This is a genomic window from Stenotrophomonas sp. Steno-Z10-BAI, from assembly GCF_056393115.1.
Genome location: NZ_JBWJOZ010000005.1, coordinates 56,395 through 287,080, shown reverse-complemented (window position 1 = coordinate 287,080; position 230,686 = coordinate 56,395). Strand labels below are relative to the sequence as shown.

Here is a 230,686-nt window from a genome sequence, read left to right as displayed (position 1 = left end):
GGAAGTACTGGCGATAGCGGCCCAGGCCCTCGAGCACCACGCCGCCCATCGGGTCGAGATAGACCTCGTTGGCCTGCGAAGCGAGCAGGTATTGCGACTGGCTCATGTTCTCGCTGAAGGCCACGACCTGCTTGCCGGCAGCGCGCAGTTCCTGCAGCGCGACAGTCACTTCGCGCATCGAGGCGAAGCCGCTCGGCTGCAGCTTGTCCAGCTCCAGCACCACACGCTCGATCTTCTTGTCGGTCTTGGCCGCCTCCAGCGCGCGGATCAGATCACGCAGCTGGATTTCTTCGGCGCCCTTGTCACCGACGGCCTTGCCCAGCGCGCGGCTGACCGGATCAGCGCTGAACTGCTCGACCAGCCGACCTTCCGGTGCGATGACCAGGGTGGTGCGGTCCTGCAGCGACGCCTTCGAGGTCGCGCTCTTGCCCATCGCGACGATGAACAGGATCAGGATCAGGAACAGCAGGCCGAAGAACACCAGGTTGAGGATGAGCCGGCGGGTAAAGTTCATCACATCCCACAGCCCGATGAAGAAGCTGGCGACGGGATTGCGACGCGCGGGTTGGTTCATGGGGGTAACTCCAGAGTGGCTTCTTGCCGTGGTGCCAGAATAGCCGTTGCCGGGCGCGCCGGCATCGGACACAAGTCAGGGTGTCGATGGGAGGCCGGCGCGGGCGCTGCTCACACGCAGGCGCCAGGCCATGAGGATCGCGGCGGCGGTCAGACCCAGGATCAGGCCCAGCCACATGCCCTGCGGGCCCATGCCCAACCCCAGTCCCAGCCCGGCGCCGAGCGGCATGCCCAGGCCCCAGTACGAGAACATGGCGATGAACATCGGCACGCGGGTGTCCTTCAGGCCGCGCAACGCGCCGGCCGAAAGCACCTGGATGCCATCCGGGAACTGGAACGCGGCCGCATACAGCAGCAGGGTCGAGGCCAGTGCAGCCACGCCCAGATCGTTCGTGTAGACCCCGACGATGGCGTCATGGCCAAGCAGCAGCACCAGCGCCGACAGCGTCTGTGTGCCCAGGATGATCAGCAGCCCGGCGATCGCCGCGCGGCGCACACCCAGCCCGTTGCCGCTGCCGACCGCATGGCCGACCCGCACCGTGGTGGCTTCGGCCACGCCCATCGGGATCATGAAGCACAGCTGGGCCACATTGATCGCGATCTGGTGCGAGGCCGCTTCGGTGGCGCCGAGGCGGCCGATCAGCAGCGCGGTAACGATGAACAAGCCGCCTTCCATCAGCACGGTGATGCCGATCGGCAGGCCGGTCCGCAGCAGCTCCCAGATCGCGCTCCAGCGCGGCGCTTCGAAGTGCGAGAACAACTGCAGGTGGGCGAAGCGCTTGGTCTTCCACAGGTAACCGGCAAAGCACAGCGCCTGCAGCCACATCATGATCGCCGAGGCCATGCCCAGGCCTTCGGCGCCCAGCTCGGGGAAGCCGAGCTTGCCGTAGCAGAGCACGTAGCCCAGCGGCGCCAGCACCAGCAGGCCGCCAAAGCCGAGCAGCATGGTCGGCAGCGTCCAGTGCATCCCCTCGCTGAGGTAGCGCATGCAGAAGTACAGGGTCAGTGCCGGGCCACCCCAGCGCACCGCATGCAGGAACGCAGTCGCGCCGGGCACGATATCCGGCGCGATGCCGAACGCCGGCAGCAGCGGCGGCACCACCGTGAGGAAGGTGAACATGATCAGCCCCAGCCCCAGCGCCAGCCACAGCGCTTGGCGGAACAGCGGACCGATCTCGCGCTCGCGGCCAGCGCCGTGCAGCTGCGAAACCGAGGCGGTCAGCGAGATCAGGGTGCCGATCGGGATCAGCATCGGCAGCCACAGCAGTGCCGTGCCGATGGTGACGGCCGCCAGGGTGTCGGTACCGTGGTGACCGGCAATCACGTTGTCGACGAAGGAGATCAGGCCGGTGGAGACATGGCCCAGAACCAACGGCAGCGCGAGCAGACCGGTGGCGCGCACTTCCCGGGAGAGGCGCGGCGTGGAGGAAGCGGTAGACATGGGAGTCACAGACGTCAACTACGGTCGCGCGCGGAGGGCACAGGCACCGGGTTGCGGCCCGCCATCTTACGCGCGCGGCCGGGGAAAAGCCGCGCTTTCAGGTAAACGGGCGGAAGCCGTCAGTGGCCCACGTTCTCGCGCAGCCAGCTGTCCCGTGCGGCCGGCGCCACGCCCAGGAATTCGGCGCGCACGCGGTCGCGGTCCTGCGGTGGGGTGCGCTGGGCAACCAGGGTCAGCTGGGTGAGCTGGGAGGGCGTGAGCTGGCGCAGCACCGCCAGCGCGGTCGGGCGCTGTTCGGCGGGCAGATAGCCGAACAGGCCCTGCAGCTTGGTGAACTCGTGGCCGAGCTGCGGGCCAAGCAGCCAGCCGTCGCGGAAGCGCTGGTCCTGTTCGGCGAAGCGCTGGCGAAGCGCCTGCTGCTGCGCCGGCGGCAGCGCCGCCACGCGCGCCGCCGCGGCACGGACACGGGCACGCTCGCTTTCGCTCATGGCCTGCCAGGCCGCGTAGCGGCTGCGTAGCGCGCGCAGCTGGGCCGGATCCAGCGCTGCGGGGGTGGTCGGGATCGCCGGCGCCGTGGCGCTGGGCGGGGCCGGCACCGCCAGCGGCACCTCCACCCGGTTGGGGGCGGCGTTGGCCGCACTGGAGAGCCCGAGGGCGATCAGCAGGAAGGCAGGCTTACTCATCGGCGGCAGCCGTCTCCAGGCCGGCGGTAGCGGGTTCGGGGCGGCTCGGCTGGGCCTGCGATTCGTCCACCGGTACCGGACCGCCAGCAGCAAACCAGGCGTACAGATCGGCATCGCGGGCGGTCGGCAGATCCGGATCGGCCAGCATCGCCGCGTCCGTGGCCGCGTAGGGCGAGGCGGTCGGCGCCACGGTCGGCAGGTCAGCCGCCGGCAACGCTTCGACCTTGACAGGGCCGGCATCGGCGACGGCACCTTCGGGGGTATCGGCCAGGGGCTCGCCACCCTGACGGGCATGTTTCCACCACGCCGCGCCGCCGAGCAGCACGCCGGCAGTGACGGCCACGATCAGCACGCCCTTCCACGGGAAACGACGGCCGCGCTGGCGCTTGACGGGACGGCGCTGGGCGGGGGCATCGGATTTGACCGGGGTACGCCAGGAGGCGGCATCGGGTTGCTGGCTGGCCGGGGCGGCCACCGGTTGCTGCAGGCGCTGCAGCCGGTTGGCGGGCAGATCGCGGATACGCAGCTGCACCTGCTCGGCCAGCGCGCGCCAGCCTGCGGCATCGGGGTTGCCATGGGCATCGCGCGGGCAGGCATCGGCCAGTGCGTGCTGGTAGTCGGCCATGGGCAGATCCAGGATCTGCGCGGCCGCGGCTTCATCCAGCCCGCCACCGATCCGCAGCACAAACGCCAGCCGCGCCGGCGGGGTCAGCCCGGCCAGGTGCTCCAACGGGGCAGGCCAACGGCCTGCGGCCGGCTCGCGCAACGGCGCGCGGTGGACCAGCAGCGACCAGAACCGCTCCGGCCACTGGGCCATGGGCAGATCGCTGGCGATTCCGGCGAAGGCACGCATGACGGCGACCAGCGCCTGTTCGGCGACGGTTGGATCACCGCACTGCAGCTCGGCCACGACCAGGGCGCGGCGTTCAACGCCACGAAGAAACGCCGACAGCGCGCCGGCTGCGGTAGAAGAAACGGGGGCGGGCGCAGCCGTCATAGCAACTCCATCATTGTGTGGAAATGATAGCGATTGCGTCACTCCAGCGGCGCGCGGATGTTCATTTCCTGTGAGCGGCCACGGTGCGCAAAGCCTTCCGGCGCAAAAGGTTGTGCACAGCACCACGTAAAACCGGGGTGGAACCACACGTGAGCCCCGCGTCAAGTCTGTTTCAACTTTGTTTCACAGCTATCTTGTTGTTTTTATTGCTTATTGTTGCTTGGCTATTTTTTGACCAACCTGAGCAGAACGTCGGAAGTTCCTGACGCAAGGCGGTCACATACGCAGTGGCACACAGACTTATCCACAGAAGATGTGGATAAGCCTGAATCTCCAATCAAGTCGGATATTTAGGTGGGATTTATGATTCGGCGCGTACCCGGCTGAGACGGTGAATGGGCGTGATCCGCTCCGCCCCTGCCCGCTACACTGCCCCGATGACCCCCTCGTCTTCGACCCTGCGCGTCGCCCTGCCGGTGCCGCTGCCGCAACTGTTCGACTACGCCCCGCCGCACGGGCCGGCCCCGGACCCGGCGATGACCGGGCAGCGGGTCCGGGTGCCGTTCGGCTCCCGGGAGCTGGTCGGCGTGGTGGCCGGGATAGGCCAGGTCGAAGACCCCGGCAGCCTGCGCGCCGCGATCGAGTGGATCGACACCACGCCCCTGGTGACCGGTGAGCTGTGGCGCTCGCTGCAGTGGCTGGCGCGCTACACCCATGCCCCGCTGGGTGAAGTGATCAGTACGGCCCTGCCCGGTCCGCTGCGGCGGGGTGAGGCCGTGCCGGACACCCATCAGTGGGGCTGGCAGCTGACGCCGGCCGGCCACGACCCGCAGCCCAAACTGCGCAGCGGTACCCGCCCGCAACGCCTGGCAGCGTGCCTGGCCGAGGGCGTGGTGAACGAAGACCGCCTGGATACCTTGATGGACGACTGGCGCAGCGCTGCCCGGTCGCTGGCCAAGCGCGAGCTGGTCGAACGGATCGCGCTGGCGCATGCACCGGCCGTCGCCTCGCCGGCCAGCGGCCCCGCGCCCAATGCCGAACAGGCCGAGGCGATCGCCGCGATCACCGCCGCCGACGGGTTTGCCGCCTACCTGCTCGATGGCGTGACCGGCAGTGGCAAGACCGAGGTCTACCTGCAGGCGATCGTGGCGTGCCTTGCGCGCGGCAAGCAGGCGCTGGTGCTGGTGCCGGAGATCGGGCTGACCCCGCAGACGCTGTCGCGCTTCCGCAACCGCCTGGGCATTCCGGTGCATGTGCTGCACTCCGGCTTGAACGACAACGAGCGCGCCCGCGTGTGGGCCGCCGCCGCGCGAGGCGAAGCACAGGTCATCGTCGGCACGCGCTCGGCGGTGTTCACGCCGCTGCCGAATGCGGGCCTGATCGTGATCGACGAAGAGCACGACGGCAGTTACAAACAGCAGGACGGCATCCGCTATCACGCACGCGATTTCGCGCTGGTGCGCGGCAAGGCACTGGACGTGGCGGTGGTGCTCGGCAGCGCCACGCCGTCGCTGGAATCGCTGCACAACGCGCATGCCGGCCGTTACACCCACCTGCGCCTGAAGCAGCGCGCGGGCGCCGCGCGTCCGCCGGTGGTGCGCGTGCTTGATGTGCGTAAACGCCCGCTGCGCGATGGGCTCTCGCCGGAAGTACTGGCCGGCATCACCCAGCATCTGCAGGCCGGGCACCAGGTGCTGGTGTTCAAGAACCGCCGCGGCTATGCGCCCGTGCTGCTCTGCCATGACTGCGGCTGGACCGCGCCGTGCCAGCGCTGCGATGCGCCGATGACCGTGCATGCCGGCGGCCGGCGCCTGCAGTGCCACCACTGTGGCGCACGCCAGTCCGCGCCGCTGGCGTGCCCGGACTGCGGCAGCCTGGCGCTGCAGCCGCAGGGCATCGGGACCGAGCGGCTGGAAGAACATCTGGTCGAGGCCTTCCCGGAGTTCCCGGTGATCCGCATCGACCGCGGCACCACCGGCAAGCGTGATGCGCTGGAAACCCAGTTGGCCAAGCTCGGCGATCGCGCGGGGATTCTGGTCGGCACGCAGATCCTCGCCAAAGGTCACGACCTGCCGAAGCTGACCCTGGTGGTGGTGGTCGGCATCGATGAAGGCCTGTTCTCGGCCGACTTCCGCGCCAGTGAAAAACTCGCGCAGCAGCTGATCCAGGTCGCCGGCCGCGCCGGGCGTGCGGTGGATGCCGGCGAGGTCTGGTTGCAGACCCACCACCCGGGGCATCCCCTGCTGGAGACGCTGGTCAACGGCGGCTACCACGCCTTTGCCGATGCCGAACTGCAGCAGCGCGAGGCGGCCGGTTTTCCGCCCTTCGCGCATCTGGCGCTGCTGCGTGCCGAAGCGCAACAGGTGGAGCATGCCAACGCGATGCTCAGTGCCGTGCGCGCGCTGATTCCCGACGACGCGGCAGTGGAACGCTATGGCCCGATGCCAGCACCGATGCCCCGCCGCGCCGGCTACCAGCGCACCCAGCTGCTGCTGTCCTCACCCGCGCGACGCCCGCTGCACGGCGTGCTGGATCAGGTGACGCCGCAGATCGCCGCGCTGCCGCAGGCACGCAAGGTGCGCTGGTCGCTGGATGTGGATCCGATGGATCTGTATTAGGCCGGCAGGTGCCGACCGTGGGTCGGCACGGCCGCTCAAGTCAACGCGGTCATGACCCCACGCTGATACGCCGGCCGCTGTTTCAACCGCTCGTACCACGCGGCCAGATGCGGCAGGTCCGGGCGCTGGATCGGCATCTCGAACCAAGCATAGATGAAGGCACCCAGCGGGATATCGCCCATCGCGAACTGCTCACCGGACAGATACGGCTGCCGCGACAAAGCCTCATCGGCCATCGCCAGCAACTCGCCGGAGCGCACCAGTGCCGCTGCGATGCGGGCCTCATCCCGATCAGCAGGCGCGGTCCGCAGGGTCCCCCAGAACAGATCGCGGAACACGCCGGCGAAGGTCGAGGTGGTCCAGTCCATCCACTTCTCCGACTGCGCGCGCGCCACCACATCTTCCGGGTACAGCGTGCCCAGCGCGTAGCGCGCGCAGAGATAGCGCACGATCGTGTTGGATTCCCACAGCGGCAGGCCCTGGTCCTCGATCACCGGCACCAGCCCGTTCGGATTCATCGCGCGGTACTCCGGCGACTGCGTACCACCGAAGGCACCGCCGACCTCGATCGACTCGTAGGGCGCCCCGATCTCCTCGGCACACCACAGCACTTTGCGCACGTTGCTGGAATTGCGACGGCCCCAGATGTTCAGCATGATCGGATTCCCGTATCGTTCGATGCGCGGCAGCGGGGTCGCGCGGTGCCGCTACGATACGCCCAACGGCGGGCCCACCGTCATGTCATGGATGAAAAACAATGATCCTCTACGCACTCGAAATCGTGTTGCTCATTGCCGGGATCGGCACGCTCGTGGTCGGTTATCGCCGCCACCATCGCAATCTGCTGCTCAGCGCCGCGCTGTTGCTGCTGGCCAGCGGCATGCTGCCTGACGCCGTGCGAGGCTTCTCCGATGGCTTCAACGGCAGCACGGCCCGCCCGTTGGCCGTGCTGCTGCGCTGAGGCCGGCGGTTACTTCGCCGCCTTCGCCGCACTCTTCTTGGGCAGTGCGCGCACATAGGTCGACTTGCCCTCTTTTTTCATCTCGAACAGGCCCGTCGCGGCCAACAGATCGCTGAGTTTGCTGTACCCGTAATTGCGCGAATCGAACGAGGCCTGGTTGCCGATCTGGCTGCCGACCGGGCCGAGATGCGACCAGCCATCCTCGGCTTCGGCCGAGGTCACCGCGCGGCGCAGCATCTGCACCAGCCGGGTATCGTTGCGCAGCTCCGGGCCGCTCTTGCGCGGGCGGGTTTCCTCGTTGTCCTGCTCCACCTCCTGATCGGCCGCATGGGGTTGGCCCAGCGCCTCGATGTAGGTGAACTTCGAGCACGCGTTGACGAACGGCTCGGGCGTTTTCTTCTCGCCGAAGCCGTACACCTTCACCCCGTCGGTCAGCAGGCGCATCACCAGCGGGGTGAAATCCGCATCGCTGGAGACGATCGCAAAGCCATCCAGATTGCGTGCGTACAGCATGTCCATCGCGTCGATCACCATCGCCATGTCCGAGGCATTCTTGCCACGGCTGTAGGCGAACTGCTGGATCGGGCGGATCGCGTACTCGTGCAGCACGGACTCCCACCCTTTCAGCCGCGGGCTCTTCCAGTTGCCGTAGGCACGGCGGACATTGGCCACACCGTAGCGGGCGACTTCAGCCAGCACCGCATCGATCTTGGAAGAGGGTGCGTTGTCGGCATCGATCAGCAGGGCGATGCGCTTTTCCGGTTCGGACATCTCGGTCTCCTGGGCGGGATCGGATCGGCCATCGGGCAAGCGCGATGGCCCCTGAACCCAGTATCGGCCATCGACGTGAACATCGCGCTTCACGTGCGACCATGGGCCGCATCACGAGACGACCTGCGCCGCCCCCCTCCGGCGCCCGCCAAGGAGTGAAGCATGACCCGCGATCCCACGCCCCACCTGCTCATCATCGGTGGCGGTTTTGCCGGCCTCTGGGCCACCCGTGCCCTCGCCTCGGCGCACGTGCGCATCACCCTGGTGGACCGTCGCAACCATCATCTGTTCCAGCCGCTGCTCTACCAGGTGGCCACCGCAGGCCTGTCCGCGCCGGATATCGCCGCGCCGCTGCGCCACATCCTCGGTCACCAGCGCAATGTCGAAGTGCGCCTGGGTGAAGTGACCGGCATCGACAAGGCCGCGCGCACCGCGACGCTGGCCGATGGCACGCAGATTACGTACGACACCCTGATGCTGTGCACCGGCGCCACCCATGCCTACTTCGGCCACGACGAATGGGCCGCCGATGCGCCGGGCCTGAAGACGCTGGACGATGCCATCGCGCTGCGCCGCAAGCTGCTGCTCGCCTTCGAGCGCGCCGAGGCCGAACCCGATCCCGCGCGCAAAGCGGCGTGGCTGAGTTTCGCCGTGGTCGGTGGCGGCCCCACCGGCGTGGAACTGGCCGGCACCCTGGCCGAGATCGCACGGCATACGCTGCGCAATGAGTTCCGCCATATCGATCCCGCCTCGGCCAAGGTCCGCCTGGTCGAAGCCGGCCCGCGCGTGCTGTCCACCTTCCCCGAGGTGCTCTCGCTCAAGGCGCGGCGGCAGCTGGAAAAGCTGGGCGTGGAAGTGCTCACCGGCACGCCCGTCAGCGACATCAATGCCGAAGGCTTCCAGCTTGGCGAGCGCTTCGTCGAGGCCCGCACCGTGGTCTGGGCCGCCGGTGTCGCCGCCTCACCGCTGGCACGTACGTTGGAGGTGCCACTGGACCGCGCCGGCCGCGTGCCGGTGCAGCCTGACCTTACCCTGGAGGGCCACCCGGAGATATTCGTTGCCGGTGACCTGGCGGCACTGACCCAGGCCGACGGCAAGCCGGTGCCCGGCGTCGCGCCGGCGGCCAAGCAGATGGGCAAGCACGTGGCCACCACCGTCCAGGCACGCCTGGCCGGCAAGCCCGCGCCGGGTGCGTTCAAATACCAGGACTTCGGCAACCTGGCGACCATCGGCCGCATGGCGGCGATCGTCCACCTCGGCCGGCTGCAGCTCTCCGGCGTGCTGGCCTGGTGGTTCTGGCTGGCCGCGCACGTGTTCTTCCTGATCGGCTTCCGCAACCGCGTGGTGGTGCTGTTGAACTGGGCGGTGGCGTACTGGAGCTATCAGCGCAGCGCGCGGATCATCTTCGGCGATGCACAGGACGATCGCCGGCCGAAACGACCGCCCACGCCCTGATCATCCCTGCGACAGACATCCCCAGCCATCCACCTGGCCGCTGTAGGAGACCGCCTCGCTGGCCAGCAGACCTTCGAAGCCGGCGATGTTCTGGTGGGTCGGCAGCATCAGCGGATGCACCACCACCTGCCACGGGTAGTCATCGTTGCCGTCGTAGGCGGCGAAGGACACCTTCTGGTCGTTCTTGAGCAGGTGCACGGCGAAGGCGATCGCCACATCCTGGGTCGGGAAGATCAGCGCGAAATCCACCTCGCGCGGAATCGTCAGATCATCGCCGTCCTGCAGCATGTTCCAGAGCACATCGCCATTCTCATCTTCCGGGTACAACGACAGATCGCGGGACATGGCACTCCAGGGCTTGGGCAAGCGGATCAACGAACGAGGGTCGATGGTATGCCGCCAACGAAGGCCCGAACAACCCGCACGCGGGGCTACGTGGGATCGGGCAGCGCCAGCCACGCCAGCTTGCGCTCGCGCGGTTGCCGCTTGAGCTGCCACTCGGCCTTCGACGCCGCCGCGCGGTCCGGGTAGGCGCGCATCGCCAGCACCTTCACCGGCGGGTTGGCCCGGGTGTATTTCGCCCCTTTGCCGGCCAGATGGGCCTGGAAGCGCGCGTCCACGTCGTTGCTGATGCCGGCGTAATAGCTGCCGTTGCGGCATTCAAGCAGGTATAGGTACCAGAGGGCGGGTTCAGCGGGCATACCGGGATTATCCCCCGGCACGGGCCCGGCGGCTGCTAGAATCCGCCCCGGATGCAGGAGAGAGGCGCCGCGCTGGCGCCCGCCGAAGGCGCAGGCTCCCATAATCGCTCAGGCCGGTGGCTGCACAGCCACCAACCATGCATCCGACACGCCGATCTGGAGAGAGGTCTTCAATGACCCGCCGAAGGGGCACGTGGCTTTGGCCACCGAACTCTCAGGCAAAAGGACAGCGGGAGCGGCAACGGAATCCCACCCCACGACAGTGCAGCGGCGCTGGCGTGAGGCGTGTGCGTTTCCGTCCCCCGCCTGACGTGTTTCCCGGAGCCCCCCATGCTGCTCTCCCTGATCTACCTCATCGCCATCTCGGCCGAAGCCATGACCGGCGCGCTGTCGGCCGGTCGCCGCCGCATGGACCTGTTCGGCGTGGTCATCATCGCCTGCGTCACCGCGCTCGGCGGCGGCTCGCTGCGCGACATCGTGCTCGGCCACTACCCGCTGGGCTGGGTGAAGCACCCGGAGTACCTGGGCTTCACCATCTGCGCGGCACTGATCGCGACCTGGGTGGCGCGCTGGATGCATCACTTCCGGCGCACCTTCCTGGTGCTCGATGGCCTGGGCCTGATCGCGTTCACCCTGATCGGCTGCGCGGTCGCGCGCGAGGGCGGGCACACCGTGCCGATCATCCTGATCGCCGGCATGCTGACCGGTGCGTTCGGCGGCGTGCTGCGCGATGTGTTGTGCAACGAGGTGCCGCTGATCTTCCAGAAAGAACTGTATGCGGTGATCACCCTGCTCACCGGCGCGGCCTACCTGGCCCTGCTGGAACTCGGCGTGTCGCTCAACGCGGCCACGCTGTGGTGCCTGGGCGGCGGCTTCCTGTTCCGCCTGCTGGCCATCCACTTCAAGTGGGAAATGCCGAAGTTCGTGTACCGCGACGAGGTGCATTGACGCACCCGCGGGCATGACCAAGGTCACGGGAGCTTGAGCGGCCCGGCCCTGTATCATGGCGCTCCCGTTCCATTCGAACGGCATCCAGCCACGCGGCGGTGTTCCACCCGCTGCCCCGCCAGACACCCTCTCCCCCGTTGACCTGCCGCCGTCGGCCGGTCCCCATGGACGCACTGCTCCGGTGGAGGGTGCGCAGGATGCGTATGTCCGCTTCAACGCCCCCGTCGTCTCGCCGTCGTTTCGCCACACCGCTGTTGATCGCTGCCGGTGTCGGCCTGGCCGCCATCGCTGCATGGAAACTGCTCTCGCCCGCCCCCGCCGCCGGCCCGTCCGGGGGTCCGCAGCCGACCCCGGTGCGTGTGGCCACCGCGACGCAGGAAGACCTGGTGGTGCGCCTGAAAGCGCTGGGCACGGTGACCCCGCTGCATACGGTGAGCATCCGCAGCCGCGTGGATGGCGAGCTGCTGCGGCTGGCATTCTCCGAGGGCCAGCACGTCACCGCCGGCGAGCTGCTGGCCGAGATCGATCCGCGCCCGTTCCAGGTGCAGCTCTCGCGTGCGCTGGGTACCCAGCAGCAGAACCTGGCCGAGTTGGACAATGCCGAAAGCCAGCTCAAGCGCTTCGCCGAACTGCAAAGCAAGCACTTCGTCTCCGCGCAGGACCTCAGTGATCAGCAGAGCAAGGTCCGCCAGCTGCAGGGCCGCCGCCAGACCGACCAGGCGGCGGTGGATGAAGCACGCCTGCAGCTGCAGTACACCCGCATCACCGCACCGGTGGCCGGGCGCATGGGCCTGCGCAACGTCGATGTCGGCAACCTGGTGCGCAGTGGCGATACCGAGCCGCTGGCCACCATCACCCAGACCACCCCGATCAGCGTGCTGTTCACCGTGCCCGAGCCGGACCTGCCGGCGGTGGTGGCTGCCGCACGCGCCAATCCCCGGCTGACCGTGGAAGCCTGGGACCGCGAGGAGCGCACTGCACTGGGCGACGGGGTGCTCTCCAGCCTGGACAACCGCATCGATACCGCCACCGGCACGCTGAAACTGCGCGCGCAGTTCGCCAATACCGATGAATCACTGTTCCCCAACCAGTTCGTCAACGTGCGTCTGCAGGTCAGCAGCAGCGATGCGGTGGTGATTCCCAATGCCGCCGTGCAGTTCGGCAGCAAGGGCAGCTACGTCTATGTGATCGCGGCCGATGACACCTCATCGCTGCGCACCGTGGTGCTCGGCCCGGCCGATGGCGAACGCGTCTCGGTGCGCGAAGGCCTCAAGGCCGGCGAGCGCGTGGTGGTGGAAGGCATCGACGGGCTGCGCGAAGGCGCCAAGGTCGAGGTGGTGGAGCAGGACCCGCCACGGACCGGCGCATGAACCTCTCGCGCCCCTTCATCGAGCGCCCGGTCGCGACCACGCTGCTGATGGTGGCGCTGCTGCTGTCCGGCGTGATGGCCTACCGCCTGCTGCCGGTCGCGGCACTGCCGCAGGTCGATTACCCGATCATCCAGATCACCACGCTGTATCCCGGCGCCAGCCCGGATGTCACCACCAGCGCGGTCACCGCGCCGCTGGAACGCCAGCTCGGGCAGATTCCCGGCCTGAAGCAGATGTCCTCGACCAGCTCCGGCGGCGCGTCGGTGATCACCCTGCAGTTCTCGCTGGAGGTCGCGCTCGGCGTGGCCGAGCAGGAAGTGCAGGCCGCGATCAACGCCGCCGACAGCTTCCTGCCCGACGACCTGCCGGTGCCGCCGGTGTACCGCAAGGTCAACCCGGCCGACACCCCGATCCTGACCCTGGCAGTGACCTCGCAGGGCCTCTCGCTCCCGCAGGTGCACGATCTGGTCGATACCCGCATGGCGCAGCGGCTCTCGCAGCTGCCTGGGGTCGGGCTGGTCAGCCTCGCTGGTGGGCAGCGCCCGGCGGTGCGCATCCAGGTCAATCCGTCCGCGCTGGCCGCCAACGGGCTGAGCATGGCCAGCATCCGCACCGCGATCGGCACGGCCAACGTCAACCTGCCCAAGGGCAGCTTCGACGGGCCGACCCGCGCGATCATGCTCGATGCCAACGATCAGATGCGCTCGGTGGCCGAGTACCGCGCCCTGATCCTGGCCTGGAAGGATGGCGCACCGCTGCGTCTGGGCGACGTGGCCACCATCGAAGACGGCGCCGAGAACCGCCAGCTCGCCGCGTGGTCGGGCACCACCCCGGCCGTGCTGATCAACATCCAGCGCCAGCCCGGCGCGAACGTCATCGCCGTGGTCGACCAGGTGCGTGCGCTGCTGCCGCAGCTGCAATCCTCGCTGCCGGCCGGTGTGGATGTGGCCATCCTCAGCGATCGCACCGAATCGATCCGCGCGTCCATCCGTGGCGTGCAGCACGAGCTGCTGATCGCGATCGCGCTGGTGGTGATGGTCACCTTCCTGTTCCTGCGCAACATCCCGGCCACGATCATTCCCAGCATCGCGGTCCCGCTGTCGCTGGTCGGCACGTTCGGGGTGATGCTGCTGGCCGGCTTCTCGCTCAACAACCTCACGCTGATGGCGCTGACCATCGCCACCGGTTTCGTGGTGGACGATGCGATCGTGATGCTGGAGAACATCGCCCGTCATCTGGAGCGCGGTGCCACGCCGATGCAGGCAGCACTGAAGGGCGCCAGGCAGATCGGCTTCACCCTGATCTCGCTGACCCTGTCGCTGATCGCGGTGCTGATCCCCCTGCTGTTCATGGCCGACGTGGTCGGCAAGCTGTTCCACGAATTCGCGATCACCTTGGCGGTGGCGATCGGCATCTCGCTGCTGGTCTCGCTGACGCTGACGCCGATGATGTGCGCGCGCCTGCTCAAGGCCGGCCACGCCACCCGTCGCGATGCCGATGGGCAGGAATCGGCGCAGCAGGGCGACCCGTTCGACCGCGTGGTGGCGGTCTACGATCGCCAGCTGCACTGGGTGCTGCAGCGCCAGCCGCTGATGCTGGCCGCCACTGTCGCCACACTGGTGCTGACGGCGCTGCTGTACGTGTGGGTGCCCAAGGGCTTCTTCCCGGTGCAGGATGCCGGGCTGATCCAGGGCATCAGCGAGGCACCGCAGTCGATCTCCTTCCAGGCGATGGCGCAGCGCCAGCAGGCGTTGTCGGCGGCGTTGCTGGAGGATGAGGACGTGGCCAGCCTGTCCTCGTTCATCGGCGTGGACGGCAACAACGCCACGCTCAACAGCGGGCGTCTTCTGATCGAATTGAAACCGCACGCACAGCGCGATGCCGATGCGCAGGCGATCATCGCGCGGCTGCAGCAGCGCGTGGCGCATGTCCCGGGCATCAGACTGTATCTGCAACCGGTGCAGGAACTGGGCATCGAAGACCGGATCAGCCGTACCCAATACCAGTTCACCCTGACCAGCCCGGATATCGCGCAGCTGGAGACGTGGACGCCGCGCCTGCTCGCGCATCTGCAGCAGGCACCGGCACTGGCCGACGTCGCCAGTGATCTGCAGAACCAAGGCCTGCAGGCGCATGTGGTGATCGACCGGGTCGCCGCGGCGCGGCTGGGGATCAGCGTGGAGACCATTGCCGATGCGCTGTACGACGCGTTCGGGCAGCGCCAGATCTCGACCATCTTCACCCAGGCCAACCAGTACCGCGTGGTGCTGGAAGCGCGCCCCGACGTGGCTTTCGGCCCGGATGCGATCGCCCGCCTGCACGTCACCGGGCCGGACGGGCGGCAGGTGCCGCTGGGCGGCATCGCCCGGATCGAACAGCGCCCCGCGCAGCTGCTGATCAACCATGTCGGCCAGTTCCCGGCGGTGACGTTCTCCTTCAACCTCGCCCCGCAGGCATCGCTGGGCGAAGCGGTGCAGGCCATCGAAGGCGCACGCGCCGCGATCGGCCTGCCGGCCAGCGTAGAGCTTCGCCTGCAGGGGGCGGCCGATGCGTTCCGCGCGTCGCTGTCGAGCACGTTGTGGCTGGTGCTGGCCGCGGTGGTGGTGATGTACCTGGTGCTGGGCGTGCTCTATGAGAGCTTCATCCATCCGATCACCATTCTCTCCACCCTGCCCTCGGCCACGGTGGGCGCGTTGCTTGCGTTGCTGGTCAGCGGGCGCAGCCTGGACCTGATCGCGGTGATCGGCATCGTGCTGCTGATCGGGCTGGTCAAGAAGAACGCGATCATGATGATCGACTTCGCGCTGGAGGCCGAGCGCGAGCACGGCATGGCGCCACGTCAGGCGATCCACCAGGCCGCCCTGCTGCGCTTCCGGCCGATCCTGATGACCACGCTGGCCGCGCTGTTCGGCGCGATCCCGCTGATGTTCGCCAGTGGCTCGGGCGCGGAGCTGCGCCAGCCGCTGGGCCTGGTGATGGTGGGCGGGCTGATCGTCAGCCAGGTGCTGACCCTGTTCACCACGCCGGTGATCTACCTGTTCTTCGACCGCTTCCGCCAACGTCCCGCACCGGCTGCCGACGCGGCTGACGAGGCGCTGGCGTGAGTCCGCTGTCGCGGGCGATCGGCTGGTTCGTGCAGCATCCCGTCGCCACCGTGCTGCTGGCGGTGGCGGTGGTGCTGGCGGGCCTGCTCGGGCTGCGCCTGCTGCCGGTCGCGCCGTTGCCGCAGGTCGACTACCCGGCGATCAACGTCAGCGCGAGCCTGCCCGGCGCGAGCCCGGAATCGATGGCGGCCAACGTCGCCACGCCGCTGGAACGTGCGCTGGGCACCATACCGGGGCTGACCGGGATCGACTCGGCCAGCACCCAGGGCTCGACCCAGGTCGAACTGAAGTTCGCACTCGGCCGCAACGTGGACGATGCCGCGCGCGATGTGCAGGCCGCGATCAATGCCGCGCGCGCGCAGCTGCCCAGCGGCATGCCGGGCATGCCGCAGTACCGCAAGGTGAATCCCTCGCAGGCGCCGATCATGGCGCTGGCGCTGAGTTCGGACAGCCTCGCGCCGGGCCAGATCTACGACGTGGCCTCCACCGTGATCGCGCAGAAGCTGGCGCAGATTCCCGGTGTCGGCGAGGTGCAGGTGGGGGGCAGTTCGCTGCCGGCGGTGCGCGTCTCGCTGGATCCCAATGCACTCAACCATCACCGCATCGCGCTGGACGACATCGCCGCGGCGATCCGCAACGCCAACGCGCTCAAGCCACTGGGCACCGTCGCCAGCCAGGCCCAGCAGTGGCAGCTGGAAGCCACCCTGCAGCTGCGTACCGCCGCCGAGTACCGCCGCCTGATCGTGGCCATGCGCGATGGCCGGCCGGTGTACCTGGAGGACGTGGCCGGGATCAGCGAAGGCGTCGAAGACCGCTACGCCAGCGGCTTCCACAACGAGCGCCCGGCGGTGCTGCTGATCGTCAGCCGCCAGCCGGATGCCAACATCATCGAGACCGTCGACGCCATCCAGGCGCAGATGGACACACTGCAGGCACTGCTGCCGGCCACCATCGACATGCAGGTGGTGATGGACCGTTCGCCGGTGATCCGCGCCACCCTGCGCGAGGCCGAACTGACCCTGCTGCTGGCCATCGCCCTGGTGGTGCTGGTGGTCCTGGCCTTCCTGGGCCACTGGCGTGCGGCGCTGGTGCCGACCGTGGCGATTCCGGTCTCGCTGCTGGGCGCGCTGGCGATCATCGCCCTGCTCGGGTTCTCGCTCAACACGCTCTCGCTGATGGCGCTGATCGTGGCGGCGGTGCTGGTGGTCGACGATGCGATCGTGGTGCTGGAAAACATCGCCCGCCATCGTGAGGAGGGCGCTTCGCCGATGACCGCCGCGCTGCGCGGCGCCGGTGAAGTCGGTGCCACGCTGCTGTCGATGAACATCGCGCTGGCCGTGGTGTTCATCTCGATCCTGTTCCTGGATGACTTCGTCGAGAAGCTCTTCCGCGAGTTCTCGCTGACCCTGGTGGCGGCGATGGGCGTCTCACTGCTGGTTTCGCTGAGCCTGACCCCGATGCTGTGCGCACGCCTGCTCGGCCAGGCACGGCCGGGCCCCGGCAATGGCCTGCAGCGCGCCGGGACCGCCCTGTTCGAACGCCTGCGCGCGGCCTACGTGGGCAGCCTGCAGACGATGCTGCGCTGGCTCGCGCTGCCGCTGCTGCTGTTCGCCGGCGTGATCGGGCTGAATGTGTGGCTGTTCCAGCAGGTGCCCAAGGGCATCGTGCCCAAACAGGACACCGCGCAGCTGCGTGGCTTCGCGCGCGGCGACGACGGCCTCTCGTTCCAGGTCATGCAGCCCAAGATCGAGGCCTACCGCAAACTGCTGCTGGCGGACCCTGCGATCAGCGACATCATCGGGTACATCGGCGGCCGCAGCGGGGTCAACAACGCCTTCATCATGATCAAGATGAAGCCGCTGGCCGAGCGCAAGGTCTCCAGCCAGCAGGTGATCGACCGCCTGCGCGCCAACATGCCGAAGATTCCGGGCGGCGGCCTATTCCTGTGGGTGGACCAGGACATCAAGCTGGAGGGCAGCGGCGACAGCGGCCAGTACGAGTTCCAGCTGCTCTCCGGCGAACTGGAACCGCTGCGGCACTGGACGCCCAAGGTGGCCGATGCACTGCGCGCCCTGCCCGAGCTGGTCGATGTGGAATCCAAGGGCGATGAAGGCATGCGCCAGGTGGTGCTCGACATCGACCGCGATGCGGCGGCCCGGCTGGGCGTGGACATGCGCATGATCGCCTCGGTGCTCAACAACGCTTTCAGCCAGCGCCAGGTCGCCACGCTGTACGACACCCTCAACCAGTACCGCGTGGTGATGGAGCTGGACCCGCGCTACACCCAGGATCCCTCCACGCTGCAGCAGATCCATGTGATCGGCAAGGACGGTCAGCGCTTGCCGCTGTCCTCGATTGCCAGCTGGTCCTACGGCATGGCACCGGACCGCATTTACCACAGCCAGCAGTTTGCCTCGGTCTGGATCGAGTTCGCGCTGGCGCCCGGCGTGACCCTGGACCAGGCGGTGAAGGCGGTGGACCGCGCGATGGCCGGGATCATGCTGCCCACCCACGTGCAGGCCAGGCTGAGTGGCGAGGCCGGTGGCTTCGAGAAGCTGCGCGAGCGCCAGCTGTGGTTGATCGTGGGCGCGATGCTGGCGGTGTATCTGGTATTGGGCGTGCTGTATGAAAGCTTCGTGCAGCCGCTGGCGATCCTCTCCACCCTGCCCTCGGCCGGCGTTGGCGCCTTGCTGGCGCTGATGGCCTTCGGCAACGAGTTGAACCTGATCTCGCTGCTCGGCCTGTTCCTGCTGGTGGGCGTGGTCATGAAGAACACCATCCTGATCATCGATTTCGCGCTGTCGGCCGAGCGCACGCGCGGTTTGTCGTCGTATGACGCGATCTGCGAGGCGGCGCGGCTGCGGTTCCGCCCGATCCTGATGACCAGCGTGGCCGCGTTGCTGGGCACGTTGCCGCTGATGCTGGCCACCGGCGAAGGCTGGGAGATGCGCCAGCCGCTGGGCATCGCGATCGTCGGTGGTCTGCTGGTCAGCCAGTGGCTGACCCTGTACACCACGCCGGCGATCTATCTGGCGTTGGCGAGGCTGCGGCGCGCCTCATGATCAGCGGGTGCGCGACGCACTGCGGGGGTAGAGCCACGCCATTCGTGGCTGCTTCTGCATATGGTGTTGCGGCGCTGCGGTACTCAGCGCAGCCACCCAAGGGGTGGCTCTACCCCCGGCTCAAAGCAGATTCATGCCGCTTCGCTGATCCGCGCCGCCCGCCGCGCACGCACCGCTTCAGCGAGGCTTTCCAGTACCGCCAGCGAGCTGTCCCAGCCGATGCAGCCATCGGTGATGCTCTGGCCGTAGGTCAGCGGCTGGCCGTCGACCAGGTCCTGCCGGCCGGCCACCAGATGGCTCTCGACCATGACGCCGACGATGCGCTCTTCGCCATTGGCCAGCTGGGCGTTGATGTCGGCGATGACCTTGGGCTGGTTTTCCGGATTCTTGCTGCTGTTGGCGTGGCTGGCATCGATCATGATGCGTGCGGCCAGGTGCGACTTGGCCAGGGTCTGGCTGGTCGCTTCAACGTGGTCGGCATCGTAGTTCGGCGTCTTGCCGCCGCGCAGGATCACGTGGCAGTCCGGGTTGCCGGCGGTGGCCACGATGGCGGTGCCGCCTTCCTTGGTGACCGAGAGGAAGTGATGCGGGTTGGACGCCGCACCGATCGCATCGGCGGCGATCTTGATGTTGCCGTCGGTGCCGTTCTTGAACCCGACCGGGCACGACAACCCCGAGGCCAGTTCGCGATGCACCTGGCTTTCGGTGGTGCGCGCGCCGATGGCGCCCCAGGCGACCAGATCGGCGATGTACTGCGGCGAGATCACGTCGAGGAACTCGACGCCGGCCGGCAGGCCCAGCTTGTTGATGTCGCGCAGCAGACCGCGCGCCACGCGCAGGCCCTTGTTGATGTTGAAGCTGCCATCCAGGTCCGGATCGTTGATCAGGCCTTTCCAGCCCACCGTGGTGCGGGGCTTTTCGAAGTACACGCGCATGACGATTTCCAGCTCGTCGGCGTAGGCATCGCGCAGCGGCTTGAGGCGCTGGGCGTACTCGATGGCGGCCACCGGGTCGTGGATCGAGCACGGGCCGATCACCACCGCCAAGCGGTCATCGCGGCCGTGCAGGATCTCGTGCAGGGCCGCGCGGGAGGCGCTGACCGTATCGGAGGCTTCGTCGTCGCAGGGCAGCATCGCCAGCAGCTGCGCCGGCGGGGTCAACGGTTCAATCTTGCGGATGCGCAGGTCGTCGGTATGGGGGGGCATGGGGTAACTCCTTGGAAGTGGGGATCCCCAGCGCGGCGGCAACAAAAAAGCCGCCAGGTGCGCTGGCGGCTTTCGGGAATGCGTCTGAAATTTTCTTCAGGGTGAGCGCATGCCTTCCTCCGCCGGTGGCTTCGGAAAGTAATACCAAAAGTAGGAATTGGCGGGGCGTGCGTTCATTGGGGAGTATTGATAACACAGGGGTTTGGAGGTGCCAACTGTTTCATTCGCAACTGCGATGACCATTCAGCCGCTGCCGACCCGGCATGCACCATCACTCCCGCGGCAACGCCGCCAGCTCAGCCAGGTGCTGCTGCAGGGTGCCCGCTGCGCCCACCGCGTGCGTGGTGGTGAAGTACTCGTGCCAGCCGGTGGCCCCGATCGCGGCGAGCAAGGCATCGGCGTCGAGCCGTTCGGCGCACTGCCACACCGCATAGAACTGCTCGGCCGTGGTGTGCGGCACGTCCTGCTCGATACGGCCCATTGCTATGGGCGTGACGCGGGCGGGATCCACGTTCTGCATGCCCGCGCCGATGCGGGCGAAGAGCGCCCCGCGCGATACCGGGTCCAGCGCGGTCCAGGCAGGGGTGGCGGTGTACAGCTCGATCAACATGTGCGACATGGCATTCCTTGAGGTCAGAGCGAGCGCAGTGCGCGCTTGCGGATATAGGTGTTGGCCGGATCATCGGCATGCCGCTGCTGCCATTCGCTGCACAGCGCGCGGACCCAATCGGGCTGGCTTTTGCCGGCGTCGTTGAGCCAGTTGCCTACCGAATCCTGCACGTAGCGCGAGGCGTCATGGCACAGCGCCTGCAGCAGCGGCAGGGCGTGGTGTGGCTCCTGCTTGAACAACGCGATGTGCGCGGCCCATACGCCACGCGGGCGCAGTGCTTCGCAGGCGAAGCGGCGTACGTTGGGTGAAGCGTCAGTGGTCCAGCCGTGCAGGTGCGTGAGCACGCGCAGCGGCTCGGCGACGACGTGGGGTCGCACCCCCAGCCATGCCCACTCGCGCACGCCGAAGTGCGCGTCATCGGCCAGCGCGCGCAGCGCATCCAGCTTGTGCTCCAGTGACAACGCCGGGTCGCTGCCGATCAGATAGCAGGCCCAGCCACGCACCGTGTCACTGGCATGGCGTGACCACTGCGCGTGATCGCCGTGACCATGCACGCGCAGCAGAGTGGCCGCGCCCTGCATGCGCAGGGTGATGCCGCGCTTGGCGGCGTTGCGCATCGGGGTGATCGCCGAGGCTGGCAAACCGGGTGCGACATTGGCCATCAGCTTGGCGAAATCGACGGCCAGCACTTCGGCCAAGTGCGTGGCTTCGGTTTCACCGCGATCCAGCTGTCCGCGTCGCTCGCGGGTGACGGCCGGTTTCATGCGGCACGTCCTGCGTCAGTGCGCGACCACACGCGTTGCAGCAGCGTGCCGAGCGTGCGCCGTTCCCTGGGGCTGATATCGGCGAACAGCGAGGCGATCCAGTGGGTCTGCTGGTCGAACAGTTGCGCGACAAGGGCTTGGCCAGCCGGGGTCAGCCGCACGTGGATGCGGCGTTTGTCGTCCGGATCACTGTGGCGGCTCACCAGGTGCTCGCGCTCCAGGCCATCCAGCAGGCCGGTCACGGTGGCACGGGTGACACCGGCGCGCTCGGCCAACTGGTGCGGCGACAGTGCCGTGTCCGCGCCGCGCAGCAGGAACAGCAGCACGAAACGTCCTTCGCTCAGGCCCCGCGGTGCCAGACGACTCGCGCAGTCCTGGTCGATCGCGCTGGCCAGCGACAGCACCTGGAAACACAGCGCCAATTCCCCCGTATCCGGCTGGCCACGACGTTCCAGCTCGGTCAGGAAGGCCCGGTGTTTGGTTTCCAGCATGCAGGCAGATCCGGAATAGTACGGCGGCTAATTATACCGCTACTGCGACTTGTCTGACACCCCGCCGCGCTTTACCTCGCCCCGAGGACAGGCGAAGATCCGGGCCAGGATCACCCACAAGGATGCGTCGATGACCCCTTCCCAAGCTGACGCGATTGCCCAGGCCATCCTGCGGCCGGACAACAAGCGCGTGGCCGTACAGCAACGTCAGCGCGTGCAGGCACAGCATCTGGCGCGGCAACGTGTTGCCGTTGCCGTCAGCCTGGTCGGCATGGCGCTGGGCGCGGCGGCAGCGATATGGCTGCCCATGACGTACGCGCAGGGACTGGTGGTGGGCGGCGTACTGTCGTTCCTGCTTGCGCATCTCGGCCTCGCTTGGCACGAGCGTCTGCGCGCGGTGCGTTCTCCGGCCTGACGACTGCTGCGCCGCCCCTTATGGCGGAGCGGAGGGCATGCCTACCAGCGCGTGCCGGCCGGCAGCGGCCCGTCATGCGAAGGAAACAACGGCAGCACGTACTCGGCCAGTTCCTGCAGTACCTCGGCCGCCGGGCGCTGCGAGAACTGGATGCCCAGCGCAGCATGGTTCACGCCGGCACGCTGCCACTCGCCCAGCAGATCGATCAACCCGTTGCGGCCGGTTCTCAGCGTGTAGCCGCCACTGAGCGGCGTGCGGGGATGGTTCGGGTCCTCGACCAGATCCAGCCATTCGTTGGTGACGTGCGGGCGGAAGCCACCGTCGGGGACCAGACGGCGCCATGCCCGGATCTTGTCGGCCAGGCGCTGCGGTCCACCGGCATGATGGGTCGCCTCGGGATAGGTCAGCCAGCCATCGGCATGCTGCCCGACCCAGTCCAGCGTCTGCCGCGAGGTGCCGGTCACCAGCAGCGGAATCGCACCGGCCACCGGCTTGGGCAGCAGCTCCACGCCCTGCAGCGCGCCCAGTGGCGAGTCGATATGCAGGGGACCGTGCTGCATTAACTGGCGGACGTAGGTCACCGATGCGGCGAAGCGCTCCCCACGCTCGGCGTGCTCCAGGCCATACGCCGGGAACTCCACCGGTCGGTCGCCGGAGGCGATCCCCAGCACCAGTCGCCCACCGGACAGCTGGTCGATGGTGGTGGCCGACTTGGCCAGATCGATCGGGTGGCGCAGCGAGAAGATCGCACTGCCCGTGGCCAGCGCCAGCCGCTTCGTGCGTGCCGCCAGGAACGCCAGATAGGTAAACGGATCGAACACCTGCCCGGCATCGCCGAACAGCGGATCGAACAGCGGCACATCGCGCACCCAGGCCGCAGCGAAGCCGTCACGGTCGAGCTGGCTCACCAGATCCGCCTGCCCGGCCAGCACCTGCATGTCGCCCTGGTAGAAGCGCAACGGCAGGAACACGCCAAGCGTGAGCGCGCCTTCGCGGAACATGCGCTGGTAGCCGGCATGGCGGGCGAACGTCGGTGCGGATGCGCCGGTCAGTGGCGCCTGCACCGCCGTGATATCGGTCGAGAGGGTCATCGTGGTCGTTCCTGGGTCAGGGGCCGGTGGCCGGTTCGGGGAGCTGCACGCCGCGCTGCACCGCGGGCCGCTGTGACATGCGCAGGTGCCATGCACTCAAGTGCGGGTAAGCGCTGAAATCGAAGCCGATGAGCCGTGCGATATGGGTCCAGCCATAGCCGGCGATATCGGCGATTGAATACGCCTCGCCTGCCATCCATGAGCGGCCTGTGAGGTGCTGGTCCAGGGTGGCGAAGAACTCGGCGCTCAGGCGCCGGTAGCGTTCGATGGCGGGTGCGTAGGGCGCGTCGGCGAACATCTCGACATGGACACGCTGCCCCAGGATCGGCCCGACGCTGGCGGAGTGGAACATCAACCAGGTGATGGCCTCCCAGCGCGCGCGTGGCGCGTCGGGCAACAGCCGTCCGCTCTGCTCGGCCAGGTACAGCAGGATGGCCGCGGATTCGAACACGGTGATACCCGTCGCCTCGTCGACCAGCACCGGAATGCGGCCGTGCGGATGCAGTTGCAGGAAATCGGGATGGCGGTGCTCACCTTCGTCGATACGTACGTGATGCAGTACGTAAGGGATGCCGAGTTCTTCCAGCGCGATGGTGATCTTGAAGCCGTTGGGCGAGCTGTCGGTGTACAGGTGCAGCGAAACGGGGGACACAGCGGTCTCCTTGGCAGGCGGAACAGCGGGCGGGGTTCGCGTAGCAGTGTTGGATCAATGCAGCTGGACTAAACGACATCGATTCAACATGATCACGATGCTACGCAGGTCAACGCGCCCTGTAGAACGATTCTTCCTGCACTGCCAAGAGAGACAATCTAAGGTCATGGGTGCCGTCCTTCCCCTGCTCGCGCTGCGCGCCTTCGTCGAAACCGGTCGTCATGGCAGCCTCAAGGCCGCTGCTGCGGTCATGGGGGTCACCCCGGGGGCGATCAGCCAGCAGCTCAAACTGCTGCAGGCGCGCACCGGCGTTGTGCTGTTCACCCGCACCCCTCACGGGGTCGCACTGACCCCGGCCGGCGCACAGGTGCACCCGGCCCTGCTGCGCGCGTTCGATCAGATCCAAGACAGCATGGCCACGCTGGAGGCCATCCATGCCCGGCAGACGCTCACCCTCAGCACCGTGCCCAGCTTCGCCGCGTCCTGGCTGGTGCCGCGGCTGGGCCGGTTCACCGAACGCCACCCGGCGATCGAAGTGCGTGTGGAGGCCTCATCGGCGCTGGCGGATCTGCGTCGCGATCGCATCGACATCGCCATCCGCCACGGCCTCGGCGAGTATCCCGGCCTGGTCTCACGGCCGCTGGCGGCGCCCGTGCTGTTGCCGGTGGCCTGCCCGGCGCTGCTCGCCGAGGGCCGGCCGATCCACTCGGCCGTGGACTGCCTGCAGTACCCGCTGCTGCAGGATTCCGACCGCAGCGACTGGTCGCTGTGGTTCCGCGCGCTCGGTCTGCCACCCGATCCGCGCGTCGAACGTGGCCCGGCGTTCGATGATGACGTGTTGCTGATCCGCGCCGCAGAAGCGGGCCAGGGCATCGCGCTGGTGCGTGACCTGTATGTGGAATCCGAAGTCGCCAGCGGGCGGCTGGCCGTCGTACTGGATCAGCCGTGGCCGACGCGGTTTGCGTACTACGCCGTCACCCTGCCCGGCGCCGAAGAGAACCCGGCCATCGCGGCATTCCTGCGCTGGCTGGAGGATGAGATCCAGGCGCCGACCAGCGCGCTGTGAGCCCGTGATACGCGCACAAAAAAACCCCGCCTTCCGGCGGGGTTCTTCGTACTGCGTTGGCGCATGGCGGGTACCGACCAACAGTTGGTACCTACCGCTCCGATGCGTGCCGACCGAAGGCCGGCATCTACATCAGAAGTCCATGCCGCCCATGCCACCCATACCGCCCATGCCGCCGCCAGCTGCGCCAGCGCCGTCATCCTTCTTCGGGGCTTCGGCAACCATGGCTTCGGTGGTGATCATCAGGCCAGCGATCGAAGCTGCGTTCTGCAGCGCCGAACGGGTCACCTTGGTCGGGTCCAGGATGCCGAATTCCAGCATGTCGCCGAATTCGCCGGTGGCGGCGTTGTAGCCGAAGCTGCCGGTGCCTTCCTTGACCTTGTTGACGATCACGGACGGCTCTTCGCCAGCATTGGCCACGATTTCGCGCAGCGGGGCTTCCATCGCGCGCAGGGCGATCTGGATGCCGTGGTTCTGGTCTTCGTTGGCACCCTTCAGGCCGCTCAGCGCGGTGACCGCACGAACCAGCGCAACGCCGCCGCCCGGGACCACGCCTTCTTCAACGGCTGCACGGGTCGCGTGCAGGGCGTCGTCGACGCGATCCTTCTTTTCCTTCATTTCGATTTCGGTCGAGGCACCGACCTTGATCACGGCAACGCCGCCGGCCAGCTTGGCCACGCGTTCCTGCAGCTTCTCGCGGTCGTAATCCGACGAGGTGTCTTCGATCTGGGTCTTGATCTGGGTGACACGCGCTTCGATGTTGGCCTTCTCGCCGGCGCCATCGATGATCGTGGTGTTTTCCTTGGAGACCTGCACCTTCTTGGCGCGGCCCAGGTCCTTGATCGTCGCCTTTTCCAGCGACAGACCGATTTCCTCGGAGATCACGGTGCCGCCGGTCAGCACGGCCATGTCTTCCAGCATCGCCTTGCGACGATCGCCGAAGCCCGGTGCCTTGACGGCCACGACCTTCACGATGCCACGGATGGTGTTGACCACCAGGGTCGCCAGCGCTTCGCCTTCGATGTCTTCGGCGATGATCAGCAGCGGCTTGCCGGCCTTGGCGACGCCTTCCAGCACGGGCAGCAGGTCGCGCACGTTGGAGATCTTCTTGTCGTGCAGCAGCACGTACGGATCATCCAGGTCAGCGGTCTGCGACTGCTGGTTGTTGATGAAGTACGGGGACAGGTAGCCACGGTCGAACTGCATGCCTTCGACGACGTCCAGCTCGTTGTCCAGGCCCGAGCCTTCTTCAACGGTGATGACGCCTTCCTTGGTCACGCGGCGCATCGCTTCGGCGATGATGTTGCCGATCGACTCGTCCGAGTTGGCCGAGATCGTGCCGACCTGGGCAATCGCCTTGTCGTCAGCGGTCGGCTTGGAGATGTTCTTCAGCTCGGCGACGGCGGCGATCACGGCCTTGTCGATACCGCGCTTGAGGTCCATCGGGTTCATGCCGGCAGCGACGGCCTTGGCGCCTTCGCGGATCAGGGCCTGGGCCAGCACGGTGGCGGTGGTGGTGCCGTCGCCGGCGTCATCGTTGGTGCGCGAAGCAACTTCCTTCACCATCTGCGCGCCCATGTTCTCGAACTTGTCAGCCAGTTCGATTTCCTTGGCGACGGAGACGCCGTCCTTGGTGATGGTCGGCGCGCCGAAGCTCTTTTCGAGCACGACGTTGCGGCCCTTCGGGCCCAGGGTGGCCTTGACGGCATTGGCGAGAACGTTGACGCCGCGAACCATGCGGGCGCGGGCGTCTTCACCGAAACGAATATCTTTGGCAGCCATTGCGATTACCTTTTTATGTAGAGCCGGGCGATGCCCGGCTGCTTGAACGGGAGGAAGTGCGGAAGCGCCGGCACGGGGCCGGCCGCATCACTCAGCCGACGATGGCGAGGATGTCGTCTTCGCGCAGGACCTTGAACTCGACGCCTTCGGACTTGTAGCTGCTGCCGGCGTACTGGCCGTAGATGACCTTGTCACCGACCTTCAGCGACGGCGCGCGCACGCTGCCGTTGTCCAGGGGCTTGCCCGGGCCGACGGCCACGACTTCACCCTTGGTCGACTTTTCCTTGGCGGAATCCGGAATCACGATGCCGCCGGACGAGATTTCGTCGGCTTCGATCGGCTTGACTACGACGCGGTCATGAAGCGGCTTGATGCTCATGTGAGACCCTTTTAAGTTGTTGATTGGTCTAGGAAAGTCTGGCGATGTTAGCACTCGCACAGGGCGACTGCCAGCCACGCTCACGAAAAAACCCGACGGTGCGGGACAGAGCAGAGATGGTGCTGGCCCCACCCCTTTCAAGGGCAGGCGGCCGGTTTTTTTTGCCGATCCGGGCCCGCGCGTGAATGTTTGACGCAGTTCTCAATGCGAAAGGTCGAATCCGACAGACCAATCGATGTGTCATCTGGATTGCGTAGATTCGAGCGGCATTGACCAATCACAAGGAGCCGTAGATGAGGTTGCTGACGCCGCTGTCCCTGGCCTGCCTGCTGGTGCTGGCCACCAGCCCGGCCCGGGCCGATGTATTCATCAATGAACTGCATTACGACGACAGCACCCCCGCCGGAGACGTCGGCGAGGCCATCGAAGTGATCGCCACCGCCGGTGAAGACCTGTCCGGCTACCGGCTCTACCTCTACAACGGCAGCACCCCCTCGGCCGCCGCGGTCTACGCCAACAACCCAGTCCCGGCCGGCACCGCCAGCTGCGGCAGCGCCCGGCTGGCCACGGTGAGCTACCCGACCAACGGAATCCAGAACGGTCCCAACGACGGCATCGCCCTGGTCGATGCCAGCGGCAAGGTGGTCCAGTTCCTCAGCTACGAGGGCACCATCACCGCCGCCGGCGGCCCCGCCGCGGGCCTGACCAGCCAGAACATCCCGGTCAGCGAGACTAACAGCACCGCCCCGGGCACCTCCCTGCAGCTGACCGGCAGCGGCAGCCAGTACGCCCATTTCACCTGGGCCGAATCGGCCACGCAGACCTTTGGCGCGTGCAACCACGGCCAGACCTTCAGCGGCGGCGGCGGCCCGACCGGCCCGAACACCGCGCCCTCGGTCACTGCCACCACCCCCGAGCAGGGCGCCAGCACCTTCCCGGCCGCCGCCGACCTGAGCGTCACCTTCAGTGAGCCGGTCACCCTCTCCAGCGGCGCCTTCGCGCTGAGCTGTGGCCAGTCCGGCACGGTCGCGTTGAGCCACCCGACCACCGGCACCCGCTTCACCCTGGCCACCAACACCGCGCTGGTGGCGGGGGAAGCCTGCCGCTTCGACATCCGCGCCACCCGCGTGAAGGATGCCCAAGGCGCCCGCCCGGCCGCCGATACACGCATCGCCTTCACCGTGGCCACCGCCACCACGCCCGATCCGGGCAACCCCGGCACGCCCGGGGAGTACTACGCCCGGGTCAACACCTCCACCCCCAGCCAGTTGCGCTGCTCGCTGCACGAGACCATCAAGGGTCACACCGCCTATCCCTACAGCGGCTCGGGCACCAGCACCTGGACCATCCTGGAAATCGCCGACGAAGATCCCAACAACAGCGGCAAGATCCTCGATGCCTACCGCAACCGCAGCTACACCAAGGTCAGCGGGCGCGCAGGCACTGGCAGCGGGCTGACCTACAACCGCGAACACACCTGGCCCAACTCGCTGGGCTTTGCCAGCACCACCGGCGACAAGGGCCTGCCCTACGCGCCCTACACCGACACCCACATGCTGTATCTGACCGATGCACAGTGGAATGCGGACCGCGGCAACAAGCCCTTTGCCACATGCGACAGCAACTGCGGTGAACGCGCGACCGAGGCCAACAACGGATTCGGCGGCGGCAGGGGTGGCTACCCGGGCACCTCCAACTGGGTGCGCACGCCGGATGGCAATGGCGGCTCGTTCGAAGTGTGGGGCCACCGCAAGGGCGATATGGCACGTGCGGTGATGTACATGGCGATCCGTTATGAAGGCGGTAAAGATGCCAAAACCGGGCAGTCCGAGCCGGACCTGGAGCTGACCGACGACCGCAGCAGGATCGTCAAGACCTCGGCCTCGCCGGCCTACATGGGCCTGCTCTCGACCCTGATCGACTGGCACCTGTCCGACCCGCCGGACGCGGCGGAACGCGCTCGCAACGAGGTGATCTTCAGTTTCCAGGGCAACCGCAATCCGTTCATCGACCACCCGGAGTGGGCCACCCCGACGCTGTTCACCTCGGCCAAGCCGGCCACCTGCCAGCTGGCCAACTGAGCCCGGCCGACCGGCGCCCCCTCGCGGCGCCGGTCGGACCATTGGCCTCTGGCGGTCCTATACTCGGCGGTCATGTCGATTGCCGATCCCGTCTTCCTGCTGTTCACCACCTGCCCCGACGTGGCCTGCGCCGCGCGGCTGGCACACGCGCTGGTGGACGAACGCCTGGCCGCGTGCGTGACGCGCCTGGACGGGGCGCATTCGACCTACCGCTGGCAGGGCGAGGTCACCGAGGACCATGAGGTCCAGTTGCTGATCAAGACCACCGGCAGCCGCCTGGACGCGGCGATCGCGCGTGTGCAGGCCCTGCATCCGTATGAACTCCCCGAGTGCATCGCGGTCGAAACCCGCGCCGGCCTACCGGCGTACCTGGATTGGATTCGGGCGCAGACCCGTGAGGAAAGTGATTGATGACGCTGTTTCGTCGTGTTGCCGCGCTGTGCGCATTGTTCGTGGTCTCCCTGCCGGCCTGGGCGGTCAGCGAAAAAGATCTGCTCCCGGTCGATGAGGCCTTCGGGCTGACTGCGCAGGCGCGCGACCGTGATCGCGTGGAGATCAGCTGGAAGATCGCCCCGGGCTATTACCTGTATCGCCATCGCACCACGGTCAAGGCCGCTGCCGGCTTCGATGCCGAGGCATTGCAGCTGCCGGCCGGCAAGAAGCACCACGATGATTTCTTCGGCGAGGTGGAGACCTACCGCGAACGCCTGACCGGCGTGCTGCCGGGCAAGGCCGCCGACGGCACCGACACCGTGACGCTGGAAGTGCGTTACCAGGGCTGCGCCGATGCGGGCGTGTGCTACCCACCGCAGAAGCGCACGCTGCAGGTGAAGCTGCCGGCCGGTGGCAGCGGTGCTGGCACCGCCCCCGCCCCCGCCGCCAGCGCTGCCGCTTCCCCGTTCAACACCCCGTTGGCCGGCAACACCGGCAGTGGCCTGCGCCTGCCCGGCACCAGCAACACCCAGGCGCTGCCGCTGCCCTCCGAGCGCGCGTTCGGCTTCGATGCGATCGTCGGCGATGGCAACACCGTGCTGCTGCGTTTCACGCCGGCGCCGGGCTACTACCTGTATCGCGACCGCACCTCGCTGGCGCTGGAAGGCGCGCCGGGCATCCGCGCGGACAAGCCGACATGGCCGGCCGCCAAATCGCATCGCGATGAGCACTTCGGCGATGTGGCGGTGTATTTCGACCAGATCGACGTGCCGTTGCCGCTGCGCCGCAGTACGGCCAGCGCAACCGATGCGACGCTGGTGATCACCTTCCAGGGCTGCCAGACCGATGGCATCTGCTACCCGCCGATGACGCGCCGGGTGAAGCTGGCGCTGCCGGCAGGCACGATCAACGCCAAGGCGAATGACGTCGCGCAGAAGACCGAGGTCATCGCGCCCCTGCCCAATCGCGACAAACGCGCACAGGCCCGCGGTGATGCCGGCACCGGCACCCAGCCGATGCTGATCCGCCCGAACGAACCCGCCCTGGCCGTGCCGGGCGACACCGCCGCCACCCCGGATGCCAGCGCGGACAACGCGCAGCGCACCCCGCCGCCGGTCGCCCCGGCCGCCGCACCGGGCAACCTGCTGGTGCTGCTGCTGTTCGCCGTGGCCGGTGGCCTGATCCTCAATCTGATGCCCTGCGTGCTGCCGATCCTGTCGCTGAAGGTGCTGGGCGTGGCGCAGAGCGGCGAGAGCCGCCAGCGCGCGCGCAGCCATGCGCTCTGGTACACCGCCGGCGTACTGGTCGCCTTCGCCGCCATCGGTGCACTGGTCATCGCGCTGCGTGCGGCGGGCCAGGCCGCGGGCTGGGGCTTCCAGCTGCAGCACCCGTGGTTCATCGCCGCGCTGGTGTACCTGATGTTTGCCGTGGGCCTGAGCCTGTCGGGCGTGTTCACCCTGGGCGGCAGCATGGGCGGGGTCGGCCAGTCGCTGGCCTCGCGCAGCGGCCCGGTCGGCGATTTCTTCACCGGCGTGCTCGCCTGCGTGGTGGCCAGCCCGTGCGTGGCCCCGTTCATGGGCCCGGCGCTGGCCTACGCCTTCGCTGCCCCCGGCCTGCAGGCGATGCTGGTGTTCCTGGCGCTCGGCCTGGGCCTGGCCCTGCCGTTCCTGCTGATCGGATTCGTGCCATCGCTGGCCCGCCGCCTGCCGCGCCCCGGCGCGTGGATGGAAACGCTCAAGCTGGTGCTGGCCTTCCCGATGTACGGCACCGCGATCTGGCTGCTGTGGGTACTGGGCAAGCAGCGCGGCGTGGATGCGATGGCGCTGGTGCTGGGCGGCCTGGTGATCCTGTCGCTGGCGCTGTGGTGGTTCGAGCGCAGCCGCTGGCGCAGTCAGCGTGTGGGCGGCCTGTTGGCCCTGCTGCTGGTCCTTGGCGCGCTGTACCCGATCTGGGGCGTGACCCGCATGGCGCCGCCGGCCAAGGCCGCGCAGCCGGCCAGCGACAACGTGGTCGAGTACTCGCCGCAGATGCTTGATCGCCTGCGCCAGGACAACCGCGTCGTGTTCGTCAACATGACGGCCGACTGGTGCGTGACCTGCAAGGCCAACGAACGCGCCGTGCTGGGCACCAACGCGTTCCAGGACACCCTGCGCCGGACCAACGCGGTCTACATGCGCGGCGACTACACCAATGTCGACCCGCAGATCACCGCGTTCCTGGATGAGCACAAGGCCGTCGGTGTGCCGCTGTATGTGGTCTATGGCCCGGGCGCACCGCCGACCGTGCTGCCGACGGTACTGACCCAGGCGCTGGTGGAAGAAGCGCTGCTGCGGACCGCGCGATGAGCCTGCGGCCACCACGGCGGACGGTCGTGGTGGTCGTGATCGCGGCCGTGCTCGGGATTGGCGCCGGCGTCTGGTTCGCCGGGCATGACGAGCGCCCGGCCAATGCCCCGCCACCGCCACGGCCGGTGGTGGTCGCGGCCCAACCGGGTGATCCGATGCCCGCGATCACCCTGCCGGACCTGCAAGGGCACCCGCAGCACCTGGCCAGCTTCCACGGGCGTCCGCTGCTGATCAACGTCTGGGCCAGCTGGTGCGGGCCGTGCGTGGAGGAAATGCCGGCGCTGACCACGTTTGCCGATGCCCAGGGCGCTACCGGCGTGCAGGTGCTCGGGCTGGCGCTGGATACGCCCGAGGGCGTGCGCGATTTCCTGACCCGCATCCCGGTCGCCTACCCGATCGTGCTCGATACTCCCGGCCCGGCCGACGCCAGCGTGCGTCTGGGCAATGCGCAGGGCCTGCTGCCGTATTCAGTACTGGTCGATGCGCAGGGGCGCATCGTGAAACAGAAGCTGGGGCCGTTTGCGGCCGGTGAGATCGAGGCCTGGGCAACGCACTGAGCCTGCTTGGCCGAGGTGACCGTCTGATCGAGAGGCCGTACTGGCCCGACCTGGGCTATTGACCGCCCCAGCCCTGCACCCAACAATGACGAGATCCATTCTCATCCACTGCCGGGCCCGCTTCGCCTTGCCGCCGGAACCGCCCGCATGTTGAAGACCTTTCTTTTCCAGCTGCATTGGCTGCTGGGCATCACTGCCGGCACCGTGCTGGCGGTGATGGGCCTGAGCGGGGCCACGCTGGCCTTTGAAGACGAGATCATGCGCGCGGCCAATCCTGCGCTTGCGCAGGTCGTGCAACGCCATGCGGCCGGCGAGCAGCCAGTGGCGCTCACCGAGCTGTTGCCGCGGTTGCAGCAGGACATGCCAAAGCCGTTGCAGCGGCTGCGCGTGGATGCGACCGGGCAGCGCCTGTCGGTGGCGCGTTTCGAAGGCGGCCAGGCGAACTGGCGCTACTTCGATCCGTACACCGGCAACGTGCTCACCGAACTGAGCGGACTGGATTTCTTCGCCTTCGTCGAAGACCTGCACCGCCACCTGGTCAGCGGCGAGCGGGGCAGCCTGATCACCGGCAGCTGCGCGATCGCGCTGGTGTTCTTCTGTCTGTCGGGGCTGTACCTGCGTTGGCCGCGACGCTGGTGGCACTGGCGCACCTGGCTGGCGGTGGAGTGGTCGCGCAGCGGGCGAAGTTTCCTGTGGAGTCTGCATTCAGTGGTCGGCACCTGGGTGCTGCTGGTGTACCTGATGATCGCGTTGACCGGGCTGTGGTGGTCGTTCGACTGGTACCGCAAGGGCGCAACTGCATTGCTGGGCGGCCCCGCCGCCGAGCAGAACCAGCCGCGCACCAGCGGCGGCCCTCTGGATCTGGGCAAGGTGCAGGCCACCCTGTACGGGTTGGAGGGCGTGCGACGCGGTTACATCGACCTGCGCTTCCCGGCCAAGCCAGGCCGTGCGCTGACCGGCCGCGTGCAGGGAAGCAGCACGGCGCACGACCGCGCGCAGGACATCCTCCAGCTCGATCCGTCCACAGGCGCCCTGCTCTCCTACGAGCCTTACAGCAGCAAGACCGCCGGCGGCAAGATCATCGTCAGTGTGTTCGCGTTGCACTCGGGCAGCTTCTTCGGCCTGCCCGGGCGGATCATCGTGATGCTGTCCAGCCTGGGCATGCTGGTGTTCTTCATCACCGGCTGGATGTTGTACCTGGACCGCCGCCGCAAGAAGCGCGAGGTGCGTGCCTCACGCCTGCCTCTCGCCGCGGCCATCGGCACCGGACAGCCGTGGCTGGTCGCGTTCGCCAGCCAGAGTGGGTTTGCCGAGCAGCTGGCCTGGCGCGCTGCCGCCCAGTTGCAGGCGGCCGGCCTGCCGGTGCAGGTGCGTCCGCTCGCGCAGGTGGACGCGGCACTGCTGACCACCACAGACAAGGCGTTGTTCGTCATCAGCACCTTCGGCGATGGCGAAGCGCCGGATGCGGCGCGTACGTTCGGGCGACGGGTGTTGGCGCAGTCCACCTCGCTGCAGGGCCTGGCGTACGCCGTGCTTGGGCTCGGCGACCGCGAGTACACACGCTTCTGCGGTTTCTCGCGGCAGGTGGACAGCTGGCTGGCGGCGCAGGGGGCGCAGCGGCTGTTCGCCAGCATCGAGGTGGACCGCACCGACGCCGTGCCGCTGGCGCACTGGCAGCAGCAGCTGGGTGTGCTGACCGGGGTAGAGGATCACACCCCCCTGCCGGCACCCGTTGAGCTGCACCCCTGGGCGCTGGATGCGCGCGCGCAGCTCAATCCGGGCAGTGCCGCCGGGGCGATCTGGCAGGTGTCACTGCGGCCGCTGGCGCACGCCCACTGGCAGGCCGGCGACATCCTGGAGATGGCGCCGCGCCACGCGCGTGCGCATGTGCTGTCGGTGCTGGCCCGCAACGGTCTGGATCCGCAGGCGCCGGTGACGGTCGATGGACGCATCACCGCATTGGTCGAGGCGGCTGCCGCGCGTGTGCTGCCTGAGACAGCGGAAGCGGTGGACGCCGCTGCAGCACCCGATGCTGCCCGCTGGCTGGCGCGACTGCCTGCGCTGCCGCATCGCGAATACTCGATCGCCTCGGTGCCCGGCGATGGTGCCGTGCAGTTGGTGATCCGCCTGACCGATCTGCCCGATGGCCGCCACGGACTGGGCTCGGGCTGGCTGTGCGTGCATGCCACCAAGGCAGACAACATTCATGCCCGCGTGCGTCGCAACAGCGGCTTCCATCGCCATCCCGAGCACGCCCCGATGCTGCTGATCGGCAACGGCACCGGCATCGCCGGCCTGCGCAGCCTGCTGCGTGAAGCCGACGCGCAGGGCGACCGCGGTCACTGGCTGGTGTTCGGCGAACGCACCCGCGCGCACGACTTCCTCTATCGCGAAGAGATCGAGGCGTGGCAGGCGCAGGGTCACCTCAGCCGTGTCGACCTGGCGTTCTCGCGCGATCCGGACGGCGGCGGCTATGTGCAGGACCGCCTGCGCACCGCACCGAAGGCACTGCGTGCGTGGGTGGACCTGGGCGGCAGCCTCTACGTGTGCGGCTCGCTGCATGGCATGGCCGAAGGTGTCGATGCCGTGCTGCGCGAGGTGCTGGGCAACGATGCGGTCGATGCCCTGCTCAACGACGGACGCTACCGCCGCGACGTGTACTGAGCAACGCCGCGCCGCTCAGGGAAACCAGCGGCGCAGATAGCGCGCGGTGGCGCCGTGCCTGGCGCGACTGACCTGGGCCGGCGTGCCTTCGGCCACGATCCTGCCACCCTCCTCACCCGCGCCCGGTCCCACATCGATCACCCAGTCCGCATCGGCCACCACCCGCAGGTCATGCTCGACCACCACCACGGTGTTGCCGGCGTCGACCAGGCCGTGCAGCTGCGTCATCAGCTTGTCCACATCGGCCGGGTGCAGGCCGGTGGTCGGCTCGTCCAGCACATACAGGCTGTTGCCGTGCTGGCTGCGCTGCAGCTCTGTCGCCAGCTTGATCCGCTGCGCCTCACCGCCGGACAGTTCCGTGGCCGGCTGGCCCAGGCGCAGATAGCCCAGGCCGATATCCCGCAGCAGTTGCAGCGGCCGCTGCACCGGCGGCTCGTCGGCAAAGAACGCCAACGCCTCCTCCACCGTCATCGCCAGCACCTGCGCGATGTTGCGACCGTTCCACTGCACTTCCAGGGTCTTGGCGTTGTAGCGCTGCCCATGGCAGGTGGGGCATGGCGCGTAGACGCTGGGCATGAACAACAGTTCGACGTGGACGAAGCCCTCGCCTTCGCAGGTCTCGCAGCGGCCGGCGGCGACATTGAAGGAGAAACGGCCCACGCTGTAGCGGCGTGCCTTGGCCGAGCGCGTGCCGGCAAACAGACGGCGCACATGATCGAACAGGCCGGTGTAGGTGGCCAGGTTGGAACGCGGCGTGCGCCCGATCGGCTTCTGATCCACGTTGACCAGACGTTTGATCGCCTTGGCCCCGTTCAAGCGGCCACGGGTGCGTTCGATACGGCTGGGCTGCGGCAGGTCGCTGTCGGTCTCTTCGATCACCGGCTCCTGCCCCAGATGCTCGCCGACCAGTTCAACCAGCGCCTGGCTGACCAGACTGGACTTGCCCGAGCCGGAGACACCGGTCACCGCCGTGAACGCGCCGAGCGGGAAGCGCGCGTCCACGCCACGCAGATTGTTGCGATGGACGCCCTGCAGGCCCAGCCAGCCGGACGGCGCGCGCGGCGTGCGGCGCGGGCCGTCAGCGTTCTGGAACAGATACGGCGCGGTGACCGAGGCCTCCACCGTACGCAGCCCCTCGGGCGGACCGCTGTAAAGCACCCGGCCACCGTGCTGGCCCGCACCCGGGCCGACATCCACCAGCCAGTCCGCACGGCGCAGCATTTCCAGATCATGCTCCACCACGAACAACGTGTTGCCGCCGGCCTTGAGCTGGGCGAGCGCGTCGTACAGGGCCTCGCCATCGGCCGGATGCAGGCCGGCGGTGGGTTCATCCAGTACGTACACGACGCCGAACAGGCTGGAGCGGATCTGTGTCGCCAGGCGCAGGCGTTGCAGTTCGCCTGGCGACAGCGTCGGGGTCGCGCGGTCCATCGACAGATAGCCCAGGCCCAGCGACTGCAGCGTGCCGATCCGTTCGACCAGATCGTGCGCGATGCGCTGGGCCGCGATGCGTTTCTCCTCGGAAAGATCTGGCGTGCGGCGCACATCGCTGCCGCCCGCATGCGCGTTGCCACCGGCGGCCACCCGCTTGGCCGTGGCCTGGCGGCCGGCGCTGCGGCTGCGTGTGGCGGTGGCGGCCGCTACCTGGAAATGCCCTTCCGCCGCCGGACGCAACGCCTGCGCCATGGCACTGAGCGGCAGCCGCGACAACGTGCCGATATCCATGCCGGCAAACGTCACCGAGAGCGCTTCGCGCTTCAATCGACGGCCATCGCAGACCGGACATTCGGCGCCGATCATGTAGCGCGCCACCCGCTTCTTCATCATCGCGCTCTGCGTGGTCGCAAAGGTGTGCAGCACATAGCGCCGGGCACCGCTGAAGGTGCCCATGTAGCTCGGCTCCTCCTTGCGCCGCAGCGCGGCACGGGTTTCGGCCGGGGTAAAACCGGCGTAGACCGGCACCACCGGCTGCTCCTCGGTGAACAGGATCCAGTCGCGCTGTTTCCTGGGCAGATCGCGCCAGGGGATATCCACGTCGTAGCCAAGCGTGACCAGAATGTCGCGCTGGTTCTGTCCATGCCACGCCGGCGGCCACGCAGCGATGGCGCGTTCGCGGATGCTCAGCGAGGGATCGGGCACCATGGACTGCTCGGTCACTTCATACACGTAGCCCAGGCCATGGCAGTTCGGGCAGGCGCCCTGCGGTGTATTCGGTGAGAAATCCTCGGCATACAGCATCGGCTGTCTGGCCGGATACGTACCTGCGCGCGAGTACAGCATCCGCAGCAGGCTGGACAGCGTGGTCACGCTGCCGACGCTGGAACGCACGCTGGCGGTGCCGCGCTGCTGTTGTAATGCCACGGCCGGCGGGAGACCTTCGATCGCATCCACATCCGGCACGCCGACCTGATCGATCAACCGGCGCGCATACGGCGACAATGACTCCAGGTAGCGCCGCTGCGCCTCGGCATACAGCGTACCGAACGCCAGCGAGGATTTGCCCGAGCCGGAGATGCCGGAGAACACCACCAGCGCATCGCGGGGGATATCGACATCCACGTTCTTGAGGTTGTGTTCGCGTGCGCCCCGAACGCGCACGAAGGCATCCGGAGCAGTGGGGGGCGACGGCCGGCGCGTGGATTTGTTCATAGATGAACAATAGCGAAGCACAGCGCCGGCTCATTGCCGGTGAAGACCGGTGAGCGCGGCGTTGACGCGCCTGTCAGGCCATGGCCCGCACGCGCGGCGCCGACGGCGGCGGAGTGACGACGAAGGCATCCACCGCCTCGCCCAGCAGCGAGGCCTGGCGATCCAGTGCGCGCGCCGAGGCTGACGCTTCCTCCACCAGCGCCGCATTCTGCTGGGTGCTGCCATCCATCTGCAGCAACGTCTGGCTCACCTGCTCGATGCCCGCCGTCTGCTGCTGCGAGGCCGCGGAGATGCTCGCCATGATGGCGGTGACCCGCTGCACACTGCCGACGATCTCGCCCATCGTCGCACCCGCGCTGTCGACCTGCCGGGTGCCCGCATCAACGCGCTCGACCGAGGCTTCGATCAGCTGCTTGATCTGGCGCGCGGCGTCGGCACTGCGTTGTGCCAGCAGGCGCACTTCGCTGGCCACTACCGCGAAGCTGCGGCCCTGCTCGCCTGCGCGCGCGGCTTCGACGGCGGCGTTGAGCGCCAGGATGTTGGTCTGGAACGCGATCCCGTCGATGACGCCGGTGATCTCCCCGATCCGGTGCGACGACAGCGCGATGTCGGCCATGGTGGTCACCACCTGCGCCACCGATTCTCCACCCTGCGCCGCGACCTCGGCCGCGCGGATCGCCAGCTGGTTGGCCTGCTGCGCCGAGTCCGCATTCTGCCGCACCGTGGCCGCCAGTTCCTCCATCGAGGAGGCGGTTTCTTCCAGATGCGCCGCCTGGCGCTCGGTGCGGTCGGAGAGATCGTGGTTGCCGGCGACAATTTCGCCGGCGGCATGGTTGATCGCCAGCGACGCCTGCTGGATGCGCGCGACGATGTCGGTCAGCTGCATCACCGTGGCGTTGGCGTCGTCACGCAGGCGCGCGAACACACCGTGGAAGTCGCCCTGCATGCGTACGCGCAGATCGCCCTGCGACAACGCCGAGAGCAGCCCCTGCACTCCGGACAGGTTGCTCTGGAAGGTATCGAGCAGGTGGTTGATGCTGAGCGCGAGCGTCTTTACGAAGCCCTGTTTGTCCTCGACCGCGATCCGTCCATGCAGTTCGCCCCGCGCGGCCGCATCGACCAGCGCGGCCACCTCGTTCTCCACAGTGGTTTCCAGCGCGCGGCTGCGCCACTCCACCGCCGCGCCCAGCAGCTGGTCGTGCTCCACGATCGGGGTGATCACCAGCTGATAGCGGATGCCGGCGTGCTCGATCTCCCGGCTGGCACGCTGGCCGCGCTGCAGCATCGGCAACAGACTGGCGAAGGCCGGATGCAGGGCGGCCGCGGGTTGGCCGCTCCAGTCCGCGTGCGTGAGCTGCAGTTCGGTGAGCAGCGCGTGGTTGAGGAAGCCGATCCGCCCTTCACCGTCGAGCACCATCACGCCGGTCTGCGCACTGTCCAATGCCTGGCGGGCGCGGGTGTTGTCGCGTGCCACCGCGCGCTCGGCCTCGATCCGCTCGCGCAGCCGTTGCTGCATGTGGCGCAGGCGCGCGGCGAGCTGGCCGATTTCATCGTGCGGGTTATGGAGCGGCAGGACGGTGTCCAGTCGATCTTCGGCAATGTCCTCGGCGAAGCGGAGCGTATCGGTGATCGGCTGGCGGACCGCCCGCAGCACCAGCAGCAGCGTGGCGATCAGCACGGCCGCCACCAGCAGCAGGGTCAGCGCGAACACGATGCCCATGGTGCTGGCCCGCGCGGCCTGTCGCTCGCGCGCCGCCGCCAATGCCTGCGCCTGCGCCTGTTGCAGCGCCTGCAGCCCGGGGCCGACCTGCGCGGCGCTCTCGGCCAGTGACTGCGCTTCCACATCCAGCCCGATGCGGGCGGCCGTGTAGGCCAGCAGCGCCCCTTGATATGCCACCATCTGCGTTCGCAGTGCTTCCTGCGTCTCTGCATCCAGGCGCGCCTCTGCCAGGGACAGATCGAACGGCAACTTCTGTTCGCTGGCACGATCGGTGTGCGCCGCGTCACCGGTGAGCAGCAGCAGGCTTTCCTCGCGCCGCATCTTCTGCAGCTGGGCGATCAACACCGGGCGCGCGCCGGCCTCGACACTGGCCTCCAGCGTGGCAGCCGCCGCCTCCAGCTGCGCACGCAGGCCGGCATCGCCACGCCCCATCTCATCCACCCGGGCATTCAATGCGGTGATGCCCTCGGCGAAATCACCCGCGCGGGCGGCCAGCTCGCGTAGTGCCCCGGCGCTACCGGCGTCGTGGGGATCGCGCTGCAGCTCGGCCAGGGTCGCCTGCAGGCGCTGCTGCGCGGCCTGCAACGCCTCGCGATCGCTGCCATCGAACGTGCTGGCATAGCGGGTCTGCAGGCGCCGCGCATCGGCGATCTCGGTCGCCAGCGTGGCCGCCAGTGCGGCCTCCTGCTGGTGCGCGGCGAAGGTTTGGGCTGCACGCTCGGTATCATGGCCCGTCCAGCCGTAGACCACGGCGACCGCCAACAGGCCCAGGCCGCAGATCAGCAGGCTGGCCCTGAGTTTCTGTGCCACGCTGAGGCGACCGAGCGCGGCCAGCCGGGGCGGCTGAGCGAGACGGAAGCCGAACCGATCGCCCAGACGGGCGACGAACAAGGACAGGCGGCGGGGGACGACCGACATCACGTACTCCAGGCGGAAGGACGCATCGGTATCGGCGGGATCACGCTGAACTTGAGGGCCGATCTCAGCGAGCGGCCAGAGCTTCGCCAATGGATCCCGTTGTACCGGCGCCAGACGACGAAGGGATGACGATCAGGGCCCCCGTGCTCACATGGCGCGTGAACGTGCGACAGTGAAGGACGGGACAGCACCTTCACGGCGACTGCGCTGAACTAGGACTGGGATCGCGGCCGGGGGCCGCTGCAGGACCCGGGGTGCGTTACCGCACATCCGGTCGACCACGATGCATGACGCCATACCGCACGGAGAGAGACCGCCATGAATGCCGCCTTCAAGATCTTTCTGCTCGCCGGTGCACTGCTGTACGGCCTGCCGGGGCTGGTGTGGTGGGTGAACCATCGGCGCGCCAAGCGGGCGCGGCTGGCCCAGGGCGTGGTCAGCGTCGAGGCCCGCGCGCCATGAGCGGCGGAACCGGTACGAGCGCGGCAACGCACCTGACCGACGAACAGCGGCAGATCCTGCGCGACATCAACGCCACGCGTCCGGTCAGCGATGAAGCCGCCAACTGGGCCGTCAAGGCCGGCTACGCGGCCCAGGCGGAAGACGGCGACATCGATTTGACCCAGGCCGGTCGCCACGTGGTGGACTCCAGCACGCTGTAGCGCGCTGAACCATGCACAGTGCGTTGACGTGCGCTGAGCAAGCCACGGGAGGGAAAACTGGCGCAACGCCGGTCTTGTATGACAGCAGCACTATCGCCTTGCCCGCTTGAGCCTGTCGGGCTCCCGCTCCGTCCATTCCATCCGGCGGCCAGCAAGGCATACCACCCCTGCTGCGACCGCGAAGCCACCGGTGAGCCAGAGATTGGCGGTCAGACCGAGCCGATCCAGTGCTTGGCCGCCCACCCACGCCCCGGATGCGATCCCGACATTGAAAGCACCGACATAGAGTGCGGAGGCGATTTCCATCGCCCTGGGCACGGCCTTCATCATCCACGTCATCAAGCCCACCGATACCCCGCCGTAGGCCAGCCCCCACGCCAGCAGCGCCATGGCACCGCCCAGGCGCGACTCCCCGATGGTCAGGAACAGCGAGGGCGCCAGCACCAGACCCGCCGCGATCAGCGACACCGTCAGCCTGGTACGTCGTGCTGCCGCGATGCCGGCAAGGAAGTTGCCGGCCATGCCCGCGGCGCCGTAGCCGAACAACAGCAGCCCCACCCAGCGCGCGTCGAATCCCGAGACCGACATCAGCAGCGGCCGAACGAAGGTAAAGGCGATGAAGTGCCCGGCGACCAGCAGGAAGGTCAGCAGCAACCCAAGCTGCAGCCCGCGGTTGCCCAGTTGCTGAGCGAACTGGCGCACGCTGGTCGTGCCGGACGGCGGCAGCCCGGGCATCACGGCCAAGTGCAGGGCAAGGACGGCGGCCCCCAGCAGCGCCATGCTGCCGAACGCCCAACGCCATCCCAGCAGCTCCCCGATCAGCGCGCCAAGCGGAACGCCCAGCACGGAAGCAGCCGCCACGCCGCCAAAGATGAGCGATGTGGCCAGGCCGACCGATCGCGTTGCCACCAGCCGCACCGCCAGCCCGCCGGCAATGGCCCAGATGCCGCCCATGCACAGCCCGACCAGCACGCGGGCCGCCAGCATCCAGCCCAACGTGGGGGCGAAGGCCGCACCCAGATTCGCGATTACCAGCAGGCCCAGCAGCCCGCACAGCAGCGAGCGTCGATCCACGCTGCCGGCGCTGATCACCACCAGCGGTGCGAACAGCGCTGCCAGCAGTGCGGGCAGCGAGATCATCAGCCCCGCAGCGCCGGTGCTGGTGTCCAGCGCTTCGGCGATCGGGGTCAGCAGGCCGACCGGCAGCATCTCCGTGGTGACGACCGAGAGGGTGGCCAGACTGACCGCGGTGACCGCCCACCACGGGTGGCGCGGTGTGGATTGCGCCTGCATCAGCAGATCCCCGGGTTGCGTGGCTCACGCGAACGCAACACGCCGTGCGCGAACGCCGCCGCCAGCAGCACCGCTCCTCCCGCACACAAGGCAACCAGGTACCCGGCGCGCGGCCCGTGTGCATCCACCCCGTAGCCGGCGATCGCCGCGCCCAGCGCCACGCCCACGTTCAGCGCCGCCAGCAGCCAGGTCATGCCCTCGGTGAGCTGGCCCGGCGGGACCTGTTGCTCGATCAACGACATCGCCACGATCATCGTCGGGGCGAAGAACACACCCGCCGCGAAGACCGTCACGGCGAGTGCGGCGATGCTTCCCACCAGCAGCAGCGGCAAGGTGGTCAATGCGGTCGCGATCCCGCCCAGCAGCAACAGGCGGGGCAGTGGCGTCTGCAGCTTGAGCGCACCGAACAGCACCCCGGACAGGCAGGAGCCGGCGGCATACGCACACAGCACGACGCTGGCGGCGGCGGGCTGCCCCACGTGCGCGGCGAAGGCGACGCTGACGATATCGACGGTGCCCACGATCACGCCCATCGCGACCATCAGCACGGCCAGCCACCGCACGCCCGGCAGACGGATGACGGACGCAGCAGGCGCGGCGTTGGGTACCACTGCCTCGATCGGGGGCTCGGTCCTGCGCTGCGCGATCAACGCAAGCGCGCCGATCGGCAGCAGCACAGTAGCGGCGAGGACACCCGCCTGCGGAAACAGCGAGACCGCCAGGCCGATCGATAACGGCGGCCCGACGATGAAGGTGACCTCATCGAACACGGTTTCCAGCGCGTACGCGGTCTGCAGGCGCGGCTGCCCGCGATAGATCGCGGTCCAGCGCGCGCGCACCATGGCCGACATGCTGGGCATCGCCCCGGCCAGCAGTGCCCCGAGGAACAGCACGGCCGCCGGCGCTTCCCACCATGAGGCCGCCAGCAGCATCAGCAGGCCGATTACGCTGACGCCGGTGGCCATCGGCACGACACGGCGCTGTCCATGCCGGTCCACCAGACGGGATACCTGCGGCGACAGCAACGCATACGTCAGCACGAACGTCGCGGCCACCGCGCCGGCCAGTGCATAGCTGCCGCGCACCTGGGCCAGCAGCGTGATGATGCCGATGCCGGTCATCGGCAACGGCAGCCGCGCCAGCAGCCCCGCCAGGGCAAACCCGGTGGTACCGGGCGCAGCGAACAACTCTCGATAGGGACCGGTCACAGCGCGTTTCACTGGCTTTCCACCTTTACATACACAACGTATGTTTAAAATCCTATATACATACGCTCCGGATGTAAACAGAGATCCGCCCCACCACCAAGGAGATATCGATGGTCCGTCGCACCCGCGCCGAGATGGAGCAGACCCGCGCCACGCTGCTGGCGACGGCCCGCGTGGTCTTCAGCGAGCGTGGCTACGCCGGGACCTCGATGGACGACCTCACCGCGCAGGCCGGGCTCACCCGTGGCGCGCTGTATCACCACTTCGGTGACAAGCAGGGCCTGCTCGCGGCTGTCGTCGATCAGATCGACGCCGAGATGGACGACCGCCTCAAGGCGATCTCCGACGCCGCCGAGGATCCCTGGGCGGGCTTTCGTCTTCGCTGCATGGGGTATCTGGAGATGGCACTGGAGCCGACCATCCAGCGCATCGTCCTGCGCGATGCGCGGGCGGTGCTCGGCGGCGCCTCGCCGGAATCGCAGCGCCACTGCATCGATTCCATGCAGCGCCTGCTCGAACATCTGATCGAGCAGGGCTTGGTCGCCGCGGCCCATCCACAGGCCCTCGCCTCCCTGGTGTACGGCAGCCTCGCCGAGGCGGCGTTCTGGATCGCCGATGGCGACGATGGCGATACCCGCCTCGCACAGAGCGTGGCTGCGCTGGACCTGCTGCTGCGTGGGTTGCGTGCCACCGCGTAGCACTGACCGCTCATCCGGTCAGGTCGCCATTGGATCCGGTCCCTGACCGCAGGTCATATATCGCTCCCTGTGACCGCGAGGCCGACGCGTTCTTCAAAGGCGCGCCGGCACCGGCGCTTCACTCGGTCGCGCAAGGAAGGCGATCAGCGCGAACAGCGACCAACCCAGCACGTGCAGGAGCCAGAACCTGAGGGTCACCGCATCGATCCGCTGGAGGGAAGCCGTACGCTGCCCGATCCGGCTGGCACGTCCCGCTCAGCGCCGACGCGACGTCGCGCGCGGCTGCAGCGCGTCCAGGGCGCCTGCGTTGCGGCGCGCCCAGTCGTAAATCAGTTCGATCGGTTCCACCAGTTGCCGTCCCAGCGGAGTCAGCGTGTAGTCCACCGAGGGCGGCACGGTGGGGTACTCGGTGCGCAGCACGATCCCGGCATGCTCCATGTCACGCAGCGTCTGGATCAGCATCTTCTTGGAGACGGCCGGCAGGCTGCGGTGCAGCGCGTTGCTGCGGGCGGTGCCGTCATGGCGCACGGACAGGGTGTGCAACACCATCGAGGTCCACTTGGTGCTGAACAGCTCCAGCACCCGCCGGGGGGCGCAATCCTCTCGCCAGTGCTCTTCGGGGGTACCCGTTTTCATGTGTGGTTACCGTTTGGTGCCTTCTTTCGAGGCGTACCTCGATATCCTAAGGTGTGCGCCTGTAAAGCCATGAAAGAGGCGACATCGTGAGGCAGAAAGCGTTGGTGGTCGGTGCAACGGGCATCGTGGGCAGTGCACTGATACAACGGCTGCTGCAGGAGGGCTGGGACGTCCACGGCCTGGCCCGCCGGCCCGATTCGCTGCCCGCCGGCGCCCACGGCGTCTGCGCCGACCTGCGCGATGCGCAGGCCACGCGTGCCGCGCTGTCCGCACTGGGCCCGACGCACGTGTTCATCACCACGTGGTCCCGGCAGGCCAACGAGGCCGAGAACATCCGGGTCAACGGCGCGATGGTGCGCCATCTGCTGGATGCACTGCAGCCGGCCGGCAGCGTGCAGCATGTGGCGCTGGTCACGGGCCTGAAACACTACCTCGGGCCGTTCGAGGCGTACGCGCAGGGCAGCCTGCCGCAGACGCCCTTCCGTGAGGAACAACCGCGTCTGCCCGTGGACAACTTCTACTACGCGCAGGAAGACGAGGTGTTCGCCGCCGCCGCCCGCGATGGCTTCCACTGGAGCGTGCATCGCCCGCATACCGTGATCGGCGCGGCGGTGGGCAATGCCATGAACATGGGCACCACCCTGGCCGTGCACGCAACGCTGTGCCGGCAGACCGGGCGCCCGTTCCAGTTCCCCGGCTCCCTCGCGCAGTGGGACGGGCTGACCGACATGACCGATGCCGGGCTGCTCGCGCGGCACCTGCTGTGGACAACGCAGACACCGGCCGCCGCCAACCAGGCCTTCAACGTGGTCAACGGCGATGTGTTCCGCTGGCGCTGGATGTGGGGCCGGATCGCCGCGTGGTTCGATATCGAGCCCGTGCCGTTCAGTGGTCAGGTCCGTCCGCTCGCCGAGCAGATGGCCAATGATGCCGCGCTGTGGTCGTCGCTGGCCGCCACCCACGGCCTGGCCGCGTCTGACATCCACCAGCTGATCTCGCCCTGGCACACCGATGCCGATCTCGGGCGCCCGCTGGAGGTGGTGACGGACATGTCCAAGAGCCGCCGGATGGGGTTCCTGGATTACCAGCCCAGTGACGATGCGTTCTTCGAGCTGTTCGCACGGCTGCGGGCAGCGCGGTTGATTCCCTGAGGCGCTGCCGCACAGCGCTGGGAGGGTTCCACAGCGATACCCCGCAGCGATACGCTAGGGCGGCCGCCCCCCGCTGACCCCGAGTGCCGCTTGAGCTCTTCTCCTTCCACCGGTACCCACGGCGAACGCGATGCCGAGCGCGTCAAGCTGGCCCTGGCCGCTGGCGCGATCATCGGCACCTGGTTCTGGGATGTCGCCCAGGACAGCCTCACCGTCGACGATGCCCTCGCCCAGGCGCATGGACTGGACCCCGCGCTTGCACGCACCGGGCTGCGCCTGGAGCAGGTGGTGTCTGCCGTTCACCCTGAGGACCGCGCGGGTCTGGCGGAGGCGATCGCCGAAGCCGTGCGTCGTGGTGGTCGCTATGCCCACCAGTACCGGACCCGTGGCACCGATGGCGCCTATCGCTGGATCGAGGCCATCGGTCGGGTCGACCTGGACGCCGATGGACATGCAATCGGGTTTCCCGGCGTGCTGATCGACATCGATGAACGCAGGCGGGTGGAGGCGGAGCGTGACCAGGCGCAGACCCTGCTGCGTTCGTTCGTGGAGGCCGCACCGGGTGTGGTGTACGCCAAGGACCGCCAGGGCCGGATCCTGATCGGCAACCGCGGCACCACGGAACTCATCGGCATGCCGCCCGAGGCCTACGTGGGGCGCACCGATGCCGAGCTGCTCAGCGACCCCGCCCAGGCCGCCATGGTCATGGCCACCGACGAACGGGTCATGGCCAGCGGACAAACCGAGCAGCTCGAAGAAGAAGTGAGCTTTCCCGATGGCCGGCGCGCCTACTGGCTGTCCACCAAATCGCCGTTGCGTGATGCCGACGGTACCGTGGTGGGCGTGGTGGGCACCTCGCTGGACATCACCGATCGCAAAGCCGCCGAAGCCCGCCACGTTGAAGTGGAGGAGCGCTATCGGCTGGCGGCCCATGCCACCAATGATGCGATCTGGGACTGGCGCATCTCCGATGGTCATGTGATCTGGAACGAAGCGCTGACGACCCTGTTCGGCCATGCGCTGAGCGAGACCAGTGCGCAGTGGTGGCTGGACCATATCCATCCTGATGACCGCGCGCGCGTCGATACGGACATCCATGCCGTGATCGAAGGCGGTGGCACGACCTGGAACAACGAATACCGGTTCCGCCGCGCCGATGGCAGCTACGCCGCCGTGCTCGACCGCGGCACCGTGCTGCGTGGCGGGATAGGCGAACCGCTGCGGATGATCGGCGCGATGCTGGACCTGACGGTTCGGCAGGAAGCCGAAGCAGCGCTCGCCAAGAGCGAAGAACGCCTGCGTTTGGCCACGGAGGCCGGCGATATGGGTTTCTGGGATGTCGATCTGGTGCGCGATGCACTGATCTGGCCGGCACGGACCAAGGCGATGTTCGGGATCTCGCCCGAGGTCGCGGTGTCGATGCGCGACTTCTACGATGGCATCCACCCCGAGGATCGGCTGGCCACCACCACGGCCTTCGCCGCTGCGGCCGATCCAGCTCAACGCGCCCTCTACGACGTGGAGTACCGCACCGTTGGCAAGGAAGACGGTCTCGTGCGCTGGGTGGCCGCCAAGGGGCGCGGTCATTTCGAAGGGGACCGCTGCGTGCGCGTGGTGGGCGTGGCGATCGAGATCACTGCGCGCAAGCTGGCCGACGCGCATCTGCAGGAATTGAACGAACATCTGGAAAGCCGCGTTCTCGACGAGGTGGCTGAGCGCACCCGCGTGGAGGATGCCCTTCGGCAGAGCCAGAAAATGGAGGCAGTGGGGCAGCTCACTGGCGGCATCGCGCACGACTTCAACAACATGCTCGCCACGGTGATCGGCCCGCTGGATCTGCTGGCGATGCGCATGGGCGACAGCGATCCGCGCGCCAAGCGCTACATCGACATGGCCATCGACGGCGCCACCCGGGCGGCACAGCTCACCCAGCGATTGCTCGCGTTCTCGCGGCAGCAGCCCTTGCAGCCGGTGCCATTGGATGTGAACCACTTGATCGCCGGCATGTCGGATCTGCTCGTGCATTCGCTGGGCAGCAGCATCCGCTTGGAGACGGTGTTGGCCGCGCAGGTGTGGTGGACCTTCGCCGATGCCAACCAGCTGGAGAACGTGATCCTCAATCTGGCCGTCAATGCACGTGACGCGCTCCCCGGCGGGGGACGCCTGATGGTGGAGACCGCCAACTGCACGATCACCGCAGATCACCGGACGGCGGCGGAAGACGTTCCCGACGGCGAGTATGTCCGGATCACCGTGGCCGACAACGGCAGCGGCATGCCGCCGGAGGTGATCGCCAAAGCATTCGATCCGTTCTTCACCACGAAGAAGGTGGGGCATGGCACGGGACTGGGACTGTCGCAGGTGTATGGCTTCGTCAAACAGTCGGCCGGTCACGTGAAGATCCGCTCTGCCGTCGGGCAGGGAACAACGGTGACCCTGTATCTGCCGCGCCTCATTGCGGACATCGCCGCCGCGCCTTCGCCGGCAACCAGTGGTACCGCTCCGCTGAGCGGGGGCCGCGAACGTGTGCTGATCGTGGAAGACGAGCCCGGCGTTCGCCAGTTCTCCATCGATGCGTTGAGCGAGCTGGGCTACCCGGTGCTCGCCGCCGACGGTGCCGCCACCGCCCTTGCCCTGCTCGACAGCCATCCCGACATCGCGCTGCTGTTCACCGATGTGGTGATGCCCGAGATCAACGGGCGGCAGCTGGCCGATGCGGCCCTGAAGCGGCGCCCGGATCTGAAAGTGCTGTTCACCACCGGCTACAGCCGCAATGCACTGGAGCACGACGGCGTACTGGACCCCAGCGTCCACCTGATCGGCAAGCCGTTCACGCTGGAGGAGCTGGCCCTGCGGGTGCGCGCGGTGCTTGCCGAGGTACGCTGATGGATGGGGTAGTGCACGCCCTTGATACGTCAGGGATCAGGCAGCCTGCTGGCGCCTGCTTACCTGTGCTCTCCCCGACCGCTGTCCTGGCACAGGCCAGCGACCATGACGCGGTAAACCAGGTCATGCAGAAACATGGAGCGGCCAACGCACGTTGCCGGCGTCATGAGTCTTCATCTTTCACGCTCACGTACAGCGTAGGCACGGCCTTCATGAAGTCCCCCAGTCGTCCCATCTGGATCTGCAGATCATCGGGGATGACGTCGGCCGCAGCGTCGAGCAGTGCCTGGCAGTGCTGCTCGAACGGTGCGACCACGCGACGTCGTGGCGCGAGCATGAAGGAGTAACAGGCCTGGCTCGACCACGGCGGGGGCGCCAGCGCGTAGTGCGAGCTGCCCAAGGCAAACAACGGCGCGTGGCTCTCGCCTGGCAGCGACAGCGTGATGTCGTTGGCGTTCACCTCGGCCCGGGTGTGGGTGCGCTGGATCGCCCACGCATCGAGTGTGTTGCGGCCCGGCACCGGGCCTACGGTGCCATCCACGGCGCCCGCCAGCAGGGACAGCGCGGCGTCCACGCTCACACCGTAGTGATCCAGCATGTGAGGCTCCAGCGCCATCCACAGCTGTATCGCGCCGGCCACCGGACCATACGCGTGCAGGATGTCTGCAGGTGCCAACGCCGGCAGCAGCGTGGACGGCACCAGGTGCGCGAGTTCCTCCACGCTGCGTGTGGCGCTGGTGACGGTCAGGAACAGATACGGCGCCATCCCCGCCCGCTCGGGCTCCAGCATGGGCACGACCGGCTCCCCCTCGACCGCATTGCCGCGCGCGCACGAGGGCAACAATGCGGTGCCCGCAAGCGCGGCCAACAGCAGGCGCCGCCGCGCCAGAAAATGAGTGTCATCCATGCGCAGAGAATACACGGGGGTAAAAGCGACCCGCTTGACGGGCCGCGTATTTTCTCAATACTGCGCCAATGCTCAGCCAACACTTTCTCTTCTTCTTCGCGATGCTGGGCGCCTTCAATGGCATCGTCGCGGCGTCGGTATTGTGGTGGCGCGCCAAGGGAGAGCCCACGCAGCGCTGGCTGTCGCTGCTGATCCTGATGGTCGGTGTGCGGACCGGAAAATCCGTGGCGTTCCACTTCTGGCCGGATATTCCGCTGGTCGTTCTCCAGCTCGGGCTGACCGCCTGTTTCCTGATCGGCCCCTGCCTCTACTTTCTGGTGCGCTCCAGCCAACGGGAGACTGCCGGGACGGACACGAACGGCCGGTGGCACCTCGCCGCGCTGCTGGTGCTTGCCGTGGCGGTGAATGTCCTGCTGCCCTACACCCGCAACATCGAACTGTGGCGGTACGTCATCACGCCGGGCATCAACTATGCCTGGCTGGGCTATCTGCTGCTCACCACCGTGCAGGTGTATCGCCACCGCGCCCGGCTGCTGGCCTCGCCGTCCGCCCCGCTTCTGCTGGGGGCGCTGGGGGGCATCTGGATCATCTGGATCGCGTACTACACGGCGGGGTACACGTCCTATATCGTCGGCGCGCTGTCCTTCACGTTCGTTCTCGCGGTAAGCGTTCTGGTTGGGCTCCGGCTGCGCTCGGGGCGGGCAACGATCGAGCCCTATCAGGACCGTCGGATTCCCGCGTCCGACGCCGCCGTTCAACTCCAGGCCCTGGCCGAGCTGATGGCGCGCGAGCGGTTGCATCTGGACCCCGCCCTGACCCTGCCGCGCCTCGCCCGCCGGCTTGGCATGCCCCAGACCCGGCTGTCGCAGCTGCTCAACGACAACAACCAGACCTCGTTCAAGCAGTACCTGACCCAACTGCGGGTGATCGAAGCCAAGGCGATCCTGCAACAGCAGCCTCCCAAGCCGCTGGATATCGTGGCGCAGGAAGCGGGCTTCCAGTCGATGTCGACCTTCTACAGCGCGTTCAAGAAGTGCGAAGGCGTTACTCCGGCGGCCTACCGCACGGCCGCCACACACTCCTAGAATCGATTTCCGCACTCCGGAAAGACACTGCACGACATTGATTTGAAAGAGATTGGATAGGGTGCTGGCTCCTTCCTGCGAGTCAGCGCCATGCAGTCGTTACGTACCCTCGCCACCTTCGTATTGCTCCTGCTCAGTGTCTGGCTGGGCGGCACCTGCACCACCGACGCGGCGCCGCGGACCACCGTCCCCGCGGCCATGGGACAGCCCGCCAGCGGCCAGCAGGACCGCATCCTGTTCATCCTCGCCAGCGCCAAGGTGCATGGAACTTCCACGCTCCCGGCCAGCGTCAGTTTTGGCGAGGTGGTGCATGCCTGGGATGTCTTCCATGCCGCCGGCTACGCGGTGGACTTCGTGTCACCCGATGGCGGCGCCGTACCCATTCTGGATGACTACGTCAGCGACGACGTGGCGCACCGCCTGGACGATGCCCGGATCATGCGCGGGCTGCGCGGCACCGTCACCCCGGCACAGATCGATCCCACGCAGTACCGGGCGGTGTACTACGTGGGCGGCAGCAATGCCATGTACGGGGTCGCCGAGAACGTGGCGCTGCAGCGCATTGCCATGCGGGTCTACGAGGGCAACGGCGGGGTGATCTCGGCGGTCTGCCACGGCACGGCCGGCATCGTGAATCTCCAGCTTGCCGGCGGCCAGTACCTGGTCTCGGGCAAGCGCATCAGCGGCTACCCCGAAGAGCACGAGCGCCAGGATGCGCCGTACTTCAACCAGTTCCCGTTCCTGATCCGCCAGACCGTCGTGTCCCGCGGCGGTGCCTTCCGGACGGTGGAAAGCGATGACCCGCATGTCGAAGTCGATGGCCGGCTGGTGACCGGGCAGAACTACGCCTCTGCAACGCCGGTGGCGCAGGCCGTGGTCGAGGCGCTTCGCATCCACACCGTGCAGGCGTCCAACCAGGCAGCCGCTCAACCCTGATCTCCCACACCCCTGAGGAAACACCATGAAAGTATCGATTCGATCCGTCGGCCTTGCCGCCAGCCTGTTCCTGCTGCTCCCCACCTCGGCCATGGCGCAGAGCACCGATCGTGAGGCGGTGGACAAGGTCATGCAGACCTTCATGCGCGCCTACATCACTGCCGACAATACGTTGGCCAAGGACGTCTTCCGGGCAGACGGGGTGATGATCGGCTACTCCGAAGCCCGTGGCAGCGCGCTGCAGATGCGGACCGGGGAACAGTTCGCCGAAGGCTTCAACGGCACGCCGGCGGCCAACGAGGCCCAGCGCAAGCGCCGCTATGAAATCGTGGACATGGCCACCAACCTGGCGGCCGTCCGCGTGATGCTGGATTACCCCGGCTGGGACGGCGTGGACTACGTGGTTCTGCTCAAGACCGATGGCCAGTGGAAGATCATGAGCAAGTCCTGGACCGGCCAGATCAAGCCCTGAGCTGGAATGCGCGAACCTGACGCCCATCGCTTCCGGGTGTGGACCGGAAGCGATGAAGCGTCCGAAGCATCAGCGCTCGCCGCGCACCCCAGCCAGTGGATCGCCACAACGCGAGGTGGCGTCGCGATGACGCTGTTGCGCGCACTCACGCGCCCCCCTGCCATCGGCATCCACCTGCGACACTCCGCCGCCGCCCTGCCCGCCAAACCGCACCTGCACGCCGATGCTGTTGCTGCGCAGGCTGTTGCGACCCTGCTCGTGACCGAGCAGCAGCGAGAACATCCAGCCGCTGTCCAGCTGCAGATCCACGCCAGCCCCGATGGACAAGGCATCGTCGTTGTAGCTGCGCATTGCCAGGACGTAATCGCTCGCGTTCGGGCGCTGCACATAGTTCATCGTGGCGTCGCTGCGGTTCTCCAGCGCCTTGCGATACTCCACGTTCCAATGCGGACGCCAGCTGACGCGCTCGCCCTGGAAGGCATGGTTGCCCTCGATGCCCAGCGCGACACTGCTGTTGTCGATGTCCTGACGACCATAGGTCAGATCGAATGCATCCAGACCATGCTCGCGATAGCCATCCAGTCTCGCGCGGTGCCCATCGTAGCGGCCATAGCTGGTCAGCGTGGTGCCGCGGGCACTGCGATGCTCGTAACCAAAGGTAAGTGAGCCGAACCACTGGTCACCCTTGCGCGAGCCGTGCGCCGACGCGCCGACCACCTCATTCCAGCGATTCACATCGAAATCCAGCCGGCCGCTGGCCAGCATGCCGTCGAAGAACACGTGCTGGCCCGCGCGCCACAGGCCGTAGACGGCCAGCGAGCGCTGGTCCGCATCGGTGCTGGACGGGCTGTTGTTGAAGTCGTTGTCCTGACGCCCCCAGCTGCCGGCAAGTCCCAGCAGCACGTTCTCGCCAATGGCCCGATCCGCACCCACCGTGATGCCGCCGGTGTTGAAGTCGAACCCGCCGCTGCCGCGCCCGGCCTTGCCGAAGGTCGCCGTACCGGCTGCCCACGCACCCCAGCCCTCGGGCAGGCGCGGAAGACCGTTGACCATGCTGTCGGCCGCTCTGTTCAGCGGTACCGAGATACCCGGCACACCAAGGCCGCCTGCGTAGGCCAGGGCGACGTTGAAGCTGGAGGCATTGCTGCCGACCCGCACCTGGCGCAGGCGGTCGCGGATGTTGCCCTGCTGCACCTGGGCAAAGCGGATGCTGGCATCGGCCTGCGCCTGCAAGGTGCCGACAACCTGCGCATCGGCGGTCGGATCAGGGCGCGCCGCCACGACCAGCCGGACCTCGATCGACGCTGCTGCGTAACTGCCGCTTGCCGCCTGTGCTGCGGTCAGCACCGCACTGCCCTCACCCACCACGGTCACCCTGCGGCCATTGACCGTGGCGACGGCCATGTTGGAGCTGCTGAAGGTGAACGCGCCGGGGCTGGTGCTCTGCGGCAGGGCCAGCTCGAAGTCCGATTCGCCATACACCTTGCTCAGATCGTCCTGCCAGGTGATCTCCGGGGTGGCCATGCCGATGTTCACCTCCAGCTGCAGCTGCGTTGCGGCGGCACGCAATGCGTCGCCGGCCTGATTGGCGGTCAACACGCAGCGACCGGCCGATACCATCGTCACGGTGTCGCTCTGCACAGCGCACACCGAAGGGGTTGTGCTGGCAAACACAATGGGATTGCCGGAGTCACCGCCGGTGGCGGCGACACGGAAGCTGCCGCCCACGCTGTAGACGGGATCTGCCGGTGTTGCGGTGAAGCCGGTGATGGTCTGTACGGCCGCCGCCACCACGAACCGGTAACTCCGCTGACCGCTGAAGCCATTGGCGTCGGTCACCTCCACGTCGAAATCGAAGGTACCGGCGGACGTAGCTTCACCGGAGATGTCCCCGGATTCGGCGAGCAGCAGCCCTGGCGGCAGGCTGCCGGACCGCAGCGCAAAGCGGTAGGGCGCTGTCCCGCCACTGGCGGTCAGGCGCTGGCGATAGTCCTGCCCGCCATCGGCGGGCGGCAGCTGCGGCTGGTCAAGCACCAGGGTCGGCGCATCCACCACGAGGGTGTAGCTGCGGCTCGCGGTGAACGGCCCCGTGCCGATGCTGCTGTCCGTCACCAACACCGTGAAGCTGAAGGAGCCTGCTTTGTTGGGGATACCGGACAGTTCGCCGCCGGGCGACAACTGCACGCCGGCCGGCAACGCGCCACCGGAGACCGCATAAACGTAGGGACCGGTACCGCCGCTGGCCGACAGAACGTGACGGTAGGCATTGCTGGCCGTGGTCGACGCCAGCGAAGCAGGATCCAGCGCCAGCGTCGGTGCGGACACCGTGATATCTACCGCAGCTGCTGCGGAGGTGGTGTAGGCATCGCTGGCGCGGTAGGTGAAGCTGTCCGGACCTGCATAGCCCATGGTCGGCACGTACTCGATATCCATGCCGTTGACCGTCGCCGTGCCATGGCTGGGGGCGGTGACCACCGCTACAGCGGTCGGTGTACCTGTGATCGGCAGCGTGATCGTGGTTGCCGCCGCACCGTAGGCGACGGTGGCCGTGGCGGGACCGGCAACCAGGGCAGGTGCCGGCGTGACTGCATTGGAGGCCGCTGAAGCCGAACCCGTACCGGCGCCGTTGGTGGCGGTCACCGTGAAGGTGTAAGTGACACCCGGCGTCAGGCCGTTGAAACTCAGCGGCGAGCCGCTCCCCGCGACGGTGGCACCGCCAGGCATCGCGGTGGCGGTGTATCCACTGACCGGCGCGCCTCCAGCGTTGCCGGGTGCGGTGAATGTCACGCTTACCTGGCCGGCGCCGATGACCGTCGCGGTGCCGATGTCCGGCGCGGAGGGGACAACTGCATTGACCGTAAACGTTCGGGTGACCTGGGCCGCCGGCAGATAGCTGCCGTTGCCGGCCTGGTCGGCATGCAGGGTGCAGGTACCTGCACCCACGAAGGTCAGCGTGCCGCCGGTAGTGATCGTGCACACCCCGGTGGTGGACGAAGTGAACGTCGGGGTCAGTCCGGAATCCGCCGTGGCGGTCAAGGCCGGCGTTGTGCCGAAGTTCTGCGTTCCCGGGTTGTTGAACGTGATGAGCTGCGCGGCCTTGGGGGTTACCGCGCTGGACGCCGTCGAGGACGGGCTCGCGCCGGCGGCATTGTCTGCCGTGACCGTAAAGGTATACGCGACCCCGTTGGTCAACCCGGTAACCACCATTGGCGAGCTCGCTCCATTCACAGGGGCGACGTCGGCCGGACTGACGGTGACCGTGTAGCCGGTGATGCTGGCGCCGCCGGTGAACACAGGCGGCACGAACGCGATGCTGACCTGGGTATCACCGGCAGTGGCCGACGGAGCGGGAGGGGCGCCCGGCGCCACCGGAGCGACAGTGAATGACTGGCTTGCCTGGGGTGCGGCCAGGTAGCTGCCATCGCCGCCCTGGTCGGCGTTGATGGTGCAGGTGCCTGCGGAAAGGAACGTCAGCGCGCCGCCGGTCGTGATCGTACACACTCCGGAGGTGGCGGATCCGAAGCTGACCGTATAGCCGGCACCGGCGCTGGAGGTGGCGGTCAGGGTCGGCGTGGTGCCGAAGTTCTGCGTGCCGGGGTTGTTGAAGGTGATGGTCTGCGGCGCTGCAGGCATCACACTGTTGGACGCCGCCGATACGTCACCTGTTCCCGCTGCGTTGCTCGCGGTGACGGTGAAGGTGTACGCCACGCCGTTGGTCAAGCCGGTCACCGTGACTGGTGAACCGGCGCCGGTCGCAATGACCCCGCCCGGGTTGGCTGTCACCGTGTACACGGTGATGGCGCTGCCACCCGTAAAGGACGGTGACGTGAACGTGACCGTGGCCTGGGTGTTGCCGGCGGTGGCCGTGCCGATGGTCGGCGTACCTGGCACCACCGCATTGACGGTGAAGGTCTGCGTCACCGTGGTAGCCGCATTCCATGCGGGACTACCCGCCTGATCGGCGTCGATCGTGCACACGCCGGCACTGAAGAAGGTCAGTGTGCCGCCCGAGCTGACGGTGCACACCCCACCAGTGGACGAACTGAACACAGGAACGAGTCCCGAGGTTGCCGTCGCCGAGAGCGCTGGCGACGTGCCCATGGTCTGAGTGCCCGGATTGCCGAACGTGATGGACTGGTTGCCCTTCGGGGTCACCGCGCTGGTCGCGCCGGAGGCTGCGCCAGTGCCGGTTGCGTTGATTGCCTTCACGTCGAACGTATAGGCGGTGCCGTTGGTGAGGCCTGTGACCACGATGGGTGACGTGGTGAATCCGTTGCCACCTGCGGTGGCACCGCCAGGGCTGGCGGTCACCAGATAGCCGGTGATCGCCGAGCCGCCATTATCGGCCGGCGCGGTGAATGCCACGGATACCTGGGCATCGCCAGGCGTTGCTGCGCCGATGACCGGCGCGCCGGGAGCGACAGGCATCGCCACGGTGTGGGTCACACCGGACAGGTAAGGCGCAACACCGGTGTTGCCCGCGGCATCGGCAATGTCCGTCGCGCCATTGAGATTGACCTTGAGCGTCCCCGAACCCGCGATGCTGCCAACGTTGACGTTGACCGACGTCCCGGAACTCGCCGACACACTCACGATACTGCCGCTGGCACTGCCCGTGCCGACGAGTGTGAAATCGTCCGTGGACACATTCGACACCGTCTCATCGAAGGTCACCGTGAATGCCATCGCCGCGTCGCTTGCGGCGGGCGATCCCACCGGCGCGATGCTGTTGACCGAAGCAATGCGATTGTCGACCGTCGCGTTGCTGGTATCGGCCGTGGTGGTGGTGTTGCCGGCATTGTCCGTCGCGGTCAAGGTGACGTTGCGGTTGCCGACCCCATTGATGGCGCCACCGACGATCGTATAGGTTGCCGTCCAGACGCCGCTGCTGTTGACGGCGGTGACAGCGGCGCCGCCACCGAACTGGCTGAAGTTCACGCTGACTGCGCTGATCGTATCGCTGTTGTTATCCCCACCCGCCGTGTTGTTCCAGACGGCAGTGACGGTGTCGCCGAGTTTGTAGGCACCACCAGTTCCCGATGCACCGCTGATGTTGATGTTTGCATTGGCCAACGTCGGGGCGATGGTATCCACCGTGGCATTGGTGGTGTCCGCACGGGTGGTGCTGCCACCGCCATTTCTCGCGGTCACGCTGACGTTGCGGTTGGCGGCGTCGATGAAACCGGCCGTGAGGGTGTACGTCGCCGTCCAGATGCCGGCGCTGTTGATGGCCGCGACGGCCGAACCACCCCCGAACTGGCTGAAGTCGACGGTCACCGCGCTCACGCCGGCATTGTTGTCGCCGCTCGCGCTGTTGTTCCACGTCGCGGTGAGGATATCGCCGATCTTGTATGCGCCGCCGGTACCGGTCCCGCCACTGATGCTGATGCGTGCGTCGCTGATGGTCGGGGGTGCCGGCGCCTGGCAGGTCACCGTTGCGGTGAAAGTGCCGCCGCCCGTGCCCGACCACAGGTACACCTGGTAGTCGCTGAAATCGGCTGGCACGGTGTGCGTGGCGTTGAGATTCAACTCATTGTTCTGCGCCGCGTAGTTTTCACCCACGTCGGTAACATTGTTTCCCTGCCATAGGGTGAAGCCACCGCCTCCCGCTCCAGCGGTCGCATTGGTACTGCCCGAGGACGTCACTGTGTAGTGGATTCGCTCGCCTTGGGCGACCTGATAGTCCGCTTGATAATCGTCAATACCGCCGCTGACCGTGATGCCGTTCCCCCAGTAGTTTTGAATCGCCTGGCAGCCACTGGACAGCGCCGCCATCGCAGGCGCGGTTACGGCAAGGCCGCAGAACGCTGCGGCGAACAGGGTGAAGCGACGCAGAGTGCGGCGCTGTTGGGATTTGGGACACACACCAGCGGCCCGGCAGGCAGACACGATCAACGACACACGACACCCCTTGTTGCCTTGTAGTGCCTTTCCGCGGAAAGGCCGAAAACAGCACAACCGCCCCGGGAGTACCCCAAGAGCGATTGCCCGCCTGGATAGTTGTGATCCTTCCCCTACCGCTGCCCGGTTCCTTCCAGGCAGGTCACGCGCTGCAATCTTTGTTCCACCCGTGACCGCCACGAACTACACAGCGGTCGCCGAGCCGGCCATCCCACCGGCCGATCGGGCACGCGCTTTGCGCGCCATGCGGAGATATCGGCCACGTTGCCTGAACCTGTAGCGTCGTGCCGATGCTGTCTGGGGGAATGCGTGGCTAACCAGCCCCACGTGTCTGCGCAGCGGCGCCCGAGGCCGCGCAGGCTGCGGACACCGTGCAACCGCAACGGTCCCGCACAACTTTCAAACATCCGCTTGAAACGCGCGTAACTTCGTCGAACTGGACACGATCCACCAGTTCCGCCAGACTCCGCCCTTTCCTGTTGTTCGGCACCCATGGCGAAACTGCTGGTCCTGCATGGCCCCAACCTCAACCTGCTCGGCACGCGCGAGCCGGGGGTCTATGGGCACACCACGCTGGCGCAGATCGACCAGGCCCTGCTGGCCCAGGCGCAGGCCGCCGGCCATGCCATGGAGAGCCTGCAGTCCAACGCCGAGCACGTGCTGGTGGATCGGGTGCAAGCCGCCCGCGATGACGGCACCGCCTTCATCCTGATCAACCCGGCCGCGTTCACCCATACCTCGGTCGCCCTGCGCGATGCGCTGGCCGCGGTGGACGTGCCGTTCATCGAGATCCACCTGTCCAACCCGCATACGCGCGAGCCCTTCCGCCAGCACAGCTATTTCAGCGACAAGGCGGTAGGGGTGATCTGTGGGTTCGGGGCGGACAGCTATCGCTACGCGATGGATGCGGCGCTGACCCGGTTGGCGGCTGCTTCGGCGTGATGACGCTGCCGCGTGTCCTGGCCAGCGTCGCGCTGTGGGGCTGCCTGTGTGGCGGCGCCATCGCCGCGGATCGCAGCGCGGAAGGCATCGACTGTGCGCGGCCCAGCGGCACCATGGAATCGGATCTGTGCGCCTCGGATGTGGCCAGCGCCGCCGATACCGAATTGAACGCGGTGTACGCCCAGGCGCGGCAGCAGTTGCGCAGCCAGGCGGCCGAAGGCGCCTGCACGCACTGCGCCGATGCGGAAAAGCAGCTGATCCTGGCCCAGCGCGCGTGGATGCAGCTGCGCGACCACGATTGCGACGCGGTCTACGCCTTCAACGCCGATGGCACCTCGCGCAATGGCGCGCAGATGCACTGCCTGACCACCCTCGCGCGCGACCGTACGCGGCAGCTGCGCGATTTCTACGAATTGCTTTGACCCGAGCGCACCGCGCTTCCCACCACACTGACACCACGAGCCAAAGAGGCCCCTATGGATCTCCGCAAAATCAAGAAACTGATCGACCTGCTGGAAGAGTCGAACCTCGCCGAAATCGAAATCAAGGAAGGCGAAGAGTCCGTGCGTCTGTCGCGCGCGCCCGTCTCCGGCTACGGCATGGTGCAGGCCCAGCCGCAGATGATGATGGCCCCGGCACCGGCCCAGGCTGCCGCACCGGCGATGCCGATGCAGTCGCCGACCGAAGCCTCCACCGGTGGCACCGCCAAGGCCGGCAACGCCCTGCCCGATGGCCACGTGCTGCGCGCACCGATGGTCGGCACCTTCTATTCGTCGTCCTCGCCGGACAAGCCGGCCTTCGTGTCGGTCGGCCAGGCGGTCAAGGCCGGTGAAACGCTGGCGATCATCGAAGCGATGAAGATGTTCAACCCGATCGAAGCCGATGTTTCCGGCACCATCGTCGCCATCCTGGGCGAAAACGGCCAGCCGGTCGAATTCGACCAGCCGCTGTTCGTGATCGGCTAAGGATTAGTCCATGCTCGACAAAGTCGTTATTGCCAACCGAGGGGAGATCGCGCTGCGCATCCTGCGCGCGTGCCATACCCTGGGCATCCGCACGGTGGCTGTGCATTCCACGGTCGACCGCAACCTCAAGCACGTGGCCATGGCCGACGAGTCGGTCTGCATCGGTCCGGCACCGTCCTCGGAGAGCTATCTCAACATCCCGGCCCTGATCGCCGCGGCGGAAGTCACCGACGCCCAGGCCATCCACCCGGGCTACGGTTTCCTGTCGGAAAACGCCGACTTCGCCGAGCGCGTGGAAGAATCCGGTTTCATCTTCATCGGCCCCAAGGCCGACACCATCCGCCTGATGGGCGACAAGGTGGAAGCGATCCGTGCGATGAAGGCCGCCGGCGTGCCGTGCGTGCCCGGCTCGGGCGGCCCGCTGACCGACGACATCGTGGCCAATACCAAGATCGCCCGTGAGATCGGCTACCCGGTCATCATCAAGGCCTCCGGTGGCGGTGGCGGCCGTGGCATGCGCGTGGTGCATGCCGAAGCCTCGTTGAAGGCGGCGATCGAGACCACCAAGTCCGAAGCCAAGGCCGCTTTCAGCAACGATCAGGTCTACATGGAGAAGTTCCTGGAGAATCCGCGTCACGTGGAAATCCAGGTACTTGCCGATGGCCAGGGCAACGCCATCCACCTCGGTGAACGCGACTGCTCCATGCAGCGCCGCCACCAGAAAGTGGTGGAAGAAGCGCCGGCACCGGGCATCACCGCCGAGCTGCGCGAAGAGATCGGCAAGGTCTGCGTGGAAGCCTGCATCCGCATCGGCTACCGCGGCGCGGGTACCTTCGAGTTCCTGTTCGAAGACGGCCGCTTCTACTTCATCGAAATGAACACCCGCGTGCAGGTGGAACATCCGGTGACGGAGATGGTGACCGGCATCGACTTGGTCTGCGAGCAGCTGCGCATCGCCGCCGGCCAGAAGCTGACCATCAAGCAGAGCGACGTGGTGCTGACCGGCCACGCGATCGAGTGCCGCATCAACGCCGAAGACGCTGAAACCTTCGTGCCGAGCCCGGGCCAGATCACCGCGTTCCATCCGCCGGGTGGCCCCGGTGTGCGTGTGGATACCCACATCTACAGTGGTTACCGCGTGCCGCCGAACTATGACTCGATGATCGGCAAGCTGATCGTGCACGGCCCGGATCGCGAGACCGCGATCGCGCGCATGCGCGTGGCGCTGAGCGAACTGGTCGTGGACGGCATCAAGACCAACGTCGCGCTGCAGCAGCGCATCATGCGCGACAAGGGCTTCCAGGCCGGTGGGCAGAACATCCACTACCTGGAAAAGCGCCTGGCCGAACGCAAGAACAAGTCGATCGCGTTGACCTGATCGGTTTTTCCACGCGGCATGCAGGACAGCAGAAAGGCGGGGATCTCCCCGCCTTTTTGTTTGCGCGAACCGCGCTGCCAGAGGACACAAACGCGGTAGGGCCAACCCGTGGTCGGCGTACGCGTGACATGCCGCCTGATACCGCCGCCACGCATGGCGTGGCGCTACAGGCGCGCGCTTACGGCTTGGCGGTATCAGCCGCGGTGACCTGCGAATGCTTCACCGGCTCCACGCCCAGCGACGAGGTGGGGTCCACGATCACCATCGTCTCGGTGGACCCATCCGGCCACACCACCTGGAAGGTACTGCCGCTGGGCAGCGAAGCGAACGGCATGCCACTCTGCGCGCGATACACCGCAGCGACCTGACTGGCGCCGGCACGACGCACTTCGGCATCGGCCTTGACCGAGGTCAACTGCACTTTGGACAGGCTTCGGTAACGATCGTCATAGGTATCGATCATCACCAGACCCACCGCCCCGGCCGAGTACGCAACAAACAACGCCACCCAGAACCAGAATTTGGCACCGTGCAGGATTCGACGGTAATTCATCGCCCATTCCTCTGCTTGACCAGCTCTTCGACCAACACGTTCATTTTCCCCGCACCTTGCCGCGATACCGCGGCGTCATACACGAAAGTGGCAAAGTCCTGCCCACCGTCCTGCGAACAGATCCCTCCGTTCGCGCAGAAATTGTTCATCAGCACACTATCCGACCCGCACGCCATGCCCAGTTCGCAGGCCGCCAGCCGCCAGGCCAGTTCGCTGAACTGATCGCCGGCCACCATGCCGCTCATCGCACTGTCGCCACTGGCACGCTGCCCCATGCCCGGCGCCAGTGCCATGAAGGCCTCCGGATCACGCGACTCCATCACCCGCTCGACCAGCCCGCGGCGGTAGTCCGGTGCGGTTTCCAGTGGATGGCCTTCGGCGAACAGCGATGCCTCGGCCGCCAGGTTACCGGCCTTGGCGGCCTGCAGACGCTGACGCATGATCAGGGACCGGCCCAGATTGTCGCTGCTGACGAAGCCGGCGCAACGGCGCGAAACACGCTGGCGCGCGGTCACCATCGTTACAGACGCTTTCATGCCCAGCCCGGTCAACACGTCGTTGTCGAGTTGGTAGCCCCCCGGATCCATGGCGTACGTGGCGCAGTAATCGTACACACGGCTGACCATCCACCCGGCCTCGGCATTGCCGTTGGCGGCCTGCAGCTGCAGGCGCTGCGCATAGGCAAACAGATCGGTATCGCCTTCGATATCGGCGCGCAGGTCCAGCGGCAGGCCAGAGGCCACGGCCGTGCCACGTTCGCTGCCAAGCAGGCGCCGGGCGAGCTGCCGCGCTTCGGCCGGCACCGCGGTGGGCCCGCTGCCGGCCTGCGGCTCATCCAGATGCGACGCGGCCTGATCGGTATGCAGTACCCGATCGCCCGCGCGGTAGCCCACCACCCCGAGCAACGCCAGGGCTGGCACGACCAGCAACCAGGTTTTGAGGGTGGGCACGAGCGCCATGGGCAGGACGTCAGAGGGTGTCAGCGATAGACAGCAGAAATGCAAGTTTAGCAAGCAGCCGCAACGCTGTCTGAACGGGTCGTCGGGCCGATCTTACCGGCCGGCGAGACTGCCTCCCCGCGGTACCGCCGGGACCCGCGGCCCGCACTGGTCTAACATGCACGGTTTTCCGCCGGTCCCTGCCCCCATGCCCTTCCTGGAACTCACCCTGCACTGCACCGAAGCCACCCAGCCGCGCTATGAGAATGCGCTGGACGACGTGGGCGCGCTGGCGGTGACCCTGCTCGATGCCGATGCCGACACCAGCAACGAGCGCGCGATCCTGGAGCCGGGCGTGGGCGAGACCCCGCTGTGGAACGATCTGGTGCTGACCGCGCTGTTCCCGGGCGATACCAATGCGCTGGCCCTGTTGGCCGCGCTGGATGCGTTCGACCCCGGCCTGGACTGGGCCAATGCCAGCTTCCGCGCCGTGGCCGACGAAGACTGGGAACGCGCCTGGATCGACCAGTTCCAGCCGATGGCCTTCGGTGAGCGCACCTGGATCGTGCCGTGGAACCATGAACTGCCAGAGGCCGCGCAGGCCGAGGATGCCGCCGTGGTTCGTCTGGACCCGGGTCTGGCGTTCGGTTCGGGCACCCACCCGACCACGGCCCTGTGCCTGCGCTGGCTGGACGGCCTGGCCGCCGAGGGTGCGCTGGCCGACAGCACCGTGCTCGATTTCGGCTGCGGCTCGGGCATCCTCGCCCTGGCGGCGCTGAGGCTGGGTGCCGCGCGCGCGGTCGGCGTGGACAACGACCCGCAGGCAGTGCTCGCCACCGGTGACAACGCCGAGCGCAACGGCCTGCAGGAGCGCGTGCAGGTCTATCTGCCGGACGACGAGCCGCAGGCAACGTATCCGGTGGTGGTGGCCAACATCCTCGCCTCGGCACTGGATGCACTGGCCGATGTGCTGGCCGCGCGCGTCGCCCCGGGCGGCCGCATCGCGCTGTCGGGCATCCTGCATGGGCAGGAAGGCGAACTGCTGGAACGCTATGCCCCGGCCTTCGAACAGCTGGCGGTGGCGCAGGACGGCGACTGGATGCGCATCACCGGCGTCCGCCGTGCTTGAATAGCCCGACTCCTGCCCGGTCCCGTGCCCATGTCCGAGCCTCCGATGCCGCCGCGACGCCCGATCGCCACGTTCCTGCGTCCGTCGCCGGAGGCGCCGGCCGATCCGGCTGAGCCGCCTTCCGTGACCCACGATGAGGCGTCGGCAATGCCGACGTCGCCCGTGGACGATGGCATCGCGCCGTTGGCGGTGGAACAGGTGATCGATGCACAGCCGGTGCACGCGCCGCAGCGCCCGGCACCGGCGTTCGAACTCGACCTGCCACCTCCATCCGAACGCCCGCCCGTGGGCGACGCCGGGTCAGCGGCTACGTCGCCTGCTGACACGGCAGCGCCATCGATAGCGCCGCCGGAGGATGCCGACGCCCTCACTGAGGACGCGCGCGGCAGCGCCACCGCGGCGCCGCCGCTAGCCGACGCCATCACCACGCCGAGTTTCCTGCGCCTGCCCGGTGCGCGCCTGCGCACGCCGCGCTGGCAGTGGGGCATGGTTGCCGGGCTGGCCGCCGTGCTGCTGGTGCAGATCGCCGTGGCCGACCGCGATCGGCTTGCTGCCGATGCCGGCACCCGCCCGTGGATTGCCGGGCTGTGCGGCGTGCTGCGCTGTTCATTGCCGGCCTGGCGCGAGCCGGCGGCCTTCAGCATGCTCAGCCGCGATGTGCGCCCGGTTCCGGGCCAGGCCGGCGCGTTGCAGGTGCAGGCCAGCATCCGCAACGACGCACGCTGGGCCCAGGCCTGGCCGTCGCTGCGACTGTCGCTGTCCGATGCCGATGGCCGTGTGATCGGCACCAATGTGTTCGCGCCGGCCGACTATCTGGACCGCGCCACGGACCCGGCCGCTACGCTGGAACCGGGGCAAAGTGCGCAGATCGCCTTCCGCGTGCGCGAGCCTGCCGCGTCTACCGTCGCATTCACCTTTGAGTTCCTCTGAGGCGTCGCCGGGGGGCCCGGAGCGTGGCAGGCGACCGACGCACGCGCTAGACTGGCCCCATCACCCTTCCGCCGTGGGCTGTTGTCCGCCCCGGCTCTTGCACCGGGAAACTCCTTGAACGCTGTCCTTTCTCGTCCTGACAACAGTCGTGGCGCGCCCAAGCCACCCCTGCGCGAACACGTGGCCCAGTCGGTCAGGCGCTACCTGCGGGACCTGGATGGCTGCGATGCGGACGATGTCTACGAGATCGTGTTGCGCGAAATGGAAATCCCGCTGTTCGTGGAAGTGCTCAACCACTGCGAAGGCAACCAGAGCCGCGCCGCGGCGATGCTGGGCATCCACCGCGCCACCCTGCGCAAGAAGCTGAAGGAATACGGCATCGCCACCTGATGCCGGTGGGCAGGCGCGTAGTGCCTGGCGGGAGAAGGCCGGATCGAGCAGCGCTCGGTGCCGGCCTTCGTCGTTTCTGGGGCCATGCCAGCGCCACTGGCCTTACAATATGCCCCCGCTCCGCTTCGATCTCCTGCCCCCATGAGTTCCGATCTGCTGCCCGTGCGCCGGGCCCTGCTGTCCGTTTCCGACAAAACCGGTCTGATCGACCTGGCCCGCGCCCTGGCGGCGCGCAACGTGGAGCTGCTCTCCACCGGCGGTACCGCCAAGGCGATCCGCGAGGCCGGCCTGGCAGTGAAGGACGTTGCCGATGTCACCGGCTTCCCGGAAATGATGGATGGCCGGGTCAAGACCCTGCACCCGATGGTGCACGGCGGCCTGCTCGGCCGTGCCGGGCTGGATGACGCGGTGATGGCCGAACACGGCATCGGCGCGATCGATCTGCTGGTGCTGAACCTGTATCCGTTCGAGGCGGTCACCGCCAAGGCGGACTGCGCGCTTGAAGATGCCGTGGAGAACATCGACATCGGTGGCCCGGCGATGTTGCGTTCGGCCGCCAAGAACTTCGCCCGCGTGGCGGTGGCGACCGATCCGTCGCAGTACGCCGAACTGCTGGCCGAACTGGACGCCAACGACGGCAAGCTCTCGGCGGCCAAGCGCTTCGCCTTCTCGGTGGCCGCATTCAACCGCGTGGCCCAGTACGACGCGGCGATCAGCAATTACCTTTCTGCCGTGACCACCACCGACACCGCCGTGCCGGTGCGTGCGGAATTCCCGGCGCAGATGAATTCGAACTTCGTGAAGGTGATGGACCTGCGCTACGGCGAGAACCCGCACCAGAGCGGCGCGTTCTATCGCGACCTGTACCCGGTGCCGGGCACGCTGGCCACGTTCCAGCAGCTGCAGGGCAAGGAACTGAGCTACAACAACCTGGCCGATGCCGATGCGGCGTGGGAATGCGTGCGTCAGTTCGACGTGCCGGCCTGCGTGATCGTCAAGCACGCCAACCCGTGCGGCGTCGCCGTGGGTGCCGGCAACGGCGATGCCTACGAGCTGGCCTACGCGACCGACCCGACCAGCGCCTTCGGCGGCATCATCGCCTTCAACCAGCCGCTGGACCTGGCCACCACGCAGGTGATCCTGGACCGCCAGTTCGTTGAAGTATTGATCGCCCCGGATTACGAGCCGGCGGCGTTGGAATACGCCACGAAGAAGGCCAACGTGCGTGTGCTGCGTATTCCGCACGGCGACGGGCGCAACAACTACGACACCAAGCGGATCGGTTCGGGCCTGCTGATGCAGAGCGCCGACAACCGCGGCATGAGCCGCGACGAACTGACCGTGGTGAGCAAGCTGGCGCCGACCGACAAGCAGTTCGCCGATCTGCTGTTCGCCTGGAAGGTGGCCAAGTTCGTCAAATCCAACGCCATCGTCTACGCCAAGGACAACCGCACCATCGGTGTCGGCGCCGGCCAGATGAGCCGCGTCTACTCGGCGCGCATCGCGGGCATCAAGGCCGCCGATGCGAACCTGGTGGTGGAAGGCTCGGTGATGGCCTCCGATGCGTTCTTCCCGTTCCGCGACGGCATCGACGCCGCCGCTGCGGCCGGCATCAAGGCGGTGATCCAGCCGGGTGGCTCGATGCGCGACAACGAAGTGATCGCCGCGGCCGACGAACATGGCCTGGCGATGGTGTTCACCGGCGTGCGTCACTTCCGCCACTGATGCCCGGATCGACACGGATGTCTCCACGGCAACGCCACCGCCTTGCAGCGGTGGTGATCGCCACTGCTGCAGGGTTGGCTGGCTGTACGCCGGCCAGTGAACCCGCACCGCCGCAGGCAGTGCCCGATGCGGCCGCGGCGAAAGCCGCCCCGCACGCCCACGTCAGCCGCACGGAGCGCCTGCAGGCCTTCCTGACCGAGCGCTACGGCAAGGCCGCCAGGCTCTCAGGGACATGGCGTGGCAGCTGGACCCAGGACGGCGACACCCGCCTCACCGATTGGCATGTGTGTGCCGAGCAACCGGTGGTGACCGGCGACAGCTGGCAGCAGCTGTTGGCTGTCTGCGGCTCACCCCTCGAGAATGCCCACCCGGACCCGGGCGCGATCGACTTCTTCGTGCTGCGCCCCGAGGCGGACCGCTTTGCCGTGGCCGCCGAGCTGACCGGGCAGAACTTCGGCAGCCAGGGTGAACCCGGCACGGTGCAGATTCTCCGCGCCGGCAGCGACTTCTACGGTTTCCGCATCGAGCATGGCTGGTTCGGCCAGGGCTATTCGCTGATCACGCAGACGCTGGTGCTGCCTGGCCCGAGTGGGCTGGTGGAGGCCGGCGGGGTGCGCAGCCATATCGACAACAACGCGGCCTACGACTGCGACGATGCCGATGCGGAACCGGAGTGCCAGGCGCGGCTGTTCAACCTCGATTTCACCTTGTCCTTCGACAGCCGCGATCCGGCGGCGCGACAGTGGCCGCTGGTGATCGAAGAGACCGGCCTGGGGTGTGGCGGGCAGCCGGTGCGGCGCGAACATCGCTTCACCCTGGACCCGAAAGCGTGGACGTATGCGTTCCCCGAGGCGCTCCAGCGCGAAGGGTGCGAGTGATCCGTTCGTGGGCACTGGCAGGTGTGGCGCTCGCGCTGCTGGCCGGCTGCGAGCGCACACCTGCGTCTTCCGAACCCGCCAAACCACAGCGTGTGCTCAACACGACGCCGCAGCCGGAAGACATCGTCCGGGTCAGGGGCGATCACACCCAGCGCCTGCTGGCCTTCCTTCGCACGCGCTATGGCGACAAGGCCGGCCTGGATGCGCCGTGGAAGGATGCGTGGGAAGACACCGAGGTCGAGGCGCTGCGCCCGGTCACCCGCAGCGTGTGCGCGCGTGACACGGTCACGGCCGACGATCATGAGCAGACCCTGCTGGCGGTGTGCCAGACCTTGGACGACGCAGCCACGGTCGAGCCGGGCCGGGTCGATCTGTATGTGCTGCGCGTGGGCAAGGACGACGAAGAGGCCAACCGCGGCGGCATGTTCGCCCCACTGCCGGCCAAGGATCCGCTGCTGGTAATGGCCCAGCGCCTGCAGGGCCCATACGGGCGCCACGGCGCACCGGGTACGGTCCAGATCGCGCAGCTCGGCCCCAACGCCATGCCTTCCTCATCACCCATGAGGAACACCGGCGCGGCCATCGGCGCGCCTGGCGCAGTTACATCGCCGAGCACAACCATCGCCTGCGCGATGTCGCCCAGTACCGCGATCACCTCGACAATCTCGCCCTGCACGGCTGTGACGGCAATCCGGCCGACTGCGGCGAGGGCGTGTTCGCGGTCGATTTCAGCACGACGGTGGGCGACAGCAACGCCGTGGATGGCTACTGGCCGCTGACGGTGCGTGCCAGCGGCCACGACTGCACGGGCCCGGCGACCGAGTTCTACCACCTCATCTTCGATGCCCGGCAGCGCGCGTATCCGGTGCCGGAAGACCTCCAGCGCGACGGCTGCGCCGACAGCTGAGGCCGTGGGTTGCCACGGCAACCGACCGCCTGAATGCACCCGCCGCCCGCACCGCGTAAAATCACGTTCCTGCCCTCTTACGCGAGAACTGCATTGAAGATCCTGGTCATCGGCGCTGGCGGCCGCGAACACGCCCTGGCCTGGAAGCTGGCCCAGTCCGCGAAGGTCCGTGAGGTCATCGTCGCCCCCGGCAATGCAGGCACCGCCACCGAGCCCAAGTGCCGCAACGTGGACGTCAAGGTCACCGATCTGGACGGCCTGCTGGCACTGGTGGGCACCGAAGGCATCGGCCTGACCGTGGTCGGCCCGGAAGTGCCGCTGGTGGCCGGTGTGGTCGATCGCTTCCGCGCCGCCGGGCACCGCATCTTCGGGCCCACCGCCGCCGCCGCGCAGTTGGAAGGCAGCAAGGCGTACGCGAAGGACTTCCTGGCCCGCCACAAGATCCCGACCGCGTTCTATGCCGTGCATACCGACATCGACCCGGCGCTGGCCTACCTGCGTGAGAAAGGCGCACCGATCGTGGTCAAGGCCGATGGTCTGGCCGCCGGCAAGGGCGTGATCGTGGCGATGACCCTGACCGAGGCCGAGGACGCGGTGCGCGACATGCTCTCCGGCAATGCCTTCGGCGATGCTGGCGCACGCGTGGTGATCGAAGAATTCCTGGATGGCGAAGAAGCCAGCTTCATCTCGATGGTGGACGGTAAGACGGCACTGCCGATGGCGACCTCGCAGGACCACAAGCGCGTCGGCGACGGCGACACCGGCCCGAACACCGGCGGCATGGGCGCGTACTCGCCGGCTCCGGTGGTGACCGACGAAGTGCATGCGCGCGTGATGCGCGAGGTGGTCAACCCGACCGTGCAGGGCATGATCGCCGACGGCATTCCGTTCACCGGCTTCCTCTATGCGGGCCTGATGATCGATGCCAGCGGCGCGCCGAAGGTGATCGAGTTCAACGTGCGCTTTGGCGACCCGGAAACCCAGCCGGTGATGCTGCGCCTGCAGTCGGACCTGGTGGATCTGGTCGAAGCGGCGATCGATGAGCGCCTGGACACCGTGGAGGCGCAGTGGGATCCGCGCCCGTCCCTCGGCGTGGTGATGGCCGCCTCGCCGTATCCGGAAACCCCGATCACCGGCGACGTGATCCACGGCCTGGAAGCGGTCGCCGCGACGGCCAAGGTGTTCCATGCCGGCACCACGCTGGACGCGCAGGGCCAGGTGCTCAGCGCCGGCGGCCGCGTGCTGTGCGTGGCGGCATTGGGCGGCACGGTGGGCGAGGCACAGCGCAACGCCTACGCCGGCGTCGGTGCGATCCACTGGGCCCATGAGTTCCACCGCCGCGATATCGGCTGGCGGGCGATTGCGCGCGAGCATGGCTGACCTGGCACGGTCGGGGCCACGACCGATCGAAGCACTGCCCTGAGCGCCAGAAAGCAAAAAGGCCCGGCATCAAGCCGGGCCTTCTCGTGTGATCACGCCAGTCACTGCATCACGCAGTAAACAGCGCCTTCATCTTCTTCAGGGCGTTCGCCTCGACCTGGCGGATGCGCTCGGCGGACACGCCGTACTCATCGGCCAGCTCCTGCAGCGTCACCTTGCTGTCCGCGTCCAACCAGCGACGGCGGATGATGTCGCGCGAACGCGCATCCAGCTCGGCCATGCCTTCGCGCAGCAGCTGCAGCTGATTGTCTTCGCTGTCCATCCGCTCATACGCCATCGAAGGATCTTCTTCGTTGGCCCGCAGGTAGGCCGCCGGCGACGGCGGTGCATGATCGTCATCGTCATCGCTGGAGAGATCGAAACCGATATCGCGACCCGACAGGCGCGACTCCATCTCGAGCACTTCGCGCTCGGACACGTTCAGGTCCTTGGCCACCGCGCTGACTTCGGCCGCGTTCATCCAGCCCAGGCGGGTCTTGGACTTGCGCAGGTTGAAGAACAGCTTGCGCTGCGCCTTGGTCGTGGCGACCTTGACGATGCGCCAGTTCTTGAGGATGAACTCGTGCATTTCCGCGCGGATCCAATGCACCGCGAACGACACCAGGCGAACGCCCATGTCCGGGTCGAAGCGCTTCACCGCCTTCATCAGGCCGATGTTGCCTTCCTGGATCAGGTCGCCCAGCGCCAGGCCGTAGCCGTTGTAGCCGCGGGCGACGTGCACCACGAAGCGCAGGTGGGAATGGACCAGCTCGCGCGCGGCATCCAGATCCAGCTCGTCGCGGAAGCGGCGGGCCAGATCCTGCTCGTCATCGACCGACAGCACCGGGATCTGGTGCACGGCACCGATGTAGGCGTCCAGCGAACCGAGCGCACTGGGAATCGGGAGATTGTTTGCCACAAGGGCAGTAGAGGTGTTCTGGCTCATAGCACTCATCTTAGCAGTCCCGGAATTGGACTGCTAAAGGGGAAAGAAGTTCCAGCGTTCTGTTGATGGGATGCTGGTACAGATTGCCCGTCTAACGTACCGCGAAATGATGACAGTGGCGAGAGCCCGGGAACGAGGCAACAAACCCCATTGAATCAACAGGATACGATGATGAATCGGGGGATACCGCGTGTTTTCTGGCTGAACAGCCCGCAGGAAACGCCCATTCATCCTGGAAAAGTTGCCGGCAGTTCAGCCAGGCATGGCCTGGCCCTACCTCCTGCCCCCTCCGGAGCCGACCGCCAACACCGCGATCCCCGGTAGTGCCACGCCATGCGTGGCAGGCCCGAACCCACCGACGCCTAGTAATACCCCGCCATGTTCAAGAAGAACCCCTTCTGGTCGTACTTCAGCTCGGTCATGTCATCGCTGAATTCGGTGAAGTTGTAGCCCACCCCGACCTTGAAGTTCTCCCCCACCCGGCGGTCCACGCCCACCAGCCAACCTTTGCGCACGCCGCCGTCGCGCACCTTCAACCACCGGTGCTCGGCCAGGCCTTCCCACTGCGCGAACAGGCGATAGCGCAGCTGCAAGGCAGCGAAGTCGGCACGGCTGTCCAACCAGGCCCCCTCACCGCGCCCGGTGCGGTAGTCACCCCAGCGCGAAGCCAGCTTGCCGGCCACTTCCCAGCGCGCGCCCAGCTGACGGATCCCTTCGAGCGAAAGGATCTGCGAACGCTGGTCGTACAGGTTGCCGCCCTCCTGGCCGAGCGAGGCCACGTCGTAGAGATAGGTGAACTTGCCGAAGCCGGCCCAGCGCGTGTTGTCGTGCGGGCGCCAGGCGAAGCCCATGTTGGTCTCCACCAGCTTGGCATCGGCCAGGCGGTCAATGCGGTCTTCGGTATCGGCGTAGTTGGCGCGCAACGCGAAACGCCAGTCTTCGTTGAGCTTGTACAGCAGGCGGTTGGTGGTCACCCACTGCTCGCGCTGTTCGGCGCCACTGTCGCGGCGGTACTCCAGCTTGCTGTTCCACTGCGCCACCGCATCGGTGCGCCCGCCACTGACGCTGTAGGCGCGGCGATCGACACGGCCGACGGTGGAGTCCAGTTCGCCGTCCATGATCGTGAAGCCCAGGTTCCAGCCCTGCGCGGGATAGAAATCCATGCCGAAGGTATGCACGATGCCCGCGCTGTCCTGGCGACGATCCTTCAGATACTGGCTCTCGTTGTAGACGTTGACCTGGTTGCTCAGCCGCCAGCGCTGGCCCAGCGTCCAGCCACTCTGCAGGCCGGTATCGAACAGCGGATCGGTGCCGGTGCGGTCGGTGCTGTAGCTGTAACTGCCGTAGAGGCTGTGATCCGGTGCCATGCGGTACTCGCCATCGACCTTGGCACCATGGCCGCGGCTGCCACCACTCACTTCCGCACCGACACTGCTGCGATCACCGAACAGGTACCGCGCGCCGAGGGTCAGCAGGTCGTTCTTCTCGTAGGCACCGCCGTCATCGTCCAGCGTGACCTGCCCGGTGCCGTACAGCTCCCACGACGCGCCGAAGCGCTGGCGGTAGCCGATCGCAGCGAGCAGTGCATCCACGCTCTGCAGTTCCTGCTCCTCGCGCACGCGGCGCAGTTCACCGGTCAGCTGGCCGTCGTTGCCCAGCCGCCATTCGGCGGTCAGCTGGCTCTGCTCCAGGGCAAGTTCGCCCTGCTCGGTGCGGGTGTGGCGGCCGTACAGGCTGAGGTCGTCGGTGAGGTAGCCGAGGAACTCGGCGCCATACTCCTGGATCGGCAGGCCGGTGTCCTGGCGCGCAACCGAGAAGCCGGCATCGACGTCGCGCCACCACGCCCCCAGGCTCCAGTCCTGCGTGGTCCAGCCCAGCTCGCGCAGGTTGGCCCGCGCTTCCACTGCGCTGGCGGTGCCCGAGCGCCGGCCTTCGTACGGATTGCGGCGGATGAAACTCAGGCCGCCGTTGTCTGAATAGAACACCGGGGCGGCGGTCGCTTCGGTGCGGGTCTGCTCCATCTTCAGATAGGTGCCACGCCCGGCCTGCAGGGTGAGGTCAGCGCCTTTGAGGCTGTAGTTCTCACCGCTGCGGTTCTCGTCGATCCAGGTGCCGCCGATCGCCACGTGATCGCCGATCCACTGCCGGCCGCGCGCACCGTAGGTCACGTCATCGCTGCTGAAACCCAGAGGCACGTATTCGTAGTCCACCAGCAGCAGCTGGTCGTAGCCATCGAGCGGCATGTCGCGGGTGATGCTGCGCACGTTCTCGCGGGTCAGCTGCGCCAGCGGACGGGTCAGGATCAAACGGCCCTGAAGATTGTCGATTTCATAGTCCACGCCTTCCTGCAGCGTGGCGCGCGTTTCGGTGCGGCCGGTGGTGCGGTCGCGCACTTCCAGCACCACCTGCTCCGAACCAGGCAACACGTCGGTATGGCGCAGGTAATACAGGCTGCCGCCGGTGCCGAGGAATTCACTGTGGCCCGGGGCGGACTGCGCCTCGGAGCCGAACACCTTCACCTGCGAGCGCGCCTCGCCCAGCGGCGTGGCCTCCAGCGAACGCCAGTTCAATGCACCACCGTAGAGCGAGCGCACGTACTGGCCATACTCGGTACCGGTGATGCCGGTGGCGTAGTTGCCCCACACGGCCTGGCTCTGGTCCCAATCCACGCGCAGGTACAACCGCCCCTGCGTATCCACGTCGCGATAGGTGGTGGAGTCATCGCCATAGACCGGGTAGTACAGATCCGGATCCAGGCGGCGGAACACGTCCTGTGCGTCGGCCTGGGTGAAATCGCGGAACAGATACTTCAGCTCACGGTCCTGCGTGTCGGCCTGAGCAGTGACCAGGTATTTGCCGCGCAGCTTGCCCTTCAGATAGAACGCCAGCCGGCCTTCGCTGAGGAAACTGTCATCGTCACGATCATCGGCGGCGAGCGGCTGCAGATTGCCGCTGGCGCTGTTCTTGGAGACGGTGACATCGGCAATGGCGACCAGGAACAGGTAGCGGCCGGTGACATCCACATCCAGCTGACGCTGCGCGGAGGGTGCATCGCGTGATTCGACACTGACGTCGTAGCGATGCTCACCCACCGGCTCCAGGAACTCGGCCGCGAACTTCTGCTCCAGATCGACCGGGAAGTCCTGGCCGTTGATGCGCACGCGACTGTTGGGCTCCAGGTTGCGGCCATACAGGCGCACGCGCGACCCGTGGATGGGAATGTTCTGCAGGCGGAGCATGCTCTGCCCATAGATGCTGTTGCTGAGCTGCAGGTCCTGCGCGCTGTCGCCATCCAGCGCCTGGCCAAGTGTCTTCTGCACGCTCTCGCGGGTGATCTGCAGGCCACGGTCGAAATCGGCCGGGGTCACCAGTTGGATGCGCTGGAGGCGGGTTTCATCGAACGCACCACCAGTGCCGTAGGCGCGCGCCACGTAGATCAGCTCATCGCCGGTACGCAGCTTGATCTGCGGCGGCAACTCACCACTCCACTCCGCGTCGCCGACATAGTCCGCCGGCAGCTCGATGCGGGCCAGCGGCGTGACCAGATCCGTGTCGGTGCCGCGATACAGCGTCACCTCCAGTTTTTGGATGAACGAGGCGTAGTTGTTGTAGCTGTGGAAGCGCAGCGGGCGGATCACCCGGCCGTTCTCGAACGGCACCGTGGCGGCCGCCTGCACGCTCAGGCTGGGCGGGACCATGGTCGGGTCTTCGGTGGCCCACACCACGCCGCCGTTGGGCAGCTCGGCCATGAACTGGCCCCCACGCGCAGCGACATCCGGGGTGACTGCCGGCGATGCCGGCACCGCGCCGGCCGCGGGACGCTCCGCGCGGCCGGGTAGCGGCAGCGCCGGCTCGCTGTCATCGAGGATGCGCAGCAGCAGCCCGTCATCGTTGCGGCAGCTGTCGGCCTCGCAGCGGATCGGCGCGGGTGTCGGAACCGGTGTGACCGGCTGGGCGGCGGCCGGCAGTGCCAGCAGCAGCGCGCTGGCCAGGCCGAGGGTGAGGCGGCGGGAGATCGGGCTCGGAATCAGGGTCATATCCATGTCAGCGCCCCTCCCCGGTCGTGCGGCCGGGACTGGCAGGCTCGGGGGGATCGTCGAGATGCAGGCGATGCAGTACGCGCCCGTCGGTGCCCAGCACTTCGATCGTGGTTGCCGTGGCGATCGGGCCCGGCAGCTGTGGGCGTAGTGCCTCACGCAGCACCTGTGCACGCTGCAGGGCGAGCGGCACCTGCCCGGCGGCAGCGCTGAGCTGCAGGCGCCCGCCACCGCGCGATATCAGTGCTTGGGCGGCCGTTGTGATCACCGGCGCGCGGTCGGCGTCCAGCCGTGCCGTGCCTGGGGCGAACAACGCCTCGCCGAGTTCGATCCGCGCGGGGCGCGATGCCGGGGCGGCCGGCGGCGCGGTCGGGTTCGATGCGGTTGTGCTCAGTGCACCTTCGGGCATGCGCACGCCGAAGTCGAAGCGCACCGGCAGCCCGGGCGTGATGCGGCGGACCAACGGATTGGGCGTCGTGAAACGCGCACCGGCGGGCAGCGTGGAGGGATCCACCTTGAGGATGAAGTTGCGCCCGCGCGCCTCGCCACCGGGGATCCCGACCAGGTGGTAGCGGCCGAAGGCGTCGGTTTCCATCAACAGGCCTTCCACCGCTGCGATGCGCACGCCGGGAATGCCGCGCTCAGCGTCATCCTGGATGCCGTTGCCGTTGCGGTCGTCGAACACGCTGCCCACGATCAGGCTTTCATCGAGCAGCGGATCGGTGGTGATCTCCACCTCGGCCGAGGCGACATTGCCGATCGTGCGGTTCTCGCCGTCGATGGCGGTGATGCGGTTGGTATGCACGCCGGTGCCGGTGCCCGCACCGACACGCAGGTAGTACACCACCGTCGCCCGCTCACCCGCCGCCACATCGATGCCATCGATGCGCAGCGGCTGCACGCCACTCGTGCGTGCATCGTTGTCGGCATCGATCACCGCGAAGCCACCGCGCACGAAGGTGAAGCCCGGCGGCAGCGTATCCAGCAGCGTGGCGCCGTTGGCATCCACCTCGCCGACGTTGTCGATGGTGACGGTGTAGCGCACCAGGTCACCGATCTGCGCACTGCGTTTGCCGGCCACCTTGGTCAGGCGCAGCACGGCCTGCTGGCCGGCCACCGTCACCGCGACATTGGCCTCGGCACACAACGGGGCCGGGATGGACACGTCGCACACCCGGTAGCGGAAGCTGTCGGTGCCCGCAAAGTTCGCCGCCGGCGTGTAGGTGCACAGGCCGTTGCCGCATTGCGCGGTACCGTGCGCCGGTGCCACCGCGACCTGCAGGGAGGCCGGATCCAGCGGCGCGGTGCGGGCGCTGTCATTGGCCAGTACATCGATCACCTGCGGCCCGGCGGTTTCGGCGGTCATGGCATCGTCGGCCAAGGTGAGTACGTTCGGGTCCACCATGACCGTGACCGTCGCACCCGCGCACATCGCCGGATCAGCCACGTCGCAGACCTGATAGTCGAAGCTCTGCTCACCGGAGAAGTTGGCCAGTGCAGCGAAGCGGATGCGGGCACGCGGCATCACCGTTGCGGTGCCGTAGGGCGGCGCTGCGGTGATGGTCACGCTGACCGTGTCCGGATCGATCGGCGTGCCGTTGACCCGGTCATTGCCAAGCACGTCGATCTCGATCACCCCGTCCTGCGGAATCTCCACGCGATCATCCGTGGCATCCACGCCGGGTTCGCCCGCGATGACGGTCACGGTCACGTTGCCGGTGTCGCAGACGGTGGGCTGGTTGAGCAGGCAGATCGTGTAGGTCGTGCTGTAGCTGCCGGCGGCCTGCCCGGCGGCAACATCCACCCAGCCATCGGCGCTGAAGCGCAGTGCGTTGGTGGCCACCGGCGCGAAACTCACCTGGGTGGGATCCAGCGATGCGGTGTTGAACGTGTCATTGGTGAACACGTTGAGCAGGCGCACGCTGCCGGTCGGACCGACCGGGCCGCCGCTGTCGTCCACCGCCAGCAGAGCACCGATGGGGCCTTGTATCCGCACGGTGGCGATCGCGGTGGTGCAGTTGGTCGGCACGCCGTTCTCGCACAACTGATAGGCCAGCTGCACCTGGCCGGGCTGCACGCCCGCCGCGACCATGATCTGGCCCTGGTTGTTCATCGTGTAACCGGGCGTGCTGCCGGTCAGGCTGGCCACCACGCTGCCGACCGGCGGCGGGGAGACGTTGTTGATGCTGTCGTTCTCCAGCACCGAGCGGGCGATGGTGCCGCCCACGGCCGGGTCCACCGGGGTGCCGGTGAAGTCATCATTGACCGCCAGCACCACGTTGACCGAACCGGACAGGGTGAGCGTGACGCTGGCCGTGCCGCATTGCGTGCCATACGGCGCCGGCAGGCACACCTGGTAGCTGAAGGCGACCGGCCCGGTGACGCCTGAGGGCGCGGTGTAGGTGAAGCTGCCATCCGCGTTGAACACCAGGCCCGGCAGCGCGGCGCTGGTGAGGGAGTAGAGCGCACCGGCGGCGACATTGTCGTTCGCGCCGACGTTGCCCATGAGCGGAAGCCCGGCAGGCGCGGTGAAGCTGTCGTTCTGCGGGACCGGGGTGACCACAACGGTGACCGTGGCGGTGGTGCAGTTGGCCAGCGCGGCAGCTTCGCAGATCTGGTAGGTCACCGCGGTGGCGCCGGCGGTGACCCCGGAGCCGATGCTGATCGTGCCGTCCGGATTGATGCTGACACCGGCCGCTGCGCCGATCAGGCTGAGCTGCACCGCTGTCGCCGGCGGTGGACTGACGCCATTGAGCTGATCGTTGGCCAGTACGCTGAGCGAGGAGGTGGTGCCCGGTACGAGGCCGGTGAGCACGTCGTCACCGGCCACCAGCGTGCCGGTGTTGATGTTGATCGTGACCGGGGCGGTGCCGCAGGTGGCGGCGTACGGCGCGGGCAGGCAGGTCTGGTAGATGAAGCTGACCGGACTGGGCGTGCCTGCCGGCGGCGTATAGGTGAAGCCACCATTGCTGGCCAGGGTCAGGCCCGGCAGCGGCGTGCCCTGCACGGTGTAGAGCGCACCGGGGGGCATGGCGTCGTTGCTGGCCACGCTGTTGCTGAGGGTCTGCCCGACCTGCACCGAGAACACGTCGTTCTGCGGGGCGGGACTGACGACCACAGTGACGCTGGCGGTATCGCAGTTGCCCGGCGCGGCGGCTTCGCAGATCTGGTAGGTGATCGTCGTGGCCCCGGAGGTCGTGCCACTGGCCACCGTGATCGTGCCGGCGGATGTGATGCTGAAACCGGCCGGTGCGCCGACCAGGCTCAGCAGTACATCCGCCGCGGCCGGCGGCGAGACGCCATTGAGGCTGTCGTTGGCCAGCACGCTGCCACTGGAGGTGGTGCCGGGTGCCACGCCGGTGAGCGTGTCATCGCCAGCCACCAGCAGGCCGTTGTTGATGTTGATGGTAAGGATCGCGCCGCCGCACAGGCTGCCGTTCGGCGCCGGCAGGCACACCTGGTAGGCGACGCTGACCGGGCCGGTGACACCCGCGGCCGGGGTATAGGTAAACGTGCCGTCGGTGTTGAAGACCAGGCCGGCCGGCGCAGTGCCCTGCAGGGTGAACACCGCACCCGGCGGCGTGGTGTCGTTGGCGGCGACCGTGTTGCTCAGCGTCTGTCCGGCCTGCACCGCGAAGGCATCGTTCTGCGGTGCCGGAGTGACGACCACGGTGACGCTGGCGGTATCGCAGTTGGCCGGCGCCGCCGCTTCGCAGATCTGGTAGGTGATCGTGGTCGAACCGGACACCACCCCGGTGCCCACGCTGATCGTGCCGTCCGGCGAGAGGGTGAAGCCACCCGGCGCGCCGACCAGGCTCAGCACCACGTCGGCGGCCGCCGGCGGCGAGACGCCGTTGAGGCTGTCGTTGGCGAGCACGCTGCCGCCCGTGGTCGCACCGGGCAGCACGCCGGTGAGCGTGTCATCGCCGGCGGTGAGCGTGCCGTTGTTGACGTTGAGTGTGACCGTGGCCGTGCCGCACAGGCTGTTGTTCGGTGCTGGCAGGCACGCGCGGTAAACGAATGTCACCGGGCTGGGCGTGCCGATCGGCGGCGTATAGGTGAAGCTGCCATCGGTGTTGAACGCAAGCCCGGCGGGCGGCGTGCCCTGGATCGCCAAGGTGGACCCCGGCGGCAAGCTGTCATTGGTCGCCACACTGTTGCCCAGACTCTGCCCAGCCTGCACCGAGAAGGCATCGTTCTGCGGCGTGGGAGTGATGATCACCGTCACCGTGGCCGTGGCGCAGTTGCCTGGCGCGGCGGCCTCACAGATCTGGTAGGTGAGCGTGGTCGCGCCTGCCATCGTGCCGGTGGCGACGCTGATGGTGCCGCTGGGCGTGATCGCGAAGCCGGCGGGCGCGCCCACCAGGCTCAGCACTACGCTGGCCGCGGCCGGCGGCGAGACGCCGTTGAGGCTGTCATTGGCCAACACGCTGGCCGCCGAGGTGGTGCCGGGGGCGATGCCACTGAAGGTGTCATCGCCGGCCAGCAGCGAACCGGTGGTGATGTTGAGGGTGACCGTGGCTGTGCCGCACAGGGTCGTGTTCGGCGCCGGCAGGCAGGCCTGGTAGGTGAAGGTCACCGGCCCGGTGGTGCCACCCGGTGGGGTATAGGTGAACGAGCCATCGGCATTGAAGGTCAGGCCGGCCGGCGGCGTGCCCTGCAGCGCCCAGGTCGCGCCGGATGGCAGGTTGTCATTGCTGGCCACGCTGTTGCCCAGCGTCTGCCCCAGCTGCACGCTGAAGGCGTCGTTCTGCGGCAGCGGCGTCACCACCACGGTGACGCTGGCGGTATCGCAGTTGCTCGATGCAGCGGCTTCGCAGATCTGATAGGTGAGCGTGGTCGGGCCGGCGGTCACCCCGCCACCGACGCTGATCGTGCCGTCCGGGTTGATCGTGAAGCCGGCCGGTGCACCGACCAGGCTCAGCAGCACATCGGCGGGCGCCGGCGGCGAGACACCGTTGAGGCTGTCGTTGGCCAGCACGCTGCCGGCCGTGGTCGCGCCCGGCAGCACACCGGCAAGCGTGTCATCGGCGGCGACCAGGGTGCCAGTGTTGATGTTGAGCGTGGCCGTGGCGGTCGCGCACAGTGCCGCATTCGGTGCCGGCAGGCAGGTCTGGTAGGTGAACGTGACCGGACCGGTGGTGCCGAGCGGCGGGGTATAGCTGAACGTACCATCGGCATTGAACGCGAGGCCCGCCGGAGGCGTGCCCTGCACGGCCCAGCTCGCGCCAGTCGGCATGCCATCGTTCGCCGCCACGTTGCCGTTGCTGATCGTGCCACCGGCCTGCACCGCGTAGGCATCGTTCTGCGGTGCCGGACGGATCACCAGCGCAACGGTGGCGGTATCGCAATTGGACGGCGCGGCGGTTTCGCAGATCTGATAGGTCAGCGTGGTCGCGCCGGCGACGACGCCGATCGGCACGTTGATCGTGCCATCAGCGGCAATGCTGTAGCCGGCCGGCGCGCCGACCAGGCTCAGCTGCACGCTGGCCGGGGCTGGCGGGCTGACGCCGTTGAGCGCATCGTTGCCGAGCACACTGGGTGTGGCACTGCCGGGCGCGATGTCGACAAAGCTGTCGTCGGCCGCCGCCAGCGTGCCCAGGTTGATGTTGAGCGTGACCGTCGCCGTGCCGCAGACACCGGCATTGGGGGCCGGCAGGCAGGTTTGATACGTAACGGTCACCGCACCGGTGGTGCCCACCGGCGGCGTGTAGCTGAAGGTGCCGTCGCCATTGAACACCAGCCCGTTCGGCGGCGTGCCCTGCACGGCCCAGCTGGAGCCGGCCGGCATGCTGTCGTTGCCGGCAACGCTGCCGTTGACGAGCGTGCCGCCGGCAGGCACGGAGAAGGCATCGTTCTGCGGGGCCGGCGTGATCACGATGCGGATCGCGGCGGTGGCGCAGTTGGTCGGCGAAGCCGTCTCGCATAGCTGATAGGTCAGTGCGGTGGCCCCGGCGGTAACGCCGGCGGGAATCTGCACGGTGCCATCGTTGTTGATGACGAAGCCGGCCGGTGCACCGAGCAGCAGCAGCTGCACCGTCGTCGCAGCCGGCGGACTCACGCCATTGAGAGAATCGTTGCTCAACACGCTCGGCGTGGCCGCCCCCCCGGTGACCGGCGCGGCGAAGATATCGTCGTTGGCGACAACGGCGTTGACGGCGATGGTCAAGGTGGCCGTGGCGGTGCTGCAGATGGCGGCATCCGGTGCAGGCAGGCAGGCCTGGTAGGCGAACGTGACCGGGCCGACGGTACCGGCCGGCGGCGTATAGGTGAAGCTGCCGTTGCTGTTGAACACCAGGCCCTGGGGCGGCGCGGCCACGCTCCACGTCGAGCCGGCCGGCATGTTGTCGTTGCCCGACACGTTGCCGCTGTTGGGCTGACCGGCCTGCACGGCGATCGCATCATCGACGGGTGCCGGACGCACCACCAGGGCGATGCTCGCGGTGGCGCAGTTGTTCGCCGCGGCGATTTCGCAGACCTGGTAGCTCAGCGTGATCGCGCCGGTAGGCGCGTTGCCCGCGACCGAGACCGTGCCGTTGGGGTTGATCGTGAATCCGGCCGGCGCACCGACCAGGCTCAGCGAGACGCTGGAGGCCGGTGCCGGGCTGACGCCGTTGAGCGCATCGTTGTTCAACACACTGGGCGTTGCACCGCCTGGCGCGATCGCACCGAAGCTGTCGTCGCTCGCGACCAGCGCGCCGTTGTTGATGTTGAGCGTGACCGTGGCGGTGCCGCAGATGGCCGTGTCCGGTGCGGGCAGGCAGGCCTGGTAGGTGAAACCGGTGGGGCTGGTGGTGCCGGCCGGCGGCGTGTAGCTGAAGCTGCCGTCGACATTGAAGGTCACACCGGCCGGCAGTGCGCCCGGCACACTGTAGAGCGACCCGATGGGCATGTTGTCGTTGCCCGACACCGTGTCGTTGATCGTCTGGCCCGCCTGCACGGCGAATGCATCGTTGACCGGCGCAGGCGCCACCACCAGCGCGATACTGGCGGTGGCACAGTTGGACGACGCAGCGGCTTCGCAGATCTGGTACGTGAGCGTGGTGGCGCCGGCGGCGGTCCCGGCAGTGACCGTGACCGCGCCATCGGTGGCGATGGCGAAACCGGTCGGCGCACCGATCAGCGACAGCACCACCTCGGCCGGCAGCGGCGTGGCCGAGTTGAGCGTGTCGTTGGCCAGCACCGACGGCGAGGCGGCACCGGGCGCGAGCGGGGTGGCAAACGTGTCGTCCAACGCTACCAGCGTGCCGCTGTTGACGTTGAGGGTGACGCTGGCCGTCGCGCAGACGCCTGCATCCGGTGCCGGCAGACAGACCCGGTAGGCAAACGGGATTGCGCCGCTGAAGCCGACCGGGGGCGTATAGCTGAAGGTGCCGTCGGCCGCGAGCACGAGGCCATCCGGCGGGATGTTGAGCACGGTGAACTGGGCACCCACCGGCGCGTTATCGTTGCTGGCCACCGAGCCGTTCAGCACTTGGCCCGAGGGCGTGGACAACGCATCGTCCACGGCGGACGGCGCGACCACCACGCGTGCGGTGGCGGTCGCGCAGTTGGATGGCGCCGCCGCTTCACAGAGCTGGTAGGTCAGGTTCTTCACCCCTGCAGGCGTGCCCGGCGCCACCGTCACCGCGCCCTCGGCGGTGATGGCCACGCCGGCCGGCGCGCCCTGCAACGACAGCAGCACATCGGCTACCGCCGGCGGCGTGCTGCCATTGAGCGCATCGTTGGCCAGCACCGAGGTAGTGCTGCCGCCGGTGACCGGGTTGATCGGCGTGGTGCTGAAGTCATCCGGATTGGCAGCGAGCGTACCTGCGTTGACCGTGATGGTGGCGCTGGCGTTCGCGCACAACGCAGCGTTCGGTGCTGGCAGGCAGACCTGGTAGGCGAATGTGACCGGGCCCGTAGTGCCGACCGGTGGGGTGTAGGTGAAGCTGCCACTGCCGCTGAACACCAGGCCGGCCGGCGCGGTGCCGGTGACGGTGAACTGCGCGCCCGCCGACACGTTGTCGTTGTCACCCACGTTGCCGTTGAGCGCCTGCCCGGCCGCCGTGGAGAACGTGTCATTGGTGGCCGACGGGGTTACCACCAGGCGGATGGTCGCACTGGCGCAGTTGCCGGGCAGCACCGCCTCGCACACTTGGTAGGTCAGTACCGTGGCGCCGCCCGTGGCGCCCACGGGCACCTGCAGCAGGCCGTTTGCATCGAGCGTGTAACCGGCCGGCGCGCCGATCAGGCTGAGCAGTACGCTGCCCGCCGCCGGCGGCGTAGTGCCATTGAGGCTGTCGTTGAGCAGCACGCTGGTCGCGCTGCCACTGCCGGGTGCCAGCGGGGTGGCGCTGAAGTCGTCGTCCAACGCCACCAGGGTGCCGGCGTTGACGTTGATCGTGGCACTGGCGCTGCTGCACTGCGTGCTGTCCGGTGCCGGCAGGCAGACCGTGTAGGTGAACGCGACCGGCCCGGTGACGCCGGCCGGCGGGGTGTAGAGGAAGCTGCCGTCCGTCCCGAACTGCAGTCCGGCCGGCGCCGCTGCGGTCAGCGTGAACACCGCGCCGGCCGGCGCGTTGTCGTTGCTGCCGACGGCGCCTGCCAGCAACTGTCCCACCGGGGTGGAGAAGATGTCGGCGGCGGCGAGCGGCGACACCACCAGGCTTATCTGCGCCGAGTCGCAGTTGCTCGGCAGCGCCGCTTCACACAGCTGATAGGTGAGCGTCACCGCACCAGCCGGCACGCCGCTGCCGATCGTCAGTGTGCCGTCGGCCAACAGCGTGTAACCCGCCGGCGCACCGACCAGGCTGAGCAGCACATCGGCCGACGCCGGCGGTACCGCACCGTTGAGGCCGTCATTGCCCAGCACCGATCCGGTACTGCCACCGGTGACGGGATTGATCGGCGTTGCGCGGAAATCATCGTCGTTGGCGACCAGGGTGCCGGCATTGACGTTGATCGTCGCAGTCCCACCCGAGCAGACCGCGGTGTCCGGCGCCGGCAGGCACGCCTGGTAGGCGAACGTCACCGCGCCCTGGGTTGCCACCGGCGGGATGTAAGTGAAGCTGCCGTCGGGGTTGAACACCAGCCCTGCCGGCGCCGTGCCGCTGAGGCTGAAGCCCGCGTTCGCCGGGACGTTGTCATTACCGGCCACGCTTGCACTCAGCGCCACGCCGACCTGTGTACTGAAGGTGTCGTTGACCGCCACCGGAGCCAGCAGCAACTGCACCGACGCGGTAGCGCAGTTGGCGGGCAATGCCGCTTCGCACAGCTGGTAGGTGAAGGTCACCGCACCGGCCGCTGCGCCGCCGGGAACCGACACTGTGCCGTTGCTGTTGATCACGTAGCCGGCTGGTGCACCGATCAGGCTCAGGATCACCTGCCCCGGCGCCGGCGGGATCGCGCCGTTGATGGTGTCGTTGCCGAGCACGCTGTTGGTGGTGCCGCCGGTGGCGGGAGTGAGGATCGCGCTGCGGAAATCATCGTCGTTGGCGACCAGGGTGCCGGCATTGACGTTGAGGGTGACCGTGGCGGTATCGCAGACGGCGGCCAACGGCGCGGCCAGGCAGGCCTGGTAGGTGAAGGTGGAGGTGCCGGTGTACTGCGCCGGCGGGGTGTAGGTGAAGCTGCCATCGGCGTTGAACACCAGCCCGGCAGGTGTCGCGCCGGTCACCGCATAGGTGGTGCCGATAGCGACGTTGTCGTTCACTGCCACGTTGCCGCTGACCGGCGTGGCCACCTGCGTGGTGTAGGCATCGGCCACCGCATCCGGAGCGATCACCACCGCGATGCTGGCGGTGGCGCAGTTGCTGGTTCCCGCCTGGCACAGCTGATAGGTGAGGCTGACCGGCCCGGCCGGCGCGCCAGCGGGCACCTGCAGCTGGCCATTGGGCTCGAGCGTGTAGCCCGCCGGCGGTGCGTTGATCAGCGACAGCGTGGTCTGCGCCGGCGGGATGGGCGCGCCGTTGACAGTGTCGTTGTCCAGTACGCTGGCGGTCAGCCCGCCGGCACTGGTCAGGGGCGTGCCGGTGAAGTCATCGTTGCCGGCCGCGATGGCGGCCGCGCCAACGTTGAGGGTCACGTTGGCTGCATCGCACACGCCCGCATTCGGTGCCGGCAGGCACGCTTGATAACGGAAGGTATCCGGCCCGGTAAAGGCAGACTGCGAGGTGTAGCTGAAACTGCCGTCGGCAGTGAGCACTACCGTGCCGTGCGCGGCCACCGCAAGCAGGCTGAACTGGGCGCCAGTCGGCACGTTGTCATTGCCCGCGACACTGCCTGCCAGGGCAATACCTGCGACGGCCACGAAAGCATCGTCCACCGCATCGGGCGCGACCACCAGCTGCACGTTGGCAGTGGCACAGTTGGTCGGCGCGGCCAGTTCGCAGAGCTGGTAACTGAAGCTCACCGCGCCGGCCGCAGCACCCACCGGAACCAACACCTGTCCTGCCGCGTTGACGGCGTAGTTGGCCGGCGCGCCGGTAAGGGCCAGGGTGACCGCGGCGGGCAGGACCGCCGCACCGTTGAGGGTGTCGTTGCCGAGCAGGCTGATCGTGGTGGTGGTGCCCGGCTGCAGCGGCGTGGTGAACACGTCGCTGACCGCGGCGATCTGGTTGGCCTGCACGTTCACGCTGACCGTGGCGGTATCGCAGACGGTCGCGTTCGGCGCCGGCAGGCAGACCTGGTAGGTGAAGGAATCCGGCCCGGTGTTGGCGTTGATGGGCGTGTAGCTGAAGGTGCCATCGGCGTTGACCACTGCGGTGCCACGGGTGGGCGCGGTGCCCAGCGTGTAGGCCGAACCGCTGGCGATGTTGTCGTTGCCGGCCAGACTGCCGGTGGCCGGTTGTCCGCCACCGGGTGTGGTCACCGTGTCGTTGACCGCGTCGGGGCTGATCACCAGGTTGGCGGTGGCCGTTGCACAGTTGGCCGGCAGCGCGTTTTCGCAGAAGCGGTAGGTCAGGGCCAGGGGACCGGCTGCCGCAGTGGCAGGCACCTGGATGGCGCCGTTGCCGGTGATGGCAAACCCGGCCGGCGCACCGACCAGCGTCATCGTCACCTGGGCCTGCGGCACCGCGCCGCCGTTGAAGGTGTCATTGGTCAGCACGCTCGGGGTGAGCCCGCCAGCACCGGACGGCAGGGGCGTGGTGAAGGTGTCGTCAGCGGCCACCAGGGCATTGGCATTGACCACGATCGAGGCGGTCGCGGTGGCGCACACGCCGCCATCCGGTGCCGGCAGGCAGAGCTGGTACTGGAACGAGGTCGCCGCGGCGATGCCACCGGCGGGCGCATAGACGAAGCTGCCCTCCGCGTTGAGGGTGAGCCCGGTCGGCGGCGTGCCGACTGCGCTGAAGGTTGCGCCGGCAGGTGCGTTGTCGTTGCTGGCCACGGAGCCGCTGAGCGACGCTGCGCCACCGGTGGCGTTGAAGCTATCGTTCACCGCGGTCGGACCGATGATCACGCTGGCTGTGGCGGTGGCGCAGTTGGTCGGCGAGGTGTTTTCGCAGATCTGGTAGGTCAGTGTGGTCGCCCCGGCGGCCGCACCCGCGGGCACGGTGATCACGCCTGCGCTGTTGATGGTGAAGCCGGCCGGTGCGTTCTGCAGCGCGATGATCAGATCGGCTCCATTCACCGGCGCGCCGTTGAGCGTGTCGTTGCCGAGCACGGTGGGCGTGCTGCCGCCCGTGGTCGAGGAGATCGGCGCAGTGAAGGCATCGTTGTTGGCGACCAGCGCGTTGGCCTGTACCGGCACGGCCGGCGTGGTGGCGCTGTTGTCGCCCGGCGTCGGATCGGTGGTACCGGTGGGCAGTACCAGCGACACGCTGTTGGCCGGCACCGTGGCCGGTGTGCTGGTGGGTGCGGTGCCATTGACCAGCAGCACCACGCTGTCGCCGACCGCGACATTGACCTGCACGTTGATCGCGTTGCCACTGCCATTGCCCTGTGCGCACGAGGAGGCGGCGGTGGTGGCCTGGCAGGTCCAGCTGACATTGGTGAGCAGCGCGGAGACGGTGTCGACCACGCCCACGCCCGAAGCCGCCGACGGGCCGGCGTTGTTGACCTGGATGCGGTACTGCACCGCCCCCCCGGCGGCGACCGGGGTGGCACTGAGCAGGGTCTTGGTGACACTCAGCTGGGCCTGCAGCGCCAGTGTGTTGCTGTCGGTCGCACTGTTGTTGCCCAATGCGGGATCGGCCACGTCGGTCGGTGCGGTGACGGTGGCGGTATTGTTGAGCGGGTTGGGATAGCTCTGCGCCAGCAGCGGCGGCGGCAGCAACGCGAGCAGGGCCACCGCGCATGCGATGCGGGCCGAGGCCATCCCTGCCCTGCGGTGTTTGCCGGTTGCTGCCATGCGCTCGTCCTCGAAGCCAGTGGTCCCATCCATCCCCTGCGCGGGTCAGCCCGCGCTACCCGCCGTACTGCACCGGGCGCTAGTACGCGCCCGGGTTGCTGCTGAAACTGACCGGTACGCTGATCGTGGCCTGCCCGCCGTTGACCAGGTTCACCCCGACATTCACCGCGTTGGCGCCCACCGCGCCGCCACTGGCCGCTGCGCAGGTGCTGCCACTGGTGGCGCTGCAGGTCCAGGCGCCACGCAGTGTGGTGCCGCCGGGCAGGCTGTCGGTGACCACGGCGTTGGTGACGGCATCCGGGCCGTCGTTGCGCACCAGCAAGGTGTAGGTGGCGGTGCCGCCCGGTGTGTAGCTGCCGCTGCCGTCGGTCTTGGTGATCGACAGATCCGCCTGGCGCGTTCGATTGGTGATCCGGCAGACCAGCGTCACCGCGGTGGCGGTCATCGCTGGCGCCTGCAGCGTGAAACTGCCGCCGCTGCCCGAGGACACCACGGTGTTGTTCTGGTCCGTGCACTGCCAGGTGCTGGCATAGCGGGTCAGCGTGGTGCCGGCTGCGGCGGCTTCGGCCAGGGCGTAGCTACCGCCGGGGACAGTGATCACCGCCGCGGTGGCACCGTTGTTGCCGACATTGCTGGCCGAACCGACGGTGCTGCCGTTGTAGGTGATGGACAGATTGAACCGCCCGCTATCGCTGGTCGGCTGCAGGTCCTTGACCAGCTGCACTGTCGCCGCGCACGCCTGGGTAATGCCTTCCACGGTGAAGACCGCTTGGCCGATGCGGATGCCGAGCAGGCCCAGCAGGTTGTCGACCACCCCGCCGAGCACGGCGGTCAGTACCGGCGTGACCAGCGCATTGACCTGCGTGCGGATCGGGGTGAGCAGCACGTTGACGATGCCGTTGACGAGGTCCGCCACCGGCAGCGGCAACGCGATGCCACCCAGCAGTGTCACCGTGGGATTGCCGCTGGTGACCTGGATGCTGAGTGAATTGACCAGGGTGGAGACCATGGTCGCCGCACTGACCGTGCCGGCATTCAACGTGCGTGTCTGCGGATACGGGCCGGTGAAGCTGGCGCTCTGCAGCCCGGGGGTGGCAGTGGCGAAACTGCGGATGCTGACCGTCAGCGGGACGGTGATGTCAGCGATCGGCGTGAGCAGCCCCAACACGTTGGCCGACACCCGCACCCGCACGCTGAGCGAGGTCAGCGTGGCCGCACTCAGCGCTGTGTCGGTCAGCACTGTGCTGCGGTTGAAGAACGTCGCATCGCTGATCTGTCCGACATACAGGTTCACCAGGCCCGGCCGCGCCTGCAGCGTGACCGCGTTGCCGACCAGGTTGATCGCCGAGATCGACCCTTCCGCGCGCGCGACATCGGCGTAGACCTGTAGATGCAGGACATCGGCAGTGACGCTGGTGTTGGACAGGCTGACGCCCAGCAGATTCAGCCCATTGAGCGCTGCCGAGAGCGTGCCGGTGTTCAACCCCTGTACCAGATCCAGATCCAGCTTGATGCGGATCGCCGCGCTGTGGAAGGCAGCCCCTGCGGCACCGCAGGTGTAGACCGGCGGTTCCACCGCCTGCAGCCACAGGCGCACATTGGCGACGCCATTGAGGCCGAGCGCAGCGGTGTTGACCGTGATCGGGGCAGGCGTGGTGAGGACGTTGCGGAAGTTGTAAAGCTGCACGCCGCCAGTGAGCAGGTCCAGCACGTTGAGCCGCACGGTCGCCAGCGAGCCGGTCGGGAGCGCGATCTGCAGGATGTCCGCCAGGCGGATGCTGCCGCTCGTGCCCGCCACGCCGAGCGGCAACGCGTTGAGCACGTTGGCGGCCGCGGTCTGCCCGTCGGCCTGCAACACCTGCACCATTGCCGCACGCAGTTGCCCCAGGGTGATGTTGGCGTTGAGCACTTGGCTGGGGTCACTGACCACCACGCCGCCGTTGAGCTGGGTCAGCAGCGCGTTGAGATTGATGTTGGCGCCGGCCAGGTTGTTCCAGTCGGCCACGCTGAGATTCAGCGTGGTGCCAGGCAGCAGTGCGCCGAACAGCAGATTGAGGATGGGGCTCTGCGTGGAATCAATCGAGGCCAGGCGGGGCCCGGCGCTCACGCACGCACCGGCCGTGCAGGCCGATTGCGCACTGGCAGAAGAAATACCCGCACTTAATGCGATCAACATCACAAATAACAGCGAAAACGCCCTCAAGCTGAATCGCCGTAACGCTGACTTCACACCAGTAACTCTATCCATCGGCCATCCCCTGCGTCCTGGCCGAAGCGGTCTTTCACGGGCCGGTGGGTACCGACCATGATCGACAGGGCATCGGCCTGCTTCCGATGTTTTGGATGTCCCGGCGCTTCATGGCCGGCTTGAGGGATTAACTACGTGCACGGATGAAAACCGTCAAACCGGCCACATCGTGCACAGGGGGAAGTTTCACTGTCGCCCGTCGGATTATCGGTGGAGCGATTGCAGCGACAACGCCGGCAAGCAGTTCTGTACAGGCGGAGAAAAGAATCACTGCCCGGTAAGTATCGATAACCATCCACTGTTCAAGGAACGAGAGAGGGGAAGGCCATGTTGGCGATGTCGGATCGGATTCGCGCAGCACGCACCAGCGCAGGGATGTCACAAACGCAGTTGGCAGTGGAAACCGGGGTCAAGCGCAGTGCCGTAGCGCAGTGGGAACGCCGTGGAGGTACCCACCCGAGCGTGTCGCATCTGGCACATATCGCCATCTGTACGCGAGTGCGCTTCGAATGGTTGGCCACAGGCCGCGGCGTGTGCAAAGCCAGCGGGGAGGAACTGACGGTGACCGCGCCCGCACAGGATTACGTGCGCGATGATCTGGAGGGCAACGTTCTGTCGCTGCTGCGGCGCCTGCCACCGCGCAAGCGGCAGGTAGCGCAATCCATCATCGAGATGCTGGCCGTCTAGACGACGACCGCCAGTGATTACGCCGCCGGCTCCAGCGCGGCACGCGGCGGCAGCGACCAGTCGATGCGATCGTGGCCGCGGCGCTGCAGGTACTCGTTGGCCATCGAGAAATGGCGGCAGCCGAGGAAGCCGCGATGCGCCGACAGCGGCGAAGGATGCGGCGCCTTGAGCACGCGGTGCCGGCCGGTATCGATGACCTTGCCCTTCTGCTGGGCGTAGCTGCCCCACAGCAGGAACACCAGGCCTTCGCGCTCGCGGTTGAGGGTGTCCACCACGTGATCGGTGAAGCCCTCCCAGCCGCGCCGTTGATGCGAGCCGGCGTTGCCCGCTTCCACGGTCAGCACCGCATTGAGCAGCAGCACCCCGCGGTGCGCCCACGGCAACAGGCAGCCATGGTCCGGGCGCGGGATGCCCAGATCGGCCTCGATCTCTTTGTAGATGTTCAGCAGCGATGGCGGCACCGGTACGCCCGGCATGACCGAGAAACTCAGGCCATGGGCCTGGCCATACCCGTGATACGGATCCTGGCCGAGAATGACCACCTTGACCTGATCGAAGGGCGTGGCGTCGAACGCGGCGAAGATCTGCGGGCCGGGGGGAAACACCTGGGCACCGGCGGCCTTGCGCTGGCGCAGGAACGCGGACAGTTCCCGCATCTCCGGGCGCAGCAGGTAATCACCGATACGCGTCTTCCAGCTCGCTTCGAGCTGGATGCTGGGCACTACATCGTCATTCATCGCACGACAGGCTTTTCGTTGAGGCGGGACAGGCGCAGCTGGAACAGCACCTTGGTGATGAGCAGACGCTCTTCGATCGGCTTCTGCACCAGATCGTTGGCACCGGCCTGGAGCAGGCCGGACTGGTTGTGCGGGTTGCCGTCGCCGGTCATGACCAGCACCGGCAGGCGGCGCTTGCCATAGCCGAAGTCCACGCGCACGCGCTGCACCACATCGCGGCCACTGAGCTCGCCCTTGAGCGTGACATCGGTAAGCACCAGATCGATGCGGTGGCTGCTGCGGCCGAGCGACTCGGCGGTGAGCAGCGCGAACGCATCTTCGGCCGTCAGCACGTGCAGCACGTTCAAGCCCTGCCGTTCGAGCATGCGCTTGGTCGCCTCGGCGACGACGCGGCTGTCTTCGACATACAGGATCGTCGCGCCCGGAATGGTCTCTGGCTGCACATAGCCACGGATGAAGGTGGCCAAGGCTTCGTGACCGAGCGCCTTGTCGAAATAATCGGTGACGTACTCGGTGAAGCGGCGCTGCTCCAGATGCTGCTGAGCATCGCCGGAGACCACGATCACCGGCACGTAGGCCTGGCCGGCCGCGTCGCGCACGATGCGCGCCAGGTCGAGCCCGTCGCCATCGCTCAGGGTGAGCGAGGTGGTGACCAGGCTGACCGGTCCGGCATCCAGCGCCGCACGCGCCTCGGCGATGCTCGCGCAGCCCACCACGTCCACTGCCGGCAGTTCGCGTTGCAGCACATCGGCAATCAGCTTGCGGACCAGCTTGGAGCCGTCGACGACCATCACGCGCGGTGCGTCGTCGGCGAGGTGCTTGAGGGCTTGCGGACGCATGCGGGCCTCAGGTTTCGGTCGGGCGGGTCTGGCGCAGGAAATGCCCCGTCACCAGCCAGGCGCCCAGCCAGCCCAGCACCACGGTGCCGAGCAGCACGAACGAGGAATGCAGCAGGTCCAGCCCGTGCAGCACGAACGGGCTGCCGTAACTCTGCGAGAGCGCGGCCAACGGCGGGCGCAGCGCCAGCCCGGCCGCACCGATCAGCGCCAGCGCGACGGCACCGGCCCCCAGGCCGTACCACGCGCCCAGATACAGGAACGGGCGGCGGATGAAGCCATCGCTGGCGCCCAGCAGCTGCAGCACGCCGATCTCATCGCGGCGGGCCTGGATGTCCAGGCGCACGGTGTTGCCGACCACCAGCGCGGCACCGAGGCCGAGCAGCACCGACAGCACCTGCACCAGGCGCGTACCGAAGCCCAGCCAGCCATCCAGGCGTTTGCGCCACAGCGCATCATGCTGGACCAGATCGGCCTGCGGCAGGCCTTCCAGCGACTGCGCCAGGCGCGCGTCGTCGGCACCCTCGCCCGGGGTGACGATCAACAGGGTCGGCAGTGGATTGTCATGCAGCGCATCGATCGCTTCACCCAGCCCGGCACTTTCGCGCAGCTCGGCCAGGCCCTGCTCCGGCGTCTGCACGGTGACGTTGGCCACGTCGGCGCGGCCGCGCAGGGTCTCGGCGACCTGGCGGGCCGCATCGGTACCGGCATTGGTCTTGAGGAACAGGTTGATGTCGCGCGACTGCTGCACGCTGCCGGCGAAGTGCTTGAGGTTGTCCAGCGCGATCGACAGGCCCAGCGGCAGGGCCAGCGCGAGCGCCATCACCATCACGGTGAGCAGGGTCGCCCACGGCTTGCGCCACGCACGGCCGAGGCTGAAGACCACGCTGTGGCCGTGATGGTGCAGCCACACGCCCAAGCGCGACGGCGCGGCGGTTTCTTTGGTCACCGGAGTAGTCATTCGGCCAGGTCCTGCGGCGAGATGTCATCGACCAGGCGGCCGTGATCAAGGATCAGCACGCGCTTGCGCATGCGCCGCAGCAGGGCCAGATCGTGGCTGACCACCAGCACGCTGGTACCGCGATCGGGCAGTTCGGCAAACAGCGCCATGATTTCCGCCGCCAACGTGGGATCGAGATTGCCGGTGGGCTCATCGGCGACCAGCAGCGTGGGCTCGCCGACGATCGCACGGGCGATGCCGACGCGCTGCTGTTCACCGGCCGACAGCTGCGAGGGCAGGGCTTTTTCGCGGTGGCCCAGGCCCATGCGTTCGAGTACCGAACGCACGCGCTTGCCGATCTCGTTGCGGCGGGTGCCGCGCAGGATCAACGGCAGGGCGACGTTCTCGGCGATGCTGCGGTCCATCAGCAGGCGATGGTCCTGGTACACCGCACCGACCTCGCGCCGATGCCGTGGAATACTCCCGCCGCGCACCTTCAGCAGGTTGCGCTCATTGAAGATCACCGCGCCGCGGCTGGGCCGCTCGTCGAGATGGATCAACTTGAGCAGGGTGCTCTTGCCCGCACCGGAATGGCCGGTGACGAACAGCATTTCCCCTGGGGCGACATCGAAGCTGACGTCCACCAGTGCCTGGTGGCCGCCGGCATATTGTTTGCTGACATTGTCAAAACGCAGGACGCTCATTCCCTGATTATGCAGGACGAGGGTGGCGCGTAGGTAACGGCAACCTGATGGGGCGCTGATCGGTAGTGCCGGCCGCTGGCCGGCTCCCCGTACTGCCTGCACCGTGCAGCGCCGGCCAGCGGCCGGCACTACCCGTGAATCGGCAACAGGATCAGCTGCCGGAGAGCATCCGGCGGATCTTGCGGCCCAGGCGCGTCAGGAACGAGGCGCCCGGATCGGCGGCAGGCGTGCCGCGCATCGGCTTGGCCGTCACCTGCACCGGGGTCACCGGGCCGGTCGCTGCGGCGCCCTCGGCACCTTCGACCGGACGGCCGTGGCGACGACGACGACGCTTGCGCGGCGCGCGCTCACCTTCCACCGCCGGGCTGCCATCGGCAGACGGCGCGGCGGTCGGGGCCAGCTGCGGCTTGACCTCGGCATCGACGGCGGCGACCGGCGGCTCGCCTTCCACGCGCGGCTTGCGCTCGCGACGCGGCTTGCCATCGGCACTGCGCTCGCCCGGTGCACGGCGTTCGCCACGGCCACCGGCCGGCTTGCCGCCACGGCTGCTGCCACCGCCACGACGCTGCTCTTCGGCGGCACGCGCTTCGCGTGCTTCGCGGAAGATCTGGCCGACGCTTTCGTTCTCGTCGCCCTCGGCATCACCCTCGCCTTCCGGCGACGGTGCACGCGGCGCGCGCGGGATCGGGGTCAGGATTTCGCTGGTGACCGGCTCGACCGGGATCTTCTGCTCAATGTAAGCCTCGATGTCCGGCAGGCCCATCGCGTAGCGCTCGCACGCAAAGCTGATCGCATCGCCTTCTTCACCCAGGCGCGCGGTGCGGCCGATGCGGTGCACGTAGTCTTCCGCATCGAACGGCAGATCGTAGTTGTAGACGTACTTGATGCCGTCGATGTGCAGGCCGCGGGCGGCGACATCGGTGGCCACCAGGATTTCCAGCTGACCCTTCTGGAAGCGGTTGAGCAGGCTCTCACGCTTCTTCTGCGGCACATCGCCGGACAGCACGCCGACGCGGTAACCGGCCTTTTCAAGCGAACGCGCCACGCGCTCGACGAACACCTTGGTGTTGACGAACACCATGGTGCGGGCGCCTTCGCTGCGCGAGAGCAGGCCCAGCAGCAGCGGAATCTTCTCTTCGTCGGCCGGGAAATAGATGCGCTGGCGCACGCGGGCGGCGGTAATGGATTCGCTCTCCACCACCAGCTTCTGCGGCTCGTTCATGTGCTCGTAGGCCAGCTCCAGCACGCGATGGCTGAGCGTGGCGCTGAACAGCAGCGTCTGGCGCGTGCTGCGCTCGGGCATGCGGCGCAGCAGGAAGCGGATGTCCTTGATGAAGCCCAGGTCGAACATGCGGTCGGCTTCGTCGAGCACGCAGATTTCGCAGGCGTGCAGCGAGACCACCTTGTGCTGCTTGACGTAGTCGATCAGGCGGCCCGGGGTGGCGATGATCACGTCCACGCCCTGCTGCAGGATCTCGCGCTGCTTGTCGTAGTCCACACCACCGTAGACCAGCGCGAAGCGCAGGCCGAGGTCGGAGCCGAACTTCACGGCATCCTTGTGGATCTGGATGGCCAGCTCGCGGGTCGGGGCCAGGATCAGCGCGCGCGGGTCTTCCGGCTTGCGATCGGCCAGTGCCGGGCGGGTCAGCAGGCGGTTCACCACCGCGACCAGGAAGGCCAGGGTCTTGCCGGTGCCGGTCTGGGCCTGGCCGGCGACGTCGCCGCCGGGCAGCGCGACCGGCAGGGTCAGCGCCTGGATGGGCGTGCAACGGGTGAATCCGGCTCCTTCAAGGCCGGCCTGCAGGGCCGGATGCAGCTCGAAGGAGGAGAAGGTCAAATCGGTCAGCGGTTTGTCGCTCATGAGTCCGTCTTGGTAAGGCCAGCCGGCAGAGGTGCGGGTGGCTTGCATCATCTTGGGGGGCACCGTCGCAAACGGCCCCTGCGCCGGGATTGGCGGGGCCGGACTCGGGTCCAGGGCGCCGCGCAATGCCCCAGTTTAACGCAATGTCGGCGGCAAACCGGGATCACCCGTCTCTCGACCCCGTGAGAATGCCCGCCCGGCGCGCCATTACAGCGCGTTGGAGCGGCTGGCATGCGCTCTGCACCTCGTATTCACCCGCCCTGCCGCCGGTTGAACGGCGCGGCTGGCGGGGCTGGAACCGTCGTCCTGGCCCCCGCATATCAACCGGGATCGTCGCGATAACGCAGGTGGGCGATCACGGGACGCTTCTTTCCAACCAGCGTCTGTCCGGTCACGGCGATAGCGGTACACTGCGCCCCGTGAGCGTCCAGGCATCCGCCGAACGCACCGCTGGCCGCCCGCGGCCACGAGGCACCAGACGAGGGTGACGCCCGCTTGGCGTTGCCCAAATTCAACTTCCTCCGGCCCTGCCGGGTGCATTACCAGACGAGAAACCAAGATGAGCGACAAGGTTGTACATGTCGGCGACGCCGACTTTGATAGCGCAGTGCTGAATTCCAAGGAACCGGTGCTGGTCGATTTCTGGGCCGAATGGTGTGGTCCCTGCAAGATGATCGCCCCGGCGCTGGATGAACTGGCCGACGCCTACAACGGCCGCGCCAAGATCGCCAAGGTCAACGTGGATCAGAACCGCGCCCTGGCTGCCAAGTACCACGTGCGCTCGATCCCGATGCTGCTGGTGTTCAAGGACGGCGAAGTCCAGGCGCAGCAGATCGGTGCCGTCGGCAAGGCCCAGCTGGCCGGCATGCTCGACAAGGCCCTGGCCTGATCGCAGCGGGCAGCCGGCACCGTCCGGCTGCCACGCGGGCCCGTCGCCCGCATGAATGACCCTGCCCCACCCGGCTTGCGCGCCGCCGCGAGCCGGTGTTAGTGTCGGCATATCCGGCCGCATTCGCGCGCCGCATCTTCTGGACGCAGTTTCCTTCCAGATCCTTTCCCAACGTTCGCCGCCCTGCCGGGCGCTCGCACCTTCTAGCGAGGAATCCAGCACTTGTCCGATCTCACTACTTCCGAACCCGGGAGCGCCGACGCGCCCGCCGAGAAGCGCGTGCGCAAGCCGCGCGTCGCCAAGGCCGCCGCCAACACCGCTGCCGAAGCCGGTTCCCCCCCTTCACAACCCGCTCTGCCTCTGGCTGCCGCGTCTGACGCGCCGGCGCCGGCTGCCGCTCCTTCGGCGGCCCCGCAGGCATCGGCGCCGGCAGCTTCTGCCGGTGGCGACGCATCGCCCTCGCAGGGCGGTGGTCAGCAGGACACCGGCGACGGTGGCCAGCGCAACCAGAATGGCCGCAACCAGAACCCGCAGGGCGGGCAGAACCCGTACCAGCAGGGCCAAGGTCAGGGTCAAGGTCAGAATCAAGGCCAAGGCCAAGGCCAGGGTCAGGGCCAAGGCAACCGCCGCGACCGTTTCCGCAATCGCCGCGACCGCAACCGCGGTGGCGATCGCTACAACGACGACGGCATGCCGCAGGACAACGGCGAACAGCAGCCGTTCGTGCGCAGCCAGCAGGCCAACGTGCCCGAAGGCTTCCCGGTCTATTCGCTGAGTGACCTCAAGCGCATGCCGGCACAGAAGCTGCTGGAAATCGCCGAGCAGCTGCAGATCTCCGAAGGCGTGGCCCGCGCCCGCAAGCAGGACGTGATCTTCGCCCTGCTCAAGGTGCTGACCCGTCATGGCGACGGCGTCGCCGCCGATGGCGTGCTGGAAATCCTGCCCGACGGCTTCGGGTTCCTGCGCGCGGCTGAAGCCAGCTACCTGGCCGGCCCGGACGATACCTACATTTCGCCCAGCCAGATCCGCCGCTTCAACCTGCGTACCGGCGATCACCTGTCCGGCCGCATCCGCTTCCCGAAGGACGGCGAGCGCTACTTCGCGCTGTCGATCGTGGACACCATCAACGGTGAGCCGCTGGAAGCGTCCAAGAACAAGGTGCTGTTCGAGAACCTGACCCCGCTGTTCCCGCGCAAGCGCTTCACCCTGGAACGTGGCAACGGTTCGTCCGAAGACATCACCGGCCGCATCCTTGATCTGATGGCACCGCAGGGCAAGGGTCAGCGTTCGCTGATCGTCTCCCAGCCCAAGGCCGGCAAGACGATGATGATGCAGCAGGTGGCCACGGCGATCACCACCAATCATCCGGACGTCCACCTGATCGTGCTGCTGATCGATGAGCGTCCGGAAGAAGTGACGGAAATGCAGCGCACCGTGCGCGGCGAAGTCATCAGCTCCACCTTCGACGAGCCGGCCGCCCGTCACGTGCAGGTTGCCGAAATGGTGATCGAGCGTGCCAAGCGCCTGGTCGAGCACAAGAAGGACGTGGTGATCCTGCTCGACTCGATCACCCGCCTGGCACGTGCGTACAACAACGTGGTGCCCAGCTCGGGCAAGGTGCTGACCGGTGGTGTGGATGCCAACGCCCTGCACCGCCCCAAGCGCTTCTTCGGCGCGGCGCGTAACGTGGAGGAAGGCGGCAGCCTGACCATCATCGCTACCGCGCTGGTCGATACCGGCAGCAAGATGGACGAGGTGATCTACGAAGAGTTCAAGGGCACCGGCAACAGCGAAGTGCACCTGAGCCGTCGTATCTCCGAAAAGCGCGTGTTCCCGGCGATCGACATCAACCGCTCGGGTACCCGCCGTGAAGATCTGCTGATCGAACCGGAACTGCTGCAGAAGATCTGGATCCTGCGCAAGCTGCTGCATCCGATGGATGAAATGGCTGCGATGGAATTCCTGCTCGACAAGATGAAGAACACCAAGTCCAACGACGAGTTCTTCGGTTCGATGAAGCGCTGATCGGCGCATCATCCGGACAGGAAAAGGCCCCGCATTGCGGGGCCTTTTTCATTACGGGACTCAGGGACAGGTCACGGCCCCCTCCACCCCGGCACTGTTGGTCGACACCCGCACCTGGGTGAACGCCGCCGCGAACGGCTTGTCCGCCGTCACCACGAACGGCGCTTCCACCGCCCCCAGATCCACCCCGTGCCTGGCAAAGCACGCCAGCGGTACGGTCACGGTCTGCTTCTGCCCCGGCGCCAGTCTGGCCAGCACCGGGGCGATATCCACGCCGCCCTCGCAGCCCGTGCCGCACTGCATGGTCACCTTCACCGGTGAAGCCGGACGGTGCACCAGCTGTACGTCGAACTGCAGCGCACCCTGGGTGCGGGCCAGCGCGCCCAGGTTGCGACGCGAGCTGCTGCGTGCCAGCAGTTGCGCCGGTGCCAGCCAGGTCACTTCCTTCGCGTCCTGCTGAGTGTTGATCTGCACGGTGCGCACCTGTACCACGGGCGCGGCGGTCGGCCAGCGCAGCGTGGCATTGAGATCGTTGCCCAGCGGCTGGGTCGCGCCGCCGGCCGCCACATGCAGCGCGAACGGCGGCGTGTCAGCCCGGTTGAAGATCGGCAGGGTGGTCACTTCGCCACAGTTGTCCGGGTTGGCTTCGGGCAGGCGGGCAACCTTGCCCGGCGTGCGATAGCTCAGGCCGTGGCCCAGCGCGAACAGGGGGGGCTGCTTCGGATCCGGGCGGTCGATCGGCGCCGGGCAGGGAACGCCCGGCCACGGGAAGCTCAGGCGCCCGCGGAAGTCATGCGCGGGCCTGCCGTCCTTGCCGGCCACCAGCACATCGGTGATGCCCTTGCCCTCGGTGCCCGGCAGCCACGCCGCCACGAAGGCCTGCGATTGGTTGAGCAGGTCGTTGGTGTACATCGGGCGCCCGGAGAAGTACACGGTCACCACCGGCTTGCCGCTGGCCTGGGCCGCGCGCAGCACCGCCAGATCCTGCGGATAGGCGCGGCTGTGGCTGACCGAATCAGAGGCCAGGATGTCGCCGTTGGTCTCGGCATACGGCGTCTCGCCGATCACCGCCACGACCACATCGAACCCGGTCGGATCGAGCGCCGTCGCATCGGCGCTGTAGGCAACCCGCTGTGTGCCCAGCTCGGCACGCAACGCACCGAGCACCGAATCGGCATGGGGGAAATCGGCATTGCGGTTCTCAGTGCCCTGCCAGGTCAGCGACCAGCCGCCGGACTGGTCGGACAGGTTGTCGGCACTCTTGCCGACCACCATGACGCGTGCATCGCGGCGCAGCGGCAGCACCTTGGCATCGTTCTTGAGCAGCACCAGCGACTCGCGCACCGCCTGGCGCGCCAGCTCACGGTGCTGCACGGCAGCGACATCACCGGCGTAGCGGCTGTCCGACGGCTTGTGATCGAACAGGCCTGCACGCAGCTTCACGCGCAGGATCCGGGTGACCGCATCATCGATGCGCGCCATCGGGATCTCCCCGCTCTCCACCTGGGCCACCGTGTTGGCGATGAAGGCCTTCCAGTCGTCGGGCACCATCACCATGTCGATGCCGGCGTTGATCGCCTGCGCGCAGCTGTCGTTGCGGCACCCGGGTACCTGGGCAATGCCGTTCCAGTCCGAGACGACGAAACCGTCGAAGCCCATCTTCTCTTTCAGCGCACCGGTCAACAGGGCTTTGTTGCCGTGCATCTTGCCGTAGTCGACGCCGCCACTGCGGTCGTTCCAACTGTTGAACGAGGCCATCACCGTCTGCACGCCTTCGCCGAGCGCGCCGTAGTAGCCCTGCCCGTGCACGTTGATCATCGTGGCCTTGTCGACCAGCGCCTCGCCCTGGTCGCGGCCGTTGTCGGTCGCGCCATCGCCGATGTAGTGCTTGGCAGTGGCGACTACGTTGCCGTCATCGCCGAAGCGTCCCTGGGCGCCCTTGACGTAAGCCTGGGCGAATTCGCGGATCACGTGCGGATCGGAGGAATAGCTTTCGTAGGTGCGGCCCCAGCGTGGATCATGCGCCACCGCCAGGGTCGGCGCGAACACCCAGTCGATGCCGGTCGCGCGCACCGCGTGTGCGGTGGCCTGGCCGATCCGCTCGATCAGGGCGGCATCCCCCGCCGCGCCCAGACCGATGTTGTGCGGGAACAGCGTGGCACCGTAGACGTTGTTGTGGCCGTGCACCGCATCGGTGCCCCAGATCACCGGGATCGGCGTGCGTGCATCGGTGGCCAGCGAGGCCGCGCGATACGCATCGGCCAGCTGCAGCCACTGTGCCACCGTGGCGTGCTTGTCCATGCCCGGCCAGGAGCCGCCACCATTGAGAACCGAGCCGATGTAGTACTGGCGGACCTCGTCGGGGGTGATCATCTTGATCTCGGGCTGGGTCATCTGGCCCACCTTCTGCGCCAGCGTCATCTGCGCCACGATCTCCCGCACCCGCGCCTCAAGCGCGGCATCCGGACCGATCGCGCTGGTCACGTGGGGCCAGTCCTGCAGGCGTTCACCGGTGGCCGGTGCGGCACCGGCCGTCGAGGCCAGCGCGGCCAACAGGCAGGTGGCGAGAATCGTCTTGTTGAAGCTGGTCACTGGACATCTTCCTCTGATGAAATACGCGCGAACGGGACGGGCGCGACCGCAGCCGGGCACCGCTCGCGCTGCGATGTCGATGGCCGGCAGGGTAGCGATGCTGCGTCGGTCAGCGCCCTTGTCTGACAGCGCTGTCATATAAGCCCATGGCAACGCTGTCAACCGCCTGCCGGCAGGGTTGCAGCCGAAGTCCCGCTGCAGCAGGGATCGCCGGCGTAGCGCGTGTCCGACCCTCCCGTGAACTGCTGCATCGCGGCATGGAAAAACACGAACCCGCCACGCACGCCGCCGGCATGGCAACATCCGCCTGCATCGGCAACATCGATGTGACACACGCGCACTACCATCGGCATCTGCCCGCCCGCCCCTCCAAGAGGAACCCCCGCACCATGCGTAGTCGTATCGAGGATGTCGCCGCCGTTGCGGGTGTATCGATCAAGACGGTGTCCCGCGTGCTCAACAACGAGCCCAACGTGCGCGCGGAAACCCGTGATCGCGTGCTGGCCGCGGTGGCCCGCCTCGGCTACAAGCCCAATCTCTCCGCGCGCAGCTTGGCCGGTCAGCGCTCGTATGCGCTGGCGCTGGTCTACAACAACCCCTCGCGCAATTACCTGATGGAAATCCAGAACGGGATGCTGGAGGCCTGCCACGCCAACCACTACAACCTGATCCTGGGCCCGGTCGGCACGGCGCGCCGTACCCTGCCCGATCTGGCCGCGCTGTTCGAGAATTCGCGCCCCGACGGGGTGGTGCTGATCCCGCCACTGACCGACGACGCCGTGGTGCTGGCCTATCTGGACGAGCACGAGATTCCGTATGCCTCCATTGCGCCGCGGCACCCCGAGGGCTGCATCGGCGTGCGCATGGACGAGACCACAGCGGTGATTGAACTGATCGGCCATCTGGTCGCGCAGGGCCATCGCCGCATCGGCCACATCAAGGGCCCGCGCGCGCACGGCGCCTGCCAGTGGCGCCACGCCGGCTATCGCCAGGCGTTGCGCCAGTATGCAATCGAGTACGATCCGGCGCTGGTCGTCAACGGCCAGTTCTCGTTCGAATCCGGCATCGATGCGGCCAACGCACTGTTGGATCTGCCAGAGCCGCCCACGGCGATCTTCGCCGCCAACGACGACATGGCCGCCGCCGTGTTCCGCGTCGCCGGCCAACGCGGCCTGCGCATCCCCCGGGACCTGTCGGTCTGCGGTTTCGATGACACCCCGATTGCCGGCCACATCTACCCGGCACTGACCACGGTGCGGCAGCCGACCGCCGCCATGGGGCGGCTGGCCACCGAGCAGTTGATCGATCGCATCCGCTCGCCGGAGGCCGGCACCATGGTCACCGTCGATCACGCGGTGCTGGTGCGCGAATCCACGCACCCACCGCGTCGCCGCTGACCGCCTGCCTCAGCCGCTGTGGCGTGAACCGCGCCACGCGTAGAACGCAATGAACAGGTAGCACAGCATCGGCAGCAGGAAAGACACCTGCAGCCCATGATGGTCGGCCAGCCAGCCCATCGCCAGCGGGATCACCGCCCCACCGACGATCGCCATCACCAACAGGCTCGATGCCTGGCCGGTCAGCGTACCGAGGCGGGCAATCGCCAGCGCGAAGATGGTCGGGAACATGATCGAGTTGAACAGGCCGATGCTGACCACGCTCCACTTGGCCAGGTTGCCGGTGCCCAGCATCGTCACCGCCAGCAGGGCCATCACGATCAGCGCGAAGACCCCCAACATGCGGCGCGGATCCAGACGGGTCAGCAATGCCGCACCGAGCAGACGCCCGACCAGCGCACCGCCCCAGTACAACGATACGTAACGGGTGGCTTCCTGCTCGGTCAGCCCCTCACCGATACCCGGCATCGAGAGGAAGTTGACCAGCACGCTGCCGATCGACACTTCCGCACCCACATAGAAGAAGATCGCCAGCACGCCATAGCGCAGGTGGCGGTGGCGCAGCGCATCGCGCAGGCGGCCCCTGCCGGTGGCAGCCTCGCCTTCCACGCCGGGAATGGTCGGCAGGCGGAACATCCAGATCGCCACTGCCAGCACGAACAGCGCCACTGCCAGGCCGAAGTACGGCACCTGCACCGATTGCGCTTCAGCAGCGCGATACGCGAGCGCTTCAGCGTGCGGCAGCAGCGCCAGTTCATCGGCCGTACGCGGCGCGGCCGAGAGGATCAGCAGGCCACCGAACAGCGGCGCGATGGTGGTGCCCAGCGCATTCATCGATTGCGCCAATGTCAGCCGGCTGGAACTGGTCTGTTCCGGCCCGAGCAGCGCAACGTAGGGATTGGCGGCGACCTGCAGCACGGTGATGCCGGTGGCCAGCACGAACAGCGCCCCCAGGAACAGACCGTATACGTGCGCCTGCGCGGCCGGCCAGAACAGCAGCGCACCGACACCGGCAATGGCCAGCCCGGCCACGATGCCGCGCTTGTAGCCCACCGCCGCGACCAGGCGCCCCGCCGGCAGTGACATCAGGAAGTACGCACCGAAGAAGGTGAACTGGACCAGCATCGCCTGCACCCAGGTCAGCGCGAATGCCGCCTTGAGGTGCGGGATCAGGATGTCGTTGAGGCAGGTGAGGAAGCCCCACATGAAAAAGATGGCGGTGACCACGGCCAGTGCAACGCCATTGCTTTGCACATGTTGTCCGCGGACGGCAGCAGGAGTGTCCATTGCATGTCCTTCCAGATTGGGAGTGCCGGCCAGTCGGCGGCCAGACATGGAACCTGCTTGGACCGCGATTGTCCAGCGCTGTCAGCAATCGGATCGGGCGGTCGGCCCATGCAGCGGCGCACGCACCCGAATGCCTTCGCGCAGTTTCGTTCTGCACTGCACAACGGATCAGCATCGCCAATCCGGCTGCGCATGTCCCGGCAGAATCGGGCCACAACACCGGCGTTGCAGTGTTTCCGCCGCACGCGCGGCCGTCCCGACTGCAACGCACGACACCCGTCGCTGCCGGTCGCAAGCGCATCGCCACGTGCGTTTGTTGACAACGCTGTCAACCATGGCTCCAATCCGGGCCGTGCGCACTGGACCCCGCGCCGACACAACGCAGAACCGCCACGATCGAATTCCCTGGGGAGGGATCATCATGAAGACGTACAAGGCCGTACCCCGCAAGGCGATGCTCACCTCCGCACTTCTCGCTGTCCTGGCCGGCCCGGCCTGGGCGCAGGATCCCGCGGCCCGAGAGAACACCACGACGGCCCCCGATGGCGTCGATCCCACCACGCTCGATACGGTGCAGGTCACCGGTATCCGTGGCAGCCTCACCTCGTCGATGAACCTCAAGCGCGACAGCCAGGGTGTGGTCGACGGCATCGTTGCCGAGGACATCGGCAAGTTCCCGGATACCAACCTGGCCGAATCGCTGCAGCGCATCAGCGGCGTCTCGATCGACCGCACCGCCAGTGGCGAAGGCTCCAAAGTCACCGTGCGCGGCATCGGCCCGGACTACAACCTGGTGCTGCTCAACGGGCGGCAGATGCCGGCCTCCAATCTCGGCGCCGGCGGCGCCGGCCTGAACAGCTCGCGTTCGTTCGATTTCGCCAACCTGGCCGCCGAGTCGGTGTCGGCGGTGGAGGTCTACAAGACCGGCCGTGCCGACAATCCGGCCGGTGGCATCGGTGCGACGATCAACATCAAGACGATGCGCCCGTTGGAATCCGAGCCGGTGATCAGCCTCGGGCTGAAGGCGGTCAACGATTCCTCCAACGACAACCTGCCGCGCACGCTGCAGGGCTCGAAAGTGACCGGCGAACTGTCGGGCATCTTCAGCCAGACCTACGCCGATGGCCGCTTCGGCGTGGCGCTGAGCGCCAGCCACCAGGAACGCGACTCGGGCTTCAACCAAGCCACCGTGGCCGAGGGCTGGGCGACCTTCCGCGGTAATGAAGCCAGCGACTGGCGTGCCTTGCCGCTGCCGGGCCAGGGCTATTCGGACCGCATCACCAACCGTCCGGATCCCGACGATATCTACGGCCGCCCGCAGAACACCGCGTACAACGTCAATGGCGTACAGCGCCAGCGCACCAACGGCCAGGCCACGTTCCAGTGGAAGCCGGCCGACAACATCACCACCACGCTGGACTACACCTTCGTCGAGAACAAGGTGCAGCAGCAGCGCAGCGAGCTGTCGGTCTGGTTCAACTACGGTCCGGGCGACAGCACCTGGACCAATGGCCCGATCGCAGCACCGATCATCTACAGCGAAGACATGACCGGCTCGGACGTCTCGATGGGCGGTATGAAGCTGGCCACCAAGAACTCGATGGACTCGCTGGGCTTCAACGTCGATTGGGAAGTCAACGACGCACTGGAGCTGTCCTTCGACGTCCACAACTCGACCGCCGAATCGCAGCCGGACGGCCCCTACGGCTCGGCCGGCGTGCTCGGCGTGGCCGCCTTCGTGCGCGGCACCACCACCGTGGACTACAGCGGCGACCTGCCGATCATCCACATGGACCTGCCGCCGGGCGGCGTGCAGGCCTCCGATGCGCTGGTCACCGGCTCGGTCTTCCAGAACAGCTACAACAAGTCCAAGGTCGAGCAGTACCAAGGCCGCGGTACGTTCAAGTTCGCCGATTACTCGGCCTTGGATTTCGGCGTCGGCTACACCCAGGTGGAGAACCGCTCGGCCTCGGCGATCATGCAGCGCAACAGCTGGGGTGGCCTGGGCAATCCGTCGGACTACGATGACAACATCTGGTACGCCGACGACATGAGCCGCTACTTCAAGGCGTTCTCCGGCCACAACGATCCGCGCATGACCGGCCGCTTCCTGGTGTTCGATTTCGACCGCCTGCGTGCGCAGGCTGCCGGGGTCGCCACCGATGCCGAACCGGCCTGCCCGACCTGCTATGTCGCCCCGACCGAGTACTCCGAGGACATCCGCACCACGGAGAAATCCAAGAGCGCCTACGCGCAGTACCGTACGACGTTCGAGTGGTCGATGCCGCTGCACGTGGCCGCCGGTGTGCGTTACGAGCAGACCGAAGTGGAATCGCAGGCGCTGGTCCGCCTCCCGACCGGGATCAGCTGGGGCTCGGCCAACGAGTTCAACGTCACCTACGACGCCAACGGTACGTTCGTCGGCGGTACCGGCAAGTACAACTACGTGCTGCCCAACCTCGATCTGAAGCTGGACATCAACGATGCGCTGGCGCTGCGTGGCAGCTACAGCCGCAGCATCGGCCGCCCAGGCTGGACGCAGATCCAGAGCGGCTCGCGGGTGGACGACATCGTGCGCACCCAGGGCGGTACCGGCTCGCGCGGCAACCCGGGGCTGGAACCGCTGGTCTCGGACAACTTCGACCTGTCGCTGGAGTGGTATTACGGGGAATCCAGCTACGCCTCGGTCGGCTTCTTCCGCAAGAACATCAAGAACTTCATCAGCAACACCATCGTGCGCGAGAACACCGGCACCCTGCACACACCGGTGGGCGGCGCGTACTGGAACGAGGCGCTGGGGTCGGGCTGCGGCGCCACCGACATGCCCTGCATCCGCGATTACATCTTCACCAACCATGCCGGCGACCCGGGCGTGACCTACACCGGCCGCAATTCGGCCGGGCAGATGACCGGCACCATCGTCGGCCAGCCGGGCGACCCGGTGGCCGGGTTCGACACCACCGTGCCGGCCAACCAGCACTCCGATCACCTGGATGGCTGGGAACTGGCCGTGCAGCACCTGTTCGGCCAGTCAGGCTTCGGCCTGGCGGCCAACTACACCAAGGTGAAGTCCGGCCTGACCTTCGATAACTACAGCCTGGGCGACCAGTACCCGATGATCGGCTTGAGCGACTCGGCGAACCTCGTGGCGTTCTACGAAAAGAATGCCTGGCAGGTACGTGCGGCCTACAACTGGCGCGACAAGTTCCTCAACGGCATCGGCGGCCAGGGCCCCAACCCGAACTACACCGAAGCCTACGGCCAGCTCGATCTCAACATCAGCTATGCGGTCAGCGACCAGCTGACGCTGAGTCTGGAGGCGATCAACCTGACCGACGAGACCATGCGCACCTACGCACGCCATTCCAACATGCTGCGCTACGCCACCCAGACCGGGCCGCGTTACATGTTCGGCGTGCGCTACAAGTTCTGACTCGGTTGTTCCGACCTGCAGCACCGAAAGGCCGCGCTCACCCCGCGGCCTTTCGCTTCCCGCACCTCCACGCTACCGTGGGTACCACCCGCCCCTGCTGACAGGATGCCGATGTCCGCCATGCCCGGCCCGATCGAAGAACTGCATGATCTGGATCCGGCGCAGCTGCACACGCAGTTGCCCGGCTGGACGACACCGAAAGTGATCCGCGGGCTGGTGGCGCAGTGGCCGCTGGTCAGCGCGGCGACGCAGTCCGCACAGGCGGCGGTCGCCCATCTCAAACAGTTCGACCACGGCACGATGCCGGTCACCGCTACCACGGCGCCGCCGGAGGCCAAGGGGCGTGTGTTCTACAACGCAGACATGAGCGGCTTCAATTTCCGCCGCGAGCAGATTCCGTTGAAGGTCGTGCTCGACACCCTGCTCAAGTACGCCACCGCGCCGACGCCGCCATCGATCTACGTCGCCTCGACCACGCTGGACAGTTTCCTGCCCGGCTTCCGCCAGGCCAATACGCTGGCGCTCGGCGTGGACGATCCGCTGGCCAGTATCTGGGTCGGCAACCGCTCGCGTATCGCCGCGCACCAGGACGTGCCGGACAACCTGGCCTGCGTGGCTGCCGGCGGCCGCCGGGTCACCCTGTTTCCGCCGGCGCAGGTGGGCAATCTGTATATCGGGCCACTGGACTTCACGCCGGCCGGGCAGGCCGTCAGCCTGGTCGACTTCGCCGCACCGGACCTGGAACGCTTCCCGCGCTTCAGCCAGGCGCTGGCCCACGCGCAGGTGGCCGACCTCGGCCCCGGCGATGCGGTGTTCATTCCCTCGTTGTGGTGGCACCACATGGAGGGGCTGGAGGCATTCAATGTACTGGTCAATTACTGGTGGCGGCCGGTGCCGGCGTGGCGGGATGCGCCGATGAACGCACTGATGCTCTCGTTGCTGGCCATCCGCGATCTACCACCGGCGCAGCGTGCGCATTGGCAGGCGATGTTCCAGCACTACGTCTTCGAGGCCGATGACCACACCGCCGCGCATATTCCCGAAACGGTGCGCGGCGTGCTCGGGCCGCTCGACCCGGCCGGCGCCGATCATCTGCGCAGCGTGCTGCGCAAGCGCCTGGAGCGCTGAACGGGCCACCACGGCGGCGCCGACTTCACCCACGTGGGGGTGTAATCCGCAATAATCGCCGCCCAACGAGTTGTTGACCGCCCGGGGGCGGGGTCGTGCGCTCCTGACTGTTTCGCTGCTGCCGTTCCATCCGCATGTTCGGGTTGGTGCTGCACCCTGCTGCCCGTGAACCGCATGCGTCCGTTGTCCACCCGCCTGAACCTGGGCAAGTTGATCCTCGCCCTTGCCCTGCTCAGCGCGCTCATCGCGCTGGCCAATACCCTGCATGCCAGCTACCGCGTGCAGCGTGAGCAGCTGATCGGCAATACGCTGGAAGCCAACCGTGTGTATGCCAGCAAGCTGGCCGAGTCGACCCAGAACTTCGTTCTGTCAGCGCAGCAGCAGGTGGCCTACAGCGCCACCCTGCTCGGCCAGCGTGTGCACGATCACAGCGAACTGGAAGCAGAAGCTGCACGTCTGCAACTGCAGACCAACAGCTTCAACTCGGTGCTGATCGTGGATGCCGGCGGTACCGTGCTGGCGACCTCCCCGCAGAGCCTGGCCCTGCAGGGCGTGCTGCTCAAGAGCGCCGGCAACCGCGATGCCCTGGAGCGCCGCGTGCCCTTCATCAGCGACCCCTACCAGGCCGCGACCGGGCGCCTGGTGGTAGCGATTTCGCATCCGATCTTCTCCGCGCAGGGAAGGTACCAGGGCTATGTCAGCGGCACGATCTACCTGCGCCAGCGCAGCATCCTGCAATCGCTGCTGGGCAAGCACTATTACCGCGATGGGTCGTACCTGTACGTCGTCGACCGCAACGGCCGCATCCTGTACCACATCGAACAGGACCGGGTCGGCCAGTTCGCGCTGGAGAACCCGGCCGTGCAGGCGGTCACCCGGGGCCACTCCGGCGCGCAGCAGGTACGCAACAGCCACGGCGTGCAGATGCTGGCCGGGTACGCGCCGGTGCCGAGCGTCGGCTGGGGCGTGGTAGCGCAGCGGCCGACCGCGGCCACGCTGGCATCGCTGTCCAAGCTGATGTCGGCGGTGATCTGGAATGCGATTCCGCTGGGCATCCTGTCGCTGCTGATCACCTGGTGGTTCGCGCGGCGCATCTCGCTGCCGCTATGGCAGCTGGCGCGCAACGTGCAGAACCGCGACACCGGCATCGCGATCCGCCACGTCACCGGTATCCGCGCCTGGTACTACGAAGTCGCCCAGCTCAAAACCGCCCTGCTGTACAGCTTCAACCTGCTGCAGGACCGCATCGGCAAGCTCAACCGCGCCAGCATGACCGATCCCCTCACCGGCCTGCAGAACCGGCGCGGCCTGCAGCAGGGGCTGGAAGACTGGCAGGCACGCGGCCAGCCGTTCGGGATCATCGCGCTGGACATCGACCGCTTCAAGAGCATCAACGACCGCTTCGGTCATGCGGTCGGCGATGCGGTGATTCTGCGCATCGCGCAATTGATGCGCGATGGCTCACGCGACACCGATCTGCTCTGCCGCAACGGCGGTGAGGAGTTCCTGATCCTGCTGCCGGGCATCGCTGTCCTCGATGCCGCGCAGGTGGCCGAGCGCCTGCGCATCCAGGTGGCCGCCGAGGTAGTCGAGCAGGTCGGCACGGTCACCGTGTCGCTGGGCGTGGCCCACTACCCGACCTATCACGATGATCCTCAGCAGGCGCTGCGGTTGGCCGACAAGGCCCTGTACATGGCCAAGGAACAGGGCCGCAACCGCACCGTGGTGTACCCGCAGCCCGACGGCCCGGCTACCGGTTGAGGCAAGGGTCAGATGCCCAGCGGGGTACGCAGGCGCGGCGCGTTGGGGTCGCCGGCCAGCGTAGCCGAACCGTCGGTCAGCAGATCCGGCGAGAAGCCGGCGCTCTCCGGGCGCGTGGACCACGGGATGGCGTTGCGCGGCCCTGGAATGTAAGCGCGCCACTGCGCCAGGTCGTCAGGCATGGCGGTGTCGATCGCGAAACTGACCGGCACGCGGTAGGTGCGGAACGGCGCCTCCAGGCTGGCGTCCTCTGCGCTCAGCGGAAAACGCCACTTGCGCGCGGCATCCAGCGATGCCTTGCCCAGGCGCCTGCGGGTGAGATCCATCTGGGCCGCCGTCCCCGTGCTTCTCAGATTCACCTGTTCGGCGAACTGGTCGACCACACGCCCTTCGCGGTCAACCTTCAGTGCGAGGTACACGGTGCCCTGCCCCCCCACGCGGAAGACTTCGGCGGGGTAGCGCGGGGGCGGCGTATGGGCCTGGGATTTGATCTCACGTCCCGAGGCATCCTTCGGGGCGCCATCGAAATGTGCACTGATCAGTCGCACGTTGAACGTATCGTTCGCACCCGGTTGCGCGACGACACGCACGGTCATCCGCGCGTCCATCGGTACCGGGGCGCCGTCACGCACATTCGGCTCGAATTCCCAGTTCTTCACGGAGTCGCGCACCAGCGTGGCCACTGCCTCCGGAAGCATGTCCTGCTTGTCGATCTCCAGCGCAGTGATGCGGCCGTCGTCGCCAATGGCGAGGGTGCCCTCGACACGCATGCCCATTTCCACCGGCACATCGGCCGACGGCTTGGCCGCGTGCGCTGGCGCTGCTGCCAACACCAGTGCCACGGCGATTCCCTTGATGATGTCCATCCTGCTGTTGCTCCTTATACGATCCATCGTGTTCGATATCGTCAGCATAACGACTGCTGATCCCGTGTCCAATCGCATCGCTGGATCAGCACCAGCGCCCATGCCGCTGTCCGGGCGCGCAGTGGCGATCCTGCAGACAATCAGGCCAGCCGCAGCGCCCCGGCATACGGCGGCGTGTCCGGAAAATCACCGCTGGCAAAACCTGCCTGCAGCTGTTGCCACCACACGGGATCAAACAGATGGCCGAAATGCTCGCGCACGGCCGCCAGCTCGGGCGCCGGCAACCCCATGAACATCCAGAACCGCTCCGCAAACACGTCGCGCGGGCCGATCTCGAACCACGGTTCATCAGCCAGCGCTTCCTCCTCATTGCGCGGCGCCGGCCACGCACGGAAGTTGCACTCGGTGACCAGGCACAGCTCGTCGTAGTCGTAGAAGACCGCGCGCCCGTGGCGTGACACACCAAAGTTCTTCGGCAACATATCGCCAGGAAAGATGTTGTTGCGCGCCATGTCGGTGATCGCCTGCGCGTAATCGAGCGCGGCGACACGGCGTGCCTCGGCGGTCTGCTCGCGCAGGTACAGATTGAGCGGACGGAAACGCCGCTGCACGTAGCACAGCGCGATCACCAGTTCGTCGCCCTCCTCGCGCACACTGCTGGCACACTGGGTCAGCAGCTCCTCGCGCAGCGCCGCGGAGAATCGCGCCCGCGGAAAGCGCAGGTGCCGATACGGCTGCGCATCAAGCAACCGGCCGACGCGGTCCAGGGTGAACACCAGGGCGTACTTTTCTTCGACCTGGTGCCGGGTCATGGTTTTCGGCCACGCGAAACGGTCCCGGATCAGCTTGAACACCAGCGGATAGCTGGGCAGGGTGAACACCGCCATGACCATGCCGGGCGTGCCGTCGGCATGCACCAGCTGCTCACCGGGCTGTTCGTGGAAGTGACGGAAGAACGTGCGATAGCGTTCGGTCTTGCCCTGCTTGGCACGCCCGAGCACGGTGTAGATCTCATCGACCGGCTTGCCCGGCAGCAGGCTGCGCAGGAACACCACCGCATCGCCCACCGTGGCCAGATCGGCCTGGAAATAGCTGCGCGAGACGCCGAACAGATGCGCGACGTCACGGCGCCGGCTCAACACCGCATCCACGCGCAGGCCGCGCTCGTCATGGACCAGCGCGATCACGCAGGGCGAGAAGCGATGCTCACCGAATACGCGCCCCACAAGATAGGCGCGACGCTCGCGATAGAACACGGTGTCGAGCAGTTCAATGCTGCGCACCGGGTAGTCGCCCCAGTGCGCCAGATCGTCCTGCAGGCGCACTGCGATCGCGGCGGCGCAGCGCAGCTGGTGCGCGTACGGCACGTCGAAGCGATAGTCCCCCAGTACGCGCATGAAGGCATCGGCCGGGCGCGTGGGGGACAAGGTATAGCTGTGCCGCGCGACGGGATGGGTAATGGCGTCGGAAGGTTCGACATCCATCGCCATGAACTCGATCGCCCCGTCCACGCCGCGGGTGGCGAACAGCCGGCGTGCCAGCGTGTTGTAGAACGTCTTGTACAGTTCGGCGTCGATCAATCCGGCCAGCAGCGCGGCATACGCCGCGCGAACCTCCAGCCACAGCGCGCGCTCGCCCACATGCTCACCGACTGCGCGGCGCAGGGTATCGACGGTCTCGGCGATGCACTGGTCATACAGCGCGATGCGCTCCACGGCGTCCTGCCGTGCACCGGCCCAGTCGCGCTGTTCGAAGCGCTGCCGCGCACGCCGCGAGATCGCCGCGAAGCGCGCGTGGTAATCCTCGAACCCATCGCGGATCAACCGCGCGAGTCCGTCCGGCGTTGCGCTCATGCGGCGGCCCCGGCGGGGCATGGAGGGCTCTGGCAGGAACAGCGACCGTGCATACATCCACTTCCACAGGACCTGCTGCCACCATACGGCAGGGACCGGGCGCTTGCCCAGCGGGCGCCCGCAAAAAAACCCGCGCCGAAGCGCGGGTTCTTCATCGATCACCGCAGCCGCGGGACCGCTTCGTTACAGCGCAGACAGCGCGCTGTTGAAGGTGGTGCTCGGACGCATCGCGGCGCTGGCCTTGGCCACGTCCGGACGGTAGTAACCGCCGATGTCGACCGGCTTGCCCTGCACCGCCGCCAGTTCACCCACGATGGCCTGCTCGTTGTCGGCCAGTGCCTTGGCCAGTGGAGCGAAGCGGGCCTTCAGCGCAGCATCGTCGTCCTGCGCGGCCAGGGCCTGGGCCCAGTACAGCGCGATGTAGAAGTGGCTGCCGCGGTTGTCGATGCCACCGAGCTTGCGCGACGGCGACTTGTCGTTGTCCAGGAACTGGCCGTTGGCCTGGTCCAGGGTCTTGGCCAGCACGGTCGCGCCGGCGTTGTCGTAGCGGTTGCCCAGGTGCTCCAGCGAGGCCGCCAGCGCGAGGAACTCGCCCAGCGAATCCCAGCGCAGGTAATCCTCTTCCACGAACTGCTGCACGTGCTTGGGCGCCGAACCACCGGCACCGGTCTCGAACAGGCCACCACCGGCCATCAGCGGCACGATGGAGAGCATCTTGGCGCTGGTGCCCAGCTCCATGATCGGGAACAGATCGGTCAGGTAATCGCGCAGGACGTTGCCGGTCACCGAGATGGTGTCCTCACCCTTGCGGATGCGGTCCAGCGAGAAGGCGGTCGCGTCCACCGGGGCCAGGATGCGGATGTCCAGGCCATTGGTGTCGTGATCCTTCAGGTAGGTCTCGACCTTGGCGATCACCTGCGCATCGTGCGCGCGGGCGGCATCCAGCCAGAACACCGCCGGGGTGCCGCTCAGGCGGGCGCGGTTGACGGCCAGCTTCACCCAATCCTGGATCGGGGCGTCCTTGGTCTGGCACATGCGCCAGATGTCGCCGGTCTGCACGGCGTGCTCGAACACCACGGTGCCCGCCTCATCGGTGACGCGCACGGTGCCGTCGGCCGGGATCTGGAAGGTCTTGTCGTGCGAGCCGTATTCCTCGGCCTTCTGTGCCATCAGGCCGACGTTGGGCACCGAGCCCATGGTGGCCGGGTCGAAGGCGCCGTGGGTGCGGCAGTCATCGATCACGGCCTGGTACACACCCGCATAGCAACGGTCGGGGATGACGGCCTTGGTGTCCTGCAGCTTGCCGTCGGCATTCCACATGCCACCGGAGTCGCGGATCATCGCCGGCATCGAGGCATCGACGATCACGTCGCTCGGCACGTGCAGGTTGGTGATGCCCTTGTCCGAATTGACCATGGCCAGGCCCGGGCGCTTGCCGTACTCGGCGGCCAGATCGGCCTTGATCGCTTCCTGGGTCGCTTCGGGCAGCTGCGGCAGGCGCGCGAACAGATCGCCGATACCGTTGTTCGGATCGAACCCGGCCTGCTTGAGCACCTCGGCATGCTTGGCCAGCACGTCCTTGTAGAACTCTTCGACGACCACACCGAACATGATCGGGTCGGAGACCTTCATCATGGTGGCCTTCAGGTGCAGCGAGAACAGCACGCCCTTGGCCTTGGCATCGGCGATCTGCGCCTGCACGAACGAGGCCAGCGCATTGCGGCTCATCACCGCGGCGTCGACGATCTCACCGGCCTTGACCGCGGTCTTCTCCTTGAGCACGACGCTGCTGCCGTCGGCCTTGAACAATTCGATCTTCAGGCTGCCGGCAGTGGCCAGCGTGGCCGACTTTTCGCTGCCGTAGAAGTCACCGCCGTCCATGTGCGCGACATGCGATTTGCAGTCCTTGGACCACTTGCCCATGCGATGCGGGTGCTTGCGGGCATAGTTCTTGACCGACAGCGGCGCGCGGCGGTCCGAGTTGCCTTCGCGCAGCACCGGGTTCACCGCGCTGCCCTTGACCTTGTCGTAGCGCGCCTTGATGTCGCGCGAGACGTCGTCGGTCGGCACGTCCGGGTAGTTCGGCAGTGCGAAGCCCTGGTCCTGCAGTTCCTTGATCGCGGCCTTCAGCTGCGGCACCGAGGCGCTGATGTTGGGCAGCTTGATGATGTTCGCGTCCGGGGTGGTTGCCAGCTGGCCCAGTTCGGCCAGGTGATCGGCCTCTTTCTGGTCGTCTTTCAGGTAATCCGGGAACAGGGCGAGGATGCGGCCGGACAGCGAGATGTCGCGGGTTTCCACGGCGATGCCGGCGGTGGCGGTGTAGGCCTCGACGATCGGCAGCAGCGACTGCGTGGCCAGGAACGGGGCTTCATCGGTGAGCGTGTAGAGAATCTTGGGCGTGTTCGACATGGGGGATCAGGGCTCTCTTGCAGATCTCGTGAATGATGGCCGACGGCAATGCCGGGCCGCGTGCAACCGTGTCGCGTGCAGGGCCTCGCACAGCCTGGCCCGCACTTTCCCCGGGGACCGCGCCAACCAACGGCGCGCACGGCGGGAAACCCCTGCATTGTCGCGTTTTCAGCCCCCCGGAGCAAAGCCGTCCCATACGCAAACGTACTGGAACGCTGTGGTCCGGCAAGCACCCATAAAAAAGACGCAGCCTCGCGGCTGCGTCCATCGTGAGCCTGTTGCCGGGAGAGAGTCGGCGTCTGGGCTTACTTGACCTCAAACTCCTGCGGCGATCCAGCCGCCTTACCATCTACCATGACTTCCGCGCGGTACTTGCCCGCCGGCCAGCCATTGGCATTCTTGAAGGAAATATTGGTGGTCTCGGCACCGGTGGTATTCACCACCTGGTTCTGCTCACCGGCCACCTGGCCGTTCTGGAAGGTCAGCTTGGCCGCCACGTTGGCGTTGTTGGCGCTGCCATCGGTGCGGATCGAGACGATGATGTCGTCTTTCGGCGCGAACAGCGCGACCGAGGTGACGGTCTTGTCGGCTGCGGCGGTCTTGCCAACGGTAACGGCCGAAACGTTCACGCCTGCTGCAGCGGTCATCGGCTGCGGCGCGGCTTCCGTCATCGGCGCCGGCGCGGCCGGCGTCATCGCGGCGGGCTGCGCGTTGTTGTCAGCGGTGTCTTCTTTCTTCTTGCAGCCGGCCAGGGCCACGGTGGCCAGAAGCGCGGCGAGGACGGCAGTACTGATGGACGACTTCTTCATGTGAGGTTGCTCCCTTGTAGGTGATGGGCAGTACAGCGGATCAGGCTTTGGGCGGCAATTTCAGGGTCTGGCCCGGTTGGATCTTGTCCGGGTCGTCCAGTACATCGCGGTTGGCCTCGAAGATGCGCTTCCACGCATTGGCATCGCCCAGTTCCTGCTTGGCGATCTTGGAGAGCGAATCGCCCTTCTGCACCGTGTAGGTGCCCCCGACCTTTTCCGCAGTGGTATCCACCGAGGAGGTCACGCCCGAGAAATCGACCTGATCGACTTTCTGCGCGGTGGTATCAACGCTGGCGCTGACACCGGAAAAGTCGACTTTCTTATCGGTACTCATCCATACACTCCCGTCTTGATTGACGACATGGGAGGCACGGTGTCACAGCCCTTGTTAATGGGGCATGGCGTGAATGTGAAGACGTGCGGAACGCCTACTGGCGCAGGTCGCGGACGGTGCGCACCGGGGCGGCGATGCCCGGGCTGGCACGCCACGGGTTGATGTCCAGCCCGCCGCGGCGGGTGTAGCGCGCTTCCACTTCCAGCCACTGCGGCTGGCAGCGCTGGGTGATCTCGCTGAAGATCCGCTCCACGCACTGCTCGTGGAACTCGGCGTGTTCGCGGTAGCTGATCAGGTATTTCAGCAGGCCGTCGCGGTCGATCTTCGGGCCACGGTAGCGCACGCTGACGCTGGCCCAGTCCGGCTGGCCGGTGACCGGGCAGTTGGATTTGAGCAGGGCCGAACTCAACGTTTCGGTGACCACCTCATCGGCATCGGCGAACAGGAACTCCGGGGCCGGCGGGCCGTAGCGTTCGATGGCGACATCGCGCTCGTCCAAGGACTCGCCCTCAGCCTCTTCCACCAGCGGCGGCACCCCGAGCACCACCGTCACCACCGCCCCGGCACACGCCGACAGATCGCGGGTGATGCACAGGCGCGCCGCCTGGTCATCATCGAAACGCGTGCTGTTGAGCGAGTTGAGATACAGCTTGAACGACTTGGATTCGATCAGGTTCGGCGAGGTGCACGGCACGCTGACCGTGGCCACGGCCACACGCGGCTTGCCGCGCCCGTCCAGCCAGCTCAGCTCATAGGCCTGCCAGCGGTCATGGCCGACGAACGGCAGCGCCGCTTCGTCCAGGCCGATCTCCTCGCGGGCGCCGCGGCGCGGGATGGGGAAGAGCAGGCCGGGATCGTACTGCGACGGGTAAGCAACCTCGCGACCGAGGCTGGAGTCCTGGGGGGTATTCATGCCGCCATTTTACGCCGGTAGGCGCGCGGCGTCCGGCGGCGAAAACGAAGGGCCCCGGCCAACGGCCGGGACCTACCGTCGTTTCACCCCGCCGCAGGCGCAGCCGGGGTCCCGTTGAGATAATCCAGGCTCACCTGCAGCAGCGCGCGCAGGCCCACATCCAGCGCCTTCTCATCGAGCAGGAACTTCGGCGAGTGGTTGGCCGGCGCGGTCGCCGGATCGATCCCCTCGCTGGTGGAGCCCACGAAGAAGAACATCCCCGGCACCTGCTGGGCGTACAGCGAGAAGTCCTCGGCCCCCATCTGCAGCGGCGGCTCGTAAACATTGCCCTCGCCCACCACGGCCTGCAGGCTCGGCAGCATCCGCGCGGTCAGTGCCGGATCGTTGACCGTGGCCGGGTTGCCCTCGGACTCGTAGATCTCGGTTTCCGCCTTGGCCCCGTGTGCGGCGGCGGTGTGCTCGGCCACGTTGCGCAGGTCGGCGAAGATCTGCTGGCGCATGCCCTCGTCGAAGGTGCGGATGGTGCCGACCATCTCCACTTCATCGGGAATGATGTTGTAGCGGATGCCGCCCTTGATCGCGCCGAAGGTCACCACCGCCGGCTGCTTGGAGAGGTTGGCACGGCGGCTGACGATGGTCTGCGCGGTGCCGACCAGGTCGGCGGTGGCCACGATCGGGTCCACCCCGTTCCACGGCGCCGAGCCATGGGTCTGGCGGCCGATCACCTTGATCCCGAAACGATCCGACGCCGCCATCAGCGGGCCGCCACGCACCGCGATCTGGCCGGCCGGCACGCTGGAGAACACATGCAGGCCGAACACGGCTTCGGGCTTGAAGTCCTTGAACAGCCCTTCCTTGAGCATCTGCGCCGCACCGCCCTCTTCCGGCGGCGGCGCGCCCTCTTCGGCGGGCTGGAAGATCAGCATGACCTCACCGGGCAGGTTCGCGCGCATCTTCACCAGCGCATCGGCCACGCCCAGCAGGGTGGCGGTGTGGGCATCGTGGCCGCAGGCGTGCATCACCCCGACCGTCTCGCCACGGTAGGTGCTGGTAGCCTTGGAAGCGAACGGCAGGCCGGTCTGCTCGGTCACCGGCAGCGCGTCCATGTCCGCGCGCAGGGCGATCCGGGGGCCGGGCTTGCCGCCCTTGATGATCGCCACCACGCCGTGGTGGGCGATGCCGGTCTGCGGCTTCAGGCCCATCGCGCGCAGGCGCTCGGTCACCTTGGCCGAGGTGCGTTCTTCGCGATTGGACAGCTCCGGGTGCTGGTGGAAGTCGCGGCGCCAGTCGATCACCTGGGCCTTGAGGCGGGTCGCGGCGGCGGCCACTTCCGGGCGTTCGGCGGGGGCGGCAGCAGCCAGGCCGGGGGCGGCCAGCAGCAGGGCGGACATCAACAGCGACAGACGGGGCATTGAAGGTCTCCACGGGTCAGAACGGCGGTCGAACCTGAATGTAGGGCATCAGCGCCGGACGCGCTGTAACTTTCTGCCCCGGCAAACGTTCATGGAGGGAACCTCACCCGTCACATCCGGTCTGATCGCCCGTCCCATCCGTCATGCATGAAAGGCCACGGGCGACGAGTATGCTTTGCGCCTAGCCAACCGGGCCCCCCGCCCTCCGCCAGCCCCCTCAGGAGTTATTGAATGTCGCGTTTCTGGAAGATCGTGCTGCTGGTGGTCGCAGTGCTGGTGGTTGCCGTGGTCGGAATGCGCCTGATCGGCGGCAAGAAGGGGGATGCAGGCGGCCCGGCACCCGAAGGGCGCCAGGGCGGTGATCCGGCCAATGCCGGCCCGGTCCCGGTCACGGTGATCGATGCCGTCCGCCAGGATGTGCCGGTGTACGCCAGCGCGCTGGGCACGGTCGCGGCGATGAACACCGTCACCGTCAGCCCGCAGGTCGGCGGCCAGCTGATCAGCCTGAACTTCAAGGAAGGCCAGGAAGTGAAGAAGGGCGACCTGCTCGCGCAGATCGATCCGCGCACCCTGCAGGCCAGCTACGACGAAGCCGCGGCCGCCAAGCGCCAGAACCAGGCCCAGCTCGCCACCGCCCGCTCCAACTACCAGCGCTCCAATTCGGCCGAATACCGCCAGTACGTGGCCAAGACCGACCTGGATACCCAGCGCAACCAGGTGGCCCAGTTCGAAAGTGCCGTGGCCGCCAACGAGGCCAGCATGCGCGCCGCCCAGGTGCAGCTGCAGTACACCCGCGTGACCGCCCCGATCTCCGGCATCGCCGGTATCCGTGCCGTCGACGCCGGCAACATCGTCAGCGCCGGCACGGCGTTGGTGACGCTGACCCAGATCCACCCGATCCATGTCGTGTTCAACCTGCCCGAGCGCCAGCTGCCGGCCGTGCGCCAGGCCCAGGCTGCCGGCCCGGTGGACATCGCCGCACTGGACCGCAACGACGCGCACGTCCTTACCGACGGCGGAAAGCTGGATGTGGTGGACAACCAGATCAGCAGCGACAGCGGCACCTTCCGCGCGCGCGCCCTGTTCGACAACGAAGACAACTCGCTGTGGCCGGGCCAGTTCGTCAATGTCCGCATGCAGCTGCGCACCATCGCCGGCGGCGTGGTGATCCCGACCCAGGCCGTGATGCGCGGGCCGGACGGCGAATACGTCTACATCGTCAAGCCGGACAGCACCGTGGCCATGCAGACGGTGAAGAGCGGCGTGGAAGTCGGCGACAGCCAGGTGCAGATCACCGAGGGCCTGAAGGGCGGCGAGCGTGTCGTGAGCGAAGGCCAGTTCCGGCTCAAGCCAGGCGCCAAGGTGACCGCGCTCAAGCCGGGCGAAACCCCGGCCGCACCCACCGAAGCCGAGCTCAAGGCCGCCCAGCAGCAGGGTGGCGGTGGACGCCGCGGTGGCGGTCCGCGCTGATCGCGCCCGCCCCACGTTCCTGACGCCGGCCCACGCGCCGGCGTTCGCCTGATCCAACGCAGCACGACGCACCAGCAAGGACCCGCCCGTGGGCTTTTCGACGATTTTCATCCGCCGCCCGATCGCCACCTCGCTGCTGATGGCGGGCCTGCTGCTGCTCGGCATCCTCGGCTACCGCCAGCTGCCGGTGTCGGCGCTGCCCGAGATCGATGCGCCCAGCCTGGTGGTGACCACCCAGTACCCCGGTGCCAACGCGGTCACCATGGCCTCGCTGGTGACCACGCCGCTGGAGCGCCAGCTCGGGCAGATATCCGGGCTGGAGATCATGACCTCCGATTCGTCGGCGGGGCTGTCCACGATCATCCTGCAGTTCTCGATGGACCGCGACATCGACATCGCCGCGCAGGATGTGCAGGCCGCGATCCGCCAGGCCACCCTCCCCTCCTCGCTGCCCTACCAGCCGGTCTACAACCGGGTGAACCCGGCCGACGCGGCGATCGTTACCCTCAAGCTCACCTCCGACACGCGCCCGTTGCGCGACGTCAACAACTACGCCGACTCCATCCTCGCCCAGCGCCTGTCGCAGGTACAGGGCGTGGGCCTGGTGTCCATCGCCGGCAACGTCCGTCCGGCCGTGCGCATCCAGGTCAACCCGGCGCAGCTGTCCAACATGGGCCTGACCCTGGAAGAACTGCGCAGCGCGCTGACCCAGGCCAACGTCAACGCGCCCAAGGGTTCGCTCAACGGCAAGACCCAGTCCTACTCGATCGGCACCAATGACCAGCTGACCAGCGCCGCCGAGTACCGCGACACCATCATCAGCTACAAGAACGGCCGCCCGGTGCGCCTGTCCGATGTGGCCAACGTGATCGACGGCGTGGAGAACGACCAGCTGGCCGCGTGGGCCGATGGCAAGCCGGCGGTGCTGCTGGAAGTGCGCCGCCAGCCGGGCGCGAATATCGTGCAGACCGTGGAGCGCATCCGGGCGCTGCTGCCGCAGCTGCAGAACGTGCTGCCGGCCGACGTGCACCTGGACATCTTCAACGACCGCACCGAGACCATCCGCGCCTCGGTGCATGAAGTGCAGTTCACCCTGATCCTCACCATCGGCCTGGTGGTCGCGGTGATCTTCGTGTTCCTGCGCCGCTTGTGGGCCACCATCATCCCCTCGGTGGCGGTGCCGCTGTCACTGGCCGGCACCTTCGGTGTGATGGCGTTTGCCGGGATGTCGCTGGACAACCTCTCGCTGATGGCGCTGGTGGTGGCCACCGGCTTCGTGGTCGACGATGCGATCGTGATGATCGAGAACATCGTGCGTTACATCGAACAGGGCAAGAGCGGGCCGGAAGCGGCCGAGATCGGCGCGCAGCAGATCGGCTTCACCGTGCTCTCGCTGACCATCTCGCTGGTGGCGGTGTTCCTGCCGCTGCTGCTGATGCCCGGCGTCACCGGCCGCCTGTTCCACGAATTCGCCTGGGTGCTGAGCATCGCGGTGACGCTGTCGATGCTGATCTCGCTGACGCTCACCCCGATGATGTGCGCCTACCTGCTCAAGCCCGATGCGCTGCCCGAAGGCGAGGATGCGCACGAGCGCGCCGCCGCGGCGGGCAGGACCACCGTGTGGTCGCGCACCGTCGGCCTGTACGAGCGCAGCCTAGACTGGGTGCTGGATCACCAGCCGCTGACCCTGGCCGTCGCCGCCGGCGCACTGGTACTGACCGTGGTGCTGTACATCGTGATCCCCAAGGGGCTGCTGCCCGAGCAGGACACCGGGCTGATCACCGGCGTGGTGCAGGCCGACCAGAACATCGCCTTCCCGCAGATGGAGCAGCGCACCAAGGCCGTGGCCGAAGCGCTGCGCAGCGATCCGGCAGTGACCGGTGTCTCTGCCTTCATCGGTGCCGGCACCATGAACCCCACGCTCAACCAGGGCCAGTTGTCGATCGTGCTCAAGGAGCGCGGCGACCGCGATGGGCTCGACAAGATCCTGCCGCGGCTGCAGAAGGCCGTCGCCGGCATTCCCGGTGTGGCGCTGTACCTCAAGCCGGTGCAGGACGTCACCCTGGATACCCGCGTGGCCGCGACCGAGTACCAGTACTCGCTGTCGGACGTGGACAGCGCGCAGGTCGCGCTGCAGGCCACCCGCCTGACCGAGGCGCTGCGCCAGCGGCCGGAACTGGCCGACGTGGACAACAACCTGTCCAACCAGGGCCGCGCGCTCGAGCTGACCATCGACCGCGACAAGGCCAGCGTGCTCGGCGTGCCGATGCAGACCATCGACGACACCCTGTACGACGCCTTCGGCCAGCGCCAGATCTCCACCATCTTCACCGAGCTCAACCAGTACCGCGTGGTGCTGGAAGTGGCCCCGGAGTTCCGTACCAGCACCGCGCTGATGAACCAGCTGGCGGTGGCCTCCAATGGCGCTGGCGCACTGACCGGCAGCAATGCCACCAACTTCGGCCAGGTCACCTCGTCCAACTCGTCCACCGCCACCGGCATCGGCGCGCAGAACACCGGCATTCCGGTCGGCGCCGGCAACATCATCCCGCTGGCGGCGCTGGCCGAGGGCAAGGTCACCAGTACCCCGCTGGTGGTCAGCCACCAGCAGCAGTTGCCCGCGGTCACGGTGTCGTTCAACATCGCGCCGGGCTACTCCCTGTCCGATGCGGTCAAGGCGATCGAAGAGACCAAGGCCGGCCTGGACATGCCCTCGCAGGTGCATGCGCAGTTCATCGGCAAGGCCGCCGAGTTCACGGGCAGCCAGACCGATGTGGTGTGGCTGCTGCTGGCCTCGCTGGTGCTGATCTACATCGTGCTGGGCGTGCTGTATGAGAGCTACATCCATCCGTTCACCATCATCTCCACCCTGCCCCCGGCCGGCGTCGGCGCCCTGCTGGCGCTGATGGTGTGCGGGCTGCCATTGTCGGTGGACGGCATCGTCGGCATCGTGCTGCTGATCGGCATCGTCAAGAAGAACGGCATCATGATGGTCGACTTCGCGATCGAGGCCCGGCGCACCGGTGCCAACGCGCATGAAGCGATCCGTCGTGCCTGCCTGCTGCGCTTCCGCCCGATCATGATGACCACCGCTGCCGCGATGCTCGGCGCATTGCCGCTGGCGCTGGGCACCGGCATCGGCTCGGAACTGCGCCGCCCGCTGGGCATCGCCATCGTCGGCGGCCTGCTGCTCTCGCAGCTGGTGACGCTGTACACCACGCCGGTGATCTACCTGTACATGGAGCGCTTCTCCGAGCGCCTGCGCCAGCGCCGCGAACAGCGTGCGCTGCGCCATGGCCATGGCCCGGTGCAGGAGCCGCAGGCGTGATGATGAGCACCGCAGGCCGTTGCGGAGGCGTTCGATGAACATCTCCGGCCCGTTCATCCGCCGCCCGATCGGCACCGCCCTGCTGGCCATCGGCCTGTTCGTGGTCGGCGTGATCTGCTACCTGCAGCTGGGCGTGTCGGCACTGCCGAACATCCAGATCCCGGTGATCTTCGTGCACGCCAACCAGGCCGGCGCGGATGCCACGACCATGGCTTCCACGGTGACCGCGCCGCTGGAACGCCACCTCGGCCAGCTGCCGGGCATCGACCGCATGCGCTCGTCCAGCTCGGAAGGCAGCTCGCTGGTCTTCATGATCTTCCAGAGCGACCGCGACATCGATTCGGCCGCGCTGGATGTGCAGACCGCGATCAACTCGGCCCAGGCCGACCTGCCCGCCGGGCTGGGCACGCCGATGTTCCAGAAGGCGAACCCGAACGATGACCCGGTCATCGCGATCGCGCTGACCTCGGAAACGCAGTCGGCTGATGATCTCTACAACGTCGCTGATTCGCTGCTGGCCCAGCGCCTGCGCCAGATCACCGGCGTGTCCTCGGTGGATATCGCCGGTGCTTCCACGCCGGCCGTGCGCGTGGACGTCAACCTGCGCCTGATGAACGCCCTCGGCCTGACCGCCGATGACCTGCGCAACGCGGTGCGCGCGGCCAACGTGACCTCGCCGACCGGCTTCCTCACCGATGGCAACACCACCACCGCGATCATCGCCAACGACTCGGTGGCGCGCGCAGCCGACTTCGCCCAGCTCGTCATCAAGACCGCCGACAACGGCCGCGTGATCCGCCTGCAGGACATCGCCAACGTCTACGACGGGCAGCAGGATGCCTACCAAGCCGCGTGGTTCAACCACAAACCGGCGGTGGTGATGTACGTGTTCACCCGCGCCGGTGCCAACATCGTGGAAACCGTGGACCGGGTGAAGGCGCAGATCCCGACCCTGCGCGACTACCTGGAACCGGGCACCACGCTCACCCCCTATTTCGACCGCACCCCGACCATCCGCTCCTCGCTGCATGAAGTGCAGATCACCCTGCTGATCGCACTGGCGATGGTGGTGCTGACCATGGCGCTGTTCCTGCGCCGGCTGGCACCGACCCTGATCGCGGCAGTGACCGTGCCGCTGTCGCTGGCCGGTGCGGCACTGGTGATGTACGTGCTGGGCTTCACCCTGAACAACCTGAGCCTGCTGGCGCTGGTGATCGCGATCGGCTTCGTGGTCGATGATGCGATCGTGGTGATCGAGAACATCATGCGCCACCTCGACGAGGGCATGACGCGCATGCAGGCCGCCGTCACCGGTGCGCGCGAGATCGGTTTCACCATCGTCTCGATCACCGCCTCGCTGGTGGCGGTGTTCATCCCGCTGCTGTTCGCCAAGGGCATGATGGGCGCGTTCTTCCGCGAGTTCACCGTCACCCTGGTGGCGGCCATCGTGGTCTCGATGGTCATCTCGCTCACCCTGACCCCGGCGCTGTGCAGCCGCTTCCTGAGCGCGCATGCCGACGCCGGCGCACCCAGTCGCTTCGGCCGCCTGCTCGATGCCGGCCACGACCGCATGCTGCGGATCTACGTGAAGCTGCTGGACTTCTCGCTGCGCCACGCGCTGCTGCTGTCGCTGACCCCGCTGCTGCTGATCGGCGCGACCATCTTCCTGTTCGGCGCGGTCAAGAAGGGCGCGTTCCCGCCCCAGGACACCGGCCTGATCTGGGGCCGCGCGAACTCCAGCGCCACGGTCTCCTTCGACGACATGGTCAACCGCCAGCGGCGCATCACCGACATGCTGATGGCCGACCCGGCGGTGAAGACCGTGGGCGTGCGCCTGGGCAGTGGCCGCCAGGGCTCCAGCGCGCAGTTCAACGTTGAACTGAAATCACGCAAGGACGGGCGCCGCGAAACCACCGCTCAGGCCCTGGCGCGCCTGAGCGCCAAGGCGGACCGCTACCCCGATCTGCAGCTGCGCCTGCGTGCCATCCAGGATCTGCCCAGCAATGACGGCGGGGGGGCCAGCCAGGGCGCGCAGTACCGCGTCTCGCTGCAGGGCAACGACCTGGCCCAGCTGCAGGAATGGCTGCCCAAACTGCAGGCCGCGCTGAAGAAGAACCCGAAGCTGGCCGACGTCGGCACCGACGTGGACAGCGCCGGCCTGCGCCAGAACATCGTGATCGACCGCGCCAAGGCCGCTCGCCTGGGTGTGTCGGTCGGTGCCATCGATGGCGCGCTTTACGGCGCCTTCGGCCAGCGCCAGATCTCCACGATCTACTCGGACATCAACCAGTACAGCGTGGTGGTCAACGCCCTGCCCGAGCAGACCGCGACACCGGGCGCGCTGGACCAGATCTACGTGCGGGCCGGCAATGGCGAGATGGTGCCGATCACAGCGGTCGCCGAACAGGTGCCAGGGTTGGCGCCGTCGCAGATCACCCACGAAAACCAGTACACCACGATGGACCTGAGCTACAACCTCGCCCCCGGCACCAGCATGGGCGAGGCCAAGGCGATCATCGACAGCACGGTCAATGGCATGCGCATGCCTGGCGACATCCGCCTGGCCGAGGATGCCGGGTTCGGTTTCGATTCGGACCCGATGGCGATGCTGATCCTGGTGATGGCGGCCATCATCACCGTCTACCTGGTGCTGGGCATGCTGTATGAAAGCCTGATCCACCCGGTCACCATCCTGTCCACGCTGCCGGCGGCGGGCGTGGGCGCGCTGCTGGCGCTGTATGGCACCAACACCGAGCTGTCGGTGATCTCGATGATCGCGCTGGTGCTGCTGATCGGCATCGTCAAGAAGAACGCGATCATGATGATCGACTTCGCGGTGGTGGCGCAGCGCGAGCATGGCAAGACGCCGCTGGAAGCCGCACGCGAAGCCAGCATCGTGCGCTTCCGCCCGATCATGATGACCAGCATGGTGGCGATCCTGGCCGCGGTGCCGCTGGCGATCGGGCTGGGCGAAGGCTCCGAACTGCGCCGCCCGCTGGGCATCGCGATGATCGGCGGCCTGCTGTTCTCGCAGAGCCTGACCCTGCTCAGCACCCCGGCGCTGTACGTGATCTTCTCGTGCCTGCGCGAGCGCTGGGTGGCTCGCCGGGCGCGGCGCCGTGAGAAGCGAGCGTTGAAACGGGCCGCTGCCGCGCGATGAAGGCAGTGCGTCTGCAGTGAGTGGCCCCTGCGCGGCGGGGTACCGACCGTGGGTCGGCATCCCGCCGGATTGACGCCTCCGGCCCAAAGGAGAACAATTCGCATCAGCCACGGTCCTTGCACTGCCCCCCGCGATGCCCCGCTGCCGCTGACGCGGCACGCCTGACGACTCAGCCACCCCTCTATTTCCGCCTTCTTCTGATCGCGGACGGTGTGCTGCTGTCCGCGGAGGACCCCCACAACATGCGCCAGTCTGTGTCTTCGCTCCCGGCCGTGGTGCCGGGCCGCCGTGCCCTGCGCCCGGCCCTGCTCGCTCTTTCCCTGGCCGCGGCCTGCACCGCCCACGCCCAGTCCGCACCGGATGGCGGCGTCCGGACGCGCTCGGCCACCGACCTGGATGCGATCAAGGTCACCGCCGAACGCACCCATACCGACACCGGCGCCCTGGGCGACCGTGCCGTGCGCGATACCCCCTTCGCGATCTCGGTGGTCGGCCGCGAGGACATCGAGAAGCGCCAGGTGGTCTCGCTTGGCGAGGCCTTCCTCACCGATCCGTCCGTGGTCACCCAGGTCAGCGCCTACGCCAGCGGCTGGAGCTCGCCGATCCGCAACCGCGGCATCGATCTGAGTTACGACAGCTACCGCGTCAACGGCCTGCAGGTCTCTTCGTGGGGCACCGAGTGGCCGCTGGAAGTGATGGAGCAGGTGGAACTGCTGAAGGGTCCCGGTGGCTTCATGTATGGCTTCGGCCAGCCCGGCGGCATCGTCAACTACGTGACCAGGAAGCCGACCGAGGTCACCACGCTGTCGGCGCAGCTCGGCTGGCGCGAGGCGGGCATCGTCAGCGGCCAGGTCGATGTGGGCGGGCGCTTCGGCAACGAAGACATGTTCGGCTACCGCTTCAATGCGTACCAGGAGAAAGGCGAGACCTTCAACGGCGGCGAGGTGAACCGCAAGGTCGGCGCGCTGTCGCTGGATGCACGCCTGAGCGACCGCCTCACCTGGACCTTCGACGGCGTGTTCCAGTCGCGCGATCTCAGCAACGAATCCCCGCAGTACTACTTCATCGGCCTGACCGAGCTGCCGCGCCCGCTGGCCGGCGACATCGACAACAGCATCGACGGCAGCTACTACGACACCCGCTCCAGCCTGCTCTCCACCGCGTTGAACTGGCAGATCAACAGCGACTGGAAGGCCAGCCTGAGCTATGGCGTGACCACCTCCTGGAATGACGTCAACAAGATCTTCGCCTACATCGATGACGTCAACGGCGACTACGACATCAACACCTACGAGCTCGGCGGCAAGAGCGAGTGGAAGCTGGCCCAGGCCATCGTGCAGGGCCGCTTCCAGACCGGCCCGCTGTCGCACCAGGTCGTTGCCGGCGTCTCCCACCAGACGGGCCTGGGCTGGGACCGCCCGTACGAATGGAACACGCTCGGCCGCGGCAACATCTATCAGCGTCCGACGCTGCGCCATGATGCGGTCGGCTCACGCGTGCTCAGCCGCGGCAGCGAAACCGTGCAGCAGGCGGTGTTCGTGAGCGACACCGTCAGCTTCGCCGATGGCTGGTCGCTGCTGGCCGGCGCGCGCTACAACGACTTCGAAAACAAGGGCGCGTACCACACCTATCCGGTCACCCCGACCTACGCCCTGATGTACAAGCCGACCGATGCCGTGACGCTGTATGCCAGCTACGTCGAATCGCTGGAAGCCGGCAGCCGCGTGGGCAGCGATTACATCAACGCCGGCGACGTGCTCGACCCCACCATCAGCAAGCAGTACGAGATCGGCGCCAAGATCGAGTACCCGCGCTGGAGCGCCAATGCGGCCGCCTTCCGATTGGAGCGCGGCGCCAACATCGACCTGATCACGTCCGCCGGCAAGCTGCTGGTGCAGGACGGCATCACCCTGTACGAAGGCGTGGAAGTCAGTGGCGATGTGCGCCTGACCGATGCCTTCACCCTCGGTGGCGGCGTGACCTGGCTGGACCCGACCTACGACAAACTCTCGCCGGGCAGCGCCAGCCAGGAAGGCAACCGCACCGCCGGCGCGGCCCGCTGGCAGGGCGTGCTGCACGCCGACTACAGCATCCCGCAGATCGAGGGCCTGAGCGTGTACGCACTGGCCCGCTACTACGGCGACGTCTACTACGACGCCGACAACACGCTCAAGCTGCCCGACTACACGCTGGTCAACGCCGGCGTGGGCTACCGCATGCAGGCCGCCGGCCACCCCGTCACCTGGCGCGCCGGCGTGGAGAACCTGGCCAACAAAAAGTACTGGTCCAACGCAGGCGTGGGCCTGCCGCGCACCTTCGCGGTCAGCGTGCGGTTCGATATGTAAGCCGGATGCATGCGGGTAGTGCCGGCCGCTGGCCGGCTCCTCGGCATTGTCGGAAGCCGGCCAGCGGCCGGCACTACCAGCGCCATTCCAACCCACGTAAAGGTGTCCCCTTCACCCCGCTCCGGCAATAATGGCGGCCTGCCTTCCGCCGAGTCGCCATGCCTTCGTTCGAAACCCGCGTCAGCCGCCTGTGGGCGCATGAAAAGGCCAGCTATGGCCTGCGGGTGTTCATCGCGTTGTCCGCGGCGATGGGGCTGTGCTGGTACCTGGACCAGCTGACCGCGCTGCCCGGCGTGTTCCTGGGCATCATCGCCAGCGCGATCGCCGAGACCGACGACAACTGGTGGGGCCGGATCAAATCGGTGGCGCTGTCGCTGCTGTGCTTCGTCGCCGCTGCCGCAGCGGTGGTGCTGCTGTTCCCGCATCCGTGGTGGTTCATCACCGCATTGGCGGTAGCGACCTTCGGGCTGACCCTGCTCGGCGCGCTCGGCGAGCGCTATGCCTCGATCGCGCAGGCCACGGTGACGTTGGCCATCTACACCATGATCGGGCTGGAGCAGCACGGCGCGGCCGATCTGTCCCAGGCGATCAATGCGGTCAGTCACCTGCTGGCCGGTGCGGTCTGGTACGCGTTGCTCTCGATCCTGTGGACCGCCCTGTTCGCCAATCGCCCCGTGCGCGAGCGGGTGGCGCGCCTGTATCTGGAACTGGGCCGTTACCTGCAGCTCAAGGCCGATCTGTTCGAACCGGTCCGCGATGCGGACGTGCAGAAGCGCCAGCTCGCCCTGGCCGAGCAGAACCGGCGCGTGGTGGAGGCCCTGAACATCGCCAAGACCGCGATCCTGGCGCGCTTTGGCCGCTCCGGCCGGCCCGGCGTGCAGTCTGGCCTGTACCTGCGCCTGTATTACATGGCCCAGGACTTCCATGAGCGTGCCAGTTCCTCGCACTATCCCTACGGCGCGCTCACCGAAGCGTTCTTCCACAGTGACGTGCTGTACCGCTGCCAGCGCCTGCTCGCGCTGCAGGGGGAGGCCTGTGCCAACCTCGGCCAGGCGATCCGCCTGCGCCAGCCGTTCCAGTACGGCGAGCGCACCAAGCAGGCCACCGCGGACCTGACCGATTCGCTCACCTGGCTGCGCGCCCAGCACAACCCGCAGTGGCAGCGTCTGCTGGCCTCGCTGGAACTGCTCGGCCACAACCTGCAGAGCATCGAACGTCGCCTGTCCGAGGCCGAGAAGTCCGAGTCCACCCTGGACAACGTCGATACCCGCCTGCGCGATACCAACCCGCACACCCTGCGCGAGATGGGCGTGCGCATCCGCCAGCAGCTCACGCCCGGCTCGGTGCTGTTCCGGCATGGCCTGCGCATGGCGCTGGCGCTGATCGTCGGTTTCGCCGCGATCCGGCTGTTCAACGCCCAGAACGGCTCGTGGGTACTGCTCACCATCGTGTTCGTGTGCCGCCCACACTTCGGTGCGACCCGCCAGCGGTTGGCGCAACGGATCGCCGGCACGCTGATCGGTCTGGTGCTGACCTGGGCGTTGATGCAGCTGTTCCAGGACCTGCGCATCGAACTGCTGATCGCGCTGCTCTCGGCACTGCTGTTCTTCTTCACCCGCAGCGATCGCTACCTGGTGGCCTCGGCGGCGATCACGGTGATGGCGCTGACCTGCTTCAACCTGATCGGCGATGGCTTCCTGCTGATCTGGCCGCGGCTGGTGGATACGCTGCTGGGCTGCGCGATCGCCGCGGCGGCCGCCTTCCTGATCCTGCCCGACTGGCAGGGCCGGCGACTGAACCTGGTGATGGCGCGTGTGCTCGACAACTGCGCCAAGTACCTGCACGCCGTGCTCGGCCAGTACGGCAGCGGCATGCAGGACGACCTGGCGTACCGTATCGCGCGCCGTGACATGCACAACGCCGATGCGGCGCTGTCCACTGCGTTGTCGAACATGCTGCGCGAGCCTGGTCACGTGCGCCGCAATCTGGATGCCGGCTTCCGCTTCCTGGCGCTGTCCAACACCCTGCTCGGCCATCTCTCCGCACTGGGCGCCCACCGCACCCAGCTGGACAGCTACGGCCAGGATCCGCTCGCGCTGTCTGGCGGCGAACGGGTGCAGCAGGCGATGCAGCAGATCGCGCGCGCGCTGGAGCAGCGCGAACCGGTGGCCGAAGACGCCAACGAGGGCGACCGGGCCCTGGCCGAGCAGCTGGAGCAGATCCCGGACGACATGCCGCCCAAGCTGCAGCTGATCCGCACCCAGATGGGGCTGATGCTGCGCCTGCTGCCCAAGCTGCGCGGTGCCGCCAACGAGGCCGCGCGCACGCTGGGGTAGGTATCGACCGTTGGTCGCTACGGATGTTGAACGTCTTACGACCCACGGTCGTGAGCGACCGCCCCGGGGCGGTGCGCCCCGCTGCCATGCTGCGCCAACAGGGAGAATGCTAGGCTGCGCCGGTTCGCAAGGAGTCTCCATGTCCGGCCATAGTCAGTTCGCTCTGCTCAGGCAACGTCGTTTCCTGCCGTTTTTCATCGTCCAGTCGCTGGGCGCGTTCAACGACAACGTCTACCGCCAGGCAATCATCGCGCTGCTGTTCTTCCTCGGCACGCCGATCGAAGAGCGCTCGCTGTATACCAACCTGGCGCCGGCGATCTTCATCCTGCCGTACTTCCTGTTCTCGGCGCTGGCCGGGCAGATCGCGGAGAAGCTGGAGAAATCGCGGCTGATCGTGATCACCACGACCATGGAAATCGCGATCATGTCGCTGGCCGCACTCGGTTTCCTGACCGAGAGCATGCCGGTACTGCTGGTCGCGCTGTTCTGCACCGGCATGCAGTCCACCCTGTTCGGGCCGGTGAAGTACTCGGTGCTGCCCTCGATCCTCAAGCCCGAGGAGCTGACCGGCGGCAATGGCCTGGTCGAGATGGGCACCTCGCTGTCGATCCTCACCGGGATGATCGCCGGGGGCCTGATCTTCGCGCTGTCCGGCAGCCATGGCCCGATCGTCGCCGCGACCGCCGTGATCGTACTGGCCGTGGCGGGCAACCTCACCGCGCGGATGATCCCGAAGGTCGATGCCGGCGCGCCGGATCTGAAGATCAACTGGAATCCGCTGCCCGAGTCGCTGGCGGTGCTGCGCATGGCCAAGAAGCAGAAGGCCGTGCGCAACGCGATTCTCGGCGTGTCCTGGTTCTGGTTCGTGGGCACCATGCTGACCTCACAGCTGCCGACCTATGCCGAGGTCAACCTCGGTGGCGGCTCCCTGCTCTACATCTTCGCGCTGGCGCTGTTCTCGCTGGGTACCGGCACCGGTTCGCTGCTGTGCGAAAAGCTGTCCGGGCGCACCGTGGAAATCGGCCTGGTGCCGCTGGGCGCGTTCGGCATGACCGCCTTCATGCTCGACCTGTACTTCGCCCGCGTCGGCGAAGCCGCCGCGGCCGGGCTGTCGATCTGGCAGTTCGTGCAGGCCCCGGGCAGCGCGCGCATCATCATCGATCTGATCGGCATCGGCCTGTTCACCGGCTTCTTCGTGGTGCCGTTGTTCGCCCTGATCCAGAGCCGCACGGCCAAATCGGAAATGTCGCGCGTGTTCGCCGCGCTCAACATCCAGAACTCCGGCTTCATCGTGCTGGCGGCGGGGCTGGGCCTGCTCACCCAGCGCGTGCTGGACTGGACCATCCCGCAGCTGTTCCTGGCCCTGGCGATCGCCAATGCCGTGGTGTCGATCTACATCTTCACGATCGTGCCCGAGTTCCTGATGCGCTTCCTCAGCTGGGTGATGGTGCGCGCGCTGTACCGGCTGCGTGCGCACGGCATCGAAGCCAACGTGCCGGACGAGGGAGCGGCACTGATCGTATGCAACCACGTCAGCTACATGGACGCGCTGATCCTGTCGGCGACCCTTCCGCGCCCCGTGCGCTTCGTCATGTACTACAAGATCTTCAACATCCCGGTGATGCGCTGGATCTTCCGCACCGCCAAGGCGATCCCGATTGCCGGCGCACGTGAGGATCCGGCGTTGATGCAGGCCGCGTTCGATGAGGTGGACAAGGCGCTGGCCGAGGGCGAGCTGGTCTGCATTTTCCCCGAGGGCGCGTTGACCCGCGATGGGCAGATGGGCGCGTTCAAATCGGGCGTGGAGAACATCCTGGCGCGTCGCCCGGTACCGGTGGTGCCGATGGCGCTGCGCGGAATGTGGTCGAGCATGTGGAGCCGCCGCGACACGCGCCTGGGCCGCATGCGTGTGCCACGCCGTTTCCGCGCGCATGTCGAGGTCGTCGCATCTGCGCCGATCGCCGGCGAGGTCGCCACCGCGCCGATGCTGGAAACCCAGGTCAGGCAACTTCGCGGCGATCAGGCATGAGCCCCGCCCTGCCTGCATGTAACCGTATACATAGAGGCAGGCACATCGGTTAGATTACCGCCCGGGACACCTCGTACGCACCCACCCACCCAAGCAAATGGAGTTTCGCTGATGAATGCCACCGCCCCCCTGCCGCCCGCCCCGGGCAGCATCCCGAACCACCTGATCTGGTCGATCGTCGTCACCATCCTGGCGTTCTTCGTGTGCTGCCTGTCGTGCCTGAGCTTCCCGGGCATCGTCACCGGTGTGGTCGCAATCGTGTTCGCCAGCAAGGTCAACGGCCTGCTCAACCAGGGCGACCTGGAAGGCGCACGTCGTGCCTCCAAGAACGCCAAGATCTGGGCCTGGGTCACCACCGGCTTCCTGATCGCCGGCGTGGTGCTGTTCGTGATCTCGCTGGCCTTCATGGGCGTGGACGGTTACATGGAACAGATGCAGCAGTTCCAGCAGCAGATCGAAAGCGCCAGCTGATGATCGCGCTGCACGGCAGGCGCTGGTTGCTGGCGGCGTTGCCGCCGGCCGCATTGGCGGCCGGTGCGGGGGTCTGGATGCTGCGGCACTACGACCCCAACAGCGCCAGCAGTCCGTTCCCGCCGTGCAGCTTTCTGGCGGTCACCGGGTATTACTGCATCGGCTGCGGGCTGACGCGTGCATTGCACGCGCTGGCCCACGGCGATGTGGTCACCGCGTTCTCGATGAATCCGCTGGCCATGCTGATGCTGGCCATCGCCCCGCTGGTACTTGGTTGGGCACTGGGCTGGCGGCCACGCGCGCTGCAGCCGTTGATCACGCTGCTGATGAAGCCCGCCTTCTGGCTGATCCTGCTGCCCGCGTACTGGATCGCACGCAACCTGCCATGGGTGCCGTTTACCTGGTTGGCGCCGGGCTGAGCCGGACCGCTAGGTGACCCAACCGGCGATCACCAGCAGCGCCAGCACCGCCATCCACAGCAGCAGCATGCGCCACACCAGGCTCATCGCATCGCGCAGCTCCGGCAGACGACGCCACACCGGCACCATCCCCGCATCACTGTAATCGTGCGCATCCTCGCGCAGCTCGGCGCTCACGCTTGCCCGCGCGACCGCACCGAGGAAGTGTGTCGAGGCCGACCACTGATTGCCGTGCGCCTCGCGCCAGGCCTTGAACGCGGTATCGAAATTGCCGACCAGCGCCATCGACAGCGACATCAGCTGCGCGACCGGCCACTCCAGCCAGGCCAGCACGCCGCGCGCACCGGCGACCGCTTCCACGCTGGCCAGCGAGCGCATCGGGCCAACCGCCAGCAAGGCCAGCAGGCGATACAGCAGCGCGCCGACCGGGCCCAGCAGCAGGAACCAGAACAGCACGGCGAACCAGCGCCTCAGCGCGTTGAGCACGGTTGCTTCGACCAGCGAGGGGACGTCTTCCTGCAGGCTGCCACCGGCGGACTGCAACTGCGCGATCGCCAGGTGGCGTGCGTGGGGGTCATCGGCGTCGATCACCGCCTCGACATCGCGGTCCAGGTCGCGCGGGCCCCAGCACATCACCAGCACCAGCACGCCCAACAACAGCGACGGCAGGCCGTAGACGCGGTCATCGAACAGCCACTGCAGCAGGCCCAGCGCTGCCACGAACGGCAGCACCGCCAGCCAGGCGCCCTTGCGGCCGCGCCAGACCCCGTCTTCGGCGGCGTGCCGGCCCAGCCACTGCAGCCAGCGCCGGTACAGGCCGAAACGCCGCAGCGCGACGGCCGCGCCCGGCGCGACATGGCCCAGGGCCAAGGCAACCAGCACGGCGACCAGGGTGGTGAACATGTAAGCCTCCGGCTCGGGACGTGGGACGCGCCGCTACTATGCCTTGCGGCCCGGCAATTCCCCGGGCCGTTGGTAATGTACCGCGCCGCGTGTTCAGCCTGCGGCAACGGCAGGCGACGGTCAGGCGATCTGCTGGCGGTACCAGTGCTCGATCAGGCTGCGCGAGATCGAGATCGGCGGGGACAGGCGGATGCCTTCGCCGTCATCCTCGACATCCCGGGCCAGGGCGGCGCCCACTTCCTCGGCGGTGAACCAGCGCGCATCTTCCAGCTCGCCGTTCACGGTCGGTACGTCGTCTTCGGCCGTGGCGGCGAAGCCCAGCATCAGCGCGCCCGGGAACGGCCATGGCTGGGTGCCCAGGTAGCGGCACTCGCGCACGCGCACCCGGCTCTCCTCGAAGACCTCACGGACCACGGTCTGCTCCAGGGATTCACCCGGCTCGACGAAGCCGGCCAACACCGAATAACGGCGCGGGGCCCAGTTCGCCTGGCGGCCGAGCAGCAGCCGGCCCTGGTTCTCCACGGCCACGATCACCGCCGGATCGACCCGGGGGTAGTGTTCGGTGGCGCACTGGCCACACCGGCCGACGAAGCCGCCGCGGCTGAAGGTCACCGCGCCGCCGCACACCCCGCAGAAGCGGGTGCGCGACTGCCAGTAGGACATGCCCCGGGCGTAACAGAAGGCGGTGGAATCGGCGATGGACCAGGTCGCGGCGGACTGGCGCAGGTCGACCCGCTGCGGCGCCGTCACCGACAGCCCGGCGGCCTCCATCGAGAACCACGCCTGCTCGCCGCGCAGGCCGAGGAAGATCGCGGTGCCCGGGCCACCGCCCAGATCCGCGCCGGTCAGCGGCAGCGGCTGACCATCGTGGGCGGCCAGCGCGGTGCCGTCCTGGTCGAGCACCAATACACGCGCGTCCGGCCACAGGCGCAACAACGCATCGGCGTCATCGCGCAGGGTATCGGCGCGCTCCAGCGGCTCGCTGACGAAAGCGAAACCGGAAAGCTGCGAAGAGAATTTGGACATCGCAAGAGCCTGCCCACATTCGGCGGGACTGGCAAGCGGCAACCGACCATCAGGCCGGTTGCGCGCACATCACATGCTGAAACTGCTGCCGCAGCCGCAGGTGGTCTTGGCGTTCGGATTGCGGATCACGAACTGCGCGCCGGTCAGGCTTTCGGTGTAATCCACCTCGGCGCCCATCAGGTACTGCAGGCTCAACGGATCGACCAGCAGCGTGACGCCGGCGGTATCCACCGCCAGATCGTCCTCGGCGCGGTTCTCATCGAACTCGAACCCGTACTGGAAGCCGGAACAACCGCCGCCTTCGATGTAGACGCGCAGGGCGAGGGCAGCGTTGCCCTCATCCTGGATCAGCTCCTTGACCTTGGCCGCAGCGGCTTCGGTGAAGTTCAGCGGACGGTCCAGGGACTGGTAGTTCGGCGCGGCGGCGGGAGCGCCGGGCAGGGAAACAAGCGTGCTCATGCCCCCAGCATGGGGGTGCATGAGCACGGTTTCAAGTTGTCGCGCGGGCGCGATTCAGGCCATCGCCTCGGCCAGCTTCTTGCGGGCCGCAGTGTCCTTGCCCTTGCCCTGGTCCGCATCCCCGGACGGCGGCGGCAGGGCCATCTGCGCCGAGGTATGGATCAGGCGGCCGGTCAGCTGGGCGCCGGCGTGCATTTCCACCACCTGGTAATGGATGTTGCCGGTCACGCGGGCGCTCGGGGTCAGTTCGACCCGCTCGGTGGCGTGCACATCGCCATCCAGGCGGCCGCTGATGACCACCACCTGGGCGCGGATCTCGCCCTCGATGGCACCGTGCTCGGCCACCGTCAGGGTGGCATTGCTGGCGCCGTCCTGGGCGATCACCTTGCCCTGGATGGTGCCTTCCACATACAGGCCACCGCTGAATTCCACGTCCCCGCGGATCACCACCTGCGCGCCGATCAGCGCGTCCACGACCAGATGTCCGTCGCGGTTGGATTTGTTGCTGCCAAACATGGGCTTACTCCCCTTCTTTTGCCGATGCCGCCGGTGCTCCGGCCTGCTTCCAATCGAATACCTGGGTGGCGCCCCCCGCGCCCGATCCCAGCGTGACCCGCACACGTTGCGGGGTGAAGCCTGGTGGCAGCATCACGCTGCCGGTGAGCTGCTGGAAATACCGGAAGGAATAGTCCTGGCCCGGTACCTTGGTGCGCTGGTGCAGCTCGTCCCAGCTGACCGAGGTCAGCTTGCCGTCCTTGACGCCTTCCACCGTGAAGCGCATCTGCCCCTGGCTGATCGCCCCGCGGTTCAGGTTCTGGGTCAGCACCACGGCGTACTGCCAGGTGCCGCCGGTCTCCGGCGAGAACTCCACCGAATGGGTGTTCAGCCCCTTGCGCTGGCTGGTCGCTCCGACCAGGCGCTCATAGAAGGCCACGTCGGCGCGCAGGCCGGCGATTTCTTCATCGCGCTCGCCCAGCGAGGTCTGGACTTCGTTGTTGGCGGCGCGGCTGATGCGGTCGGAGGCCTGCAGGGTCGCCTGGCGCTGCTGCAGTTCGATGAGCTGCTGCTGGAGGCGCTCGTTGCGGGTCTCGGCCGCCTTGAGCTGGGTGCCGACGTCACCGCCGGGCGAGCCCAGCCAGGCGCCAAGCAGCACGGCAAGGATCAGCGACAGCAGCCAGGCCCCGCCCAGCACCAGCAGGCGCTTGCGGTCCTGCACGGGCGGCGCGCCCGGCCGGCGGATCTGGATGCGGGAAGGTGTGGGTTTATTCATGGCAGTCCTGGGCGACCGCGCCTGCCGGCGCTGTCGCAACGGCCCCTGTCTGGAACGACGGGCTAGTGTAAGTCAGGGGAAAGACCTTGTCCGCGCAGGGCCGGGATCGAGGCAGTGGCGTTCATGGACGTCATCCCCGATAGTGTGCGCCTGTGCACATTCTGTAGCCGGAGCGCGTGCCATGACCGAAGCCCACCTGTTCGTGATCGGCATCCTGCTGGCCTGGCTGGCCGGCATCCGCGTGTACCTGACCGTGTTCGGCGTCGGCCTGGCCGGCCTGCTCGGCTGGGTCGACCTGCCGCCCGCGCTGCAGGCCACGGAGTCCTGGTGGGTGCTGGGCACCTCGGCCGTGCTGGCCATCGCCGAATTCTTCGCCGACAAGATCCCCGGGGTCGACTCGGTCTGGGATCTGGTCCAGACCCTGGCCCGGGTCCCGGCTGGTGCGTTCCTGGCCGCCGCCACGCTCTCGCCCAGCGGCGAGCTCAGCGGCACCGCGCTGGTGGCCGGCGCCGGCGTCGCGCTGGCCAGCCACGGGCTCAAATCCGGTACCCGCGCCCTGCTCAACACCTCGCCCGAACCGGCCAGCAACTGGATCGCCTCCGCCGCCGAAGACACCGTGGTGGTCGGCGGGCTCGCGCTCGCGCTGGCGCACCCATGGCTGGCGCTGATCCTGGTGGTGGCGTGCAGCCTGATCGGCGCGTTGATCGTCTGGATGATCTGGCGGACGCTGTGGAAGGGCATGCGCTGGTTGATGCGGCAGACCGACAGTGGTCAGACGCAGGTCAAACCGGGAACCCTGCCACGGTGAGGCGTGCCCTGCCTTCGGGTGTTCATCGCATAATTGCGGCGCAGACTGGGAGTACTGATGGCCGTTCACGACAACGTTGTTGCATCCGCCCGCGCCGTGCGCGCTGAAACGCCGCCGGCCGACCACTGGCAGCGCTGGCAACGCCAGGGCTCACCCGCACCCGTGATGCACAGCAATGTCGTCGCACTGACGCCGGCGCCGGCCAGCCCGCCGCCCCTGCTCCCCCCGATGCACGCCGAGACCGGCAGCCTGCCGCCGGCCGCCATCGACGCTGCGTACCGCGTGCTGATCGTCGAAGACGACCGCTCGCAGGCCCTCTTCGCGCAAAGCGTGCTGCACGGCGCCGGCATGCAGGCGCTGGTGCACAGCGATGCCGAGGGGGTGCAGCAGGCCATCGCCGAGCATCGCCCCGATCTGATCCTGATGGACCTGCACCTGCCCGGGCTGGATGGGATGCGGCTGACCGCACTGATCCGCCAGCAACCCGGCCAGCAGCTGCTGCCCATCGTGTTCCTCAGTGGCGACCCGGATCCGGAGCGCCAGTTCGAGGTGCTCGACAGCGGCGCCGATGATTTCCTCAGCAAGCCGATCCGCCCGCGCCACCTGATCGCCGCCGTCTCCAACCGGATCCGCCGCGCACGTGCGCAGGCCGCCTCGCAGGCGGGCAACGGCAGCGCACCGGCGATGAACAACCCCGAGACCGGCCTGCCGACCCGCCATCATGTGATGCAACAGCTCGGCGCCTCGCTGGCGCACCGCGATCAGGGCGGTCTGTTCTTCATCGAGATCGCCAGCGCGCTGGGCCTGCGCGAGCGCTACGGCTATGCCGCGTTCGAACGGCTGATGACCCAGGCCGGCCAGCGGCTGGCCGATGCCGCCCAGCCCCACCTGCTGGCACGCTTGAACGACAACAGCTTCCTGGTGCTGGCCCGCGGGGCCGACGAGGCCACGCTGGATGCGATGGCGCATGCCCTGCGCGAGCAGTTGTCCACGCGCGCGTTCGTGATCCGCGATGACGAATCCGTGCACCTGCGCGGCGTGGTCGGTCATGCCCAGCTCTCGCCGGGCTTCTCCGATGCGGGCAGCGCACTGGAAGCGGTCGAACGCACCACCCTGCAGGCCCGCCTGCTGACCGCGGGCGTGGCCGCCTACGTGCGCCGCGAAGATGTGGCCGCGCAGGAACACCTGGCGTTGCTTGAAGGGCAGCTGGAACTGGCCTACCAGCCGATCGTCGCCGTGGCCGGTGGCAACACCGCGCAGTACCAGGTGCTGCTGCGGCTGCGCCAGGCCGATGGCAGCGTGCTGGCCGCCGGGCAGGTGATCCCGGCCGCCGAAGCGGCCGGGCGCATCGCCGATCTGGACCAGCAGGTGCTCGACCATGCGCTGGGGCTGCTGGATCTGTATCGCCACGCCGCGCAGCCGTTGCACCTGTTCGTCTCGCAGTCGCTGCGCACACTGGCCCGTGATGCCTTCGGTGACTGGCTGCTGGAATCGCTGGCGAGCCGGCAGATCGACGGCAGCGCGCTGGTCATCGACGTGCGTCTGCCCGATGCCCTGATCCACACCGTCACCCTGCAGCAGTTCTGCACGCGCATGCATGCGGCCGGCGTGCGCTTCTGCCTGAGCCAGTTCGAGCCGGGCGATGAGGCCAATGCATTGATGGCGCAGCTGCCGCTGGCCTATGTGCGCATGGCCGCGCGCTTCTCCAACAGCCACACCAACCAGCACACGCGCGACGAACTGCGCGCGGCGATCGACCTGGCGCACCGCGCCGGGCTGCGCATCATCGGCCAGCAGATCGAAGACCCGCAGGCCGCGGCCGCGATGTGGATCGGCGGGGTCGATTTCATCCAGGGCAACATGGTCCAGTCCGCCGGCAGCGAACTGAACTTCGACTTCCAGAACTCGGTGCTCTGAGCATGGGACGCCACGGACGGCCAGCCCCCTCCTCCACCCCGGCCTCGCTGTGGATCAGCGCTGCGGCGGCCGCCCTGTGTGCCACTGCCGCGGTGATGGCGCGCATCGGTGCCAATGGGCCATGGATCGACATTGCCGCCGGCACCGGCGTGCTGGCACTGATCGCCGGCATCCAGGCGGTACGCCGCTGGCGTGACGCGCAGGACCAGCTGGAGAGGCTGCAGCGGGGCAATGAGGCGCTGGTGCTCGAGCGCGATCAGCTGCAGCAGCGCCGTCAGCAGCAGAACCAGCTGGAACAGGAACTGCTCAGCGCCAAGCAGGCCGCCGAAGCCGCGGCGATGGCCAAGGGTGAGTTCCTGGCCACCATGAGCCACGAGATCCGCACGCCGCTCAACGGCATCCTGCCGATGCTCGATCTGATCGCGCGCGGCCAGCTCGGCAGTGACCAGCGCCAGATGCTGCAGACCGCCGCGACCAGCTCACAGCAGCTGCTGAGGATCGTCGATGACATCCTCGATTACTCCCGGCTCGAGGCCAAGGGCCTGAACCTGGAGATCACCACGTTCAACCTGCGCGAGCTGCTCGAAGGGCTGGTGCAGTTGATGCAGCGCGCCGCCGATCCGAAAGGCCTGCAGCTCTTGCTCGAACTCGACCCGGCGGTACGCCTGTCCGTCCGTGGCGACCCGGTGCGCCTGCGCCAGGTGCTGAGCAACCTGCTGGTCAACGCGATCAAGTTCACCGAGCGTGGCCAGATCCGGCTGCGCGTGCAGCGCCAGGGCGAGACCAACGCGCAGCACCAGCTGCGGTTCGAGATCGCCGACAGCGGGATCGGCATCGACGACGCCCTGCAGGCGCGCCTGTTCCAATCCTTCAGCCAGGCCGATGCCTCGACCACGCGCCTGTATGGCGGCACCGGGCTGGGCCTGGCCATCTGCAAGCGCATCATCGACCTGATGCATGGCCGCATCGGCGTGCAGTCCACCGTGGGGCGCGGCGCTACGTTCTGGTTCGAGATTCCGCTGCTCAAGGTGATCGGTGATCTGCCTGCCGTCGGCAACACGCGGCGCGCCCTGCTGATCACCCGCGATGCGGTGCTCGCCCAGCGCATCGAGCGGGTGACCCAGCTCCATGATCTGCGCCTGCACACCGTGGAGACCAGCGCCGAAGCGATCGACGCCCTTCGCGCCCCACAGCGCCCCGGTATCGACCCGGCCCTGGCCTGGGTGATCGCCGACACTGACGGCCTGCGCCATGGCACCCAGGCATTGCAGAAGGCGGTGGCCGGGAACGAACAGCATCCCGCTGCGCAGCTGCTGTGGCTGTATGGCGATGAGGCGCCCGCGCCCGAGGCGCTTGGCCCGGGACCCGCCCTGTCGCGGCAGGGCGCTGACAGTGAACTGCACGCGCTGCTGCGCCCGGTGGTGCCCAGCGCGCGCCCGGCCGCGCTGCTGGCCGAGGTGGAGTACGCAGGCTCGCCCACGGCACTGCCGCAGTTCCCGCTGCGCGTGCTCCTGGTGGAAGACAACAGCGTCAACCTGCTGGTCGCGCAGCGGCTGCTGCAGGTGCTGGGCTGCGAGGTGGAGACCGCCACCGAGGGCGAGCAGGCACTGGAGGCACTGCACGCCCGGCCGTTCGATGTGGTGCTGATGGATTGCCAGATGCCGGTGCTGGATGGCTACGACGCCACCCGCCGCTGGCGCGCGCACGAGGCCACACGGGGCGCGGCACGGCTGCCGATCGTGGCGATGACCGCCAATGCGATGGCGGGCGACCGCGAGCGCTGCCTGCAGGCCGGCATGGACGATTACCTGTCCAAACCGATCCACCGCGAAACACTCCAGGCCGTGCTGGCTCGCTGGGGAAGCGTGATGGCCGACGACCCGGCCGTGCAGCCACCGTCCCTGCCCGAGCAGCTGCCTTCACCGCCCGCGGCGCCGCCAGCACGCGACGAGGCGCCGGCCCCGGTGCTTGATCAGGATGTGCTGGATGAACTGCTGGAGGTCATTGGTCCCGATACCGCGCGCATCATCGGCGTGTTCCTGGATGACACGCCACCGTTGATACGCCAGCTGCAGGACGCCTCGGTCGCAGCGGACCTGGACCAGCTGCGCGCGTTGGCGCACAGCCTCAAGTCGGCCAGCGCCAATGTGGGTGCGATGGCCCTGTCGGCAGCGGCCTGGCGGATCGAGCACGATGCCCGCGCCGGCACGCTGGAGCGCCCCGCCGTGGCGGTGGCGCTGTTGATCGCCGAGTTCGCGCGTGCACGGATCGCGCTGGCCGGCTATCACGCCCGCCTGCGCGCCCCGCTGCAGGGCTGACTCAGTCTTCGATCTTGGTCAGCAGGTAGTTCGGTTCGCCGATGCGCTCGATCAGATCCAGCTGGGTTTCCAGCCAGTCGATGTGCTCTTCCTCGGACGCGAGGATTTTCACGAACAGCTGGCGGCTGACGTAATCGCCGATCGAATCGGCATACGCAACAGCCTCGCGCAGCGTGACCACGCCGTCGCGTTCCAGGCTGAGGTCGCACTGCAGGATCTCGGCCGGGTTCTCGCCGATGCGCAGCTTGCCCAGTGCCTGGAAGTTCGGCAGGCCTTCGAGGAAGAGGATGCGGTCGGACAGGATGTCCGCATGCTTCATCTCTTCGATCGATTCCTTGTATTCGTGATCGGCGAGTTCCTTCAGGCCCCAGTTCTTCAGCATCTTGGCGTGCAGGAAGTACTGGTTGATCGCGGTCAGCTCGTTGTAGAGGACCTTGTTGAGGAATTCGATGACTTTGGCGTCGCCCTTCATGAGCGTGCTCCTGCTGCGTGGAATCGCGGGCACTGTAGCGCGTCGCGCGCAGGCATGAAGGAACGCGAATCGTGCTCAGTTGCGGCCCGCTACCGGGCGGCCCGAGCTCAGGCGGCTTGCAGGCCGAGAACCGGCAGTGGCAGGTCGTGGGTGGCGCTGAACTTGACCAGCAGGTCGGCCGCCATGTCCAGGCAGGAACCGCAGGTGGCGCCGCAGCCGGTGCGCATCGTCAACTCGGACACGCTCACGACACCGCTCTGGGCGGCTTCGCGGATCTGATGGTCGGTAACCCCGTTGCAGATGCAGACGTACACGTGCGGACTCGGCAGGCAGGCCCGGATCGGCCTGCTGCTATTCCAATCGAAATGCGAATGGTTGTCAATTTCGAACCTGAATCATTCTCGATACGGTTCAGAGCCGCCAGCAGCGCTCAGACGGCGCCCGGCTCGCCCTTGGCCTTGCTGCGCGGCCAGTAGCCGCCCCCCCGCTTGGGCGTGGTGCGCTTGCGCGGCCGATCATGACCGGCGGCGTTGCCCGGCATCCAGGCTTCCTGGGCGGACTTGGGCATCGTTTCCACCCCCGTCCCGGCCACCCCCCGTGCCAGCGGCGCCAGATGGCGCAGGGCACGTGCATAGACGCCCCGCTTGAACATCACCACATGCTCCACCGGGTACCAGAAATCGACCCAACGCCACTGGTCGAACTCGGGGCTGTCCGTATGGTCCAGGGTGACGTGGGATTCGTCCCCGGCCAGCCGGAGCAGGAACCACACCTGCTTCTGGCCGATACAGACCTGCCGTTCATTGCGGCGGATGGCCCGTGCCGGCAGCCGATAGCGAAGCCAACCCGGCGTCGCCCCGAGCACTTCAACGTGCTCCGGCAACAACCCGGTTTCTTCCTGCAACTCGCGATACATGGCTTCGACAGGCGTCTCGTCGGTGTTCATGCCGCCCTGCGGGAACTGCCAGCCATCCCGGCGCACACGTCGTGCCCAGAAAACCTGCCCATCCTGCCGCATCAGCACAATACCGACGTTCGGTCGATAGCCGTCCGGATCGATCACGATGCGGACTCCTAGAAAAATCTACTGATCGGGACTGTGCCACGCCCGCTGCCCACTCACAAGCGCGGTGAAAAAGTGTTGACAGATTCCGAATACATCTCCAGAATTGCCGGCTCCCTGAGGCTATGTAGCTCAGCCGGTTAGAGCACAGCACTCATAATGCTGGGGTCGGTGGTTCGAGTCCACCCATAGCCACCAAGTTCGCTTGGTTTTTCAGGGAGAAAGTGCAATAATTGCACGCACATTTTGCCCCGTCGCCAAGCGGTAAGGCACCTGACTCTGACTCAGGCATTCGGTGGTTCGAATCCATCCGGGGCAGCCAAACAAACAGAAAAGGCCGATCGAAAGATCGGCCTTTTCTGTTTGTTTGGGCGTTTGTCCGGGCGCGAAGCGCCCGGACCCCACACCTTGCGCAGCACGGTGTGGGCGCCAGCCCTCCCCTGCCACATCCCCGCGCCTGACGGCGCGCCCCCTTGTACTCCAAGGGGGCTGTTTCACCAGAGAGAGGACGGCCAGCCGACACCCCGCCCATGCCGGGCCGCGAGAGTAGCCGACCAGCGGTCGGCACTACCGCCCCTATGAAACAGCGGCGAGCGCAGCAGTGCCGCCGGAAGCGTCGCCATCCCTCGCTGCATCCACCTGACAACCAAGCGATCTGCGGGGACGAAACCCACCCCCCGGAAACGACAAAAGCCCGGCCGAAGCCGGGCTTTTGCGTACCTCCCAGCGGGACCCCGAAGGATCCCACGCCAGGCGCGATGGATCAGCGCTTGGAGAACTGGGTGGCGCGACGTGCCTTGTGCAGGCCGACCTTCTTACGCTCGACTTCACGGGCGTCACGGGTCATGAAGCCAGCCTTGCGCAGCTCGGACTTCAGGGTTTCGTCGTATTCGATCAGCGCGCGGGCGATGCCCAGACGGATCGCACCGGCCTGACCCGTGGTACCACCGCCAGCGGCGGTGACCATGATGTCGAAGGTTTCGGTGTTCTTGGTCAGTTCCAGCGGCTGACGCACGATCATGCGCGCCGTCTCACGGCCAAAGAACTCGTCCAGCGGACGGCCATTGACGGTGATGTTGCCGGCGCCCTTGCGCAGGAACACGCGGGCGGTGGAGGACTTGCGGCGGCCGGTGCCGTAGTTTTGCGTGATAGCCATGATTAGATATCCAGAACCTGAGGCTGCTGAGCGGCGTGCGGGTGCTCGGAACCCGAGTACACCTTGAGCTTGCGGTACATGGCGCGGCCCAGCGGGCCCTTCGGCAGCATGCCCTTGACGGCGGTCTCGATGACACGCTCCGGATGGCGCTCAAGCGCCTGGGCCAGAGTTTCGGTCTTCAGGTTGCCGATGTAGCCAGTGAAACGGTGATACAGCTTGTCCTGCAGCTTGTTGCCGGTGACGACAATCTTTTCTGCATTGATGACAACCAGGTAATCACCGGTATCAACGTGAGGGGTGTAAACCGGCTTGTGCTTGCCGCGCAGACGGCGGGCCAGCTCGGTGGACAGACGGCCCAGCGTCTTGCCGGATGCGTCGACGAGATACCAGTCGCGCTGGACGGTCTCGGACTTTGCAGTGAAAGTGCTCATGAAAGAACTCTAGTAGGTCGGGCTCATTACGGCGCAGTACGGCCGGAACTCTGCCACGCGTTGTGAAGAGGCGGGATTGTACTGGCCATGCCCGCCACATGCAAGTTGACCGGATCCCGGCTTGGCACACCGGTCCGCGGGGGCGAGAATCGACAGTCCCCCGCCGCGACACCACCTGCCATGACCGCGCTCCGCCAGATCACCCCGCTCGACCACCTGCTGACCGAAGCCCAGCGGGCCCTGGATACCGTGTTCGGCAACCCGCCGGCCAGCCGCCCCTACCCCGCCGAGGCCACCCCGGACGTGCAGATGGCCGACCCCGAGCGCCGCCACGCGGCCGGGCTGATGCGCATCAACCATGTCGGCGAGGTCTGCGCCCAGGGCCTGTACTTCGGCCAGGCCGCGGTTGCCCGTGAGCCGGAAACCCGCGCCCACCTGCTCGATGCCGCCCAGGAAGAGACCGACCATCTGGCCTGGTGCGCCCAGCGCCTGCGCGAGCTGGACAGCCGCCCCAGCCTGTTCAACCCGATCTGGTATGCCGGCAGCTACACCATCGGCACCCTGGCCGGCCTGCGTGGGGATGGCTGGAACCTGGGCTTCGTGGTCGAGACCGAACGCCAGGTCGAAGCCCATCTGGACGAACACCTGGACACCCTGCCCCCGGCCGACCTGCGCAGCCGTGAGGTGATCAAGGTGATGAAGATCGACGAGGCCCGCCACGCCGACCACGCCGAGCATGCCGGCGCGCGGAAGCTGCCCGCACCGATCCCGTCGGTGATGGCGCTGGCCTCCAAGGTCATGAAGACCATCGCGTACCGGTTGTAACGGCGTATCGACCAACTTGTAACGGCGTATCGACCAACGGTCGATACCTACCGGAACGGCGCGCGCGGCATGGGTTGCGGGCCGGCTTGCCACCGGTAGCGCCCGACCGTTGGTCGGGCGACGATCAGGCAGAGACCAGCTTCAGCCCGATCACACCGGCCACGATCAACGCGATGCAGGCCAGCCGCGACGGCGAGGCGCTGTCGCCGAACAGGAAGATGCCCAGCATCGCCACGCCCAGTGCGCCGATCCCGGTCCAGATCGCATAGGCCGTGCCGACCGGGATGGATTTCATCGCCTGGCTCATCAGGTACAGGCTGACCAGGGCGGCCGCCACGGTGGCCAGCGTGGGAAGGGGCTTGCTGAAGCCTTCGGAGTACTTCATTCCGATGGCGAAGCCGATCTCGAACAGACCGGCAACCAGGAGATAGATCCAGGGCATGGGGGGATTCCTTGGGTTAACAAAAGCAAAACGGCCCGGTGTTTTCACACCGGACCGTCGTCGGTAGCTGCCGTGGAACCGGGTTTTGCGCAAACACCGGTTTCACAGGGCGGGCCGTCCCGCCTGAACGAGGCCGTCCGGGCCAGGCCCGGACGACATCGCGACGTGCCTTACTCGGCCAGATTGCGCCCATGGAACAGCTCTTCGATCTCACGACGCAGCAGCGCCTCGATCTTCATGCGTTCCTTGAACGACAGGTTCTTGGCCTTCTCTTCGAACAGGTACTGGTCCAGATCGAAGTCCTTCAGGTGCATCTTCGTGTGGAAGATATTTTCCTGATAGACATTGACGTCGAACATCTCGTAACGCGACTTGATGTTCTTGGCCAGGAAGTTCTGGATCGAGTTGATCTTGTGATCGATGTAGTGCTTCTTGCCCTTCACGTCACGGGTGAAGCCACGCACGCGGTAATCCATGATCACGATGTCCGATTCCAGACTCTCGATCAGGTAGTTCAGCGCTTTCAACGGGGAAATCACGCCACAGGTGGCCACATCGATGTCCGCGCGGAACGTGGCGATGCCCTCCTGCGGATGGGTTTCCGGGTACGTATGGACAGTGATGTGGCTCTTGTCCATGTGGGCAACCACGGCGTCGGAGATCAGCTCCTTGCCGGCCTGCTTCTTGTCGATCACCGGCTCTTCCGAGATCAGGATCGTCACCGAGGCACCCTGGGGGTCGTAGTCCTGGCGGGCCACGTTCAGGATGTTCGCGCCGATGATCTCGGCAACGTCGGTCAGGATCTGAGTCAGCCTATCGGCGTTGTACTCTTCATCAATATATTCGATGTAACGCTGACGCTCCTCTTCGGTGCGGGCGTAACAGACGTCATAGATGTTGAAGCTCAGCGCCTTGGTGAGGTTGTTGAAACCCTGCAACCTCAGGCGAGGCAACGGCTTGACCACGGCGGTCGATCCTGTGTGTGGTGGGAAAGAAGTAATTATGGGGCAAAGTGATCGGGGGCGAAACTTGCATTGAAACGAGTAGCTGTGCTCGGTTTGCCCTTAACAATTCGGATCGTTAAGCTCCCGGCACATAGCCGTGAATTCTTCATGAGCAATCGGAGCGCCTCAACGTGTCAACTGTGCGCCTTGCCACAAGTCCATTGGCCCTGGATATCGCAACAATCGATCGCTTCCTGGCCCACAGCCACCGCCGCCGCTACCCCGCCCGTACCGACGTGTTCCGTCCAGGCGATCCGGCCGGCACCCTCTACTACGTGATCAGTGGCTCAGTCTCAATAATGGCTGAGGAAGATGACGATCGTGAGCTGGTGCTGGGCTACTTCGGCTCGGGAGAGTTCGTCGGTGAGATGGGGCTGTTCGTCGAATCGGACCGGCGCGAGGTGATCCTGCGCACCCGCACCCCGTGCGAGCTGGCCGAGATCAGCTACGAGCGCCTGCATCAGCTGTTCCTGGGCCCGCTCTCGGCCGATGCGCCGCGCCTGCTCTACTCGATCGGCCAGCAGCTCTCCAAGCGCCTGCTCGACACCAGCAGGAAAGCCAGCCGCCTGGCCTTCCTGGATGTGACCGACCGCATCGTGCGGACCCTGCACGATCTTTCCCGCGAGCCGGAGGCGATGAGCCACCCGCAGGGCACGCAGCTGCGCGTCTCGCGCCAGGAACTGGCCCGCCTTGTCGGTTGCTCGCGTGAAATGGCCGGCCGCGTGCTGAAGAAGCTGCAGACCGACGGGCAGCTGCATGCCCGCGGCAAGACCGTCGTTCTGTACGGCACCCGCTGATCGGGCCTTGGTCGTGCCGGCCCATTTGCCGCTAGGCTGTCGGCATGGAGCTTGGCAGCGAATTCTATTGGTTCATCCTGATCGGCCTCGGCGCGCAGCTGATCGATGGCGCGCTGGGCATGGCCTTCGGGCTGGTGTCCTCTTCGGTGCTGCTCAGCATGGGCCTGCCGCCCGCCGCGGTCAGCGCCAGCATCCATACCGCGGAGGTCTTCACCACCGGGGCCTCCGGGGTCTCGCATCTGGTCGCGGGCAATGTGGACCGCCGGTTGTTCCTGCGCCTGGCGTTGCCCGGCGCCGTCGGCGGGGTGGTTGGCGCCTACGTGCTGACCCAGCTGCCCGGCGACGTGATCCGCCCCTTCATCTATATGTATCTGCTGGTGCTGGCGATCTTCATCCTGCTGCGTGCGGCCGGCCGGATGCTGCCGGCCCAGGAAGTGAAGCGCGTCCCGCTGCTGGGCTTCGTGGCCGGCCTGCTGGATGCCAGTGGCGGTGGCGGCTGGGGCCCGGTGGCGACCTCCACCCTGCTCGCCCGCGGCGGCCAGGCGCGCACCACCATCGGCACGGTCAATGCCGCCGAGTTCGTGGTGACCCTGGCGGTGTCGATCACGTTCCTGCTGACCATGGGCGTGCAGTACCTGAACATCGTGGCCGGCCTGCTGATCGGCGGCATGATGGCCGCGCCGGTGGCCGCGATCCTGGTCAAAAAGGTCAAGGAACGCTGGGTGCTGGTCGCTGTTGGCGTGCTGGTGCTCGGCATCAGCCTGTTCCAGATCGGCCATGCCATCGTGCAGTGGCGCGCAGGCTGAGCCGGACGCGACACCTTTTCAGCCCTTCCCGGGTGTTCTCAGCGCCGGATCAGACCGGGTCGCCGGCCCGGTCGACACAGCCCCAGTTGAGCACCGGGGTACCCGGCGGCAGCACCTGGCGGAAATAGTCCACCCGTGACGCCTTCGGATTGACCACCACCGGCGCCGTGGCCGCCAGCAGCAGTGGCAGGTCCGCACTGCTGTCGGAATAGGCGACATCGATCTCGCCATAGCCGCGCTCGCGCAGCATCCGCATCTTTTCTTCGTTGTGGCAGTGGCGGGTGGCGATGACCGCGCCCAGGAACGGGCCGACCTCACTGCCGATCACCGGCACGCCCTGATGCGCCACGAAGGCCAGGATCGCGCGGGCCAGTTCCGGCGGTGCACCGGTAGCGACCACCACGCGGTCGCCGGCGGCGCGGTGACGCGCGAACACCTCCAGCGCGACCGGCAGCAGGCGGCGGCGGATATCGGCCTCGTGCTTGAGGACGTAGCGGTCGATCACCTTGTTGAACTCGCGCGCCCGGTGCAGGCCAAACGTGGCGATCCAGACATAGCCGGAGATGCCGCGGCGGCGGGTGGGCAGGAAGGCCACCAGCGGACCGAGCAGCGGCGTGGCGACCAGGGCGGCCAGCAGCCGCAGCGGGTTGCGCTTGATCAGCCAGGCGAACAGATGGCTGCCGGAATCGCCGTCATACAGGGTGTGATCGAAATCGAAGACCACCAGCGGGGCGTCGTCGCGCGGCGTTGGGTAGATCGCTGTCATGCGCTGAAGAATAGCTGACGCAGGCCCTCGCCGGGCTCTTCCACGCGCATGAAGGCCTCACCGACCAGGAAGGCGTTGACCCCGGCCTGACGCATCACGCTGACATCGGCCGGGCCGAGGATGCCGCTTTCGGTGACCAGCAGGCGGTCGCGCGGCACGGCCTGGCGCATGTCCAGCGTGGTCTGCAGCGACACCTCGAAGGTGCGCAGGTTGCGGTTGTTGATGCCGATCAGCGGCACCGGCACCTGGATGGCGCGCTCGAGCTCGTCGATGTCGTGCACTTCCACCAGCACGTCCATGCCCAGCTGCATGGCCAGGTCGGACAACTCGGCCAGTTGGCGGTCGTCGAGGGCGGCGACGATCAGCAGGATGCAGTCCGCGCCGAGCACGCGCGCTTCGTACACCTGGTAGGCATCGATCACGAAGTCCTTGCGCAGCACCGGCAGCGTGCACGCTTCACGCGCCTGCTGCAGGTAGGCGTCGCTGCCCTGGAAGAAATCCACGTCGGTCAGCACCGACAGGCAGCTGGCGCCGCCGAATTCGTAGCTCACAGCGATGTCGGCCGGATGGAAGTCCGGGCGGATCACGCCCTTGGACGGGCTGGCCTTCTTGATCTCGGCGATCACGGCCGGGTTGCCGGCGGTGATCGAGGCGCGCAGCGCATCAGCGAAGCCGCGCACGGGCGGCGCCTGCTCCACGCGCGCGATCAGTGCTTCAAGCGGCACCTGGGCCCGGCGTGCGGCGACTTCTTCGGCCTTGCGGGCCAGGATGGTATCGAGGATGTCGCTCATGTCATTGGGGTCCTGGAGGCCGGCCATTATCGACCAGCCCCGCTGAATTCGGAAAACGCGGGCTCAGACGGCCCCGCGGATGCGGCGGGTGGCGGCGACGTACTGCTCCATCCGCGAGCGCGCACTGCCATCGGCCAGCACCGCACGGGCACGGGCCAGACCATCGGCGATGCTGTCGGCGACACCGGCCACGTACAGCGCGGCGCCGGCATTGAGCGCCACGATATCCAGCGCGGGGCCGGGCTGGTTGTCGAGCACACCGCGCAGCATCGCGATGGATTCCGCCGGGCTGTCCACCTTGAGGTTGCGGCTGGCCGACATCGCGATGCCGAAATCTTCCGGATGGATCTCGTACTCGCGCACCTTGCCGTCGCGCAGTTCGCCCACCAGCGTCCCGGCGCCGAGCGAGATCTCATCCATGTTGTCGCGGCCCCACACCACCAGCGCGCGTTCGGCACCGAGTTCGCGCAGCACGCGCGCCTGGATGCCGACCAGATCCGAATGGAACACGCCCATCAACACGTTGGTCGCACCGACCGGATTGGTCAGCGGGCCAAGGATGTTGAAGATCGTACGCACGCCCATTTCGCGGCGTACGGGTGCGACGACCTTCATCGCCGGGTGGTGCATCGGCGCGAACATGAAACCGATGCCGGTTTCGGTGATCGCGCGCGCGACGTCCTCCGGCTGCAGATCGATGATCGCGCCCAGCGCCTCGACCGCATCGGCACTGCCGGACTTGGAAGAGACACTCCGGTTGCCATGCTTGGCCACCTTGGCCCCGGCCGCGGACACCACGAACATCGCGCAGGTGGAGATGTTGAAGGTGTGCGAGCCATCGCCACCGGTGCCGACGATATCCACCAGATGCGTTCTGTCTTCCACCGGCACCGCGCGGGCGAGCTCGCGCATCACAGTGGCGGCACCGGCGATTTCGCCGATGGTTTCCTTCTTGACCCGCAGGCCGGTCAGGATCGCGGCGGTCATCACCGGCGAGACTTCACCGCGCATGATCTGCCGCATCAGGTCGACCATTTCGTCGAAGAAGATTTCGCGGTGCTCGATGGTGCGCTGCAGGGCTTCCTGGGGGGAGAAGGTCATGCGGGGTCCTTTGTGATGCAGGTGCGGCGCGCTCAGCGCTGCAGGAAGTTCTTCAGCAGGGCGTGGCCATGCTCGGTGAGGATCGACTCGGGGTGGAACTGCACGCCCTCGACCGGATGTTCGCGATGGCGCAGGCCCATGATCTCTTCGATCGAGCCGTCCTCGTTCTCCGTCCAGGCGGTCATTTCCAGGCACGCCGGCAGCGTGGTCTTGTCCACCACCAGCGAGTGGTAGCGCGTGGCCTGGTAGCGGTCCGGCAGGCCGGCGAACACGCCCCTGCCTTCATGGCGGATCGGCGAGGTCTTGCCGTGCATGATGTTGCCCGCGCGGATCACATCGCCGCCGTACACCTGGCCGATGCTCTGGTGGCCCAGGCACACGCCCAGGATCGGCGTGGTCGGGCCAAGCCGACGGATCAGCTCCAGCGACACCCCCGCTTCGTTGGGCGTGCACGGGCCAGGCGAGATCACGATGCGCTCGGGCGCGAGCGCGGCGATTTCATCGACGCTCAACGCGTCGTTGCGCACCACCTTCACCTCGGCGCCCAGCGTCTGCAGGTACTGCACGAGGTTGTAGGTGAAGCTGTCGTAGTTGTCGAGCATCAACAACATGGTCAGGGTCCGTCTTGAATGAGGAAAATGGCGTACACGTTCTCGGTGTACGTAATGGGCGCGGCGGTGAGCAGTTCGCCGCCCGACGACGCGCGATAGCGCGATCCGGTCACAGCCACCTTGTCCAGCGTTGCGCTTTCTCCGCCGTAGCCGAAGCCATCCCGGCCGGGCGTGCCCCAGGTGCCGGCCTGCACGCCATAAGCGAAGTTCGGCGCGACGTCGGAAATGCTGTACAGACCGGTGATCTTCGTGCCGTAGGCGCCAGCCAGGCCCTTGGCCGATTCGCGCGTCTGCGCGGCGGCCTCGGCCTTCAGGTCGCCACGCAGGCGGCTTTCACCCGAATACGTGGGTTCAGCGGTACTGACCTGGACCTCGCGGCTGGCCTTCAGTTCGCCCAGGAAGGCTTTCAGCGCCTGCGCGTCCGGGAACTCGGCCTTCAGGTCGCGCCGGGCGGCGGTGCCGTTGAACACCTCCTCATCGTTGCGATAGCGCGTAGAGGGCGCGATGCTCAGGTTGGCGGCGAGCACGCTGCCGTCGATGGCGCCATGCTGGGCAAACAGCTGCAGCACCCGCTCGGCGTTGGCCTGTACGCGGGCGCGGGCGGTGTCGGTCTGCATGTCGATCGATTCCAGCGCCACCTTCACCGTGAAGCGGTCCGGCATCACCGTGCGGGTGGCACTGCCCTTGACCAGCAGATGAGGCTGCGAGGGAATGGTATTGGCCTGCGCCCATGCGGACCCGGCCACCACGGCCAACGTCGACGACAACAGCAATGCGCTCAGCAGCTTCATGCGGTATTCCTTGTCAGAAGGGTGCAAAGGGAGCCGCGGCCAGGCCACGGCGCGGGAAACTCACAGGCCCTTGGCAGCCTGCGCCACGGCACGGAACAGCGCGCGGCCCTTGTTCATCGTCTCGTCCCATTCCTTGCCGGGGTCCGAGTCGTAGACGATGCCGGCACCGGCCTGCACGTGCAGGCGGCCGTCCTTGATCACCGCGGTGCGGATCGCGATGGCGGTGTCGGCATCGCCATGCCAGCCGATGTAGCCGATGCTGCCGGCGTAGACGTTGCGCTTGATCGGTTCCAGCTCGCGGATCACTTCCAGCGCGCGGATCTTCGGCGCACCGCTGACGGTGCCGGCCGGGAACGTCGCGCGCAGCACGTCGGCATAACTCAGGCCCGGCTGCAGCTGACCGGTGACTTCGCTGACGATGTGCATGACGTGGCTGTAGCGTTCGATCACGAACTGCTCGCCCACTTCCACCGTGCCGGCCTTGGACACGCGGCCGGCATCATTGCGGCCGAGATCGATCAGCATCAGATGCTCGGCACGCTCCTTGGGATCGGCCAGCAGCTCAACTTCCAGTGCGTTGTCTTCTTCCACCGTGGCGCCGCGCGGGCGGGTGCCGGCGATCGGACGCACGGTGACTTCCCCGTCCTGCAGCCGCACCAGGATCTCCGGCGAGGAGCCGACCACCTGCACGTCGCCGGTATCGAGGAAATACATGTACGGCGAGGGATTGAGCGCACGCAGCGCGCGGTACACATCCACCGGGCGCGCCTTGAACGGCACGCTCAGGCGCTGGCTCAGCACGACCTGGAAGATGTCGCCGGCGCGGATGTATTCCTTGGATTTGTCGACCGCGGCAATGAAGCCTTCGCGGGTGAAGCCGGAGACGAAATCGTTCTCGTCCAGCACGTCGCGCGTGATCGGCGCGGGGTAGCCGGCGCCGGGGGCGCGCAGCTTGGCGACCAGCGCATCCAGCTTGGCCTGGGCGTCCTCCCATGCACCGGGCTGACCCGGATCGGCATGCACGATCAGGTACAGACGGCCCTTGAGGTTGTCGAACACCGCCAGTTCTTCGGAGTGCAGCAGCAGGATGTCCGGCGTGCCCAGCTCATCGCGGCCACGCGGCGGTGCCAGGCGCGGTTCGATATAGCCGATGCACTCGAAGCCGAACCAGCCGACCAGGCCACCGGTGAAGCCCGGCAGACCCGCCAGCTTGGGCACCGAGTGGGCGCTGCGCAGCGCCTCGACCTCGGTGAACGGGTCGGCGACCTCGCGGGTTTCCACCACGGTGCCGGACTCGCTGATGGTCAGGGTATGGCCGTGGAAGGCATACACCCGGCGTGCCGGCAGGCCGATGATGGAATAGCGCCCGAAGCGTTCGCCGCCCTCGACCGATTCAAACAGATAGGTATGCGGGCCGTCGGCGAGCTTCAGATAGACCGACAGCGGCGTGTCCAGGTCGGACAGCACTTCACGGACGACGGGGATGCGGGTGTGGCCTTCAGCGGCCTGCTGCTGGAACTGCTCGAGCGTAATCAAGACGACTTTCCTTCCGGGAAACGGCGGTGGCGGGACGGACGACGGCAACAGGCCACCATCGCCACCAACGGCGAGCGGAAGAAAGGGTATGCGGGGTCGTCAGAATGGACACCCGGCGACTGTACCGCATTGACGGCACCGGATGGAACCCGGCGCCGCCCATGGCATCAGCCCCGCGACAGCAGCGGGCTGTCCAGCGCCACATGCAGGTTGACCCGGCCCGGCACGCAGTCGATGCGGAAGTGCCGGGCCTGGACCGGTTCGCCATCCAGATTGAGCGTCAGCGGCACGTCGGCCTCGATCTCCACCCACGGCGCCTGCACACGCTCGGCCACCTGCTCCAGCGCGCCGCGCTTGCCGCCCTTGACCAGCGCGGCAAAGGTGGAGGCGACCTCCCCGCTCAACTCGGGGATCACCGTGATATCGAGCAGACCATCGTCGATCAACGCTTCCGGGCACAGCACCTGCCCGCCGCCGGCCTGACGGCCATTGCCCACGCCGAGTGCGATGAAACCACCGGCCCATTCGAACCCCGGCGCCCGCACCCGTGCCTGGATCGGATCGATCCGCCCCAGCCGCGATACCCCCGTGACCAGGTAGGCCAGCCCACCGAGCACCTTCTTCAAGCCCTCATCGGTCTCCACCGTGACCTCGGTGCCGAAACCGCCACTGGCCACGTTCGCGCACCACCACACCTTGCCATCGGCATCGATGCGCAGCAGGTCGACCGGGCGTGCCGGAGCGTGCGTGATCAGCTCCAGCGCCGCCAGCGGTGCATCGGGAATCTCCGCCGCGGTGGCGAAATCATTGGCCGTGCCCAGCGGCAGCAGCCCCAGCGACGGCAATGCATCGGCCCCCTCTTCCCGGTGGGCCAGTGTCTCGGCCACCTCACTGAGGGTGCCGTCGCCGCCGGCCGCGATGATCGTGTCGACCCCATGCGCGATGGCTTCGGCCACATAGCGCTCGGCATCGCCCGATTCCCAGGTCACCCGCACCTCCAGCTGCACCCCGCGCTCACGCAGCGCCGCCACCGCCTCGCGCACACCCTCATTGCCGGTGGCCTTGCCGTTGAGGATCAAACGCCAATGGGGACGGCTCATGCGGTACTTCCAGGGAGTGGGGAAGCGAAGGCTAGCAGCGGACGGCGTGGCCGCCGGTGAACGTCATCAAAGCGTCACCACGGGCCCGGAGAATGGAAGGCCATAGCAAGGAAGATGGATGGAGGCAGGATCAGCCTCCCGCTATTCCCAGGGCCGCATCAGCAATGGTGCGGTCTTTTTTTGAGGACAGCTCAGCCTGCGGCAAACACCCGCAACGCCTCGCCTTCCATCCGGTATACCGTCCACTCGCTCTGCGGCTTCGCGCCGGCGGCTTGGTAGAACTGGATCGCCGGTTCGTTCCAGTCCAGCACCGACCACTCGAAACGACCGCAGTTTTCGGCCACGGCGATGCGCGCGATGTGCTGCAGCAGCGCCTTGCCGGCACCGCTGCCGCGCTTTTCCGGGCTGACGTACAGATCTTCCAGATAGATCCCGTTACGGCCCAGCCACGTCGAGTAGTTGTAGAAATACACCGCATACCCGATCGCCACGCCGTCGGCTTCGCAGATCAGCGCGTGCGCCTTCGCCGCCGATCCGAACAGGCTCGCGCGGATGCCCGCTTCGTCGGTCTGCACCGACGACTCGGCCCTCTCGTAGATCGCCAACTCGCGGATGAAGCGCAGGATCAGCCCCGCATCCTCGGCGGTGGCCACGCGGATGGTCACGGCAGCCACCGAGCCCATGGCTCAGCCCCGCGCCGCGGCGACGTTGCCGCGCATCTGCGCGATGATGTCCTGGTAGCTGGTCTTCGCATTGAAGATCGCCGAGCCGGCCACGAACGCATCCGCACCGGCCGCCGCGATGGCGCCGATGTTGTCGGCCTTCACGCCACCGTCGATCTCCAGGCGGATGTCCTTGCCGCTGGCATCGATCTTCTGGCGGATCGCGCGCACCTTGTCCAGCGCCGAGGGAATGAACGCCTGGCCGCCGAAGCCCGGATTGACCGACATCACCAGCACCAGGTCCAGGTCATCGAGCACCCAGTCCAGGATGTCCACCGGCGTGGCCGGATTGAGCACCACGCCCGGCTTGCAGCCCAGCGAACGGATCAGCTGGATCGTGCGGTGCACGTGGCGGCTCGCCTCCGGATGGAAGCTGATGTACGTCGCGCCGGCCTCGGCGAAATCCGGAATGATCCGGTCCACCGGCTCCACCATCAGATGCACGTCGATCGGCGCGGTCACGCCGTGCTTGCGCAGCGCCTGGCAGACCAGCGGGCCGATGGTCAGGTTCGGCACGTAATGGTTGTCCATCACATCGAAATGCACCCAGTCGGCGCCGGCCGCGAGCACGTTGTCCACTTCCTCGCCCAGGCGGGCGAAATCGGCGGACAGAATGGAGGGAGCAATGATGCAGTTGGACATGGCCGGGGCCTTCAGGAGGTTGAAAGGGGGCGCCGCGCGGACTCAGCGCTTGCGCAGGGTCTTGATCCGGTCGTAGGCGGCATTGAGCTGGCGCGACTTGCGCTCGGCCTGCTGGCGCAGCTCCGGGGCAGCGCCGACCACCTTGTCCGGGTGGTACTGGGACATCAGCCGGCGGTAGGCCAGGTCGATCTCGGCATCGGTCGCCTCGGAGGTCAGCCCCAGCTCGCGGTAGGGGTTTTCCCTGTTCAGCCGGAACCAGTCGGCATCGAAGGCATGCCCCAGCAACAGCCCGAACGCGGCCCCGAACAGCGGATTGGGCCTGCACAGCAGGGCGCCAGCGATGAATCCGAGCAGTTTTCCGTACCAGCGCATGGTGGTCTGGGCAGCCAAGGCGACAAAGGATCCTCATTTTACGTCACAGCGGGCCCAACCCGCTTTACACTAGGCCGCCCGCTGTCTGTGCGGGCCCTCCGGGTCCCCTGGACAGCTGTCATGACGAAGCCTCAGGAGTGCCCGTGCCGACCACGTTGTTGCAATCCGATCTCCCCGGCCTGCCCTTGCGCCATCGCGGCAAGGTGCGTGATGTTTTCGACATTCCGCGCGACCGGCTCCCCGCCGGCACTCCGCCGGGGGACTACCTGCTGATGGTCGCCACCGACCGTCTGTCAGCCTTCGACGTGGTGCTCCCCGATCCGATCCCCGGCAAGGGCGAGATGCTCTGCCAGGTCTCGAACTTCTGGTTCGCCAAGACCGCGCACCTGATGCCCAACCACCTGACCGGCATCGATGTCGCCAGCGTGCTGCCCGAAGGTGTCGATCCGGCCCTGTACGCCAAGCGCGCGGTAGTCACCCGCAAGCTCAAGCCGGTTCCGGTCGAGGCGATCGCCCGCGGCTACCTGATCGGCAGCGGCTGGAAGGACTACCAGCGCACCGGCAAGATCAGCGGCATCGAGCTGCCGGATGGCCTGCGCCAGGCCGAACAGCTGCCCGAACCGATCTTCACCCCCTCGACCAAGGCCGCCGTCGGCGACCATGACGAGAACATCGATTTCGATGCGATGGTGAAGGCGGTCGGTGCGGACCTGGCCGAGCGCGTGCGCGATGCCACCCTGCGTATCTATGCCTTCGCCGCCGATTACGCCCGCGAGCGCGGCATCATTCTGGCCGACACCAAGTTCGAGTTCGGTACCGATGCCGATGGCCGTCTGTACATCATGGACGAGATGCTGACCCCGGATTCCTCGCGCTACTGGCCGGCCGACGAGTACGAGGTGGGCACCAGCCCGCCGAGCTACGACAAGCAGTTCGTCCGCGACTACCTGGAGACGCTGGACTGGGGCAAGACCGCCCCGGGCCCAAGCATCCCGGCCGAGATCATCGAGCGCACCCGCGCCAAGTACGCCGAGGCGCTGCAGCGCCTGGCCGGCATCTCGGTCGACTGACCGGCACGGCGTTCCCCGGCCCTGCGCCGGGGAACGCGGTCTCCGATGCCGCGGCCATGTCGGGCAGCCGATGGAAGGCAGCCGACCAACGGTCGGCTCTACCGGCGGTATGCTCTGCAGATCCTGGGAGGGAACATGGCCACCACGACCGTCGCACGCCCGATCGACCGCTATTTCACCAGTTATTCCGACGACCACCGCAATGCGCTGAACCAGCGCATCCACGTCGTGGCCGTCCCGGCGATCGCATGGTCGGTGATTGCCCTGCTGTGGTGCCTGCCGCCGCTGATCACCTGGTTCCAGAACGGGATCTGGGCCGGCCTGGCGATGTTCGCCGCCTGGTGCTTCTACAACCGCCTGTCGCGCACGCTGGGCTACGGCATGCTGGCGTTCTTCTTCGTCAGCGGCTGCGTCTGCCGGCTGCTGGAAGCCGAAATCGGGCTGGTGAACCTGTTCTGGCTGGCCCTGGGCGTCTTCGCCGTGGCCTGGGTCGCGCAGTTCATCGGCCACAAGCATGAAGGCCGCAAGCCGAGCTTCCTGACCGATCTGGTCTACCTGCTGATCGGCCCGCTGTGGGTGCTGGCCAAGCTCTACCGCCGGATGGGTTGGCGCTACTGACCGCTTTTTCCTGAACGAGCGAGGACGCTCACCAGCAGTCCACGCCGGACCGTCCAGCATCGTGCCCAGTGACCTTTCGAGCGACGGTCACCGTTCATCTTCGTGCACATCCACGCGGTCCCGCAGGCCCTGCGACGACTGGTTCCAGACCCGTTTCGACGGGCGCCGGGAGGCCACAGTCGGCAAAGTCGCCAGCGGGTCTCCATACGGCCGCCGACGCGCCCGAATGGGACCGCGCGCCGCCCTGAAAAAATGAATCAGCGCACGTTACATGCAATTGAGGGCGTATTCGGGTGTATCGGCAGCAATTGCCTGCCTGTTAGACTGAACGACCTGCTCGTGAATCCCGCATTCCCTGCATGAATCCTAGTCTGCTCCTGCTGCTCGCCCTGCCCTTCCTGATGGCAGTGGCCGTCGCTTCATTCCGCCGCACCTCCCGCTCCACGGCCGCCTGGGTAGCCGCGGCCGCTCCGCTGGGAGGACTGGCGCTGTTGGCGACGATGACCCCGGCCATCATGGACGGCGGGATCGTCCGCAGCTACGGGGAGTGGATACCGCAGATCGGCCTGGCCTTCTCGCTGCGCCTGGATGGCCTGGCCTGGATGTTCGCCGGGATGGTGCTGGCGATCGGCGCATTGGTGGTGATGTACGCCCACTACTACCTCAGTGCCCGCGACAGCGCCCACCGCTTCTACTGCTACCTGCTGCTGTTCATGGGCGCCATGCTGGGCATGGTGCTCTCGGGCAACCTGTTGCTGTTGATGGTGTTCTGGGAAATGACCAGCATCAGCTCGTTCCTGCTGATCGGCTTCTGGTCGCACCGCCAGGATGCCCGCGAGGGCGCCCGGATGGCCCTGGTGGTCACCGGCGGCGGCGGTCTGGCGCTGCTCGGCGGCGTGCTGCTGATCGGCCGCATCGTGGGCAGCTTCGAGCTGGATGCGGTGCTCGCCGCCGGCGATCTGATCCGCGCCAGTTCGCTGTACCCGTATGCCCTGTTCCTGGTCCTGGCCGGCATCTTCACCAAGAGCGCCCAGTTCCCGTTCCACTTCTGGCTGCCGCACGCGATGGCCGCGCCGACGCCCGTCTCGGCCTACCTGCATTCGGCGACGATGGTCAAAGCCGGCGTGTTCCTTCTGGCGCGGTTGCACCCGGCGCTGGCCGGGACCGATCTGTTCTTCTATACGGTCAGCGGCATCGGGGCGATCACCCTGCTGATCGGCGCCTGGAACGCGATCTTCCAGCATGACCTCAAAGGCCTGCTGGCCTATTCGACGATCTCCCATCTGGGCCTGATCACCATGCTGTTCGGCCTGTCCACGCCGATGGCGGTGGTGGCCGGCGTGTTCCACATCCTCAACCACGCCACCTTCAAGGCCTCGCTGTTCATGGCCGCCGGCATCATCGACCATGAAACCGGCACCCGTGACATGCGCAAGCTGGGCGGGTTGCGGCGGTTGATGCCGATCACCAGCGCGCTGGCGATCATCGCCTCGCTGGCGATGGCCGGTATTCCGCTGCTCAACGGCTTCCTGTCCAAGGAAATGCTGTTCGCCGAAGCGCTGACCGCGGGCGGCCCGGAAACCATGCGCGTGGTGATGTCGATCGCCGCGCTGCTGGCCGGCGTGTTCGGCGTGGCCTACAGTCTGCGCTTCGTGCACGACACCTTCTTCGGCAACGGCCCACACGATCTGGACCGCGTCCCACATGAGCCGCCGCGCTTCATGAAGGTGCCCGTGGAGATCCTGGTCGTGGTCTGCGTGGCCGTCGGCGTCGCCCCGGCGATCACCATCGCCCCGGTGCTGCATGCGGCCGCCTCCTCGATCCTGGGCGCGGCAATGCCGGCCTACAGCCTCTCGGTCTGGCACGGCTTCAACACCCCGTTGATGATGAGCATCGCCGGCGTGATCGGCGGTATCGCGCTGTACTTCGGCCTGCGCCGCCTGATCAACCTGCATGCGGTGGTCAGTCGCAGCATCGGCCGCAATATTTTCCACAAGCAGCTGGACCTGGTGTTCGGCTTCGCCCACCGCCTCACCCAGGGCCTGGCCAACGGCAGCCTGCAGCGCATGCTGATGGCGCTGGTGGTGGTGGCGATCATCGTCGCCGTGGCACCGTTCGTGGCCAATCCGGCCTCGCCCAACTGGCCCTCGCCGCAGCCGATCCCGCTGTTGGGCTGGGCCCTGTGGCTGGTGATGATGGCCTGCGCGCTGGGCGCACTGTTTGTCTACCGGCAGCGCCTGCTGGCGGTGCTGGTGGTCGGCGGCGTCGGCCTGATGGTGTCGCTGACCTTCGTGTTCCTCTCCGCGCCGGATCTGGCCCTGACCCAGCTGCTGGTGGAGATGGTCACCCTGGTGCTGATGCTGCTGGGCATGAACTACCTGCCGATCCAGTCGCCACCGGAGAAGTCGGTCTGGCGCAAGCGGCGCGATGCGGTGATCGCGATCGTCGCCGGTGGCGGCCTGGCCGCGATGGCCTACACCGCCATGACGTTGCCGCCCAACACCATGGCCGGCGAACTGCTGGCGCGTGCGCTGCCGGAAGCCTATGGGCAGAACGTGGTCAACGTGATCCTGGTCGACTTCCGTGGCTTTGATACCTTCGGTGAAATCACCGTGTTCGGCATCGCCGCGCTGGTGGTGCACGCCATGCTGCGCCGCTCGCGGATGGCGCCGGAACAGATCATGCCCGGCCCGCCGATCAAGCTGCCCGTACCGGCCGATCTGGCCCAGATCATGTTCCCGCTGACCCTGACCGTCTCGATCTTCCTGTTCCTGCGCGGCCACAACGCGCCCGGCGGCGGCTTCATCGCCGGCCTGGTGCTGGCCGTGCCGCTGCTGATCCAGTACGTCATCCAGGGCACCACCTCGGTGGAATCGCGCTTCGGCTTCGATTACATCCGCTGCATCGGTGCCGGCCTGCTGATCGCCATCCTCAGTGGCTGCGCGTCGATGCTGTTCGGCGTGCCGTTCCTGACCAGCGGCCATCTGGACCTGCACATTCCGCTGATCGGCGAGGTACCGCTGGCCAGCGCGATCGGCTTCGATACCGGCGTGTACCTGGTGGTATTTGGTGGCGTGATGCTGATGCTCTCGATGATGGGCACGATCAAGCCCTCGCGCACCCGCAATGCCCGTAAAGGCGAAATCGATCCCAACCGCCGTTCGGCAAAAACCGGGGAGATGCACTGATGGAACTGGCTCTGGCAAGCGCCATCGGCGTGCTGAGCGCGATCGGCATCTACCTGTTGCTGCGCGCGCGCAGCTTCGATGTGATCCTCGGCATGACCTTCCTGTCGTATGCGACCAACCTGCTGATCTTTGCCGGCGGCCGGCTGGTGCAGGGCAAGGCGCCGGTGCTGCGTGAGGGCATCGACAGCGATCTGGGCAACTACACCGATCCGCTGCCGCAGGCGCTGGTGCTGACTGCCATCGTGATCGCGTTCGCGATGACGGCGGTCAGCATCGTGCTGGCGATGCGCAGCCGCAGCGACAACCACAGCGACCACGTAGACGCGCACGAAGAAGAAGAGCTTCCCGCCGATACCGCGCCGGGCCGGGAGGGCGGCGCATGAACCATGCGGTGATCCTGCCCATCCTGATTCCGCTGTTCGGCGCGGCCTGCTCCCTGTTCGTCGAGCATCGCCGCTACGGGCCGAAGGTGCAGCGCACGGTGGCGTGGACCACGCTGACCGCGCTCGCCGCAGCCGTCGCGCTGCTGTTCGCGCAGACCGCTGACGGCAGCATCGCGGTGTACCTGCTGGGTGACTGGCCCTCGCGGCTGGGCATCGCGCTGGTGGCCGACCGCCTCTCGGCATGGATGCTGGTGACCACACTGCTGCTGGCCATCCCTTGCCTGCTGCACGCCTGCTCGGGCTGGGACCGCCGCGCGCCGCACTTCCATGCCTTGTTCCAGTTCCAGCTGGTCGGCCTCAACGGCGCGTTCCTGACCGGCGATATCTTCAATCTGTTCGTGTTCTTCGAGGTGATGCTGATCGCCTCCTACGGCCTGCTGCTCAGCGGCGGGCGCGGCCTGCGCATGCGCATCGGTCTGCACTACGTGGTGTTCAACGTCACCGCCTCCACCCTGTTCCTGATCGCACTCGGCCTGCTGTACGCCTCGCTGGGCTCGCTCAACATGGCCGAACTGTCGCAGCGCATCGCTGAAGTGCCGGCCTCGCACCTGACCCTGGTCAAGGCGACGATGGGGCTGTTGCTGCTGGTGTTCTGCAGCAAGGCCGCGCTGATGCCGCTGTACCTGTGGTTGCCCGAAGCGTATGCGCGTGCGCCGGCCGCTGTGGCCGCGCTGTTCGCGATCATGACCAAGGTCGGCCTGTACGCGGTGCTGCGGGTCAGCACCCTGTGGTTCGGCGAGGGTGCCGGCCCGATGGCCGGCTACGGCAGCGAATGGCTGCTCTGGGCCGGTGTGGCCACCCTCGTGCTGGGCGGCCTGGGCGTGCTCGCTGCGGCACGCCTGCGCGTGCTGATCTCCTACCTGGTGGTGGTCTCGGCGGCGACGCTGTTCATCGCGTTCTCGGTGCGTACGCCCGAAGTGCTCTCGGCCGGCCTCTACTACCTGCCGCACAGCACCTTCGTGGCCGCCGCGCTGTTCCTCATTGCCGATCTGATCCGCCGCCGCCGCGGCGGTGCCAGCGATCGCAAGGAAGTCATCGCGCCGATGCCGGGCAAGGAAACGCCGGCGGTGCTGTTCCTGATCGGTGCGGTGTCGGTGGCGGGCCTGCCGCCGTTGTCCGGCTTCCTGGCCAAGGCTGCGCTGCTGGCCGGCATGCCGGCGCAGTACACCTGGGCGGTGTGGGCCGCGGTGCTGGGCAGCAGCCTGATGGTCATCGTCGGCCTGACCCGTGGCGGCATCCGCCTGTTCTGGCGCGTGCCGGTGGTCGAAGAAGGCGCACCCAAGCCGCGCAAGGCGCCGACGCGCACCGTGGAATTGTTCGCCGCCGCGCTGCTGCTCAGCTATGGCATCGCGATGAGCGTGTTCGCCGGCCCGCTGATGCAGCACACCGATGCGATGGCCACCCAGTTGCTGCAGCCCCAGGACTATGTGGGTGAACTGCGCGCCACCACGCCGGAGATCCGCCAGCCATGACGCGCAAGCCTTCCCTGTACAAGCGCATTCTGCCCTCGCCTTCGCTCAGCGTGATGGTCGTGGCGTTCTGGCTGTTGATGTCCGACAGCTTCACCCTGGGCCAGTTCGTGCTTGGCATGATCCTGGGCGTCGTGGTGCCGCTGTTCGCCGCCCGGCTGGACCGCGAGTTCGCGCGGATCGGCTCGCTCAAGCCCCTCCCCAAACTGTTGTTCGTGACCCTGTGGGACATCCTGATCTCCAACATCCGGGTGGCGATCCAGGTGCTGGGGCCGGAGCGCCGCATCCACCCCGGTTTCATCTGGCTGCCGCTGGATATCGCCAACATCCACGGCATCGCCGCGCTCACCAGCATGATCACGTTGACCCCGGGCACGGTCTCGGCCGCGTTGTCCGATGACCGCAGGTATCTGTTGGTGCACGTGCTGCATCTGGATGATCCGGATGAACTGGTCCGGCAGATCAAATCCCGCTACGAAGCCCCGCTGATGGAGATTTTCCCATGACCGGATACATGTTCATCCAGACCACGATGGTGGTGTGCATGCACGTGGTCGGCTTGGCCATGCTGCTGGCCACCTGGCGCCTGCTGCGCGGCCCCACCGTGCCCGATCGCATCCTTGCGCTGGACACCTTGTCGGTGACGGCCATCGCTGAACTCATGTTGTTCGGCATGTACCTCAACTCGGCGGTGTATTTCGAAGCCGCGCTGATCATCGCCATGCTCGGCTTCGGCAGCACGGTGGTGCTGAGCAAGTTCGTGCTGCGCCGGGACATCGTCGAATGATCACCTTCATCCAGATCGTGCTGTCGATCCTGCTGCTGTTCGGCTGCTTCTTCATCCTGGTCGGCGCGCTCGGCCTGGTGAAGCTCTCCACCTTCTTCAAGCGCCTGCACGCACCGACCAAGGCCAGCACGCTGGGCGTGGGCTGCGTGCTGGTCGGCTCGGTCTGTTATCACATCTTCCTCGGCGAAGACCCGCAGCCGCGTGAGCTGCTGATCACCGTGTTCCTGTTCATCACTGCACCGATCAGTGCGCACATGATGGCCAAGGCCGCGTTGTCGCTGCTGATGGAAACCCGGCCGGACCTGCCGGGCCACAAGACCGCCAAGGAAGAACAGTTGCCGCCGCCGGAGCCGCGCCATCCGGGCGACACCGAGGGTGCCAAGGCCCCCGTTTCCCGGGACAGCCAGTAGAGCCGACCGCTGGTCGGCTGCAGGCATCCTGCCGGAGGGCAGCCGACCCACGGCCGGCGCTCCGTAGTGCGACGTTCAGCCGCCCCAGACCAGCGCCAGTTCCAGTGCCACCCACCCCAGGAACGCCACCACCAGCACCGCGCCTTCGCGCCGGCTGATGGTCAGGTCACCGCGCAGCATCGGGTAGAGCACCAGCACGAAGGCGATCGCCGCCGGCAGCTCCAGTTTCACGAACGATCCGGGCAGCGCCAGCGGGCGCAATGCGGCCATGCCGCCGACCACCACCAGCAGGTTGAACAGGCTCGAGCCGATCACGTGGCCCAGCACCATGTCGCCCTGACCACGCCGGGCGGCGGCAATGGCTGCCGCCACTTCGGGCAATGCGGTGCCGATCGCCACCGGCAGCAGGCCGACCAGCAACGGTGACCAGCCCAGCCCGGCGCCAAACACCGGCGCGGCCTGCACGATCCAGCGCGCGCCGAAATAGAGGCACACACCCGCGAACAGCAGCCGCAGGAGGTTGAGGAACAGTCCCGTGCGGGTCATGGCGTAGCCGGCGATGCCCTCACGCACCGGCTCCACTTCCAGCCGCGCGCGGCGCAGCAGGAACACCAGCAGGCCGACAAAGGCGAGCAGCAGCACGGCCCCTTCCCAGCGTGCGATCACGCCATCCAGGCCGAACAGGATCAGCAGCGCACTGGCGGCGGCAAGACACACCAGCAAGGGCGAGAGCAGCCGCGCACGGACCAGCAGCGGCGCAGCGAGCGCCGCCAGGCCCAGGGTCAGGCCGAGGTTGACGATGTTGCTGCCCACCGCATTGCCCAGCGCGAGTTCTTCCGCGCCGACCACGAAGGCACGGGCGTTGACCACCAGCTCCGGCAGCGAGGTGCCGAAGGCCACCAGCAGCAACCCGGCCACGAACGGCGACGCGCCGAAGCGCTGGGCCAGACCCGAGGCGGCCCGGACGATGGAGTCGCCGCCCAGTGCCAACAGCACCAGGCCCAGCAAGAACCAAACAGTGGCAGCGATCATCTGGTGCTCCCCGGTGACAGATGTGGGCCGATTCTAGGGCCAGCCCACGCCAAACAGTGAAGGCCCGCCCCGGCCCTGTGGCCGGCGCGGTGCCGATGGCTCAGGAGCAGCCTTCCACGTAATCGACCTGCGGGGTCTTGCCGACCCGCCAGGCGGTCACATTGCCATCGCCGTTGATCTCGAAGTTGACCAGCGCGCCGCCCTCGGTGGCCGGGCGCACGCGCAGGTTGTGGCCCTGCTCGTCGTACTTGTGCGGGGTCAGGTCGCCGCGATCCGGGTACAGCGTCTGCAGCTGGCCGAGCGACATGCCGACCTTGCCGCCACCGGGGGCGACGATGCGGTCGTTGCGCACGTCGTACCGGACCAGACGCTTGCCTTCGATCATGAAGATCACGTCTTCGGCCTGCGCGCCTTCCGGCCGCAGCGCATGGCAGTAATCGTCAGGGACGTCGCCCTGCAGGGGTGTCTTCCAGGCTGCCCGGACCTCGTCCAAGGTGCTGCCCAGCGCCACCGAGCCGTAGCCATCCAGCCGTGCCGGACCCTGCGTCACCGTGCCCGGGGCCGCCGTGGCAGGCGCTGCCGGCGCGGTGTCCGCCGCCGGTGCAGGCACGGCCGCCTCGGCATCGGCCGACGGCGTCTCCGGCGTGCGCTCGCACGCGGCCAAGGCCAGCACCATCCCCACTGCCATCACGCTTCCCAGCTGTCTCATGCCTGCATCCTCCCGGTGAATGGGCGCAGCCTAGCGCGAGCGCCGTGTGGGCGGCATGCACAGTGTCGCTGTCATCCGCGTTTCACCTGCCGCGTTCAGGCTCGGCCTGCACCGCATCGACCCCGCCCCCATGCAACCGCAGAAGACCGACCTCGCCCGCACCGCCCTGCAGGCCCACCGCGCGCCCCTGGACATGCGCCAGCGCCGGCTGTTGATCCTGTGCGACGGCCAGCGCGACCTGGTGCAGCTCGGCCAGCTGGTGGGTCCGGAAACCCCGGCGATGGTGATCCAGCTGATCCAGAGCGGGTATCTGGTGTTGAGTGCGGTGACACCGACCGCGGTGCCGGTGCCCGTGACCGAACGCCGCCGCTCGCTGGTGGCCGCCCGCATCTATCTGCTGGACATCCTGGAACTGCAGCGTCATCCGCAGGCAGCAGCGCTGTTCCACACCCTGCAGCAGGCCCGCAGCGACGACGCCGTCATGGCGGCGCTGCAGACCGCATTGGACGTGCTGCCAGGCCTGACCTCCACCGGCTATGCCGAGCGGGTCCGGCAGCAGTTGCTGGAGGTGCTGCCGAAGGAGCATGCCGAGCGCTTCCAGATCGCGCTGGTTTGAGCCTGCGTCAGCCCGAGAAATTCGCCTTCAATCCCTGCCAGCAGTGCTGGTACCCGCGCTGGCGATGCGCCGCGTCCATCGCCTGTGCGGTGGGGCGGATCACGCCGCGGGTTTCGAACATGAAGGCCATGGTGTCCTTGATCACGTCCGGCCTGCTCAGGTCGGCCGCGGAGGCCTTTTCGAAGGTCGCCGCATCCGGGCCATGGCCGCTCATGCAGTTGTGCAGCGAGGCACCGCCGGGCACGAAGCCTTCGGCCTTCGCATCATAGGCACCGTGGATCAGGCCCATGAATTCGCTGGCGATGTTGCGGTGGAACCACGGCGGGCGGAACGTGTTCTGCGCGACCAGCCAGCGCGGCGGGAAGATCGCGAAGTCCATGTTGCTGGTGCCCGGCGTGTCGCTGGGCGAATGCAGCACGAGGAAGATCGAGGGATCGGGATGATCGTGGCTGATCGAGCCGATCGTGTTGAAGCGGCGCAGGTCGTAGCGGTACGGCGCGTAGTTGCCGTGCCAGGCGACCACGTCCAGCGGCGAATGATCGATATCCGCGCGCCACAGCTGGCCCTGGAATTTGGCAATCAGTTCGAACGCGCCATCGATGTTCTCGAACGCGGCATGCGGCGTTTCGAAGTCACGCGGATTGGCCAGGCCGTTGGACCCGATCGGGCCCAGGTCGGGCAGCTTCAGCAGCGCGCCGAAGTTCTCACAGACGTAGCCGCGCGCGTCGCCATCGGGCAGTTCGACACGGAAGCGCACGCCACGCGGGATCACCGCGATCTGCTGCGGCTCGATCTCGATCACGCCCATTTCGGTGAGCAGGCGCAGGCGGCCGAGCTGCGGCACGATCAGCAGCTCGCCATCGGCGTTGTAGAAATAGCGGCCCTGCATGTCGCGGTTGGCGGCATACAGGTGGATGCCGACGCCGCCGTGGGCGTCCGGCGAGCCATTGCCGCCCATGGTGTACAGCCCTTCGATGAAATCGGTGGGCGTGCCAGGCAGCGGCAACGGATCCCAGCGCAGCTGGTTGGGCGAGACCGCGCCCTGCGCGACGTCGCCGTGCAGGTGCGGCTGGCTAAAGGGGGTGAACTCGCCGTGGGTCACCGCGGGGCGGATGCGGTACACCCAGCTGCGGCGGTTGCTCCCCCGCGGCGCGGTGAACGCGGTACCGGACAGCTGCTCGGCATACAGACCATGGGCGACACGCTGCGGCGAGTTCTGCCCCACCGGCAGTGCACCCGGCACCGCCTCGGTGGCGAACTCGTTGCCGAAACCGGTCTGATAGCCGCGCGATGACATCGGGTTGTTCATGGTCCTGCTCCGCCGGGGGCGTGGATGGCAAGGGAATACGGCCGATGGCACCCGCGCGGGCGCGGATGCCACCGTTGAAGCGTAACGCGGGTGGCGGCCGAGTGCCTTACAGCACGCCGCGCTTCATCTGGTCGCGCTCGATGCTTTCGAACAGCGCGGTGAAGTTGCCTTCGCCGAAGCCTTCGTTGCCCTTGCGCTGGATGATCTCGAAGAAGATCGGGCCGATGCAGTTGGTGGTGAAGATCTGCAGCAGTTTGCGCTGCTTTGTCTCCGGGTCGGCATCGATCAGGATCTTGTTCTTCGCCAGTCGGGCCACGTCTTCACCGTGGTTGGGCACGCGCATGTCGATCACATCGAAATACGTGTCCGGCGTATCCAGGAACTCCACGCCCTGGGCGCGCATCGCCTCCACGGTGTCGTAGATGCTCTCGGTAAAGCAGGCGATGTGCTGGATGCCCTCGCCCTTGTAGGCGTCGAGGTATTCGTTGATCTGGCTCTTCGGATCGGACGATTCGTTGAGCGGGATGCGCACGATGCCGTCCGGGGCGGTCATCGCCTTGGACACCAGGCCGGTCTTGAGGCCCTTGATGTCGAAGTAGCGGATCTCGCGGAAGTTGAACAGGCGCTCGTAGTAATCCGACCACTGCTGCATGTTGCCGAAGTACAGGTTGTGCGTCAGGTGGTCGATGAAGGTCAGCCCGAAGCCCTTCGGGCGCGGGTCCACACCCTCGATCGGCGCGTAATCGGTATCGAACATGCTGCCGTTGGCGCCGTAACGGTCGACCAGGTACAGCATGCAGTCGCCGATGCCCTTGATGATCGGGGCGGCGACGGCGCGGGTCTCGGGCTTGAAGTCGATCGCTTCGGCACCGTTGCCCAGGGCCATCTGGTAGACCTCATCGCCCGGCTTCTTGAAGCGGATGGCGAAACCGCAGGCGCACGGGCCGTGCTTCTCGGCGAAGTCCGATGCGAACGAATCCGGCTCTTCGTTGACCAGGAAATTCACGTCGCCCTGGCGATAGACCGTGATCGCACGCTGCTTGTGGCGCAGCACGGCGGTGAAGCCCATCTTGCGGAAATAGTCGTGCAGTTCCGCGCCACGGCCGGCCGGGGCGGCGAACTCGACGAACTCGAAACCATCGATGCCCATCGGGTTTTCGAAGGTGGTGACCTGCATGCCCGGATCGGGTGCGAAGGACGCGGTGCTCGTTTGGCTGGTCATGCTGTGGCTCCAAAGCAGTCCGCATCGGAAAAAACCAGGTGCGGTAGGAAGGCAGACCCGCGAGAATGCGGAGTCCGGAACGTAGGTTATAGTTTCACATGAAACCACCATCAAGGTGCACCGCAGCATGAGCCCGCCCGATCCCAGCAGTCACAGCATCCGCGCATCGCACGCCCTGCTCGATCTGGAGCAGTTCCTGCCGTACCGGCTGAGCGTTCTGTCCAACCGCGTCAGCGGCAACATCGCCAAGCTGTACGGCGACCGTTATGGCCTGGCGATCCCCGAGTGGCGGGTGATCACGGTCCTGGCGTTGTATCCGGGCTCGTCGGCCAGCGAGGTGTCCGATCGCACCGCGATGGACAAGGTCGCGGTCAGCCGCGCCGTGGCCAGACTGCTCGAACGGGGCTTCATCAAGCGTGAAACCCATGGCGATGACCGCCGCCGCTCGGTGCTGGCGCTGTCGGCGGCCGGATTCGAGGTGTACGAGACCATCGCGCCGCTGGTGATCGACATCACCCGCAAGCTGATGTCCGTGCTCAGCGAGGACGAAGAACAGATGCTGGAGACGCTGATCCTGCGCCTGGCCGGGGAAGGCCTGCAGCGGATGGACGAGTAGCCAGCGACCGTTGGTCGTTGCGGCTCAGCTCAGGTGCTTGCGCCGCGCATGCACCCACGGCGCGGCCAGCGCGCCGATGGCACCGCCGGCAAACCCCAGCGAGGCGGCCACGGCGGCCGCTTCGATCGCACCCGGCAGAGCCAGCGCGGCGACCACCAGCAGCAGCGATGGCAGGCCGATGAAGGTGGCCATGAAGTAGCGCCAGCGCGGTGACCACGTACCGACCTGGAGCAGGCTGACCGGCATCCAGGCTTCGCCTGAGGCGTCCTGGGCAACCTTCGCGGCCACCTTGCCCAGGTCCGCTTCGACCGGCCCCTTGCCACCACGCGCGGCAGCCAGCATCGCGGCCACCTCGTCAACCGCCGGGAAGCTGGTCGGCCAGGTCTGCGGGGCGTTGACCCCGTAGGCAGTCAGCAGCGGCACGCTGATCCAGGGTGCCAGCAAGGGCCGTACCTTGCGGCGGTCCATCACGCACCAGATCTGGGTCATGCCATGCGCGGTGACGCTGTACAGCGCCAGCTGCGCCGCCGCCGGATAAGGCAGCAGGTGCACGCGGGCGGCCATGCTGTCGTAGCCCATCTCACGCAGGAAGCCCGGGCGGGTACGTCCCTCGTGCGCCCAGGCCAGGCCGAGCGCGCCGACCAGATACACCTCGGCCGGATCCTTCGTGCCGGCGGTGGCGCGGTCATCGCTGGCCAGGAAGAACGCCAGCGATTTGGGTTCGGCGACATCGAGCTGGTCCCAGCGCCCGGCGTCGCCCAGCACATGTTTGAGCGGCAGGCGCGCCGGGGCGGTTTCGTCCTTGCTGGCGTTCTGCAGGAACGGCACCACGCTCAGCACGAAGCCCTGCAGGTCCACGCCGCGCAGGCCGCTGCCCTGCCACTCGGCCGGGATCAGGCCGGGCAGCGTGCCCTGGCGTGCCAGCGTGTCCAGCTGCGCCTTCTGCTCCACCAGTTTCTGCACGGCCGCCTTGAGCAGCACGTTGTCGGGCACGGAGACCATCGGCAGGCGGTAGCGGATCGCGCCCGGCGCCGGCGTGTCGGCCTCCAGCGCATCGGGTGCGGTGTGGTCATCGAGCAGCACATCGACCGGCGGCAGGCTCACGCCGGCCGGCGCATCAAGAGAGACTTCGGTGGTGCTGTCGCTGGTGCCCGGCTGCATGCGTCGATTCCGTCGGTTGTCCGCCACGAACAGCGCGGCATGAGGTCCTTGGGGGTAGCGGCAGGGCAGCGGACAAATTGAGGGCAAAAAAAAAGCCGCGGAATCCGCGGCCTTTTCCAGATCACGACGCTTTGGGTGGCGCCCATTGCTTCATGAAGGCGAAGAAGCGGCCACGGTCGTAGCCCTTCTTCTGCCCCTTGTCCGCTTCCAGCTCACCGGTGAACTGCGAATGCAGCAGCGTGCCGTCGGCATCGAGCACGAACAGGTGCGGGTAGCCCTTCACTGGCGGGAACTGCGACAGGAACGCCGCGTTCTCGTTCTCTTCGCTGTAGTTGACCTTCATCCAGACATAGTTCGCATCGCGGAAGCGGCGGATCTCCGCATCCCCTTCGATGAACCCATCCATCAGATGGCACCACGGGCACCACTCACCGCCCACATCCAGGATGATCCGCTTGCCCCCGCGCTGGGCCTCGACCTTGGCCGTGGCCAGATCGGCGACCGGATCGCGGGCGGGATCGAACTGGGCGTTGAGCGCCGCGATCGCGGCGATGTCCGCCGCGGCCGGGGTGTTGCCCGAGGCCACCGGTGCGCCGGGATCGGCGACCGGGGCCTTCTGCTCGGACGTATCCAGCGGCTGCGCAGGCGCCGCGGTAGGCGCCGACGACGGCGAACAGGCGGCCAGCAGGCCGGCCACGATCATCGACATTCCCGCGGCTTTCATGCGCATCGCCTTCCTCACTTGACGCCGTGCATCAGCTTGTTGATCAGCGGGGCGACCAGGAACAGCACCACGCCGGAGATGATCAACGCCCAGAAGCCGAACGTGTAGCCCTTCAGCGCCGATTCCACGGTCATGCCGCCTTCGCCGCTGACCACGCCGGCGAAGATGCCCGACATGTTGTTGCCGATGCCGGTGGACAGGAACCAGCCACCCATGCCGAAGCCAACCAGGCGCACCGGGGCCAGCTTGGTCACCATCGACAGGCCGATCGGCGACAGGCACAGCTCACCGACGGACTGGATGACGTAGACCATGAACAGCGTCCAGAACGGAATCTTGCCATCGACGACCATGCTCGACAGGGCGACCATCAGCAGCGCGAACGCCGCACCGTTGAACAGCAGGCCCAGGCCGAACTTGCGCGGGATCGACGGGTTGGCGCGGCCCAGCTTGATCCAGATCCAGGCAATGATCGGGGCCAGGGTGATGATCGCCACCGAGTTGACCGACTGGAACCAGGCGGTCGGGAATTCCCAGCCGCCCAGGTTGCGGTTGACGATGTTGTCGGCCAGGAAGGTGAACGAGCTGCCGGCCTGTTCGAAGAACATCCAGAACATCACGTTGAAGGTGAAGATGATCAGCATCGCGATCACGCGGTCGCGCTGGACCTTGCCTTCGCGGATGCCTTCAACCAGCAGCAGGATCGCCAGCGCGATGAACATCGCGCCCAGGATCCAGGCCAGCGCGGTGGCGCCGGTGGAGAGCAGGAAGAACGCGATCGGGATCGCCACGATCGCACCGATGAACACCATCACGATGCGGCCATAGCCCTCTGCACCGGCCGGCGGGGCGCCGATGCCCTTCAGGCCGGCGCGGCCAACGTAGAACCAGGCCAGGCTGATCAGCATGCCGATGCCCGAGGCGATGAAGACCATCTTGTAGGACGGCATCGCCTGGGTGCCGAACACGCGCTCGGCCAGGTACTGGGTCAGCACCGGGGCGATCATCGCGCCGATGTTGATGCCCATGTAGAAGATGGTGAAGCCCGAATCGCGGCGCTCATCCTTCAGGCCGTACAGCTTGCCGACCATGGTGGAGATGTTCGGCTTGAACAGGCCGTTGCCGATGATGATCGTGGCCAGGCCCAGTTCGAAGATTTCCTTGTTGGGCATGGCGACCATGAACAGGCCGGCGGCCATGATCACCGCGCCGGTCAGGATCGAGCGTTGGTAGCCCAGCACCCGATCGGCGACGTAGCCACCGAAGATGGCGGCGGCGTACACCAGCGCCAGATAGGCACCGTAGGTCCGGCTGGCGGCGGCCTGGCCGGCCGAATCACCGTCGAAGAACTGCGCGACGATGTACAGCACCAGGGCCCAACGGATGCCGTAGAACGCAAAGCGTTCCCAGAATTCGGTCATGAACAGCATCCACAACGGGCGCGGATGGCCCAGCGTGGTCTTGAACTCCGGCAGCGCCGGATCGGGAACGGATTTCGCGGCGGCGTCTACGCTCATGCGGGATTCCTGGGTTCGGTGGAAGACATGCACGTCCGATGTGCGAAAGCAGCGCGGGAGAATCCCAGACCAACCACGTTCACGTCAAATACACGCTGATGTGGACCGCTGGCAGCATGGTCGCTGAACTTGCATCTGCAACTTCCGGGCAAAACCCGGCAGCGCAGCAACGGCGGGGCCTGCCGCACCGTACGGCGGATGCGGCAGGTAAATATGAATAGGCTTATTGCGGCCGATGCCGGATCAGGCGTCCGGCGGCATCGGGTCGTCGTTGCGGATCGTGGTGCGCACCTGGAACAGCTCCGGGAAGAAGGTCAGTTCCAGCGCCTGGCGCAGGAAGCCGACCCCGCTGGAGCCGCCGGTGCCGCGCTTGAAGCCGATCACCCGCATCACGGTGCGCATGTGGCGGAACCGCCACAGCTGGAAGGCCGTCTCCAGATCGACCAGGTCCTCGCACAGCGCGTATTCGCGCCAGAAGCGGTCGGTGTTCTGGTAGATCCGCTCGAACACCGGGTGCAGCGCATCGTCGGCCACGTGCGGCTGTTGCCAATCGCGCCCTTGATAGCCGGCCGGGACCGGATGGCCGAAGCGGGCCAGGTAGCGCAGGAACTCCTCGTACAGGCTGGGGGCATCAAGCACCTCCTGCAGTTGGGCCTGGCCGGCCGGGTCGTGCGAGAACACCTGCAGCATCTGCGCGTTCTTGTTGCCCAGCAGGAACTCGATGTAGCGGTACTGCAGCGACTGGAAGCCCGACGACGGGCCCAGCACATCGCGGAAGCCCATGTATTCGGAGGGGGTCAGCGTCTCCAGCACCGACCACTGCTCGGTCAGCTGGCGCAGCACCTGCTTGCTGCGCGCCAGCACCTTCTGGCATTGCCAGACCTCGTCGCGCTTGAGGTGAGCGATCGCCGCGCGCAGCTCGTGCCCCAGCAGCTTCAGCCACAGCTCGGAGGTCTGGTGCTGGATGATGAACAGCATTTCGTCATGGTGCGGCGGGTTGGACAGCGGCTGCTGGGCCGACAGCAGCTGATCCAGGCGCAGGTAGCCGCCGTAGGTCAGCCGCCCCTCCAGATCGGTGTGGATACCAGCTTCGAGATCGCGTTGGTTCTTGTCGACGGACATGGCAGGGACCGCTAAAGGGGCTGAAAGGGTAGCGCAGTGGCCGGGGGGCCGCGCATCCGGCCGTCAGCGGCTCAGCGCGCCGCCAGATCGGCCGAACCCACGATCCTGACGCCGGGCGTCGGCACCAACGCCGCCTCGACCAGCGCGGCGGCAATCGTCCCGGCCGGATTGATCCGCCAGGCGCGCGGCAGGACCGGACCGAGCACCCCCAGCACCACGCTGGCCAGATGCTCGCCGGTGCGCCGCTCGGCACGCTCGCCCCCGATCAGCCCGGGGCGGACCAGGGTCAGGGAGGGGTAGCCCAGCTCCCGCAGGTCCTGCTCCAGCCGGCCTTTGACCTGGTTGTAGAAGAGCCGCGCGCCCGCATCGGCGCCCATCGCCGAGTTCAACGCGAAGGCATGCGCGCCGCGGGCGCGTGCCTGCTGTGCCACGGCCAGCGGAAAATCATGGTCGACCCGTGCGAACGCCTCCTGGCTGCCGGCCTGTTTGATCGTCGTACCGAGCGCGCAGATCACGGCATCCACCGCCCACCAGTCGGCCTCGCCCGGCAACTGTGCGAAGTCCACCACCGGGTTGAGCAGCGCTGCATCCGTGGTATCCAGCGCGCGGCGGGTCGGGGCGATCACCGCATCGCAACGGGGGTCGTCCAGTAGTTGCCGCAGCACATGACTGCCGACCAGTCCGGTCGCCCCCACCAGCATCACCTTCATCGCACTCTCCTGCCGTCGCCGTGCTTACCATCCTGCCATGCATGACCGGTTCAAGGCCGGCCCCACTGCGCCGATACTGTTCCCACCTCTCCACCGCTCCGGCTCCGGCCGTGCCCTGCAAGGATCTGCCGCATGACGGACCCGCACGACGCTCCCCCCAGCCCCGGCACCGCCGTCGGGCGGCTGCTGTCGCGGCGGCAGAGCGTGGGCACAGGGGTGGAGGCCGCCAGCGAGCCGGCGCCCGGCCCCAAGGGGGGCAGCAGCGCGATGCTGCAACGGTTGTTCGCCGGCATCGATGCGCCCGAGCCGCTGCTGGCCGCGTTCGCCAATGGCATGTCCACCCTGCCCGGCGAGCTGGGCGACATGGGCCTGCGCCTGCAGTCGGCGCAGCGCAGCGCGGATTGGGTCAGCTATGGCCGCGCGATGCGCCAGCTGATCGACAAGTACATCCGCACCATCGAACAGGAGACCCCGGATGGCCAGCCCGACAGCCTGCGCCTGCGCGAGCTGCTGCGGCATACCGTCGGGGTGACCGTGGCCAGCCTGCTGCAGAACATGCCCGAACTGCGCGAGGAGCCGGTGCAGCTGGCCGGTGAACTGCGCCACTGGCATCCCGGCCAGCCGCTGCAGCCGATCGAACAACGGCTGCGCGAGCTCTCGCACCAGATCGGCGTGCGCAGCGATGGCTGGCAGGAACAGCAGGAGCTGCTGCTGAGTCTGTTCGATCTGCTGTTGGACAACATCAGCGAGCTGCTGGATGACAGCAGCTGGCTGCACGGCCAGGTCCACGCGGTGCGTTCGCTGATCGGCGGCCCGCTGGATCGCGATTCGGTCGAACAGGCGCGTGCCAACCTGCGCGAGGTGATCTACAAGCAGGGGCTGCTCAAGCAGGGCATCGTCGAATCCAAGGCGGCGATGAAGAACGTCATGGGGGGCTTCATCGAGCGCCTGGACGGCATGGCGGTGAGCACGGGCGAATACCATGACCGGATCAGCAGCTACGCGCTGGCCCTGAAGGAAGCGCGCAGCATCGCCGACCTCAACCAGTTGCTGCAGGACGTGCTGCAGGACACCGGCCGGGTGCAGGATCAGGCCCTGCAGGCGCGCGACCACCTGGGCAATGCACGCCGTGAAGTGGAACAGGCCGAACAGCGCATCGCCGAGCTGGAGCAGGAGCTGCGCGAGGTCTCCGGGTTGATCCGGACCGATCCGCTGACCGGTGCGCTCAACCGCCGCGGTCTGGATGAGCTGCTGGAGCGCGAACTGGCGCGTGCCGCCCGCCACGGCCATCCGCTGGCGCTGGCCCTGCTGGACCTGGACGATTTCCATCAGACCAATACCCTGCATGGCCATGCCGGTGGCGATGCGGTGCTTCGCCACCTGGTGACCGTCTGCCAGCTGCACCTGCGCAGCAGCGATGCCATCGCCCGGCTCGGCGGCGATGAGTTCGTCCTGCTGCTGCCGGAAACACCTGCAGCGGACAGCATGTCCACCCTGCTTCGGCTGCAGCGCTCGTTGGCGCAGCGGCCGCTGCCGCTGGACGAACAGCGCGTGCCGGTGCATTTCAGCGCCGGGCTGGCGCAATGGCAGCCGGGCGAGCCAGCCGAGGCGCTGCTGCGGCGTGCCGATGCGTCGCTGTATGCGGCCAAGCGGGTCGGCAAGAACCGCGTACTGGCGGCCGAGCCACCGCGCTGAGCCCGCGCCCGTGATATTCCGCGCACCGGCGCGAATCACCCGGGTATGGACATGACACGGCCCGCTACCGACATTGATCTGCGCCCGCGCTTCGCCGCGCTGCTGGAGCAGCACCGCGGCATCGTGCTGAAGGTGGCGCGCGGCTATTGCCGTCACCCCGAGGATCGGCTCGATCTGGTCCAGGAGATCAGCGTGCAGGCGTGGGCGGCATTCGAGGAATTCGACCCGGCGCGGGCGCGCTTCTCGACCTGGCTGTACCGGCTTGCGCTCAACGTGGCGATCTCGCAATGGCGCCGGCAGCAGCATCGGCAGCGCCACCACGCCGCGCTGGACGACGACCTGCCCGCCGCGGACGACCGTGCACCCCCCGAGCAACGCCATGCCCTGCATCAGCTGGAGGTGGCCATCCATGCGCTGCCGCCACTGGACCGTGCCCTGATGCTGCTGCACCTGGACGATCACGACCACCGGCAGATCGCCGAGGTGCTGGGCATCAGCGTCGCCAACGTCTCCACCCGCCTGCACCGCCTGCGCCAGCAACTGCGCACTCGCCTGAACCCCGCCGACTGAGAGCCCCGCCATGCAACCGGATGACCTCAAGCACCTGTGGAACAGCGTCGGCACCCCCACCGATGCGCAGGAAACCTTCGCGCTGGAAGCGTGGCGCAGCCATCGGCAACGCAGCGTTCAACGCCAGCTCGGCCTCTTCAGCCTGTGGCAGGGGCTGCAACTGGTGGTCTGGCTGGCCGTGGCGGTGTACTGCGGCAGCCAGTGGTGGCAGCAACCTCCGTTGGCGGTGATGCTCAGCGCGTTGGCGCTGCATGCCTATTGCATCGCGGTGATCATCGCCAGCATCACCCGCCTGCATCGCCGCCGGCAGTTGCAGCCGACGCAGACGGTGCTGGCGCAATCGCAGCAGCTGGCCGCGCTGCGTCGCCACACCGCGCTGACCGAGCTGCTGCTCGGCCTGCCGTGGTGCTGGCTATGGTTGGCCGTGCCGGTGCTGGTGGCCTGGCAGGCCTGGGGCGTGGATCTGGGCGCCTTTGCCGCGCCGTGGCTGCTGGCCTCGCTGGGCGCGGGGACGCTGGCCATGCTGGCCGCCTTGATCCTTGCCCGCCGCTGGGCCCAGCGCGCACCGGCCTCGCCGTGGCTGCAGCGCGTGATCGATGCGCTGTCCGGCCGCCGGCTGGCCCACGCACACGCCGAGCTGGAGGCCCTGCGCGGCTGGGAGCCGGCCTGATGGGGTCGCCCCTCAGTGCGCGGGCTTGGCCCCGCGCAGCTTCTGGAACCCGGTCACCGCCGCCAGGACCACCGCGCCGATCACCACGCCGACGATCACGTTGCCCAGCGCGTTGATCAACCAGCCCCAGCTGCCATCGCCGCCCATTGCCAGAATGGCGTGGTGCAGCGGCGCGATGCTGTGCACCAGGATGCCGCCACCGACCAGGAACATCGCTGCGGTACCGGCCACCGAGAGGAACTTCATCAGCCACGGTGCGGCCACCAGCAGGCCCCGGCCGACCGCCGCCAGCGCCGCGCCCTTGCGCGACAGGTACAGGCCCAGATCGTCCAGCTTGACAATGCCGGCGACCAGGCCGTAGACAAACACCGTCATCGCCAGCGCGATCACCACCAGCGCGCTGACCTGGTTGAGGAACGGCGCGCTGGAGACCACGCCCAGCGACAGCACGATGATCTCGGCCGACAGAATGAAGTCGGTGCGGATCGCGCCCTTCACCTTGTCCTTCTCCCACGCGACCATGTCCACCTTCTCGTCGGCCAGGGCCTTGGCCCGCTCGGCCTTGCGCTGCTCGTCCTCATCGCGCGAATGCAGGAAGCGGTGCGCCAGCTTCTCCACGCCCTCGTAGCAGAGGAAGGCGCCACCGATCATCATCAGCGGGGTGATCGCCCAGGGCAGCCAGGCGCTGATCGCCAACGCGGCCGGCACCAGGATCGCCTTGTTGACCAGCGAGCCCTTGGCCACCGCCCACACCACCGGCAGCTCACGGTTGGCGCTGACGCCGGTCACCTGCTGCGCGTTCAGCGCGAGGTCGTCGCCGAGCACGCCGGCGGTCTTCTTCGCCGCCACCTTGGTCAGCACCGACACATCGTCCAGCAGGGACGCAATGTCATCGAGCAACGCGAACAGACTGGCACCGGCCATGGTGGATCCAAAGGAGGAAGCGGGAGCGCCGATTCTGACCGATCCGGCCCCTGTCGCGGTAGCGGGGGCGGATTCACCGGCCCACCACTGCCACCCGGCCACACTGCCGGTGATCGTCGCCCCGGAGTCCTGCTTGAATACCACGCCCGTCGTCACCGGTTCGCCGTCGCTGGTCAAGGGCATGAACCGCCGCAGCCAGATCCTGCGCCTGCTGTTGCGCTACCGTAATTCCGGCGTGTTTTCCGGCATGAACCTGGACGCAGGCGCGGTCCACGATGTGCCACCGGAGGGCAACCCGGAGCAGTTCGTCACCGACCTGGAATCGCTGGGGCCGACCTTTGTCAAGCTGGGGCAGATGCTTTCCACCCGCCCGGACATGGTGCCGGTGGAGTTCGCCACGGCCCTGGAGCGCATGCAGGAGAACGTCGCGCCGATCCCGGTCGAGCGCGTCGCGGCGATCATCGAAAAGGAACTGGGCGCGTCGGTATCCAAGCTGTTCGCCAGCTTCGACCCGGTGCCACTGGGCTGCGCCTCGATCGCCCAGGTGCACCGCGCCGAGCTCCACGATGGCCGCCAGGTGGCAGTCAAGGTGCAGAAGCCGGAGGTCGCCGCGCAGCTGCGCTCGGATCTGGAGGTGCTGCGCAGCTTCGCGCTGGCCGCTGACCACCTCACCCAGGTCGGCCGCCGCGTGCGCCTGCGCGACTGGCTCAATGAGTTCGCCAAAACCCTGATGCAGGAGCTCGACTACCAGGCTGAGGCCGAGAACCTGCAACGCTTCGGCCAGCACCTCAAGCCGTTCAAACCACTGTGGGTGCCGCAGCCGATCTGGGATTACTGCAGCCACCGCGTGTTGACCATGGAGCTGGCCCAGGGCGTGCGCGTGGACATGATCCCCGATGTGCGCCGCACCGAGCAGCCGATGGCGCCGCTCGCTGCGGCATTGATCCGTGGCTATGTCGACCAGATCTTCGTGCACGGCGAGATCCACGCCGATCCGCATCCTGGCAATCTACGCGTCACGCCAGCCGGTCGCCTGGCGATTTTCGATCTGGGGATGGTCGCGCACATGCCGCCACGCCTGCGCGAGCGCTTGTTGAAACTGCTGTTCGCGGCGGTGGATGGGCGCGGCGAAGAAGTCGCCGATGAAATCATCGGCATCAGCACACGGCTGGAGTTCTTCGATGAGGAACGCTATCTGCGCGAGACCGGGCAGATCATCGCGCGATATGCCGCCAACAGTAGCTTCTCCGAGGGCCGCGTGGTGTTGGACCTGGTCCGCATCGCCACCGCCAGTGGCCTGCGCACCCCGCCGGAGCTGAGCCTGCTCGGCAAGGCGCTGCTGAATCTGGAAACCGTGTGCCGGCTGCTGTCACCGGACCTGGATACGCGCCGCATCGTGGAGAAGCAGCTGCAGCACGTGATGCGCGCACGCCTGAAGAAATCACTGTCCGCCGCCAATCTCGCCAGCGAGGCGATGGAGATGCAGCAGCTGCTGCGCGATGGGCCGCGCAAGATGACCGACATCCTCGCGCTGCTCGCCGAGAACCGCCTGCAGATGAAGGTCACCGGGCTGGAAGAATCACGCCTGATGGAAAACCTGCAGAAGATCGCCAACCGCGTCTCTGCCGGCATCGTCACCGCCGCCCTGATTCTTGCTGCGGCGATGATGATGAAGGTCGATACCGGCTGGCATCTGTTCGGCTATCCAGCCATCGCATTCACCTTGATGTTGATCGGTGTGTTCCTGGGATTGGGCATCATCCTCAGTGCGTTGATTTTCGATCGTCGTGCGCGCTCGAAGGAAGAACGCGGGCACCGCTGACGCACCTGTCGCGCGTACCACGCATTCAGACCCAACGGAAAACACTGCGGAGAACGCACGATGCACTGCAGCATCGTGCGCATGTCTTCACGTGTGTTTTACGTCGCATATCGCAGTGCGATGCGTGTGTCGGAATGTCGTTTTCAACAAACATTTCAGTCAGGTTCGTGCAGGCATGATCGAGTCATCGGCTTGTCATGCATGTGTGGTTGGGACAGCCGGTCGGATGGGACATACGTCGTCATGACGTCCATCACCACCTGTCTCCACTGCCAAAAGTGCTTATGCTCTGGATCCTGCTGCTGTCTCTGTTGCTGCTCGCCTGGCTGTTCCTCGCATCTGACACATGGGTGTGGTGGAAGGCAAGCCTGATGTCATTGCTGCTGCTGACCCTCAGTGCGTGGTGGTTGATCAACAAGTTGTCCGGTGATGGTCTCAATGCCGCCACCCTGTACCACCTCGGTGCGGACATGGAAGGCGCCGGCATCGCCGATTTCAAGCACTACATCGCCGGCTTCATCGCACTGGCCCTGCTCTCGTTGTCCCCGCTGCTGCTGGCGCGCTTCCGTCGTCGGGATCGCCCCGCACATGGCAAGGCCGTGTTCGCCGGCTTCATGGCGATGTGGTTCGTCGCGATCGTGGTCAGCCCGCTCTACAGCGATGGTCAGCGCCTGTACCAGCAGATGCGCCCGGTCGACTACAGCATGGTCAAGGCCGAGTACCGCGTGCCACAGCAGCCGCTGACCAAGCCGCGCAACATCGTGTGGATCTACGGCGAAAGCCTGGAACGCACCTATCTCAATGAAACCACCTTCCCGGACCTGATGCCCAACATCAACCGGCTGGCCGCGCAGTCGCTGGATGTGCGCGGGCTGGTCTCGGCCGAGGGCGGTGGCTGGACCATCGCCGGGCTGGTCTCCTCGATGTGCGGCGTGCCGTTGACCACCGCCAAGGAAGACGAGAACAGCATGGGCCGCATGGGCAGCTTCCTGCCTGAAGCGGTCTGCCTGGGCGATTACCTCAAGCAGCAGGGCTACACCAATCACTATCTGGGCGGGGCCAACGGCCAGTTCGCCGGCAAGGGCCAGTTCCTGGCCACGCATGGCTTCGATACCGTCGACGACCTGGCCTGGTTCAAGCAGCAGAAGATCACCCGCGCGCACTTCTCGCCGTGGGGCGTGCATGACGATGTGCTGCTGGACAAGGCATACGACCGCTTCGTGCAGCTCTCGCGCAAGGGCGAGCCGTTCATGCTGACCACGCTGACCATGGACACCCATCACCCGGCCGGTCACCTGCCCGTGGCCTGCAAAGGCACCCGCTACCAGAGCGAGCACGGCAACATCGGCATGCTCAATGCGCTCAAGTGCACCGACGGGCTGATCGCCAAGCTGGTCGACCGTATCCAGGCCAGCCCGTACGGCGAAGACACCCTGATCGTGATCGCTTCCGATCACCTGGCCATGCCGAATGATCTCAGCCACATCCTCGCCAAGCAGGACCGCGAGAATCTGCTGCTGTTCCTGGGCAAGGACATCGCCCCGCGCCAGCTGACCGCGCCGGCCGGCTCGACGCTGGATTCGGGCGCCACCCTGCTGAGCCTGATCGATCCGGCCATCGATTCGATCGGCTTCGGCCGCTCGCTGCTGCACCCGGAACGTTCGGACAGTGCGAGTGCGGCGGTGTTCCGCGACAACGGCAAGGACTACCCGCGCTATCTCGCCTTCTCGCGCTCGCTGTGGCTGGGCGACAAGACCCGCCAGCTGCGCATCGATGACGACAACCAGGTGGTGATCGGCCTGCAGCATGTGCAGCCGCCGGTGCTGCTGGAGTACGACAAGCATTGGGATCTGAAATCGGTCTACCTGGAGAACACCTCCAAGCAGTTCGATCTGGCCGATCCGTCCAATACGCTGGCCTACGTGGATCGCTGCACCGCGTTCGAAGACGGCTCGGCCGATGGTGACTGGTGCGCGATGCTGGTCAACCAGGACAAGGGCATCAAGCTGTTCCGCGATGACCAGCTGCGCGGTGGCGTGGCGGTGGATGGCCCGCTGGATCCGTTCAACGGCCCGCGCCCGAGCATCCGCCAGGCGCACATGATCACCCAGAAGGGCCGCCGCACCCGCGCCGGCCAGTACATGGTGCAGCTGGTGACCAAGCAGTCACCCGACCGCGGCTTCTGGATCGAAGCGGTCTCCTCGCAGCGCAAGGTGGTGGTCGCCCAGCAGTGGGTACAGCCGGATGCCGAGGGTCGCATCAACCTGAGCTTCGGCCTGGACCACGAGGTCGATGATCTGGAAGTGCGCGCCTGGTTGAACCACGCCGAGAAGCTGGCCGTGGATACCTTCGCGCTGGTGCCGTCGCGCCGCGGCAACCGCGGCTGATGAGGTAACCCGGCCGGCCTCGGCGACCGTCGGCTGTCCCTATCGGTAGTGCCGGCCGCTGGCCGGCTCCCGGTTCTTTCTGCATCGTCTATCTGCCGGCCAGCGGCCGGCACTACCTGCATCGGGACGGTACCGACCATCGGTCGGCATCCGTCCGTCATCGGTTGCGCTTACGCGTGCGGGTCAGGCGCCGCCGGATCCCGCACCAGATGGATATCCGTCGGCGAGGACAGCGCGATCCCGGCCTCGGCAAACTTCTGCAGCACCGTGAAGTACAGCTCGCTGCGTGCGCCGTACACCGCACGCGGGCCTGACACGTAGGCGAAGCTGTTGATCGCGATCTGCCCATTGGCGATCGAGTCGATGAACACCGACGGTGCCGGGTCGCTCAGCACGCCCGGGTGATCGGTGTAGGCATCCAGCAGGATCTGCCGCAGCGCCGCCACATCGGTGTTCAACGGCACCGAGAACTGGATCTGGATCCGGCCCTGCGCGTTGCCCATCGTCATGTTGCGGATGGTCTTGGTGATCAGCTCGGAGTTGGGCACGATCAAGGTGGACTTGTCGCCGACCTGGATCTCGGTCGAACGCACGCTGATCCGCTTGATGTCGCCTTCCTGGTCGCCCAGCTTGACCCAGTCACCGATCTTGACCGGCCGCTCGGCCAGCAGGATCAGGCCGGAGACGAAGTTCTGGGTGATCGCCTGCAGACCGAAGCCGATACCGACCGAGAGTGCGCTGACCACCAGCGCCAGCTTCTCGAAGCCGATACCCAGCGCGGTCAGGCCCCACAACACCGCAGCGATGATGCCGAGGTAGCGGGTCACGGTGCTGATCGAGTTGCGTGCGCCGGCGTCCAGTTCGGTCTTGGGCAGGTAGGTATCGCTGAGCCAGCGTTGGAACGCCTGCATCACCGCCCACACCACCAGGAACACCAGCACCGCGTACATCACGCTGCTCGGCCTGAGCGTGGTCTCACCGATCTTCAGCCCACCGGACAGCGAATCCAGCCCACCGAGGAAGGCGTTGAGATTGCCGAACGGTGCCGCCAGCGCCAGCAGGCCAAGCACGATCACACCGACACGCAGCACCGCCGAGAGCAGCACGCCGGCCTGCTCCACCCGCGCCTCGCTGAGCCCGGTGGTCAATACGATGGTCTGCCCGGCGCGGCTGCTGGGCGCGAGCACCCAGGTGGCCAGGTCATCGGCAAACTTGAGCAGCAGCGAGACCGCCATGAACACCACCGCGACCCAGACCAGCTGCTGGGCCACGAACAGCGCGAAGTTGAGATACCCCAGCAGTGTGGCGATCACCGCCGCGGCCACAGCGATGTGGCCGACCAGGCGCACCAGCACGATCCAGCCACTGCGGCGAGGCGCCCCCCGCACCTTGCCATCACCACCGGCGCGGGGATCGGCCCGTGCTTCGGCCTCGGCGGCTTCGGCCGCCTGACGGTTGTGCATGCGCGCCAGCGAGGTCAGGATCGCGATGATCAGCCCCAGGTAGGTCAGCGCCATCAACCCATCGGCGGCCACCGTGGTCACCTCGCTGGTGCGGGCTGCACGGTCGAGGGCGACCAGCATGATGCTCAGCCAGGTCAGGCCGGCCGCGCCCCAGGCGTACTTGCGCAGGCGCAACGCCGCGCTGTCATCGAGCGACAGCAGCCGCCACGACGGGCGCTTGGGGACCAGCAGACAGGCGCTGAGCGCAGCGATGAAGGCGGCCACGAAGGTGGCTACCTCGAAGGTCTCGGCCACCTGCTGCAGGCGCGGCGGGATCGCGCCGATCGCGTCCAGCGATTCCACCAGGGCCACCGCCGCCAGGCCCGGCAACAGCGTGCCGACCAGCAGTAGCCACACCGCCAGGCCGGAGCGGCGCAGGCGTCCATCGGGTGCACGCTCGGAGGCGGCAAAGCGGCGCCCCAGCGCGCGCAGCCACAGCCGCAACGGGAAGAACAGCACCAGTGCGACCGCCAGGCCGATCAAGGGCGCGTTCCAGCCATGCTTGGCAATGGCTTTGCGGGCCGCGTCTTCGCCCAGGCGGTAAAGAATGGCCAGGCGGTGCACATCGTCCGGCACATCCTTGGCGAAGCTGCGCCACAGCGCAGGTGACAGCGGCGAGGCGACCTTGCGGCTCAGCTGTTCGCTGAACTGGGTGACCCGCATCTTCTCGATGCGCTCGCCGAGCTGCTTGGCATCCACTGAGAGCAGCTTGGCGCGGGCGATCTGCGCGGTGATGTCAGCCTTCTGCTGGTTCAGCGCCTTGCGCTGCCGGCTCACTTCCGGCGGCTCGACGGTGCCTTCGGCGACCTGGCCAAGCTGCTCGAGCCGCGCATCCACCTGCTGACGCTGCGGGTCGAGGGCGCTCTGCAGGCCGTCGGCATCGCGCTGGACGGCCAGGGCGCGGTCGGACAGCGCCTTCAGGGTTTCAGTGGTGCCCGCATCTTCCAGCGCGTCACTGGTGGCGCGCAGCTCTTTTTCGGCCTGGATCAGTTGTTTGGCCGGATCCGGGGGCGGATCCGTGGCCTGCCCGAGAGCGACCGGCGCGGCGCCGAGCCAGGTGAACAACAGCAGCCAGCCCAGCGACCGCACCACAAACGAAGAATGACGAAGCGACACGCCAGCACCAACGGTTCGCGCGGACCACCGCGCCTGCCCGCGACTATAAACCGGGCCCCGTTCAGAACAGGTATGCGGGCGCTCAGTACTTCAGGCGGAGCTCCTCGACCTGCGGCTGCAGGCGGGCATACCAGTCCTGGAACTCTTCCTCGGTGATCTCCTCGGGCGCGTAGACCGCGATCTCATCCCAGGCGTGATCGGTCGGCAACGGCTGCCGCGGCCCGGCGCGCAGGGTGTAGGTCACCCCCTCGTGGTCGAGCACATCGTCGGCGGTCTCGCGCTGCTGGCGGGCAACGCCGGTTTCGCTCTTGAGCAGAATCACCTGGTACATCCGCATCTCCATCGCTGTTGAAAGAAGCGCTGATGGCGCTCCGGCCCAGCATAGCGCCGCCCACGCGGTCGGAGCATGACGCATCGGCAACGCACCGTTCTCGACGCCGCACTCGCCCCGGCTTCACCCGGCCGTGGCAGCAGCCCCGGCATCGTGGAATCGCATTCCCACCAGCCGTTGCCCATGACCCCACATCCCGACCTGAAAACCGTTCCCGACCTGAAGCTGCCGCGATACCTGGGCACCTGGTACGAGATCGCCCGCCTGCCGATGAAGCACGAGCCGGAAGGCTGCACCGATGTGTCCGCGCACTACAGCCTGAAAGACAACGGCCACGTCGCCGTGGTCAACCGCTGCCGCATGGGCAGCGAGATCGAGCAAGCCGATGGCGAAGCCTGCCCCGTGGACAACGACACTGCGCGGCTGGAGGTCAGCTTCCTGCCCAAGGGCCTGCGCTGGCTGCCCTTCACCAAGGGCGACTACTGGGTGATCCAGATCGCACCGGATTACAGCGTCTCGCTGGTCGGCAGCCCGGACCGCAAGTTCCTCTGGCTGCTGGCGCGCACCCCCACGCTCGACCGCACCACGCAGGAGCACTACCTGGCCCAGGCACGGCTGCAGGGCTTCGACCTGACCGAACTGATCCAGACCCCGCACACCGGCCACCCCACCGCCTGAGGCTGCCATGGATCTGAAGAGCGGGTACCCGTTCTGGGCCGTGCGCAACGGCCTGATGCATGCCTTCCCACCGCTGGAGAAGGATCTCAACTGCGAGGTGCTGGTGGTCGGCGGCGGCATCAGTGGCGCGCTGATTGCGGACGAGCTGTGCGCGCACGGCCATGATGTGGCGCTGATCGAACAGCGCGACATCGGCTGGGGCAGCACCGCGGCCAGCACTGCGTTGCTGCAGTATGAGATTGACACGCACCTGATCGACCTGGCCCAACGCTACGGCGAGGACGCGGCGGTGCTGGCCTATCAGGCCTGTGCCGAGGCGATCCCGGCCATCTGCAAGGTGGCCGCGCCGTTCCGCGATGTGGACTGCCACCGCATGGCCAGCCTGTACTACGCGAGCAAGCGCGGGCACCAGGCGGTACTGGCCGAAGAGTGTGCACTGCGTGCCAAGCACGGCTTCGATGTGCGCTGGCTGGACAGCGAGGCGGTCCAGGCCGAGTACGGCATCCGCGCACCGGGCGCGATCCTCAGTGCGCTCGCCGCACGCATCGACCCCTACCGGCTCACCTACCGGCTGCTGATGCGGCTGCACACGCGCGGCTGCGGCGTCTACGACCGCACCGTGCTCGATACGCTCACCCCGACCCCGCGCGGCGTGACCGCCACCACCCTGGGCGGCGCCCGCATCCGTGCCCGCCATGTGGTGCTGGCCACTGGCTACGCCGGGCAGCGCTGGTTGAAGCCCTCGGTGGCCCGCAACCGCAGCAGCTACGCCTTCATCACCGATCCGATCCATCCGGACCTGCTCGGCCCCCTGCGCGAGACCATGGCATGGGAATCGGCGCGGCCGTATCTGTACCTGCGCAGCACCGGTGACCACCGGCTGCTGATCGGCGGCGAGGACGATGCCATCGATCTCCCGGCCCGGCGCGACCGGCGGGTGGAGAGCAAGACCGGCAAGCTGCTCAGGAAGACCGCCAAACTGTTCCCGCACCTGCCTTTGCAGCCGGCCTTCTCCTGGGGCGGCACCTTCGCCGAGACCCACGATGGCCTGCCGTTTTTCGGCCCGCACCCGCAATGGGGGCCACGGGTACTGTTCGCGATGGCTTACGGCGGCAACGGGATCACCTACTCCATGATCGGCGCCGGACTGCTGCGGGCGCGGATCGAACGCCGCCGGCATCCGCTGTCCACGCTGTTCGGATTTGACCGGTTGGGCTGAGTTCCCCTTGCAACGCACGCCATGACAGGCATCATTCAAACTACGGCTGCTAGCGTCAGCGCTGTCGGCCGTCCCGCCTGTCTGCTCCGGAGCCTCTCATGACCCGCCTGCTTCCCCTGCTGCTGTGCCTGTCCCTGCCCGGTGTGGCGCTGGCCCAGTCTGCGGCAGGCGCCACCGGCCCGCAGTCCTCGACCGGGCTGGATCTGAGCATTCCCGATGCGCCCATGCAGTACTTGAGCGATCAGTCCCTGCGCGGCGATCCGCCGGGCACGTTCTACGGCGATCGTACCGGCCGGCGCTCCACCGAGCGGGCCGCCAACGGCATCGCCCACGTGACCGATGACAAGCTGCGGGTCAACGGCAGCTTCACCACCGGCATCGGCTATTCCGAGAATTACGGCAACAGCCATTACAACGCGGCCGAGCTCAATCTGAGCAAGAACTACACCACGGACGAGGGAAACACCCGCAACGTCAACGTCAATATCCGGGTGAGCGAGGGCAAGGGCCCCGGCTTCTTCGGTCCGTATGGCTATGACGGCTTCGGGGGTTATGGCGGTTACGGCCGTGGCCCGGGCTACTGGGATTACCCGGCGCGCTGGTAAGCGCTAAGCGCTGCAGCCCCCAGGCAATGACGCGGACGGCCGGGGAATCCCGGCCGTTCGTACATCCAGTGCGCGGTAGCGCGGCCGGATCAGTCCCACCAGCCATCGCGCTTGCTGGCGAGCACGCGGCCATCGTAGCCACTCATGCGCACTTCCACGCGCTGGTTGCGGGCGTTGCGCGCATCCAGGGTCCAAGTCGCGCCATCGCGCTCGATCGATTCGATCTGCGTCAGCCCGGCCTTCCCCGCCAGCGCCAGGATCTGCCCGGCGTCCAGCACGGCGCGGCCATCGCGTGGATCGAAGATCTCGCCCTGGGTGTCATCGATGATCACTTCATCGACCGTGCCGTCCTTGCGGGTCACGTCCGCTTCCCACACGCCATCGTCGTGCTCCAGCTCATGCACCTGGGTGTAGCCGGCCGCGCTCAGCTTGGCCTGGACCTGGGCGGCCGACAGGTTGGCGGCAAAGGCCGGAGTGGCGAACAGCGCAGCGGCCAGGGCGGTAGCGGCAATCATCGTCTTCATGGGAATCCTTGAGGGGGCACCGGTCCATTCCGGCACCGCCAGTCTGGTCACCGCGCCTAACCAGACCATGAGGGCGACTGTTAGATACTGTTTAGACCGCCCCGGTATACCGGTGGCCTGCCCTTCGCCTGCGTGCCCGCATGTCTGCCCTGTCCCTGATGCTGCCCCTGCTGCTGACCCTCGCCCCGCAGGACCCGATGCGGGTGCTCGACGGTGGCAGCCGCCAGCAGGACAGCGTGCGCCAGGCGGTGCGCCAGGGTCGCTTCGTGCCGCTGGAACAGGTAGTCGCCGATGCGCTGCGTCGCTACCCCGGCAAGCTGATCGAGGTGGAACTGGATGACGGGAAATACGAGGTCGAGATCCTCGGCCCGGATGGCGTGGTGATGGAGCTGGATTACGATGCCGCGACAGGCCGCCTGCTGAAAATGGAAAAAGACTGATGCGCGTGCTGCTTGCCGAAGATGACGCCCTGCTCGCCCGCCGGCTGCAGACGCTGCTGGAAGAGGCCGGCTATGTGGTCATCCACAGTGCGGAGGGGCGGGATGCCGAGTACCAGGGGCAGATCGAGGACATCGCCGCGGCCGTGGTCGATCTGGGCCTGCCGGGCCTGGACGGGCTGAGCGTGATCGAGCGCTGGCGCCAGGCCGGGCGCGGCTTTCCGGTGCTGGTGCTGACCGCCCGCGCCCGCTGGCACGACAAACTGGCCGGCTTCGATGCCGGCGCCGACGACTACCTGACCAAACCCTTCCAGCCCGAAGAACTGCTGCTGCGCCTGCGCGCCCTGATCCGCCGCAGCGCCGGCCACGCGCATCCGCGCCTGCAGTGCGGTCCACTGGTGCTGGACGTCAACGCCGGCCGCTTCGAGCTGGACGGCGCGCCGCTGGCACTCAGCGCGCAGGAGCACCGCATCCTCAGCTACTTCATGCATCACCCCGATACCGTGTTGAGCCGCTCGCGGCTGGGCGAGAACGTCTACGAGGACGGCTTCGATCCAGACTCCAACACGCTGGACGTGCTGATCGGCCGCATCCGCCGCAAGCTCGGCAGCGAGCTGATCCACACGCACCGCGGCCAGGGCTTCCGCCTGTCGGCAACGCCATGACCACCGGCTCGCTGCGCACCCGCCTGCTGGTGGCCGGTGGCCTGGGCCTGGTGCTGGTGTCGGCCTTGGCGACCTGGTGGCTGGGCGCGATGTTCGAGCGTTCAGCGCGGACCGCGATGGATGAGCGCCTGGGCAACGACCTGATCGCGGTACTGGCACTGGCCGAAAGCGATGCCAACGGCCAGCTGCAGTGGCGCGACACGCTGGCTGACGAGCGCTACCGCCGCGTGTTCTCCGGCGACTACTGGCAGGTGCTGGACCAACAAGGCCGCCCGCTCGGGCAATCGCGCTCGCTGTGGGACGGCTCGCTGGCCGCGCCAAGCGCACTGCGACCGGGTCCGGCGCAGGCCTTCGATGCTCCCGGCCCGCTGCAGCAATCCCTGCGCGTGCTGGCCCAGCAGGTCACCCTGCCCCGCGCCGCCGCGCCGGTGATCGTGATGGTCGCCACCGACCGCAGCCCGTTGGATGCCCAAGTCGCCAGTTTCCGGCAACGCACCGCGCTCGCGCTGGCCGTGCTCATCGCTGTGTGGTTCGGCGTACTGGTGACCCAGGTGCATTACGGCCTGCGGCCGCTGGCCGAACTGGGCCGCATTGCCGGGCAGGTCCGCAACGGCGAGAACGTGCGCTTCCCGCAGCAGGGCCTGGTGAAAGAAGTCGCGCCGCTAGCCGGCCAGCTCAACGCGCTGCTCGACCATCATCAGCGCATGGTGGTACGCGCACGCCGCAGCGCCGAAGACCTGGCGCACGCGCTGAAGACGCCGCTGACCGTGCTCACCACCGAGGCCGAGGGCGACGGCAGCGACTGGCGCCAGACCCTGCGCAGCGAGACCGCGCGCATGCAGGCCAGCATCGATCGTTACCTCGCTGCAGGCCTGGGCGCCGACAGCCAGCAGCGCACGCCGGTGGCGCCGGTGGTGAGTGCGCTGTGCGGGCTGATGCAGCGCGTGCATGCCGCGCGTGGGCTGCGTTTTACGTGCGACAGCGACACCACGGGGGTATTCGCCGGTGCGCGCGAGGATCTGGAAGAGATGCTGGGCAACCTGCTCGACAATGCGGGCAAGTGGGCCAGTCACGCAGTGCGCGTGGAGGTGGCACCACGGGAGGGTCAGCTGCGCATCACGGTGAGTGATGACGGTCCCGGGCTTCCCGCGGAGCAGTTGCAGCACGTGCTGGAACGCGGCGTGCGGCTGGATGAGCGCGCGGCCGGGAGTGGGCTGGGATTGTCGATCGTGGCCGACATTGCCGAGAGTTACGGTGGAACGCTGGTGCTGGCCAATGGCGCGCCGGGGTTGCAGGCGACGTTGACGTTGCCGGCAGGGTAAGAGCTGCCCTCGCTGACGGCATTGCTTGTGCCGTTGGTAGTGCCGGCCGCTGGCCGGCTCCCCGACCCTGCGTGGTGCCGGCCAGCGGCCGGCACTACCGGTCATGTGTAGCGGATCGGAGGCTGCACGAGATCCACGCGTAGCGTGGATTCACCTGCCGGCGTGCATCCACCAGCAATCAATGGCATCCAGCACGATGTGGATGATCAGACCGATACCGAACAGCCGCGTCTTCTTCGGCACACACAACCCCGCGTATACCGCGATCGCTGGCGCCGTGTGCAATGGATGGAAACCGATGCTGCAGCGGTTCGGGGCGTAGATCGGGTCGGCCAGCAGGTGGTCCAGATCGATGATCCAGCCCAGCAGCATCAGCACCCAGGCGGACATGAAACGCTTGCGCCAGAACATCCACGCCAGCACCGCTGGTACGGCCGCATGCAGGAACAGATGAAAGATCGCGCGGGCGCTCATGGGGTTTCCAGGTGCCTTGAAGGAACCGACGGGCCGTGCCCGACGCTACCGACGACCGGGTGAGGCCCGAAGGCCATCACCCGTCGCCACCGGCTTACGCCAGGGGCTCGTCGGACAGGTAGGTGTAGCCGGTCAGACCGGCTTCCAGTGCCTCGGCCAGCTCCTGCGCGCGCTCGGGCGAGAGCTTCGCCGCCGCCACGCGCTCGGCATAGCTGGCGCGCAGATCGGCCAGGCTGTAGCCCACGTAGTCCAGCATCACATCGGTGGTATCACCGCGGCGCTGCTGGGTGATCGCGTAGCCATCGGCATCGGCCAGCACTTCCACCGCGTCGGTATCACCGAACAGGTTGTGGATATCGCCGAGGATTTCCTGGTATGCGCCCACCATGAAGAACGCGATGCGGTAGCTCTCCCCGGACTTCAGCGCATGCAGCGGCAGCGAGGTATCCAGGCTCTCGTTCTCGACGTAGGTTTTCACCATGCCGTCCGAATCGCAGGTCATGTCCGCGATGATGCCGCGGCGCTCGGGCTGCTCGTTCAGGCGCTCGATCGGCACGATCGGGAACACCTGGTCGATCGCCCAGGCATCCGGAATCGATTCGAACACGCTGAAGTTGACGAAGTATTTGTCGACAAGACGTTCGTTCAACTCGTCCAGCGCCGGGCGATGGCTCTTTTCGTCATAGCTCAGGCGGGCACGCACGGCATGGGCGATGGCGTAGAACAGATCGTCGATACGGGCGCGCTGCGGCAGGTCGATCTGGCCCAGCGCATAGCTGGACAGGCCTTCGGCATGGAAGTGCTGCGCTTCCTGGAACAGCTCCACCGCCGGGCGCTCGTCGAGCTCGGCGTGGATCTCGCGCAGGTGGCGGATCGCCGCCGGCTCGTCGTCGTGCTGGTCCGGCACGCGGCCTTCCTGCGCCTCTTCCACCTCCGAGACGTTGGCGATCAGCACCGCGTGGTGCGCGGTCATCGCGCGGCCGCACTCGGTGACGATCCGCGGCGGGGTCAGGCCGTGTTCTTCGCAGGCATTGGCCAGCGGCTGCACGATATTGCTGGCGTAGGAGTTCAGGCCGTAGTTGATCGAGCAGAAGCTGCGCGAGCGGGTGCCTTCGTAATCCACGCCCAGGCCACCGCCGACGTCCACGTGGGTGATCTTCGCGCCCAGGCGCGAGAGCTCCACGAAGTAGCGGGTGGCTTCGCGCATGCCGTTGGCGATGTCGCGCACGTTGGAGATCTGCGAGCCCATATGGAAATGCAGCAGGCTCAGGCAGTCGGCGTACTCGGTATCGCGCAGCGACTTCCACAGGTCCAGCAGCTGGCGCGGCGAGAGGCCGAACTTGGCCTTGTCGCCGCCGCTGTTCTGCCACTTGCCCGCGCCCAGCGAGGCCAGGCGCATGCGCACGCCCAGGCCCGGCTTGACGTCCAGCGCCTTGGATTCCTCCAGCACCAGCTTCAGCTCGGAAGGCTTCTCGATCACGATGAAGGTCTGCAGGCCCAGCTTGCGGCCGATCAGGGCCAGGCGGATGTACTCGCGGTCCTTGTAGCCATTGCAGACGATCAGCCCGCCCGGGCGCGACAGCGCCAGCACGGCCATCAACTCGGGCTTGCTGCCCGCTTCCAGCCCGAAGCCCTCGCCGTGGTGACTGGCCAGGGTGCCGGCCACGCCACGGTGCTGGTTGACCTTGATCGGGTACACGGCGGTGTAGCCGCCCGGGTAGTCCCAGTCGGCCTGCGCCTGCGCGAACGCGGCCTGCAGCTTGCCCAGGCGCTGGCCCAGGATGTCCGGGAAGCGCACCAGCAGCGGCAGCTTGGCGCCGGCCTCGCGGGCAGCGTCCACGATCTTGGGCAAGGACACCACCGGGCCGTCCTGGCCAGTCGGTCTCACCACCATGTGTCCTGCCTGATCCACGTCGAAGTAACCATCCGCCCAATGCGGAATCGAGTAGGTCTTGCGGGCTTGGTCGAGGGACCAATCGGTCATTTCAGTGGGCCTGGTTGGTAAAAAAGGGGGTGCATGATAACGCCTATGTGGCGACAGCTCCGTTATCATGCGCGCCCGCGCCCGTGCTCAGGCTTGAAACCTGAACGGGCCAACCCGTCCGGACGTGGCTTGCGCCACGCGGCACCGCCGCCAGCCCGGCTCCAACACCCTTCCGAACAGGACTGCTGCTCCATGACTGACAACAACAACTGGTACATCGAACACTTCGAGCGCACCGGCTCGGCCATCGGCTACCGCCTGACCGGCAAGCTGGATGAAGTGCAGTCGCCGTTCCAGAAGATCGAGATCTTCGCGACCACCGATTGGGGCAACCTGATGACCATCGACGGCGCCATCATGTTGACCAGCAAGGACAACTTCTTCTATCACGAGATGATCAGCCACCCGGTGCTGTTCACCCATGCCGCGCCCAAGCGCGTGGTGATCATCGGCGGCGGCGACTGCGGCACCCTGCGCGAAGTGCTCAAGCACCCGGGCGTGGAGAGCGTGACCCAGTGCGACATCGATGAGCAGGTCACCGTGATGGCGCGCAAGCACTTCCCGGAACTGTGCGATTCCAACGATGACCCGCGCGCCGAGCTGATGTTCGACGACGGCGTGGCCTACATGGCCAACTGCCCGGCCGGCAGCGTGGACGTGGTGATCGTGGACTCCACCGATCCCGTCGGCCCGGGCGAGGGCCTGTTCAACAAGGCGTTCTACGAGAGCTGCTTCAAGGCGCTCAAGGATGACGGCATCCTGGTGCAGCAGTCCGAATCGCCGCTGATGCAGCTGGACCTGATCAACGAAATGCGCACCGAGATGGGCAAGGCCGGCTTCGGCTCGTTCAAGACCCTGCCGTTCCCGCAGCCGTGCTACCCGACCGGCTGGTGGAGCGTGACCCTGGCCCGCAAGGGCGAGAGCAGCTTCGATTTCCGCCAGGCCGATTCGGCCGCCAAGTCGTTCGATACGCTGTACTACACCGCCGCCCTGCACACCGGCGTGCTGGTGACCCCGCCGTTCGTGGCGGCAGCCCTGAAGGGCTGATCGAAGGCGTGCCGACCAACGGTCGGCACCTACCGGTATAGGATGCGGCAACAAAAAACCCGCGCTGGCAACAGCGCGGGTTTTTTATGCCTGGTAGTGCCGGCCGCTGGCCGGCAACCCCATCAAACCAACGGCTCAGATCGCCCAGATCCCCGCGATCACCGCCACCACCAGGCCCCACTTGATCACCTGGTAGGCGACCACGCTGCGCTCGCGCAGGGCCTTGGCCTTCAGGCGCACCTTGTAGACGCTGCCGAAGGCCTTGTTGACGCCACCGGTCGGGTCACCCGGCAGGTTCGGCGAAGCACCACCGGCCAGCAGCGTGGAGGCCACCGCGCGGTTGAACAGGCCCGGCAGGCCGAAGCGCAGCGGGCGGGCGATATCGCAGAACAGGATCACGCGGTCGTCCGGTGTTTCGTTGTGTGCGTGGTGGATGTAGGTCTCATCGAACATCATCCACTCGCCATCGCGCCAGCTCTTGCGGATGCCGTCCACGTCGATATAGCAGGCGTCGTCGTTCGGCGTGGCCAGGCCCAGGTGCAGGCGCAGCGAGCCGGCGAAGGGATCCCGGTGCGGGCGCAGTTCGCTGCCGGAGGGCAGCTGGGCGAACATCGCCGCGCGCACGTCCGGCAGCGATTCCAGCAGCGCGGTGGTCTTCGGGCACAGCGCCTTGGCCGACGGGTGCGAGGGGCCGTACCACTTCAGGTAGAAGCGCTTCCAGCCGCGGCGGAAGAACGAGTTGAAGCCGGCATCGTTGAAGGTGCTGGAGGCGGCGATCTTGTCGGCATCGCGCAGGGCCAGTGCTTCGTCGCGGATCATCTGCCAGTTCTGGCGCAGTGGCTCGAGCTGCGGAAATTCCTTGGCCGGGTCGAGGAACGGGGTGGTCGGCACCTTCGAGAACGCGTACATGATCACGTTGATCGGGGCCATGAAGCTGGAGTGGTCCAGCAGCTGGCGCGACCAGCGCGCGCGCACCTTGCCGCGGTAATGGATGTACAGCACGCAGGCGATGAACAGCCCTGCCAGCACGATCTTGATCATCAGTCTTCCTCCGGCATGGCCGGACCCGAAATGGTGGGGGCGATGCACGGTAGTGACCGGCATCGAAAGGGCGGCAGAAGGCGGGGACGTGCCGGAGAGGGGCGGCCGCCGATGTCGCGAGCAACAGCATATGGTCGGCAGCGCCTGCGTCGCGGTCAAGCATGGGCTGAGCGATGTTCAGCGCGGCGTGGCTCAACGGCCCCCCCAGCGGAAGCCTGCGGGTGCTTGCCTGCGCTGGGAGCAGGCGGGCGCGCGGAGCGCCTGAGGTCCGTCGAACGGCCTCCTGCACGGGGCGCACGGCAGCCGTGCCTGCCCTGCACTCTCCAGCAATGGCAGCCAACCCGCTGATTGAAAACGAAATTCTTCCAATCGATACAAGATTGTCCGCTTCAGCGTGACGAACTGTTCCACGCTGGGCTACGACATTTCTCCGACATCATCTGGATTCGTGTACTGGCGAGTACTAAAATTAACGAAATCTTTAGTTCCCCACAGTAAGCAGCACCGGTACGCCTGACGCATTGCGCCGACCGCCGGGTCGCACAGACCCCTATGAACACAATTGTTGCCCCGTGTGTCGATGACACCGCCCCCGCCGAGCTGCTCAAGCGCGGTGAACGCCTCCTGGAACCTGACGTCTACCGCACCTGCCTCAATGGCCAGCCCGCAGTGGTCAAGGATTACACCCGGTATCGCGGCACCCCGCTGTCGCCGATCGCGCGCCTGCTGGTCCGCCGCGAAGCGCGCATCCTGCAGTGCCTGAGCGGCTGGAAGCACGCCCCGGCCCTGCTCGGCACCATCGGTGGCCTCGCGCTGGGCATGGAGTTCATTCCCGGCCAGACCCTGAGCGCGGCCCAGTCGGTCGGCATCGAGGTCTTCGAGCAGCTGCAGTACGCGCTCACCCGCCTGCATGCCGCCGGCATCACCCACAACGATCTGCATGGCACCAACGTGATGGTCAGCGGGGGCGTGCCGGTGCTGGTGGACTTCACCTCGGCCTGGCGCAGCCCGCGCTGGCTGCCGGTGCACCCGGTCTCGCGCCAGCTGCGCCGCAGCGACATGAAGAACCTGCTGAAGATGCGCCAGCGCCTGACCGGCGAGCGCCCCAGCGCTTCCGAGGCGGCCCAGGTGGCCGACCCGCGCTGGGTGGCCGGCGTGCGCGTGGCCTGGAAGCGCTTCTACCGCTGGTTCAAGGGCCACGCCTGATCGCGGGTGCCCCCGGGAAAGCCGGCGCGCGTTACAGCGCGTCGGCGTCCAGCTCACCGGTGCGGATGCGCACCACGCTGCCCAGGTCGTACACGAAGACCTTGCCGTCACCGATCTTGCCGGTGCCGGCGGCTTTGACGATGGCTTCCACCACCTCCTCGACCTGGTTGTCGACGACCGCCACTTCGATCTTCACCTTGGGCAGGAAATCGACCACATACTCCGCCCCGCGGTAGAGCTCGGTGTGGCCCTTCTGCCGCCCGAAGCCCTTGACCTCGGTGACCGTGATCCCGGTGACGCCGCGCTCGGCCAGCGCTTCGCGCACGTCGTCGAGCTTGAACGGCTTGACCACCGCCATGACCATCTTCATCCGTCTGCACTCCTGTCTCTCAGGCTGCGAGGATAACGCCTGTCCGCCGGTGAACGCGATGCGCGCAGTCCGTGCCGCCGGCAGCGTGGCGGCTTATCCTTGGCACATACCCCGCGGAGCCGCAGCATGATCGACCTCAACCACCTCGATGACCTCGCCCGTCGCCTGAGCGACATGGTCCCCCCGGGCCTGCGCCAGTCGCGCGAAGAACTGCAGGCTACTTTCAAGACCGCGCTGCAGGCCGGGCTGGGCAAGCTGGACCTGGTGACCCGCGAGGAGTTCGACGTGCAGCGTGCCGTGCTGCTGCGCACCCGCGAGAAGCTGGAGGCGCTGGAGAAGGTGGTGTCCGAGCTGGAAGCGCGTGGGGCCGCTGCGCCTCGCGAGTGAGGCAACGCCAGGATCTGCGGAGGCGGCAGCGGCTGCCCTCCATCCACGATGCGACAAGGACGTCCGAATGAGTGAACAAGGTTCCCAGATGCTGGCTATCGCCGGTGCCAGCCTCGCGGCGGTGATCGCCGCACTGTGCCTGATGCGGTTGATGCGCATTGACAGTGTGCGCTCGCGCAACGCCTACCGCATCGTGTTCTCCGGGTTGGCCGCCCTGCTCGCACCGACATTGATTGTCGCAGGCCATGGTGTTCTGCCTGCTCCATTCATCGCCTGCATACCTGTCCTGGCGTTCAACCTGACCTCCATCAGCGAACTGGAGCTGGGTGCGCTCGGCCTGCTCGCCATCGGCGCAGGCAAAGGTACCGGGGAGATGTGGATCTTCACCCTGCCGACTCTGCTGGTGTTCGCGCTGATGATGGCCTTGCCTTGGTCGCGCGCAAAGCCGCGTCGCAGCGGCGCAGGCGAGTAACGCGCAGGATTACACGTCCTGCAGGACGAACCGCTCGATCGCCAACGCCACGCCATCTTCGGCGTTGCTCGCCGTCTCGAAGCGCGCCGTCTGCTTCACCGCCTGGATCGCGTTGCCCATGGCGACGCTGGTCCCGGCGAACTGCAGCATGGTCAGGTCGTTCTCCTGGTCGCCCACGGCCATCACGTTGGCGCGGTCCACGCCCAGATGCGCAGCCAGCTTCCCCAGGCTCGGTCCCTTCCCGGCTCGGTGGTCGAACACCTCCAGGAAAAACGGCGCGCTCTTGAGCACCGCGAAGCGGTCGGTCAGTTCGGACGGCAGACGCTGGATGGCGGCATCCAGAACCTCTGGCTCATCGATCATCATCAGCTTGATGAACTGCATGGCCGGGTCCATGTCCGCCACCCGGCGATACGACAGTGGCACATTCGACAGGTGCGAATCGGCCACGGTGTAGTGACTGATGTCCTGGTTGGGCGTGTACATGCGGCGGCCATCGAGCGCCTGGAAGTGGATACCGAGTTCGCGTGAGATCCGCTCACAGAACACGAAGTCCTCGAAACTCAGCGGAAACTCGATGACGCGCTGGCCGCTGCCGATGTTCTGCACCACGGCGCCATTGCAGGCGATGCAATAGTCCTGCTCGCTCTCGATCCCCAACTGCTGCAGGAACGGCGCCATCCCCGACACCGGACGGCCGCTGGCCAGCACCACCTGGACGCCCTGCGCGCGGGCGCGGGCGATGGCCTGCATCACCCGGGGCGTGAGCGTGTGCGCGGGGTCGAGCAGGGTCCCGTCCATGTCGATGGCGACCAGTTCGATGGGGCCGGAGCGGTGGTGCATATCCATGGTGTTCGACGGCGTAGTGCGTGGGGGCATCCAGTCTAGCGGCAGTGCCGGACACGGGGGCGGTGCTTGCCTACCCCACGGCGCGGCAAGTGCTGATGGGTCAGGTGCTCCGTGTGCTGCCATTGTGCTTGGCATGCCGCAGACCCCGGAAACAACCGCATGAGCCTTGCACTGGTGCACAGCCGTGCCCGTGCCGGCGTCAAAGCGCCGGCCGTAAGGATCGAGGTATTCCTGTCCGGCGGGTTGCCGCATACCCAGATCGTGGGGCTGCCGGCCGCCGCCGTGCGGGAATCGCGCGACCGCGTGCGAGCCGCGCTGATCTGCGCACGCTTCGAGTTTCCGCAGCGGCGCATCACCATCAACCTGGCCCCGGCCGATCTGCCCAAGGAGGGTGGGCGATTCGATCTGGCCATCGCGCTGGGCATTCTCGCCGCCAGTGGCCAGATCGATGCGCAGTCCTTGGACAAGTACGAGTTCCTCGGCGAACTGGCGCTGACCGGCGAACTGCGCGGTGTCGACGGCGTCCTGCCTGCGGCGATCGCTGCCGCCCGGGACGGTCGCAGCCTCATCGTGGCCGCCGCGAACAGCGAGGAAGCCGCGCTGGCCCAGCACGCCGACGTACGCGTCGCCCGCACCCTGCTGGAGGTCTGCAGCGCCCTTGAGAGCGGCACGCTGCCACCTGCCGTGGCGGCTGACCCACTGCCGGCCGGCATTCCCGACCTGCGCGACGTGCGCGGCCAGCTGCAGGCGCGCCGGGCGCTGGAGGTGGCGGCGGCCGGCGGGCATCACCTGCTGCTGCTCGGCACGCCCGGCTGCGGAAAGACCCTGCTGGCCTCGCGCCTGCCCGGCATCCTGCCCGCGGCCAGCGAGCTTGAAGCACTGGAAGCGGCCACCATCGCCTCCTGCAGTGGCCAGGGCCTTGATGCGGGGCGCTGGAGACAGCGGCCCTACCGGGCGCCACACCATACCGCCAGCGCCGTCGCGCTGATTGGCGGCGGCTCGCATCCGCGCCCTGGCGAGATATCGCTGGCGCATAACGGCGTGTTGTTCCTGGATGAACTGCCGGAGTGGAGCCGGCACGCGCTGGAGGTCATGCGCGAGCCGATCGAATCCGGGGTGGCCGTGGTCAGCCGCGCTGCACGTACCGAACGGTTTCCTGCCCGGTTCCAGCTCGTTGCGGCGATGAACCCCTGCCCCTGTGGCTGGGCCGGGGATCGCAGCGGGCGCTGTCTCTGCACCGACGAGGTCATCCGTCGCTACCGCGGGCGGGTCTCCGGACCGTTGATGGACCGCATCGATCTGCATGTGGAAGTGCCTCGGCTTGACCCGCGCGAGCTGCGTGATGACGCCCCGCTCGGCGAGGACAGCGCGAGTGTTCGTGCCCGTGTGGTGGCCGCTCGGGAAGTGCAGCTGTTGCGCAGCGGGAAGGCCAATGCACAGTTGCTGCCGTTCGAGCTGAGCGAGCATTGCCGGTTGTCACCGGAGGATCAGCAATTGCTGGAGGATGCTGTTGAACGGTTGCAGCTGTCGGCGCGCTCGATGCATCGCATCCTGCGGGTGGCGCGGACGTTGGCGGATCTGGGGCATGCGCAGGACATCGCGACCGCGCATGTGGCGGAGGCGATCGGGTATCGGCAGTTGGATCGGGGTGGGGTCGCTCAGTGCTAGTCGTTCCGCGGCCAACACGGAAGTGAACGCTTCCGGACTGACGCAATGCCGACAGCGACTAAGGAACTCATCGACGCCCCACCGATTGCATGAATCAATATTGGCGCCATGTACGGGCACCTTGCGATAGCCACAGGCGACCATGCACAGGCCGCTATGATTCAACGACCAAGGTGGACTGGAGTCCGTATGGAGCACCCGCACTCGCGCATCGAGATTGACGTGTCATACCAGCTCGCCGAATACCGGCAGCTGCTGCATGACGTCATCGCGATGGACATGGCGACCGGGAACGCGCAGACCCATCCTGCCAACCCGTGGAACTGGCCGATCATGCAGAAGGTCGTCCTGGCCATTGTGGTCCCGCCGATCTTTGCCTGGAAGATGCTCCGCGTTGGTCGCTGCCTGTTCGTCCTCAGTGCGGCAGGCATCTCGCGGACAAGCAAGGGCATTACTGCCTCGCGAACCTGGGACCAGGTCAAGCGCGTCCAGCGGCTACAGGCCGCCTACCTCATCGAACTGCTGGAGGGCGGCGCGCTGCCCATTCCTTTCCGGGAGATGGACACGGAGCAACGCCAGCAGTTTGAGCAGTTGCTGACGTCCATTCCCGTGGTGATCCTGAAACCGGCTCGATAACGGATTGGCAGCTGCGTCAGTAAGCCCGCTCCGACCCCACCGGCACGATCCCTGACGGATTGAGATGCCAATGGCTTATTCATGAGCCTTCACCCCCCCTGGATCATCGCCTGATGCCGCCAGCGAGTTGTATTTCGTACAAATTGCATTGAGACGGCACGCACTGCACGCAAGAATGCTGTTCTTGCTGACCCAACCCATGATCGAGCGTGATCCTGCACCCTCCCAAATCACCACCTGCTTCGGGCGTTCGATCCGGTGTACCGCTGTCGGTACTGGTCGCCGCGCTCTGTATTTCCCAGGCTGCCCAAGCCATCGCTACGTCCAGTTGCACTGAACTCTGGTTCGACACCACGAAGGACAGCGGCAGGTTGATCCAAAGAACACCGGATCGCGTTCAGAGCTGCACGGGGAAGAAGAACGACGACCCGGCACGGGACACCGGCTTCCGTTTCGCCAATGGCATGTTCTACCAGTACTCCACCCACCGTAAACGCAGCAGTCCGTGTTCGGCCAACGGTGTGGGCAACATGGGACAGATACTAGATCCTGTCTGCTGGGTGCCAAGTAAACTCCAAGTCCACCGTACGGAGATAGTGCGGACCTTCTGGCTGGTCAGCTCACGAGTGCAGCCACCTGAACTGCCACCAAGTAGCGATAGGACAACCGCTCATCCACTTTAGAGCTGAAGCTGTTGAGTGCATTTGAAAGAACTTACGGGCAAGCCGGTCCCCCCTGGCAGGGTTGGACACGGCCACCGAGCGGTGGCCTCAGTAACCCCATTCCGGCCCCACCGGCACGATCCCCGACGGATTGAGATGTCGATGGCTCCCGTAGTAATGGTGCTTGATGTGCTCGAAATTCACCGTATCCGCCACCTCGGGAATCGCCATCATCCGCGCCACGAACGCATGCAGACCGGCGAAGTCCGCAATGCGCCGCACGTTGCACTTGAAGTGCACGTAGTACACCGAATCGAAGCGGATCAAGGTGGTGAACAGACGGATATCGGCTTCGGTCATGGCATCGCCCACCAGCCACTCGCGTTGCTGAAGGCGCTCGTCCAACCAGCTGAGTGAATCGAACAACGGTCCAACAGCCTCTTCGTACGCCTGCTGCGTTGAAGCAAAGCCCGCCTGGTACACACCGTTGTTGACGGTGGCATAGACCCGTTCGTTGACCGCATCGATCTCAGCACGCGATGCAGCCGGATAGAAGTCACCGGCTTTCGCGCCCAGCCCGTCGTAGGCGGTGTTGAACATCCGGATGATGTCCGCCGATTCATTGCTGACGATCCTGCCGCGCTCGCGATCCCACAGCACCGGCACGGTCACCTTGCCGGTCATCCCAGGTTTGGCGGCGGCATACAGTTCATGCAGATAGCGTGCACCGCGTTCGGGCTCCGGCGTTACCTGCGGGCCGGGCTCAAAGGTCCAGCCCTGATCACCCATGTGCCAGTTGACCACCGACACCGGCACCAGATCTTCCAAGCCCTTCAGCGCGCGCACGATCAGCGCGCGGTGTGCCCACGGGCAGGCGAGACTCACATACAGGCGAAACTCCCCAGGCGCGGCTTTGACACCAGGCTCGCCATTCGGGCCAGCGCTGCCGTCAGCGCTCAACCAATCGCGGAATGTGGATTCCTCGCGCTTGAAATGACCGTCCTTGTCAGCGGCACCCGCGGTGCCTTCCTGCCATGTTCCATCGACCAGCATGCCCATCGCGGGAGTACTCCTCTGATAGCGGTGTGTGATGCTCCGGTGGTGTGTGCCGGCTTCTACAGCGGGTTGTAGCAAACGCATCGGCAATGCCCGGTGATGGGCCCTCGCAGCGGGTGCATGTTTCATCGCGTTCATCGCCGCAGCACACGCAGCTGCGGCAGAATGTCGATGTATTTACGCGAGACTCCCACCATCATGCGTATCCACCAGATCGATCTTCCCGTGTCCGATGTCGCCGCCACCGTGGCGTACTTCCGCGATGAACTTCAGTTGCCGGTCGAGGGCTCGGCCGTGCGCATCGGCTGGAGCACCCTGCAGCTGCAACCCGCAGGATCGAATCCGGTCGGCGGTGTGCACCTGGCCTTCAACGTCCCAGCCAATCGATTCGAAGCGGCCACCGACTGGCTGAAAGCACGCGCCACCCTGCAGCGCGATCTGAAGGGCCATGACCACTTCACCTTCGATGGCCGCTGGGATTCGGAGTCGATCTATTTCACGGGGCCGGACGGGCTGATCCTGGAGTTGATCGCGCGGCGGCGCCTGCCTGCCGGCGAACGCCAGGGCGCGTTCCATGGCAGCGAGATGACCTGCATCAGCGAGGTCGGCCTGCCCGCTGAAGGCGTGGCTGAGGTGCAGGCAAAGGCCCAAGCGGCGTTCGGGCTGGAGCCGCTGTCACAGCCCACGCCGCACTTCGCACCCCTCGGCGATGACGAAGGTCTGTTGATCGTGGTCGATGCGACGCGCCGCTGGTTCCCCGAGCAGAAAGTGCTGCCGAATGCGCGTGGCCTCCGCGTGGTGCTGCATGACGTGGTGCCTGGCGCGACTGTGGAAGACGCAGCACTGGGTTGGCACCTGCGCTCGGCCTGAGCAGGCCGCAGACGAACGAAGCCCCGCCGGAGCGGGGCTTCAGTTCCCATAACAGCCGGCTGGGCTCACTCTTCCTCGTCCTGCTGGCCGCCCTGCTGCTGGTTCTGGTTGCGCTGCTGCTGTTCCTGCTGCTGTTGCTGCTGCTGGTCGCGACCACGTTCCTGCTGTTCACCGCGCTGATTCGGGTTCTGCTGGTTCTGCTGAGCCATTTCGATTCTCCGGTCGCCGCAAACGGAATGTCGCGGTCGGGGCCATCCTCTGCAGCGCGAGGTTAACGACGTGTGGGGGTTTGTATACGAATTCGTCAACGTCTCCACGCCAACGTTTTCTGCAGGTACAAACCCCATGTCGCAGTAAGCGTTGGCCCGCATATGAACGGTTCGAATTCCCTTATGCCACCATCCCCCAAACGCCCCGGAGCGTGACTGAACAGGGCATCCCCGATCCTGCGGGTGGAGATGACGCGCAGATGACGATCACGGCATCACCGGCGGCACGTAGGTCAGCGTCATGCCGAGCAGCCAGAGCAGGCCAAGCACCAGCGGGATGTGCACCAGCAGCTGGATGAAGGTGAAGCCGACGATGTCGCGCGCCTTCAGCCCGAGCACGCCCAGCAGCGGCAGCATCCAGAACGGGTTGATCAGGTTCGGCAGCGCCTCGGCAGCGTTGTAGACCTGTACCGCCCAGCCCAGGTGGGCCTTGAGTTCGTTGGCCGCCTGCATCACGTACGGCGCTTCGATGATCCACTTGCCGCCGCCGGAGGGCACGAAGAAGCCGAGCACCGCCGAGTAGACGCCCATCACCAGCGCGAAGGTGTCGGTGGTAGCGATATGCACGAACAGGGTGGACAGGCGATGCGCGAGGGTCTCATCGCCACTGCCGGTGGCGTGGGTGAGGATCATCGCGATGCCACCATACAGCGGGAACTGGATCAGCACGCCGGTGGTGCTGGGGACGGCCTTGGCCACCGCATTGAGGAAGCTGCGCGGGCGCCAGTGCAGCAGCAGGCCGAGCGAGATGAACAGGAAGTTGTAGGTGTTGAGGTTGGCGATGGCGGTCACCACCGGCTTGCTGGCGAACTCGCCGAACAGCCAGCCGAACGCGAGCAGCGAGAGCAGCACGGTCAGCAGCGGGCTGTACTCCAGCCACTCGCCGGGGCGGGTGCGCGGCTGCAGCGGCTCGGCCTCGGCGCGGGCAGCGCCTTCGAAGTCCTTGGCGGTGCGCGCGGTGGCGGCGCCGGGTGCGGTCAGCCAGGCAATCAGCAGCGACACCAGGATCAGCGCGGATGTCAGCGCGATCGACTGCCACAGGAAGATGGTCTCGGTGAAGGGCAGCACGCCGGTGATCTCGACCAGTCCGGGCGGCATGCTGGCCGGGTTGGCCTGCAGCTGGGCAGCCGAAGAGCTCAGGCCCATCGCCCAGACCGCGCCGAGGCCAAGGTAGGCCGAGGCGCCGGCGGCGCGGTAGTCCATGTTGAGTGCTTCGCGACGGGCCAGTGCGCGCACCAGCAGGCCGCCGAACACCAGCGAGAAACCCCAGCTGAGCAGCGAGGCCAGCATGCTGATCAGGCCGACATAGACCACCGCGCCACGGCCGGTCTTGGGCACACGGGCCAGCAGCTCGATGAAGCGCGCGACAATCGGTGCGGTGGCGACCGCATAGCCGCCGATGACCACGAAGGCCATCTGCATGGTGAAGGGAATCAGGCTCCAGAAGCCCTCACCAAAGGCAGTGGCGGTGGCCTGCGGGGTGGCGCCGAAGCCCATCGCCGCGGCCGCGACGATGACGACGCCGAGCACCGCGAACACATACGCATCCGGGAACCATTTTTCCGCCCAGGCGGCCGAGCGCAGTGCCGCGCGCGCCATCCAGCCGTCCTGCACCACCGTCGATGTGCTCATTGCCCGCCCTCCCCGATCATTCGATGGGAGGGATTCTGGGCGCTGGCCGCAGCGCTGTCAGTCGCCTAATGGTCGTAGTGTGTGGGTCGGGTGCCCTCAGCGCAGCGCCAGCGATACCGCGATGCCGGCGAACAGCGCGGCGCCGACCCAGTTGTTGTGCAGGAAGGCCTTGAAGCAGGGGTCGCGCTCGCGCTTGCGGGCGATCCAGAACTCGTAGGCGATCAGCCCGGCGGCCACGCCGACGCCCAGGCCGTAATAGACGCCCAGCCCGGCGCGCAGGCCGACCAGCGCCATCGTGCCCAGGAACAGCGCGTAGAGAATCCCCTGGATGACCAGGTCCAGATCCCCGAACAGGATCGCGGTGGAGTGCGAGCCCATCTTCAGGTCGTCATCGCGGTCGACCATGGCGTACCAGGTGTCATACGCGGTGGACCACAGGATGTTGGCGCCGTACAGCAGCCAGCCGATCACCGGCACCTCGCCCTGCACCGCGGCGAAGGCCATCGGGATGCCCCAGCCGAAGGCCATGCCGAGATAGACCTGCGGCAGGTGGGTGTAGCGCTTGAGGTAGGGGTAGCTGGCGGCCAGGAACACGCCGATGAAGCTCATGCCGATGGTGAGCCAGTTCAGGGTCAGCACCAGAGCGAAGGCGACGATCATCAGCCCGGCGAACAGGGCCAGCGCCTCACGGCCGGACACGGCCCCACTGGCCAGCGGGCGGTCCTTGGTGCGCTTGACGTGCGGGTCCAGCCAGCGGTCGGCGTAATCGTTGATCACACAACCGGCCGAGCGGGTCAGCCACACGCCGGCGGTGAACACGAACAGCGTCCACAGCGGCGGCAGCCCGCCGGAGGCCAGCCACAGCGCCCACCAGGTGGGCCAGAGCAGCAGCAGGGTGCCGATCGGGCGGTCGGCGCGCATCAACTTCCAGTAGTGCCGCCAGCGCGACGGGGGCGCCGCCTCGGGCGCCTCAAAACGTTCGTAAGCCATCGGTAAAGGATACCGCCTGGGCTGGCCGGGCGCGCCGCCGCCCGGCGCATCGGTGCAGGGGGCAGACCTGCGCGGCGTTTACGGATAGAATGCTCCTCCCGCGCCGCTTTGGCGGTTCGTGGCCCCATCAGGCGGCCTGGCGGGACGCAGGACACAACGCGCTCGTAGCTCAGCCGGATAGAGTAGTGGCTTCCGAAGCCATTGGTCGGGGGTTCGAATCCCTCCGGGCGCACCATCCTCGCCACTTCCCCGTGTTCATTGCTTTGCCTGCGCTGACCGCGCCCAGGCTGGGCCGCGCCATCGCCTGGCCGACCGGGTGAACGCGCGCACGGAATGGCCGGTACGCATCGGTACCGGCCGTTGAACGTCAACCTTCCTCAGTACGTCCCATCAAACGCGAAGATCGGCTTGCGCTGTTTCCACAGCCCGGCGGTGAAATCCGGGAATTCCAGCGTCTGGAAGCTGTTGGCGATGGACTGCTCGGACAGCGGCGTGATCGCGCTCCAGGTGATCGCGTCGTAGATGTCGATCGGCATCGGCGCCTTGGCCTTCAGAGCCTCCACGAAGGCATGGATGACGAACCAGTCCATGCCACCGTGGCCGGCGCTGGCAGCGGTAGCGGCATGCTGCTTCCACAGCGGGTGCTCGTACTGGTCCTGGTAGGCCTGGAACGGTTCCCACTTGTGCGGCGGGCTGCGCCCTTCGATGTGGATGGACTGGTTCACATCCATCCACAGGCCCTTGGTGCCCTGCACGCGGAAGCCCATCGAGTACGGGCGCGGCAGCGAGGTGTCGTGCTGCAGCAGGATGGTTTCGCCGTTTTCGCAGGCCAGGGTGGTGGTGACGATGTCGCCGAGCTTGAAGGCCACCTTGGTACTCGGGTGGGTCGTGCCACCGCTCTTGGCCACGGTGTACTCGTGCAGGCCACGCGCCTTGCTGGCAAACGCGTTGATGTGGGTGAAGCGGTTGCCACGATTGATGCCGGTGTACATCGCGCACGGGCCGATGCCGTGGCTGGGGTACAGCTCACCGTTGCGCTTCACCGAATGCTCGGTGCGCCAGCGTGCTTCGGACCAGCCCTTGGCACCGAACTCCACGCCGCTGTCATACGGCTGGCTGGGATCGCCGGAATTGAACTTCACCCCGCGCAGGTCGTGCTGGTAACCGCCCTGCAGGTGCACCAGTTCCCCGAACAAGCCCTGGCGCACCATCTGCAGCGCCGCCATCACATCGCGGCGATAGCAGACGTTCTCCAGCAGCATGTACGGCGTGCCAGTGGACAGCTGGGTCTTGAGCACGTCCCAGTGGTCCTGCAGGGTGATGCCGGCGACCACTTCGCAGCCCACCGCGACCTTGGCCTGCATCGCCGCGATCGCCATCGGCGCGTGGTATTCCCAGGGCGTGGCGATGATCACGCCGTCCAGGCCGCGCTGCTCGATCAGCCGCTTCCAGGCGTTGACGTCGCCGTCCTGGCCGTACGCCTTGGGCGCCGGCTTGCCGGCCTTGGCGACCATGTCCATGCCGCGCTTGAGCATGATCGGCTCGATGTCGCACAGCGCGACCACCTCCACGTCGTCGCGGCGGACCAGTTCCTTCAGCAATACCTGGCCGCGCATGCCGGTGCCGATCAGGCCCAGCCGCACCTTGCGCCCGCGCGCCCAGGCAGGCGTGTTCGGCAGCAGGCTGGTGGCGGCGACGGCCGCGCTGGCGGCGATGAATTCTCTGCGTTTCATGGACAGTACCTCGTGTGAAGATCGCGCCGGCCGGGACCGGCGCGGGGGAAGCATCAGAACTTATAGCCGACGGTGAGACTGTAGCCGCGACCGAAGATGGTGGCGTAATCGCTGGAATCGCCGAGGAAGCTGTTCGGGTCATAGAACGGCAGGCGGTCGAACAGGTTCTTGATGGTGAAGCCGACGTTCCAATGCGCATCCGGGCGCCAGGCCACGCTCAGGTTGGCGGTCCACCACGAGGGGGCGCCATCGCACTTGCTCTGCTCCACCGGCAGGTAGCCGGCGGTGCAGGTCTGCGGATTGTTGTCCTCCTCGTCGATCTGCTGCAGCGCCCACTTGGTGCCACCCACGTAGTTGACGAAGACACTGGTGGTGACCTGCTTGTAGCTCCAGTCCGCGTTCAACGTGGCGCGCAGCCTCGGGTTGTTGTAATAGCCGACCAGGTCGCCGTAGTACCAGCCGCTTTCATCATCCAGGTAGGAACGGTTGCGGTTGGCGATGGTGGCGGCCATACCGATGTTGAGGTTGCCCCACTCGCCCAGCGAGAAGCGGCTGCGCGCATCGATGTCGAAGCCGTCGATCAGGGTCTTGCCACGGTTCTTGTACTGGCCCACCACGCTGGCCACGTTGCCCACGCTGTAGCCGGGCAGCGTACCGGGACAGGCCACGCCGCTGGCCGGGTCGGCGCACATCGCCGCCAGGGCGGCCAGGTTGGCGCGGTCGCCTTCGGTGATCGGCGAACGCGTGGAGGAACTGATGTCTTCGTCGCGGGTGAAATCCGGGGCGACGATTTCATTGCTGCGGTAAATGAACCAGTAATCGGCCGACACCGACAACCAGTGGGTCGGCTCGTAGACGAAACCGAGCGTGGTGATCTTGGCCTTCTCCGGCTTCAGGTCCGGGTTGGGCTGGGTCATGCGCGCCACCGTGCGGCTGCAATCGGTATTGAGCAGGGAGTTGCCGAGGTCGACGTCCCCCCCGCGCTGCGACCGCAGCAGGAGGTTGGCGATGGCGTTGGTCTCGTTGCAGCGCACTTCATCACGGTAGCCCCCCAACTGGGCGAACACGCCACCGTTGCCGGACTCGGCCAGGCTGGGGGCGCGGAAGCCGGTGGAGTACGTGCCGCGCAGCATCAGCTGGTCGAACATCTGGTACTTCAGGCCGATCTTCGGGGCCAGGTTGGCGCTGAAGTCCGGGTACTTGTCCACGCGCAGCGCGGCGTCCAGCTCCAGCTTCTCGGTGAGCGGCGCCACCGTCTCGGCGAACAGCGCATAGGTATTGCGCTTGCCGTCGAACCACGAGCCGCCCTGCTGGGTGATCAGGCCGTTGGCCGCATCTGGGTTGCCCGGGGTGTAGAAGGTTTCGCGGCTGGCGTTGAAGCCGAAGGCTGCACGCACTTCACCGGCCGGCATCTGGAACAGCGGACCTTCGATCTTGCCGTCCAGCGTATGCAGGCGCGTCCAGGACTGGATGTCGAAGGTCGGGAATGCTTCACGGATCAGGGCGGCGTTGGCTTCGCTGATCTCACCGAACTTGTACGCCGGGTGATCGGAAATGATCACACGGCCGGTGCCCGGATCGACCGAGTACGGGCCGAAGGCCTTCTCGAAGCCGGCCAGGTTGACGTTGGTGGTCTGGTAGGTGACCGAGTGGCTGCCGGCCGTGGCAAACGCGGTTTCCCAGTTCCAGTCGCCGATGTCGCCGCGCAGCCCGGCCACCACGCGGTAGCTCTGGTCGGTGTTGCGCTGGCCGAAGTGGTTGGCACCCACGTCCTGCAGCAGGTACTGCAGGCCGACCACGCCGCCCATCAGTGCCTTCAGTTCGGGCGAGGCGTTGTTGTATTCGTTGTTCGGGCCCAGGTAGGGATACAGGAACTGGTTGACCGTGGTGCCGGTGTTGCGCGAGAACCAGCTGGTCGGGTTGCCGGTGGTGGTGCCGTAGGCGCGCGGCGTACCGCCGTTGGCGGTCAGGTCGATGTCGGTGTAGGTCGCTTCGGCGAAGGCTTCGGTGCTGTCGCCGATCAGGAAGTGGGCGTTGACGTACGCGGTGTTGCGCTCGGATTTGGCGCCGGCGTCGATCTCGTTGTTCATCCACGTTTCCCAGATACAGCGGGGGCCGGCCGCTTCGCTGGTGAGCACGTTGTTGCAGCCCGGCGCGGCCTCCTGCACACGGCGGCCGGTGACCGGATCAAAGGCGAAGTAGCTGCCCGGGTTGAACTCGCCCGGCTTGCTGCCGGTGCCCAGGCGCAGGTTGGGCAGGTAGTTGGGGTTGTTGACGTAGTACTGGTCGGGCCGCTTGTCGTAGAAGTCGCTCAGCGGGATCGCATCGCGCCGGTACAGGTTGACCGAGGCGTAGACGTTGTAGCGGTCTTCATCCAGATCGCCGAAGCCGGCGGTGATGCTGCCCTGGTGCTCGCCGTAGGAGCTGATCCGCGAGGATTTGTCCGTGGTGAGGTTGATCTCCGCGCCCTGGTAGGAGCGTTTGGTGATCACGTTGATCACGCCGGCCACCGCATCGGTGCCATAGACGGCCGAGGCGCCGTCGGTCAGCACTTCCATGCGTTCGATCGCCGCGGCGGGGATCGCATCGATGTTGACGAACTGGGTCTGGAAGCCGGCTGGTGCGCCGTAGTAGGACAGGCGGCGGCCATTGAGCAGCACCAGCGTGCCCTGTGCGCCGAGGCCACGCAGGTTGGCCTGCGAGGCGCCATCCGAACCGGTGAACAGCGAGCGCGAGTCCTGCTGGCCCGGCCGCGCGGCGGGCAGGTTGTCGAGCACCTGCAGCAGGGTGCGCGCGCCCATGTTCTCGATGTCCTGCTTGCTGATCACCTGCACCGGCGAGGCGGTTTCCACATCACTGCGGCGGATGTTGGAGCCGGTCACCTCGATGCGCGACAGCTCGGTGGCTTTCGTATCGGGCGCGGCGTCCTGGGCGCTGGCACTGCCGACCACCGCGACGGCCAGGCCGAGTGCGATGGACAAGGGGGTGGCGGTGATGCGGCGATGGCGATGGCGTTCGGTCAACATCTTTGGCTCCTTGTTCGATCCGCAGCGTGGGGCTGGCGGTGGATGGGTGTTTTCGGGCAAACGTCCCCCGTGCCGCGGCCAGACGGCCGCAGACGGGAAACGGGAGAGAGCGGTGGTTCGACGGGCGGTTCGGTTACGGCGACACGATGCTGGCGGTATCGCCCTCCTGTCCGATCAGGGCGGCATTGGCCCAGTTGCCACAGACCTGCGCGGGGTGATCGCCCTGCGCCCCGAGCGTGCGCAGGCTCAGCCGCTGCAGGCCGCGCACGTCCAGCTCCGGTTTGACCACGCCGGGTGCGTTGACCAGGCCGCTGTCGTACAGCAGCCGACCGTCACCCCACACCTGGAACTGCATGCCGCCGGCGGTGCGGCACTGATCATCGATCCCCAGGTCGGCGCGCAGCAGGCGCCAGCCGCCGCCCAGCTGTAGATCGATCCGGCTGCTGGCGTTGACGCCCAGGCCGCGGCGGAAATGCAGCCCGTTCATGCGCATCTCCGTCTGGCCACCGAAGGCGTGGTCGGCAGCGACGCTGGCCTTCAGCGGGGCCGGCATGGGCAGCGTGGAGAGATACAACTGCTGCGCCGGGCCTTCCGGTTGCGGATGCTCCAGCACATGGAAGGTGGACAGCACGATCGGGCCGACATCGCGGGGCTGCAGCGCATCCACCGCACGCGCCACGCTGCCCTGCGCTGCGGTGACCATCGGGTCGGCAGCGCTGGCACCGTCGCCTTCCGGGTTCTGCGTGCTGAGCACGCGGAAGCGCAGCAGGCGGCCGGCATGGGCGGGGAAATCGATCTGCTGCATGCCTTGCTGCAGGGTCAGGCGGCCACGCTTGATCGGCTCACCCCACTCGCCATTGCTGTCGGCCATGTAGATTTCGTAATCGCGGATCTGCCCGCTCTTCCAATGCTGGTCGTTGCGTGGCGCCAGTTCGATGCCGTCGATCAGCTTGCGTTCGCCGAAGCCGAGCACCCACTCGTGCACACCGGTCTTGACCGCCTGGTTGCGCACAGTGCGGAACCACGTGGCCGGATCATCGTCGAAGGCCTTCTCCATCTCGTAGCCCTGCTCCTCGGCCGGGCGGTTGACCACCAGCAGGCTGTCGGAGGGCAGCGCGCGGCCCAGCTCGGGCGCGGCCGGGAAGGCATCGTCGGCCGTTGCGGCGGCGATCGGCAGCTCCAGCTGCAGTGCGAGCGGCTGACGGATGTCGGTCGGTGCGGTGCGCACGTGCAGGGTGCCGCGGCGCTCGGCCGCATCGAAGTACCAGCCCTCGCCCGCGGCCTGCCACGCCGCCGGGTCGGCCAGCATCGGCAGCGCGCGGCCGTCCAGCGTCACGGCCGCCGGGCGCTGGCGGCTGAGCACGCGCAGCGCATAACGGCGCTGCGGCAGCTGGCCGGCGTACTGGCCCTGCACCGCCTCGATGCGCACCTGCACCGGGCCAGTCCCCTGTGCCGGGGCCTGCACCGTGATCGCCTGCGTGCTCGATTCGCCCTTCTCATAGCGGCGGGTGGCGCCATCATCTTCGTACAGCGTGTACTGCGAGGTGCCCTGCGGGTACAGATCGAAGGTCACTTCATCGAGCGGTTTCTCACCGTCGTAGAGCATCGCCGGGTACATCGGGATGATCGCCCCGGCGCGCACGAACACCGGGATCGTGGCCAGGTCGACCGGGCGGTCCAGCGAGCGCCCCTCGGCGCCGGCGAGCAGCTGGCGGCCGTCCCAGTAGTCGATCCAGCGGCCCTGCGGCAGGTGGATGTCGCGGCGCCAGCCTCGGCTCGCAGCCTGGCTGCGGTACACCGGGGCGATCAGCAGCTCGCGGCCGAGCAGGAACTGGTACTTGTGCGCCTCGGTATAGGCCTGCGGATCCTGCGGGTAGTCCCACATCAGCGCGCGCAGCAGTGGCGCGCCGCTGGTCGCCGCATCGTGCGCCAGCCCGTACATGTACGGGGTCATGCGCATCTTCAGCTTGAGGTAGTCGCGGTTGACGCTGCGGTAGGGCTCATCGAACCACCACGGGTGCTTGCGCGCATTGCCGGACCAGCCGGACATGCCCATCAGCACAGGGGTGAAGCTCTTCCACTGCAGGTCGCGGGTGAACGTCTCAGCGCTGCCGCCGAAGATCGCGTCCACGTCGCCACTGGCGTAGGCCATGCCGGACAGGCCCGAGCCGATCAGGGTCGGAATGTGCCAGCGGATGTAATCCCAGCTGCTGCTCTGGTCGCCGGTCCAGGCCACCGCGTAACGCTGGATGCCGCCCCAGCCCATGACCGTCCACAGGAACGGGCGCGAGTCGGAATTGTTCAGGATGCCGTTGAACGCGGACTGGTTGGCATCCATCGCGAACTGGTAGCCCTTGCCGGTCCAGGCCACGTCCAGCTTCTGCACGCGGCTGCCGGCAGTACCGACTTCCCAGGCGATCTTGTCGACGCCGTTCTCGGTCCACAGGCCGGTCTTGAAGCCGTATTTGGCCAGGCCCTGCACGGTCTCGGGCAGCTTCTTGTAGCCGCAGCCGTAGCCATCGTTGGGCAGGATCCAGCCGCCGGGCATGTCGTGGTCGCGATACTGCCGGGCCACGCTGTCGACGACATCCGGCGTGGTGCCGGTCGGGCCGTCGCTCCAGCCTTCGGGCACGCTGCCGGGCTTCTTGATGTTGTCGCCATCGTTGTAGCAGTCGGCGTCGCCATAGGAGAACGCCCAGCGCGGCAGCAGGCCGGCGCGGCCGGTCAGCGTGGTATAGCGGTCCAGCAGCGTGTGCAGGCTGGGCCCGACGAAGTAGTACGCATCGAAGCGGTCTTCGCGGTGCAGCAGCGTGGCCTGGTCGGCCTGGCGCAGATCATAGGTGCCGTCGCTCCACGTGTTGCGCAGCATGCCCCAGCCCCGCGAGCTCAGCAGCATCGGCGCCGGGTTGGGGCGATCGCCTTCTTCCCAGCCACCGGAATACGAGACCTCCAGTTCGCGGCCCTTGAACTCGAAGCGACCGTTCTGCTGGCCGCCGCCGTAGAAGTGCTCATCGCCTTCGCTGGAGAGCACCTGCACGCTCTGGTCCTTGTCCAGGTCCAGCGGCTGCAGTTCGTGCCACAACGCGACATCGCGTTCGCCGTCGCGGCGATCCAGCGACAGGCGCAGTGGCTGGCGCTGGATGCGCAGCACCAGGGCGTCGGTACGGATACGCACCTCGTTGCCATCTTCCTCCACCTCGAAGGCGACCTTCGCGGCCGGCTGCGGCAGTACGATCGGGGCAGCCTTGTCGCTGGCATCGGTGAGCGTGCCGTTGCGGCCGGCGCGCACACGCAGCACGTCATCGCGCAGCAACTCCACGCGCAGGGTGGCGCCGGTATCCGTGCTGAGTGTCCAGCCGGCGGTGCCGTCGTTGGCGGGGGCGGCGCTGATCGCACGCAGGTTGCCCACCGGCTCAGCGTTGGCAGTGGCAGCCAGAGCTACTGCGGTAAGCAGTGCGATCGTCAGACCAGTGCGTCGAAACCGGAAGTCCACCTTGCCCCCAAGCCCGCGGTCAGCGGGAAACTGAAACCAGTGCGGCCGACTCTAGGGCAGGGTCTCGAAAGATGTCAACAAATTGCAAAGAAAAAGGAAGGATATTTAAACATAAACGAAAGATGTGGCGGCGCGACACTTTCCAAACGCCACCTGAATACGCGTTTGTTGCCGCCTGAAACCTTGGTGCAGCGCGGCATCCACGGCCACCCATGGCGTTCAGACACCGATCGAACAGCGAAAACTGTGACCCACCGACCTTTTCTTTATCTTTCGATATTTGACATTTCGAAAGAAAACGAAGAAGGTGCGGTCGCCCAACAGGAATTGCGAATGGACGCTTCTCTGCTCCCTGATTTGCCCACGTGGCAGCGCCTCGGTGGCGCCTATACCGCCGAAGAAATCGCCCAGCAGCCCCGCGTGTGGGCCGCGCTGGCCAGCCTGCTGGAGGCTGCGCAGGTACGCATCGATGGCTTCCTCGGGGAGGCCCTGCGCGATCCCAGCCAGTTGGTGATCTTCACCGGTGCCGGCAGCTCGGGCTTCATTGCCGAGATGGTGGCCGACCAGATCAATGCGCAGTGGCCTGCCGAGGTGCGCGCCGTGCATACCACCAGCCTGCTGACCCATCCGGCGCTGTACCTGCGCCGCGACCGCCCGACCCTGCTGGTGTCGTTCGGGCGCAGCGGCTCCAGCCCGGAGAGCGTGGCCGCGGTGGATCTGGTCCGCGACCAGGTGGAGCACGCGCGCTTCGTCGATATCACCTGCAATGCCGAAGGCGAACTCGCCACGCGTGGCCACGGCCGCAGCGATACGTTGTCGCTGCTGATGCCGCCGGCCAGCTGTGATCGCGCCTTCGCCATGACCAGCAGCCTGAGCTGCATGCTGTTGGCCGCGCTGAGTGCGTTCGACAGCGCCCCGTGGGCAACGCGCCTGGAGCGTCTTCGCACGTTGGCCAGCCAGGGCGAGCGTGCGCTGGATGCCTGGGATGGCGCGGTGGCCACCCTCGCCCAGGCGCCGTATTCGCGTGTCATCTATCTCGGCAGCGGTCCCCTCGAAGCGGTTGCCCGCGAGGCCGCGCTGAAGGTGCTCGAACTCACCGCCGGCCGCGTGCTGGCGCTGGCCAATACGCCGCTGGGGTTCCGCCATGGGCCCAAGTCCACCCTCAACGGCGAGACCCTGGTGGTGATGCTGCGCAGCGCGCAGCCGCTGGCCCGCCGTTACGAGCAGGACCTGTTGAACGAACTGCGCCGCGACGGCATCGCCGGACGCGTGCTGTCGATCGGGCCGGAGGATGCGGACCGCGCCGACGGCGACTTCGTCCTCGCCGCACCCGCCTTGCCGGATCCGTGGCTGGCCCCGCTGTGGCTGCTGGTGCCGCAGTGCTATGCGCTGCAGCGTTCGGCCGCGCTCGGCATGACCCCGGACAATCCCTTCCCCGACGGCACGGTCAACCGTGTGGTGCAGGGCGTGACCATCCACCCCCACGGCTGAGCACGCATGCAGACCTGGTACGGCATCGACATCGGCGGCACCAAGATCGAACTGGTCGCGTGCGACGCCGCGCTGGGGGTCCATCACCGCCAACGCGTGGCGACGCCGACCCGCGACTACGCCGCGTTCCTGCAGGCGATCGTCGATCTTGTCGAGGCGGCAGACGCCGCACTCGGCCAGCGCGGCCTGGGGGTCGGCATCGGCCTGCCCGGCGTGCGTGATCGCGTCAGCGGCCGCCAGCTCAGTGCCAACGTGCCCAGCCTGACCGGTCAGACGGTCGGTGCGGACCTGCAGGCACGCCTGCAGCGCCCGTTGGAGCTGGGCAATGACCTGCAGTGTTTTGCCTTGTCCGAAGCCCATGACGGCGCCGCCGCAGGCTACCCCAGCATGTTCGGGGCGATCCTCGGCACGGGGGCGGGCGGTGGCTTCTGCGTCGGCGGCCGGCTGATCGCCGGGCACAACGGCATCGCCGGCGAGTGGGGCCACTGGAGCCTGCCCGCCACGCTGCAGCAGCGCCACGACCTGCCGGTGCTGGACTGTGGCTGCGGCCTGCGCGGCTGCCTGGAGCGTTACGTGTCCGGCAGCGGCCTGGCGATGATCCATGAACGCCGCGGTGGCGACGCGCTGGATGCCGCCGAGGTGGTCGCACGCGCGCAGGCCGGCGATGCCATCGCGCAGCAGGCGCTGGTCATCCACCGCGATCTACTGGGCTACAGCTTCGCCAGCTTGATCCTCGCGCTGGACCCACACGTGATCGTGCTCGGCGGCGGGCTGTCCAAACTGGAGCAGCTGTACCGCGATCTGCCGGCCGCGATCGCGCCCTACCTGTTCGACGGCATACGCGTGCCGCCGATCCTGCCGCCCACCTTCGGCGATGCCGGCGGTGCGCGGGGCGCCGCCCTGCTCGCGCGCCAGCACCCTCCCTCCCCCTGAACACCGTTGTTACTGGAGTTGCCATGTCCGCCGTCCAATCGTTGATCGCCGCCCATCGCCAGGGCCACCCCGTCGGGCTGTACAGCGTGTGCTGCAGCAACGCGCAGGTGCTGCTGGCGGCGATGCAGGTCGCGCAGCGTTACGACACCCTGCTGCTGATCGAGGCAACCTCCAACCAGGTCGATCAGTTCGGCGGCTATACCGGCATGACCCCGCCGCAGTACCGCGACTACGTGCTGCAGCTGGCGCGCGATGCCGGCTTCCCGGCCGAGCGGCTGGTGCTCGGTGGCGACCACCTCGGTCCCAACGCCTGGCAGAAGGGCCCGGCAGCAACGGCGATGGCGAACGCGCGTGACCTGATCGCCGCCTATGTCGCCGCCGGTTTCCACAAGATCCACCTGGACTGCAGCATGTCCTGCGCCGATGACCCGACCCCGTTGCCGGACGCCATCGTCGCCGCACGCTCGGCCGAACTGGCGCGGATTGCCGAGCGCACGGCCGCCGAGCACGGGCTGCCGCCACCGGTCTACGTGATCGGCACCGAGGTACCGATTCCCGGCGGTGAAGCCTCGCTGGCCGGCGGCCTGCAGGTGACCACGCCGGCGGCCGCAGCGACCACGTTGGCAATTCACCGCGAGGCGTTCTCCGCCCCGGACCTGCTGCCGGCCTGGGAGCGCGTGATCGCGATGGTGGTGCAGCCCGGCGTGGATTTCGACCACAGCAGCGTGCACTACTACGACCCGGCCGCCGCCGCGGAGCTGTCGGCCTTCGTCGAGCAGCAGCCGGGCATCGTGTTCGAAGCACACTCCACCGATTACCAGACCGAAGCCGGCCTGCATGCACTGGTCCGTGATCACTTCGCGATCCTGAAAGTCGGCCCGGCGGCGACCTATGCGTTCCGCGAGGCGGTGTTCGCGCTGGCGATGATCGAGCGCGAACTGCTGCCCGCCGCGCAATGCTCGCATCTGATCGAGGTGCTGGACCGCTGCATGGTCGACAAGCCCGCCAGCTGGCGCAGCTACTACCAGGGCGACGAACACGAACTGCGCCTGCTGCGCGCGTACTCGCTCAGCGACCGCAGCCGCTATTACTGGGGCGAGCCGGCGGTACAGGCGGCGCTGGACACGCTGGTCGCCAATCTCACCGCGCACGCGCCGCCGCAGATGCTGCTCAGCCAGTTCATGCCCGAGCAGCTCAAGGCGATCGAGGCCGGTGAGCTGCAGCCGTCGCCGTTGGCGCTGATCCAGCACAAGGTGGCGCTGCGCCTGGCCGAGTATGCCCGGGCCTGCAATCGCACTGTGTCGGGCACGCATAACGAAACCCGACAGGCCAAGGAGCTTTCGAAACGGTAAGCTTCGGCTTTCCCTTTCGAACGGAATCGCCCCCATGCGAAACACCCGGCAGCGCCGCCAACAGATCCTCCAGACCCTGGTCGAGCACGGCAACGTGCAGGTCAGCGAGCTGGTGGCGCGCTTTGCGGTCTCGGCGGTCACCATCCGCGCCGACCTGACCCACATCGAGTCGCAGGGGCTGGCCACGCGCACCCACGGGGGCGCGACGCTGGTGCGTACGCCGCCGCAGGAACAGGACATCCATGAAAAGGACGCGCTGAACCTGCCGATGAAGGACCGTATCGGTATCGAGGCGGCCAAGCTGGTCAAAGCCGGCGACAACATCATCATCGACTCCGGCTCGACCACGATGACCCTGGCGCGGCACCTGCGCGGGCATCGCGATGTCACGGTCATGACCAACGGACTCAACATCGCCTGGGAGCTGGCCAACGCGCCCGGGGTGGAGCTGCTGCTCACCGGCGGGCTGCTGCGCAAGCAGTCGCTCTCACTGCATGGCACCCAGGCCGAGGCGAGCCTCAACACCTACAGCTTCGACACGCTGTTCCTGGGCGTGGATGGCCTAGACCTGCAGTTCGGCCTCACCACCCACCATGAGGCCGAAGCCAGCCTCAACCACCGCATGGTCGAGCGCGCGCGCCGCATCGTGGTGCTGACCGACGCCTCCAAGTTCGGCCGGGTCAGCCTGCACCGCATCGCGCGGCTGGACCAGGTCCATACCATCATCACCGACGGCAGCATCGAGCCTGAGTACCTGGAAGGGCTGCAACGGCTGGGCGTCGAAGTGATCATTGCCGAGTCCCCGCCTTGACCGAGTCCCGCTCCCTGCACGGCCGCCTGCTCACCGACAACGGTTGGGTCCGCGGCGATATCCATTTCGACCAGCGCATCACCGCCATCGATACCGCGCACGCCGATCCGCGGAATGACGATGAAGTCCCGCTGATCCTGCCGGGCTTCATCGACCTGCATGTGCATGGCGGCGCCGGGGTGGACATCATGCAGGGCGGCACGACTGCGCAGACGGTGGCACGCGCGCATGCCCGGCACGGCACCACGGCGCTGCTGGGCACCACCATGACCGCGCAGGAAGACGACATCACCCGCGCGCTTGAGGGCCTGTCCGCCGCGATCGCCACGCGCGCACCCGGCATGGCCCGCGTGCTCGGTGTGCACCTGGAAGGGCCGTTCATCAGTGCGCAGCGCCTGGGCGCCCAGCCACCGCTGGTGGTCGAGGCGACGCTGGCCGACGTGCAGCGCCTGCATGCGATCGCCCCGATCAAGGTACTCACCCTCGCCCCGGAAATCGGCCAGCACCTGGCGCTGATTCCCGCGCTGAGCGCGCTCGGCATCCGCGTGCAGCTCGGCCACAGCGCCGGCAGCTATGAGGACGGCGTGGCCGCATTGAACGCCGGTGCGGCCGGCTTCACCCACCTGTTCAACGGCATGACCGGCGTGGATCACTACCAACCCGGCATCGCCACCGCCGCGCTCGCGCATGCGCAGTACGCTGAACTCATTCCCGATCTGCAGCACGTGCATCCCGGCGCGATACGCACCGCGCTGCGCGCGATCCCGCGCCTGTACTGCGTCACTGATGCGACTGCGGCGACTGGCATGCCCGATGGCGAATACGCGCTTGGCGTACAGCGCGTGCACAAATGCCTGGGCTGCGTGCGGCTGTCGAGCGGCTCGCTGGCCGGCAGTGCGCTGACCATGGACCAGGCGCTGCGCAATCTGGTCTCGCTCGGCCTGGACATCGCCGATGCCTCCCACCGCCTGTCGCGCTACCCGGCCGATTACCTCGGCATCGACGACCGTGGCCGCATCGCGACCGGTGCCTGGGCAGACCTTGTGGTGCTCGATCACGACCTGCGCGTGCGCGGCGTGGTGGTGGAAGGCGACGACATCGCGCTCGACTGAGCGTTGACTCCCCGCGCCGCCATGGCGCACGCACTTGCAGACAGGACCGGCACGATGAACGATGTTTCCGCAGCCATGCCCGTGCACGCAGGCGCCTCCGCGCCACGCTGGCCGGTACGCTATCTGTTGTTCATCGGCGGCATGGGGGGGCTGCTCTACGGCATCGACATCGGCATCATCGCCGGTGCCCTGCCCTATCTGGAGGCCACCGCCACCGCGAGCTGGCACCTGACCAGCCAGCAGTTGGGCTTCGTGGTCGCCGCGGTGCTGCTCGGCAGTGTGCTGTCTTCACTGTTCGCCGGGATGGTCGCCGACCTGATCGGCCGCCGTGGCGCGATGCTGCTGGCCGGCGTGCTGTTCACCGCCAGCATTCCGGTGATGGCCCTGTCCGATGGCTATGGCGCGCTGTTGATGGGGCGCCTGCTGCAGGGCATCAGTGGCGGGCTGATCGGCGTGGTGGTACCGCTGTATCTGGCCGAAGTGCTCAGCCCGGAACGACGTGGGCGTGGCGCGGCGATGTTCCAGCTGCTGCTGACCATCGGCCTGGTGCTGGCCGCGGTGATCGGGCTGTACCACGCGCATGCCGTGGATGCCGCGACCGCCGCCGTGCGCCATCTACCCGGTGCGGAGCAGCAGCGCCTGCTGTTCGACATCAAGGACCATGCGTGGCGTACCATTTTCTGGAGCTGCCTGCTGCCGGGCCTGGTATTCACCGGCGGCGTGCTGCTGATCAGTGAATCCCCGCGCTGGCTGGTGCGCCGTGGCCGCATCGACAAGGCGCGCCGTGCCCTGCAGCGTACCGTCGCCGCGGGCGAGGTGGAGCCGACCCTGCAGCGCATGCGGGCGCCGGACGAGCTCCAGATCGGCCGCAACGGCAAGCGCGACCCGCTGCTCAGCCGCCGCTACGTGTGGCCGTTCGTGCTGGCCTGCCTGGTGCTGGCCTTCACCCAGGCCACCGGCATCAACTCGGTGCTGGCCTACGCCGTCAACATCCTCAACCAGGCCGGCCTGCCCGGCTCGGTGGCCAACGGCGCCGATGTGGCGATCAAGCTGCTCAACGCGGTGATGACCGTGGTCGCGCTGGTACTGGTGGACCGCAAAGGCCGCAAGTTCCTGTTGATGCTTGGCAGTGGCGGCATCACGCTGTCGCTGCTGGCCGCTGCACTGTTGTTCGTGCAGAGCGAGCGTGGGCGGCTGGACGTGCACGCCACGCTTCAGCAACAGGTGAGCGGCACCACCCTGTCGCTGCCGCTGGATGCCGCGCAATGGCAGCGGCTGGATGGCAACGCCGGCGCCGCGCCGCAGCAGCTGACCGTGTCGTATGCCTACGGCGGCTTCAGCAACGTGCGCTCACTACGCAGCGACAACCCGATCGACGCCACGCTGCAGATCCGTCGCGAAGACGCGGTGTCGGCCGACAGCGTGATCGGCCGTTTCTTCCGCACGCTGCATCTCAACCCGTTCCCGGACCCGGCGCAGGCCGCCAACGCGCCGCTGGTGATCGAACGTGCGGTGATCGGCCCGGTGCCCTCGCCCACCCACGGCTGGCTGGTCGCCGGCTGCATTCTGCTGTTCGTCGCGTTCTTCGCGGTGGGCCCGGGCGTGTGCGTGTGGCTGGCGCTGTCCGAGCTGATGCCGACCCGCATCCGCTCCAACGGCATGAGCATCGCCCTGTTGATCAACCAGTTCGTCTCCACCGTGATCGCCGCGATCTTCCTGCCCACGGTCGGCCATCATGGTTACGCCAGCATGTTCTTCTTCTGGGCCGGCTGTACGTTGCTGTACTTCCTGATCGCCGCGCTCTGGCTGCCGGAGACCAAGGGCAAATCGCTGGAGCAGATCGAGGCGAATTTCCGCTGAACGGTCCGCAGCCCGACTTGGGGCTCAGGGAGCCTTGCCCGTGATCTCCGTATACAGCCGGTGCGCTTCTTCCGTGCTGTCCAGCCCGCTCACCTGCATGGTCTGGGCGAAGGGGCCGGCAATGACGGCGACATTGAGGACCTGATCGCCGACAGTAAACGCCACACGCTTGGCGACGCGCGCTTCGGTCGCCGCAAGGATGCGGGGTGCCGCGTCATCCGTGAAGCGCAGGATCAGGGTCCCGTGGCCGGTATGACCGTCGCTGCCCACGGCCACCGTGGCGATGTCGGCCGTGGTGATGAAGGCCGGCTCGATCAAGGGCAGCGCGTTGCCGTCGCGGTCCTTGAGCGTGGTTACGCCGGGGCGTTGGGCATCCTCGGCCACCTCCCGCATCTGGATGCGTGCGTTCGTCAACGGTGCGACGCCCGCCGTCGTCTCGGGCGCGGCGGGTGCAGGCGGCGCCTGGGTGCAGGCGCTGAGGCCGGACGCCAGCGCCATCGTGACGATCAACAGGGTGCTGCGCATGCGTATCTCTCCATCAGGAAGGACACGAGTATCGCCGCTGCGCGTGCTCAGCGCAGGCGGCGGATGCGCCAGGCGACCACGATCTGCAGCACGCCGTAGAGCAGGCTGCCGATGCCGATCCACAGCGTGGTGACGGCAATGCCTGCAATCGGGTTGGCCACCATCATCGCGCCGAGCACGATCGCCAGCACGCCGCTGAGGATCAGCAGCCACTCGCCCTGGATTTCCTTGCGCACCCGGATCGCGAACACGATGCGGTAGATACCGGCGACGATCAGCCAGGCGGCCAGCAACAGGATCAGCACACTGGCCGTGGCCAGCGGGTTGAGCACGGCCAGCACACCGAATACCACCGAGGCCAGCGCGTAGACCAGCAGCCACCCGCGCGGCACGCCACTGCGGCCGAACAGCGCGAACAGGCTGATCAGGCCTTCCACCAGCGCCATCACGCCGATCGCCCAGGCCAGTGCGGTGGCGGCCGAGAGCGGCCGTGCGATCGCGACCAGACCGAAGACAACGGCGACCACGCCGTACAGCATCAGCACCCACCAGCTGCGGCCGATGGCAGTGAGAAGCGGCGAGGTGCGCGGATCCGGCGGCAGGTTCATGGGACGTCCTTGCGAGGGTGATGACACCCCGATGGTACGTCCTCGCAGCGTGCAAGGCGCGGCAACGGCGCTCACGGCACGCGCGCACAGACCCAGACCTGCATCGGGCCGGCACCGGCGTACTGCAGCGCGCGCAGCGCGGCATCGGTGGTTGCCCCGGTGGTCATTACATCGTCGACGATGGTCAGCCCGGCGGGCGGGTGGCCGCGTACCGCGAACGCATCGCGCAGGTTGCAGCGCCGGGCATCCGCATCCAGGTTCGATTGCGCCGCGGTCTCGCGGGTCCGTTGCAGCCCGTTCCAGAGCGGGCAGCACAGCCCGCGCGCCAGCGGCTTGCTCAGTTCCAGCGCCTGGTTGTAACCGCGCTGGCGCAACCGGCGGCGGTGCAGCGGCATCGGCTGCAGCGGCCCGGCCAGAAACGGCGGCACGCGCTGCAGCATCAGTTGTGACAGCAGCCGGCCGGCGGCCAGGTCCTGGTGGAATTTGAACCGGATCAGCAACCGGTCGATCGGCGGCGCATACAGGAACGCGGCACTGGCCGCCGCCTGGCGGGGATACTCGTCCACGCAGCGCTCGCAGTGGTCCCCCGCTGCGTCACCGGGATCGGTCGCCGCCAACGGCAGGGCGCAGCGACGGCAGGCGCGGTCGTTCCACGGTAGCGCCTGATGGCAAGCGCGGCACAGATCCATCCCGTCCTCGCCCGGGCACTCGCAGACCAGGCAGCGCAGCGGGAGGATCTGCCAGCCGAGCCAGCCCAGGGCTCCGTAAACTTTTGATAAGTCCATATGGTTGACAGATGAGGGCGGCCTCACCAGACTGCCGCCCTTTCGTTCCACTATCTGTCAGGACACTCCCATGGCTTCTGTCATCCGACACGACTGGCACCGCGAGGAACTGCTGGCGCTGTTCGCGCTGCCCTTCCCGGCGCTGCTGCACCGCGCGGCCAGCGTGCACCGCGAGCAGTTCGATCCGGCGGAAGTCCAGATTTCGACCCTGCTCTCGGTCAAGACCGGCGGCTGCCCGGAAGACTGCGCGTACTGCCCGCAGGCGCAGCGCTACAGCACCGGGGTGGACGCACAGAAGCTGATGGCCACCGACGATGTCGTCGCCAAGGCCCGCCAGGCCAAGGCCGCCGGCGCCTCCCGGTTCTGCATGGGTGCGGCCTGGCGCTCGCCCAAGGACCGCGATATCCCCAAGGTGGCGGCGATGATCCGCGAGGTGAAGGCACTCGGCCTGGAGACCTGCGCCACCTTGGGCATGCTCAGCGGCGCGCAGGCCACCGCCCTGCGCGAGGCCGGGCTGGACTACTACAACCACAATCTGGACACCGCGCCGGACTACTACGATTCGATCATCCACACGCGCCAGTACCAGGACCGCCTGGATACGCTGGCGCACGTGCGCGATGCCGGCCTGAAGACCTGCTGTGGTGGCATCGTCGGCATGGGCGAGACCCGCGAGCACCGCGCCGGCCTGCTGCTGGCGCTGGCCACCCTGCCCGCCCACCCGGATTCGGTGCCGATCAACCGCCTGGTACAGGTCGCCGGCACGCCGCTGCATGGCACCGCCGAGCTGGACCCCTTCGAGTTCGTGCGGATGATCGCGGTGGCCCGCATCGTGATGCCACGTGCAATGGTGCGGCTCTCGGCCGGACGGGAGGCGATGAGCGACGAGCTGCAGGCGCTGTGCTTCCTGGCCGGGGCCAACTCCATCTTCCACGGCGAAAAGCTGCTGACCACCGGCAACCCGGACACCGGGCGCGACCTGGCCCTGTTCGCGAGGCTGGGCCTGCGCCCGATGCCGGTCACGGTGGATGCCGACGGGCACGACCACCCGGGCACGGTGCACGCCGACATCACCGCCGGCGGCGGCTGCGGGCGGGCGGCCTGAGCCCCGAGCAGCGGGCCCGGCAACCGGGTACGCTAACGGCCCACCCGGACCCCCTGACAACCATGGCCCGTCCTGACCTGCACGACCGCATCCAGGCCCTGCGCAAGCTCCGCGACGCGCAGGGGCGCCTTCGCGTGCGCCGCGTGGTGAGCCGGCGCGATGGCGTGCGGCTGGACGTCGATGGCCAGTGGCTCACCGGTTTCTGCAGCAATGACTATCTGGGTCTGTCGCAGCAGTTCGGCGTGGTCAGCGCACTGCAGGATGCGGCCGCGCGCGAAGGCACCGGCGCCACCGGATCGCACCTGATCTGCGGCCACCACGTGCTGCATGAAGCGCTTGAACAGGAAATGGCCGATTGGCTCGGCTATCCGCGGGCGCTGCTGTTCGGCAGTGGCTTCGCGGCGAACCTCGCGGTGCAGCAGGCCCTGCTCAGCGAAGAAGACGATGTGTGCGTACAGGACCGCCTCAACCACGCCAGCCTGCTCGATGCATCGCGCCTGGCCGGTTGCCGCCTGCGCCGCTACCCGCATCTGGATACCGAAGGCGCGCTGCGTCAGCTCAAGCACGCGCCCAACGGCGCGGCGATGCTGGCCACCGACGGCGTTTTCAGCATGGACGGCGACATTGCCCCGCTGCGTTCCCTGTCGTTGGTGGCGCGCATGCAGGAAGCGCTGCTGTACGTCGATGACGCGCACGGCATCGGCGTGGTCGGCGAACACGGCCGCGGCTGCGTGGCCGATGCGGGCCTGGGCGTGAACGATGTGCCGCTGCAGCTGGCCACGCTCGGCAAGGCGCTCGGCGGCAGCGGCGCGGTCGTGCTCGGCGACGAGGCGATGATCCAGCACCTGGCCGAAACCGCGCGCCCCTACATCTACACCACCGCCGTGCCGCCGGCGCAGGCGGCCGCCGCCCTGGCCGCGGTGAAGCTGGCCCGCCGCGATGACTGGCGCCGCGAAAAGCTCACCGAACTGATTGGCATCTTCCGCACCGGCGCCCGCCAGCACGGCCTGGAACTGATGCCATCGGATACCCCGATCCAACCTCTGCTGTGCGGCGCCGAATCGACGGTGATGGGCATGTCGGCCGCGCTGGAAGCCGCCGGTTTCCTGGTCAGCGCGATCCGTCCGCCCACCGTACCGGAGGGCAAGGCGCGCCTGCGGGTGACCCTGTCCGCCCTGCACACACCTGCCGAGGTGCGCGCACTGGTCGATGCGATCGCGCACGCCCGCGACACTGTGGTGCAGCCGCCATCGCTGACTGCCGTGACCGCGTGACAGCGCTGGGTTGAGCATGCAGATCGATGTCATCGGCCAGGGCCCCGCGCTGGTCCTCATCCACGGCTGGGCCCTGCACGGCGGCGTGTTCGCACCGTTGGTGGACCGCCTGTCGGCGCACTTCCAGCTGCACCTGGTGGATCTGCCCGGCCACGGCGCCAGCCGCGCTGACACCACGCCGCTGCGCCTGCCGTACGTGGTCAATGCCATCGCCGCCGCCACGCCGCCGGCGGTCTGGTGCGGCTGGTCGCTAGGGGGTCTGTTCGCGCTGCATGCTGCCGCGACCCTGCCCCAGGTGCGTGCGCTGGCGATGATCGCCGCCACGCCGCGTTTCGTGCGCGGCGACGACTGGCCGCATGCGGTGGAGCCGGCGGTGTTCGAACAGTTCGGTCAGGACCTCGCGCAGGATTATCGCGGCACGCTGGAGCGCTTCCTCGCGCTGGATGCGATGGGCTCCGAACACGCCCGGCAGGAACTGCGCACGCTGCGCGGGATGCTCGTCGCGCGCGGTGAGCCCACCCCACGCGCATTGCAGGAAGGCCTGCGCCTGCTGGAGAACACCGATCTGCGCGGCGCCCTGGCCCAGCTGGGCAAGCCTAGCCTGTGGCTGGCCGGCCAGCGCGACCGGCTGGTCTCGGCGCGCGCCATGCAGGCTGCCGCCGCGCTGGCGCCGGGCGCGCAGGCGCATGTGATCGCCCAGGGCGGGCATGCCCCTTTCCTCGGCCATACCGACGAGGTGGCCGCGCAGCTGCAACACTTTGTTGCCGCGCTGCCTTGACCTGTTCCGGCCGCGCATCGCCGATCATGTACGCCTGCCTTTCTCCACAGGACTGACCCCATGGATCTTGGAATCGCCGGCCGTTGGGCCCTGGTCTGCGCCGCCAGCAAAGGCCTCGGGCTGGGCTGTGCACGCGCACTCGCCCGCGAGGGCGTCAACGTGGTCATCGCCGCGCGCGGTGAAGCGGCCCTGGAACGCGCCGTGCTCGAACTGCAGGGCCTGCCGGGCGCACGCAGGGTGATCGGCGTGGTTGCCGACATCACCACGCCGGAAGGCCGTACCGCCGCGCTGGCCGCCTGCCCGCAGGTCGACATCCTGGTCAACAACGCGGGGGGCCCGCCGGCGGGCGATTTCCGCCAGTTCACCCGCGGGGACTGG

General features: G+C 67.2%; 186 protein-coding genes, 3 tRNA genes and 2 riboswitches (2 of these 191 running past the window's edge). Of the genes, 96 read left to right on the top strand and 93 right to left on the bottom strand.

Translation table 11 applies throughout. The features are described from left to right. The 4 genes from sppA to AC06E9_RS14365 form a co-directional block, all read right to left on the bottom strand. Positions 1-574, bottom strand: partial view of a signal peptide peptidase SppA gene (gene sppA, locus AC06E9_RS14380; protein ID WP_282257370.1) — the start only. It extends 1,334 nt beyond the left edge of the window; the window shows 574 of its 1,908 coding nt (coding positions 1-574); the start codon lies at positions 572-574; its stop codon lies beyond the left edge, outside the window. 75 nt (positions 575-649) lie between these two features. Beyond that, positions 650-2,014: an MATE family efflux transporter gene (locus AC06E9_RS14375; protein WP_121040298.1), complete on the bottom strand. Its 1,365-nt coding sequence runs from the start codon at positions 2,012-2,014 to the stop codon at positions 650-652. Positions 2,015-2,133: 119 nt separating this feature from the next. Beyond that, positions 2,134-2,697 carry a DUF3106 domain-containing protein gene (locus AC06E9_RS14370; RefSeq protein WP_152151018.1) on the bottom strand — a complete coding sequence of 188 codons (564 nt, stop codon included), beginning with the start codon at positions 2,695-2,697 and terminating at the stop codon, positions 2,134-2,136. Then, entirely contained in the window at positions 2,690-3,694 is a 1,005-nt protein-coding gene (locus tag AC06E9_RS14365; RefSeq protein ID WP_461769564.1) for a hypothetical protein, read from the bottom strand. Before AC06E9_RS14365 ends, AC06E9_RS14370 begins: the two co-directional genes overlap by 8 nt. 437 nt (positions 3,695-4,131) lie before the next feature. On the opposite strand from AC06E9_RS14365, the gene AC06E9_RS14360 reads away from it, so the two are divergent. After that, positions 4,132-6,312: a primosomal protein N' gene (locus tag AC06E9_RS14360; RefSeq protein ID WP_478056301.1), complete on the top strand. Its 2,181-nt coding sequence runs from the start codon at positions 4,132-4,134 to the stop codon at positions 6,310-6,312. Between the two features lie 35 nt (positions 6,313-6,347). Here the strand turns inward: AC06E9_RS14360 and AC06E9_RS14355 are convergent, their stop codons facing one another. Beyond that, on the bottom strand, positions 6,348-6,968 hold the full coding sequence (locus tag AC06E9_RS14355) for a glutathione S-transferase family protein (protein WP_259258943.1): 621 nt from the start codon (positions 6,966-6,968) through the stop codon (positions 6,348-6,350). Positions 6,969-7,069: 101 nt separating this feature from the next. On the opposite strand from AC06E9_RS14355, the gene AC06E9_RS14350 reads away from it, so the two are divergent. Further along, entirely contained in the window at positions 7,070-7,273 is a 204-nt protein-coding gene (locus tag AC06E9_RS14350) for a hypothetical protein (protein ID WP_121040306.1), read from the top strand. A gap of 9 nt (positions 7,274-7,282) precedes the next feature. On the opposite strand, the gene AC06E9_RS14345 is transcribed toward AC06E9_RS14350, so the two are convergent. Further along, positions 7,283-8,044 (bottom strand): NYN domain-containing protein, encoded by a 762-nt coding sequence (locus AC06E9_RS14345; protein WP_121040308.1) that lies wholly within the window; start codon positions 8,042-8,044, stop codon positions 7,283-7,285. A 162-nt stretch (positions 8,045-8,206) separates the two neighbouring features. Between AC06E9_RS14345 and AC06E9_RS14340 the strand changes: the two genes are divergently transcribed. Beyond that, positions 8,207-9,499, top strand: a complete 1,293-nt coding sequence (locus AC06E9_RS14340) for an NAD(P)/FAD-dependent oxidoreductase (RefSeq protein ID WP_121040310.1) — start codon at positions 8,207-8,209, stop codon at positions 9,497-9,499. Here the strand turns inward: AC06E9_RS14340 and AC06E9_RS14335 are convergent, their stop codons facing one another. Together AC06E9_RS14335 and AC06E9_RS14330 are read right to left on the bottom strand one after the other, a co-directional pair. Beyond that, positions 9,500-9,844, bottom strand: coding sequence for a ribonuclease E inhibitor RraB (locus AC06E9_RS14335; RefSeq protein ID WP_121040313.1), 345 nt, complete (start codon positions 9,842-9,844; stop codon positions 9,500-9,502). 86 nt (positions 9,845-9,930) lie between these two features. Further along, the gene (locus AC06E9_RS14330) at positions 9,931-10,200 is read right to left on the bottom strand and encodes a GIY-YIG nuclease family protein (protein ID WP_121040315.1); all 270 of its coding nucleotides are present in this window, start codon (positions 10,198-10,200) and stop codon (positions 9,931-9,933) included. 44 nt (positions 10,201-10,244) lie between these two features. After that, positions 10,245-10,338, top strand: a riboswitch (glycine riboswitch). A gap of 8 nt (positions 10,339-10,346) precedes the next feature. Further along, positions 10,347-10,438, top strand: a riboswitch (glycine riboswitch). 92 nt (positions 10,439-10,530) lie between these two features. On the opposite strand from AC06E9_RS14330, the gene AC06E9_RS14325 reads away from it, so the two are divergent. From AC06E9_RS14325 to AC06E9_RS14310, 4 genes are all read left to right on the top strand, one after another. Continuing rightward, on the top strand, positions 10,531-11,148 hold the full coding sequence (locus AC06E9_RS14325) for a trimeric intracellular cation channel family protein (protein WP_121040317.1): 618 nt from the start codon (positions 10,531-10,533) through the stop codon (positions 11,146-11,148). A gap of 203 nt (positions 11,149-11,351) precedes the next feature. Continuing rightward, positions 11,352-12,518, top strand: coding sequence for an MdtA/MuxA family multidrug efflux RND transporter periplasmic adaptor subunit (locus tag AC06E9_RS14320; protein ID WP_121040319.1), 1,167 nt, complete (start codon positions 11,352-11,354; stop codon positions 12,516-12,518). Then, positions 12,515-15,622: an MdtB/MuxB family multidrug efflux RND transporter permease subunit gene (locus AC06E9_RS14315; RefSeq protein ID WP_282257392.1), complete on the top strand. Its 3,108-nt coding sequence runs from the start codon at positions 12,515-12,517 to the stop codon at positions 15,620-15,622. Before AC06E9_RS14320 ends, AC06E9_RS14315 begins: the two co-directional genes overlap by 4 nt. After that, complete coding sequence (locus tag AC06E9_RS14310; RefSeq protein ID WP_478056273.1) at positions 15,619-18,684, top strand: efflux RND transporter permease subunit; 3,066 nt, start codon at positions 15,619-15,621, stop codon at positions 18,682-18,684. Before AC06E9_RS14315 ends, AC06E9_RS14310 begins: the two co-directional genes overlap by 4 nt. Positions 18,685-18,815: 131 nt before the next feature. Here the strand turns inward: AC06E9_RS14310 and aroG are convergent, their stop codons facing one another. The 4 genes from aroG to AC06E9_RS14290 all read right to left on the bottom strand — a co-directional run bounded on the left by aroG (position 18,816) and on the right by AC06E9_RS14290 (position 21,754). Further along, the gene (gene aroG, locus AC06E9_RS14305) at positions 18,816-19,889 is read right to left on the bottom strand and encodes a 3-deoxy-7-phosphoheptulonate synthase AroG (protein ID WP_046274152.1); all 1,074 of its coding nucleotides are present in this window, start codon (positions 19,887-19,889) and stop codon (positions 18,816-18,818) included. 271 nt (positions 19,890-20,160) lie between these two features. After that, complete coding sequence (locus tag AC06E9_RS14300; protein ID WP_152151005.1) at positions 20,161-20,508, bottom strand: DUF6616 family protein; 348 nt, start codon at positions 20,506-20,508, stop codon at positions 20,161-20,163. 14 nt (positions 20,509-20,522) lie between these two features. Further along, positions 20,523-21,263, bottom strand: a complete 741-nt coding sequence (locus AC06E9_RS14295; RefSeq protein WP_121040329.1) for a DNA alkylation repair protein — start codon at positions 21,261-21,263, stop codon at positions 20,523-20,525. Then, positions 21,260-21,754, bottom strand: coding sequence for a MarR family winged helix-turn-helix transcriptional regulator (locus AC06E9_RS14290; protein ID WP_478056272.1), 495 nt, complete (start codon positions 21,752-21,754; stop codon positions 21,260-21,262). The genes AC06E9_RS14295 and AC06E9_RS14290 overlap by 4 nt, the downstream gene beginning before the upstream one ends. Before the next feature lie 49 nt (positions 21,755-21,803). On the opposite strand from AC06E9_RS14290, the gene AC06E9_RS14285 reads away from it, so the two are divergent. Beyond that, on the top strand, positions 21,804-22,169 hold the full coding sequence (locus AC06E9_RS14285; RefSeq protein WP_478056271.1) for a hypothetical protein: 366 nt from the start codon (positions 21,804-21,806) through the stop codon (positions 22,167-22,169). Positions 22,170-22,210: 41 nt separating this feature from the next. Here AC06E9_RS14285 and AC06E9_RS14280 read toward each other — a convergent pair whose 3' ends face one another. Both AC06E9_RS14280 and AC06E9_RS14275 read right to left on the bottom strand, forming a co-directional pair. Then, entirely contained in the window at positions 22,211-23,260 is a 1,050-nt protein-coding gene (locus AC06E9_RS14280; RefSeq protein WP_478056270.1) for an LLM class oxidoreductase, read from the bottom strand. A 16-nt stretch (positions 23,261-23,276) separates the two neighbouring features. Continuing rightward, the gene (locus AC06E9_RS14275) at positions 23,277-23,912 is read right to left on the bottom strand and encodes a glutathione S-transferase family protein (protein WP_478056269.1); all 636 of its coding nucleotides are present in this window, start codon (positions 23,910-23,912) and stop codon (positions 23,277-23,279) included. A gap of 166 nt (positions 23,913-24,078) precedes the next feature. On the opposite strand from AC06E9_RS14275, the gene AC06E9_RS14270 reads away from it, so the two are divergent. Then, complete coding sequence (locus tag AC06E9_RS14270; protein WP_478056268.1) at positions 24,079-24,978, top strand: LysR substrate-binding domain-containing protein; 900 nt, start codon at positions 24,079-24,081, stop codon at positions 24,976-24,978. Positions 24,979-25,110: 132 nt separating this feature from the next. Here the strand turns inward: AC06E9_RS14270 and groL are convergent, their stop codons facing one another. Beyond that, positions 25,111-26,760: a chaperonin GroEL gene (gene groL / locus AC06E9_RS14265; protein ID WP_019183552.1), complete on the bottom strand. Its 1,650-nt coding sequence runs from the start codon at positions 26,758-26,760 to the stop codon at positions 25,111-25,113. 91 nt (positions 26,761-26,851) lie between these two features. Next, positions 26,852-27,139, bottom strand: a complete 288-nt coding sequence (locus tag AC06E9_RS14260) for a co-chaperone GroES (protein ID WP_019183551.1) — start codon at positions 27,137-27,139, stop codon at positions 26,852-26,854. 293 nt (positions 27,140-27,432) lie between these two features. Between AC06E9_RS14260 and AC06E9_RS14255 the strand changes: the two genes are divergently transcribed. The 5 genes from AC06E9_RS14255 (at position 27,433) to AC06E9_RS14235 (ending at position 35,218) form a co-directional block, all read left to right on the top strand. After that, complete coding sequence (locus AC06E9_RS14255; RefSeq protein ID WP_478056267.1) at positions 27,433-29,220, top strand: endonuclease; 1,788 nt, start codon at positions 27,433-27,435, stop codon at positions 29,218-29,220. A gap of 72 nt (positions 29,221-29,292) precedes the next feature. Continuing rightward, positions 29,293-29,631, top strand: coding sequence for a divalent-cation tolerance protein CutA (cutA, locus tag AC06E9_RS14250; RefSeq protein WP_121040344.1), 339 nt, complete (start codon positions 29,293-29,295; stop codon positions 29,629-29,631). Further along, positions 29,631-31,997, top strand: a complete 2,367-nt coding sequence (locus tag AC06E9_RS14245) for a protein-disulfide reductase DsbD domain-containing protein (protein WP_183073712.1) — start codon at positions 29,631-29,633, stop codon at positions 31,995-31,997. The genes cutA and AC06E9_RS14245 overlap by 1 nt, the downstream gene beginning before the upstream one ends. Next, positions 31,994-32,554, top strand: a complete 561-nt coding sequence (locus AC06E9_RS14240; RefSeq protein ID WP_121040348.1) for a TlpA family protein disulfide reductase — start codon at positions 31,994-31,996, stop codon at positions 32,552-32,554. The genes AC06E9_RS14245 and AC06E9_RS14240 overlap by 4 nt, the downstream gene beginning before the upstream one ends. A 147-nt stretch (positions 32,555-32,701) precedes the next feature. After that, entirely contained in the window at positions 32,702-35,218 is a 2,517-nt protein-coding gene (locus tag AC06E9_RS14235) for a PepSY domain-containing protein (protein ID WP_478056266.1), read from the top strand. Between the two features lie 15 nt (positions 35,219-35,233). Here AC06E9_RS14235 and AC06E9_RS14230 read toward each other — a convergent pair whose 3' ends face one another. Further along, the gene (locus AC06E9_RS14230; RefSeq protein WP_121040352.1) at positions 35,234-37,867 is read right to left on the bottom strand and encodes an excinuclease ABC subunit UvrA; all 2,634 of its coding nucleotides are present in this window, start codon (positions 37,865-37,867) and stop codon (positions 35,234-35,236) included. Between the two features lie 73 nt (positions 37,868-37,940). Next, a complete protein-coding gene (locus tag AC06E9_RS14225) occupies positions 37,941-40,505 on the bottom strand; it encodes a methyl-accepting chemotaxis protein (protein WP_478056265.1) in 2,565 nt (854 codons plus the stop codon). Positions 40,506-40,823: 318 nt separating this feature from the next. Between AC06E9_RS14225 and AC06E9_RS14220 the strand changes: the two genes are divergently transcribed. Beyond that, a complete protein-coding gene (locus tag AC06E9_RS14220) occupies positions 40,824-40,967 on the top strand; it encodes a hypothetical protein (RefSeq protein ID WP_179459899.1) in 144 nt (47 codons plus the stop codon). Beyond that, positions 40,964-41,167: a hypothetical protein gene (locus AC06E9_RS14215; protein WP_121040354.1), complete on the top strand. Its 204-nt coding sequence runs from the start codon at positions 40,964-40,966 to the stop codon at positions 41,165-41,167. Before AC06E9_RS14220 ends, AC06E9_RS14215 begins: the two co-directional genes overlap by 4 nt. A gap of 90 nt (positions 41,168-41,257) precedes the next feature. Here AC06E9_RS14215 and AC06E9_RS14210 read toward each other — a convergent pair whose 3' ends face one another. Continuing rightward, positions 41,258-42,460: an MFS transporter gene (locus AC06E9_RS14210; protein ID WP_461769584.1), complete on the bottom strand. Its 1,203-nt coding sequence runs from the start codon at positions 42,458-42,460 to the stop codon at positions 41,258-41,260. Next, on the bottom strand, positions 42,460-43,668 hold the full coding sequence (locus AC06E9_RS14205; protein WP_121040357.1) for an MFS transporter: 1,209 nt from the start codon (positions 43,666-43,668) through the stop codon (positions 42,460-42,462). Before AC06E9_RS14205 ends, AC06E9_RS14210 begins: the two co-directional genes overlap by 1 nt. Positions 43,669-43,778: 110 nt before the next feature. Between AC06E9_RS14205 and AC06E9_RS14200 the strand changes: the two genes are divergently transcribed. Then, positions 43,779-44,366 (top strand): TetR/AcrR family transcriptional regulator, encoded by a 588-nt coding sequence (locus tag AC06E9_RS14200; protein WP_121040359.1) that lies wholly within the window; start codon positions 43,779-43,781, stop codon positions 44,364-44,366. A 255-nt stretch (positions 44,367-44,621) separates the two neighbouring features. Here the strand turns inward: AC06E9_RS14200 and AC06E9_RS14195 are convergent, their stop codons facing one another. Beyond that, positions 44,622-45,002 (bottom strand): winged helix-turn-helix transcriptional regulator, encoded by a 381-nt coding sequence (locus AC06E9_RS14195; protein ID WP_121040361.1) that lies wholly within the window; start codon positions 45,000-45,002, stop codon positions 44,622-44,624. 83 nt (positions 45,003-45,085) lie between these two features. On the opposite strand from AC06E9_RS14195, the gene AC06E9_RS14190 reads away from it, so the two are divergent. Both AC06E9_RS14190 and AC06E9_RS14185 read left to right on the top strand, forming a co-directional pair. Further along, entirely contained in the window at positions 45,086-46,153 is a 1,068-nt protein-coding gene (locus AC06E9_RS14190) for an SDR family oxidoreductase (protein ID WP_478056300.1), read from the top strand. Positions 46,154-46,243: 90 nt separating this feature from the next. Next, entirely contained in the window at positions 46,244-49,039 is a 2,796-nt protein-coding gene (locus tag AC06E9_RS14185; protein ID WP_478056264.1) for a PAS domain-containing hybrid sensor histidine kinase/response regulator, read from the top strand. Between the two features lie 163 nt (positions 49,040-49,202). On the opposite strand, the gene AC06E9_RS14180 is transcribed toward AC06E9_RS14185, so the two are convergent. Next, positions 49,203-49,946 carry a hypothetical protein gene (locus tag AC06E9_RS14180; protein WP_478056263.1) on the bottom strand — a complete coding sequence of 248 codons (744 nt, stop codon included), beginning with the start codon at positions 49,944-49,946 and terminating at the stop codon, positions 49,203-49,205. Between the two features lie 68 nt (positions 49,947-50,014). Between AC06E9_RS14180 and AC06E9_RS14175 the strand changes: the two genes are divergently transcribed. From AC06E9_RS14175 to AC06E9_RS14165, 3 genes are all read left to right on the top strand, one after another. Beyond that, entirely contained in the window at positions 50,015-51,031 is a 1,017-nt protein-coding gene (locus tag AC06E9_RS14175) for an AraC family transcriptional regulator (RefSeq protein ID WP_152150989.1), read from the top strand. A gap of 90 nt (positions 51,032-51,121) precedes the next feature. Continuing rightward, a complete protein-coding gene (locus tag AC06E9_RS14170; protein ID WP_121040369.1) occupies positions 51,122-51,967 on the top strand; it encodes a type 1 glutamine amidotransferase domain-containing protein in 846 nt (281 codons plus the stop codon). Positions 51,968-51,992: 25 nt separating this feature from the next. Continuing rightward, complete coding sequence (locus AC06E9_RS14165; RefSeq protein WP_121040371.1) at positions 51,993-52,439, top strand: nuclear transport factor 2 family protein; 447 nt, start codon at positions 51,993-51,995, stop codon at positions 52,437-52,439. Between the two features lie 69 nt (positions 52,440-52,508). Here AC06E9_RS14165 and AC06E9_RS14160 read toward each other — a convergent pair whose 3' ends face one another. Next, the gene (locus AC06E9_RS14160) at positions 52,509-58,001 is read right to left on the bottom strand and encodes an autotransporter domain-containing protein (RefSeq protein ID WP_478056261.1); all 5,493 of its coding nucleotides are present in this window, start codon (positions 57,999-58,001) and stop codon (positions 52,509-52,511) included. A gap of 831 nt (positions 58,002-58,832) precedes the next feature. On the opposite strand from AC06E9_RS14160, the gene aroQ reads away from it, so the two are divergent. From aroQ to accC, 4 genes are read left to right on the top strand one after another with little or no spacing between them, the layout of a single operon-like run. Further along, positions 58,833-59,282: a type II 3-dehydroquinate dehydratase gene (gene aroQ / locus AC06E9_RS14155; protein ID WP_478056260.1), complete on the top strand. Its 450-nt coding sequence runs from the start codon at positions 58,833-58,835 to the stop codon at positions 59,280-59,282. Beyond that, entirely contained in the window at positions 59,282-59,704 is a 423-nt protein-coding gene (locus AC06E9_RS14150) for a lysozyme inhibitor LprI family protein (protein WP_152150981.1), read from the top strand. Before aroQ ends, AC06E9_RS14150 begins: the two co-directional genes overlap by 1 nt. A 54-nt stretch (positions 59,705-59,758) precedes the next feature. Beyond that, the gene (accB, locus tag AC06E9_RS14145; RefSeq protein ID WP_121040377.1) at positions 59,759-60,247 is read left to right on the top strand and encodes an acetyl-CoA carboxylase biotin carboxyl carrier protein; all 489 of its coding nucleotides are present in this window, start codon (positions 59,759-59,761) and stop codon (positions 60,245-60,247) included. Positions 60,248-60,257: 10 nt separating this feature from the next. Further along, entirely contained in the window at positions 60,258-61,625 is a 1,368-nt protein-coding gene (accC, locus tag AC06E9_RS14140; protein ID WP_121040379.1) for an acetyl-CoA carboxylase biotin carboxylase subunit, read from the top strand. A 178-nt stretch (positions 61,626-61,803) separates the two neighbouring features. Here accC and AC06E9_RS14135 read toward each other — a convergent pair whose 3' ends face one another. After that, the gene (locus AC06E9_RS14135; RefSeq protein ID WP_121040381.1) at positions 61,804-62,178 is read right to left on the bottom strand and encodes a hypothetical protein; all 375 of its coding nucleotides are present in this window, start codon (positions 62,176-62,178) and stop codon (positions 61,804-61,806) included. Further along, positions 62,175-63,137: a hypothetical protein gene (locus AC06E9_RS14130; protein ID WP_478056259.1), complete on the bottom strand. Its 963-nt coding sequence runs from the start codon at positions 63,135-63,137 to the stop codon at positions 62,175-62,177. The genes AC06E9_RS14135 and AC06E9_RS14130 overlap by 4 nt, the downstream gene beginning before the upstream one ends. Before the next feature lie 187 nt (positions 63,138-63,324). Here AC06E9_RS14130 and prmA point away from each other — a divergent pair, with 187 nt between their 5' ends. The 8 genes from prmA to purD all read left to right on the top strand — a co-directional run bounded on the left by prmA (position 63,325) and on the right by purD (position 70,455). Beyond that, complete coding sequence (prmA, locus tag AC06E9_RS14125) at positions 63,325-64,245, top strand: 50S ribosomal protein L11 methyltransferase (RefSeq protein ID WP_478056258.1); 921 nt, start codon at positions 63,325-63,327, stop codon at positions 64,243-64,245. Between the two features lie 30 nt (positions 64,246-64,275). Then, on the top strand, positions 64,276-65,175 hold the full coding sequence (locus tag AC06E9_RS14120) for a DUF3426 domain-containing protein (RefSeq protein WP_478056257.1): 900 nt from the start codon (positions 64,276-64,278) through the stop codon (positions 65,173-65,175). Between the two features lie 114 nt (positions 65,176-65,289). Further along, complete coding sequence (gene fis / locus AC06E9_RS14115; protein ID WP_038685853.1) at positions 65,290-65,565, top strand: DNA-binding transcriptional regulator Fis; 276 nt, start codon at positions 65,290-65,292, stop codon at positions 65,563-65,565. Positions 65,566-65,706: 141 nt separating this feature from the next. After that, positions 65,707-67,290 carry a bifunctional phosphoribosylaminoimidazolecarboxamide formyltransferase/IMP cyclohydrolase gene (gene purH / locus AC06E9_RS14110; RefSeq protein ID WP_121040388.1) on the top strand — a complete coding sequence of 528 codons (1,584 nt, stop codon included), beginning with the start codon at positions 65,707-65,709 and terminating at the stop codon, positions 67,288-67,290. Between the two features lie 17 nt (positions 67,291-67,307). Then, complete coding sequence (locus AC06E9_RS14105) at positions 67,308-68,168, top strand: hypothetical protein (RefSeq protein WP_478056256.1); 861 nt, start codon at positions 67,308-67,310, stop codon at positions 68,166-68,168. After that, positions 68,165-68,947 (top strand): hypothetical protein, encoded by a 783-nt coding sequence (locus tag AC06E9_RS14100; RefSeq protein ID WP_478056255.1) that lies wholly within the window; start codon positions 68,165-68,167, stop codon positions 68,945-68,947. The genes AC06E9_RS14105 and AC06E9_RS14100 overlap by 4 nt, the downstream gene beginning before the upstream one ends. Continuing rightward, positions 68,908-69,075, top strand: a complete 168-nt coding sequence (locus AC06E9_RS14095) for a hypothetical protein (protein ID WP_478056254.1) — start codon at positions 68,908-68,910, stop codon at positions 69,073-69,075. Before AC06E9_RS14100 ends, AC06E9_RS14095 begins: the two co-directional genes overlap by 40 nt. A 93-nt stretch (positions 69,076-69,168) precedes the next feature. Further along, the gene (gene purD, locus AC06E9_RS14090; protein WP_478056253.1) at positions 69,169-70,455 is read left to right on the top strand and encodes a phosphoribosylamine--glycine ligase; all 1,287 of its coding nucleotides are present in this window, start codon (positions 69,169-69,171) and stop codon (positions 70,453-70,455) included. Between the two features lie 109 nt (positions 70,456-70,564). Here the strand turns inward: purD and rpoH are convergent, their stop codons facing one another. The 4 genes from rpoH to AC06E9_RS14070 all read right to left on the bottom strand — a co-directional run bounded on the left by rpoH (position 70,565) and on the right by AC06E9_RS14070 (position 89,918). After that, a complete protein-coding gene (gene rpoH / locus AC06E9_RS14085) occupies positions 70,565-71,440 on the bottom strand; it encodes an RNA polymerase sigma factor RpoH (protein WP_019183519.1) in 876 nt (291 codons plus the stop codon). A gap of 362 nt (positions 71,441-71,802) precedes the next feature. Continuing rightward, positions 71,803-75,483: a TonB-dependent receptor gene (locus AC06E9_RS14080; RefSeq protein WP_478056252.1), complete on the bottom strand. Its 3,681-nt coding sequence runs from the start codon at positions 75,481-75,483 to the stop codon at positions 71,803-71,805. Position 75,484: 1 nt separating this feature from the next. Beyond that, the gene (locus tag AC06E9_RS14075; protein ID WP_478056251.1) at positions 75,485-87,844 is read right to left on the bottom strand and encodes an Ig-like domain-containing protein; all 12,360 of its coding nucleotides are present in this window, start codon (positions 87,842-87,844) and stop codon (positions 75,485-75,487) included. A 46-nt stretch (positions 87,845-87,890) separates the two neighbouring features. Continuing rightward, entirely contained in the window at positions 87,891-89,918 is a 2,028-nt protein-coding gene (locus AC06E9_RS14070; RefSeq protein ID WP_193222734.1) for a DUF11 domain-containing protein, read from the bottom strand. A 468-nt stretch (positions 89,919-90,386) separates the two neighbouring features. On the opposite strand from AC06E9_RS14070, the gene AC06E9_RS14065 reads away from it, so the two are divergent. Beyond that, complete coding sequence (locus AC06E9_RS14065; protein ID WP_121040399.1) at positions 90,387-90,746, top strand: helix-turn-helix domain-containing protein; 360 nt, start codon at positions 90,387-90,389, stop codon at positions 90,744-90,746. 17 nt (positions 90,747-90,763) lie between these two features. On the opposite strand, the gene ung is transcribed toward AC06E9_RS14065, so the two are convergent. From ung to rhlB, 5 genes are all read right to left on the bottom strand, one after another. Beyond that, the gene (gene ung, locus AC06E9_RS14060) at positions 90,764-91,483 is read right to left on the bottom strand and encodes a uracil-DNA glycosylase (protein WP_121040401.1); all 720 of its coding nucleotides are present in this window, start codon (positions 91,481-91,483) and stop codon (positions 90,764-90,766) included. Continuing rightward, entirely contained in the window at positions 91,480-92,322 is an 843-nt protein-coding gene (locus tag AC06E9_RS14055; RefSeq protein ID WP_121040403.1) for a response regulator, read from the bottom strand. Before AC06E9_RS14055 ends, ung begins: the two co-directional genes overlap by 4 nt. A gap of 7 nt (positions 92,323-92,329) precedes the next feature. Continuing rightward, on the bottom strand, positions 92,330-93,280 hold the full coding sequence (gene ftsX / locus AC06E9_RS14050; RefSeq protein ID WP_461769596.1) for a permease-like cell division protein FtsX: 951 nt from the start codon (positions 93,278-93,280) through the stop codon (positions 92,330-92,332). Next, positions 93,277-93,963, bottom strand: coding sequence for a cell division ATP-binding protein FtsE (gene ftsE, locus AC06E9_RS14045; protein WP_121040406.1), 687 nt, complete (start codon positions 93,961-93,963; stop codon positions 93,277-93,279). Before ftsE ends, ftsX begins: the two co-directional genes overlap by 4 nt. A 151-nt stretch (positions 93,964-94,114) precedes the next feature. Beyond that, complete coding sequence (gene rhlB / locus AC06E9_RS14040; RefSeq protein WP_121040408.1) at positions 94,115-95,824, bottom strand: ATP-dependent RNA helicase RhlB; 1,710 nt, start codon at positions 95,822-95,824, stop codon at positions 94,115-94,117. 559 nt (positions 95,825-96,383) lie between these two features. On the opposite strand from rhlB, the gene trxA reads away from it, so the two are divergent. Further along, positions 96,384-96,713, top strand: a complete 330-nt coding sequence (gene trxA / locus AC06E9_RS14035; RefSeq protein WP_019183509.1) for a thioredoxin TrxA — start codon at positions 96,384-96,386, stop codon at positions 96,711-96,713. Between the two features lie 222 nt (positions 96,714-96,935). Further along, positions 96,936-98,738 carry a transcription termination factor Rho gene (gene rho, locus AC06E9_RS14030; RefSeq protein ID WP_478056250.1) on the top strand — a complete coding sequence of 601 codons (1,803 nt, stop codon included), beginning with the start codon at positions 96,936-96,938 and terminating at the stop codon, positions 98,736-98,738. Positions 98,739-98,798: 60 nt separating this feature from the next. Here the strand turns inward: rho and AC06E9_RS14025 are convergent, their stop codons facing one another. Next, positions 98,799-101,330 carry a glycoside hydrolase family 3 protein gene (locus AC06E9_RS14025; protein WP_478056249.1) on the bottom strand — a complete coding sequence of 844 codons (2,532 nt, stop codon included), beginning with the start codon at positions 101,328-101,330 and terminating at the stop codon, positions 98,799-98,801. Positions 101,331-101,719: 389 nt separating this feature from the next. Between AC06E9_RS14025 and AC06E9_RS14020 the strand changes: the two genes are divergently transcribed. Next, positions 101,720-102,727, top strand: a complete 1,008-nt coding sequence (locus AC06E9_RS14020; RefSeq protein ID WP_121041295.1) for a LacI family DNA-binding transcriptional regulator — start codon at positions 101,720-101,722, stop codon at positions 102,725-102,727. A 9-nt stretch (positions 102,728-102,736) separates the two neighbouring features. On the opposite strand, the gene AC06E9_RS14015 is transcribed toward AC06E9_RS14020, so the two are convergent. Next, the gene (locus tag AC06E9_RS14015; RefSeq protein WP_183073714.1) at positions 102,737-104,014 is read right to left on the bottom strand and encodes a sugar MFS transporter; all 1,278 of its coding nucleotides are present in this window, start codon (positions 104,012-104,014) and stop codon (positions 102,737-102,739) included. A 421-nt stretch (positions 104,015-104,435) separates the two neighbouring features. Here AC06E9_RS14015 and AC06E9_RS14010 point away from each other — a divergent pair, with 421 nt between their 5' ends. From AC06E9_RS14010 to AC06E9_RS14000, 3 genes are all read left to right on the top strand, one after another. Further along, positions 104,436-107,447 carry a TonB-dependent receptor gene (locus AC06E9_RS14010; RefSeq protein ID WP_282261615.1) on the top strand — a complete coding sequence of 1,004 codons (3,012 nt, stop codon included), beginning with the start codon at positions 104,436-104,438 and terminating at the stop codon, positions 107,445-107,447. A 111-nt stretch (positions 107,448-107,558) separates the two neighbouring features. Next, the gene (locus tag AC06E9_RS14005; protein WP_478056248.1) at positions 107,559-108,575 is read left to right on the top strand and encodes a cupin-like domain-containing protein; all 1,017 of its coding nucleotides are present in this window, start codon (positions 107,559-107,561) and stop codon (positions 108,573-108,575) included. Between the two features lie 174 nt (positions 108,576-108,749). Continuing rightward, positions 108,750-110,336, top strand: coding sequence for a sensor domain-containing diguanylate cyclase (locus AC06E9_RS14000; RefSeq protein WP_461769601.1), 1,587 nt, complete (start codon positions 108,750-108,752; stop codon positions 110,334-110,336). Between the two features lie 8 nt (positions 110,337-110,344). Here AC06E9_RS14000 and AC06E9_RS13995 read toward each other — a convergent pair whose 3' ends face one another. The 7 genes from AC06E9_RS13995 to AC06E9_RS13965 all read right to left on the bottom strand — a co-directional run bounded on the left by AC06E9_RS13995 (position 110,345) and on the right by AC06E9_RS13965 (position 118,932). Next, the gene (locus AC06E9_RS13995) at positions 110,345-111,202 is read right to left on the bottom strand and encodes an energy transducer TonB (protein ID WP_478056247.1); all 858 of its coding nucleotides are present in this window, start codon (positions 111,200-111,202) and stop codon (positions 110,345-110,347) included. Positions 111,203-111,342: 140 nt separating this feature from the next. Beyond that, positions 111,343-113,055, bottom strand: a complete 1,713-nt coding sequence (gene aceK / locus AC06E9_RS13990) for a bifunctional isocitrate dehydrogenase kinase/phosphatase (RefSeq protein ID WP_152150947.1) — start codon at positions 113,053-113,055, stop codon at positions 111,343-111,345. A gap of 183 nt (positions 113,056-113,238) precedes the next feature. Further along, complete coding sequence (locus AC06E9_RS13985) at positions 113,239-115,464, bottom strand: NADP-dependent isocitrate dehydrogenase (RefSeq protein WP_478056246.1); 2,226 nt, start codon at positions 115,462-115,464, stop codon at positions 113,239-113,241. Between the two features lie 305 nt (positions 115,465-115,769). Continuing rightward, entirely contained in the window at positions 115,770-116,273 is a 504-nt protein-coding gene (locus tag AC06E9_RS13980) for a hypothetical protein (RefSeq protein ID WP_121040564.1), read from the bottom strand. A gap of 40 nt (positions 116,274-116,313) precedes the next feature. Further along, positions 116,314-116,607, bottom strand: a complete 294-nt coding sequence (locus AC06E9_RS13975; protein WP_121040566.1) for a LysM peptidoglycan-binding domain-containing protein — start codon at positions 116,605-116,607, stop codon at positions 116,314-116,316. 94 nt (positions 116,608-116,701) lie between these two features. Then, positions 116,702-117,520, bottom strand: a complete 819-nt coding sequence (gene queF, locus AC06E9_RS13970; protein ID WP_478056245.1) for an NADPH-dependent 7-cyano-7-deazaguanine reductase QueF — start codon at positions 117,518-117,520, stop codon at positions 116,702-116,704. An 83-nt stretch (positions 117,521-117,603) separates the two neighbouring features. After that, positions 117,604-118,932 carry a M20 family metallopeptidase gene (locus AC06E9_RS13965; protein ID WP_478056244.1) on the bottom strand — a complete coding sequence of 443 codons (1,329 nt, stop codon included), beginning with the start codon at positions 118,930-118,932 and terminating at the stop codon, positions 117,604-117,606. A gap of 231 nt (positions 118,933-119,163) precedes the next feature. Between AC06E9_RS13965 and AC06E9_RS13960 the strand changes: the two genes are divergently transcribed. From AC06E9_RS13960 to AC06E9_RS13925, 8 genes are all read left to right on the top strand, one after another. Next, positions 119,164-120,402: an efflux RND transporter periplasmic adaptor subunit gene (locus tag AC06E9_RS13960; protein WP_478056243.1), complete on the top strand. Its 1,239-nt coding sequence runs from the start codon at positions 119,164-119,166 to the stop codon at positions 120,400-120,402. An 88-nt stretch (positions 120,403-120,490) separates the two neighbouring features. Next, the gene (locus tag AC06E9_RS13955; protein ID WP_478056242.1) at positions 120,491-123,730 is read left to right on the top strand and encodes an efflux RND transporter permease subunit; all 3,240 of its coding nucleotides are present in this window, start codon (positions 120,491-120,493) and stop codon (positions 123,728-123,730) included. A 34-nt stretch (positions 123,731-123,764) separates the two neighbouring features. Next, positions 123,765-126,890: an efflux RND transporter permease subunit gene (locus tag AC06E9_RS13950; protein ID WP_478056241.1), complete on the top strand. Its 3,126-nt coding sequence runs from the start codon at positions 123,765-123,767 to the stop codon at positions 126,888-126,890. Positions 126,891-127,132: 242 nt separating this feature from the next. Further along, positions 127,133-129,235, top strand: coding sequence for a TonB-dependent siderophore receptor (locus tag AC06E9_RS13945; RefSeq protein WP_226956564.1), 2,103 nt, complete (start codon positions 127,133-127,135; stop codon positions 129,233-129,235). Positions 129,236-129,393: 158 nt separating this feature from the next. Beyond that, positions 129,394-131,571: a YccS family putative transporter gene (yccS, locus tag AC06E9_RS13940; protein WP_121040579.1), complete on the top strand. Its 2,178-nt coding sequence runs from the start codon at positions 129,394-129,396 to the stop codon at positions 131,569-131,571. A 139-nt stretch (positions 131,572-131,710) separates the two neighbouring features. Then, positions 131,711-133,600 carry an MFS transporter gene (locus tag AC06E9_RS13935; protein ID WP_478056240.1) on the top strand — a complete coding sequence of 630 codons (1,890 nt, stop codon included), beginning with the start codon at positions 131,711-131,713 and terminating at the stop codon, positions 133,598-133,600. Positions 133,601-133,711: 111 nt separating this feature from the next. Further along, the gene (locus tag AC06E9_RS13930) at positions 133,712-134,071 is read left to right on the top strand and encodes a CD225/dispanin family protein (protein ID WP_121040583.1); all 360 of its coding nucleotides are present in this window, start codon (positions 133,712-133,714) and stop codon (positions 134,069-134,071) included. Then, complete coding sequence (locus AC06E9_RS13925) at positions 134,071-134,490, top strand: DUF2752 domain-containing protein (RefSeq protein WP_121040585.1); 420 nt, start codon at positions 134,071-134,073, stop codon at positions 134,488-134,490. Before AC06E9_RS13930 ends, AC06E9_RS13925 begins: the two co-directional genes overlap by 1 nt. A 9-nt stretch (positions 134,491-134,499) precedes the next feature. On the opposite strand, the gene ampE is transcribed toward AC06E9_RS13925, so the two are convergent. From ampE to AC06E9_RS13900, 5 genes are all read right to left on the bottom strand, one after another. Then, positions 134,500-135,393: a regulatory signaling modulator protein AmpE gene (ampE, locus tag AC06E9_RS13920; protein ID WP_478049991.1), complete on the bottom strand. Its 894-nt coding sequence runs from the start codon at positions 135,391-135,393 to the stop codon at positions 134,500-134,502. A gap of 120 nt (positions 135,394-135,513) precedes the next feature. Next, positions 135,514-136,419, bottom strand: a complete 906-nt coding sequence (nudC, locus tag AC06E9_RS13915) for an NAD(+) diphosphatase (protein WP_478056239.1) — start codon at positions 136,417-136,419, stop codon at positions 135,514-135,516. A 69-nt stretch (positions 136,420-136,488) separates the two neighbouring features. Beyond that, the gene (erpA, locus tag AC06E9_RS13910) at positions 136,489-136,878 is read right to left on the bottom strand and encodes an iron-sulfur cluster insertion protein ErpA (RefSeq protein WP_019185327.1); all 390 of its coding nucleotides are present in this window, start codon (positions 136,876-136,878) and stop codon (positions 136,489-136,491) included. Positions 136,879-136,932: 54 nt separating this feature from the next. Continuing rightward, positions 136,933-137,394, bottom strand: a complete 462-nt coding sequence (locus tag AC06E9_RS13905; RefSeq protein ID WP_121040591.1) for a bactofilin family protein — start codon at positions 137,392-137,394, stop codon at positions 136,933-136,935. Between the two features lie 4 nt (positions 137,395-137,398). Then, the gene (locus tag AC06E9_RS13900; RefSeq protein ID WP_121040594.1) at positions 137,399-138,148 is read right to left on the bottom strand and encodes a DUF6776 family protein; all 750 of its coding nucleotides are present in this window, start codon (positions 138,146-138,148) and stop codon (positions 137,399-137,401) included. A 181-nt stretch (positions 138,149-138,329) separates the two neighbouring features. Here AC06E9_RS13900 and AC06E9_RS13895 point away from each other — a divergent pair, with 181 nt between their 5' ends. From AC06E9_RS13895 to AC06E9_RS13885, 3 genes are read left to right on the top strand one after another with little or no spacing between them, the layout of a single operon-like run. Then, entirely contained in the window at positions 138,330-138,956 is a 627-nt protein-coding gene (locus AC06E9_RS13895) for a DUF4126 domain-containing protein (protein ID WP_478056238.1), read from the top strand. A gap of 57 nt (positions 138,957-139,013) precedes the next feature. Beyond that, on the top strand, positions 139,014-140,873 hold the full coding sequence (locus tag AC06E9_RS13890) for an EAL domain-containing protein (protein ID WP_121040598.1): 1,860 nt from the start codon (positions 139,014-139,016) through the stop codon (positions 140,871-140,873). A gap of 2 nt (positions 140,874-140,875) precedes the next feature. Continuing rightward, a complete protein-coding gene (locus tag AC06E9_RS13885; RefSeq protein WP_478056237.1) occupies positions 140,876-143,191 on the top strand; it encodes an ATP-binding protein in 2,316 nt (771 codons plus the stop codon). Between the two features lies 1 nt (position 143,192). Here AC06E9_RS13885 and bfr read toward each other — a convergent pair whose 3' ends face one another. The 3 genes from bfr to AC06E9_RS13870 form a co-directional block, all read right to left on the bottom strand. Further along, entirely contained in the window at positions 143,193-143,663 is a 471-nt protein-coding gene (gene bfr / locus AC06E9_RS13880) for a bacterioferritin (RefSeq protein ID WP_121040602.1), read from the bottom strand. Between the two features lie 107 nt (positions 143,664-143,770). Beyond that, the gene (locus tag AC06E9_RS13875; protein WP_121040604.1) at positions 143,771-143,977 is read right to left on the bottom strand and encodes a (2Fe-2S)-binding protein; all 207 of its coding nucleotides are present in this window, start codon (positions 143,975-143,977) and stop codon (positions 143,771-143,773) included. 116 nt (positions 143,978-144,093) lie between these two features. Then, positions 144,094-144,726, bottom strand: coding sequence for an RNA pyrophosphohydrolase (locus AC06E9_RS13870; protein ID WP_121040607.1), 633 nt, complete (start codon positions 144,724-144,726; stop codon positions 144,094-144,096). A 121-nt stretch (positions 144,727-144,847) separates the two neighbouring features. On the opposite strand from AC06E9_RS13870, the gene AC06E9_RS13865 reads away from it, so the two are divergent. Continuing rightward, positions 144,848-144,924: transfer RNA gene (locus AC06E9_RS13865), tRNA-Met, on the top strand. A gap of 49 nt (positions 144,925-144,973) precedes the next feature. Next, positions 144,974-145,048: transfer RNA gene (locus AC06E9_RS13860), tRNA-Gln, on the top strand. Positions 145,049-145,489: 441 nt separating this feature from the next. Here AC06E9_RS13860 and rpsI read toward each other — a convergent pair. After that, the gene (rpsI, locus tag AC06E9_RS13855) at positions 145,490-145,882 is read right to left on the bottom strand and encodes a 30S ribosomal protein S9 (RefSeq protein ID WP_019185318.1); all 393 of its coding nucleotides are present in this window, start codon (positions 145,880-145,882) and stop codon (positions 145,490-145,492) included. Between the two features lie 2 nt (positions 145,883-145,884). Further along, positions 145,885-146,313, bottom strand: coding sequence for a 50S ribosomal protein L13 (gene rplM / locus AC06E9_RS13850; RefSeq protein WP_038685795.1), 429 nt, complete (start codon positions 146,311-146,313; stop codon positions 145,885-145,887). 180 nt (positions 146,314-146,493) lie between these two features. Between rplM and coq7 the strand changes: the two genes are divergently transcribed. After that, a complete protein-coding gene (gene coq7, locus AC06E9_RS13845) occupies positions 146,494-147,138 on the top strand; it encodes a 2-polyprenyl-3-methyl-6-methoxy-1,4-benzoquinone monooxygenase (protein WP_121040609.1) in 645 nt (214 codons plus the stop codon). A gap of 124 nt (positions 147,139-147,262) precedes the next feature. Here the strand turns inward: coq7 and sugE are convergent, their stop codons facing one another. Then, entirely contained in the window at positions 147,263-147,580 is a 318-nt protein-coding gene (gene sugE / locus AC06E9_RS13840) for a quaternary ammonium compound efflux SMR transporter SugE (RefSeq protein ID WP_046273055.1), read from the bottom strand. Between the two features lie 170 nt (positions 147,581-147,750). Beyond that, a complete protein-coding gene (gene speD, locus AC06E9_RS13835) occupies positions 147,751-148,545 on the bottom strand; it encodes an adenosylmethionine decarboxylase (protein ID WP_019185315.1) in 795 nt (264 codons plus the stop codon). Positions 148,546-148,715: 170 nt separating this feature from the next. On the opposite strand from speD, the gene crp reads away from it, so the two are divergent. Both crp and AC06E9_RS13825 read left to right on the top strand, forming a co-directional pair. Beyond that, positions 148,716-149,381, top strand: a complete 666-nt coding sequence (gene crp / locus AC06E9_RS13830; RefSeq protein ID WP_088433580.1) for a cAMP-activated global transcriptional regulator CRP — start codon at positions 148,716-148,718, stop codon at positions 149,379-149,381. A 44-nt stretch (positions 149,382-149,425) separates the two neighbouring features. Beyond that, positions 149,426-150,187 (top strand): sulfite exporter TauE/SafE family protein, encoded by a 762-nt coding sequence (locus AC06E9_RS13825; RefSeq protein ID WP_121040611.1) that lies wholly within the window; start codon positions 149,426-149,428, stop codon positions 150,185-150,187. 49 nt (positions 150,188-150,236) lie between these two features. On the opposite strand, the gene AC06E9_RS13820 is transcribed toward AC06E9_RS13825, so the two are convergent. From AC06E9_RS13820 to AC06E9_RS13775, 10 genes are all read right to left on the bottom strand, one after another. Beyond that, on the bottom strand, positions 150,237-150,953 hold the full coding sequence (locus AC06E9_RS13820; RefSeq protein WP_282263863.1) for a haloacid dehalogenase-like hydrolase: 717 nt from the start codon (positions 150,951-150,953) through the stop codon (positions 150,237-150,239). Further along, positions 150,950-151,744 carry an indole-3-glycerol phosphate synthase TrpC gene (gene trpC / locus AC06E9_RS13815; RefSeq protein WP_152150916.1) on the bottom strand — a complete coding sequence of 265 codons (795 nt, stop codon included), beginning with the start codon at positions 151,742-151,744 and terminating at the stop codon, positions 150,950-150,952. The genes AC06E9_RS13820 and trpC overlap by 4 nt, the downstream gene beginning before the upstream one ends. Before the next feature lie 63 nt (positions 151,745-151,807). Next, positions 151,808-152,845, bottom strand: coding sequence for an anthranilate phosphoribosyltransferase (gene trpD / locus AC06E9_RS13810; RefSeq protein ID WP_121040617.1), 1,038 nt, complete (start codon positions 152,843-152,845; stop codon positions 151,808-151,810). A 32-nt stretch (positions 152,846-152,877) separates the two neighbouring features. After that, positions 152,878-153,456 (bottom strand): anthranilate synthase component II, encoded by a 579-nt coding sequence (locus AC06E9_RS13805; protein WP_282263865.1) that lies wholly within the window; start codon positions 153,454-153,456, stop codon positions 152,878-152,880. Positions 153,457-153,458: 2 nt separating this feature from the next. Then, a complete protein-coding gene (locus AC06E9_RS13800) occupies positions 153,459-154,247 on the bottom strand; it encodes an SIMPL domain-containing protein (RefSeq protein ID WP_152150914.1) in 789 nt (262 codons plus the stop codon). Positions 154,248-154,307: 60 nt separating this feature from the next. Further along, the gene (gene trpE, locus AC06E9_RS13795) at positions 154,308-155,783 is read right to left on the bottom strand and encodes an anthranilate synthase component I (RefSeq protein WP_121040623.1); all 1,476 of its coding nucleotides are present in this window, start codon (positions 155,781-155,783) and stop codon (positions 154,308-154,310) included. 167 nt (positions 155,784-155,950) lie between these two features. Further along, positions 155,951-156,883: a lipid kinase YegS gene (gene yegS / locus AC06E9_RS13790; protein ID WP_121040625.1), complete on the bottom strand. Its 933-nt coding sequence runs from the start codon at positions 156,881-156,883 to the stop codon at positions 155,951-155,953. Between the two features lie 191 nt (positions 156,884-157,074). Next, positions 157,075-157,557 carry an N-acetyltransferase family protein gene (locus tag AC06E9_RS13785; RefSeq protein ID WP_478056299.1) on the bottom strand — a complete coding sequence of 161 codons (483 nt, stop codon included), beginning with the start codon at positions 157,555-157,557 and terminating at the stop codon, positions 157,075-157,077. A 12-nt stretch (positions 157,558-157,569) separates the two neighbouring features. Further along, positions 157,570-158,247, bottom strand: coding sequence for a ribulose-phosphate 3-epimerase (gene rpe / locus AC06E9_RS13780; RefSeq protein ID WP_121040628.1), 678 nt, complete (start codon positions 158,245-158,247; stop codon positions 157,570-157,572). A 42-nt stretch (positions 158,248-158,289) separates the two neighbouring features. Continuing rightward, positions 158,290-158,619: a J domain-containing protein gene (locus tag AC06E9_RS13775; RefSeq protein WP_121040630.1), complete on the bottom strand. Its 330-nt coding sequence runs from the start codon at positions 158,617-158,619 to the stop codon at positions 158,290-158,292. A gap of 143 nt (positions 158,620-158,762) precedes the next feature. Between AC06E9_RS13775 and AC06E9_RS13770 the strand changes: the two genes are divergently transcribed. From AC06E9_RS13770 to AC06E9_RS13735, 8 genes are all read left to right on the top strand, one after another. Beyond that, on the top strand, positions 158,763-159,689 hold the full coding sequence (locus tag AC06E9_RS13770) for a phosphoribosylaminoimidazolesuccinocarboxamide synthase (RefSeq protein WP_019185298.1): 927 nt from the start codon (positions 158,763-158,765) through the stop codon (positions 159,687-159,689). A 135-nt stretch (positions 159,690-159,824) separates the two neighbouring features. Beyond that, on the top strand, positions 159,825-160,307 hold the full coding sequence (locus AC06E9_RS13765; RefSeq protein WP_282261794.1) for an Mpo1 family 2-hydroxy fatty acid dioxygenase: 483 nt from the start codon (positions 159,825-159,827) through the stop codon (positions 160,305-160,307). A 359-nt stretch (positions 160,308-160,666) separates the two neighbouring features. Beyond that, the gene (locus AC06E9_RS13760; protein ID WP_152150905.1) at positions 160,667-163,495 is read left to right on the top strand and encodes a monovalent cation/H+ antiporter subunit A; all 2,829 of its coding nucleotides are present in this window, start codon (positions 160,667-160,669) and stop codon (positions 163,493-163,495) included. Beyond that, a complete protein-coding gene (locus AC06E9_RS13755) occupies positions 163,495-163,878 on the top strand; it encodes a Na+/H+ antiporter subunit C (protein WP_019185295.1) in 384 nt (127 codons plus the stop codon). Before AC06E9_RS13760 ends, AC06E9_RS13755 begins: the two co-directional genes overlap by 1 nt. Further along, on the top strand, positions 163,875-165,410 hold the full coding sequence (locus AC06E9_RS13750; RefSeq protein WP_121040638.1) for a monovalent cation/H+ antiporter subunit D: 1,536 nt from the start codon (positions 163,875-163,877) through the stop codon (positions 165,408-165,410). Before AC06E9_RS13755 ends, AC06E9_RS13750 begins: the two co-directional genes overlap by 4 nt. Continuing rightward, positions 165,407-165,913 (top strand): Na+/H+ antiporter subunit E, encoded by a 507-nt coding sequence (locus AC06E9_RS13745; protein WP_121040640.1) that lies wholly within the window; start codon positions 165,407-165,409, stop codon positions 165,911-165,913. Before AC06E9_RS13750 ends, AC06E9_RS13745 begins: the two co-directional genes overlap by 4 nt. Next, positions 165,910-166,194 (top strand): K+/H+ antiporter subunit F, encoded by a 285-nt coding sequence (locus AC06E9_RS13740; RefSeq protein ID WP_070472350.1) that lies wholly within the window; start codon positions 165,910-165,912, stop codon positions 166,192-166,194. The genes AC06E9_RS13745 and AC06E9_RS13740 overlap by 4 nt, the downstream gene beginning before the upstream one ends. Beyond that, entirely contained in the window at positions 166,191-166,604 is a 414-nt protein-coding gene (locus AC06E9_RS13735; protein ID WP_121040642.1) for a Na+/H+ antiporter subunit G, read from the top strand. The genes AC06E9_RS13740 and AC06E9_RS13735 overlap by 4 nt, the downstream gene beginning before the upstream one ends. Positions 166,605-166,679: 75 nt before the next feature. Here the strand turns inward: AC06E9_RS13735 and AC06E9_RS13730 are convergent, their stop codons facing one another. Continuing rightward, on the bottom strand, positions 166,680-167,636 hold the full coding sequence (locus tag AC06E9_RS13730; RefSeq protein ID WP_121040644.1) for a sodium:calcium antiporter: 957 nt from the start codon (positions 167,634-167,636) through the stop codon (positions 166,680-166,682). 100 nt (positions 167,637-167,736) lie between these two features. Further along, positions 167,737-168,318 carry a hypothetical protein gene (locus tag AC06E9_RS13725; RefSeq protein WP_478056298.1) on the bottom strand — a complete coding sequence of 194 codons (582 nt, stop codon included), beginning with the start codon at positions 168,316-168,318 and terminating at the stop codon, positions 167,737-167,739. A 157-nt stretch (positions 168,319-168,475) separates the two neighbouring features. Between AC06E9_RS13725 and AC06E9_RS13720 the strand changes: the two genes are divergently transcribed. After that, positions 168,476-168,961 carry a hypothetical protein gene (locus AC06E9_RS13720; protein ID WP_478056236.1) on the top strand — a complete coding sequence of 162 codons (486 nt, stop codon included), beginning with the start codon at positions 168,476-168,478 and terminating at the stop codon, positions 168,959-168,961. A gap of 7 nt (positions 168,962-168,968) precedes the next feature. Here the strand turns inward: AC06E9_RS13720 and hmgA are convergent, their stop codons facing one another. Both hmgA and hppD read right to left on the bottom strand, forming a co-directional pair. Next, the gene (gene hmgA, locus AC06E9_RS13715) at positions 168,969-170,270 is read right to left on the bottom strand and encodes a homogentisate 1,2-dioxygenase (RefSeq protein WP_478056235.1); all 1,302 of its coding nucleotides are present in this window, start codon (positions 170,268-170,270) and stop codon (positions 168,969-168,971) included. Positions 170,271-170,376: 106 nt separating this feature from the next. Further along, positions 170,377-171,447 carry a 4-hydroxyphenylpyruvate dioxygenase gene (gene hppD, locus AC06E9_RS13710; protein ID WP_121041316.1) on the bottom strand — a complete coding sequence of 357 codons (1,071 nt, stop codon included), beginning with the start codon at positions 171,445-171,447 and terminating at the stop codon, positions 170,377-170,379. A gap of 172 nt (positions 171,448-171,619) precedes the next feature. On the opposite strand from hppD, the gene AC06E9_RS13705 reads away from it, so the two are divergent. Then, on the top strand, positions 171,620-172,108 hold the full coding sequence (locus AC06E9_RS13705; protein ID WP_088433561.1) for a MarR family winged helix-turn-helix transcriptional regulator: 489 nt from the start codon (positions 171,620-171,622) through the stop codon (positions 172,106-172,108). 24 nt (positions 172,109-172,132) lie between these two features. Here AC06E9_RS13705 and AC06E9_RS13700 read toward each other — a convergent pair whose 3' ends face one another. From AC06E9_RS13700 to AC06E9_RS13680, 5 genes are all read right to left on the bottom strand, one after another. Then, positions 172,133-173,269, bottom strand: a complete 1,137-nt coding sequence (locus AC06E9_RS13700) for a hypothetical protein (RefSeq protein WP_121040652.1) — start codon at positions 173,267-173,269, stop codon at positions 172,133-172,135. Between the two features lie 121 nt (positions 173,270-173,390). Further along, on the bottom strand, positions 173,391-173,999 hold the full coding sequence (locus AC06E9_RS13695) for a thioredoxin family protein (protein WP_121040654.1): 609 nt from the start codon (positions 173,997-173,999) through the stop codon (positions 173,391-173,393). A gap of 8 nt (positions 174,000-174,007) precedes the next feature. Then, the gene (locus AC06E9_RS13690) at positions 174,008-175,510 is read right to left on the bottom strand and encodes a peptide MFS transporter (protein ID WP_121040656.1); all 1,503 of its coding nucleotides are present in this window, start codon (positions 175,508-175,510) and stop codon (positions 174,008-174,010) included. A gap of 243 nt (positions 175,511-175,753) precedes the next feature. Further along, the gene (locus AC06E9_RS13685; protein WP_121040658.1) at positions 175,754-176,632 is read right to left on the bottom strand and encodes a tryptophan 2,3-dioxygenase; all 879 of its coding nucleotides are present in this window, start codon (positions 176,630-176,632) and stop codon (positions 175,754-175,756) included. A 71-nt stretch (positions 176,633-176,703) separates the two neighbouring features. Next, on the bottom strand, positions 176,704-177,342 hold the full coding sequence (locus AC06E9_RS13680) for an NAD-dependent epimerase/dehydratase family protein (RefSeq protein ID WP_152150892.1): 639 nt from the start codon (positions 177,340-177,342) through the stop codon (positions 176,704-176,706). Positions 177,343-177,474: 132 nt separating this feature from the next. On the opposite strand from AC06E9_RS13680, the gene AC06E9_RS13675 reads away from it, so the two are divergent. Genes AC06E9_RS13675 through AC06E9_RS13665 form a run of 3 tightly spaced genes read left to right on the top strand, consistent with a single transcriptional unit; the run spans position 177,475 to position 180,277 of the window. Continuing rightward, positions 177,475-179,037 carry a GGDEF domain-containing protein gene (locus tag AC06E9_RS13675; protein ID WP_152150890.1) on the top strand — a complete coding sequence of 521 codons (1,563 nt, stop codon included), beginning with the start codon at positions 177,475-177,477 and terminating at the stop codon, positions 179,035-179,037. Positions 179,038-179,082: 45 nt separating this feature from the next. Beyond that, entirely contained in the window at positions 179,083-179,607 is a 525-nt protein-coding gene (locus AC06E9_RS13670; RefSeq protein WP_282261767.1) for an RNA polymerase sigma factor, read from the top strand. 10 nt (positions 179,608-179,617) lie between these two features. After that, positions 179,618-180,277: a hypothetical protein gene (locus AC06E9_RS13665; RefSeq protein ID WP_121040666.1), complete on the top strand. Its 660-nt coding sequence runs from the start codon at positions 179,618-179,620 to the stop codon at positions 180,275-180,277. 12 nt (positions 180,278-180,289) lie between these two features. Here the strand turns inward: AC06E9_RS13665 and AC06E9_RS13660 are convergent, their stop codons facing one another. Next, the gene (locus tag AC06E9_RS13660) at positions 180,290-181,201 is read right to left on the bottom strand and encodes a DUF808 domain-containing protein (RefSeq protein WP_121040668.1); all 912 of its coding nucleotides are present in this window, start codon (positions 181,199-181,201) and stop codon (positions 180,290-180,292) included. Positions 181,202-181,382: 181 nt separating this feature from the next. Here AC06E9_RS13660 and AC06E9_RS13655 point away from each other — a divergent pair, with 181 nt between their 5' ends. After that, positions 181,383-183,023, top strand: a complete 1,641-nt coding sequence (locus tag AC06E9_RS13655) for an ABC1 kinase family protein (RefSeq protein ID WP_172407541.1) — start codon at positions 181,383-181,385, stop codon at positions 183,021-183,023. A gap of 284 nt (positions 183,024-183,307) precedes the next feature. Further along, positions 183,308-185,410 (top strand): phosphoglycerol transferase I, encoded by a 2,103-nt coding sequence (locus AC06E9_RS13650; RefSeq protein WP_121040670.1) that lies wholly within the window; start codon positions 183,308-183,310, stop codon positions 185,408-185,410. Between the two features lie 170 nt (positions 185,411-185,580). Here AC06E9_RS13650 and AC06E9_RS13645 read toward each other — a convergent pair whose 3' ends face one another. Both AC06E9_RS13645 and AC06E9_RS13640 read right to left on the bottom strand, forming a co-directional pair. Next, the gene (locus tag AC06E9_RS13645; RefSeq protein ID WP_478056234.1) at positions 185,581-188,028 is read right to left on the bottom strand and encodes a DUF3772 domain-containing protein; all 2,448 of its coding nucleotides are present in this window, start codon (positions 188,026-188,028) and stop codon (positions 185,581-185,583) included. A gap of 82 nt (positions 188,029-188,110) precedes the next feature. Next, positions 188,111-188,359 (bottom strand): hypothetical protein, encoded by a 249-nt coding sequence (locus AC06E9_RS13640; RefSeq protein WP_121040674.1) that lies wholly within the window; start codon positions 188,357-188,359, stop codon positions 188,111-188,113. Positions 188,360-188,542: 183 nt separating this feature from the next. On the opposite strand from AC06E9_RS13640, the gene AC06E9_RS13635 reads away from it, so the two are divergent. From AC06E9_RS13635 to AC06E9_RS13625, 3 genes are all read left to right on the top strand, one after another. After that, the gene (locus AC06E9_RS13635; RefSeq protein WP_152150882.1) at positions 188,543-189,037 is read left to right on the top strand and encodes a lipocalin family protein; all 495 of its coding nucleotides are present in this window, start codon (positions 188,543-188,545) and stop codon (positions 189,035-189,037) included. A 7-nt stretch (positions 189,038-189,044) separates the two neighbouring features. Next, the gene (locus AC06E9_RS13630; RefSeq protein WP_152150880.1) at positions 189,045-190,256 is read left to right on the top strand and encodes an NAD(P)/FAD-dependent oxidoreductase; all 1,212 of its coding nucleotides are present in this window, start codon (positions 189,045-189,047) and stop codon (positions 190,254-190,256) included. Between the two features lie 98 nt (positions 190,257-190,354). Further along, positions 190,355-190,861: a hypothetical protein gene (locus AC06E9_RS13625; RefSeq protein ID WP_478056233.1), complete on the top strand. Its 507-nt coding sequence runs from the start codon at positions 190,355-190,357 to the stop codon at positions 190,859-190,861. Positions 190,862-190,950: 89 nt separating this feature from the next. Here the strand turns inward: AC06E9_RS13625 and AC06E9_RS13620 are convergent, their stop codons facing one another. After that, positions 190,951-191,385: a PepSY domain-containing protein gene (locus tag AC06E9_RS13620; RefSeq protein WP_152150876.1), complete on the bottom strand. Its 435-nt coding sequence runs from the start codon at positions 191,383-191,385 to the stop codon at positions 190,951-190,953. A 140-nt stretch (positions 191,386-191,525) separates the two neighbouring features. On the opposite strand from AC06E9_RS13620, the gene AC06E9_RS13615 reads away from it, so the two are divergent. The 3 genes from AC06E9_RS13615 to AC06E9_RS13605 are packed head-to-tail and all read left to right on the top strand — an operon-like array spanning position 191,526 to position 193,809. Next, positions 191,526-191,825 (top strand): PepSY domain-containing protein, encoded by a 300-nt coding sequence (locus tag AC06E9_RS13615; RefSeq protein WP_121040682.1) that lies wholly within the window; start codon positions 191,526-191,528, stop codon positions 191,823-191,825. Further along, complete coding sequence (locus AC06E9_RS13610) at positions 191,825-192,487, top strand: response regulator transcription factor (RefSeq protein WP_478056232.1); 663 nt, start codon at positions 191,825-191,827, stop codon at positions 192,485-192,487. The genes AC06E9_RS13615 and AC06E9_RS13610 overlap by 1 nt, the downstream gene beginning before the upstream one ends. Continuing rightward, positions 192,484-193,809: a sensor histidine kinase gene (locus AC06E9_RS13605; protein WP_121040686.1), complete on the top strand. Its 1,326-nt coding sequence runs from the start codon at positions 192,484-192,486 to the stop codon at positions 193,807-193,809. The genes AC06E9_RS13610 and AC06E9_RS13605 overlap by 4 nt, the downstream gene beginning before the upstream one ends. Before the next feature lie 150 nt (positions 193,810-193,959). Here the strand turns inward: AC06E9_RS13605 and AC06E9_RS13600 are convergent, their stop codons facing one another. Together AC06E9_RS13600 and speA are read right to left on the bottom strand one after the other, a co-directional pair. Next, on the bottom strand, positions 193,960-194,283 hold the full coding sequence (locus AC06E9_RS13600; protein ID WP_121040688.1) for a DUF6122 family protein: 324 nt from the start codon (positions 194,281-194,283) through the stop codon (positions 193,960-193,962). A 94-nt stretch (positions 194,284-194,377) separates the two neighbouring features. After that, positions 194,378-196,267 carry an arginine decarboxylase gene (speA, locus tag AC06E9_RS13595; protein ID WP_478056230.1) on the bottom strand — a complete coding sequence of 630 codons (1,890 nt, stop codon included), beginning with the start codon at positions 196,265-196,267 and terminating at the stop codon, positions 194,378-194,380. A gap of 192 nt (positions 196,268-196,459) precedes the next feature. Between speA and speE the strand changes: the two genes are divergently transcribed. Beyond that, positions 196,460-197,314, top strand: a complete 855-nt coding sequence (gene speE / locus AC06E9_RS13590; RefSeq protein WP_293981520.1) for a polyamine aminopropyltransferase — start codon at positions 196,460-196,462, stop codon at positions 197,312-197,314. 135 nt (positions 197,315-197,449) lie between these two features. On the opposite strand, the gene AC06E9_RS13585 is transcribed toward speE, so the two are convergent. Continuing rightward, entirely contained in the window at positions 197,450-198,355 is a 906-nt protein-coding gene (locus AC06E9_RS13585; protein WP_282257851.1) for an aspartyl/asparaginyl beta-hydroxylase domain-containing protein, read from the bottom strand. A 552-nt stretch (positions 198,356-198,907) separates the two neighbouring features. Between AC06E9_RS13585 and AC06E9_RS13580 the strand changes: the two genes are divergently transcribed. Further along, the gene (locus AC06E9_RS13580) at positions 198,908-199,561 is read left to right on the top strand and encodes an RIO1 family regulatory kinase/ATPase domain-containing protein (protein ID WP_478056229.1); all 654 of its coding nucleotides are present in this window, start codon (positions 198,908-198,910) and stop codon (positions 199,559-199,561) included. A 31-nt stretch (positions 199,562-199,592) separates the two neighbouring features. Here the strand turns inward: AC06E9_RS13580 and AC06E9_RS13575 are convergent, their stop codons facing one another. Continuing rightward, positions 199,593-199,931 (bottom strand): P-II family nitrogen regulator, encoded by a 339-nt coding sequence (locus AC06E9_RS13575; protein WP_070472404.1) that lies wholly within the window; start codon positions 199,929-199,931, stop codon positions 199,593-199,595. Between the two features lie 126 nt (positions 199,932-200,057). Here AC06E9_RS13575 and ubiK point away from each other — a divergent pair, with 126 nt between their 5' ends. Together ubiK and AC06E9_RS13565 are read left to right on the top strand one after the other, a co-directional pair. Beyond that, complete coding sequence (gene ubiK, locus AC06E9_RS13570; protein ID WP_152150865.1) at positions 200,058-200,318, top strand: ubiquinone biosynthesis accessory factor UbiK; 261 nt, start codon at positions 200,058-200,060, stop codon at positions 200,316-200,318. Positions 200,319-200,385: 67 nt separating this feature from the next. Further along, a complete protein-coding gene (locus AC06E9_RS13565; protein ID WP_478056228.1) occupies positions 200,386-200,790 on the top strand; it encodes a hypothetical protein in 405 nt (134 codons plus the stop codon). A gap of 9 nt (positions 200,791-200,799) precedes the next feature. Here AC06E9_RS13565 and yidA read toward each other — a convergent pair whose 3' ends face one another. Then, complete coding sequence (gene yidA, locus AC06E9_RS13560; protein ID WP_478056227.1) at positions 200,800-201,639, bottom strand: sugar-phosphatase; 840 nt, start codon at positions 201,637-201,639, stop codon at positions 200,800-200,802. 159 nt (positions 201,640-201,798) lie between these two features. On the opposite strand from yidA, the gene AC06E9_RS13555 reads away from it, so the two are divergent. After that, a complete protein-coding gene (locus AC06E9_RS13555) occupies positions 201,799-203,307 on the top strand; it encodes a YifB family Mg chelatase-like AAA ATPase (protein WP_282257878.1) in 1,509 nt (502 codons plus the stop codon). Positions 203,308-203,496: 189 nt separating this feature from the next. Continuing rightward, entirely contained in the window at positions 203,497-203,943 is a 447-nt protein-coding gene (locus AC06E9_RS13550) for a YcxB family protein (RefSeq protein ID WP_478056226.1), read from the top strand. 770 nt (positions 203,944-204,713) lie between these two features. Here the strand turns inward: AC06E9_RS13550 and AC06E9_RS13545 are convergent. Beyond that, positions 204,714-205,664 carry a glutathione S-transferase family protein gene (locus AC06E9_RS13545; protein WP_478056297.1) on the bottom strand — a complete coding sequence of 317 codons (951 nt, stop codon included), beginning with the start codon at positions 205,662-205,664 and terminating at the stop codon, positions 204,714-204,716. 195 nt (positions 205,665-205,859) lie between these two features. Here AC06E9_RS13545 and AC06E9_RS13540 point away from each other — a divergent pair, with 195 nt between their 5' ends. Next, the gene (locus AC06E9_RS13540; protein ID WP_478056225.1) at positions 205,860-206,531 is read left to right on the top strand and encodes a VOC family protein; all 672 of its coding nucleotides are present in this window, start codon (positions 205,860-205,862) and stop codon (positions 206,529-206,531) included. Positions 206,532-206,596: 65 nt separating this feature from the next. Here the strand turns inward: AC06E9_RS13540 and AC06E9_RS13535 are convergent, their stop codons facing one another. The 3 genes from AC06E9_RS13535 to ubiA form a co-directional block, all read right to left on the bottom strand. Continuing rightward, a complete protein-coding gene (locus AC06E9_RS13535; protein WP_179459806.1) occupies positions 206,597-206,740 on the bottom strand; it encodes a hypothetical protein in 144 nt (47 codons plus the stop codon). Between the two features lie 267 nt (positions 206,741-207,007). Continuing rightward, on the bottom strand, positions 207,008-208,399 hold the full coding sequence (locus AC06E9_RS13530; RefSeq protein ID WP_152151094.1) for a short-chain fatty acid transporter: 1,392 nt from the start codon (positions 208,397-208,399) through the stop codon (positions 207,008-207,010). 129 nt (positions 208,400-208,528) lie between these two features. Next, complete coding sequence (gene ubiA / locus AC06E9_RS13525) at positions 208,529-209,422, bottom strand: 4-hydroxybenzoate octaprenyltransferase (protein WP_319624331.1); 894 nt, start codon at positions 209,420-209,422, stop codon at positions 208,529-208,531. 158 nt (positions 209,423-209,580) lie between these two features. On the opposite strand from ubiA, the gene AC06E9_RS13520 reads away from it, so the two are divergent. Continuing rightward, positions 209,581-209,657 (top strand) — tRNA-Arg (locus AC06E9_RS13520). A 142-nt stretch (positions 209,658-209,799) separates the two neighbouring features. On the opposite strand, the gene AC06E9_RS13515 is transcribed toward AC06E9_RS13520, so the two are convergent. From AC06E9_RS13515 to AC06E9_RS13505, 3 genes are all read right to left on the bottom strand, one after another. Beyond that, a complete protein-coding gene (locus tag AC06E9_RS13515) occupies positions 209,800-211,155 on the bottom strand; it encodes a Gfo/Idh/MocA family protein (protein ID WP_346479031.1) in 1,356 nt (451 codons plus the stop codon). 53 nt (positions 211,156-211,208) lie between these two features. Next, on the bottom strand, positions 211,209-214,181 hold the full coding sequence (locus tag AC06E9_RS13510; protein WP_478056224.1) for a TonB-dependent receptor plug domain-containing protein: 2,973 nt from the start codon (positions 214,179-214,181) through the stop codon (positions 211,209-211,211). A 133-nt stretch (positions 214,182-214,314) separates the two neighbouring features. Next, positions 214,315-217,674, bottom strand: coding sequence for a TIM-barrel domain-containing protein (locus AC06E9_RS13505; RefSeq protein WP_478056223.1), 3,360 nt, complete (start codon positions 217,672-217,674; stop codon positions 214,315-214,317). Positions 217,675-218,007: 333 nt separating this feature from the next. Between AC06E9_RS13505 and AC06E9_RS13500 the strand changes: the two genes are divergently transcribed. The 6 genes from AC06E9_RS13500 to AC06E9_RS13475 are packed head-to-tail and all read left to right on the top strand — an operon-like array spanning position 218,008 to position 225,233. Further along, positions 218,008-219,165, top strand: coding sequence for an SIS domain-containing protein (locus AC06E9_RS13500; protein WP_152150845.1), 1,158 nt, complete (start codon positions 218,008-218,010; stop codon positions 219,163-219,165). 6 nt (positions 219,166-219,171) lie between these two features. Next, positions 219,172-220,098 carry an ROK family protein gene (locus AC06E9_RS13495; protein ID WP_152150843.1) on the top strand — a complete coding sequence of 309 codons (927 nt, stop codon included), beginning with the start codon at positions 219,172-219,174 and terminating at the stop codon, positions 220,096-220,098. Between the two features lie 23 nt (positions 220,099-220,121). Then, positions 220,122-221,450 carry a D-tagatose-bisphosphate aldolase, class II, non-catalytic subunit gene (locus tag AC06E9_RS13490; protein ID WP_478056222.1) on the top strand — a complete coding sequence of 443 codons (1,329 nt, stop codon included), beginning with the start codon at positions 220,122-220,124 and terminating at the stop codon, positions 221,448-221,450. Positions 221,451-221,484: 34 nt separating this feature from the next. Further along, positions 221,485-222,261, top strand: a complete 777-nt coding sequence (locus AC06E9_RS13485) for a DeoR family transcriptional regulator (RefSeq protein WP_121040731.1) — start codon at positions 221,485-221,487, stop codon at positions 222,259-222,261. Then, complete coding sequence (nagA, locus tag AC06E9_RS13480) at positions 222,258-223,373, top strand: N-acetylglucosamine-6-phosphate deacetylase (RefSeq protein ID WP_478056221.1); 1,116 nt, start codon at positions 222,258-222,260, stop codon at positions 223,371-223,373. Before AC06E9_RS13485 ends, nagA begins: the two co-directional genes overlap by 4 nt. 54 nt (positions 223,374-223,427) lie before the next feature. Continuing rightward, positions 223,428-225,233, top strand: a complete 1,806-nt coding sequence (locus AC06E9_RS13475) for an MFS transporter (RefSeq protein WP_478056220.1) — start codon at positions 223,428-223,430, stop codon at positions 225,231-225,233. Between the two features lie 24 nt (positions 225,234-225,257). On the opposite strand, the gene AC06E9_RS13470 is transcribed toward AC06E9_RS13475, so the two are convergent. From AC06E9_RS13470 to AC06E9_RS13460, 3 genes are all read right to left on the bottom strand, one after another. Beyond that, entirely contained in the window at positions 225,258-225,758 is a 501-nt protein-coding gene (locus AC06E9_RS13470) for a SecDF P1 head subdomain-containing protein (protein ID WP_121040737.1), read from the bottom strand. Positions 225,759-225,805: 47 nt separating this feature from the next. After that, the gene (locus AC06E9_RS13465; RefSeq protein WP_121040739.1) at positions 225,806-226,366 is read right to left on the bottom strand and encodes an HdeD family acid-resistance protein; all 561 of its coding nucleotides are present in this window, start codon (positions 226,364-226,366) and stop codon (positions 225,806-225,808) included. 71 nt (positions 226,367-226,437) lie between these two features. Beyond that, complete coding sequence (locus AC06E9_RS13460; RefSeq protein WP_478056219.1) at positions 226,438-227,151, bottom strand: double zinc ribbon domain-containing protein; 714 nt, start codon at positions 227,149-227,151, stop codon at positions 226,438-226,440. Positions 227,152-227,221: 70 nt separating this feature from the next. Here AC06E9_RS13460 and bioB point away from each other — a divergent pair, with 70 nt between their 5' ends. The 4 genes from bioB to AC06E9_RS13440 all read left to right on the top strand — a co-directional run. Continuing rightward, a complete protein-coding gene (bioB, locus tag AC06E9_RS13455; RefSeq protein WP_121040743.1) occupies positions 227,222-228,256 on the top strand; it encodes a biotin synthase BioB in 1,035 nt (344 codons plus the stop codon). Between the two features lie 62 nt (positions 228,257-228,318). Further along, on the top strand, positions 228,319-229,530 hold the full coding sequence (gene bioF / locus AC06E9_RS13450) for an 8-amino-7-oxononanoate synthase (RefSeq protein ID WP_478049965.1): 1,212 nt from the start codon (positions 228,319-228,321) through the stop codon (positions 229,528-229,530). 16 nt (positions 229,531-229,546) lie between these two features. Continuing rightward, positions 229,547-230,308: a pimeloyl-ACP methyl ester esterase BioH gene (gene bioH / locus AC06E9_RS13445; RefSeq protein ID WP_282257907.1), complete on the top strand. Its 762-nt coding sequence runs from the start codon at positions 229,547-229,549 to the stop codon at positions 230,306-230,308. 60 nt (positions 230,309-230,368) lie between these two features. Next, positions 230,369-230,686, top strand: partial view of an SDR family oxidoreductase gene (locus AC06E9_RS13440; protein WP_121040749.1) — the 5' end (the start) only. 465 nt of this gene lie beyond the right edge of the window; 318 of the gene's 783 nt are visible here — the first part of the coding sequence; it begins with the start codon at positions 230,369-230,371; the stop codon falls past the right edge of the window.

Coding starts and splice junctions, on each gene's coding strand:
- AC06E9_RS13655 (WP_172407541.1), top strand. CDS start 181,383: ATGAACCGCCGCAGCCAGATCCTGCGCCTGCTGTTGCGCTACCGTAAT.
- AC06E9_RS14075 (WP_478056251.1), bottom strand. CDS start 87,844: ATGGATGGGACCACTGGCTTCGAGGACGAGCGCATGGCAGCAACCGGC.
- AC06E9_RS14105 (WP_478056256.1), top strand. CDS start 67,308: ATGTCTCCACGGCAACGCCACCGCCTTGCAGCGGTGGTGATCGCCACT.
- AC06E9_RS13630 (WP_152150880.1), top strand. CDS start 189,045: ATGGATCTGAAGAGCGGGTACCCGTTCTGGGCCGTGCGCAACGGCCTG.
- AC06E9_RS14200 (WP_121040359.1), top strand. CDS start 43,779: ATGGTCCGTCGCACCCGCGCCGAGATGGAGCAGACCCGCGCCACGCTG.
- AC06E9_RS13485 (WP_121040731.1), top strand. CDS start 221,485: ATGCGAAACACCCGGCAGCGCCGCCAACAGATCCTCCAGACCCTGGTC.
- AC06E9_RS14240 (WP_121040348.1), top strand. CDS start 31,994: ATGAGCCTGCGGCCACCACGGCGGACGGTCGTGGTGGTCGTGATCGCG.
- AC06E9_RS13470 (WP_121040737.1), bottom strand. CDS start 225,758: ATGCGCAGCACCCTGTTGATCGTCACGATGGCGCTGGCGTCCGGCCTC.
- ampE (WP_478049991.1), bottom strand. CDS start 135,393: ATGTTCACCACCCTGGTCGCCGTGCTGGTTGCCTTGGCCCTGGGCCAT.
- accB (WP_121040377.1), top strand. CDS start 59,759: ATGGATCTCCGCAAAATCAAGAAACTGATCGACCTGCTGGAAGAGTCG.
- AC06E9_RS13685 (WP_121040658.1), bottom strand. CDS start 176,632: ATGTCCGTCGACAAGAACCAACGCGATCTCGAAGCTGGTATCCACACC.
- AC06E9_RS13550 (WP_478056226.1), top strand. CDS start 203,497: ATGGAGCACCCGCACTCGCGCATCGAGATTGACGTGTCATACCAGCTC.
- AC06E9_RS13975 (WP_121040566.1), bottom strand. CDS start 116,607: ATGAGTACCGATAAGAAAGTCGACTTTTCCGGTGTCAGCGCCAGCGTT.
- AC06E9_RS13660 (WP_121040668.1), bottom strand. CDS start 181,201: ATGGCCGGTGCCAGTCTGTTCGCGTTGCTCGATGACATTGCGTCCCTG.
- AC06E9_RS14065 (WP_121040399.1), top strand. CDS start 90,387: ATGTTGGCGATGTCGGATCGGATTCGCGCAGCACGCACCAGCGCAGGG.
- AC06E9_RS13935 (WP_478056240.1), top strand. CDS start 131,711: ATGTCCGGCCATAGTCAGTTCGCTCTGCTCAGGCAACGTCGTTTCCTG.
- AC06E9_RS13500 (WP_152150845.1), top strand. CDS start 218,008: ATGGACGCTTCTCTGCTCCCTGATTTGCCCACGTGGCAGCGCCTCGGT.
- ubiK (WP_152150865.1), top strand. CDS start 200,058: ATGATCGACCTCAACCACCTCGATGACCTCGCCCGTCGCCTGAGCGAC.
- AC06E9_RS14260 (WP_019183551.1), bottom strand. CDS start 27,139: ATGAGCATCAAGCCGCTTCATGACCGCGTCGTAGTCAAGCCGATCGAA.
- AC06E9_RS14365 (WP_461769564.1), bottom strand. CDS start 3,694: ATGACGGCTGCGCCCGCCCCCGTTTCTTCTACCGCAGCCGGCGCGCTG.
- AC06E9_RS13775 (WP_121040630.1), bottom strand. CDS start 158,619: ATGCGCTGGTACGGAAAACTGCTCGGATTCATCGCTGGCGCCCTGCTG.
- AC06E9_RS14245 (WP_183073712.1), top strand. CDS start 29,631: ATGACGCTGTTTCGTCGTGTTGCCGCGCTGTGCGCATTGTTCGTGGTC.
- AC06E9_RS14005 (WP_478056248.1), top strand. CDS start 107,559: ATGTCCGCCATGCCCGGCCCGATCGAAGAACTGCATGATCTGGATCCG.
- AC06E9_RS14290 (WP_478056272.1), bottom strand. CDS start 21,754: ATGCTGGAAACCAAACACCGGGCCTTCCTGACCGAGCTGGAACGTCGT.
- AC06E9_RS14320 (WP_121040319.1), top strand. CDS start 11,352: ATGTCCGCTTCAACGCCCCCGTCGTCTCGCCGTCGTTTCGCCACACCG.
- erpA (WP_019185327.1), bottom strand. CDS start 136,878: ATGAGCACGCTTGTTTCCCTGCCCGGCGCTCCCGCCGCCGCGCCGAAC.
- AC06E9_RS13465 (WP_121040739.1), bottom strand. CDS start 226,366: ATGAACCTGCCGCCGGATCCGCGCACCTCGCCGCTTCTCACTGCCATC.
- bioF (WP_478049965.1), top strand. CDS start 228,319: ATGGCCCGTCCTGACCTGCACGACCGCATCCAGGCCCTGCGCAAGCTC.
- AC06E9_RS14010 (WP_282261615.1), top strand. CDS start 104,436: ATGAAGACGTACAAGGCCGTACCCCGCAAGGCGATGCTCACCTCCGCA.
- AC06E9_RS13540 (WP_478056225.1), top strand. CDS start 205,860: ATGCGTATCCACCAGATCGATCTTCCCGTGTCCGATGTCGCCGCCACC.
- AC06E9_RS13625 (WP_478056233.1), top strand. CDS start 190,355: ATGACCCGCCTGCTTCCCCTGCTGCTGTGCCTGTCCCTGCCCGGTGTG.
- AC06E9_RS13800 (WP_152150914.1), bottom strand. CDS start 154,247: ATGAAGCTGCTGAGCGCATTGCTGTTGTCGTCGACGTTGGCCGTGGTG.
- AC06E9_RS13705 (WP_088433561.1), top strand. CDS start 171,620: ATGAGCCCGCCCGATCCCAGCAGTCACAGCATCCGCGCATCGCACGCC.
- rpoH (WP_019183519.1), bottom strand. CDS start 71,440: ATGAGCCAGAACACCTCTACTGCCCTTGTGGCAAACAATCTCCCGATT.
- AC06E9_RS14335 (WP_121040313.1), bottom strand. CDS start 9,844: ATGTCCCGCGATCTGTCGTTGTACCCGGAAGATGAGAATGGCGATGTG.
- AC06E9_RS13535 (WP_179459806.1), bottom strand. CDS start 206,740: ATGGCTCAGCAGAACCAGCAGAACCCGAATCAGCGCGGTGAACAGCAG.
- trpD (WP_121040617.1), bottom strand. CDS start 152,845: ATGACCTTCTCCCCCCAGGAAGCCCTGCAGCGCACCATCGAGCACCGC.
- AC06E9_RS13490 (WP_478056222.1), top strand. CDS start 220,122: ATGTCCGCCGTCCAATCGTTGATCGCCGCCCATCGCCAGGGCCACCCC.
- rhlB (WP_121040408.1), bottom strand. CDS start 95,824: ATGAGCGACAAACCGCTGACCGATTTGACCTTCTCCTCCTTCGAGCTG.
- AC06E9_RS14295 (WP_121040329.1), bottom strand. CDS start 21,263: ATGAAACCGGCCGTCACCCGCGAGCGACGCGGACAGCTGGATCGCGGT.
- AC06E9_RS13755 (WP_019185295.1), top strand. CDS start 163,495: ATGGAACTGGCTCTGGCAAGCGCCATCGGCGTGCTGAGCGCGATCGGC.
- AC06E9_RS13545 (WP_478056297.1), bottom strand. CDS start 205,664: ATGGGCATGCTGGTCGATGGAACATGGCAGGAAGGCACCGCGGGTGCC.
- sugE (WP_046273055.1), bottom strand. CDS start 147,580: ATGCCCTGGATCTATCTCCTGGTTGCCGGTCTGTTCGAGATCGGCTTC.
- AC06E9_RS13640 (WP_121040674.1), bottom strand. CDS start 188,359: ATGTACCAGGTGATTCTGCTCAAGAGCGAAACCGGCGTTGCCCGCCAG.
- AC06E9_RS13675 (WP_152150890.1), top strand. CDS start 177,475: ATGACGGACCCGCACGACGCTCCCCCCAGCCCCGGCACCGCCGTCGGG.
- AC06E9_RS13495 (WP_152150843.1), top strand. CDS start 219,172: ATGCAGACCTGGTACGGCATCGACATCGGCGGCACCAAGATCGAACTG.
- AC06E9_RS13895 (WP_478056238.1), top strand. CDS start 138,330: ATGACCGAAGCCCACCTGTTCGTGATCGGCATCCTGCTGGCCTGGCTG.
- rpe (WP_121040628.1), bottom strand. CDS start 158,247: ATGTCCAACTGCATCATTGCTCCCTCCATTCTGTCCGCCGATTTCGCC.
- AC06E9_RS14225 (WP_478056265.1), bottom strand. CDS start 40,505: ATGTCGGTCGTCCCCCGCCGCCTGTCCTTGTTCGTCGCCCGTCTGGGC.
- AC06E9_RS13635 (WP_152150882.1), top strand. CDS start 188,543: ATGACCCCACATCCCGACCTGAAAACCGTTCCCGACCTGAAGCTGCCG.
- AC06E9_RS13620 (WP_152150876.1), bottom strand. CDS start 191,385: ATGAAGACGATGATTGCCGCTACCGCCCTGGCCGCTGCGCTGTTCGCC.
- AC06E9_RS14230 (WP_121040352.1), bottom strand. CDS start 37,867: ATGAACAAATCCACGCGCCGGCCGTCGCCCCCCACTGCTCCGGATGCC.
- AC06E9_RS14280 (WP_478056270.1), bottom strand. CDS start 23,260: ATGACCCTCTCGACCGATATCACGGCGGTGCAGGCGCCACTGACCGGC.
- AC06E9_RS13950 (WP_478056241.1), top strand. CDS start 123,765: ATGAACATCTCCGGCCCGTTCATCCGCCGCCCGATCGGCACCGCCCTG.
- AC06E9_RS14235 (WP_478056266.1), top strand. CDS start 32,702: ATGTTGAAGACCTTTCTTTTCCAGCTGCATTGGCTGCTGGGCATCACT.
- cutA (WP_121040344.1), top strand. CDS start 29,293: ATGTCGATTGCCGATCCCGTCTTCCTGCTGTTCACCACCTGCCCCGAC.
- ung (WP_121040401.1), bottom strand. CDS start 91,483: ATGAATGACGATGTAGTGCCCAGCATCCAGCTCGAAGCGAGCTGGAAG.
- trpC (WP_152150916.1), bottom strand. CDS start 151,744: ATGAGCGACATCCTCGATACCATCCTGGCCCGCAAGGCCGAAGAAGTC.
- AC06E9_RS13510 (WP_478056224.1), bottom strand. CDS start 214,181: ATGTTGACCGAACGCCATCGCCATCGCCGCATCACCGCCACCCCCTTG.
- ftsE (WP_121040406.1), bottom strand. CDS start 93,963: ATGAGCGTCCTGCGTTTTGACAATGTCAGCAAACAATATGCCGGCGGC.
- AC06E9_RS14315 (WP_282257392.1), top strand. CDS start 12,515: ATGAACCTCTCGCGCCCCTTCATCGAGCGCCCGGTCGCGACCACGCTG.
- AC06E9_RS14195 (WP_121040361.1), bottom strand. CDS start 45,002: ATGAAAACGGGTACCCCCGAAGAGCACTGGCGAGAGGATTGCGCCCCC.
- AC06E9_RS14135 (WP_121040381.1), bottom strand. CDS start 62,178: ATGAATTACCGTCGAATCCTGCACGGTGCCAAATTCTGGTTCTGGGTG.
- AC06E9_RS14375 (WP_121040298.1), bottom strand. CDS start 2,014: ATGTCTACCGCTTCCTCCACGCCGCGCCTCTCCCGGGAAGTGCGCGCC.
- AC06E9_RS13890 (WP_121040598.1), top strand. CDS start 139,014: ATGGCCGTTCACGACAACGTTGTTGCATCCGCCCGCGCCGTGCGCGCT.
- speE (WP_293981520.1), top strand. CDS start 196,460: ATGACTGACAACAACAACTGGTACATCGAACACTTCGAGCGCACCGGC.
- AC06E9_RS13985 (WP_478056246.1), bottom strand. CDS start 115,464: ATGTCGAACACGCCCAAGATTCTCTACACGCTCACCGATGAAGCCCCG.
- rpsI (WP_019185318.1), bottom strand. CDS start 145,882: ATGGCTATCACGCAAAACTACGGCACCGGCCGCCGCAAGTCCTCCACC.
- prmA (WP_478056258.1), top strand. CDS start 63,325: ATGCCCTTCCTGGAACTCACCCTGCACTGCACCGAAGCCACCCAGCCG.
- AC06E9_RS13575 (WP_070472404.1), bottom strand. CDS start 199,931: ATGAAGATGGTCATGGCGGTGGTCAAGCCGTTCAAGCTCGACGACGTG.
- AC06E9_RS13820 (WP_282263863.1), bottom strand. CDS start 150,953: ATGACAGCGATCTACCCAACGCCGCGCGACGACGCCCCGCTGGTGGTC.
- ubiA (WP_319624331.1), bottom strand. CDS start 209,422: ATGGCTTACGAACGTTTTGAGGCGCCCGAGGCGGCGCCCCCGTCGCGC.
- AC06E9_RS14000 (WP_461769601.1), top strand. CDS start 108,750: ATGCGTCCGTTGTCCACCCGCCTGAACCTGGGCAAGTTGATCCTCGCC.
- accC (WP_121040379.1), top strand. CDS start 60,258: ATGCTCGACAAAGTCGTTATTGCCAACCGAGGGGAGATCGCGCTGCGC.
- AC06E9_RS13925 (WP_121040585.1), top strand. CDS start 134,071: ATGATCGCGCTGCACGGCAGGCGCTGGTTGCTGGCGGCGTTGCCGCCG.
- purH (WP_121040388.1), top strand. CDS start 65,707: ATGAGTTCCGATCTGCTGCCCGTGCGCCGGGCCCTGCTGTCCGTTTCC.
- AC06E9_RS13580 (WP_478056229.1), top strand. CDS start 198,908: ATGAACACAATTGTTGCCCCGTGTGTCGATGACACCGCCCCCGCCGAG.
- AC06E9_RS13665 (WP_121040666.1), top strand. CDS start 179,618: ATGCAACCGGATGACCTCAAGCACCTGTGGAACAGCGTCGGCACCCCC.
- AC06E9_RS13900 (WP_121040594.1), bottom strand. CDS start 138,148: ATGAATAAACCCACACCTTCCCGCATCCAGATCCGCCGGCCGGGCGCG.
- yidA (WP_478056227.1), bottom strand. CDS start 201,639: ATGGATATGCACCACCGCTCCGGCCCCATCGAACTGGTCGCCATCGAC.
- trxA (WP_019183509.1), top strand. CDS start 96,384: ATGAGCGACAAGGTTGTACATGTCGGCGACGCCGACTTTGATAGCGCA.
- AC06E9_RS14055 (WP_121040403.1), bottom strand. CDS start 92,322: ATGCGTCCGCAAGCCCTCAAGCACCTCGCCGACGACGCACCGCGCGTG.
- nudC (WP_478056239.1), bottom strand. CDS start 136,419: ATGTCCAAATTCTCTTCGCAGCTTTCCGGTTTCGCTTTCGTCAGCGAG.
- AC06E9_RS13555 (WP_282257878.1), top strand. CDS start 201,799: ATGAGCCTTGCACTGGTGCACAGCCGTGCCCGTGCCGGCGTCAAAGCG.
- AC06E9_RS14340 (WP_121040310.1), top strand. CDS start 8,207: ATGACCCGCGATCCCACGCCCCACCTGCTCATCATCGGTGGCGGTTTT.
- rplM (WP_038685795.1), bottom strand. CDS start 146,313: ATGAGCACTTTCACTGCAAAGTCCGAGACCGTCCAGCGCGACTGGTAT.
- AC06E9_RS13600 (WP_121040688.1), bottom strand. CDS start 194,283: ATGAGCGCCCGCGCGATCTTTCATCTGTTCCTGCATGCGGCCGTACCA.
- AC06E9_RS13585 (WP_282257851.1), bottom strand. CDS start 198,355: ATGATCAAGATCGTGCTGGCAGGGCTGTTCATCGCCTGCGTGCTGTAC.
- speA (WP_478056230.1), bottom strand. CDS start 196,267: ATGACCGATTGGTCCCTCGACCAAGCCCGCAAGACCTACTCGATTCCG.
- AC06E9_RS13805 (WP_282263865.1), bottom strand. CDS start 153,456: ATGTTGTTGATGCTCGACAACTACGACAGCTTCACCTACAACCTCGTG.
- AC06E9_RS14325 (WP_121040317.1), top strand. CDS start 10,531: ATGCTGCTCTCCCTGATCTACCTCATCGCCATCTCGGCCGAAGCCATG.
- AC06E9_RS13680 (WP_152150892.1), bottom strand. CDS start 177,342: ATGAAGGTGATGCTGGTGGGGGCGACCGGACTGGTCGGCAGTCATGTG.
- AC06E9_RS13960 (WP_478056243.1), top strand. CDS start 119,164: ATGTCGCGTTTCTGGAAGATCGTGCTGCTGGTGGTCGCAGTGCTGGTG.
- bfr (WP_121040602.1), bottom strand. CDS start 143,663: ATGAAGGGCGACGCCAAAGTCATCGAATTCCTCAACAAGGTCCTCTAC.
- AC06E9_RS14165 (WP_121040371.1), top strand. CDS start 51,993: ATGAAAGTATCGATTCGATCCGTCGGCCTTGCCGCCAGCCTGTTCCTG.
- AC06E9_RS13615 (WP_121040682.1), top strand. CDS start 191,526: ATGTCTGCCCTGTCCCTGATGCTGCCCCTGCTGCTGACCCTCGCCCCG.
- groL (WP_019183552.1), bottom strand. CDS start 26,760: ATGGCTGCCAAAGATATTCGTTTCGGTGAAGACGCCCGCGCCCGCATG.
- AC06E9_RS13650 (WP_121040670.1), top strand. CDS start 183,308: ATGCTCTGGATCCTGCTGCTGTCTCTGTTGCTGCTCGCCTGGCTGTTC.
- coq7 (WP_121040609.1), top strand. CDS start 146,494: ATGACCGCGCTCCGCCAGATCACCCCGCTCGACCACCTGCTGACCGAA.
- AC06E9_RS13565 (WP_478056228.1), top strand. CDS start 200,386: ATGAGTGAACAAGGTTCCCAGATGCTGGCTATCGCCGGTGCCAGCCTC.
- AC06E9_RS14300 (WP_152151005.1), bottom strand. CDS start 20,508: ATGTCGCACATGTTGATCGAGCTGTACACCGCCACCCCTGCCTGGACC.
- bioH (WP_282257907.1), top strand. CDS start 229,547: ATGCAGATCGATGTCATCGGCCAGGGCCCCGCGCTGGTCCTCATCCAC.
- AC06E9_RS13670 (WP_282261767.1), top strand. CDS start 179,083: ATGGACATGACACGGCCCGCTACCGACATTGATCTGCGCCCGCGCTTC.
- AC06E9_RS13945 (WP_226956564.1), top strand. CDS start 127,133: ATGCGCCAGTCTGTGTCTTCGCTCCCGGCCGTGGTGCCGGGCCGCCGT.
- queF (WP_478056245.1), bottom strand. CDS start 117,520: ATGAATACCCCCCAGGACTCCAGCCTCGGTCGCGAGGTTGCTTACCCG.
- yegS (WP_121040625.1), bottom strand. CDS start 156,883: ATGAGCCGTCCCCATTGGCGTTTGATCCTCAACGGCAAGGCCACCGGC.
- AC06E9_RS13700 (WP_121040652.1), bottom strand. CDS start 173,269: ATGCAGCCGGGCACCAGCGACAGCACCACCGAAGTCTCTCTTGATGCG.
- AC06E9_RS13690 (WP_121040656.1), bottom strand. CDS start 175,510: ATGAGCGTAGACGCCGCCGCGAAATCCGTTCCCGATCCGGCGCTGCCG.
- AC06E9_RS13745 (WP_121040640.1), top strand. CDS start 165,407: ATGACGCGCAAGCCTTCCCTGTACAAGCGCATTCTGCCCTCGCCTTCG.
- AC06E9_RS13965 (WP_478056244.1), bottom strand. CDS start 118,932: ATGCCCCGTCTGTCGCTGTTGATGTCCGCCCTGCTGCTGGCCGCCCCC.
- AC06E9_RS13460 (WP_478056219.1), bottom strand. CDS start 227,151: ATGGACTTATCAAAAGTTTACGGAGCCCTGGGCTGGCTCGGCTGGCAG.
- AC06E9_RS13735 (WP_121040642.1), top strand. CDS start 166,191: ATGATCACCTTCATCCAGATCGTGCTGTCGATCCTGCTGCTGTTCGGC.
- AC06E9_RS14270 (WP_478056268.1), top strand. CDS start 24,079: ATGGGTGCCGTCCTTCCCCTGCTCGCGCTGCGCGCCTTCGTCGAAACC.
- AC06E9_RS14370 (WP_152151018.1), bottom strand. CDS start 2,697: ATGAGTAAGCCTGCCTTCCTGCTGATCGCCCTCGGGCTCTCCAGTGCG.
- aroQ (WP_478056260.1), top strand. CDS start 58,833: ATGGCGAAACTGCTGGTCCTGCATGGCCCCAACCTCAACCTGCTCGGC.
- AC06E9_RS14080 (WP_478056252.1), bottom strand. CDS start 75,483: ATGGATATGACCCTGATTCCGAGCCCGATCTCCCGCCGCCTCACCCTC.
- AC06E9_RS14355 (WP_259258943.1), bottom strand. CDS start 6,968: ATGCTGAACATCTGGGGCCGTCGCAATTCCAGCAACGTGCGCAAAGTG.
- AC06E9_RS13610 (WP_478056232.1), top strand. CDS start 191,825: ATGCGCGTGCTGCTTGCCGAAGATGACGCCCTGCTCGCCCGCCGGCTG.
- AC06E9_RS13750 (WP_121040638.1), top strand. CDS start 163,875: ATGAACCATGCGGTGATCCTGCCCATCCTGATTCCGCTGTTCGGCGCG.
- AC06E9_RS14360 (WP_478056301.1), top strand. CDS start 4,132: ATGACCCCCTCGTCTTCGACCCTGCGCGTCGCCCTGCCGGTGCCGCTG.
- AC06E9_RS13515 (WP_346479031.1), bottom strand. CDS start 211,155: ATGAAACGCAGAGAATTCATCGCCGCCAGCGCGGCCGTCGCCGCCACC.
- AC06E9_RS14330 (WP_121040315.1), bottom strand. CDS start 10,200: ATGCCCGCTGAACCCGCCCTCTGGTACCTATACCTGCTTGAATGCCGC.
- AC06E9_RS13760 (WP_152150905.1), top strand. CDS start 160,667: ATGAATCCTAGTCTGCTCCTGCTGCTCGCCCTGCCCTTCCTGATGGCA.
- AC06E9_RS13995 (WP_478056247.1), bottom strand. CDS start 111,202: ATGGACATCATCAAGGGAATCGCCGTGGCACTGGTGTTGGCAGCAGCG.
- AC06E9_RS13980 (WP_121040564.1), bottom strand. CDS start 116,273: ATGAAGAAGTCGTCCATCAGTACTGCCGTCCTCGCCGCGCTTCTGGCC.
- AC06E9_RS13720 (WP_478056236.1), top strand. CDS start 168,476: ATGCAACCGCAGAAGACCGACCTCGCCCGCACCGCCCTGCAGGCCCAC.
- AC06E9_RS14015 (WP_183073714.1), bottom strand. CDS start 104,014: ATGGACACTCCTGCTGCCGTCCGCGGACAACATGTGCAAAGCAATGGC.
- AC06E9_RS14120 (WP_478056257.1), top strand. CDS start 64,276: ATGTCCGAGCCTCCGATGCCGCCGCGACGCCCGATCGCCACGTTCCTG.
- AC06E9_RS14180 (WP_478056263.1), bottom strand. CDS start 49,946: ATGGATGACACTCATTTTCTGGCGCGGCGGCGCCTGCTGTTGGCCGCG.
- AC06E9_RS14130 (WP_478056259.1), bottom strand. CDS start 63,137: ATGGCGCTCGTGCCCACCCTCAAAACCTGGTTGCTGGTCGTGCCAGCC.
- AC06E9_RS14210 (WP_461769584.1), bottom strand. CDS start 42,460: ATGCAGGCGCAATCCACACCGCGCCACCCGTGGTGGGCGGTCACCGCG.
- bioB (WP_121040743.1), top strand. CDS start 227,222: ATGGCTTCTGTCATCCGACACGACTGGCACCGCGAGGAACTGCTGGCG.
- AC06E9_RS14020 (WP_121041295.1), top strand. CDS start 101,720: ATGCGTAGTCGTATCGAGGATGTCGCCGCCGTTGCGGGTGTATCGATC.
- AC06E9_RS14175 (WP_152150989.1), top strand. CDS start 50,015: ATGCTCAGCCAACACTTTCTCTTCTTCTTCGCGATGCTGGGCGCCTTC.
- AC06E9_RS14220 (WP_179459899.1), top strand. CDS start 40,824: ATGAATGCCGCCTTCAAGATCTTTCTGCTCGCCGGTGCACTGCTGTAC.
- AC06E9_RS13730 (WP_121040644.1), bottom strand. CDS start 167,636: ATGATCGCTGCCACTGTTTGGTTCTTGCTGGGCCTGGTGCTGTTGGCA.
- AC06E9_RS13885 (WP_478056237.1), top strand. CDS start 140,876: ATGGGACGCCACGGACGGCCAGCCCCCTCCTCCACCCCGGCCTCGCTG.
- AC06E9_RS14215 (WP_121040354.1), top strand. CDS start 40,964: ATGAGCGGCGGAACCGGTACGAGCGCGGCAACGCACCTGACCGACGAA.
- hmgA (WP_478056235.1), bottom strand. CDS start 170,270: ATGAACAACCCGATGTCATCGCGCGGCTATCAGACCGGTTTCGGCAAC.
- AC06E9_RS13475 (WP_478056220.1), top strand. CDS start 223,428: ATGAACGATGTTTCCGCAGCCATGCCCGTGCACGCAGGCGCCTCCGCG.
- AC06E9_RS13695 (WP_121040654.1), bottom strand. CDS start 173,999: ATGCGCATGAAAGCCGCGGGAATGTCGATGATCGTGGCCGGCCTGCTG.
- aceK (WP_152150947.1), bottom strand. CDS start 113,055: ATGAGCGCAACGCCGGACGGACTCGCGCGGTTGATCCGCGATGGGTTC.
- AC06E9_RS13740 (WP_070472350.1), top strand. CDS start 165,910: ATGACCGGATACATGTTCATCCAGACCACGATGGTGGTGTGCATGCAC.
- AC06E9_RS13930 (WP_121040583.1), top strand. CDS start 133,712: ATGAATGCCACCGCCCCCCTGCCGCCCGCCCCGGGCAGCATCCCGAAC.
- AC06E9_RS14350 (WP_121040306.1), top strand. CDS start 7,070: ATGATCCTCTACGCACTCGAAATCGTGTTGCTCATTGCCGGGATCGGC.
- AC06E9_RS14170 (WP_121040369.1), top strand. CDS start 51,122: ATGCAGTCGTTACGTACCCTCGCCACCTTCGTATTGCTCCTGCTCAGT.
- AC06E9_RS14255 (WP_478056267.1), top strand. CDS start 27,433: ATGAGGTTGCTGACGCCGCTGTCCCTGGCCTGCCTGCTGGTGCTGGCC.
- AC06E9_RS13825 (WP_121040611.1), top strand. CDS start 149,426: ATGGAGCTTGGCAGCGAATTCTATTGGTTCATCCTGATCGGCCTCGGC.
- AC06E9_RS13905 (WP_121040591.1), bottom strand. CDS start 137,394: ATGTTTGGCAGCAACAAATCCAACCGCGACGGACATCTGGTCGTGGAC.
- AC06E9_RS14150 (WP_152150981.1), top strand. CDS start 59,282: ATGACGCTGCCGCGTGTCCTGGCCAGCGTCGCGCTGTGGGGCTGCCTG.
- AC06E9_RS13605 (WP_121040686.1), top strand. CDS start 192,484: ATGACCACCGGCTCGCTGCGCACCCGCCTGCTGGTGGCCGGTGGCCTG.
- AC06E9_RS14345 (WP_121040308.1), bottom strand. CDS start 8,044: ATGTCCGAACCGGAAAAGCGCATCGCCCTGCTGATCGATGCCGACAAC.
- ftsX (WP_461769596.1), bottom strand. CDS start 93,280: ATGACTACTCCGGTGACCAAAGAAACCGCCGCGCCGTCGCGCTTGGGC.
- AC06E9_RS13765 (WP_282261794.1), top strand. CDS start 159,825: ATGGCCACCACGACCGTCGCACGCCCGATCGACCGCTATTTCACCAGT.
- aroG (WP_046274152.1), bottom strand. CDS start 19,889: ATGCCCCCCCATACCGACGACCTGCGCATCCGCAAGATTGAACCGTTG.
- hppD (WP_121041316.1), bottom strand. CDS start 171,447: ATGCAGGTCACCACCTTCGAAAACCCGATGGGCATCGATGGTTTCGAG.
- yccS (WP_121040579.1), top strand. CDS start 129,394: ATGCCTTCGTTCGAAACCCGCGTCAGCCGCCTGTGGGCGCATGAAAAG.
- AC06E9_RS13530 (WP_152151094.1), bottom strand. CDS start 208,399: ATGGCGCGCGCGGCACTGCGCTCGGCCGCCTGGGCGGAAAAATGGTTC.